This is a genomic window from uncultured Litoreibacter sp., from assembly GCF_947487515.1.
GTDB lineage: Bacteria > Pseudomonadota > Alphaproteobacteria > Rhodobacterales > Rhodobacteraceae > Litoreibacter.
In genome coordinates this window covers 286,162-509,841 of sequence record NZ_CANKWO010000002.1, presented here as the reverse complement: position 1 = coordinate 509,841, position 223,680 = coordinate 286,162, and the positions used below count along the sequence as shown (strand labels likewise).

Annotated in this window: 232 protein-coding genes, 4 tRNA genes and 2 riboswitches (2 of these 238 cut by a window edge); of the genes, 131 read left to right on the top strand and 105 right to left on the bottom strand. The window is 55.7% G+C overall.

Annotated features, from left to right (window positions below; all coding sequences use genetic code 11):
• The 6 genes in view from addB to regB are tightly spaced (at most 60 nt apart) and all read right to left on the bottom strand, a layout consistent with a single transcriptional unit that may run on beyond the window.
• On the bottom strand, positions 1–2,723 hold the 5' portion of the coding sequence (gene addB, locus Q0746_RS08150) for a double-strand break repair protein AddB (protein ID WP_298259065.1). 214 nt of this gene lie to the left of the window's left edge; 2,723 of the gene's 2,937 nt are visible here — the first part of the coding sequence; the start codon lies at positions 2,721–2,723; its stop codon lies beyond the left edge, outside the window.
• The gene (locus Q0746_RS08145; RefSeq protein WP_298259063.1) at positions 2,716–3,411 is read right to left on the bottom strand and encodes a nucleotidyltransferase family protein; all 696 of its coding nucleotides are present in this window, start codon (positions 3,409–3,411) and stop codon (positions 2,716–2,718) included. The genes addB and Q0746_RS08145 overlap by 8 nt, the downstream gene beginning before the upstream one ends.
• The gene (locus tag Q0746_RS08140; protein ID WP_298259061.1) at positions 3,404–4,420 is read right to left on the bottom strand and encodes a phosphotransferase; all 1,017 of its coding nucleotides are present in this window, start codon (positions 4,418–4,420) and stop codon (positions 3,404–3,406) included. Before Q0746_RS08140 ends, Q0746_RS08145 begins: the two co-directional genes overlap by 8 nt.
• Before the next feature lies 1 nt (position 4,421).
• Positions 4,422–4,946 (bottom strand): tRNA (adenosine(37)-N6)-threonylcarbamoyltransferase complex ATPase subunit type 1 TsaE, encoded by a 525-nt coding sequence (tsaE, locus tag Q0746_RS08135; protein ID WP_298259059.1) that lies wholly within the window; start codon positions 4,944–4,946, stop codon positions 4,422–4,424.
• A gap of 43 nt (positions 4,947–4,989) precedes the next feature.
• Positions 4,990–6,567, bottom strand: a complete 1,578-nt coding sequence (locus Q0746_RS08130) for a PAS domain-containing protein (RefSeq protein WP_298259058.1) — start codon at positions 6,565–6,567, stop codon at positions 4,990–4,992.
• 60 nt (positions 6,568–6,627) lie between these two features.
• Positions 6,628–8,013 carry a sensor histidine kinase RegB gene (gene regB / locus Q0746_RS08125; RefSeq protein ID WP_298259057.1) on the bottom strand — a complete coding sequence of 462 codons (1,386 nt, stop codon included), beginning with the start codon at positions 8,011–8,013 and terminating at the stop codon, positions 6,628–6,630.
• Between the two features lie 99 nt (positions 8,014–8,112).
• On the opposite strand from regB, the gene Q0746_RS08120 reads away from it, so the two are divergent.
• The 3 genes from Q0746_RS08120 (at position 8,113) to Q0746_RS08110 (ending at position 9,699) form a co-directional block, all read left to right on the top strand.
• On the top strand, positions 8,113–8,733 hold the full coding sequence (locus Q0746_RS08120; protein ID WP_298259056.1) for an SCO family protein: 621 nt from the start codon (positions 8,113–8,115) through the stop codon (positions 8,731–8,733).
• Between the two features lie 85 nt (positions 8,734–8,818).
• On the top strand, positions 8,819–9,373 hold the full coding sequence (locus Q0746_RS08115; protein WP_298259054.1) for an ActR/PrrA/RegA family redox response regulator transcription factor: 555 nt from the start codon (positions 8,819–8,821) through the stop codon (positions 9,371–9,373).
• On the top strand, positions 9,373–9,699 hold the full coding sequence (locus Q0746_RS08110; protein ID WP_298259052.1) for a hypothetical protein: 327 nt from the start codon (positions 9,373–9,375) through the stop codon (positions 9,697–9,699). Before Q0746_RS08115 ends, Q0746_RS08110 begins: the two co-directional genes overlap by 1 nt.
• A 30-nt stretch (positions 9,700–9,729) precedes the next feature.
• Here the strand turns inward: Q0746_RS08110 and Q0746_RS08105 are convergent, their stop codons facing one another.
• Together Q0746_RS08105 and Q0746_RS08100 are read right to left on the bottom strand one after the other, a co-directional pair.
• The gene (locus Q0746_RS08105) at positions 9,730–10,203 is read right to left on the bottom strand and encodes a GNAT family N-acetyltransferase (protein ID WP_298259050.1); all 474 of its coding nucleotides are present in this window, start codon (positions 10,201–10,203) and stop codon (positions 9,730–9,732) included.
• The gene (locus Q0746_RS08100) at positions 10,200–10,790 is read right to left on the bottom strand and encodes an HD family hydrolase (RefSeq protein WP_298259048.1); all 591 of its coding nucleotides are present in this window, start codon (positions 10,788–10,790) and stop codon (positions 10,200–10,202) included. The genes Q0746_RS08105 and Q0746_RS08100 overlap by 4 nt, the downstream gene beginning before the upstream one ends.
• 107 nt (positions 10,791–10,897) lie before the next feature.
• On the opposite strand from Q0746_RS08100, the gene ahcY reads away from it, so the two are divergent.
• The 3 genes from ahcY (at position 10,898) to Q0746_RS08085 (ending at position 13,490) form a co-directional block, all read left to right on the top strand.
• Complete coding sequence (gene ahcY, locus Q0746_RS08095; RefSeq protein ID WP_298259046.1) at positions 10,898–12,283, top strand: adenosylhomocysteinase; 1,386 nt, start codon at positions 10,898–10,900, stop codon at positions 12,281–12,283.
• Between the two features lie 33 nt (positions 12,284–12,316).
• Positions 12,317–13,009 (top strand): extensin family protein, encoded by a 693-nt coding sequence (locus Q0746_RS08090; protein ID WP_298259044.1) that lies wholly within the window; start codon positions 12,317–12,319, stop codon positions 13,007–13,009.
• Positions 13,010–13,148: 139 nt separating this feature from the next.
• Entirely contained in the window at positions 13,149–13,490 is a 342-nt protein-coding gene (locus Q0746_RS08085) for a DUF2853 family protein (protein WP_298259042.1), read from the top strand.
• A gap of 342 nt (positions 13,491–13,832) precedes the next feature.
• Here Q0746_RS08085 and Q0746_RS08080 read toward each other — a convergent pair whose 3' ends face one another.
• Genes Q0746_RS08080 through tsaD form a run of 4 tightly spaced genes read right to left on the bottom strand, consistent with a single transcriptional unit; the run spans position 13,833 to position 16,555 of the window.
• Positions 13,833–14,246, bottom strand: a complete 414-nt coding sequence (locus Q0746_RS08080; RefSeq protein ID WP_298259040.1) for an EVE domain-containing protein — start codon at positions 14,244–14,246, stop codon at positions 13,833–13,835.
• Positions 14,246–14,518, bottom strand: coding sequence for a YciI family protein (locus Q0746_RS08075; RefSeq protein ID WP_298259038.1), 273 nt, complete (start codon positions 14,516–14,518; stop codon positions 14,246–14,248). The genes Q0746_RS08080 and Q0746_RS08075 overlap by 1 nt, the downstream gene beginning before the upstream one ends.
• Positions 14,490–15,461 (bottom strand): NAD(P)H-dependent glycerol-3-phosphate dehydrogenase, encoded by a 972-nt coding sequence (locus tag Q0746_RS08070; protein ID WP_298259036.1) that lies wholly within the window; start codon positions 15,459–15,461, stop codon positions 14,490–14,492. Before Q0746_RS08070 ends, Q0746_RS08075 begins: the two co-directional genes overlap by 29 nt.
• Positions 15,458–16,555 (bottom strand): tRNA (adenosine(37)-N6)-threonylcarbamoyltransferase complex transferase subunit TsaD, encoded by a 1,098-nt coding sequence (gene tsaD, locus Q0746_RS08065; protein ID WP_298259033.1) that lies wholly within the window; start codon positions 16,553–16,555, stop codon positions 15,458–15,460. Before tsaD ends, Q0746_RS08070 begins: the two co-directional genes overlap by 4 nt.
• A gap of 48 nt (positions 16,556–16,603) precedes the next feature.
• Between tsaD and Q0746_RS08060 the strand changes: the two genes are divergently transcribed.
• From Q0746_RS08060 to ugpC (Q0746_RS08020), 9 genes are all read left to right on the top strand, one after another.
• Positions 16,604–17,275 (top strand): uroporphyrinogen-III synthase, encoded by a 672-nt coding sequence (locus Q0746_RS08060; protein WP_298259031.1) that lies wholly within the window; start codon positions 16,604–16,606, stop codon positions 17,273–17,275.
• 99 nt (positions 17,276–17,374) lie between these two features.
• On the top strand, positions 17,375–18,610 hold the full coding sequence (locus tag Q0746_RS08055) for a hypothetical protein (protein WP_298259029.1): 1,236 nt from the start codon (positions 17,375–17,377) through the stop codon (positions 18,608–18,610).
• A 9-nt stretch (positions 18,611–18,619) separates the two neighbouring features.
• Positions 18,620–20,107 carry a heme biosynthesis HemY N-terminal domain-containing protein gene (locus tag Q0746_RS08050; RefSeq protein ID WP_298259027.1) on the top strand — a complete coding sequence of 496 codons (1,488 nt, stop codon included), beginning with the start codon at positions 18,620–18,622 and terminating at the stop codon, positions 20,105–20,107.
• Between the two features lie 504 nt (positions 20,108–20,611).
• Positions 20,612–21,907: a sugar ABC transporter substrate-binding protein gene (locus tag Q0746_RS08045; RefSeq protein ID WP_298259025.1), complete on the top strand. Its 1,296-nt coding sequence runs from the start codon at positions 20,612–20,614 to the stop codon at positions 21,905–21,907.
• Positions 21,908–22,086: 179 nt separating this feature from the next.
• Positions 22,087–23,025 (top strand): sugar ABC transporter permease, encoded by a 939-nt coding sequence (locus Q0746_RS08040; protein WP_298259023.1) that lies wholly within the window; start codon positions 22,087–22,089, stop codon positions 23,023–23,025.
• A 71-nt stretch (positions 23,026–23,096) separates the two neighbouring features.
• Positions 23,097–23,873, top strand: coding sequence for a carbohydrate ABC transporter permease (locus tag Q0746_RS08035; RefSeq protein WP_363322755.1), 777 nt, complete (start codon positions 23,097–23,099; stop codon positions 23,871–23,873).
• Entirely contained in the window at positions 23,873–24,766 is an 894-nt protein-coding gene (locus Q0746_RS08030) for an AraC family transcriptional regulator (protein WP_298259019.1), read from the top strand. The genes Q0746_RS08035 and Q0746_RS08030 overlap by 1 nt, the downstream gene beginning before the upstream one ends.
• Entirely contained in the window at positions 24,763–26,175 is a 1,413-nt protein-coding gene (locus Q0746_RS08025) for a mannitol dehydrogenase family protein (RefSeq protein WP_298259017.1), read from the top strand. Before Q0746_RS08030 ends, Q0746_RS08025 begins: the two co-directional genes overlap by 4 nt.
• A complete protein-coding gene (ugpC, locus tag Q0746_RS08020; protein WP_298259015.1) occupies positions 26,163–27,197 on the top strand; it encodes a sn-glycerol-3-phosphate ABC transporter ATP-binding protein UgpC in 1,035 nt (344 codons plus the stop codon). Before Q0746_RS08025 ends, ugpC (Q0746_RS08020) begins: the two co-directional genes overlap by 13 nt.
• A gap of 60 nt (positions 27,198–27,257) precedes the next feature.
• Here the strand turns inward: ugpC (Q0746_RS08020) and msrA are convergent, their stop codons facing one another.
• Positions 27,258–27,764 carry a peptide-methionine (S)-S-oxide reductase MsrA gene (gene msrA / locus Q0746_RS08015; RefSeq protein ID WP_298259013.1) on the bottom strand — a complete coding sequence of 169 codons (507 nt, stop codon included), beginning with the start codon at positions 27,762–27,764 and terminating at the stop codon, positions 27,258–27,260.
• Positions 27,761–28,207 carry a peptide-methionine (R)-S-oxide reductase MsrB gene (gene msrB / locus Q0746_RS08010; RefSeq protein ID WP_298259011.1) on the bottom strand — a complete coding sequence of 149 codons (447 nt, stop codon included), beginning with the start codon at positions 28,205–28,207 and terminating at the stop codon, positions 27,761–27,763. The genes msrA and msrB overlap by 4 nt, the downstream gene beginning before the upstream one ends.
• Before the next feature lie 173 nt (positions 28,208–28,380).
• Here msrB and Q0746_RS08005 point away from each other — a divergent pair, with 173 nt between their 5' ends.
• The 3 genes from Q0746_RS08005 (at position 28,381) to Q0746_RS07995 (ending at position 32,316) form a co-directional block, all read left to right on the top strand.
• Entirely contained in the window at positions 28,381–30,627 is a 2,247-nt protein-coding gene (locus Q0746_RS08005) for a heavy metal translocating P-type ATPase (protein ID WP_298259009.1), read from the top strand.
• Positions 30,624–31,013 carry a Cu(I)-responsive transcriptional regulator gene (gene cueR / locus Q0746_RS08000; protein WP_298259007.1) on the top strand — a complete coding sequence of 130 codons (390 nt, stop codon included), beginning with the start codon at positions 30,624–30,626 and terminating at the stop codon, positions 31,011–31,013. Before Q0746_RS08005 ends, cueR begins: the two co-directional genes overlap by 4 nt.
• 103 nt (positions 31,014–31,116) lie before the next feature.
• Positions 31,117–32,316, top strand: coding sequence for an FAD-binding oxidoreductase (locus tag Q0746_RS07995; protein WP_298259005.1), 1,200 nt, complete (start codon positions 31,117–31,119; stop codon positions 32,314–32,316).
• A 41-nt stretch (positions 32,317–32,357) separates the two neighbouring features.
• Here Q0746_RS07995 and Q0746_RS07990 read toward each other — a convergent pair whose 3' ends face one another.
• From Q0746_RS07990 to rocF, 4 genes are all read right to left on the bottom strand, one after another.
• Positions 32,358–32,792 (bottom strand): 6,7-dimethyl-8-ribityllumazine synthase, encoded by a 435-nt coding sequence (locus Q0746_RS07990; RefSeq protein ID WP_298259003.1) that lies wholly within the window; start codon positions 32,790–32,792, stop codon positions 32,358–32,360.
• 76 nt (positions 32,793–32,868) lie between these two features.
• Positions 32,869–33,015: riboswitch (FMN riboswitch) on the bottom strand.
• Between the two features lie 44 nt (positions 33,016–33,059).
• A complete protein-coding gene (locus tag Q0746_RS07985) occupies positions 33,060–34,106 on the bottom strand; it encodes an ornithine cyclodeaminase (protein ID WP_298259001.1) in 1,047 nt (348 codons plus the stop codon).
• Between the two features lies 1 nt (position 34,107).
• The gene (ctlX, locus tag Q0746_RS07980) at positions 34,108–35,043 is read right to left on the bottom strand and encodes a citrulline utilization hydrolase CtlX (RefSeq protein ID WP_298258999.1); all 936 of its coding nucleotides are present in this window, start codon (positions 35,041–35,043) and stop codon (positions 34,108–34,110) included.
• Positions 35,043–35,972 carry an arginase gene (gene rocF / locus Q0746_RS07975; RefSeq protein WP_298258997.1) on the bottom strand — a complete coding sequence of 310 codons (930 nt, stop codon included), beginning with the start codon at positions 35,970–35,972 and terminating at the stop codon, positions 35,043–35,045. The genes ctlX and rocF overlap by 1 nt, the downstream gene beginning before the upstream one ends.
• A gap of 131 nt (positions 35,973–36,103) precedes the next feature.
• Between rocF and Q0746_RS07970 the strand changes: the two genes are divergently transcribed.
• The 6 genes from Q0746_RS07970 to Q0746_RS07945 all read left to right on the top strand — a co-directional run bounded on the left by Q0746_RS07970 (position 36,104) and on the right by Q0746_RS07945 (position 42,416).
• The gene (locus tag Q0746_RS07970; protein ID WP_298258995.1) at positions 36,104–36,526 is read left to right on the top strand and encodes an Lrp/AsnC family transcriptional regulator; all 423 of its coding nucleotides are present in this window, start codon (positions 36,104–36,106) and stop codon (positions 36,524–36,526) included.
• An 88-nt stretch (positions 36,527–36,614) separates the two neighbouring features.
• Positions 36,615–37,433, top strand: coding sequence for a flagellar motor protein MotB (locus Q0746_RS07965; RefSeq protein ID WP_298258993.1), 819 nt, complete (start codon positions 36,615–36,617; stop codon positions 37,431–37,433).
• A gap of 97 nt (positions 37,434–37,530) precedes the next feature.
• A complete protein-coding gene (locus Q0746_RS07960) occupies positions 37,531–38,838 on the top strand; it encodes a flagellar hook-basal body complex protein (protein ID WP_298258991.1) in 1,308 nt (435 codons plus the stop codon).
• A 20-nt stretch (positions 38,839–38,858) separates the two neighbouring features.
• Positions 38,859–40,307 (top strand): flagellar hook-associated protein FlgK, encoded by a 1,449-nt coding sequence (gene flgK, locus Q0746_RS07955; RefSeq protein WP_298258989.1) that lies wholly within the window; start codon positions 38,859–38,861, stop codon positions 40,305–40,307.
• 1 nt (position 40,308) lies between these two features.
• Positions 40,309–41,316 carry a hypothetical protein gene (locus Q0746_RS07950; RefSeq protein WP_298258987.1) on the top strand — a complete coding sequence of 336 codons (1,008 nt, stop codon included), beginning with the start codon at positions 40,309–40,311 and terminating at the stop codon, positions 41,314–41,316.
• A gap of 11 nt (positions 41,317–41,327) precedes the next feature.
• Positions 41,328–42,416 (top strand): flagellar basal body P-ring protein FlgI, encoded by a 1,089-nt coding sequence (locus tag Q0746_RS07945; RefSeq protein ID WP_298259712.1) that lies wholly within the window; start codon positions 41,328–41,330, stop codon positions 42,414–42,416.
• Between the two features lie 191 nt (positions 42,417–42,607).
• Here Q0746_RS07945 and gyrB read toward each other — a convergent pair whose 3' ends face one another.
• From gyrB to mutM, 9 genes are all read right to left on the bottom strand, one after another.
• Positions 42,608–45,022, bottom strand: coding sequence for a DNA topoisomerase (ATP-hydrolyzing) subunit B (gene gyrB, locus Q0746_RS07940; RefSeq protein ID WP_298258985.1), 2,415 nt, complete (start codon positions 45,020–45,022; stop codon positions 42,608–42,610).
• Positions 45,023–45,139: 117 nt separating this feature from the next.
• On the bottom strand, positions 45,140–45,760 hold the full coding sequence (locus Q0746_RS07935; protein WP_298258983.1) for a LysE family translocator: 621 nt from the start codon (positions 45,758–45,760) through the stop codon (positions 45,140–45,142).
• Positions 45,757–46,863 (bottom strand): DNA replication/repair protein RecF, encoded by a 1,107-nt coding sequence (recF, locus tag Q0746_RS07930; RefSeq protein ID WP_298258981.1) that lies wholly within the window; start codon positions 46,861–46,863, stop codon positions 45,757–45,759. Before recF ends, Q0746_RS07935 begins: the two co-directional genes overlap by 4 nt.
• Positions 46,864–46,872: 9 nt before the next feature.
• Complete coding sequence (gene dnaN, locus Q0746_RS07925) at positions 46,873–47,991, bottom strand: DNA polymerase III subunit beta (protein ID WP_298258979.1); 1,119 nt, start codon at positions 47,989–47,991, stop codon at positions 46,873–46,875.
• A gap of 107 nt (positions 47,992–48,098) precedes the next feature.
• Complete coding sequence (gene dnaA, locus Q0746_RS07920; RefSeq protein WP_298258977.1) at positions 48,099–49,487, bottom strand: chromosomal replication initiator protein DnaA; 1,389 nt, start codon at positions 49,485–49,487, stop codon at positions 48,099–48,101.
• Between the two features lie 27 nt (positions 49,488–49,514).
• Positions 49,515–49,964: a rhodanese-like domain-containing protein gene (locus Q0746_RS07915; protein ID WP_298258975.1), complete on the bottom strand. Its 450-nt coding sequence runs from the start codon at positions 49,962–49,964 to the stop codon at positions 49,515–49,517.
• Positions 49,965–50,169: 205 nt separating this feature from the next.
• Positions 50,170–50,433 (bottom strand): 30S ribosomal protein S20, encoded by a 264-nt coding sequence (gene rpsT / locus Q0746_RS07910; RefSeq protein WP_298258973.1) that lies wholly within the window; start codon positions 50,431–50,433, stop codon positions 50,170–50,172.
• An 86-nt stretch (positions 50,434–50,519) separates the two neighbouring features.
• Positions 50,520–51,296: an enoyl-CoA hydratase gene (locus Q0746_RS07905; RefSeq protein ID WP_298258971.1), complete on the bottom strand. Its 777-nt coding sequence runs from the start codon at positions 51,294–51,296 to the stop codon at positions 50,520–50,522.
• A 58-nt stretch (positions 51,297–51,354) separates the two neighbouring features.
• Positions 51,355–52,203 (bottom strand): bifunctional DNA-formamidopyrimidine glycosylase/DNA-(apurinic or apyrimidinic site) lyase, encoded by an 849-nt coding sequence (gene mutM / locus Q0746_RS07900; RefSeq protein ID WP_298258969.1) that lies wholly within the window; start codon positions 52,201–52,203, stop codon positions 51,355–51,357.
• 87 nt (positions 52,204–52,290) lie between these two features.
• Here mutM and ubiE point away from each other — a divergent pair, with 87 nt between their 5' ends.
• On the top strand, positions 52,291–53,043 hold the full coding sequence (gene ubiE, locus Q0746_RS07895; protein WP_298258967.1) for a bifunctional demethylmenaquinone methyltransferase/2-methoxy-6-polyprenyl-1,4-benzoquinol methylase UbiE: 753 nt from the start codon (positions 52,291–52,293) through the stop codon (positions 53,041–53,043).
• Positions 53,044–54,576, top strand: coding sequence for a 2-polyprenylphenol 6-hydroxylase (gene ubiB, locus Q0746_RS07890; protein WP_298258965.1), 1,533 nt, complete (start codon positions 53,044–53,046; stop codon positions 54,574–54,576).
• Here ubiB and Q0746_RS07885 read toward each other — a convergent pair.
• On the bottom strand, positions 54,568–55,221 hold the full coding sequence (locus tag Q0746_RS07885; protein WP_298258963.1) for a flagellar hook capping FlgD N-terminal domain-containing protein: 654 nt from the start codon (positions 55,219–55,221) through the stop codon (positions 54,568–54,570). The genes ubiB and Q0746_RS07885 overlap by 9 nt on opposite strands.
• A gap of 10 nt (positions 55,222–55,231) precedes the next feature.
• Complete coding sequence (locus Q0746_RS07880) at positions 55,232–55,810, bottom strand: flagellar hook-length control protein FliK (RefSeq protein ID WP_298258961.1); 579 nt, start codon at positions 55,808–55,810, stop codon at positions 55,232–55,234.
• Positions 55,811–56,902: 1,092 nt separating this feature from the next.
• Here Q0746_RS07880 and Q0746_RS07875 point away from each other — a divergent pair.
• The 6 genes from Q0746_RS07875 (at position 56,903) to Q0746_RS07850 (ending at position 60,850) form a co-directional block, all read left to right on the top strand.
• A complete protein-coding gene (locus Q0746_RS07875; protein WP_298258960.1) occupies positions 56,903–57,172 on the top strand; it encodes a rod-binding protein in 270 nt (89 codons plus the stop codon).
• A gap of 4 nt (positions 57,173–57,176) precedes the next feature.
• A complete protein-coding gene (locus Q0746_RS07870; protein ID WP_298258958.1) occupies positions 57,177–57,527 on the top strand; it encodes a hypothetical protein in 351 nt (116 codons plus the stop codon).
• Positions 57,528–57,727: 200 nt separating this feature from the next.
• On the top strand, positions 57,728–59,209 hold the full coding sequence (locus Q0746_RS07865) for a flagellin (protein ID WP_298258956.1): 1,482 nt from the start codon (positions 57,728–57,730) through the stop codon (positions 59,207–59,209).
• Between the two features lie 61 nt (positions 59,210–59,270).
• Positions 59,271–59,639, top strand: coding sequence for a flagellar biosynthesis regulator FlaF (gene flaF / locus Q0746_RS07860; protein ID WP_363322748.1), 369 nt, complete (start codon positions 59,271–59,273; stop codon positions 59,637–59,639).
• Between the two features lie 3 nt (positions 59,640–59,642).
• Positions 59,643–60,047, top strand: a complete 405-nt coding sequence (gene flbT, locus Q0746_RS07855; protein WP_298258954.1) for a flagellar biosynthesis repressor FlbT — start codon at positions 59,643–59,645, stop codon at positions 60,045–60,047.
• Positions 60,044–60,850, top strand: coding sequence for a DUF1217 domain-containing protein (locus Q0746_RS07850; protein ID WP_298258952.1), 807 nt, complete (start codon positions 60,044–60,046; stop codon positions 60,848–60,850). The genes flbT and Q0746_RS07850 overlap by 4 nt, the downstream gene beginning before the upstream one ends.
• A gap of 20 nt (positions 60,851–60,870) precedes the next feature.
• Here the strand turns inward: Q0746_RS07850 and Q0746_RS07845 are convergent, their stop codons facing one another.
• Positions 60,871–62,214 carry a FliI/YscN family ATPase gene (locus Q0746_RS07845; RefSeq protein WP_298258950.1) on the bottom strand — a complete coding sequence of 448 codons (1,344 nt, stop codon included), beginning with the start codon at positions 62,212–62,214 and terminating at the stop codon, positions 60,871–60,873.
• A gap of 59 nt (positions 62,215–62,273) precedes the next feature.
• On the opposite strand from Q0746_RS07845, the gene Q0746_RS07840 reads away from it, so the two are divergent.
• From Q0746_RS07840 to Q0746_RS07805, 9 genes are read left to right on the top strand one after another with little or no spacing between them, the layout of a single operon-like run.
• The gene (locus Q0746_RS07840) at positions 62,274–62,690 is read left to right on the top strand and encodes a flagellar basal body protein (RefSeq protein ID WP_298258948.1); all 417 of its coding nucleotides are present in this window, start codon (positions 62,274–62,276) and stop codon (positions 62,688–62,690) included.
• A gap of 4 nt (positions 62,691–62,694) precedes the next feature.
• The gene (gene flgC / locus Q0746_RS07835; protein ID WP_298258946.1) at positions 62,695–63,087 is read left to right on the top strand and encodes a flagellar basal body rod protein FlgC; all 393 of its coding nucleotides are present in this window, start codon (positions 62,695–62,697) and stop codon (positions 63,085–63,087) included.
• Between the two features lie 30 nt (positions 63,088–63,117).
• Positions 63,118–63,393, top strand: coding sequence for a flagellar hook-basal body complex protein FliE (gene fliE, locus Q0746_RS07830; RefSeq protein ID WP_298258944.1), 276 nt, complete (start codon positions 63,118–63,120; stop codon positions 63,391–63,393).
• A gap of 2 nt (positions 63,394–63,395) precedes the next feature.
• Positions 63,396–63,662, top strand: coding sequence for a flagellar biosynthetic protein FliQ (locus tag Q0746_RS07825; RefSeq protein ID WP_298259708.1), 267 nt, complete (start codon positions 63,396–63,398; stop codon positions 63,660–63,662).
• A 2-nt stretch (positions 63,663–63,664) separates the two neighbouring features.
• Positions 63,665–64,384 (top strand): flagellar hook-basal body complex protein, encoded by a 720-nt coding sequence (locus Q0746_RS07820; RefSeq protein WP_298258943.1) that lies wholly within the window; start codon positions 63,665–63,667, stop codon positions 64,382–64,384.
• A 15-nt stretch (positions 64,385–64,399) separates the two neighbouring features.
• Entirely contained in the window at positions 64,400–65,185 is a 786-nt protein-coding gene (flgG, locus tag Q0746_RS07815) for a flagellar basal-body rod protein FlgG (protein WP_298258941.1), read from the top strand.
• On the top strand, positions 65,182–65,616 hold the full coding sequence (gene flgA / locus Q0746_RS16705; protein ID WP_363322747.1) for a flagellar basal body P-ring formation chaperone FlgA: 435 nt from the start codon (positions 65,182–65,184) through the stop codon (positions 65,614–65,616). The genes flgG and flgA overlap by 4 nt, the downstream gene beginning before the upstream one ends.
• Before the next feature lie 8 nt (positions 65,617–65,624).
• Positions 65,625–66,368 carry a flagellar basal body L-ring protein FlgH gene (flgH, locus tag Q0746_RS07810; protein WP_298258939.1) on the top strand — a complete coding sequence of 248 codons (744 nt, stop codon included), beginning with the start codon at positions 65,625–65,627 and terminating at the stop codon, positions 66,366–66,368.
• 9 nt (positions 66,369–66,377) lie between these two features.
• Positions 66,378–66,860, top strand: coding sequence for a flagellar basal body-associated FliL family protein (locus Q0746_RS07805; protein ID WP_298258937.1), 483 nt, complete (start codon positions 66,378–66,380; stop codon positions 66,858–66,860).
• On the opposite strand, the gene Q0746_RS07800 is transcribed toward Q0746_RS07805, so the two are convergent.
• The 9 genes from Q0746_RS07800 to Q0746_RS07760 all read right to left on the bottom strand — a co-directional run bounded on the left by Q0746_RS07800 (position 66,857) and on the right by Q0746_RS07760 (position 75,367).
• The gene (locus tag Q0746_RS07800) at positions 66,857–67,186 is read right to left on the bottom strand and encodes a hypothetical protein (protein ID WP_298258935.1); all 330 of its coding nucleotides are present in this window, start codon (positions 67,184–67,186) and stop codon (positions 66,857–66,859) included. The two genes, Q0746_RS07805 and Q0746_RS07800, sit on opposite strands and share 4 nt — an antisense overlap.
• Positions 67,186–68,268: a flagellar type III secretion system protein FlhB gene (locus Q0746_RS07795; RefSeq protein ID WP_298258933.1), complete on the bottom strand. Its 1,083-nt coding sequence runs from the start codon at positions 68,266–68,268 to the stop codon at positions 67,186–67,188. The genes Q0746_RS07800 and Q0746_RS07795 overlap by 1 nt, the downstream gene beginning before the upstream one ends.
• Complete coding sequence (locus Q0746_RS07790) at positions 68,268–69,041, bottom strand: flagellar biosynthetic protein FliR (protein ID WP_298258931.1); 774 nt, start codon at positions 69,039–69,041, stop codon at positions 68,268–68,270. The genes Q0746_RS07795 and Q0746_RS07790 overlap by 1 nt, the downstream gene beginning before the upstream one ends.
• Positions 69,041–71,104 (bottom strand): flagellar biosynthesis protein FlhA, encoded by a 2,064-nt coding sequence (gene flhA, locus Q0746_RS07785; protein ID WP_298258929.1) that lies wholly within the window; start codon positions 71,102–71,104, stop codon positions 69,041–69,043. The genes Q0746_RS07790 and flhA overlap by 1 nt, the downstream gene beginning before the upstream one ends.
• 96 nt (positions 71,105–71,200) lie before the next feature.
• A complete protein-coding gene (locus tag Q0746_RS07780; protein ID WP_298258927.1) occupies positions 71,201–73,033 on the bottom strand; it encodes a hypothetical protein in 1,833 nt (610 codons plus the stop codon).
• Positions 73,030–73,899, bottom strand: coding sequence for a flagellar motor stator protein MotA (gene motA / locus Q0746_RS07775; protein WP_298258925.1), 870 nt, complete (start codon positions 73,897–73,899; stop codon positions 73,030–73,032). The genes Q0746_RS07780 and motA overlap by 4 nt, the downstream gene beginning before the upstream one ends.
• A gap of 35 nt (positions 73,900–73,934) precedes the next feature.
• Complete coding sequence (locus Q0746_RS07770; protein ID WP_298258923.1) at positions 73,935–74,498, bottom strand: hypothetical protein; 564 nt, start codon at positions 74,496–74,498, stop codon at positions 73,935–73,937.
• Positions 74,498–74,869 (bottom strand): hypothetical protein, encoded by a 372-nt coding sequence (locus Q0746_RS07765; protein ID WP_298258922.1) that lies wholly within the window; start codon positions 74,867–74,869, stop codon positions 74,498–74,500. The genes Q0746_RS07770 and Q0746_RS07765 overlap by 1 nt, the downstream gene beginning before the upstream one ends.
• Before the next feature lie 9 nt (positions 74,870–74,878).
• Positions 74,879–75,367: a flagellar basal body-associated FliL family protein gene (locus Q0746_RS07760; RefSeq protein ID WP_298258920.1), complete on the bottom strand. Its 489-nt coding sequence runs from the start codon at positions 75,365–75,367 to the stop codon at positions 74,879–74,881.
• A 117-nt stretch (positions 75,368–75,484) separates the two neighbouring features.
• On the opposite strand from Q0746_RS07760, the gene fliF reads away from it, so the two are divergent.
• Genes fliF through Q0746_RS07735 form a run of 5 tightly spaced genes read left to right on the top strand, consistent with a single transcriptional unit; the run spans position 75,485 to position 79,203 of the window.
• A complete protein-coding gene (gene fliF, locus Q0746_RS07755; protein WP_298258918.1) occupies positions 75,485–77,107 on the top strand; it encodes a flagellar basal-body MS-ring/collar protein FliF in 1,623 nt (540 codons plus the stop codon).
• The gene (locus tag Q0746_RS07750; RefSeq protein ID WP_298258916.1) at positions 77,104–77,700 is read left to right on the top strand and encodes a hypothetical protein; all 597 of its coding nucleotides are present in this window, start codon (positions 77,104–77,106) and stop codon (positions 77,698–77,700) included. Before fliF ends, Q0746_RS07750 begins: the two co-directional genes overlap by 4 nt.
• Positions 77,693–77,971, top strand: a complete 279-nt coding sequence (locus Q0746_RS07745) for a FliM/FliN family flagellar motor C-terminal domain-containing protein (RefSeq protein WP_298258914.1) — start codon at positions 77,693–77,695, stop codon at positions 77,969–77,971. Before Q0746_RS07750 ends, Q0746_RS07745 begins: the two co-directional genes overlap by 8 nt.
• Positions 77,972–78,021: 50 nt before the next feature.
• Positions 78,022–78,714: a flagellar type III secretion system pore protein FliP gene (fliP, locus tag Q0746_RS07740; protein WP_298259706.1), complete on the top strand. Its 693-nt coding sequence runs from the start codon at positions 78,022–78,024 to the stop codon at positions 78,712–78,714.
• Complete coding sequence (locus Q0746_RS07735) at positions 78,715–79,203, top strand: hypothetical protein (protein ID WP_298258912.1); 489 nt, start codon at positions 78,715–78,717, stop codon at positions 79,201–79,203.
• A 64-nt stretch (positions 79,204–79,267) separates the two neighbouring features.
• Here Q0746_RS07735 and Q0746_RS07730 read toward each other — a convergent pair whose 3' ends face one another.
• A complete protein-coding gene (locus tag Q0746_RS07730; RefSeq protein WP_298258910.1) occupies positions 79,268–80,167 on the bottom strand; it encodes a rhodanese-related sulfurtransferase in 900 nt (299 codons plus the stop codon).
• A 103-nt stretch (positions 80,168–80,270) separates the two neighbouring features.
• Between Q0746_RS07730 and pncA the strand changes: the two genes are divergently transcribed.
• Both pncA and pncB read left to right on the top strand, forming a co-directional pair.
• Positions 80,271–80,879, top strand: coding sequence for a bifunctional nicotinamidase/pyrazinamidase (gene pncA, locus Q0746_RS07725; protein ID WP_298258908.1), 609 nt, complete (start codon positions 80,271–80,273; stop codon positions 80,877–80,879).
• A complete protein-coding gene (gene pncB, locus Q0746_RS07720) occupies positions 80,872–82,164 on the top strand; it encodes a nicotinate phosphoribosyltransferase (protein ID WP_298258906.1) in 1,293 nt (430 codons plus the stop codon). The genes pncA and pncB overlap by 8 nt, the downstream gene beginning before the upstream one ends.
• Here the strand turns inward: pncB and arfB are convergent.
• Together arfB and Q0746_RS07710 are read right to left on the bottom strand one after the other, a co-directional pair.
• Entirely contained in the window at positions 82,161–82,583 is a 423-nt protein-coding gene (arfB, locus tag Q0746_RS07715; protein WP_298259704.1) for an alternative ribosome rescue aminoacyl-tRNA hydrolase ArfB, read from the bottom strand. The genes pncB and arfB overlap by 4 nt on opposite strands.
• Before the next feature lie 42 nt (positions 82,584–82,625).
• Positions 82,626–84,776: a DEAD/DEAH box helicase gene (locus Q0746_RS07710; protein WP_298258905.1), complete on the bottom strand. Its 2,151-nt coding sequence runs from the start codon at positions 84,774–84,776 to the stop codon at positions 82,626–82,628.
• A gap of 188 nt (positions 84,777–84,964) precedes the next feature.
• On the opposite strand from Q0746_RS07710, the gene Q0746_RS07705 reads away from it, so the two are divergent.
• The gene (locus tag Q0746_RS07705; RefSeq protein ID WP_298258903.1) at positions 84,965–85,306 is read left to right on the top strand and encodes a RidA family protein; all 342 of its coding nucleotides are present in this window, start codon (positions 84,965–84,967) and stop codon (positions 85,304–85,306) included.
• 236 nt (positions 85,307–85,542) lie between these two features.
• Here Q0746_RS07705 and Q0746_RS07700 read toward each other — a convergent pair whose 3' ends face one another.
• The gene (locus Q0746_RS07700; RefSeq protein ID WP_298258900.1) at positions 85,543–86,169 is read right to left on the bottom strand and encodes a queuosine precursor transporter; all 627 of its coding nucleotides are present in this window, start codon (positions 86,167–86,169) and stop codon (positions 85,543–85,545) included.
• A 247-nt stretch (positions 86,170–86,416) separates the two neighbouring features.
• Between Q0746_RS07700 and Q0746_RS07695 the strand changes: the two genes are divergently transcribed.
• Entirely contained in the window at positions 86,417–87,838 is a 1,422-nt protein-coding gene (locus Q0746_RS07695; protein WP_298258898.1) for a DUF4123 domain-containing protein, read from the top strand.
• A 5-nt stretch (positions 87,839–87,843) separates the two neighbouring features.
• On the opposite strand, the gene Q0746_RS07690 is transcribed toward Q0746_RS07695, so the two are convergent.
• Positions 87,844–88,044, bottom strand: a complete 201-nt coding sequence (locus Q0746_RS07690) for a hypothetical protein (RefSeq protein ID WP_298258896.1) — start codon at positions 88,042–88,044, stop codon at positions 87,844–87,846.
• Here Q0746_RS07690 and Q0746_RS07685 point away from each other — a divergent pair.
• From Q0746_RS07685 to Q0746_RS07675, 3 genes are all read left to right on the top strand, one after another.
• Positions 88,035–89,186 carry a hypothetical protein gene (locus Q0746_RS07685; RefSeq protein WP_298258894.1) on the top strand — a complete coding sequence of 384 codons (1,152 nt, stop codon included), beginning with the start codon at positions 88,035–88,037 and terminating at the stop codon, positions 89,184–89,186. The genes Q0746_RS07690 and Q0746_RS07685 overlap by 10 nt on opposite strands.
• Before the next feature lie 11 nt (positions 89,187–89,197).
• Positions 89,198–89,878: a hypothetical protein gene (locus Q0746_RS07680; protein ID WP_298258892.1), complete on the top strand. Its 681-nt coding sequence runs from the start codon at positions 89,198–89,200 to the stop codon at positions 89,876–89,878.
• A 106-nt stretch (positions 89,879–89,984) separates the two neighbouring features.
• The gene (locus Q0746_RS07675; protein ID WP_298258890.1) at positions 89,985–90,665 is read left to right on the top strand and encodes a hypothetical protein; all 681 of its coding nucleotides are present in this window, start codon (positions 89,985–89,987) and stop codon (positions 90,663–90,665) included.
• A gap of 320 nt (positions 90,666–90,985) precedes the next feature.
• Here Q0746_RS07675 and Q0746_RS07670 read toward each other — a convergent pair whose 3' ends face one another.
• From Q0746_RS07670 to sseA, 3 genes are read right to left on the bottom strand one after another with little or no spacing between them, the layout of a single operon-like run.
• On the bottom strand, positions 90,986–91,420 hold the full coding sequence (locus Q0746_RS07670) for a lytic transglycosylase domain-containing protein (protein ID WP_298259702.1): 435 nt from the start codon (positions 91,418–91,420) through the stop codon (positions 90,986–90,988).
• Between the two features lie 28 nt (positions 91,421–91,448).
• Complete coding sequence (locus tag Q0746_RS07665; protein ID WP_298258888.1) at positions 91,449–92,633, bottom strand: amino acid aminotransferase; 1,185 nt, start codon at positions 92,631–92,633, stop codon at positions 91,449–91,451.
• Complete coding sequence (gene sseA / locus Q0746_RS07660) at positions 92,633–93,481, bottom strand: 3-mercaptopyruvate sulfurtransferase (protein ID WP_298258887.1); 849 nt, start codon at positions 93,479–93,481, stop codon at positions 92,633–92,635. Before sseA ends, Q0746_RS07665 begins: the two co-directional genes overlap by 1 nt.
• Positions 93,482–93,847: 366 nt before the next feature.
• On the opposite strand from sseA, the gene Q0746_RS07655 reads away from it, so the two are divergent.
• Positions 93,848–94,033, top strand: coding sequence for a hypothetical protein (locus Q0746_RS07655; protein WP_298258885.1), 186 nt, complete (start codon positions 93,848–93,850; stop codon positions 94,031–94,033).
• 40 nt (positions 94,034–94,073) lie between these two features.
• Here the strand turns inward: Q0746_RS07655 and smpB are convergent, their stop codons facing one another.
• Positions 94,074–94,559, bottom strand: a complete 486-nt coding sequence (smpB, locus tag Q0746_RS07650; RefSeq protein ID WP_298258883.1) for an SsrA-binding protein SmpB — start codon at positions 94,557–94,559, stop codon at positions 94,074–94,076.
• 51 nt (positions 94,560–94,610) lie between these two features.
• Positions 94,611–95,483 carry a 4-hydroxy-tetrahydrodipicolinate synthase gene (dapA, locus tag Q0746_RS07645; RefSeq protein ID WP_298258881.1) on the bottom strand — a complete coding sequence of 291 codons (873 nt, stop codon included), beginning with the start codon at positions 95,481–95,483 and terminating at the stop codon, positions 94,611–94,613.
• Between the two features lie 129 nt (positions 95,484–95,612).
• On the opposite strand from dapA, the gene Q0746_RS07640 reads away from it, so the two are divergent.
• On the top strand, positions 95,613–97,571 hold the full coding sequence (locus Q0746_RS07640) for a lytic transglycosylase domain-containing protein (RefSeq protein ID WP_298258879.1): 1,959 nt from the start codon (positions 95,613–95,615) through the stop codon (positions 97,569–97,571).
• Here the strand turns inward: Q0746_RS07640 and Q0746_RS07635 are convergent.
• Together Q0746_RS07635 and mnmD are read right to left on the bottom strand one after the other, a co-directional pair.
• Positions 97,561–98,430 (bottom strand): DMT family transporter, encoded by an 870-nt coding sequence (locus tag Q0746_RS07635; RefSeq protein ID WP_298258877.1) that lies wholly within the window; start codon positions 98,428–98,430, stop codon positions 97,561–97,563. The two genes, Q0746_RS07640 and Q0746_RS07635, sit on opposite strands and share 11 nt — an antisense overlap.
• The gene (mnmD, locus tag Q0746_RS07630) at positions 98,427–99,077 is read right to left on the bottom strand and encodes a tRNA (5-methylaminomethyl-2-thiouridine)(34)-methyltransferase MnmD (RefSeq protein ID WP_298258875.1); all 651 of its coding nucleotides are present in this window, start codon (positions 99,075–99,077) and stop codon (positions 98,427–98,429) included. The genes Q0746_RS07635 and mnmD overlap by 4 nt, the downstream gene beginning before the upstream one ends.
• A 51-nt stretch (positions 99,078–99,128) precedes the next feature.
• Between mnmD and Q0746_RS07625 the strand changes: the two genes are divergently transcribed.
• Both Q0746_RS07625 and Q0746_RS07620 read left to right on the top strand, forming a co-directional pair.
• Positions 99,129–100,163 (top strand): FAD-binding oxidoreductase, encoded by a 1,035-nt coding sequence (locus Q0746_RS07625; RefSeq protein WP_298258873.1) that lies wholly within the window; start codon positions 99,129–99,131, stop codon positions 100,161–100,163.
• Positions 100,164–100,309: 146 nt separating this feature from the next.
• Positions 100,310–101,968 carry a thiamine pyrophosphate-binding protein gene (locus Q0746_RS07620; protein ID WP_298258871.1) on the top strand — a complete coding sequence of 553 codons (1,659 nt, stop codon included), beginning with the start codon at positions 100,310–100,312 and terminating at the stop codon, positions 101,966–101,968.
• A 10-nt stretch (positions 101,969–101,978) separates the two neighbouring features.
• Here the strand turns inward: Q0746_RS07620 and cobO are convergent, their stop codons facing one another.
• Complete coding sequence (gene cobO / locus Q0746_RS07615) at positions 101,979–102,599, bottom strand: cob(I)yrinic acid a,c-diamide adenosyltransferase (RefSeq protein ID WP_298258869.1); 621 nt, start codon at positions 102,597–102,599, stop codon at positions 101,979–101,981.
• A 130-nt stretch (positions 102,600–102,729) separates the two neighbouring features.
• Between cobO and Q0746_RS07610 the strand changes: the two genes are divergently transcribed.
• On the top strand, positions 102,730–103,014 hold the full coding sequence (locus Q0746_RS07610; protein WP_298258867.1) for a hypothetical protein: 285 nt from the start codon (positions 102,730–102,732) through the stop codon (positions 103,012–103,014).
• A 2-nt stretch (positions 103,015–103,016) separates the two neighbouring features.
• On the opposite strand, the gene cobN is transcribed toward Q0746_RS07610, so the two are convergent.
• The 5 genes from cobN to Q0746_RS07585 are packed head-to-tail and all read right to left on the bottom strand — an operon-like array spanning position 103,017 to position 109,133.
• Positions 103,017–106,685, bottom strand: coding sequence for a cobaltochelatase subunit CobN (gene cobN, locus Q0746_RS07605; protein WP_298258865.1), 3,669 nt, complete (start codon positions 106,683–106,685; stop codon positions 103,017–103,019).
• A gap of 27 nt (positions 106,686–106,712) precedes the next feature.
• Entirely contained in the window at positions 106,713–107,171 is a 459-nt protein-coding gene (locus tag Q0746_RS07600; protein WP_298258863.1) for a GNAT family N-acetyltransferase, read from the bottom strand.
• Entirely contained in the window at positions 107,168–108,250 is a 1,083-nt protein-coding gene (gene cobW, locus Q0746_RS07595; protein ID WP_298258861.1) for a cobalamin biosynthesis protein CobW, read from the bottom strand. Before cobW ends, Q0746_RS07600 begins: the two co-directional genes overlap by 4 nt.
• 4 nt (positions 108,251–108,254) lie before the next feature.
• Positions 108,255–108,941 carry a CbtA family protein gene (locus tag Q0746_RS07590; RefSeq protein ID WP_298258859.1) on the bottom strand — a complete coding sequence of 229 codons (687 nt, stop codon included), beginning with the start codon at positions 108,939–108,941 and terminating at the stop codon, positions 108,255–108,257.
• 3 nt (positions 108,942–108,944) lie between these two features.
• Positions 108,945–109,133 (bottom strand): CbtB domain-containing protein, encoded by a 189-nt coding sequence (locus tag Q0746_RS07585; protein ID WP_298258857.1) that lies wholly within the window; start codon positions 109,131–109,133, stop codon positions 108,945–108,947.
• A 33-nt stretch (positions 109,134–109,166) separates the two neighbouring features.
• A riboswitch (cobalamin riboswitch) is annotated at positions 109,167–109,385 on the bottom strand.
• A gap of 197 nt (positions 109,386–109,582) precedes the next feature.
• Here Q0746_RS07585 and smc point away from each other — a divergent pair.
• Positions 109,583–113,038 (top strand): chromosome segregation protein SMC, encoded by a 3,456-nt coding sequence (gene smc, locus Q0746_RS07580; protein WP_298258855.1) that lies wholly within the window; start codon positions 109,583–109,585, stop codon positions 113,036–113,038.
• Between the two features lie 65 nt (positions 113,039–113,103).
• Here smc and Q0746_RS07575 read toward each other — a convergent pair whose 3' ends face one another.
• From Q0746_RS07575 to Q0746_RS07555, 5 genes are all read right to left on the bottom strand, one after another.
• Positions 113,104–113,430 carry an H-NS histone family protein gene (locus Q0746_RS07575; RefSeq protein ID WP_298258853.1) on the bottom strand — a complete coding sequence of 109 codons (327 nt, stop codon included), beginning with the start codon at positions 113,428–113,430 and terminating at the stop codon, positions 113,104–113,106.
• A gap of 80 nt (positions 113,431–113,510) precedes the next feature.
• Complete coding sequence (locus Q0746_RS07570) at positions 113,511–114,674, bottom strand: lytic murein transglycosylase (protein ID WP_298258851.1); 1,164 nt, start codon at positions 114,672–114,674, stop codon at positions 113,511–113,513.
• 31 nt (positions 114,675–114,705) lie between these two features.
• On the bottom strand, positions 114,706–115,611 hold the full coding sequence (gene cbiB / locus Q0746_RS07565; RefSeq protein ID WP_298258850.1) for an adenosylcobinamide-phosphate synthase CbiB: 906 nt from the start codon (positions 115,609–115,611) through the stop codon (positions 114,706–114,708).
• The gene (locus tag Q0746_RS07560) at positions 115,608–116,546 is read right to left on the bottom strand and encodes a threonine-phosphate decarboxylase (RefSeq protein ID WP_298258848.1); all 939 of its coding nucleotides are present in this window, start codon (positions 116,544–116,546) and stop codon (positions 115,608–115,610) included. The genes cbiB and Q0746_RS07560 overlap by 4 nt, the downstream gene beginning before the upstream one ends.
• Positions 116,539–116,913, bottom strand: a complete 375-nt coding sequence (locus Q0746_RS07555; protein ID WP_298258846.1) for a DUF1636 domain-containing protein — start codon at positions 116,911–116,913, stop codon at positions 116,539–116,541. Before Q0746_RS07555 ends, Q0746_RS07560 begins: the two co-directional genes overlap by 8 nt.
• Before the next feature lie 213 nt (positions 116,914–117,126).
• On the opposite strand from Q0746_RS07555, the gene Q0746_RS07550 reads away from it, so the two are divergent.
• Entirely contained in the window at positions 117,127–117,510 is a 384-nt protein-coding gene (locus Q0746_RS07550) for a hypothetical protein (RefSeq protein WP_298258844.1), read from the top strand.
• A gap of 9 nt (positions 117,511–117,519) precedes the next feature.
• Here the strand turns inward: Q0746_RS07550 and Q0746_RS07545 are convergent, their stop codons facing one another.
• Positions 117,520–118,473 (bottom strand): glutathione S-transferase family protein, encoded by a 954-nt coding sequence (locus Q0746_RS07545; RefSeq protein WP_298258842.1) that lies wholly within the window; start codon positions 118,471–118,473, stop codon positions 117,520–117,522.
• A 280-nt stretch (positions 118,474–118,753) separates the two neighbouring features.
• Here Q0746_RS07545 and Q0746_RS07540 point away from each other — a divergent pair, with 280 nt between their 5' ends.
• The 8 genes from Q0746_RS07540 to Q0746_RS07505 all read left to right on the top strand — a co-directional run bounded on the left by Q0746_RS07540 (position 118,754) and on the right by Q0746_RS07505 (position 125,749).
• A complete protein-coding gene (locus tag Q0746_RS07540) occupies positions 118,754–118,990 on the top strand; it encodes a DUF6732 family protein (protein ID WP_298258840.1) in 237 nt (78 codons plus the stop codon).
• The gene (locus tag Q0746_RS07535; RefSeq protein ID WP_298258838.1) at positions 118,987–120,219 is read left to right on the top strand and encodes a sirohydrochlorin chelatase; all 1,233 of its coding nucleotides are present in this window, start codon (positions 118,987–118,989) and stop codon (positions 120,217–120,219) included. Before Q0746_RS07540 ends, Q0746_RS07535 begins: the two co-directional genes overlap by 4 nt.
• A complete protein-coding gene (locus tag Q0746_RS07530; protein ID WP_298258836.1) occupies positions 120,220–120,858 on the top strand; it encodes a precorrin-8X methylmutase in 639 nt (212 codons plus the stop codon). It abuts the gene before it with no gap.
• Positions 120,855–122,057, top strand: coding sequence for a precorrin-6y C5,15-methyltransferase (decarboxylating) subunit CbiE (gene cbiE / locus Q0746_RS07525; protein WP_298258834.1), 1,203 nt, complete (start codon positions 120,855–120,857; stop codon positions 122,055–122,057). Before Q0746_RS07530 ends, cbiE begins: the two co-directional genes overlap by 4 nt.
• Positions 122,054–122,755, top strand: coding sequence for a precorrin-2 C(20)-methyltransferase (gene cobI / locus Q0746_RS07520; RefSeq protein WP_298258832.1), 702 nt, complete (start codon positions 122,054–122,056; stop codon positions 122,753–122,755). The genes cbiE and cobI overlap by 4 nt, the downstream gene beginning before the upstream one ends.
• Positions 122,746–124,557 carry a precorrin-3B C(17)-methyltransferase gene (cobJ, locus tag Q0746_RS07515; RefSeq protein WP_298258830.1) on the top strand — a complete coding sequence of 604 codons (1,812 nt, stop codon included), beginning with the start codon at positions 122,746–122,748 and terminating at the stop codon, positions 124,555–124,557. Before cobI ends, cobJ begins: the two co-directional genes overlap by 10 nt.
• Positions 124,554–125,324, top strand: a complete 771-nt coding sequence (cobM, locus tag Q0746_RS07510; RefSeq protein WP_298258828.1) for a precorrin-4 C(11)-methyltransferase — start codon at positions 124,554–124,556, stop codon at positions 125,322–125,324. Before cobJ ends, cobM begins: the two co-directional genes overlap by 4 nt.
• A 74-nt stretch (positions 125,325–125,398) precedes the next feature.
• The gene (locus Q0746_RS07505) at positions 125,399–125,749 is read left to right on the top strand and encodes a hypothetical protein (protein WP_298258826.1); all 351 of its coding nucleotides are present in this window, start codon (positions 125,399–125,401) and stop codon (positions 125,747–125,749) included.
• Here Q0746_RS07505 and Q0746_RS07500 read toward each other — a convergent pair.
• Positions 125,746–126,600 (bottom strand): LysR substrate-binding domain-containing protein, encoded by an 855-nt coding sequence (locus Q0746_RS07500; RefSeq protein ID WP_298258824.1) that lies wholly within the window; start codon positions 126,598–126,600, stop codon positions 125,746–125,748. The two genes, Q0746_RS07505 and Q0746_RS07500, sit on opposite strands and share 4 nt — an antisense overlap.
• 93 nt (positions 126,601–126,693) lie before the next feature.
• Here Q0746_RS07500 and Q0746_RS07495 point away from each other — a divergent pair, with 93 nt between their 5' ends.
• The 5 genes from Q0746_RS07495 (at position 126,694) to Q0746_RS07475 (ending at position 131,495) form a co-directional block, all read left to right on the top strand.
• A complete protein-coding gene (locus Q0746_RS07495; protein ID WP_298258822.1) occupies positions 126,694–127,677 on the top strand; it encodes a fatty acid desaturase in 984 nt (327 codons plus the stop codon).
• The gene (locus Q0746_RS07490; RefSeq protein WP_298258820.1) at positions 127,674–128,516 is read left to right on the top strand and encodes a sugar phosphate isomerase/epimerase; all 843 of its coding nucleotides are present in this window, start codon (positions 127,674–127,676) and stop codon (positions 128,514–128,516) included. The genes Q0746_RS07495 and Q0746_RS07490 overlap by 4 nt, the downstream gene beginning before the upstream one ends.
• A 130-nt stretch (positions 128,517–128,646) precedes the next feature.
• Positions 128,647–129,648, top strand: coding sequence for an N-acetyltransferase DgcN (gene dgcN, locus Q0746_RS07485; RefSeq protein ID WP_298258818.1), 1,002 nt, complete (start codon positions 128,647–128,649; stop codon positions 129,646–129,648).
• A 19-nt stretch (positions 129,649–129,667) separates the two neighbouring features.
• Entirely contained in the window at positions 129,668–130,633 is a 966-nt protein-coding gene (gene dgcA, locus Q0746_RS07480) for an N-acetyl-D-Glu racemase DgcA (RefSeq protein ID WP_298258816.1), read from the top strand.
• Positions 130,634–130,637: 4 nt separating this feature from the next.
• Complete coding sequence (locus Q0746_RS07475; RefSeq protein WP_298258814.1) at positions 130,638–131,495, top strand: D-amino-acid transaminase; 858 nt, start codon at positions 130,638–130,640, stop codon at positions 131,493–131,495.
• Here Q0746_RS07475 and Q0746_RS07470 read toward each other — a convergent pair.
• Genes Q0746_RS07470 through Q0746_RS07460 form a run of 3 tightly spaced genes read right to left on the bottom strand, consistent with a single transcriptional unit; the run spans position 131,492 to position 132,395 of the window.
• Positions 131,492–131,782, bottom strand: a complete 291-nt coding sequence (locus Q0746_RS07470) for a hypothetical protein (protein WP_298258812.1) — start codon at positions 131,780–131,782, stop codon at positions 131,492–131,494. The two genes, Q0746_RS07475 and Q0746_RS07470, sit on opposite strands and share 4 nt — an antisense overlap.
• Positions 131,779–132,039, bottom strand: a complete 261-nt coding sequence (locus tag Q0746_RS07465; RefSeq protein WP_298258810.1) for a hypothetical protein — start codon at positions 132,037–132,039, stop codon at positions 131,779–131,781. Before Q0746_RS07465 ends, Q0746_RS07470 begins: the two co-directional genes overlap by 4 nt.
• 56 nt (positions 132,040–132,095) lie before the next feature.
• A complete protein-coding gene (locus tag Q0746_RS07460; protein WP_298258808.1) occupies positions 132,096–132,395 on the bottom strand; it encodes a DUF1244 domain-containing protein in 300 nt (99 codons plus the stop codon).
• 232 nt (positions 132,396–132,627) lie between these two features.
• Here Q0746_RS07460 and pyk point away from each other — a divergent pair, with 232 nt between their 5' ends.
• The 5 genes from pyk (at position 132,628) to Q0746_RS07435 (ending at position 135,643) form a co-directional block, all read left to right on the top strand.
• On the top strand, positions 132,628–134,082 hold the full coding sequence (gene pyk / locus Q0746_RS07455; RefSeq protein WP_298258806.1) for a pyruvate kinase: 1,455 nt from the start codon (positions 132,628–132,630) through the stop codon (positions 134,080–134,082).
• Positions 134,083–134,112: 30 nt separating this feature from the next.
• The gene (locus tag Q0746_RS07450) at positions 134,113–134,337 is read left to right on the top strand and encodes a hypothetical protein (RefSeq protein ID WP_298258804.1); all 225 of its coding nucleotides are present in this window, start codon (positions 134,113–134,115) and stop codon (positions 134,335–134,337) included.
• A gap of 129 nt (positions 134,338–134,466) precedes the next feature.
• Positions 134,467–134,667 (top strand): 50S ribosomal protein L35, encoded by a 201-nt coding sequence (gene rpmI / locus Q0746_RS07445; RefSeq protein WP_298259700.1) that lies wholly within the window; start codon positions 134,467–134,469, stop codon positions 134,665–134,667.
• Between the two features lie 12 nt (positions 134,668–134,679).
• Entirely contained in the window at positions 134,680–135,042 is a 363-nt protein-coding gene (rplT, locus tag Q0746_RS07440) for a 50S ribosomal protein L20 (protein ID WP_298258802.1), read from the top strand.
• A gap of 166 nt (positions 135,043–135,208) precedes the next feature.
• The gene (locus tag Q0746_RS07435) at positions 135,209–135,643 is read left to right on the top strand and encodes a BLUF domain-containing protein (RefSeq protein ID WP_298258800.1); all 435 of its coding nucleotides are present in this window, start codon (positions 135,209–135,211) and stop codon (positions 135,641–135,643) included.
• A gap of 79 nt (positions 135,644–135,722) precedes the next feature.
• Here Q0746_RS07435 and Q0746_RS07430 read toward each other — a convergent pair whose 3' ends face one another.
• Together Q0746_RS07430 and Q0746_RS07425 are read right to left on the bottom strand one after the other, a co-directional pair.
• Complete coding sequence (locus Q0746_RS07430; protein ID WP_298258798.1) at positions 135,723–135,941, bottom strand: hypothetical protein; 219 nt, start codon at positions 135,939–135,941, stop codon at positions 135,723–135,725.
• A gap of 12 nt (positions 135,942–135,953) precedes the next feature.
• Positions 135,954–136,748 (bottom strand): OmpA family protein, encoded by a 795-nt coding sequence (locus Q0746_RS07425; protein WP_298258795.1) that lies wholly within the window; start codon positions 136,746–136,748, stop codon positions 135,954–135,956.
• A gap of 448 nt (positions 136,749–137,196) precedes the next feature.
• Between Q0746_RS07425 and pheS the strand changes: the two genes are divergently transcribed.
• Positions 137,197–138,270: a phenylalanine--tRNA ligase subunit alpha gene (gene pheS / locus Q0746_RS07420; RefSeq protein ID WP_298258793.1), complete on the top strand. Its 1,074-nt coding sequence runs from the start codon at positions 137,197–137,199 to the stop codon at positions 138,268–138,270.
• Between the two features lie 171 nt (positions 138,271–138,441).
• Here the strand turns inward: pheS and Q0746_RS07415 are convergent, their stop codons facing one another.
• A complete protein-coding gene (locus Q0746_RS07415; RefSeq protein ID WP_298258791.1) occupies positions 138,442–139,134 on the bottom strand; it encodes a hypothetical protein in 693 nt (230 codons plus the stop codon).
• Positions 139,135–139,195: 61 nt separating this feature from the next.
• Positions 139,196–139,390 (bottom strand): hypothetical protein, encoded by a 195-nt coding sequence (locus Q0746_RS07410; protein ID WP_298258789.1) that lies wholly within the window; start codon positions 139,388–139,390, stop codon positions 139,196–139,198.
• Between the two features lie 219 nt (positions 139,391–139,609).
• Here Q0746_RS07410 and pheT point away from each other — a divergent pair, with 219 nt between their 5' ends.
• From pheT to Q0746_RS07390, 4 genes are all read left to right on the top strand, one after another.
• Complete coding sequence (gene pheT / locus Q0746_RS07405; protein ID WP_298258787.1) at positions 139,610–142,015, top strand: phenylalanine--tRNA ligase subunit beta; 2,406 nt, start codon at positions 139,610–139,612, stop codon at positions 142,013–142,015.
• Positions 142,016–142,173: 158 nt separating this feature from the next.
• The gene (locus Q0746_RS07400) at positions 142,174–142,932 is read left to right on the top strand and encodes a calcium-binding protein (RefSeq protein WP_298258785.1); all 759 of its coding nucleotides are present in this window, start codon (positions 142,174–142,176) and stop codon (positions 142,930–142,932) included.
• A 183-nt stretch (positions 142,933–143,115) separates the two neighbouring features.
• Positions 143,116–143,886 carry a calcium-binding protein gene (locus Q0746_RS07395; protein WP_298258783.1) on the top strand — a complete coding sequence of 257 codons (771 nt, stop codon included), beginning with the start codon at positions 143,116–143,118 and terminating at the stop codon, positions 143,884–143,886.
• A 63-nt stretch (positions 143,887–143,949) separates the two neighbouring features.
• Positions 143,950–144,399 carry a YtoQ family protein gene (locus tag Q0746_RS07390; RefSeq protein WP_298258782.1) on the top strand — a complete coding sequence of 150 codons (450 nt, stop codon included), beginning with the start codon at positions 143,950–143,952 and terminating at the stop codon, positions 144,397–144,399.
• Between the two features lie 262 nt (positions 144,400–144,661).
• Here Q0746_RS07390 and Q0746_RS07385 read toward each other — a convergent pair whose 3' ends face one another.
• Positions 144,662–145,360 (bottom strand): glutathione S-transferase N-terminal domain-containing protein, encoded by a 699-nt coding sequence (locus Q0746_RS07385; RefSeq protein WP_298258780.1) that lies wholly within the window; start codon positions 145,358–145,360, stop codon positions 144,662–144,664.
• A gap of 154 nt (positions 145,361–145,514) precedes the next feature.
• Here Q0746_RS07385 and mscL point away from each other — a divergent pair, with 154 nt between their 5' ends.
• The gene (gene mscL, locus Q0746_RS07380) at positions 145,515–145,943 is read left to right on the top strand and encodes a large conductance mechanosensitive channel protein MscL (RefSeq protein WP_298258778.1); all 429 of its coding nucleotides are present in this window, start codon (positions 145,515–145,517) and stop codon (positions 145,941–145,943) included.
• Between the two features lie 58 nt (positions 145,944–146,001).
• Here the strand turns inward: mscL and Q0746_RS07375 are convergent, their stop codons facing one another.
• Positions 146,002–146,283, bottom strand: coding sequence for a DUF1330 domain-containing protein (locus Q0746_RS07375; protein ID WP_298258776.1), 282 nt, complete (start codon positions 146,281–146,283; stop codon positions 146,002–146,004).
• Between the two features lie 105 nt (positions 146,284–146,388).
• Here Q0746_RS07375 and Q0746_RS07370 point away from each other — a divergent pair, with 105 nt between their 5' ends.
• The gene (locus Q0746_RS07370) at positions 146,389–147,267 is read left to right on the top strand and encodes a LysR family transcriptional regulator (protein ID WP_298258773.1); all 879 of its coding nucleotides are present in this window, start codon (positions 146,389–146,391) and stop codon (positions 147,265–147,267) included.
• Here the strand turns inward: Q0746_RS07370 and ald are convergent.
• Positions 147,264–148,382 carry an alanine dehydrogenase gene (gene ald / locus Q0746_RS07365; RefSeq protein ID WP_298258771.1) on the bottom strand — a complete coding sequence of 373 codons (1,119 nt, stop codon included), beginning with the start codon at positions 148,380–148,382 and terminating at the stop codon, positions 147,264–147,266. The two genes, Q0746_RS07370 and ald, sit on opposite strands and share 4 nt — an antisense overlap.
• A 137-nt stretch (positions 148,383–148,519) precedes the next feature.
• Between ald and Q0746_RS07360 the strand changes: the two genes are divergently transcribed.
• Together Q0746_RS07360 and Q0746_RS07355 are read left to right on the top strand one after the other, a co-directional pair.
• Entirely contained in the window at positions 148,520–148,978 is a 459-nt protein-coding gene (locus Q0746_RS07360; protein ID WP_298259697.1) for an Lrp/AsnC family transcriptional regulator, read from the top strand.
• The gene (locus Q0746_RS07355; protein ID WP_298258769.1) at positions 148,975–149,400 is read left to right on the top strand and encodes a hypothetical protein; all 426 of its coding nucleotides are present in this window, start codon (positions 148,975–148,977) and stop codon (positions 149,398–149,400) included. The genes Q0746_RS07360 and Q0746_RS07355 overlap by 4 nt, the downstream gene beginning before the upstream one ends.
• Here Q0746_RS07355 and Q0746_RS07350 read toward each other — a convergent pair.
• A complete protein-coding gene (locus Q0746_RS07350) occupies positions 149,397–149,726 on the bottom strand; it encodes an AzlD domain-containing protein (protein ID WP_298258767.1) in 330 nt (109 codons plus the stop codon). The two genes, Q0746_RS07355 and Q0746_RS07350, sit on opposite strands and share 4 nt — an antisense overlap.
• The gene (locus Q0746_RS07345) at positions 149,723–150,421 is read right to left on the bottom strand and encodes an AzlC family ABC transporter permease (RefSeq protein ID WP_298258765.1); all 699 of its coding nucleotides are present in this window, start codon (positions 150,419–150,421) and stop codon (positions 149,723–149,725) included. Before Q0746_RS07345 ends, Q0746_RS07350 begins: the two co-directional genes overlap by 4 nt.
• A 58-nt stretch (positions 150,422–150,479) precedes the next feature.
• Here Q0746_RS07345 and fdhD point away from each other — a divergent pair, with 58 nt between their 5' ends.
• The 6 genes from fdhD (at position 150,480) to Q0746_RS07315 (ending at position 154,792) form a co-directional block, all read left to right on the top strand.
• Positions 150,480–151,364: a formate dehydrogenase accessory sulfurtransferase FdhD gene (gene fdhD / locus Q0746_RS07340; protein WP_298258763.1), complete on the top strand. Its 885-nt coding sequence runs from the start codon at positions 150,480–150,482 to the stop codon at positions 151,362–151,364.
• Positions 151,361–151,963, top strand: coding sequence for a molybdenum cofactor guanylyltransferase MobA (gene mobA / locus Q0746_RS07335; RefSeq protein WP_298258761.1), 603 nt, complete (start codon positions 151,361–151,363; stop codon positions 151,961–151,963). Before fdhD ends, mobA begins: the two co-directional genes overlap by 4 nt.
• On the top strand, positions 151,960–152,451 hold the full coding sequence (mobB, locus tag Q0746_RS07330) for a molybdopterin-guanine dinucleotide biosynthesis protein B (RefSeq protein ID WP_298258759.1): 492 nt from the start codon (positions 151,960–151,962) through the stop codon (positions 152,449–152,451). The genes mobA and mobB overlap by 4 nt, the downstream gene beginning before the upstream one ends.
• A 7-nt stretch (positions 152,452–152,458) precedes the next feature.
• Positions 152,459–153,730: a molybdopterin-binding protein gene (locus Q0746_RS07325; protein WP_298258757.1), complete on the top strand. Its 1,272-nt coding sequence runs from the start codon at positions 152,459–152,461 to the stop codon at positions 153,728–153,730.
• Positions 153,730–154,308 carry a GNAT family N-acetyltransferase gene (locus Q0746_RS07320; protein WP_298258755.1) on the top strand — a complete coding sequence of 193 codons (579 nt, stop codon included), beginning with the start codon at positions 153,730–153,732 and terminating at the stop codon, positions 154,306–154,308. Before Q0746_RS07325 ends, Q0746_RS07320 begins: the two co-directional genes overlap by 1 nt.
• Before the next feature lie 127 nt (positions 154,309–154,435).
• On the top strand, positions 154,436–154,792 hold the full coding sequence (locus Q0746_RS07315; protein WP_298258753.1) for a hypothetical protein: 357 nt from the start codon (positions 154,436–154,438) through the stop codon (positions 154,790–154,792).
• A gap of 20 nt (positions 154,793–154,812) precedes the next feature.
• On the opposite strand, the gene Q0746_RS07310 is transcribed toward Q0746_RS07315, so the two are convergent.
• The 4 genes from Q0746_RS07310 to argH all read right to left on the bottom strand — a co-directional run bounded on the left by Q0746_RS07310 (position 154,813) and on the right by argH (position 158,004).
• Positions 154,813–155,835 carry a hypothetical protein gene (locus tag Q0746_RS07310; protein WP_298258751.1) on the bottom strand — a complete coding sequence of 341 codons (1,023 nt, stop codon included), beginning with the start codon at positions 155,833–155,835 and terminating at the stop codon, positions 154,813–154,815.
• A gap of 25 nt (positions 155,836–155,860) precedes the next feature.
• Positions 155,861–156,331 carry a transcription elongation factor GreA gene (gene greA, locus Q0746_RS07305; protein WP_298258749.1) on the bottom strand — a complete coding sequence of 157 codons (471 nt, stop codon included), beginning with the start codon at positions 156,329–156,331 and terminating at the stop codon, positions 155,861–155,863.
• Positions 156,332–156,457: 126 nt separating this feature from the next.
• Positions 156,458–156,607, bottom strand: a complete 150-nt coding sequence (locus Q0746_RS07300) for an argininosuccinate lyase (RefSeq protein WP_298258747.1) — start codon at positions 156,605–156,607, stop codon at positions 156,458–156,460.
• Positions 156,604–158,004 carry an argininosuccinate lyase gene (gene argH / locus Q0746_RS07295; protein ID WP_298258746.1) on the bottom strand — a complete coding sequence of 467 codons (1,401 nt, stop codon included), beginning with the start codon at positions 158,002–158,004 and terminating at the stop codon, positions 156,604–156,606. The genes Q0746_RS07300 and argH overlap by 4 nt, the downstream gene beginning before the upstream one ends.
• Before the next feature lie 24 nt (positions 158,005–158,028).
• Between argH and Q0746_RS07290 the strand changes: the two genes are divergently transcribed.
• On the top strand, positions 158,029–158,586 hold the full coding sequence (locus tag Q0746_RS07290; protein ID WP_298258745.1) for a TlpA disulfide reductase family protein: 558 nt from the start codon (positions 158,029–158,031) through the stop codon (positions 158,584–158,586).
• 25 nt (positions 158,587–158,611) lie between these two features.
• On the opposite strand, the gene Q0746_RS07285 is transcribed toward Q0746_RS07290, so the two are convergent.
• Positions 158,612–159,346, bottom strand: a complete 735-nt coding sequence (locus tag Q0746_RS07285) for a WYL domain-containing protein (RefSeq protein ID WP_298258743.1) — start codon at positions 159,344–159,346, stop codon at positions 158,612–158,614.
• Positions 159,347–159,420: 74 nt separating this feature from the next.
• On the opposite strand from Q0746_RS07285, the gene Q0746_RS07280 reads away from it, so the two are divergent.
• Positions 159,421–159,735: a hypothetical protein gene (locus tag Q0746_RS07280; protein ID WP_298258741.1), complete on the top strand. Its 315-nt coding sequence runs from the start codon at positions 159,421–159,423 to the stop codon at positions 159,733–159,735.
• Between the two features lie 148 nt (positions 159,736–159,883).
• Here Q0746_RS07280 and gltX read toward each other — a convergent pair whose 3' ends face one another.
• Complete coding sequence (gene gltX / locus Q0746_RS07275) at positions 159,884–161,209, bottom strand: glutamate--tRNA ligase (RefSeq protein ID WP_298258740.1); 1,326 nt, start codon at positions 161,207–161,209, stop codon at positions 159,884–159,886.
• Between the two features lie 148 nt (positions 161,210–161,357).
• On the opposite strand from gltX, the gene Q0746_RS07270 reads away from it, so the two are divergent.
• Positions 161,358–162,272: an MBL fold metallo-hydrolase gene (locus Q0746_RS07270; RefSeq protein ID WP_298258738.1), complete on the top strand. Its 915-nt coding sequence runs from the start codon at positions 161,358–161,360 to the stop codon at positions 162,270–162,272.
• 16 nt (positions 162,273–162,288) lie between these two features.
• On the opposite strand, the gene Q0746_RS07265 is transcribed toward Q0746_RS07270, so the two are convergent.
• From Q0746_RS07265 to Q0746_RS07250, 4 genes are read right to left on the bottom strand one after another with little or no spacing between them, the layout of a single operon-like run.
• The gene (locus Q0746_RS07265) at positions 162,289–163,113 is read right to left on the bottom strand and encodes a prolyl oligopeptidase family serine peptidase (protein ID WP_298258736.1); all 825 of its coding nucleotides are present in this window, start codon (positions 163,111–163,113) and stop codon (positions 162,289–162,291) included.
• Between the two features lie 52 nt (positions 163,114–163,165).
• Entirely contained in the window at positions 163,166–163,642 is a 477-nt protein-coding gene (locus Q0746_RS07260; RefSeq protein WP_298258734.1) for a DUF2269 domain-containing protein, read from the bottom strand.
• Entirely contained in the window at positions 163,642–164,952 is a 1,311-nt protein-coding gene (locus Q0746_RS07255; protein WP_298258732.1) for an SDR family oxidoreductase, read from the bottom strand. The genes Q0746_RS07260 and Q0746_RS07255 overlap by 1 nt, the downstream gene beginning before the upstream one ends.
• Positions 164,942–166,600: an NAD+ synthase gene (locus tag Q0746_RS07250; RefSeq protein ID WP_298258730.1), complete on the bottom strand. Its 1,659-nt coding sequence runs from the start codon at positions 166,598–166,600 to the stop codon at positions 164,942–164,944. The genes Q0746_RS07255 and Q0746_RS07250 overlap by 11 nt, the downstream gene beginning before the upstream one ends.
• 156 nt (positions 166,601–166,756) lie before the next feature.
• On the opposite strand from Q0746_RS07250, the gene Q0746_RS07245 reads away from it, so the two are divergent.
• Entirely contained in the window at positions 166,757–168,163 is a 1,407-nt protein-coding gene (locus Q0746_RS07245) for a 2-isopropylmalate synthase (protein ID WP_298258728.1), read from the top strand.
• Here the strand turns inward: Q0746_RS07245 and Q0746_RS07240 are convergent.
• The 4 genes from Q0746_RS07240 to Q0746_RS07225 form a co-directional block, all read right to left on the bottom strand.
• The gene (locus Q0746_RS07240) at positions 168,160–169,518 is read right to left on the bottom strand and encodes a HAMP domain-containing sensor histidine kinase (RefSeq protein WP_298258726.1); all 1,359 of its coding nucleotides are present in this window, start codon (positions 169,516–169,518) and stop codon (positions 168,160–168,162) included. The genes Q0746_RS07245 and Q0746_RS07240 overlap by 4 nt on opposite strands.
• Positions 169,518–170,177, bottom strand: coding sequence for a response regulator transcription factor (locus tag Q0746_RS07235; protein ID WP_298258724.1), 660 nt, complete (start codon positions 170,175–170,177; stop codon positions 169,518–169,520). Before Q0746_RS07235 ends, Q0746_RS07240 begins: the two co-directional genes overlap by 1 nt.
• 59 nt (positions 170,178–170,236) lie before the next feature.
• Entirely contained in the window at positions 170,237–170,695 is a 459-nt protein-coding gene (locus Q0746_RS07230) for a hypothetical protein (RefSeq protein WP_298258722.1), read from the bottom strand.
• 156 nt (positions 170,696–170,851) lie between these two features.
• Positions 170,852–171,154: a hypothetical protein gene (locus tag Q0746_RS07225; protein ID WP_298258720.1), complete on the bottom strand. Its 303-nt coding sequence runs from the start codon at positions 171,152–171,154 to the stop codon at positions 170,852–170,854.
• 316 nt (positions 171,155–171,470) lie between these two features.
• Here Q0746_RS07225 and Q0746_RS07220 point away from each other — a divergent pair, with 316 nt between their 5' ends.
• Positions 171,471–171,824: a cupin domain-containing protein gene (locus Q0746_RS07220; RefSeq protein ID WP_298258718.1), complete on the top strand. Its 354-nt coding sequence runs from the start codon at positions 171,471–171,473 to the stop codon at positions 171,822–171,824.
• A 12-nt stretch (positions 171,825–171,836) separates the two neighbouring features.
• Positions 171,837–173,393: a 2-isopropylmalate synthase gene (locus tag Q0746_RS07215; protein WP_298258715.1), complete on the top strand. Its 1,557-nt coding sequence runs from the start codon at positions 171,837–171,839 to the stop codon at positions 173,391–173,393.
• 66 nt (positions 173,394–173,459) lie between these two features.
• Here Q0746_RS07215 and rlmJ read toward each other — a convergent pair whose 3' ends face one another.
• Positions 173,460–174,230 carry a 23S rRNA (adenine(2030)-N(6))-methyltransferase RlmJ gene (rlmJ, locus tag Q0746_RS07210; RefSeq protein WP_298258713.1) on the bottom strand — a complete coding sequence of 257 codons (771 nt, stop codon included), beginning with the start codon at positions 174,228–174,230 and terminating at the stop codon, positions 173,460–173,462.
• 154 nt (positions 174,231–174,384) lie between these two features.
• Between rlmJ and Q0746_RS07205 the strand changes: the two genes are divergently transcribed.
• From Q0746_RS07205 to Q0746_RS07180, 6 genes are read left to right on the top strand one after another with little or no spacing between them, the layout of a single operon-like run.
• Positions 174,385–175,425, top strand: coding sequence for a rod shape-determining protein (locus tag Q0746_RS07205; protein ID WP_298258711.1), 1,041 nt, complete (start codon positions 174,385–174,387; stop codon positions 175,423–175,425).
• 45 nt (positions 175,426–175,470) lie between these two features.
• A complete protein-coding gene (gene mreC / locus Q0746_RS07200; protein ID WP_298258709.1) occupies positions 175,471–176,379 on the top strand; it encodes a rod shape-determining protein MreC in 909 nt (302 codons plus the stop codon).
• The gene (locus Q0746_RS07195) at positions 176,372–176,971 is read left to right on the top strand and encodes a hypothetical protein (protein WP_298258707.1); all 600 of its coding nucleotides are present in this window, start codon (positions 176,372–176,374) and stop codon (positions 176,969–176,971) included. Before mreC ends, Q0746_RS07195 begins: the two co-directional genes overlap by 8 nt.
• On the top strand, positions 176,968–178,911 hold the full coding sequence (gene mrdA / locus Q0746_RS07190; protein ID WP_298258705.1) for a penicillin-binding protein 2: 1,944 nt from the start codon (positions 176,968–176,970) through the stop codon (positions 178,909–178,911). The genes Q0746_RS07195 and mrdA overlap by 4 nt, the downstream gene beginning before the upstream one ends.
• Positions 178,908–180,047 (top strand): rod shape-determining protein RodA, encoded by a 1,140-nt coding sequence (rodA, locus tag Q0746_RS07185; RefSeq protein WP_298258703.1) that lies wholly within the window; start codon positions 178,908–178,910, stop codon positions 180,045–180,047. The genes mrdA and rodA overlap by 4 nt, the downstream gene beginning before the upstream one ends.
• A gap of 6 nt (positions 180,048–180,053) precedes the next feature.
• Positions 180,054–180,986, top strand: a complete 933-nt coding sequence (locus Q0746_RS07180) for a glyoxylate/hydroxypyruvate reductase A (protein ID WP_298258701.1) — start codon at positions 180,054–180,056, stop codon at positions 180,984–180,986.
• Position 180,987: 1 nt separating this feature from the next.
• On the opposite strand, the gene Q0746_RS07175 is transcribed toward Q0746_RS07180, so the two are convergent.
• Positions 180,988–181,767: an SseB family protein gene (locus tag Q0746_RS07175; protein ID WP_298258699.1), complete on the bottom strand. Its 780-nt coding sequence runs from the start codon at positions 181,765–181,767 to the stop codon at positions 180,988–180,990.
• Positions 181,764–182,360, bottom strand: coding sequence for a uracil-DNA glycosylase family protein (locus tag Q0746_RS07170; RefSeq protein WP_298258697.1), 597 nt, complete (start codon positions 182,358–182,360; stop codon positions 181,764–181,766). The genes Q0746_RS07175 and Q0746_RS07170 overlap by 4 nt, the downstream gene beginning before the upstream one ends.
• Positions 182,361–182,424: 64 nt before the next feature.
• Between Q0746_RS07170 and Q0746_RS07165 the strand changes: the two genes are divergently transcribed.
• The 6 genes from Q0746_RS07165 (at position 182,425) to kdsA (ending at position 188,542) form a co-directional block, all read left to right on the top strand.
• Positions 182,425–182,757: a helix-turn-helix domain-containing protein gene (locus tag Q0746_RS07165; RefSeq protein WP_298258696.1), complete on the top strand. Its 333-nt coding sequence runs from the start codon at positions 182,425–182,427 to the stop codon at positions 182,755–182,757.
• Complete coding sequence (locus Q0746_RS07160) at positions 182,750–183,772, top strand: permease (protein WP_298258694.1); 1,023 nt, start codon at positions 182,750–182,752, stop codon at positions 183,770–183,772. The genes Q0746_RS07165 and Q0746_RS07160 overlap by 8 nt, the downstream gene beginning before the upstream one ends.
• Before the next feature lie 78 nt (positions 183,773–183,850).
• Complete coding sequence (locus tag Q0746_RS07155) at positions 183,851–185,149, top strand: Na+/H+ antiporter NhaA (protein ID WP_298258692.1); 1,299 nt, start codon at positions 183,851–183,853, stop codon at positions 185,147–185,149.
• A 204-nt stretch (positions 185,150–185,353) separates the two neighbouring features.
• Positions 185,354–186,013, top strand: a complete 660-nt coding sequence (locus tag Q0746_RS07150; RefSeq protein ID WP_298258690.1) for an ATP-binding cassette domain-containing protein — start codon at positions 185,354–185,356, stop codon at positions 186,011–186,013.
• A complete protein-coding gene (locus Q0746_RS07145; RefSeq protein WP_298258688.1) occupies positions 185,991–187,703 on the top strand; it encodes a capsule biosynthesis protein in 1,713 nt (570 codons plus the stop codon). Before Q0746_RS07150 ends, Q0746_RS07145 begins: the two co-directional genes overlap by 23 nt.
• A gap of 5 nt (positions 187,704–187,708) precedes the next feature.
• Positions 187,709–188,542 carry a 3-deoxy-8-phosphooctulonate synthase gene (kdsA, locus tag Q0746_RS07140; RefSeq protein ID WP_298258686.1) on the top strand — a complete coding sequence of 278 codons (834 nt, stop codon included), beginning with the start codon at positions 187,709–187,711 and terminating at the stop codon, positions 188,540–188,542.
• A gap of 1 nt (position 188,543) precedes the next feature.
• Here the strand turns inward: kdsA and Q0746_RS07135 are convergent, their stop codons facing one another.
• Positions 188,544–189,731 carry an NAD(P)/FAD-dependent oxidoreductase gene (locus tag Q0746_RS07135; RefSeq protein ID WP_298258684.1) on the bottom strand — a complete coding sequence of 396 codons (1,188 nt, stop codon included), beginning with the start codon at positions 189,729–189,731 and terminating at the stop codon, positions 188,544–188,546.
• An 80-nt stretch (positions 189,732–189,811) separates the two neighbouring features.
• On the opposite strand from Q0746_RS07135, the gene Q0746_RS07130 reads away from it, so the two are divergent.
• Positions 189,812–189,886: transfer RNA gene (locus Q0746_RS07130), tRNA-Gln, on the top strand.
• Between the two features lie 261 nt (positions 189,887–190,147).
• Here the strand turns inward: Q0746_RS07130 and Q0746_RS07125 are convergent.
• The 5 genes from Q0746_RS07125 to rtcR form a co-directional block, all read right to left on the bottom strand.
• Complete coding sequence (locus Q0746_RS07125; RefSeq protein WP_298258682.1) at positions 190,148–190,309, bottom strand: hypothetical protein; 162 nt, start codon at positions 190,307–190,309, stop codon at positions 190,148–190,150.
• Positions 190,310–190,598: 289 nt separating this feature from the next.
• Positions 190,599–191,717 carry an AAA family ATPase gene (locus tag Q0746_RS07120; RefSeq protein ID WP_298258680.1) on the bottom strand — a complete coding sequence of 373 codons (1,119 nt, stop codon included), beginning with the start codon at positions 191,715–191,717 and terminating at the stop codon, positions 190,599–190,601.
• Entirely contained in the window at positions 191,717–192,358 is a 642-nt protein-coding gene (prfH, locus tag Q0746_RS07115; RefSeq protein ID WP_298258678.1) for a peptide chain release factor H, read from the bottom strand. The genes Q0746_RS07120 and prfH overlap by 1 nt, the downstream gene beginning before the upstream one ends.
• Entirely contained in the window at positions 192,355–193,488 is a 1,134-nt protein-coding gene (locus Q0746_RS07110) for an RNA ligase RtcB family protein (RefSeq protein ID WP_298258676.1), read from the bottom strand. The genes prfH and Q0746_RS07110 overlap by 4 nt, the downstream gene beginning before the upstream one ends.
• Before the next feature lie 274 nt (positions 193,489–193,762).
• Positions 193,763–195,337 (bottom strand): RNA repair transcriptional activator RtcR, encoded by a 1,575-nt coding sequence (gene rtcR / locus Q0746_RS07105; protein WP_298258674.1) that lies wholly within the window; start codon positions 195,335–195,337, stop codon positions 193,763–193,765.
• Positions 195,338–195,512: 175 nt separating this feature from the next.
• Between rtcR and Q0746_RS07100 the strand changes: the two genes are divergently transcribed.
• From Q0746_RS07100 to Q0746_RS07075, 6 genes are all read left to right on the top strand, one after another.
• Positions 195,513–197,069, top strand: a complete 1,557-nt coding sequence (locus tag Q0746_RS07100) for an RNA-binding protein (RefSeq protein ID WP_298258672.1) — start codon at positions 195,513–195,515, stop codon at positions 197,067–197,069.
• Positions 197,070–197,477: 408 nt separating this feature from the next.
• Positions 197,478–197,555: transfer RNA gene (locus tag Q0746_RS07095), tRNA-Pro, on the top strand.
• A gap of 125 nt (positions 197,556–197,680) precedes the next feature.
• Positions 197,681–197,755: transfer RNA gene (locus tag Q0746_RS07090), tRNA-Asn, on the top strand.
• A 4-nt stretch (positions 197,756–197,759) separates the two neighbouring features.
• Positions 197,760–197,835 (top strand) — tRNA-Gln (locus Q0746_RS07085).
• A gap of 255 nt (positions 197,836–198,090) precedes the next feature.
• Positions 198,091–199,107: a hypothetical protein gene (locus tag Q0746_RS07080; RefSeq protein WP_298258670.1), complete on the top strand. Its 1,017-nt coding sequence runs from the start codon at positions 198,091–198,093 to the stop codon at positions 199,105–199,107.
• 5 nt (positions 199,108–199,112) lie between these two features.
• Positions 199,113–201,110 (top strand): RNA 2'-phosphotransferase, encoded by a 1,998-nt coding sequence (locus tag Q0746_RS07075; RefSeq protein ID WP_298258668.1) that lies wholly within the window; start codon positions 199,113–199,115, stop codon positions 201,108–201,110.
• Positions 201,111–201,189: 79 nt separating this feature from the next.
• On the opposite strand, the gene Q0746_RS07070 is transcribed toward Q0746_RS07075, so the two are convergent.
• Positions 201,190–201,621 (bottom strand): DUF3010 family protein, encoded by a 432-nt coding sequence (locus Q0746_RS07070; RefSeq protein WP_298258667.1) that lies wholly within the window; start codon positions 201,619–201,621, stop codon positions 201,190–201,192.
• Between the two features lie 106 nt (positions 201,622–201,727).
• A complete protein-coding gene (locus tag Q0746_RS07065; RefSeq protein WP_298258665.1) occupies positions 201,728–202,639 on the bottom strand; it encodes an HNH endonuclease in 912 nt (303 codons plus the stop codon).
• Positions 202,640–203,998: 1,359 nt separating this feature from the next.
• Between Q0746_RS07065 and Q0746_RS07060 the strand changes: the two genes are divergently transcribed.
• From Q0746_RS07060 to Q0746_RS07040, 5 genes are all read left to right on the top strand, one after another.
• Positions 203,999–204,859, top strand: a complete 861-nt coding sequence (locus Q0746_RS07060; protein ID WP_298258663.1) for a hypothetical protein — start codon at positions 203,999–204,001, stop codon at positions 204,857–204,859.
• Between the two features lie 181 nt (positions 204,860–205,040).
• Positions 205,041–205,433, top strand: coding sequence for an adenosylmethionine decarboxylase (gene speD, locus Q0746_RS07055; RefSeq protein ID WP_298258661.1), 393 nt, complete (start codon positions 205,041–205,043; stop codon positions 205,431–205,433).
• A 15-nt stretch (positions 205,434–205,448) separates the two neighbouring features.
• Positions 205,449–206,738 (top strand): rhomboid family intramembrane serine protease, encoded by a 1,290-nt coding sequence (locus Q0746_RS07050; RefSeq protein ID WP_298258659.1) that lies wholly within the window; start codon positions 205,449–205,451, stop codon positions 206,736–206,738.
• Between the two features lie 38 nt (positions 206,739–206,776).
• Positions 206,777–207,364, top strand: coding sequence for a hypothetical protein (locus Q0746_RS07045; RefSeq protein WP_298258657.1), 588 nt, complete (start codon positions 206,777–206,779; stop codon positions 207,362–207,364).
• A 78-nt stretch (positions 207,365–207,442) separates the two neighbouring features.
• Entirely contained in the window at positions 207,443–208,987 is a 1,545-nt protein-coding gene (locus Q0746_RS07040; protein WP_298258655.1) for a polyamine aminopropyltransferase, read from the top strand.
• A 7-nt stretch (positions 208,988–208,994) separates the two neighbouring features.
• Here the strand turns inward: Q0746_RS07040 and Q0746_RS07035 are convergent, their stop codons facing one another.
• The 4 genes from Q0746_RS07035 to Q0746_RS07020 all read right to left on the bottom strand — a co-directional run bounded on the left by Q0746_RS07035 (position 208,995) and on the right by Q0746_RS07020 (position 213,680).
• The gene (locus Q0746_RS07035) at positions 208,995–211,247 is read right to left on the bottom strand and encodes a molybdopterin cofactor-binding domain-containing protein (protein WP_298258653.1); all 2,253 of its coding nucleotides are present in this window, start codon (positions 211,245–211,247) and stop codon (positions 208,995–208,997) included.
• Between the two features lie 2 nt (positions 211,248–211,249).
• Entirely contained in the window at positions 211,250–211,708 is a 459-nt protein-coding gene (locus Q0746_RS07030; RefSeq protein ID WP_298258651.1) for a (2Fe-2S)-binding protein, read from the bottom strand.
• Positions 211,709–211,822: 114 nt separating this feature from the next.
• Positions 211,823–212,884, bottom strand: a complete 1,062-nt coding sequence (gene ugpC / locus Q0746_RS07025) for a sn-glycerol-3-phosphate ABC transporter ATP-binding protein UgpC (RefSeq protein WP_298258650.1) — start codon at positions 212,882–212,884, stop codon at positions 211,823–211,825.
• A gap of 16 nt (positions 212,885–212,900) precedes the next feature.
• Positions 212,901–213,680, bottom strand: coding sequence for an IclR family transcriptional regulator (locus Q0746_RS07020; RefSeq protein WP_298258648.1), 780 nt, complete (start codon positions 213,678–213,680; stop codon positions 212,901–212,903).
• Between the two features lie 142 nt (positions 213,681–213,822).
• Here Q0746_RS07020 and Q0746_RS07015 point away from each other — a divergent pair, with 142 nt between their 5' ends.
• From Q0746_RS07015 to Q0746_RS06980, 8 genes are all read left to right on the top strand, one after another.
• Positions 213,823–215,061 carry an extracellular solute-binding protein gene (locus Q0746_RS07015; protein ID WP_298258646.1) on the top strand — a complete coding sequence of 413 codons (1,239 nt, stop codon included), beginning with the start codon at positions 213,823–213,825 and terminating at the stop codon, positions 215,059–215,061.
• Positions 215,062–215,140: 79 nt separating this feature from the next.
• A complete protein-coding gene (locus tag Q0746_RS07010) occupies positions 215,141–216,028 on the top strand; it encodes a sugar ABC transporter permease (protein WP_298258644.1) in 888 nt (295 codons plus the stop codon).
• 1 nt (position 216,029) lies between these two features.
• A complete protein-coding gene (locus Q0746_RS07005; protein WP_298258642.1) occupies positions 216,030–216,878 on the top strand; it encodes a carbohydrate ABC transporter permease in 849 nt (282 codons plus the stop codon).
• A complete protein-coding gene (locus Q0746_RS07000; protein WP_298258640.1) occupies positions 216,875–218,959 on the top strand; it encodes an alpha-galactosidase in 2,085 nt (694 codons plus the stop codon). Before Q0746_RS07005 ends, Q0746_RS07000 begins: the two co-directional genes overlap by 4 nt.
• Positions 218,956–220,665, top strand: coding sequence for an IlvD/Edd family dehydratase (locus tag Q0746_RS06995; protein WP_298258638.1), 1,710 nt, complete (start codon positions 218,956–218,958; stop codon positions 220,663–220,665). The genes Q0746_RS07000 and Q0746_RS06995 overlap by 4 nt, the downstream gene beginning before the upstream one ends.
• Entirely contained in the window at positions 220,665–221,435 is a 771-nt protein-coding gene (locus Q0746_RS06990; protein WP_298258636.1) for an SDR family oxidoreductase, read from the top strand. The genes Q0746_RS06995 and Q0746_RS06990 overlap by 1 nt, the downstream gene beginning before the upstream one ends.
• Positions 221,436–221,474: 39 nt before the next feature.
• Complete coding sequence (locus Q0746_RS06985; RefSeq protein WP_298258633.1) at positions 221,475–222,083, top strand: 2-dehydro-3-deoxy-6-phosphogalactonate aldolase; 609 nt, start codon at positions 221,475–221,477, stop codon at positions 222,081–222,083.
• A gap of 9 nt (positions 222,084–222,092) precedes the next feature.
• Positions 222,093–223,680 carry the 5' portion of a beta-galactosidase gene (locus Q0746_RS06980; RefSeq protein WP_298258631.1) on the top strand. It continues 332 nt past the right edge of the window, so 1,588 of the gene's 1,920 nt are visible here — the first part of the coding sequence; the start codon lies at positions 222,093–222,095; the stop codon falls past the right edge of the window.

The following is a 223,680-nucleotide window of genomic DNA, read 5'->3' as shown; positions in this document are numbered from 1 at the left end:
GGGTCAGAGCCAAGGCCGATGTAGTCAGCCTGCAGCACTTTACGCCTTATTAGACCCTTGAAACCGTCTCGGTCTGCGATAGCGGCAAGCAATGGGAGTTGCTTGTTGAAGTGCTCTCGTTGCGGCTTTGTTGGTAGGGAACCCGTCTTGTAGTCGTATAAGAACAATGCGCCATCGGGGGCTTCATCGATGCGGTCGGCGCGTCCTTCCAAGGTGAAATCCAATCCGTCCAATGCAACGCTGCCTTTGTCTTCTTGGCGCAATGGTCGGGCGAATTGCCTGCGATTGCGCTCGCTATCAATCAACCACGGGGCTACGCGGGCCAGTTTGGCGTGCCACATGGCGCGCGTGGCGGGCCAAGGGACCAGCTCGGCGAAGGTGCGATCGGCGATTTCGGTCAGCCGGTCCGTTGCGTCCTCGGGCAGATGTGTCGTGGTTTCTTTGACGAAGCGGTCCAACACTTCGTGCAACGCAAGTCCGCGCAATGGGGCATCAGCGGAGGCATGCAAATCCTCCAGTCGCCGCAGTTTCAGGATGTAGCGCGCATATATGGCGTAGGGGTCGCGGATGAGAGTTTCGATCTGCGTCACCGGCAGCATTTTTGGGCGGGCAATGACAGGCGGCACCGGCGAGGGGCGCGGCGCGGGCGGTGTTTGCGCGCGAGGATGGTCCAGAGCCGCGGCAAGTTCCACCCATTCAACCCCACGTTTGCGCATGCCCTCTAGGGCTTGCACCCCGGCGCCGTCCAAGCCGTTTAACAGATTGGTCATGCGGTTGACCCACCGAGAGGGAACTGTTTCGGATTCCGCGTTGCGCTTGGCGCGCGTTAGCCAAACCTCGGGCGCAGAAATTGCTTGTTGGAAATCATGGGCCGACAACCCGATGCGCCGGTCGGGAAGCAACAATCCTGCGTCTTGGCGCATCTGCCGGTTCAACCATGGGTCCGGCTTCGGCAACTCGGGCCAAACCCCATCATTCAATCCCGCCAAAATGACCATATCGGCCCCTTGAACGCGGGCCTCCAAGGTGCCCCAGATCATGATATCGGGATGTGGGGCATTGGGGTCGCGAACCTCGTGTTGGTTCAGAACAAAATGCACCAGATCGCCATATTCCGCGCAGCTCATCTCGCCACCGCTATGGGCGGCGTCGCGCAACCCTGTCACCGCTTTGACGGCTTCTTCGCCAGTTTTCTTGTCCCACAAGCTGCCTGCGCCAATGCTATCGGGACCGGCGCACAGGCGTTCGGTCAGGGCGATGTGGTGCTCGATATGATCGGTAAGGTCCGCAGTCTCGCTGGCACGCAGAGCATCGAGAATGTCCCACAACCAATTGATCCAAGATTGGACGTCTTCGTCAGATTTGCGTTTCCGCGCCCAATCCAATGCATCATCGCGCGTCGGAAAAGGGGTCCCTCCACGCAGGAGCTTCAATTCCATATCGCGCGTGTGCTTGAGGTGCTTGCCACGTGCGCTATGGGCGACCAACGGATGCTTCAGCACGGCAAGCAATTTGTCGGAGGGCAGTTTTCGCCCCATCAATTCGACCGTTTGACGCAAAATTCGCCCGCTTGGCGATTGTGGAAGCGGGATCCCTGCGCTGTCGTCCGGCTCTATCCCCCAGCGTTGCAAAGCGGCGGTGACTTGCCGTGTGAGCATCCGGTCGGGTGAGATCAACGCGGCGGTTTTGCCGTCTTGCGCGGCTTTACGCAAACGCAGCGCAATGGCGAGGGATTCTAAACGCGGAGTGGGGGCTTCAATCAACGTGATGGCGGCGGTCGCTTCGGGTAAATCGGGCAGCTTGGGGCCTTCGGTCAACCACTCATCTGTGACGGGGGCTGGGCGCAACGCCAGTGAAACAAGCGCGTTTCGAGCCGGTGAGGCGGGGCGCGTTTGATCCCAAAGTGGCACGTCGTCTTGCGAGATATTCAATGCGCGAAGCAGAACACGAAAACGGTACTGTGGATGGTCTTCGCTGGTCAAATTGTCATCCAGCTGTCGCCAAACTCGATCTGGCATATCGACGTCAAAACCGGGCAGGATCAGTGCGCCTTGGGGTAGTTTTGCGACCGCTTCCATCAGCAGTCTCGTGGTGCCTCGCGATCCGGTGGAACCGGCGATGATCACCGGATGCGAAGGCGGGGAGACTTGCCATCTGTCAATCAGTTGATTGACGATAACCCGCTGACGCGCCTCGGCATTTAGCGGCACGTCAGAGCCAAAAAAGTCAGTAACTAGTTTAAGAAATTTTTGGCTGCGCTCCCAATGGGCGGAATGGCGCTCGACGTCCAATTCGCTTAAACGGTCGGGGTGGACGCCCTCTCCTTGCATTTCTTCCATCAATCCCGCGAGGCTGTCTGCCAAATCGAATGTATGGGCGCGGGCTGCGAAATCATGTTCTTGTTCGATCAGGCTGCGGACCAGTTGCGCTAGCTCCAATCGCCGCACCAAAGGGTTCACGGCATCGGGCAAATCGATTCTGCTCTCTGCGTGCCCCAAATCCGTGATCAGCCGCAGTTTAGGCAAAAAGCTGGCATTTCGTTGGGCAAATAGGCTTCGGATGCGTCGCTGCATCCGCGTTGTGTTCACATATAGCTCTACATGCGTCATTTCATGAGGGCGGGCGCCGGTCGCTCTGCTTAAAAGCCCTTGCACAAGGGCCGCGGGGAAATCGACGCCAGAGGGAAGGGCGAAGACACGCGCAGTTGATGATGGCTCAAACATGCGGGTGCTTTTCGATCATGTCTTCTGCAAGCTTGATGCCCTCTGGGGTGCCAACATCGGCCCAGTAGCCAGAGTATTCGACCCCGTAGACCTGTTTGCTTGGCAGCATTTGATCCCAGAGGCGATTGAGCGAGAATTGCGTCTCGGTGATTTGCGCCAACCCATCCGTGTGCAATATTTGCGCGCCGGTGTAGACCAAGCCGTTGGTATCGCGTGTTAGCCGTCCCTCGTTGTCGACGGCAAAGTTTCCTGCGCGCGTATAGCCCACCGTTCGCGCCAGAGGCACCAATAGCAAAAGGGCACCCATCCGTTCTGGCTGCCACGCATTGCGCAGGCAGTCCAACGGGTTTGGTCCTGCCCAAACTGCATCGGAATTCAAAGTAAACACGGGGTCTGACCCAAGGTGGGGAAGGGCTGCTTTCAACCCGCCGCCTGTGTCCAAGATGTCTGGGGTTTCTACCAAAAGCTCCACGTTTGGACGGGTGTTGAGATGGGCTGCCACCATGTCGGATTTGTAGTGAGCATTCACAACCGCGCGCACTTCAGCGTCACGGACCACATCCAAAGCATGGTCCAGTAATGCGCGGCCCGCCACTTCGATCAGGGGTTTCGGGCGGCTTTGCGTCAACGCGCCCATGCGTGTGCCAAAGCCCGCTGCGAAGACCATGGCCGACGTTGGATCACCCATTTTGGGCCGCCTTTATACGCGCAAGAACTGTTGGCTCGGGGGCAGGAACATTGGTGAGCACGAAGTCGCGCAATTCGGTCAGGCTCGGGTGTTGAAGATCCTCAACAAGGTTTCGCCAGACACGAGGTATCAAATCAGGGTAATCTGGCTTTCCATCGCGCACACACAGGCGGGTAAAGACCCCAAGGATTCGTAGGTTCCGCTGTGCTGAGCAGGCAGCATAGGCGCCTGAAAAGACCGCAGCATCCGCGCCGGTTTGGTCGATGAAATACTGCAACATTTCGCGCTGCACTTCAGGGGCCACATCGCGCCGCGCATCCTTCAACAGGGATGCCAAATCATATGCAGGATGCCCCAGCATCGCGTCTTGGAAGTCCAGCAAACCCACGCGGGCAGGACCCTCGCGGTTCGGGAGCCACAAAAGATTTTCTGCGTGGTAGTCCCGCTGAACCAGAACCGGATCGCCAAGCATCAGCCGTGACAACATTCCGCGAACCAAGCTTTCGTAATCTTGCCGTAGCACTTCTGGGGTGGCCCTTCCGGTGCCATGGGGCAAATACCAATCCACGGCCAGCATTGCGGTGGTTGTCATCGCGGTCACGTCGTAGTGCTGCACCTTGGGCGGGCGCGCGTTTTGGGCCACGATTAACGCATCAACTGCAGCTCTATAGAGTGCGTCTTCGATGTCTGGGGTGTGGTCGAGCACGTGGGCGAAAAGGCCATCCCCCAAGTCTTCGATCAGCAAGAACCCATGCGTGACATCCTGTGCATAAATAGTCGGGGCGCTGAGGCCCAAGCTGGACAGATGTTGTGCGATGGTGAGGAAGGGACCTACGTCCTCGCCTGCTTCGGGGGGGGCGTCCATCAACACCGCAGTTGGCAATCCCTCGGCGGTGACACGTTCATATTTTCGGTTTGACGCATCTCCGGCCAATGGGCGCGCGATGCCGTTCTTCCAGTCTGTTGTGGCAAGGAATTCCTCGGCCAAGCGGTGTCGGGTGAGGGTCATCCTATTGGGTCTCCATCGCGGCAATAAGGCGCGTTACTATTTCTGAGGGACCGTTGATCTGCACGAAACGGCGATCAGGGTCCTTGGCATCTGGTGTTAGGGATATGTTCAATGCGCCAGCGGGGCGCAAGTCGCCCAATCGGTCAGGCCATTCGATAAGACACAAGGCGGTGTCAAATGCCTGTTCCAAGCCAAGTTCGATCAGCTCGTCGGGGTTGGTCAAACGATAGAGGTCGGCGTGCCAGACATCCAGTTGATCTAACTCATAGGTTTGAACCAATGTAAAAGTAGGGGAAGGCACGTCTTCGATCATGCCAGTTTGTGCCATCAGAGATTGAATTGCGCAGCGAGCGAAATAGCTTTTCCCTGCACCAACCGGACCTTCCAAAAGCACCGTCAAGCCTGGAGTCGCTTGGGTAGCCAGCGCATTTGCAAGATTTGCCGTGGCCTCTGGGTTGACGAGATCAGACGCCCAAGTGGTCTGATCTGTTGCTTGGCGGTTCTGAATTTCGGCTTTGGCTGTCATGCTGCGCAGTTTTACGCCAACGCGCCGTACCTTCAAGCGTTGATCAGGGTGAAACTACTGCAAGTTGGGAAGGTTGCTGTCGCTGGGGCAAGGCCGATTGTGGCGCAGGGGTCGTGTTGAAGCCGATCAATGTGGCCCCCCCCGCTAATGGTTCGAAGCGACAAGTCGCAATGCGCCCGTTTGACAGCGTTGCTGTATCGGTCCATGCACTTCGTTCTCCTCGGGTGCAGACGAAATCGCGGGCATCCCCCCATATCGGGTTGGGGGCGCTGGCTGATTGCCAAAGGCGCGTTGCATCTGTGATGGTGAGTTGGCCCAACACATTTTCGGGATCGGTCCCCCAAAGAGCATCATAGGCGGCGTTTGTCATGGTGATCACGCCGTCGTCGCCAAAGACGACGAGGGCTTCGGGCAGATGATCCAAAAGCGTTTGGTTCATCGACAACTCGCGGCGGAATTTGCGCGTCAGGCTCATTTCGGCGGTAATGTCTTCAATCAAGAAGGCAACTGCGCCCTCCGGATGTGGCCGCCCTGAAACACGGTATGTCTGTCCGGTCGGAAGCGCCCAAGTTTCGCAGTAGCTTCCGTCTGTAGCGGATTTATCCAACTCGGTGATTTTCTTGCGCCAGTCTGCGAAATCCCGTCGTTCAGGCAGCATTCTGTTTTCGCGCAGCTGATTTACAAAGTCATATAAGGTCGGGCGAGAAGACAACCACACAGGATCGAGATGAGTGAGATCCATAAGCGCAGGGTTGAACATCACCAAGGAGCGGGACTTGTCAAAGATCGCCAAGCCGATCGGAAGTGCCGCGAAGGTTTGGGTTAAGGTTTGAACAAACTGACGCAGGGACTCTTCTGCCCTTAGTGTTGCCCCAACATCCACAGCGAAATTCAAAGTACCGTTCCCGTTTCCATACCGGAGGACTTCGAAAGTGCGTGTCTCGCCAGAGCGCATCTCTAGGGTCGACCGTTTGGTTAACGGTGCCTCGCCCATTGATGTGATCGGCCCATCGTGAAAAAGCCTTGGGGGAGGCCAAGATTCAGAGCTGCGCGCAGATTTTGTGTCTTCGGCAATGGTAGCATAGGCTTGATTGACCCAATCAAGCGTTCCATCAGCCGTTTCGCGCCAAGACAGATATGGAGCAGCGTTAACGGCTGCGCGAAGGACCGTCAGTTCTGCTGCGGCTGCTGCAGCCTGATCGCTATCCACCAGAACTTTGTGGGACAATGGTGCCTCGATCCCTGACATCCGCAAGCTCAAACTGCTGCCGTGGGCGTCGACTTCCAAAACGGCAGGACCGTTCTGTGTGGATACGTTTAGGGTGAACTTTGCGTTGTGCCGAGACGAATCGCCCAAGCGTTGCGGCAGGTCAGGAAATATCCGAGACAATCTATCAATCAGCTGATGATACACGTCTTCGTCCAAGTCTTCGAGGCTAAGGGATCGCCGTGCACGTGGGCAAGCGTCTACCAGTTCACGGTTTTCGAAGCGAAACTCCAGTTGATCTTTCGGCGTGTCATCCTGCGTGGCCTTTAGCTTACTCCAAGAGTAGAAAGTCATCGCCCCAAGAAGCATACCCAATGAGAGGGTGGCTGCGAATTCGAACAGTAGATTTGCCATGAGAGTCACCTTCGATGCCGACATCGCAAATGACCTGACCTCAAATTCATTAAGGCTTGATTAAATCTCTATGGGTTTGTTCTCGCCCAAGGCGGTGGAGACACCGCTGGACCTTACGATTGACGCAGCTGGCCAGCTGATTTCTGCGATAGCGCCAAACCTTGGCTCGGATGGATTGCGAGGGCGCCTTGGACCGTTTGTGAAGCTGACCTGAGCACCAGATCGTTCCAGAAGTGTCTTGGCAATAAACAGCCCCAGCCCCATGCCTTCGTACTCTGGCCGAGAGGCGTCTTTCTTGCGCTTTGTGCCGCGCCGGATGAAGGGATCGCCAATGCGACCGATCAAATCCAACGGGTATCCCGGCCCATCGTCGAACACGCGTAGGGTTACCATTTCATCCGACCATTTGGCCTCTAGCCAAACATTGGCACTCGCAAAATCCACTGCATTTTGCACCAGATTGCGAATGCCGTGGATGATTTCGGGGCGGCGAAAAATTTCGGGAGATTTCTTTGCATGATCTTCCGTCGAGCCGAAGTTGAAGTGCAGATCTATGCCTCGATTCGCGTGTGGCTCGGCGGCTTCTGTGATGACCGAACTCAAGGGCGCGGTGTGCAAATGCAGGTCGTCCTTTCCCGCCCGCCCCATAGAGCGCAGAATGTCTCGGCAGCGATCGGCTTGCTCTCGAATGAGAGTCGCGTCTTCGCGTAAAACAGGGTCATCCAACTCATCTATCAGCTCTGCGCTGACCAATTTGATTGTCGCCAATGGGGTGCCCAACTCATGCGCGGCGGCGGCGATAACCCCGCCAAGGTCGGTTAGCTTTTGCTCTCGGGATAAGGCCATTTGCGTGGCCAGCAGTGCTTTGCTCATCGAGGCGGTCTCGGCGGTCACTCGGGCGGCATAGATTCCCAAGAACCCGATTCCCGTCACCATCGCCACCCAGAATCCGACGACGAACAACTGGGGCATCCGAAGCACAAACCCTTGGTCGCTGCGAAGCGGGACATAGTAGTATGCCAACACAGTGACCAGCAACACGGCCAACCCGCCCAAAAAGAAGGTGCTGCTTGCCCTCAAGGTCATCGCAGATACGGTGACGGGGGCCAGCATCAACAAGGCAAACGGGTTGTTCAAACCGCCAGTCAGATACAGCAGGAACGCGAGCTGGCTGATGTCAAACAGCAGGGTGACCAGCACTTCTTGTTCGGTCAACCGGTGATTCTGAGCATAAACGAAATGTGCGACGATATTGGAGGTCACCGAAGCACCGATGGCCAAGACGCACATGCCCAATTCTATCTGCAACCCAAGGTACAGACCGGCGACGCCAATGGCGCTGGTTTGGCCCATAACGGCAAACCAGCGCAAAATGATCAGCGTACGTAGCCGGACCACACCGTTGCCAACCCGTTGTGTTGAAAGGTTGAAGGTGGAATCTACCATCGCGAAGAAGTGAGCATCAGCGTCATAATGACCGATTGATACATGCCGCTGAATGGCGGATCAACTAAGGTGATTAGACACACCCGTGGAGCATTCATTTTGAAAAGTATCTATTCTGTTACGGCCGTAGGGCTTGTTGCTGTTATGTTGGGGGGCACCGGCATATATGTCGCCATGAACCAAGGCAGCGACGACGAGTTCGCCAGTTGCCGTGCCACAACCGTGGCGGGTGGCAACATCGGGGGGCCGTTCGAGTTGATCGACGAAACCGGTAAGACTGTAACCGACAAGGATGTGATCACCGAGCCGTCGTTAGTCTACTTTGGGTATACTTTTTGCCCAGATGTCTGCCCGCTGGATACCGCGCGTAACGCCGAAGCTTTGGATGTGTTGGCGGATCGTGGAGTGGATGCAAGCGCGCTGTTTATCTCCATCGACCCAGAGCGCGACACCCCAGAAGTCGTGGCGGAGTTCACCGATGTTATGCACCCGAAAATGCTGGGTTTAACCGGCTCGGCGGAACAGGTGAAGGCTGCGTCACAGGCCTATAAAACCTATTACAAAAAGCAACCTGGCGACCCTGACTACTATCTTGTGGACCATTCGACCTTCACCTATTTGGTCCTGCCTGAGAAGGGGTTCGTGGAGTTTTTCCGCCGTGAAACCACCCCAGAGCAGATCGCCGATACTGTCGCCTGCTACGTCAAAGCGAGCAGCTAGGCCAAAGCCTCATTTGCGGTAATGTTTGACGCGCCTTCCCTTGCAACATACACCTTGTAGGGGAGGGCCACCGGAGGAATTTGCTATGGGTGACAACGCGCTAAAAGACATCGGCGATGATAATTCGTTGCTTTTGGTCGACGACGACGAGCCTTTTCTGCGCCGTTTGGCCCGCGCAATGGAAAAACGGGGCTTTGCCCCCGAAACCGCTGAAACTGTCGCTGCGGGGCGCGCAATAGCGACGGCTCGTCCACCTGCTTATGCGGTAATTGATCTGCGTTTGGGGGATGGAAATGGCTTGGACGTGGTGGAAGTTTTGCGTGAAAAACGCCCTGACGCCAAGATCGTTGTGCTTACCGGATATGGTGCGATTGCCACTGCTGTGGCTGCGGTCAAAATCGGCGCCACGGACTATTTGTCCAAACCGGCTGATGCAAATGATGTGACCAATGCGTTATTGGCGACCGGAGATGATTTGCCTCCTCCGCCGGAAAACCCGATGTCCGCAGACCGCGTGCGCTGGGAGCATATCCAACGGGTGTATGAGTTGTGCGATCGCAATGTCTCGGAAACCGCGCGCCGCTTGAGCATGCACCGCCGTACGTTGCAGCGTATTCTGGCCAAACGGTCCCCAAAGTAATGCGCGCACTTTGGCTGGTGGTGGTTTTGGCGGCCTGTATGCCAACTGCACCAAGCACTCCGCGCCCTGATCCTATCCCCTATAGGCTTGATGAAAGCGGCATCCAGTTGACGGACCGTGTGCAGCGCATAGATTTCGGGCGTACCGACCATTCAACACTTCCGGCCATGACCAAGCTGGTTGGCGCGCCACCTTTCGCGTCGCAAGATTGCGCGGGCGGTGGGCAACGGGTGGACTGGCCGGATGGCACCTCGCTGGTGTTCAAGGGCGGTACATTTCGCGGCTGGATCAACGCCGCCAGTGCAGTCGGGGAAGGGTGCTCCTAGCGGTTGCTTTGATGCTTCGGCAGCGTCGGGCTATTCAAGCATCATACGTTTGTGGACACGGTCGACTGGAGTGCCGTCCTTCAACGGTTGCCCCTTGGTAACGGAGTGATCTTCGAATCCCATCTTGGAATAATAGGCCAATCCGCCGGTGTTGTCGGCGCGGATGGTTGCATCCAAAACGGTGTAACCGGCGTCGCGGCAGCATTTCAGCGTGTACTTGAAAAGCGCCGAGCCGATGCCGCGCTTCGTCGTGCCCGCCTGCGCAAAAGTCGCAATCAACCCCATGCCGGTATCATCGGGGTTCATCCATTGAAATCCGACGACTTCACCATCTGACACGGCCACATGTATAAAGGTCCGGTCGTCTTCGGGCTGGATGAAGCGATCAAAGAAAGTCGGCTCCTTGGGGGTTTCATAGGCTGTGGTGCCGCCAATCTTGATAACGTCGTTCAAGATCGCTGTGATCGCGTCGCGGTCTTCGGGGATGGCCTTTCTGACGATCATAATGCGGCCGATAGTTCTTCAAAGCGGCGCAAAAACTCGGCTTTCACCTCCATCGGGGGGCGCGGGTTCAGAGTTGCGGGCAGTGGGATGTTGTCGCTGGGCGTGCCGAACAACTTGTTGCTTTCCTCGATCGAGAACCCCGCGATTTGCGTGGCCTCTAACCATGCAGACAGCTTGTCGGCCTTTTTGATCTGTTTCTTTACGGCGGCGGGAATGGTGGCTGGCAGACCGAAACGAATATGGATCGCGGCGGTGAGCCGGTCATCCAGATCGGCATATCCAGGACCTACAGCGGCCTTCACCGGTGAAATCATGTCCCCGATTACATATTCGGGCGCGTCATGCAGCAAGGCGGCCAGTTGCCACTTCACCGGAGCATTGGGGTTGGATGCTGTGTACAGGCGCTCCACCAGCACCGAATGCTCGGTCACGGAATAGGCGTATTCACCCATGGTTTGCCCGTTCCAGCGGGCCACAAAGGACAATCCATGCGCGATATCTTCGATTTCGATGTCCATCGGAGTAGGGTCCAGTAAATCCAGACGACGGCCGGAAAGCATTCTTTGCCAAGCACGGGGTTGTTTCATCAGGTAGCCCTTTCTTACGTGTCGTTTTGTTCCATGAGGATCAGACATTGTCGAGAGGGGGGGAGAGTGCTATTTGCCCCTCATAACTGATTTCAGGAGCAGGTCACATGGCCAACGACTATGTAGTAAAAGACATAAACCTCGCGGAGTTTGGCCGTAAGGAATTGGATATCGCAGAAACCGAAATGCCGGGCCTGATGGCGCTGCGCACCGAGTTCGGCGACGCCAAGCCGCTAGCCGGTTCGCGCATCGTGGGATCGTTGCATATGACCATCCAAACCGCCGTTTTGATTGAAACGCTTGTGGCTTTGGGCGCGGATGTTCGCTGGGCGTCGTGCAACATTTTCTCTACGCAAGACCACGCCGCTGCGGCGATTGCGGCGGGTGGAACGCCGGTTTTCGCTATCAAAGGTCAGTCGCTGGAAGAGCATTGGGATTATCTCGACAAGTCCTTCATGTTTGAAGATGGCCCGAACCTGATCCTTGACGATGGCGGCGACGCGACGCTGTACATTTTGTTGGGTGCGCGCATTGAAGGTGGCGAAGCCTTTGGTGTGCCTGGCTCGGAAGAAGAAGAAGCGATCCAAGCGCAGATCAAGAAGCGTATGGCCGCAAGCCCCGGTTGGTTCACCAAGATGCGCGACCAGATCAAAGGGGTTTCCGAGGAAACAACCACTGGCGTTCATCGCCTGTACGAATTGGTCCGCGATGGCCAGTTGCCGTTCCCTGCGATTAACGTAAACGATTCCGTAACCAAGTCGAAGTTCGACAACAAATACGGCTGCAAGGAGTCGTTGGTTGACGGCATCCGCCGCGCGACCGACACCATGATGGCCGGTAAAGTTGCGGTTGTGATGGGCTACGGCGACGTGGGCAAAGGCTCGGCCGCGTCCCTGCGCGGTGCGGGTGCACGTGTGAAGGTGACTGAGGTTGACCCGATTTGCGCATTGCAAGCTGCGATGGACGGCTTTGAGGTTGTGATCTTGGAAGATGTTGTCAGCGATGCGGACATCTTCATCACCACCACCGGCAATAAAGACGTGATCCGGATCGAGCATATGCGCGAGATGAAGGACATGGCGATTGTTGGCAACATCGGCCACTTCGACAATGAAATCCAAGTGGCCTCGTTGAAGAACCACAAATGGACCAACATCAAAGAACAGGTCGACATGATCGAGATGCCGTCCGGCAACCGTCTGATCCTGCTGTCCGAAGGTCGTTTGCTGAACCTTGGCAACGCCACCGGTCACCCGTCCTTCGTGATGTCCGCGTCCTTCACCAACCAAGTGTTGGCGCAGATGGAGCTGTGGAACAACAATGAGGCGTATAAGAACGACGTCTATATTTTGCCCAAGCATCTGGATGAAAAAGTGGCGCGTCTGCACCTTGATCGTATCGGTGTGAAACTGTCGAAACTGGACAAAGAGCAGGCAGATTACATCGGCGTATCGCCAGACGGCCCGTTCAAGCCAGAACACTACCGCTACTAAAGGGGCGTCGCTATCGCCGCTTTGCGCATATTGTTGAGTATTCTAAGCGCCATCACGGTTTTCTGCGTGGTGGCGTTTGGCGTTTACTGGGCATTTACCGATCCACGCAGCCCCTTGCCACGGGAATGGAACCCGATGAAAGAGCTGGTGGTGACGGATCCCGTTACGCCGCTGACGCATTTCAAACTGCGTCGTGTCTTGAATGAGCCAGAGGCCTGTTTGCGAGTGTTGTCTCAGACGGGTCAGTTTAGCGCGATGGATCCCCTAGTGGACGGAGAGCGCTGCGGCATCGCGAACCGCGTTTCCCTATCCGGCGTCGGGTCATCAAAATTGCGGCCGCTTGAAACGGCCTGTGAAACTGCGCTTCGCTTGGCGATGTGGGATCAGCACGGGGTGCAGCCCGCTGGTCAGACCCATTTTGGGCAAGCCATCCGAGAACTGCGCCACATTGGCAGCTATAACTGCCGCGCCATACGGGGGGCCACCAACCGAATGAGCACCCACGCCACTGCGGCGTCCATCGATATCCGTGGGGTGGTTTTGGCGGATGGCACGTCTGTTGATCTGCTGTCTGATTGGAACGGCAGCGTGGCACAACAGGGGTTCTTGCGAGATGTGCGGGACGCCGGCTGCCAGTGGTTCTCGACCGTGTTGGGGCCGGAGTATAACGCGCTGCACGCTGATCACTTCCACTTCCAAAACCAAGGATGGGGGACCTGTCGATAGGTCGAATGCCGCTTGCGGGGAAAACTTCGGATTTTTTTCCTTTGGATTGGCTCCTTTAGCCCCTAATGTCCGCGATAAGGCCTGTTGACTGGCTGGAACTGGGGCAAGTGATGCCCAAACATTGGTGGGAGATATTTCTATGGGAAAACGTGACGAGCTGATTGCTGTCTACGCAGATGATCTGAAAAACAAATGTGGCATGACGCCTGACATGGATCTTTTGACAAAGGTCACGATCGGTTGCGGTCCTGCGATCTACAACGCTGATGCGTCCACTGTTGCAGGCAGCCAAGCTGAAGAACTGGAAACAGTAAAGAACAACTTCCTGATCAAAAAACTGGGCCTTTCCGACAGCCCGCAGTTGATGGAAGCTATCAATTCGGTGATCGAAACTTACGGCAAATCCGAGCGCAACAAATACCGCGCGGTGGTTTATTACATGCTGACCAAGCACTTCAACAAAGACTCCGTCTACGGCTAATCTCTACGCCCGTTTTTGAATGACAAGCGCCCGCCGGCGATCCGGCGGGTGTTTTCCGTTCTGAAAGGGGTCGGTTCAATTTGTTAGAAATGGGGGTCGAATTGGCAGCACTGTTTGTTTGCTTAGCTTTAACCCACGCGCTATTCATAGTGTACCGATGCCAGTAAGGCCGGATCCAGTTTCAGAGTCACGTGGTGTGAGGCACCAAGCACGTGGGGTAGAAGAGGGTTCTGGCTTGCCGGGGCCCTCTTTTCAATTGCAACAGATGAAGGTCGTGATGCGGAACAGGGCACGCATAATGCGGCGCATGGGTCGATCAGCGCGTCATGTTATCAGCTTGTGTCACAAGCCGCCCATTGCACAGAGAATTTCCCATTCCGCGTCTGTTACGGGCTGAACTGACAAGCGCGAGTTTTTCACAAGTACCATATCATCCAGACGCCCATCGGCCTTGATCTGATCTAGGGTGACGCCCTTTTTGAGTGGCTCAACCGCCTTGATATCCACGCAGTCCCAGCGGTCGTCGTCTGTGGTGCTATCGGGATGCGCCTCGGCGCAGACCTCGACGATGCCGACGATCTCGCGATCTTTTTGAGAATGATAGAAGAACCCGCGATCCCCTAGCTTCATCTCCCGCATGAAATTGCGGGCTTGGTAATTGCGCACGCCGTCCCATTCCTCACCCGCGTCACCCTTGGCGACCTGCTGGTCCCATGACCACGTGGACGTCTCGGATTTGAACAGCCAATACCGCATCAGCCGATGACCCTGTTCCACTGCTCCAGCCGAACTTCGGAAAATAGGCCAGCTTTTGCATAAGGGTCGGCAGCCGCCCAAGCATGAGCGGCATCCATGTCGGGCAGATCCAAAACGATCAATGAGCCGTACATATCACCGTTCGCATCTAGAAACGGGCCTGCCTGCAGCACGGATTCCGACGCCTTTAGGTAGGCGACATGGGCATCGCGGTTGGCTTTGCGTGTGTCTAGGTGATCGGGTTTATCGGTGCAGATCAGGGCGATAAGCATAGGGCCATTCCTTTGTCAGCGGTCGTGACAGCAGCAACGACAGCGCTTGTTCCAATGTTAGTTTCTCTTCTACCACCCCAGCAACCATTTTGGCGATGGGCATGTCGACGCCTTTGGCCTCGGCCAGCTTTACGATGGCGCGCGCGGTGTGGCGGCCCTCGGTGGTGGCGCTCGGTGCGGGGCCTTTGCCGCCCAAGGACAGCCCGAAGGAGAAGTTGCGGGATTGCTCCGAGGTGCAGGTCAACGAGAGGTCGCCAAACCCCGCGAGCCCCGCAAGGGTTTCGGGTTTCGCGCCCATCGCCACCGCCATCCGCAACATTTCGGCCATGCCGCGGGTCATCAAAGCCGCACGCGCACTTTCGCCAAGACCCGCGCCGATACAAATGCCACAAGCGATCGCGATGACGTTCTTTAGCGCCCCACCCAATTCGGCACCAATCGGATCGTTGGAGAGATACAGGCGCAGCGTATCGGTGGAGAGGGTTTCTTGAAGGTCCTCACCAATGTCACTTTGCGTCGCGACGACAAGGGCAGTGGGCAACCCGCGCGCGATGTCGGCCGCGAAGCTCGGGCCGGTAAGGATCGCGGAAGGGGCATCGACCAGATCGTCAATGATTGCGGTTGGCCCGCGACCGGTGGCGAGATCCACCCCTTTGCAGCACGCGATTGCCGCCCGAGGGGCTGGTGTGTTGTCGGTGAGATACCCTGACAGCGATTGCATCGGAACGGCGAGCAGCAGCAAGTCGTCTTGGGACACCTCCAGCTTGGTGGTCAGGGCAATGCTCCGCGGAATTGGCACCCCCTTCAGGCGCGGGTTGTCGCGGCTGGTTTGGAAGACCTCCACCGACCTGCCCACAAGCGTGACATCACGCCCTGCCATATCCAAAGCAACGGCCAAAGCGGACCCGAACGCGCCTGCACCTGCGACGACAATTTTGCTCATGCTTTGGCTCCTTTTTTGCCGGACCCTAGCATTGCAGGGGCGGATGTATCCAACGGCCAACGGGGGCGCGCGGTGAGGGTGAGATCGTCAATCAAACCTAGGCGAAATCTCTCCAGACCAACCCAAGCGATCATGGCGGCATTGTCAGTGCAGAGTTTCAAAGGTGGTGCAGTGAACTGAACGCCTTGAAGCTGGGCGAGGTCTGATAGATGCGTGCGAATGGCTTGATTGGCAGCAACGCCCCCTGCAACCGCGATGGCGGGGCTGTTGGGGGCGAGGTCCAAGTATTGCACCAACGCGCGGCGGGTTTTCTCGGTCAGCACGTCGGTGACCGCTGCTTGGAAGCTGGCAGATAAATTCGCCTGATCTTGCGGATGCAACCCGCCCTGCTTTGCGACCAAAGCGTCGCGCGCCCGAAGGGTGGCGGTTTTCAAACCCGAGAAGGACATGTCACAACCGGCGCGATCCAGCAGGGGGCGCGGCAGCTTGTGGGATTTAGGGTCGCCGGATTTTGCCGCCTTCTCGATAGATGGCCCACCGGGCTGTGGCAGCCCGATAAGCTTAGCAACTTTGTCAAAGGCCTCTCCGGGGGCATCATCTATTGTGCCGCCAAGGCGCTGAAACTTGGTCGCAGAATGCACGATCAAAAACTGGCAATGCCCGCCTGACACCAAGAGCATCAGATAGGGAAATTCCAATTGATCCGTCAGACGCGGAGTGAGCGCATGACCCGCGAGGTGGTTTACTCCGATCAGCGGTGTTCCCGATCCCGCGGCCAGACCTTTGGCGCACATCACCCCAGACATCACGCCACCAATGAGACCTGGGCCAGCGGTAACGGCAATCGCGTCAATGTCTGGCAAGGTCAGACCTGAGGTTGCGAGCGCTGCCTCAACCATGACATCCAACTTCTCGGCATGGGCTCGGGCGGCAATTTCGGGGACGACGCCTCCAAAATTTGCATGCAGCTCTGTTTGGCCGAAAACCTCGTTGGACATGATTTCGGGCGCTTGCCCGCCTGTTTGACGGATCACAGCGGCGGCGGTGTCGTCGCAGCTGCTTTCTATGCCGAGGATCGTGAGAGTATTCGCCAAGGGTCGGACCTGTTGTGCGGAGCTTTTGCAACGGGTAACACCATTGCCATGGTCCAGACAATCCCACCCACGGTGCTTCTGACCCGCCCTCGCGCGGCCTCTGAGCGCTTGGCGGCCCAAATTAGCGCGCAGGTGGTGATTTCCCCGTTGATGGAAGTGATATGGCGCAGCGTTCCCGTTTTGGGCGAAGCTCCGGATGCGGTCGTGTTCACTTCGCAAAATGGGGTCGAGGGCTTTGTGCGAAATGCAGATTGGCGCGGCGTGGCTTATTGCGTGGGCGACAGAACAGCGCAGGCTGCGCAGGCCGCGGGGTTTCAAGCCGTCAGTGCCGGAGGCGATCTGAGCGATCTGAAAGCGATGCTGGCGGCGCGGGCCAAAGGGGCGCGACTGATCCACGCACGTGGGTTACATGTGGCGGGGGATCTAGGAGATATCGCATCGCCATTGATTACCTATGAGCAGCGCCCCTTGGCCCTGTCCCTAGAGGCCCGCAAGGTTCTAAGCGGAATGAACAAGGTGGTCGTGCCGTTATTTTCCCCGCGAAGTGCCGCGCTGTTTGTCCAAGAGTTCTCACGGATTGGGCATGCGCCATTGGTGGTAGTCGCCATAAGTAAATCGGTCGCGAAGGCCTGCAGTGATGCGGGGTTGGAGGTGGCATTCGTCGCAAGTTCGCCTGATGGTGCGGCGATGATAAACGCAATAGAAACCGCCTGTGCGTAGGTGTTCTGCTTGAGCGTCGGCGGACTGTTGGTTTAAGGTCGGGCGTGGCTGCACTGTTGTCAGAGTCGCCCCGCGAATGAAGCGAAAAGGAATATGCGCTTGGCCCGCAAGAAAAACTCCCCGTCGAAGACAGACGCAACCGCAGCTAAGGCGAGTTCGTCTAAAGCAGGTGCTATTTCTGACGTCGTAAAAGGCGCCGAATTTGATGAGCTAGACGCCGCAATGGCTGACACTAAGGTCGAAGGTGTAAAGCTCGACGCCTTAGACGCCACAGAGGTGGCGGAGGAAGACGTGATCGAGGCCACGAAAGAGGCTGAGGAAGAGATTGACGAGGTCTCAGAGACCGACGTCGACGAAGCCGAGAATGCGCAACCGGAAGAGCCCCTCAAGCTTGAAGAAACTTCTCGCGTCGAACAAGTCCCCGTCGCCCCTGTTGTGGAGCGTCGCGGAGGGTTTTGGGCACCATTGTTTGGTGGGGCCTTGGCCGCACTGATCGGATTTGGCGGTGCCATCTACTTTAAAGCCGCCGATTGGCCTGTATTTGGCGGGGAACGAAACATCGAAGCGCAGCTCTCGGAGCAATCTAACGCGATCGCCGAGTTGAAGGCGGCGCTTGACGCAGCCGATGCGCAAAACGCGCAGGCGCGTGGGGCTTTGAGTGCACGAATTGACGAGCTTCCGACGCAGGCCGCAGCACCTTTGCCTCAGGATGTACAAGCCAAGTTGGATGCCCAACGCTCTGAGATGGCGCTTTTGGAAGCCAATCTGGAAAAGATGCGCGCCTTAACTCAGGGCCAAATTGAAACGGCACAGGCCCATCAAGAAAACGCCGCGCAAGCGGAAGCCAAAGCAAAGGCACGCGGGGCCTTGAATGCGTTGCGCTCTGCTTTGGAAACGGGCGCTCCCTTTGGGTCCGTTGTATCGGAGATTGCAGACGCAGTTGAGGTGCCAGAAGCGCTTGTCAGCGTAGCGCAATCTGGTGTGCCCACTGCGGCAGCCATTGAGGCACAGTTTGCTGAAAGCGCAAGAGCCGCATTGTCCGCATCGTTGAAGGCCTCCGCAGGAGACAGCGCGACGGACCGGTTGACGTTCTTCTTGAAGGACCAACTCGGAGCACGCTCACTTACGCCGCGGGAAGGGGATGATCCGGACGCGGTTTTGTCGAGGGCTGAAGCCGCAACAAAAGCGGGCGACTTGGACGCGGCCCTGCTTACGGTCGACGCATTGCCCGAGGTTGGCAAGGCCGCGATGGAAGAATGGGCAAAAGCGGCTGTGACACGCCGTGACGCGCTTGCTGCTTTTGACAGCCTTAACGACGCATTGAACGCGAATTAGGATAAAAATATGCTTTGGTCTCTTGTGAAAATTCTCGTGTTTGTTGGCGTCATCGTGGCGATAACTCTTGGCTTGGGCATGTTGCTGGAAACCAGTGGTGGTGTTCGGGTGTCTGTGGCCAACACCGAATTTACCTTTACCCCGTTGATGACGATCATTGGTCTCGTGTTGCTGCTGGCCGCGTTTTGGGTGGCGCTGAAGGTGCTGGGTCTTCTATTCGCCACGTTCCACTTCCTGAACGGCGACGAAACCGCGATCAGCCGCTACTTCACGCGCAACCGTGAACGCAAAGGATATGAGGCACTGGCGGATGGGTTGATGGCGCTGGCCTCCGGCGAAGGTCGCGCAGCCATGGCGAAGGCCGCGAAAGCCGAGAAGTACTTGGCCCGACCCGAATTGACCAATCTGTTGGCGGCCCAAGCTGCAGAAAGTGCTGGAGACACGAAAAAGGCCCAAGCGGTCTACAAACGTTTGCTAACGGACGAGCGCACTCGTTTTGTTGGTGTGCGCGGTATTATGAAGCAAAAGCTGGCCGAAGGTGACACGGAAACAGCGCTGAAACTTGCCGAAAAGGCATTTTCCCTGAAGCCCAAGCACGAAGAAACGCAAGACGTTCTATTGAAGCTTCAAGCCAAGACGGAAGACTGGGCCGGTGCGCGTAAAACGTTGAACGCGAAGTTGAAGCACGGCAATCTGCCACGCGATGTGCATCGTCGCCGTGATGCGGTCTTGGCCCTGTCAGAGGCCAAAGACGTGCTGGAAGAAGGCACCAGTATTGAAGCGCGCGAAACTGCGATCGAAGCCAACCGCCTGTCACCAGACCTGATCCCTGCCGCCGTTCTGGCCGCGCGGGGATATATTGAACAGGGCAAGCCGAAATACGCGGCTCGTGTGATCAAGAAGGCGTGGAGCGCGCGCCCGCACCCCGACCTTGCCGCGACCTTTGCGTTGATCGCGCCAGACGAAACCCCGCAGGCGCGGATCAAACGGTTTGCGGCTTTGACCAAGTCATTGCCAGATCATGCGGAAACCAAAATGCTGTTGGCCGAGCTAAACATCGCCGCAGAACAATTCCCAGAAGCCCGCCGCGCCATTGGGGATCTGGCCGAGGAAAACCCGACAGCGCGGGTGTTGACCATTATGGCGGCCGTAGAGCGGGGCGAAGGTTCCGACGATGCTGTTGTGCGCGGGTGGCTGACACGCGCATTATCCGCGCCACGCGGCCCGCAGTGGGTGTGCCAGAACTGCCAAAACATACACACGACTTGGGCTCCGACCTGCGGAAGCTGTGGCAGCTTGGATACCCTCAGCTGGACGGACGCGCTCCAATCCTCGGAGCCATTGCCGGCGAATACGGCTATGCTGCCGCTCATTGTGGGGGGCATCGAGGGCACTGCAGATAAGCCAACCGCAGAAGACGCGCAGATTGTTGCTGATCACGAGGTTGTCGTCGTTGAACTAGACGATTCCACGGCAGACGCATCACCGGCAAAATAGCGCATTCATTCTGGCAAGGAGTACATTCTTGTCAGGAAGCAACGGTACTTTCCTGCGACCGATTTTTCGGGCGCTTTTGAGGATGGTTTTCCTAAGCGGTTAACCATTTTGAATGCGATAGCGGTCGCAAAATTTCCCTTTGGGACCATGCAAAACTGGGATGAATGATTGTCAGTTAAAGCTGCTCATTTGCTTAAAAAGTACCACCTTATTATGGGGCGGGTTTTCTGCGTTTTCAATTGAACCGCTCATTTGAGTTCAAAGAAAGACGCAAATTAACCAAGTTTTTATGATATGTAGGGTGCAGTAAGGGCCGAAGAATCGATCCCTTTTCCGTGCGGACTCATTGCTAAAGTTCTTATTGCTTGGCGTAAATGTACCGAATTTGTCTGTTTAGTACTGTCGTTTGTCGAATTAATAGTAGGCATCCGACGCTCCGAATACACATCATGGTCGCCATGGGATTCGAGAAGAATTCGATTTGTGATTTCTGGGAGGATAAACATGAAGTCTCTACTTAACTCTGCACTTGGTCTGGCGCTTGGCGTAGCCAGTGCAACTGTTGCGGTGGCGGACGGCCACGCGAAAGAGCTGACAATTGCGATCGTTAACAACGGTCACATGATCAACATGCAAAAGGTCGCTGAGGCCTATACCGAAGAAACCGGCGTGAAGCTAAATTGGGTGTCCTTGGAAGAAGGCGTTCTGCGCGAGCAAGTCACCTCCGACACTGCAACCGGTGGCGGCCAATACGACATCATCAACATCGGCATGCAAGAAGCCCCGATCTGGGGTGCTGCCGGTTGGATCGAGCCGCTGAACTTTGGCGCTGACTATGACGTTGACGACATGCTGCCCGCAATGCGCAATGGCCTGTCCCATGACGGCACATTGTACGCGGCACCATTCTACGGTGAATCGTCCATGGTTATGTATCGCAAGGATCTGACCGACGCTGCTGGTGTCGCAATCGCTGACAACGACAGCTGGGACAATGTGAAAGCTGCCGCGGCTGCGATCCACAACCCAGATGCGGGCGTCTACGGGGCTTGTTTGCGCGGTAAGCCAGGTTGGGGCGACAACATGGCGTTTGTCACTACGGTGGTGAACTCCTTTGGCGGCGCTTGGTTTGATGCTGACTTCAAACCGCAACTGGAATCAGACGAATGGAAAGCTGCGATTAACTTCTACGTTGACCTGCTGGGGGACTACGGCCCACCTGGCTCTGAGGGGAACTCGTTCAACGAGATCCTTGCTTTGTACAACGAAGGCAAATGCGGCATGTGGATTGATGCCACAATCGCGGCGTCCTTCTTGACGCAGCCTGGTGTTGCTTACGCACAGTCGCCAAATGCTGGGAACCCAGTTGGTGCGAACTGGCTGTGGGCATGGGCAATGGCTGTTCCGGCTGGCTCTCCGAATGCGGCAGAATCCCAAGCGTTCATCGAGTGGGCTACATCCAAAGAGTACATCAAGGCTGTCGGCAACCACCCAGACTTCGGTTGGGGCAAGGTTCCAACAGGGACACGCGCCTCCACATATGCGATCCCTGAATTCCAAGCCGCTGCACCGTTCGCAGCAGCTGAAATGGCGGCGATTGAATCTGCGGCCCCAGCAGCAACAGACATCAAACCCTATGTTGGTGTTCAGTTCGCAGCGATCCCTGAGTTCCCAGAAGTGGGCACTGCAGTAGCACAAGAAATCGCAGCAGCCCTGTCTGGCGCGAAATCTGTGGATGAGGCATTGGCCGCCGCGCAGGAAGCCGCGAACGCCATTATGTCCGAGGCTGGCTACTTCTAGGCCGCTGAGCAAACACAAAGTGAGGCCCGATTGACTATTGTCGGGCCTCACTTGTCCCCGTGATCTTTGACGCTTTCATCTGGCCCGAGCGGCACATGGTGGACGCAAGCCGCTTGGATCACCGCCGCGCGCCGAAACCCGTTTTTGTCAAACTCCAGCATCGCAAGGTGACCCGAGCTATGTCCAATAGAACGCTCCCCCGCATCCTACAAACACCGTCTGTATTGCTGTTGTTGATCTGGATGTTGGTTCCCCTCAGCATGACGCTGTACTTCTCATTCATTCGGTATGTGTTGAACAGTACGATCCGCCCAGAGTGGACGACACCGTCATTGAGCAATTGGCGCGGATTCGGGAACTACCAGTATGTCCTGAACGCAAAGGACTTTTGGTTCGCGATCCAAAACTCTGTATTTATCGTAAGTAGCGTCCTTGTTCTGACTGTGATTCTGGGGCTTGGGATTGCCGTTTTAGTGAACAGATCCTTCCCCGGACGCGGTATCGTGCGGGTTTTGTTGATCTCTCCATTTTTTGTTATGCCGGCGGTGAATGCCGTGTTGTGGATCAACATGATCTTGGATCCGGTGTTGGGGCTGAACGGGCTTGCCGTCAGCGGGATCAACTCAATCGTTGAAGGGCTAAGGGATTTCCCCGTTTTGGGTGGTTTCTTCTCGATGTGGCCGGAACTTGAACCGATCTCGTTCCGTGCGACCCAAACATCGGCCTACGCGGTTATCATGATGGTATCTTGGCAATGGACCCCCTTTGCGGTTCTGATTTTCATGACCTCATTGCAATCAGAAGACGAATCCCAAAAAGAAGCCGCCACTTTGGACGGGGCAAGCCCATGGTCGCAGTTCATTAACTTGACCGTTCCACATCTGGCGCGCCCGATTGCGATTGTGGTGATGATCCAGTCGATCTTTCATCTGTCGCTTTATGCAGAGATTGAAATCGTCAGCCGAGGAAACGGCAACAAGAACCTGCCGTATCTGATTGGCGAGTTCACTTCGAACAACATCGGGGCGGCAAGCGCCACGGGCATCTTCGCCGTAATTCTAGCCAACATCATCGCGATCTTTTTGCTGCGCATGGTCGGCAAAAGCTTGATGGACTAGGGGGAAAGACAGTGGCAACCATTACTCAATCATCGAAACTTGGGAACGTCCTATGGCCTGCTTTGGCTTGGATGGTCGCGCTGATTTTCTTCTTTCCGATTTTCTGGTTGGTGTTCACCAGCTTCAAAACCGACGCGGATGCAGTGAAGCCCGAGTTTCTGTTTTCCTTCACTCCGACGTTGGAAAATTACGCAAATATGACCGAAAACTATGACTACTGGCGCTTTGCGATCAATTCGGTCATCACGTCTTCCTTTGCGACGCTTTTTGCCTTGGCGGTCGGTGTTCCCGCAGCCTATGCGATGGCCTTCGATCCCAGCCGCCACACCAAGGATATTTTGATGTGGATGCTGTCGACCAAGATGTTGCCCGCCGCGGCAGTTCTGTACCCGATGACATTCTTGACGAAGAACTTCCTAGGCATTTTTGACACGCATTTTCTGGTAATTCTGGTGCTGTGTCTGATCAATCTGCCGATTGTGATTTGGATGCTGTTTACCTATTTCAAGGAAATCCCCAAGGAAATCATTGAGGCGGGGAAAATGGATGGCGTCAGCCTGTGGGGTGAGATCAAGGACATCCTTATCCCTCTGGCGTGGGGGGGGATAGCATCGACTGCGCTTTTGACGTTCATCTTTTGCTGGAACGAAGCCTATTGGACGGTCCGGCTGACCACGGTGGATGCCGCGACCCTGTCGAAGTTGATCGAAGGTAACCGCGCACCGGAGGGGCTGTTTTTCGGCCGGTTGTCTGCGGTGTCCACAGCTGCTGTTGCCCCCATCATCATCCTAGGTTGGTTCTGCCAAAAGCAGTTGGTGCAAGGGCTGACATTCGGGGCGGTGAAGTAATGTCGATAATGGTTCCAAAAATTGAGGTCGTGGATAGATCTTTGCGCTCCATTCGGTATTTGGAGCATGGCTGGCCAACGGATCTATGTCGCTGGCACGCTCATGAAGAATACGAACTTCACCTGATTGTTGGGACGCGCGGCAAGGCGTTTGTCGGTGACTACATCGGCGAATTCGAACCGGGATACCTGTATCTGACCGGACCGAATTTGCCCCACAATTGGGTGACTGACGAGCTCTTCGAAGAGGCGCTTCCGCTGCGCGATATGCTGGTACAATTCAGCCATGACAGCATCGAGAAACTGGCGATCGGCTTTCCAGAGTTTTCACAGGTGCGCAATATGCTCATGTCGGCGAAATCCGGCATTTTGTTCGAGGGGTTCAACGCGACATTTGCCCGTGGTCATATGGAGTCGATCCGAGATCATGAAGGGCCCGAGCGCATTCTAGCCTTCATCCGTTTCTTGGTGCGTTTGAACGAGCATGCTGAGAAACGGGAGCTGTCTGTAGCGAAGCTGTTCCAACCTGCCGGTGGCAGCAAACATGGTCGGATCGGGTTGGTGGTTGACCATATTGTCCAACATTTCAAAGAAGACTTGTCCGTCGCTCAGGCCGCAAAAATGGCGAACATGACTGTGGCCACTTTCAGCCGCAGCTTTCAGTCGGTTACCGGTCACCGTTTTGTGGAATTTGTGAACAGTGTCCGCATCGGGAAAGCTTGCGGATTGCTCTATGCAACCGACGACAAGGTGATGTCGATTTGCCATCAAACCGGATTTCACAACATCGCGAATTTCAACCGGCAGTTCCTGAAATTGAAGGGAATGACACCAACCATTTATCGTGAAACTGCGCGCAAAGGTTTGGTGTCCGAAACCGAGACGACCGTATGAGCCAGATTGGAATAGCAGCGACGACCTATGACCGTGATGCCTGCGCTGTGGGCGTTGTGCATTTGGGATTTGGGGCGTTTCACCGCGCGCATCAGGCCGTCTACTTTGACGACTTTATGCAGACATCGGGTGATTTACGTTGGGGCATTGCCGCAGTGAATTTACGAGCATCGGAAGCTGCGCAGTTTCAAATTGCAAAAGACGATATCGCCAAACACGACGGCTATTTTCTCAAGGCCATTTCGTCAGATGGTCACGTGGAATTGCGCCGTGTGCGCAGTCACGTCAGCTTTCAAGATTGGACCACAGATCGCGAAGATGCCGAAGGACTATTGGCGCAAACATCGGTGCATTTGGTGACGATCACAGTCACGGAAAGCGGCTACTACATTGATCCGCACGGTGATCTGAATATTCTCGATGATGTGATCGCGACAGAACTATCGGGCGGAGAAAAGCGCAGTGTTTACGGCTATTTGCACAAAGCACTGCAAGGTCGAATGGCCTCTTCGGGAGCACGGCTAACCATCGCGTGTTGCGACAACATCCGGCAAAACGGAACAATGCTGAAGCGAAACTTGATGGCATATCTTGTGGCGTGTAACGACAACGCTCTGGCGGAATGGGTGGACACACATGTGGCTTTCCCTTGTTCGATGGTTGATCGGATAACCCCACGCAGTGAACCGGAACTGAGCGAGGAATTTAGCCAGATCACCGGCACGGCCGTTGCCTCTCCTGTGATGGCAGAAGACTTCACCCAGTGGGTTTTGCAAGAAACGACCAAAGCACCAACGCCGGATTTGACGCAATCCGGCGTGACCGTAACAGCGGATGTTGATCCCTATGAGGAGGCCAAAATTCGGGTGCTAAATGGGGGTCACACCTGCCTGACGTATTTGGCGGCGCTAGAGGGCGTGGTGACCTTTGACGCTGCAATGCGTCTGCCACATCTGCATGATCACTTTTGCGGCTTCGAGACCCAAGAGGTATTGCCCGCATTGACGCTGGATTTGCCGTTTTCCAAAGAGAAATACCTTGAAAGTATCGGCCGCAGGTTTGCGAATGAAGCGATAGGAGACACAGTTGCGCGCATCTGTGCTGACGGCATGGCGAAGTTCCCGATCTTTGTGCGCCCCACTTTGGAAGGCTGCTTACGGCAGGGGATCATGCCGCATTATAGTATTCGCAGCATCGCCAGCTGGCACCAGTTTGCACAACATGTGGCGCACGGAAAAATTCCGTTCAACTATGTGGAGCCAAGCTGGGATGAACTGTCTGCCATGCTTGGGAATGACTCTTTCGTAACAAGTCGAAAGCTCTGGGACGACTTGCCCGAAACTTACCCTGAATTTGCCGACAATTTACGGCGAGAAATTATGGAAATGGAGGCAGTATGGCCGGTTTAACATTGCGCGATGTGCGCAAGAGCTATGGTGCGACGCAAGTTATGCATGGTGTCGATCTCGATATCGAAGATGGCGAGTTTGTAGTGTTTGTCGGCCCCTCTGGCTGCGGTAAGTCTACCTTGTTGCGGATGATCGCCGGACTGGAAGAGATTTCTGGCGGTACAGTTGCGATCGGGGATCAAGAGGTGAACGATGTTGCCGCCTCAAAGCGTGGGGTCGCCATGGTGTTTCAAACCTACGCATTGTACCCGCATATGACGGTGTTCAAGAACATGGCGTTTGGGTTGAAGCAGGCCAAAACCGACCCCGCCGAGATTGACCGTCGCGTTAAGGCTGCCGCAGAAATTTTGCAAATTACCGATTATCTGGACCGCAGCCCGCGCAACCTATCCGGCGGGCAGCGCCAGCGCGTGGCGATTGGTCGTGCGATTGTGCGAGACCCAGAGGTGTTCTTGTTTGACGAACCATTGTCGAATCTAGACGCCGCATTGCGCGTGCAGACCCGCTTGGAAATTGCCCGACTGCACCAGCGGTTAAAGACCACGATGATTTATGTGACCCACGACCAAGTCGAAGCGATGACACTGGCCGACAAGATTGTTGTGTTGCGCGATGGTCGGATTGAGCAGGTCGGCTCGCCGATAGAACTGTACGAACGCCCCGCGAACGCGTTTGTGGCGCAGTTCATCGGAAGCCCAAAGATGAATTTCTTCGGCGCAGGGGATTTGCCGCAAACATCCACTACAGCCCTAGGGCGTGGCCTGAGTGACGCCGAGGAGGTCGGTTTGCGTCCAGAGCACATGGTGCCATGCTCGGAGGCTGACGCCGCCGTTCAAGGCACTTTGGAGTTGATCGAGAACCTTGGCGAATATGCTTTGGTGCATTTGATAACTGAAACGGGTGTGGAATTCATCGCGAAGACCGAACAGCCGCCAGCCGCCGCAAAGGGCAGTGTTCTGAGTTTTTCAGTGAAGCCAGACCTGGCGCATTACTTTGACAAGGCGACAGGTCTGCGACTTTAGCGCAAAAAGCAATCTTGCCTCAAAGCCCGCGAAACAGGCTAGCGTTTCGCGGGTGTTTGTTTATTCGGATTGGGCGCGTTTGGGCAGCACCCAATCTGGCCGTGCGAAATGACAAGTGTACCCGTTGGGGAGGCGCTCTAGGTAGTCTTGATGCTCTGGCTCTGCGACCCAAAACGCACCTACAGGCTCCACTTCGGTGACAACTTTGGCGGGCCAAAGACCTGAAGCATCGACATCTGCGATGGTATCAAGGGCGACCTCTTTTTGGGCTTCGTCGGCATAATAGATGGCAGATCGATAGGCCGTACCACGGTCATTGCCTTGACGGTTTGGGGTGCTCGGGTCGTGAATTTGGAAGAAGAACTCCAGCAGCTTGCGATAGCTAAGAACTTCGGGATCAAAGATAATTTCAATCCCTTCGGCGTGCGTTCCGTGGTTCTTATAGGTGGCATTTTCCACGTCCCCGCCGGTGTATCCAACGCGGGTGCTTTCAACCCCTGCCATTTTGCGGATCAGGTCTTGCATACCCCAAAAGCAACCACCAGCGAGTACAGCACGAGCGGTCATTGGATGTCCTCCACTTGGTCAAGTAGTTCAGCATAGCCGTTGGCTTCCATGTCGTCGCGATGGATGAAGCGCAAGCTTGCAGAGTTGATGCAGTACCGCAGCCCACCTTGATCTGCTGGGCCATCTGGGAAGACGTGACCCAAGTGGCTGTCACCATGCATGGAGCGCACTTCCGTCCGCATCATACCGAGGGTTGAATCGGTATGTTCTGTGACGTGCTCTGTCACGATGGGCTTGGTGAAGCTCGGCCAGCCGCAGCCAGATTCAAATTTGTCAGAGGATGCAAACAAGGGCTCCCCAGAGACGATGTCCACATAGATGCCCGGTGCAGTATTATCATTAAGCGCCCCGGTGAAAGGGCGTTCGGTGCCGCTTTCTTGAGTCACGCGAAACTGTTCTGGGGTGAGCTTGGCCAAGGCATCATCTGTTTTGGCGTATTTCATGGGCGGCATCCTTTCACGTTCAGGGCTCGTCATGCAGAAATAGGATGTTTGTCTGGGTTTTACCATTCGTTCCCAACACGTGTTCGTGAGAAATGATGGGTTTGGGGGCTTGACCTTCCAGTTGGTGGAACCTCCATATGAGGCCCAAGTGGTAATGTTTAAAGGTCCCAGACATGGTTGATACTCTGACGCAGTCCTTTGAAATTGAAGGCCTCTCTTGTGCATCTTGCGTTGGTCGGGCGGAACGCTCGGCTCTTGATGTGTCCGGAGTGGTTGAGGCCAACGTTAATCTGGCGACCGGCGTAGGGACGGTCACTTGGCAAATCGGGCGCACGACCCAGTCGGACGTGGCGGCCGCCATTACGAAGGCTGGGTACGCTGCGATCCCCGTTGAAATGACTGGCAACAGCCTGACTTCACATGACAAACGTCAAGATGAGGTTGCGCGCCTACGTCATGACACGATTGTCGCGACGGCTATGACCTTACCCGTGTTCGTGTTGGTGATGGGCAGCCATGTAATTCCAGGTGCATCAGATTTGATTGACCAAACCATCGGCCGAACAACCAGTTGGGCCCTGCAATGGGTTCTTGCAACCGCTGTCTTGTTGTTTCCCGGGCGACAGTTTTTCCGCGAAGGGTTCCCTGCCTTGCTGCGAGGGGCACCAGAAATGAACAGCTTGGTCGCCCTAGGCACGTCTGCGGCTTGGTTGTATTCGACGGTCGCTTTATTCGCACCCTTCCTAATACCGGCACAAAGCCGTGCGGTGTATTTTGAAGCCGCAATGGTGATTGTGACGCTCATCTTGCTAGGCCGCTGGCTGGAGGCGCGGGCCAAAGTGCAAACAGGGGCGGCTATTGCTGCGCTTGTGGGGCTGCAGCCCTCGGTGGCCGACATCCGACAGGGTGAAGATTGGGTAGAGACCCCGATATCAGATATCGCAGTTGGAGACGTGGTATTAGCGCGCCCCGGATCGCGGATCGCCGTAGATGGCGAAGTCGTAGAGGGTCAGTCCTTTGTTGATGAAAGCATGGTCACAGGAGAGCCGGTCCCGATCGCCCATTCCGCAGGAGACCGTGTGATCGGCGGCACCATCAACGGCACGGGCGCGTTGCACATCCGCGCGACCGCCGTCGGAGGGGACACAGTTCTTTCGGGCATCATCCGTATGGTCGGGCAAGCACAAGGGGCCAAACTTCCCATTCAATCAGTGGTCGACCAAATTGTGCGCTGGTTTGTGCCTTTGGTTCTACTCATCGCGACTTTGGCAATTTTGGCTTGGCTGGTCTTCGGGCCGAGTTTAAGCCATGCGTTGGTTGCGGGGGTGTCGGTTCTGATCGTGGCGTGCCCCTGCGCGATGGGTTTGGCCACACCTACTTCGGTGATGGTGGGCACAGGGCGCGCGGCGGAGCTAGGAGTATTGTTTCGCAAAGGGTCGGCGCTTCAGACTCTATCACAGGTAAAAACGATTGCGTTCGACAAGACGGGCACGCTTACGATGGGGCGGCCGGAGGTGGCGAACTTCATTGTGGCAGACGGCTATGAGGCGGACAATGTGCTGGCCGATGTCGCTGCTGTTGAAGCCCTGTCAGAGCATCCGATTTCGCGCGCTATTGTGCGACGCGCAAGGGAGCTCGGGTTGGGTCTGCCTGCGGCCAATGAATTTACCTCGATGACAGGGTTGGGAGTGAAAGCCCGAGTTGACGGGCGGGAAGTTCTCGTCGGTGCAGACAGGCTTATGGCCCAATCGAACATCGACGTGGGGGCGTTTGAGGCGCAGGCACAACACTGGACGGATGAGGCCCAAACGCCAGTGTTTGTGGCGATTGACGGCGTCTTGGCAGGACTGATCACAGTCTCGGACCCGATCAAGCCAGATGCGGCGAAACTCGTGTCTAACTTGGCAGCGCGGGGCGTTCAACTGGCCATGGTGACGGGCGACACGCCGCGCACCGCACAGGCTGTCGCACGGGCGATTGGCATAGAGCAGGTCGTGGCAGCTGTGTTGCCGGATGGGAAAGCGGAAGCTGTTGCGGGGCTAAAGCGTGACGGGTTACTGGCGTTTGTGGGGGATGGCATCAATGACGCGCCGGCCCTTGCGGCCGCGGACGTTGGCGTGGCCGTCGGAACCGGAACCGATGTCGCGATAGAGACGGCAGATGTAGTTTTGATGTCGAGCGAACTACCCGCCGTGTTACGGGCCGTGGATATAAGCACGCGCACAATGGCGAACATCCGTCAGAATTTGTTCTGGGCTTTCGCCTATAACACGGTGCTCATTCCAGTTGCGGCGGGTGCCATCTACCCGATTTGGGGTGTTTTGATGTCGCCCATGCTGGCAGCGGGCGCTATGGCATTGTCCAGCGTATTTGTCGTGAGCAATGCGTTGCGATTGCGCCGGATGGGGGCCGCGTTATGAACATTGGCGAGGTAGCAAAAAGAGTGGGTCTGCCCGCGAAGACGATACGGTATTACGAAGATATTAACTTGGTCCGCCCTTTCCGTGATCCAAATGGATACCGTGTATTCACCGAGAAAGACCTGCATAAATTGACCTTCTTAAGTCGAGCCCGCGCCTTGGGGTTCACAATAGAAAAATGCCGCGCGTTGCTGGCGCTTTGGGAAGATCAAACGCGCGCCAGCTCTGATGTGAAGAAGATCGCACGGGCACATCTGGAAGAGATCGACCGCAAAGTTTCCGACCTTCAATCCATGCGAAAGACCCTAAGCGACCTTATGCGCGACTGTGCAGGGGATGACCGCGCTGATTGTCCGATCTTGTCAGGCCTCGGCGAACCCAGATAATCGCCACGCGGCGTTTCACAAGCTATTGCCAAATCCACATTGCGGTTGTCTGATACCCCTGACGCGGCGCATTTCGGCCGCTACCCTCAAAGAGAGATGGCCCATGCAGACGCCTTTGTTGAGCAGCTATGACGTAGTGATTGTCGGGGGGGCGATCTATGGCTCTTCGGTGGCATGGTGGTTGTCACGCAACCCCGATTTTGATGGCTCAATCTTGGTGGTGGAGCGAGACCCGAGTTATGAATTTGCCTCCACGTCGCACACAAACAGCTGCATTCGTCAGCAGTTTTCAACCGAGGTGAACATCCAGATTTCGCAGTTCGGGGTCGAGTTCATTCAGGGCTTTAAAGACTTCATACAAGATGAGGATGCGCCGGAAATTGCATTGCAAAGTTTCGGCTACATGTATTTGGCCGACACGCAGGAATTCGCCAATACCCTACAGGCCAATCAACAAGTTCAGGAACGATTGGGCGCGGGCACCAAATATATGACGGCGGCGCAGATCAAGGCCGCCTACCCGTTCTATAACGTTGATGACATCGTGGGCGGCAACCACAATTTGATCAATGAAGGCTACTTTGACGGAGGCACAATTTTCGATTGGTGGCGCCGAAAAGCACGGGCGCAAGGGGCCGAGTACCTGCACAATGAGGTGCGCGCGATGTCCCGAAACAAGACTGGCAACAAGATCGACAGCGTTACCTTGGCGACTGGGGATGTGATCGCCTGCGGAACTGTGATCAACTGTTCAGGTCCGCGCGCAGCTGCGACGGCGCATATGGCGGGGCTGAGCATTCCGGTAGAGCCGCGCAAGCGCTATACATTTATCTTTGATGCCGAAACACCGTTGGACCGTGACCTGCCCCTGACGATTGACCCTTCTGGCGTGCATATGCGCAGTGACGGTCGATACTACATGGCGGGATGCCCCCCTGATGAAGACCCTGCGGTGGGGTATGACGATTTTGTCGAGGACCACTCGCTCTGGGAAAACAAAATCTGGCCAGCGATCGCCACCCGCGTTCCTGCCTTCGAGGCAGTGAAACTGGTGAACTCATGGGTTGGGCACTATGCCTATAATGCGTTTGACCAAAACGCGATCATCGGTCCGGCACCAGAGGTTGAGAACTTCGTTTTCGTGAACGGGTTTTCGGGGCACGGATTGCAGCAAAGCCCTGCCATAGGTCGCGGCGTCGCAGAATGGGTCACTTACGGTGCCTACCGTTCGCTAGACCTATCCCCGTTGGGGGTAGACCGCGTGATTGCACGCGAAACCTTTGTCGAAAACGCGGTGATCTAATACTCCTCCGCGGCGATCCACGGAGGAGCAAAAGAATAGGCTTAAGCGGCGATGGCTGCGCGGGCCTTGCCGATCATCAGGGCAGCGTTGGCGGCTTCGCGCCCCTTGGTCACGAAATGATCACTGTAGATTGCCAAATGGTGCTCGGTCTCTTGGAAGTGATGCGGCGTCAGCGACACCGACAACACGGGCACACCGCTGTCCAAGCTTGCGCGCATGAGGCCATCAACAACCGCAGAGGCCACGAAATCATGCCGGTAAATTCCGCCATCAACAACCAGCGCTGCACAGGCCACTGCGGCATAGGTGCCGGTCGAGGCCAAATCGCGGGCCAGAAGCGGCATCTCGAATGCGCCAGGCACATCGAACACATCGACTTGAGACGCGGGGATCAATTCGCAGAAGCCTTCTAGGGCTCGGTCTACAATATCCGAGTGCCAGTTGGCTTTGACGAACGCGTATCGGGTGGGTGTCATGGTAGCATCTCCTTTTTAGCAACGACACGTCACCCAAGGCGATCACGGGCAAATAGCCCCCGCGCGGGGGCCACATGCTCGTTCTCTTTCATCCGGACTATGACCGTCGGCTCAGGAGTTACACCTGATCTGCTGACCCTTTCCCGGAGGAAAGGCGCTCGCGGGCTTACGGAGTGACCCGCTTACCGCCGGTGGGGAATTTCACCCCGCCCTGAGAACAGCCCTAAGATGGAGACCGTCGCGGCAGGGTGCAAGGGCAAATACGTCTTAAAGTGCCGCACGAGCGACCATGCCGAACAAATCACGCGGATCGTCGGGGTCGGCGAGCATGTCCAGCTCGATAAACGTGTCATAGGTGGCCAATTGATCGCGAATATAACGCAGGGCCGAGAAATCCTCAGTCGCGAAGCCCACCGAATCGAAGAGAGTGATTTGCTTGTCATCGCGGCGGCCCTCCGATTTGCCCAACATCACACGCCAAAGTTCGGTTACGTGATGATCATCGTCGAGTTGCTGAATTTCGCCCTCGATGCGGGTTTGCGGTGGATATTCCACAAAAATATCGGACCGCAGCAGAATGTCGCGATGCAGCTCGGTTTTGCCGGGGCAGTCACCGCCGATGGCGTTGATGTGAACGCCTGCACCAACCATGTTGTCAGTCAGGATCGTAGCGCACTGTTTGTCAGCGGTGCATGTGGTGATGATCTGTGCCCCTGCCACGGCCTCTTCCGGTGAGGTGCAGGACACGACGGTCATGCCGGTTGCCGCGAGGTTCTTGGCAGCCTTTGCAGTGGCATCAGGGTCAACGTCAAAAAGGCGCACGGTATCGATGCCGACAACCGTTTGGAACGCCAAGGCTTGGAACTCGCACTGAGCACCATTGCCGATCATTGCCATGGTTTTGGATCCTTTGGGGGCAAGATATTTCGCGACCAAGGCAGATGTGGCCGCAGTGCGAAGAGCCGTGAGAATCGTCATCTCTGACAAAAGGACGGGATAGCCGTTATCCACACGCGCCAAGACACCGAAGGCCGTCACGGTTTGGAAGCCTCGGGCCATATTTGCGGGGTGGCCGTTGACGTATTTGAAGCCATAGCTTTCGCCGTCTGACGTTGGCATAAGCTCAATGACGCCTTCCTCGGAGTGGGCCGCAACGCGCGGGGTTTTATCGAATTGCTCCCAACGCTTGAAATCAGCCTCAATGTAGTCGGCGATCTCCGCAATCATCTTTGCAGGGCCGATGGTGTTCACCAGCTTCATCATGTTGTCGACCGACACGAAAGGGACAAGAGCAAGTTTGGAGGGGGTCGTCATATCAGGAAGCTTTCTGTTCTGGGCGGCGGGCAAGGTGGACGCCTGCCAGCATGCAGCGGACAGAGCCGCCAGCGGTTTCAATTGTGGGAACTGCGAGAGGGAGCGGTGTCGCGTGTTGCTGGATGCGGCTCAGTTGATGTGGCGTAAGGGCGTCATATGCGGTCTGGGACAGGGCCAAAACCAACCCGTCCTTGCCAGAAAGCTCAAAGGCGTTTCCCGCGAAACTGTCGATCTGCGCGTGACTTAGAGAGATCACATCGCGCCCACCTTCAGCCAAACGTTGCATGACATCTGTGCGGCGGTCAGAGTCGGTGATCATGGCGTCGCAGATTAGCACATAGCCGGTGCCCACTGTCATCAGAACATTGGTGTGATAGACGCTGGTGCCCGATCTGTCGGCGGCTGCAAAGGCCATTGGCTCATAGTTGAAATAAGTGCAGAACCGTTCAAGGATCACGGGGTCAGCGCGGTTAGATTGCACCGTATAGGCGACACGGCCGATGTGATCGAGAACCATTGCGCCGGTCCCCTCTAGGAAAACGCCGTCTTGCTCCAACCCAGAGAAATCTATGACGTCTTGGACGCGGTACTCGGCCTTTAGGGCCTCTATAATATCCCAGCGACGTTCTGCGCGCCGGTTCTTGGCATACATTGGATAGACGGCCAGATGACCGCCCGCGTGGGTGGAAAACCAATTGTTGGGGAAGACGGAATCCGGTGTCGTCGTACCTGTGTCGTCGAAATCATGGACGGTAACCCCAGCTTTGCGCAACGCCACAACCATTGTGTCAAACTCTGCCCTCGCGAGGTTTGATATCTCGGATGGATCACGCGTGTCTTTGGATTGAAACCCGTTGTCCCCGAGCGTTTGCGGGTTAGACGTAAAGTGATGAGGGCGGATCATGACCACCGCGTTGGGAGCTTGCGCAGACCGCATCATAGGCTCCGTGTTTGACGGTCTAGAACCTTGCGCCCCATCAGGCTTGCACAAAGGTCCACCATCAAATTTGCAGTACGCCCACGTTCATCCAGAAACGGGTTCAACTCGACCAAATCCAGCGAGGTTACAAGGTCGCTGTCACAGAGCATTTCCATCACCAGATGCGCCTCGCGGAAGGTCGCCCCCCCTGGCACTGTGGTTCCAACAGCCGGTGCAATAGCAGGGTCAAGGAAATCGACATCAAGCGACACATGCAGCGCCCCGTTCGCCGCGCGAACCCGCTCCAGAAAACCGCGAAGGGGTGCTGTGATCCCATGTTCGTCAATGGCGCGCATGTCACTTACATCGACGTTATTGGCGCTCAATGCGGCATTCTCGGCTGGATCAACTGACCGAATGCCCAGCATGCATAGGTTTGCAGGTTCTACGGCAACGCTAAGCTGCGGATAGGCCTCGAACCCGGGTTGACCGCTGAAGTAAGCGACCGGCGTGCCATGCAGGTTGCCACTCGTTGTGCTGTTCAAGCTGTGAAAGTCGGGATGCGCATCAAGCCAAAGCACGAACAAAGGCCGCCCTTGGTCGGCCCAATATCGGGCAACGCCGGGTACGGTTCCAATCGAAAGGCTGTGGTCACCCCCCAAAAAGATCGGCATGTCAGCCGTTTGAGAGGCATCGAATGCGGCATGTTCCAATGCCTGCGCCCATGCCACGGTTTGCGGGAGGTCGTGAATGGCCGGATTGGCGTGGGTAATATGTTGTGGAGCATCAGGAGACACGTTGCCCTTGTCGGAGACATGGTGCCCCAGATCGCGCAGGGTTTCAGCCAAACCGGCCGTTCTGAATGCGTCGGGACCCATAATACACCCCGGCTGACTTGCGCCCGACTGAACAGGTGCGCCAATGAGTATGCATGATTTGGATGTCATAGTGCTCTCCTGAGTGCTGACTCTTACGGTAGGCAAAATATTTGCCACAAGCGATAATCAGAGTGTCAATTATGGATATTATTATGTGCATATTGTAAGGTTTGATTTCCAAAGTGTATTTTGAGGGTGCTATGGATGAAATTGATCAAAGGCTCGTGGCTCTTCTGAAAAACGATGGTCGCGCAACTGTGACCACCTTGGCGGGGGAGTTAAAAATGTCCCGTGTGACCGTTCAATCCCGTGTAGAGCGGATGAAAAGGGACGGCACCATAAGGCGCTTCACTGTCGAGTTGGGGCGTGTCGGCTTGGACGAATTGATTCACGCGATAATGATGATTGAAGTGAAAGGGGCGCAAACAGCCTCGGTCATAAAGCAGCTTCGACGAATGCCCGAGATCGTAGATCTTCACACGACCAATGGTGTTTGGGACTTGGTCGCACGAATCGAGACGATAAGCCTTCCTGACTTTGACCGAATTTTGCGACAGGTGCGTGAAGTTCAAGGTGTGACAGGAAGCGAGACCTCATTGTTGCTGGATCGCGCACGGGGGTAGTCAGGGAATTTCGCTTAAATTTGAAATGTTAACCGTCAATTTAGCCGCCTCTGCTTAAGTCTGACCGCAACACTTTGCGAGGACTCTCATGAGCGACGATGCCGGCCGGCCCATTATCATCAAGAAGAAGAAGGTTATCAGCGGCGGTGGCCACCATGGTGGTGCATGGAAGGTGGCATATGCTGACTTTGTGACTGCGATGATGGCGTTTTTCATGCTGATGTGGCTGTTGAACGCGACGACGGAAAAGCAACGCAAAGGGCTTGCGGACTACTTCACCCCAACCATTGCTATCGCCCGTGTGTCCGGTGGTGGAGATGGCGCATTTGGAGGGGACTCCCTTCTGGTAAAAAGCCAGCTTCCCCAATCTGGGCAGGGGGGAATGCCCAATATGCCGATCTCGGAAAATCAACCGGATCATGCTCTTGCCATGGCGGAGCAGGACGAACTTGCAGAGCTGGAAACCGGAATTCTTGGAAAAGGCGGGGACAGTTTGATCAAGGAGATGGCTTTAGATCACATCATTACCGACATCACTGACGAAGGCTTGGTGGTCGAAATTTTTGACCTGCCTGGAGATCCACTTTTTGATCCGGAGACAGGGCAAGCAACTCCAATCACTGTTGAAATATCTAAGATGCTGGTCGAAACCTTCGAAGCGGTTAACAATAAGGTCGCGATCTCCAGCCACTCCAGTTCTTACCCAAGCGTGCTAATCGATAATCCGGCTTGGTCTTTAACGACGACGCGCGCCCACACAATGCGTGAACTATTGGACCGGCACGGTTTAATTCCGCAGCGCCAAGAGCGCGTGACAGGATACGGTCAAAGTAAGCCTATCATGGCGGATCCAATGGCCGTTCGAAACAACCGGCTAGAAGTCACGTTGCTAAGAGAGCACCGTTAATCACGCGAGAAACTGTTTTCAATTTTACCTGTTAGCGTGATGTTAAGGCAGCGATCTCATAGTGGCCTGAAAGATGAGTGCTTCAGAAAGGCGCAGTATGACAATTTCTTCTTCCTTAAACGCAGGCGTGGCGGGACTGGCTGCAAATGCTAACCGACTTTCAACGATCTCGGACAATATCGCAAACTCCGGAACGAACGGATACAAGCGTGCGGAGACGGAATTTCATTCAATGGTGATCTCTAATGGTCAGGGCAGCTATTCCGCCGGTGGGGTTCGCGTTACGACTCACCGTTTGATTGATCAAGCCGGCGCATTGCTGACGACAAACAACTCTACTGACCTCGCTGTGCGGGGACGTGGATTCTTGCCGATTACCACAGAATCCGCTGTAAATTTGCAAGGCAGCGATCTTCCGTTTCGATTGGCGACCACAGGGTCATTCAGAACAGATTCTCAAGGGTTTCTAACCACCGATACGGGAATGGTCCTAATGGGATGGCCGGCGGATTCTGATGGTACAGTACCAACGTTTCCACGTGATACGGCTGATGGACTTCGTCCCATTCAGATCAACGTTAACCAGTTTGCAGGAGAGCCCACAACACGCATGGGATTGGGAGTGAACTTGCCTGCGACTGAAACCGAGGCGGGAGCAAGTGGTACATCGTTGGAGTTGTCGGTAGAATACTTCGACAATCTTGGAACCTCACAAAATCTATTTGTCACTTACACTCCCGTCGTTCCAGCCACCGGTGCGTCAAATCAGTGGTCGATGGAAATGCGGGACTCAGCCAGCGGTGGCGCAGTGGTCGGTGAATATACCATGACCTTCGATGATACCCGCGGAAGTGGCGGGACGTTGGCGTCTGTGGTGCGAACTTCTGCAGTCGGCGGAGACTATGATCCCGCGACAGGAAGTTTCTCCATGACCTTGGACGGCGGTCCACTAGAGATTTCGATCGGGGAGCTGGGTTCAGGAGCTGGGGTTACACAATTGTCCGATAGCTTTGCCCCGACACAAATTACCAAGGATGGGTCTCCGGTAGGGAACATGACATCTGTCGAAGTGGATGCGAATGGTTATGTTCAAGCGACATTTGACATCGGCATCACACGTACAATTTATCAAATTCCACTGGTTGATTTACCCAATCCAAACGGGCTGACGGCAATGGATAACCAAACATATGTTCCATCCAATGATAGCGGTTCCTTCTTCTTGTGGGATGCCGGCGATGGGCCAACAGGTGACATCGTGGGCTTTGCGTTAGAAGAATCCACAACCGATGTGGCCGGTGAGCTGACTGCGCTCATTCAAACTCAAAGAGCATATTCTTCCAATGCCAAGGTGATCCAAACCGTAGACGAAATGCTGCAGGAAACCACCAACATCAAACGCTAGATTGATCCGAGGAATTTAGAATGAGCTTATCTGCTTCCCTGTCCAACGCCGTTTCCGGATTGCATGCAGTTTCGCGCGCAGCCGAACTCGTGTCAGCAAATGTTTCAAACGCAATGACCGAAAGCTACGGGCGAAGAGAATTAAGTCTTAGTGCAGCCACTATCGGAGGGCGGGGGGCTGGGGTCCAAGTCTCCGGCGTGGAACGGATCGTCAATCAAGCGGCAATTGCGGACCGGCGGCTAGCCCAAGCTGAGTTGAGTTATCACACCGCGCATAGCGAAGTTTTATCCGGCGTTGAACAAGTTGTCGGCACTCCAGGTGATGCAGCATCCCTATCTGCATTCACCGACAAATTCGAGCAAAGCTTGATCATTGCCTCAGCGGACCCTTCCAGCGGTGCCAATCTAAACGCTGTCGTAAACAGCGCAATTGATCTCACCACAAAGATCAACGAGATATCTGATCGCCTACATGTCGAACGCGAGGCTGCTGATCAATCAATCGACACTCAGGTGTTGCAGCTGAACACCGCATTGTCAGATGTGGACCGATTGAACAAAGAAATCCGCCTGCAAATGAACTCTGGGGGGGATCCGTCCGGCCTCCTAGATCAAAGGCAAGCGCTCATTGATGGCATCAGTGAGCTTGTACCAGTTCAAACGGTAGACCGCGATTTCGGTCAAGTTGCCTTGGTAACCCCCAACGGAACGACTTTGGTTGACAGCCAAGCGGCCTCTTTTACCTTTAATCCGACCAGCAAAATTACCGCTGATATGAGCCTTTCAAGTGGGGCGCTTTCGGGACTGCAGATAGCAGGAGCGTCGAGTGTTAGCGGCACATCGATTGAAGCCATTGCGGGCGGATCTCTTGCAGCGGCTTTTGAGCTGCGGGATCAAAGTATTCCACTGATGCAGGCAAACCTTGATGCACTGTCGCGAAATTTGATCGAACGTGCGGCGGATGCGGACGATACCTTGCTGGCAGGGGAAGTCGGGCTATTTAGTGATGCGGGTGGGGCGTTTGATCCATTGCTCGAAGAGGGCCTGTCGTCGAGGTTGTCGGTAAACAACTCTTATGTTGCAGCGCATGGGGGGGACCCCACCAAATTGCGTGACGGGTTGAATTCATTATCACCTGGACCGGCGTCTGAAAATGCGATGTTGAATGCTCATGTTCAGGCTTTTTCAGAAGCTCGCTTGCCGGTGAGTGGACAGTATTCAAGTGCTGAATCCCTGTCGGGTTTGGTGGGAGATTTCCTGTCGAAGGTGAGCCAAGGACGCCAGCAGTCGGAGCAACGGCAAAGCTACGAAGCTACACGAGTTCAAGTATTTCGTGATGTGGAGCAGGCTGGGGGGGTCGACACAGATCAAGAGATGCAAAAACTTTTGTTGATCGAGAGAAACTATGCGGCAAACGCGAAAGTCATCCAAGCTGTTGACGAAATGCTGCAATCACTTCTGAGGATATAAAATGAATTTCGGTAGCTTGAGCGACCTTGGTCAGAACTTAATGTTACGCCGCCAAAGTGCTGGACTGAAGGCAAATCTCGCACGCCTTACGAACGAACTAACAACTGGTGAGCGCCATGATCTGAGCACCCATCTCCGCGGAGGCTTTGGGCCTCTTGCTGGGTTGGAACGATCGCTCAGTCGGTTGGATGCCTTTGAACAGGCCCGCAACGGATTGGATCAAAAGGTGACGGGAATTCAAACCGGTCTTCAGGCGATGCAAAGCGCTATCTCGACCTTGGGTGCAGACCTGACGTCTGCGGCTAGCTTAGGTCAGGCGGCAGTTATCGAGGCAAAAATTTTCGATGCGCCGGACAAACTAAATCAAGTCGTTTCCTATTTGAATACCGAAGTTTCCGGCCAATACTTGTTCTCGGGGACAGCATCCCAACAGCGGCCATTGGTCGATGGGGATGAAATTTTAGATCACATACGATACTTTGCCGGCACTGCCTCGAACGTGTCGGATTTCACTACCCAGGTAGAATCATGGTTCCACGACAGTGGCGGCGGCTTTGATACAGTGGCCTATGCCGGTGGTGATGCTATTCAGTCGGACATACAAATTTCCAACACACAAAAAGTATCGTTGTCTGCCAAAGCCGATGATCCGTCGTTCCGTTCGATGCTGAAGAGTTTAGCAATAGTTGCAATCGTTTCAGAGGGCACAATGTCTATGTCTGATGATGAAAAGCAGGCCCTACTTGTTCAGGCTGGAGAGCAACTCATCACGTCTGAGGGGGAGCTGATTAACATGCAAAGGGATACGGGTAGAATAGAAGCGGCATTAGGCGAAGCTGGCGTCTCGGATAGCGTTGAGCGAGGCGTTCTTGAAATGGCAAAGTCGAAAATCGTTTACGCTGACCCTTTTGAAACGGCAAGTGAACTTGAAGCCGTTCAGTTTCAGATTGAGTCACTCTATGTGCTGACTGCACGTACATCCCAACTTCGCTTGTCGGACTACATCTAGTGGGCCGCGCAATATTGATCGCATTGTTGGCATTCTTCCCCCTAGTGGCCTCTGCTTCAGGGGTGAGATTGAAAGATCTTGTCGAGTTTGACGGCGTGCGCGGGAACGATCTAGTTGGCTACGGGTTGGTGGTTGGGTTGAACGGAACCGGTGATGGATTACGCAACTCGCCGTTCACCGAGGAAATGATGGTCAACATCTTGGAACGGCTTGGTGTGAATGTGGGGGGAGAACAATTCCGCCCTAAAAATGTTGCGGCGGTTTTGGTTACCGCGGTTCTGCCAGCCTTTAGTCGAACGGGTGGTAAAGTAGATGTAACAGTATCGGCAATTGGTGATGCGAAAAGTCTGTTAGGGGGGACGTTGATTATGACCCCGTTGAATGCAGCTGACGGTGACGTATATGTCGTCGCACAAGGTACAGTCATTGCAGGCGGTGTTTCAGCAGAAGGAGAAGCCGCGCGAGTTGTTCACGGCGTCCCGACAGCGGGAATTGTGCCTGCTGGTGGACGAGTGGAGCGAGAAGTCGAGTTTGAGTTTTCGGAACTATCGAGCTTGAGAATGGCGCTCAGAACACCTGATTTTTCGACCGCTGAAAAAATCGAAAATACTATTAACATTGCTCTCGGAAAACGCGTGGCCTTAATGTTGGATGCGGGGACTGTAGAGCTTAACATTGATGCAACGGGCCTTCGATCTCCGGCCCATGTATTGAGTAGGATTGAGAACATTGTCGTAGAGCCGGAGAGGCGTGCGCGAGTCGTGATTGACCAAAGGTCGGGAACAATTGTGATGGATGAAAACGTTCGAATTTCACGGGTCGCGGTCGCCCAGGGGAACCTCACTTTAACGATAGAAGAGTCACCTGTGGTTGTTCAACCCAATCCATTTGCCGAGGGTGAAACTGTCGTTGTCCCGCGAACTGCTGCAGCAATTGGTGAAGATGCTGGAACAGGTTTGGCTGAAATAGAACCCGGAGCGACATTGAAAGACGTAGTTTCTGGTTTGAACGCCCTAGGCGTCACGCCGATGGATATGATTGATATTCTAAAAAGTATTAAGGCCGCAGGAGCATTGCATGCGGAATTTATTGTTCAGTAATGCGGATGAGTTTGAAAGAGAAAGCACTTTGTTAAGCGGTTCATGCGGTTGCAGCATGAACCGCGTTTCAAATCTCTAAGGACCCGAAGGTTTTTGATCCCGTACACCGAGGAATGATTGAATTCGCGCACCCTGATCTTTCGCCACTTCACTTCACCAAAGAAATGATCGCGGCGAAAGCTGACATTCCGTCAAAAATCGAGATTTTCTACGCTCAGAGCATTTGTTTGAATGAAATCGCGGCGTGGCTCCACGACATCCCCCATAAGTTTAGTGAAGATGTCGTCGGCTTCGGCCATATCTTCGACTTTTACTTGCAGAAGTGTTCTGGCATCAGGATCGAGCGTCGTTTCCCACAATTGATCGGGGTTCATTTCCCCCAAGCCCTTATAGCGTTGGAGCGACAGCCCTTTTTCCCCTTCTTCGAGAATCGACTGCAGAAGATCGATAGGGCCATAGACAGGCTGTTCGCGATCTTTGCGTACCAATTTGGCTGGCTTTCCGTAGGTTTCTTGCAAGCTTTGGGTCAGTTGACCAAGTCGCCTTGCTTCCCCTGAGCGGAGAACTCCACCATCCAGAATGCGGACTTCGTCAACGCCGCGCAAGACGCGCCATAAGCGAATGCCTTTGTCTTGGGTCGGACGACCTTGCCATCCTTTTTCGTACTCCAGGGCGATAAGATCCAACCGCGCCGCAACAGTGTTGGCAACACCTTGCAAATCTTGGTCAACTTGACCTGCAGCGAAGGCTCCAGCAATCGCGGATTGCTCCAAAATATGCTGAGGATAATGTGTCGGGAAAGCTTGCAAAATGCGGCGCACCATTCGCGCCTCTTCAATCACTCGGCGAAGGTCCTGACCGACGATTTCCTCGCCGGAGGCAAGTTTCAGGACGGCCCCTTCGACACCCTGTTCGATCAGATAATCCTCCATGGAAGATTGATCTTTAAGATAAACTTCGGAACGCCCGCGCGCCACTTTGTACAAAGGTGGTTGCGCGATATATAGATGCCCCTGCTCGATCAATTCGGGCATTTGGCGATAGAAGAAAGTCAGCAATAGCGTGCGAATGTGAGCCCCGTCGACATCGGCGTCGGTCATAATGACAATCTTGTGGTAGCGTAATTTAGAGATGTCGAATTCGTCACGGCCGATGCCGGTGCCCAAAGCCATCACCATGTTTCCGATTTCTTGACTGCCAAGCATGCGATCAAAACGCGCGCGCTCTACGTTCAAAATTTTCCCTTTGAGCGGCAAAATGGCTTGCGTTTGGCGGTCCCGACCTGTTTGAGCCGATCCACCAGCGGAATCCCCCTCCACGAGAAAAACTTCAGTTTTAGAGGGGTCTTTATCCGAGCAATCTTTCAACTTTGATGACAGGAAATTCATGTCCATCGGATTTTTCCGACGGGTCAATTCGCGGGCTTTACGCGCAGCTTCGCGGGCCTGTGCTGCCTCCACAATCTTGGAGACGATCACGCGGGCCTCATTCGGGTTCTCTTCGAACCATTCGGCCAATTTTTCGTTCATCAATCCTTCGACTGCGGGACGCACTTCGGAGGAGACCAATTTATCTTTGGTTTGGGACGAGAACTTCGGGTCTGGAACTTTAACGGATAACACGCAGGTCAGACCTTCGCGTGCATCGTCCCCTGTGAAGGAAATCTTTTCCTTTTTGGCAATACCTGAACTTTGCGCATAGGCATTGATCGTGCGGGTCAACGCCCCGCGAAATCCCGCCATGTGAGTTCCACCATCGCGTTGCGGAATGTTGTTGGTAAACGGCAGAACCATCTCATTGTAACTGTCGTTCCACCACATCGCGACTTCCACGCCAATGTCGTCTTTCTCACCGACAACATAAATGGGGTCCGACATCACGGAAGTCTTGGAGCGATCGAGATATTTAACAAACTCTTTCACGCCGCCTTCATAATAGAGTTCGGAACGCAGTGCTTCGGCAGGGCGCTCATCCTCCAAAATGATCCGAACGCCGGAGTTCAGGAAGGCCAATTCACGCAAACGCTTTTCTAACGTATCAAAGATAAAGTCGCGGCTGGAAAATGTATCCAAAGACGCCATGAAGCGAACTTCGGTACCGGTGCGATCCGTTGGGCCAACGACCTCTAGATGTTTGACGGTGTCGCCGTGTTCAAAGCGCGCAATATGTTCTTTGCCATCGCGCCAGATGCGCAGTTCAAGCCAGTTGGACAGCGCATTCACAACGGACACACCCACACCATGCAAACCGCCAGACACTTTGTAGGAGTTGCTGTCAAACTTACCGCCAGCATGCAGCTGGGTCATGATAACTTCGGCGGCGGAGACGCCTTCTTCCTCGTGGATACCCACTGGAATTCCGCGCCCGTTGTCACTGACTGAAACAGAGCTGTCGGCATGGATTTTCACATTCACAGCGTCGGCGTGACCAGCCAGAGCTTCGTCGATACCATTGTCGACGACTTCGTAAACCATGTGATGCAAACCCGAGCCATCATCAGTATCGCCGATGTACATACCAGGGCGCTTTCGAACCGCCTCTAAGCCCTTGAGGACTTTAATAGAATCAGCGCCATATTCGGCTGGTTGCTCTTGATTGTCGGCCATGTGAAGTATCCCGCGTTTGTTAAGCGAAATATAGGCTTTTGAGCGGGGATTGTCACGTAGTTGACGCAATATATTGTGGTTTGGCAGCGACTAGATCGCGAAGGGCCTCTGATCCCATCATGCGAGCGCAATCACGACCCCGACGGCGATCAAAAGCCAGCCCGCCACGACATTCATTCGCTTTACTGCACCCGGTGCTTTCAACACTTTGCGCATCCGGTCCACTGATGCGGCCAACACCAGATTTCCGATCAAAGGGACCAAAAGGCTGAGAAGGCAGATTGCTGCAATATCGGGCCAAGTGACCCGCGTGAGATCGAAGAATCCCGGAAGCACGCCCATGTAAAACAAAACAGCTTTCGGGTTGGAGAGGATCACTACCATCCCTGCAATGAACCCAGCCCACATTCCCGGGCGGGTTAGGGAGGTGTTTTCGGACAGTTTCGCGTCTGCGTTTTTGATCAACAGGACGCCCATTGCCACAAACATGACCACAGCGACCCAGCTTAACACGTCCATGAACCAGTCGGCTTGCTCGACAATCCAAGCGACACCAAGGATCGCGACCAAAGGCCAAATGACATCCCCGACAACCACACCCAAAGCGAGCGGCCAAGCGGAGTTAAACCCGCCCGACATGGCGCGTGCCAAGAGTGCGACCCAAACCGGACCGGGGGTAAGGAACAAAACGAATAGGCCGCCCGCATAGATGAGAAGTTCGGTTGCAGTGATGGTCATAGAAAATTCACCTCGGATGAATTGGCCTTGTCTGAAACGAGCAGGTGCTGTGCGCGATCACCCAGCTCTGTGAATAGCTCTGCACCGGTTCCGGTCATCCAGGCCTGCGCTTTGAGTGAACAAATCTCATCATAAAGCGCCGCACGGCGATCCGCGTCTAGATGTGCTGCGACTTCATCAAGCAAAATAATCGGTGCAGCGCCAAAATCTTCAGCAAGAGCGCGAGCATTCGCCAGAATCAGTGATAGAAGCAAGGCCTTCTGTTCACCGGTTGAGCATTGTTTTGCTTCCATGCTTTTGGCTGAATAGATGGCTCTCATGTCGACCCTATGCGGGCCAACAAGGGTGCGCCCTGCGCGTAAATCCGTCGCCCTTGATGCCTGAAGTGCATTCAACAAGGCTTCGGGATCGGAATAATCATCACCATCATCGGGTGAGACGATCGAGAGTGAAGCGGTCGGAAACGAAGTTTGCGCGTTCTCCATGGCCGCTTGCAAACGGATTAGGGCAGCTGTCCGGTTGGCGATGATCTGTGCCCCAGCATCCGCCATTTGAGCTTCAAGAGCAGCGTACCACATGGCGTCCCGAACCATATCTTTGAGAAGGCGATTCCGCTCTCGCATGGCCTTTTCATAGGCAATGGAGGCCTCAGCATGTTTGGGTTCGAAGCTGAGCGTGATACGGTCAAGGAAGCGACGCCGTCCTTCCGCACCTTCCAACCACAGGCGATCCATGGCTGGGATCAACCATACAACGCGCGCTATGCGTCCAAGGGCGGTTTGTGGTGACGTTTTGCTGTCAATGTTGACGGTTCGGTTTCCAGCGGCCTCGGCGCGGGTTTCCACCTCATAGGTCTGGCCCAAACTGTGAAGTATGCCGGATACCTTCCAACCCAATGCTTCAGGCATTCGTACGATTTCGTCCGCCTTCGCGCGACGTAACCCGCGGCCAGGGGACAGCATGGAAACCGCTTCCAATATGTTGGTTTTGCCCGCGCCATTGGAGCCAAAAATCGCAACTGGGCGATCATCAAGTTCCAGCTCCACGCGCCGGTGAGACCTGAAATGTGATAGGGTTAACGCAGAAAGGTGTAGCCCCGACATATAGGTGAGTTAAACGCGCATTGGCATCACGACGTAGACTGCCGACTGGTCATTGCCTTCACGCATCAAGGTTGGGTCTCCTGAAGAATTGAACATGAAGACCGCGTTTTCGCGATCAACTTGCCCTGCAATTTCAAGAAGGTACTTTGCGTTGAAGCCAATCTCCAGACGTTCATCGCTGTAGGCCACGGCGAGTTCTTCTTCGGCGGCACCGCTGTCCGGCGCATTCACAGACAAGATCAGGCGATCTTCGTCGAGAGAGAGCTTAACTGCACGGGAACGTTCCGATGATACCGTAGCTACACGGTCAACGGCCTTGGCAAATTCGGTTGCATCCACTTCCAGTTTACGTGTGTTCCCTTGCGGGATAACGCGGGTGTAATCTGGGAATGTGCCGTCGATGACCTTTGAAGTCAGCGTGATGTCAGGTGTGGCGAAGCGCACTTTTGTCTCTGACACGGACACCGCGATTTGCATGTCGTCATCGTCCAGAAGTTTGCGCAATTCAGCTACAGTTTTGCGCGGAACGATTACGCCGGGCATGTCGGCGGCGCCATCAGGCAAATCAGCATCAATACGCGCTAGGCGGTGGCCGTCTGTCGCAACGCAGCGCAGTACCTTGCCACCATCCCCGTCGGAGATGTGCATGTAGACGCCGTTCAAATAGTAGCGGGTCTCTTCGGTTGAAATCGCGAATTTTGACTTGTCGAACAGACGGCGCAACATTGGCGCAGGAGCCGAGAAGTTTGACTGATACTCGGATGTTGCCATCACTGGGAAGTCTTCTTTGGGCAGTGTCGCGAGTGAGAAGTTGGAGCGACCTGCTTCAACGGTCAAGCGTCCAGAAGCCCCATCGTCGGTGAGTGAAACCAGCGCACCATCGGGCAATTTGCGAACAATTTCATGCAAAGTTGTTGCAGATACTGTTGTCGCACCGGGGCGCTCCACTTGTGCCGCTGCTTTGTCCACCACTTCGATGTCGAGATCAGTTGCGCGGAACGTGACATCGTTGCCTTCGGCCTCAATCAGAACATTGGCGAGAATCGGTATGGTATTACGGCGTTCAACAACCGATTGGGCTTGGCTCACAGCCTTGAGCAGGGCGCTACGCTCGACACTGATTTTCATATCGGTCCTCTTTGGAAGATAGCTGGGGCGGAGAAGTTATCCTCTCCGCTCGCTAATGCAAACAATTTGTTGAAAAGTCCGCTTTTATGGCAGGGGCGTCAAGCCAATTAGGCCTCTAGCATGCGCCGAAGTAATTCTGCGTCTTCTGCAACTTGGCTGTCTTGGGCTTTGAGCTCATCGATCTTGCGAACGGCATGGATCACAGTGGTGTGGTCGCGGTTGCCAAAACGCTTGCCGATCTCGGGATAAGAGCGCTGTGTCAGCAGCTTGGCCAGCCACATCGCCATTTGTCGCGGGCGCGCGATGTTGCGCGAACGCTTGGGCGACAAAAGGTCGGACATGCGGACGTTATAGTAGTCACATGTTTTGCGCATGATCTCATCCATCGTGACCTTGCGGTCTGATTGGCGCAAAATATCTGCGAGGCTTTCTTGTGCCATTTCCAACGTGATTTCGCGCCCGACCAGTGACGCCAAGGCGAACAAACGTGTTAGTGCGCCTTCCAAGACGCGCACGTTGTTGGAAATGCGGTGTGCAAGGAATTCCAGAACGCCGTTCGAAATCTTCAACTCTTGGTATTGAGCACGATACTGCTCGACTTTTTGCTGCAGAATTCCGAGGCGCAGTTCGTAATCTGTAGGATGCAGGTCAACAACCAGACCCCATTGAAGGCGCGAGCGAATGCGCTCTTCCAGCCCGTCAATCTCGCCCGGAGCGCGATCTGCTGAAATGATGATCTGCTTTTGCTGATCGATAAGCGCGTTAAACGTGTGAAAGAACTCATCTTGCGTGCTGTCTTTACCGGCAATGAACTGAACATCATCCACCATTAAGACGTCGACGGAGCGGAACAAGCTTTTGAAATCCATCATCTGCTTGTCGCGAAGCGCTTGGATGAAGCGGTACATGAATTGCTCAGCCGAAAGGTAGACGACCTTTAGCTCCGGTGATCGGGTTTGCAATTCCCACGCGATAGCATGCATCAAGTGGGTCTTGCCTAAGCCAACGCCACCATAAAGGAACAGTGGATTGAAGCTAACAGGGCCGCCTTCGGCGACGCGGCGCGATGCAGCATGAGCAAGTTCATTGGGTTTGCCGACAACAAAGCGATCAAAAGTGAAACGCTTGTCCAAAGGGGCACCGATCAGGGAATCATCGGAACGGGCAGCCTGTATGGTTGGCTTTTGGGTGAATTTTTCGGTGGCCGGAGTGGGTGTCGGTGCCGAGGTTTGCGCAGGCGTCTGCACTGGACGATTGGCTTGAACCGAGAATTTCAAACGATCGACTTGCTGTCCTAGGGAGTCAAACTGGCGCAAGATTTCGTCCCCGAAATTGCGAGAAACCCAGTCACCTTGGAAGCTGGTTTGAACGCCAAATTCTGCTACACCATCAGCGCAGGAAATGAACGTCAGAGGTTCTATCCAAGTTTTGTAGTTATTCTTGCCAATTGTTGTTTGCAGAGTTTCACGTGCCTGTCCCCAAGTGTCGTTCGTCATACTTTACCCATTTACCCGTACCGCAGTTCAAGATTGCCGCCATGGCAATCCGTGGGCCTTCCAACCGTTAAGGCCCCCCCGATGTTTCTTCGGATCCAAATCACCTTCGAAGCCCTCGGCCACATTGAAAAGATCCGCGCCACGCATCTGTTCAGACAAAGACGCTTCGACCGCGAGTGCGGCGTTCATCGAACGCACACCAGACCTACAAATGAACAACAAATGGGACGGCAGAACGTCGCCCAGTGCCTCATTCATTTCTTCAACAAACCGCGGGTTAACAGACATATCTGGATACCTGCACCACTCGGTCAAAATGACCGAACGATTTAGATCCGACAGATCAGGTTTCCCTACAAAGGACCATTCGGCCTTTGTCCTGACGTCGATGAGCACTGCATTAGGATTTTGCTCTAAAAAGTCCCAAGCCTGAGTAGGCCGCAAGTTTTGTACAGCCGAACTCGAGTTCGTGCTCATTCCATGTCCCCCGAGACGAAGTGAATCGCTCAATATGGATAGCGACTGCAGGGGGCACCTCGCAACTTATCTTCGCGCTTGACTCATACTTAGTTGAATCCCGAATCTAACCGTGACGAAAAAGACGCCCCTTGCATGCAGGCACAAAAAAACGCGCCGATTAGGGCGCGCTTCTTAATCTTACTGTGTCGTGGTGGCGGGTTACTTAACCGAGTGCCTTAACCCGCGACGACAGGCGCGACATTTTGCGTGCCGCTGTGTTTTTGTGCATGACGCCCTTTGCAACGCCGCGCATCAGCTCTGGCTGAGCGGCTTTCAAAGCGTCTTTTGCGACGGAAGAATCACCACCGGTGATCGCTTCTTCCACTGTGCGCAAGAAGGTGCGGATGCGCGAACGACGCGCTTTGTTCACTTCGGTGCGGCGCTCTGTTTGACGTGCACGCTTTTTAGCTTGAGGCGAATTAGCCATACTTAAGAATCCCGATGGTTCGGTGTGTAAATCTGAGAGTGCGCTTCTAGGACCGACTCACATGCAAGTCAACGCCCTAAATCGCCTTACTTGTCGCGGAACTGTGGTTCACGCTTTTCTAAGAAGGCTGCCATGCCCTCGGATTGGTCTTCCGTCGCGAAAAGTGAGTGGAAAACACGGCGCTCGAACAGCAGACCTTCATTCAGTGTCGATTCGTAGCTGCGGTTCACCGATTCCTTGACGGCCATAGTGGCCACCATCGACTTTTCAGCGATCTTGCTCGCGGCAGCCATCGCTTCCGAGAGCAGCTTTTTGGATGGGACAACACGGCTGACCAAGCCAGAACGCTCTGCCTCTTCGGCATCCATAAAGCGCCCAGTCAGGTTCATGTCCATGGATTTGGATTTCCCGACAAAGCGCGTCAAACGTTGAGATCCACCTAGGCCGGCCATGACGCCCAAGTTGATTTCCGGCTGGCCAAACTTCGCAGTTTCGGAAGCGATGATGAAATCGCACATCATGGCAAGTTCACATCCGCCCCCCAAGGCGTAGCCCGAAACCGCAGCCACAATCGGCTTGCGAACCCGTTGGATGTTGTTCGAAAATTCTGAGAACAGATCGCCGCCAAAGGCGTCTACGAAGGACATTCCCGCCATTTCGGTGATGTCAGCGCCAGCCGCGAAGGCCTTTTCAGAGCCGGTGATCACTACGCAGCGAACCTTCTTGTTCTCGCTGGCATCGGCCAAAGCTTGGGACAATTCCGTCAGCAATTCCGCATTCAACGCGTTCAACGCGTCTGGGCGATTCAGCTTTATAAGAGCGATATGTTCTTCAATTTCAACGATAATTGTCTTGAATGCCATGATGTAACCTCACTGCTAGCAGGACAAGAGAACTATCATGTTCGAGCGGAGGTTCAATTCATCTTTGACATTTAGGGCAGTAAAAACTTGATCTGCCGGATTGAACGACACGTGTAATCTTCGCCCCACAATCTGATTTACAAGGGTCGCCCGAGCGGTCGTAGACCGCGAAATTATGTTGGAAATATCCAAGATCCCCATCTACTTGCCGATGGTCTTGCAGCGAAGATCCCCCAGATTCGATGGCCTCTTCCAATACCGATCGGATCGCCGGAACCAACGTTGCCACACGCGCGGCGCTTAGATTGGAGGCCTTTCGCTTTGGGGAAATGCCGGTGCGAAACAGGACCTCGCAGACGTATATGTTGCCCAAGCCAGCCACAACGGTTTGATCCAAAAGGGCCGTTTTTATCGGAGCACCCTTCTTCTTCAACGCATCAATCAGATAGGTCTCGTCAAAAAGGTTGCCCAATGGTTCTGGCCCCAGCTTTTCAATAAGCCAGTGCTGCTCCAAACGTGCTGTCGGTGCGAGATCCATCGCCCCGAACCGTCGCGCATCATTGAAGGCAATTTGGGGGCCGTCCAGCATGTGAAACACCACGTGGTCATGTTTTTGCCGTTCGGGTGCAGGGTGGTTCTCGTGTGCGGGCGCAGATTGCGTGATCTGCATGCGACCCGACATGCCAAGGTGAATGATGAGTGTTTCCTCACTGTCCAAATCCGCCAAGATATATTTGGAACGCCGCCGCAATGCGCGAATAGTTCGACCTTGCAGCCGTTCGGCCATCGCCTCGGGGAAAGGCCAGCGCAAATCCGGCCTGAACACATCAACTTTAGCGATGACGCGCCCTTCCATAACGGGTTGCAAGCCGCGTCGAACAGTCTCTACTTCTGGTAACTCTGGCACGGTTGGCCCCTTGGTCTTTTGCGTCGCATTGTATCCGGTCTGTCTGAGCCTATAAGAAGGGTGAGAATGTAAGGACCGCAAGAACTGATGGCTGAAGATACGCAAAAAACGACCCGCTTCGGGTTTACCGATGTTCCAGAGGACCAAAAGGCTGGCATGGTGCATGGTGTGTTCACCAATGTGGCCTCTAAATACGATATCATGAACGATGTGATGTCGGTTGGGATTCACCGCATTTGGAAAGACGCCATGATGGACTGGCTTTCGCCACGTTCGGGCCAGCGTTTGTTGGACGTTGCGGGGGGCACGGGTGATGTGTCTTTCCGGTTTCTGGATCGTGCAGGCTCCGCTGAAGCTGTGGTTTTGGATATGACAGAATCAATGCTGGTCGAAGGGCGAAAGCGCGCAGAAGCTTCTTCTTTGGGGGATAGTCTTGATTGGGTCGTAGGCGATGCGATGGCATTGCCGTTCGAGGACAATAGCTTTGACGTCTACACCATCAGTTTTGGAATCCGAAACGTTACACGAATTCCTGATGCCTTGGCTGAGGCCTATCGTGTTCTTCGTCCTGGAGGGCGCTTGATGGTGTTGGAGTTTTCACAGCTTCCGAACCCAATGATGCAGAAGGCCTATGACCTTTATTCATTCAACGTCATTCCCAAGATGGGGCAGGTGATCGCGGGGGATAGCGAAAGCTACCAGTATTTAGTCGAGTCTATCCGTCAATTTCCAGATCAAGACACCTTTGCAGACATGATTCGTGTGGCGGGATTCGACAACGTAAGCTACCGGAACATGACGCTTGGTGTCGCTGCCCTTCATACGGGGTGGAAAATTTAAATGCGTGGACCCCATAATATTTGGCGTCTGATCCGTACCGGGGCGACTTTGGAGCGCGCAGGAGCGATGACAGTCGCGCTGGATGCCCTCGATGCGCCGCGATCGCTGCGAGTCGTTGCCAGAACTTTGGCGTGGCCATTTCGCTGGTTGGGGCTCAAAGGAGATCCGGAAATGCCTCCGGCGGTTCGCGCGTTAACTGCGTTGGGGCCTGCATATATTAAGTTCGGGCAAGTGCTGTCGACCCGCCCAGATGTGGTCGGCGATGAGTTGGCGTTGCAGCTTCGAGTTTTGCAAGATCGGTTGCCACCGTTTTCGACCGAGCAGGCAATCGCAACAGTCGAGGCAGAACTTGGGGCGCCGTTGGATGCGGTGTTCTCAGAGTTCTCTGATCCCGTAGCCGCCGCGTCTATCGCTCAGGTTCATAAAGCGAAGTTGAAAGATACTGGCCAAGAGGTGGCAGTTAAGATCCTGCGGCCGAACATTGAGAAAGCATTCCGGAAGGACATTGACGCCTTCTATTTTGCGGCGTCGATTGTAGAGCTGATATCCCCTGCGTCTCGGCGATTGCATCCAACTGAAGTTATCAAGCATTTCGATAGCGTGGTCAAAGGTGAGTTGGATCTTCGATTGGAGGCAGCCGCAGCAGGCGAATACGCGGCTAAAACCGTGAAAGATGCCGGATTCTCTGTGCCTCACACATATTTCTTCCACTCAGCAAAACGCGTTATGACGATGGAATGGGCAGAGGGTATTGCCTTTGGTGAAGTTGAGAAAATTGGTGCCGCCGGACATGATCGCAAAGCGTTGGGGCAACGTGTATTGCAGCTGTTTTTGAGGCAAGCTCTCAATGACGGATACTTCCATGCAGACATGCATCAAGGAAATCTAAAGGTCAGCGCGTCAGGTGAAATCATCGCCTATGATTTCGGCATCATGGGGCGCATCGATGAGTACACGCGAAGAGTGTATGCAGAAATACTCATCGGGTTTATTCGCAAAGATTATCGCCGCGTTGCGGAAGTTCACTTTGAAGCGGGCTATGTTCCGGCTGACCGCGATATCGACGAGTTTGCGCAAGCATTGCGCGCCGTTGGGGAGCCCATTTTCGGAATGAATGCGACGCAAATATCGATGGCCCATTTACTGGCCTATCTGTTTGAAGTCACCGAACGTTTCGGTATGGAGACGCGGACGGAGTTAATCTTGCTTCAACGCACAATGGTTGTTGTAGAGGGCGTCGCGCGCACGATGTATCCCGAAATAAACATTTGGCAGGTGGCCCAACCTGTTGTCGAGGATTACATCAAAGAGAACGTTGGTCCAAAAGCTCTGATCCGTGATTTGATCTCTACGGCGCAGGTTCTGGGACGCTTTGGCCCAAAACTTCCGCATTTGATGGAGGTCGCCTTGAACCAATCCGTCACCCCCAAAGATACGATACCTGCGACCAGAAAACTGGCCAATTTGGGAGGCTTTATCGCGGGCGTTGTAGTGACGGGGGTCGTCGTCTTTGCGTGGGCGGTGCTAGCGTAGCCCCGTAACAAGGGACGCGGGATAGATTTGACCGCCCTGGGTAACCACGACCGCGCTATTGTCGATGGTTCTGATCTCCGAAATACTAGTGAAAATGTCTGGTGTATGGGTGTCGAGCAGTTCGTCATTCGAAAAAGATTCGACTTCAAATGTATAAGTTCCATGGTCGAACGGTTGCCCGTTTGCTGCCACTCCAGCCCAGTTAATCGGGTCATCGGAAACGGGGATTTCCATGCGTTGAAGCTCACCCCCTTGGTCGTTTTTGACGACAAGTTCAGCTTTGGTTGCAAAGTTGGGTGGATTTGCAACAATTTCAATTGGCGCCCCCTCAAAGTGAGCCGGAGCTGCCATGCGGGCTTCCATTCCAACCCAACTGGCCATGTCTCCCATGCTTGAAGCAAGCAATTGCGAATTCAATGCGGCAAGGAGATCATTGGTTTTGACTTGTTGCTCCACCCCGGAAAAGGTTGCCAGTTGAGTTGCGAAGTCTTGCGAATCCAATGGGTTGAGAGGGTCTTGGTTCTCCATTTGCGCAGTTAACATGACCAAGAAAGTTTCGAAATCGGAGCTGAGAGCGCTGGGACCGCTCGCAGTTCCATTGTTCGCGGATTGTGAGGATGCTGTGTTATTCGAAATGGGGTCCATTTGATAATCCTTAGAACCGAAGGTCCAAGCGGGCCTCGCCGCCGGAAGCACTGGGAAGGGGGGACGTGGTCATCTCCGTTTGTGAGGCATCGATGTCCGCTGCGCCGGTCTGGCTTTGTTGAGAATGCTGACTGTCGTCATCTTCCTGTTGAAACGTGAATTCTGCACCCTCGTAGCCGATATCAGCGAAGTCGGTTTCCAGGCGATCAGAGTGACGACGCATAAGGTCAAGAACTTCGGGCTTCTCTGAAAAAATCGCGACATTCATGCTGCCATCTTTTCCCGACAAGACAATCCGAACACGCCCTAATTCTTCTGGGTCTAGACGGATTTCGATGCTTTGACCGCCTTCAGACTTAAGAGCGGCGCTGATCTGGGCGCTCACCTGCTCGGCGACTTGCGGGCTGGACGCAGTGGAAGGAGCCGCAGCTTGTGGTGATACAGGCTTGCTGAGGGCAGGATTCGTCATCTGAGCCGAGGGCAATTCGACCTCCATCAAGGCTGGAAGCGAGGTTTCAGTTGCCGGGTTCAATGCGGTAGGCGAAATCACCTGTGCAGTCGCTGTAGGGGGGGCTACTTCAGTCGCCATTTTGGACGCGCGAGCCGGTTCATGTGGTCTGGACAAAGGAGGCTCGGTGAATGGTTCGTGTAAAGTTTGTGGTGACACGGCAAGCCTATTTTGATCGGCTGAAACTGCCGTAGACTGAGCAGAAGCTGGCTGGGGCACCGTCGCCGCGCTGGGGGATTGGACCACAGACTCTTTGGTGATTTGGGCCGTCGCTTGAGATGGAGCAACTGCAGTTTGTGGTAGTTGAGTATTCTCTTTTGACGCTAGGTCAGGATGATTCGTATGTGAAGTAGCTGAATCCAACCTCTTTGGCTCTGCCATGGAGATGGCGGGAGTTGGACTTGGCTGTTGATTTGGCAATCTCACTGCATCAAGGGGGGCTTGGGCATTTTCTGGTGTCTTAAGCGTGGGAGCAGGGGAGGGATTCGCGATATCCATTGGAGCGCCTAAAACTTGCACGCGCTCCGTCGGGATTTCGGGTGTTGGTATGATCGGTCCAACTGACGCGTAGGTATCATCTTGATCAGCAGTCACTGGCGCAGGTTCATCCGAGGATGCAGGAGAAAGTGTGGCGACTTTCGGTTGCTCCTCCTGCGCCGACGCTGTCTCGTCTACCAGCACTGACCGCGTAGCTGGCTGGACAGCCAGTGAATCTGGTGGAACCTCCGGTGAATTTTGACGTACGGCTACCTTAGCAGGTTCTTCAATGAAATGTGATGGTATGAAGGGCCGTTGCACACTGCTGGGAAACTGGCTCGTTTCAACCCCCGTGTTATTACCTTCGATTTCAAGAACAATAGCGGGTTCCCCTTCGTCGGGCGATCTTATCGCTGTTCTTGGCGGAACAGTGTTTTCGGACTTTTGCTCCGGCGTCGCAAATAGTTTCAAAAAAGACTCCCCTGTGATGTCCGCGATCGCCTCGCCTTCGAGACCATCTGCGGCCTGCTCAGGCAGTTGCCCGCTCGCGTGTGCGGAGGAAGATTGTGAAAGGATTACAGACATCATTCGTGCACTCTCGATTATCTCAGGGAGTTTATGTCACCTATGAGTTACTCAATCTTTACCACTGCCAATTTATTTCTATCTGAGAATTAATTTTAGGAGACATGTCTAATGATTGGGAATGATTTGACCGTCGGTGGGGCGGTAGGAAAGCGCATCGAAAATCAAAGTCAGGAAGTTGCGAGAAATTTGGAGAGAGCATTTATTTCCGAAATGCTTTCCTTTGTGGGGATGGATGCGGTTTCCGGAAAATTCGGAGGGGGGGACGGGGAAGCTCAATTTCAGTCGTTTCTTAGAGATGAATATGCGCAACTGATAGCGGAGCAAGGTGGGCTTGGTTTGGCTAAGCACTTTGAAGACAGTCTCAGATCCCGGGAATAGACGCATGTTCAAACGAAAATCCCCTGCCAGAGAATTGCTCATGCTCCTGAAGCAAGAGCGCGTCGCGTTGACCTTAGGGAAAATAGACGAGCTGAACGAAATATTGTCGAAGAAGGAAACGGCCTTGAAAAATATTTCCGATCTCAAAGAAAGTATTCACCCAGAAATTTTACAAGAGATATCTGAAAATTTTGCGTTCAATCAGATGCTGAATGCTTCAGCGCAACGTGGTCTGTCTGCAGCAATTAGCAATCTAAACATTATACGGAACCCAGAAGCGTTGCTCGACACCTATGACGTGGACGGGCGCGTCAAGAGCAAGCCTTTTGCGAGCACCAATGAAAAACGTGTCTAGTCGTTGATATGTAAAAATCTACAGACAGTTGCTCTCCCGTTTAGCGAACTCTTAGGAATTCTGGGGTCAATTCGACAGGCATCCTGCGATTGGGGTGGCGCACGTTTGAAAAAATCAAACCGGCAAATGTCATAACGGCTCTTGGGTCACTTCGAGTGACGATATCTCGACGCTGAACGCGTCGTATATGAGGAAAAGCAATGTCCAGCATTCTAACAAACAATGGCGCAATGGTTGCGCTACAAACACTTAAGTCCATCAACTCAAATCTGTTGCAAACGCAATCCGAGATTTCCACCGGTAAATCTGTGGCGTCTGCGAAAGACAATTCCGCACTTTGGGCGATCTCTAAAGTTATGGAATCTGACGTAAAAGGGTTCAATGCGATCTCTGAAAGCCTGTCTCTGGGTGAGTCCACAGTTGCCGTTGCCCGTCAAGGTGCGGAAACAGTCACTGATCTGCTAACACAAATTAAAGGGAAGGTCGTCTCGTCGCAGGAAGAAAACGTTGATCGGGAGAAAATCCAAACAGACATTGACGCTCTGACCTCTCAGATCAAGTCGGTGGTTGGTGCTGCACAGTTCAACGGGTTGAACATGCTGCAGGGAACTGACTCTGTTGACATTCTTTCTTCCCTGGACCGGTTGTCCGATGGGTCGGTATCGGCTTCCAATATCTCTATTTCCCGTGCGGATCTATCCGAGGGTGCAGGAACATACGGAACAGGTGCGTCGCTTACTGCAAACTCAACTGCTTCTGCGGGCCCAATTGCGAATGTGGGGAATACCGAGGCTATTACCTTTGCCAATAGTGCCGACATGTCAGGCGATGATTTCCAGATTACCATCGGAGATTCGACGCTGAATTTCGCAGCAGGATCATTCCTTGCGACTGATACCGAAGAACTCGCCATTGATCAGATTGCTGGTGCAATTAACGCTTTGGGTCTTGAAGGTGTCAGTGCTGCGAGAAACGGCAGTGACCTCGAGGTGACGTCTACCAGAGCGTTCGAAGATGTAGAGCTAGCATTCACAGGATCACCGGTATCTGATGGAACTGCGACAATCGCAGAACGATCTGAAAGTGTGACATTCTCGGCAGTCGCCAAAGTCAACGCGGGTGACGGTTATAGGGTTACACTTGGCTCTGATGTCGCAACCTACATCGCTGGCGAAGGCGAGACATTTGAGGATGTCGCGAATGGCTTGAAAGCCGCGGTTGATTCCGCAGGTATTGACGGGATTACCACCCGTGTCACGACAAACTCTAATGGAGAGCAGGTACTGAAGATTGATAACGACAGTGCTACCGCGATTACAACGTTTACAGCTGTGGGCGCGCAAGGCGGTGAAGCTTCAGGGGGACTATTTGGTCTCGGGAATATTGACGTTACTAACAATCAAGGCGCTGAAGCAGCTCTAGGTAACGTAGAAGTTTTGATCCAAAACTCCATCGATGCGGCCGCTGAGTTTGGTTCTGCACAGGGGCGAATCGAAACCCAGTCTGAGTTTGTAGATAAGCTGACGGACTCTCTTAAGTCCGGTATTGGCACGCTCGTAGATGCTGACATGGAAGAAACCTCGGCTCGTTTGCAGGCCCTTCAGGTTCAGCAGCAACTGGGTGTGCAAGCCTTGTCTATTGCCAACCAAGCACCTCAGAGCATCTTGTCGCTCTTCCGGTAATGATCTCCGTGTGGAGCGCCTAGCGGCGCTCCACATATATAGTCAAAGGTAAGGTGTGAAGATGAATGCTACGACGAATGCAATGGCCGCTTACGGCCGTACGAGTACCCCTACGAAAACAGATCGAGGAATTGAGTTCGAAGTATTTGCGGAAGTCACACGAACAATTGCTGCTTCGACGCAATCAGGAAAGATCAATTTTCCGAAACTGGCATCAGCGTTGCATGTGAACAGGCGGCTTTGGATAGCGCTAGCGACAGACGTCCTTGATGTGAAAAACGAACTGTCACCAAATCTTCGCGCTCAAATATTCTATCTATCTGAGTTCGTAAACGATCACACACGCAAAGTTCTGAAGGGAAATGCAAACAGTGACGTTCTACGAGAAATCAACTTGTCCGTTATGCGTGGGCTAAATTTTGGGAGCTAATGTATGACCGGACTTGTTTTGAAAATGGGCCCAAAGGAACGAATTCTCATCAATGGTGTTGTCGTTGAGAACGGAGAACGAAGAGGGCGAGTAAACATTCTAACACCGAATGCCAACATTTTGCGTTTAAAGGACGCGATTCACCCTGATGAAGCGACTACTCCTGTACGTCGGGTGTGCTATATTCTGCAGTTGATTCTTTCAGGAGATGCCGAACTGAGCGATGGCAAGCGTCAAGTTCTTCGCGGAATTGAACAGCTGAGCCATGCGTTTTGGGATGCCGATAGTCGCAAGATACTAGATACCGCGACTGACTATGTCATCAAACAGCAGTTCTATCCTGGTTTGAAGTCATTGCGATCCTTGTTGCCCCGTGAGGCTAGGTTGATGAGTTCGGCTGAAAAATGACATATGTACCTGTGGTTCCTCAAACAGGGCTCTTGGGGTGGAATTTCTTGTCCCGAAGCTTGGATGTGCAGCAAAAAAACTTCAATGAATCGGGTGTGGTGAGTCGTGAAGTAGCGGCCTTCAGGGAGAGAATTTCCGACATACGAACCGCTGAAGATCTCGTAAATGATCGTGAGTTACTATCTGTTTCGCTAACCGCATTCGGACTGGAGGAAGACATAGATAACAGATTTTTCATCAAGAAAATCCTATCAGATGGCTCTCTGTCGCCTGATGCATTGGCTAACAAATTTTCCGACAGCCGATACTTGGCATTGACCAAAGCATTTGGATTTGGAGACTTTGACACGCCTCGAACTCAGTTAAGTTATTTCCCTGATGAAATAATATCCGCGTATACAGAGCGTAGTTTTGAAATCGCTGTTGGTGAGCAAGACGAAGACATGAGAATGGCACTTTCTCTTAGTAGGGAAGTTTCTGCGGTTATTTCTTCTGGTGGCAGTGATGATACTCAATGGTACAAAGTTCTAGGTAATGCGCCGCTCAAACTGATGTTTGAGGAGGCATTGTTTTTGCCATCCGAGTTTGGTTCTGTTGCGATAGATAAACAAGTCGACATTTTGAAGGACGCTACTCAGTCAATTTTTGGAAAATCAAGTTTCGATGTGTTTCATGATACAGATAACATAGACAAACTAAGAACTAGATTTTTGTTGGCGTCTCAAATGAATAACCAACAACCTGTAGTTGGAGCATCTGCTGCGTTGAGTCTTTTGCAAAATAGAATCAGCTTTCAGTTCTAAGGAAAACGCAATTACCTGACTTAGTCACGATTGCGATCCTCAAACTCGTCACTATTTTTCACGCAATTTTCTAGAAGGGAAAATGCATCTTCAATGGACGGGAGCGACCTGTTTGCCAAAAAGGCTTCGATCTTGGGCATGGTTGATATCGCATGATCGATCGCTTGGTCTGCGCCTAAGTTATACAGTCCAGCCTTGATCATGACTTTCGAGTTCTCATAAGTACTTATTGTTGATCGGGTTCGGGATAGAATGCCGAGTTCATCCTCGGTTGCTGCGTCGGGTAAGCTGCGTGAAACTGACTTTGAGACATCAATGGCCGGAAACCGGCCTCGTTCGGCAATTTCACGATTTAGGATCACGTGACCATCTAGCACTCCCCTCATAGTGTCTGCGATTGGTCCTTCCATATCTGACCCCTGAACCAACACTGAAAAAATTGCTGTAATATCCCCCGCCCCTGGTCCCCCTGGCCCTGCTCTTTCGCTGAGCGACATTAGCTCATGTGTCGTTGAAGGCGGAAACCCTAACAAGCTGGCAGATTCCCCCGATGACAACGCGATCTCTCGATGGGCTTCAGCAAAGCGTGTGACCGAGTCTGTCAGCAAAAGAACATGCGATCCTTGTTCTCGAAAAAACTCGGCTACGGCCAAACCTACCCACGCAGCGCGTCGCCGGGCCATAGCAGATTGATCGGAAGTAGCGGCAACAACGACGGACCGTTTTAACCCCTCTGGGCCAAGGGTGTCGTCAATAAAATCGCGTAACTCGCGACCTCGCTCACCGATCAAATTTATAACCACAACATCTGCTTCAGCACCTTTGGCTAAGTCCGAGAGCAATGTTGACTTTCCCACGCCCGAGCCGGCAAAGACACCAAGCCGCTGGCCCCTAACCAAGGGTAAAAGTGTATCGATCGCTGCGATCCCTGTACAAATGCGAGCTCCGAGACGCTTTCTCGTCGCAGGCTCCGGCGGGCGCGCTTTAAGCGGAACTTCTTGAGGCCCATTGGTCAACGGTCTACCGTCCAACGGGCGCAAAAATGGATCAATCACTCTGCCCAGCCAGCTGAAGTCGGGCATAATCGGGATCGGCCCTTGGTGAGAGACACGATCATTGACGGCGATTCTCTCAGCGCCACTTTCAGCGAGAACGCTCACCGTGCTCTTTCCGAGTGTCAGTATCTCTCCAAGTATTGGAGGTCCAGATTTTGGGTGGAGGGACACCATATCCCCGATGTGGCCAACTTTCGAGAGGCCGCAAACCTGAACTATCCCAGATGAAATCGAGGTAACTGATCCATCTAAGGTGACACGAGGAACCTTCTTAATTTCAGATATGAGTTGGTTAAAACTTTGATTCATTTTTAGCCCTCTTCGTTTCGATTACTTTTTCTAAAGGAATCACTCTTAAGACAATGTGTATGAAGTTGATGGGAGAAGCCCTGATGTTTGAGAATATACCATTATTGAAGGCGTCCGGCTTAATGGCTAAGCACGCTTCACTACGCCAGCGGGTGATTTCGGAAAATATAGCGAACTCTGACACGCCCAATTATGCGCCACGTGACATTCCAAAATTTGGCGACGTCGTTCGTTCTCAGGCGTTTTCCAATTTCGGCGAAACGCGTCGTGAAGGGCATTTCGATTTTGCCGAATTAAATAAATCCTATGAAGCTGTCGAAAGTAAAGACTTTGAGGTCAAGCCGAATGGAAACAGTGTTTCAATTGAGATCGAAGTGACAAAATCTATTGAGGTAGAGCGTCAGCATTCACAAGCTTTGGCGATTTACCAACATTCAATCGACTTGTTGAAATCATCCATTGGCCGCGGAAGATAACTAAATGAACAGTTTATCCGAAAGTCTCAAAATTTCTGCAAGTGGTATGCGGGCGCATTCTTCGCGATTGCGTCTTACATCCGAAAACTTGGCGAATTCAGATACCCCGGGATACCGACGGAAAACATCATCCTTTGAACAAGTTTTCGAAGGTGGCAGAAGCAACGGACTGGTCCGAAAGGGAGATACTCGCTTGGATCAATCAGACTTGCCAAAGTCTTTTGATCCTTCGCATCCAATGGCTGATGATGCGGGTTATGTTCAGGGGTCAAACGTCAACTTAATGATAGAAATTGCGGATGCTCGTGAAGCACAGCGAAGTTACGAAGCAAATCTTAAAATGTTTGAGCAGTCGCGAAAAATGTCGACGGCTTTATTGGGATTGCTGCGGCGCTAATACTTAAATTTAACAGAAGGACGTTCCAGAATGGATATCTCCACAACTCTCGCGCAAAAAGCTTATGGCGCAGCAAAACCAGCGACTCAACCGTCTCCGGAATCACTGATCGGCTCGGCGTCCCAGCAGTTTATGGATGTGGTTTCTAAGGGCGAAGAGGTCGCAATGGCTTCCATCTCCGGAGGAGCGGATCCTCATCAACTTGTAGAGGCGTTGACCCAGTCGGAGTTGGCAATTCAAACCGCAGTGAGCGTTCGAGACAAGGTTGTCGAAGCTTATCAAGAAATATTGAGAATGCCAGTATAGTGCTGAGCGAAGCTGAATTTTTTGATGTTCTTCGTCATGGGCTTTGGGTTGCTGTTGTCGTGTCCGGGCCGATATTGGCAGTCGCACTTGCCGTGGGACTTCTTGTCGGCCTGTTTCAAGCGCTAACCTCGATCCAAGAAATGACTCTTACATTTGTACCCAAAGTGGGAGCCATCCTTGCGACCTTTTGGGTCTCGATGAGCTTCATGACGCGACATCTTACGATTTTTTGGTCGGATACGATCATTCCAGCAATCATCGGGAGCTAGGCATGAGCAACACCGTATATACAACGTTAACGCGCCAGTCTGGTTTGATGAACGAAATGCGTATGGTTGCGAATAACATTGCCAATCTCGCGACGACCGGGTTTCGCTCCGAAACGGCGATTTTTTCGGAATACATTGTGCCCTTGGGGGGGGATCAGGGCAGCGTTTCTATGGCGCGCGCGAATGCCCATTCAACCAACCTACAGCAGGGGGTGTTGACCAAAACTGGCGGGACATTTGATCTTGGTCTCAACGGAGAGGGGTTTTTTCAGATAGAAACTCCCGCCGGCATACGTCTTACAAGGGCTGGATCGTTTTCACCAAATGTGAACGGTGAGCTGGAGTCGCCCGAAGGTTATAGGCTTTTGGACGTCGGTGGCGCACCTGTCGTGACTCCGCTCGATGCGGATCAGATCAGTATTTCTGCGGACGGCACGATGTCTGCAGAAGGGAATCCCCTTGCGCAGATCGGAATGGTCGTTCCCGCAAACCCGACGGATATGGTTCGGGAGGACGGGGTCAGATTCAAAACGGATTCTGAACTTCTTCCGGCAGATGGTGCGACCGTTAGTCAGGGATTTTTGGAGTCATCCAATGTCGAAGCAGTGCAGCAAATTGCTAGGATGATTGAAGTTCAAAGATCCTACGAGATGGGACAATCCTTTTTGGAAAAAGAAGATGAACGCCTGCGCTCGATCATGGCGCTGGTTGGCGGTAGGTAACAAGAGGATGAAGCTATGAATGCTCTCAAAATTGCGGCCACAGGGATGGCTGCGCAACAAACACGTGTGGATGTGATTTCGAATAACCTCGCGAATATGTCGACCACGGGCTACAATGCCCGTCGAGCGGAGTTCGCCGACCTTCATTATCAACAGCTTACGCGTGCAGGAAGTATCAATGCATCGGATGGCACATTGGTTCCGGCCGGAATTCAGATGGGTCTTGGTGTCAGGCCCACTGCCGTTTCCGTGAATGTCGAACAAGGTGCATTGTCGCGTACTGGCGGGGATCTCGATATCGCGATTGAAGGGCGAGGTTACTTGGAAGTTACCTTGCCATCTGGCACGGCGGCCTACACGCGAGATGGCGGTTTGAAGCGCACCGGAGACGGGCTTTTGGTCACGTCGGACGGTTTTCCCGTGGTTCCCAATATCACCATACCTGAAGATGCACGTTCGATTTCGATCAATCCTGCAGGAGAAGTTTTCGCCTATTTCATTGATCGGGTTGAGCCGGAACAGCTGGGTCAACTGACCATCGCGGGCTTTGCCAATGAGAAGGGCCTCGAAGCTATGGGGAGCAACTTATTCGTTGAGACCGGCGCATCGGGAAGCGCTGTTGTCGGGACTGCAGGAGAAAACGGTCTGGGAAGTTTCCGCCACGGATACTTGGAAGATTCTTCCGTTGATGCTGTTCGCGAAGTTACTGAACTCATTGAAGCGCAACGGGGCTACGAGTTGAACGCCAAAGTGATCACTGCGGCTGATCAGATGCTCAGCGCCACGACGCAGATCCGATGAGGCGAGCCTTTAATCTTCAGTTGAGTTTGCTTGTGTGGGCAGTCATCAGTGGTCCAGTTGCTGCACAAACTTTGGTTCCGTCTCAAACGCTCAGACCCGGGCATTTAGTCACTGCGACAGACGTAATGGTTTCTGAAGCGGGGCATGGAGCGTTCACAAAGGTTTCTCAAGTTGTAGGGTTGGAAGTTCAGCGTGTGTTGTATCGTGGGCGTCCGATCCAAGCAGGTGATTTAGGGGCGGCGGCGGTTGTACAAAGAAACCAAATTGTAACGCTTATCTTCCAGACTGGAGCGATCAGTATAGCCACTGAAGGGCGCTCTTTGGGTCGGGGCGCGGTCGGAGACAAGTTGAGAGTTCTTAACCTTGCTTCAAAAAATACAGTCGTAGGGCGTGTCAGTGAAACTGGTGACATCTTGGTCAACCAAGAATAGGGCAAATTATGAAAATCAGCTCGATACCTGCTAAGGGGCAACTGCTTGTCCTACTTGCAATTTGTGTGTCATGCGGTCGCTTGGAGTCTGTAGGCAAAGCGCCAGAGACAAGTCCGATTGTGAACACCAACGAGCATTATGCGATGATGCGAACACCAATACCCAAAGCCACCGAAATTGTTCTACCAACCGATAGTGCATCACTATGGGAGTCAGGCAGAAGTTCACTATTGGGAAACCAACGAGCCGAGCAACCAGGTGACATTGTGACAGTGGTGGTCGAGATCGATGAACGCGCAGAGATATCAAATAGTACGTCGCGTGGCCGCTCTGGGTCGGAAAGTATGGCGATTCCCTCTCTTCTCGGAATTCCTCAGCGTATCAATGATGCTCTTCCCGAAGGGGCTTCCCTAGACCAAGCGGTATCTACGAATTCCTCCAGTTCTTCATCTGGTGACGGTTCGGTACGAAGGAACGAGAAATTCTCTATCCGAGTAGCAGCAACGGTCGTTGATGTATTGCAAAATGGAGTGCTGAGCATTCAGGGATCACAAGAGGTAAAAGTTAACTTTGAACTGCGCGAATTGTTAGTGAGTGGATACGTCCGCCCCGAAGATATCAACCGAAAGAACGAAGTTTCATATGATCGCATTGCATCAGCGCGGATATCTTATGGTGGACGTGGCCAGATTACCGATGTTCAGCAACCTAGGTATGGGCAGCAGATTGCCGATATTGTGTTGCCTTTTTAGGATGTTACGATGGGTGTAGTCGTTCCTTTAGTGTTGGTCGTGGTTGGGGTCGGTGCCGGAATTGGCGCTGGAATAGCTCTGCGACCTGTCCCCGCGGAGCCGGAGGTTTCTGTTGATGAAAATGCTGAACAGAATGCCGAAGCTGCCGCTGAAGAGGTGCCGGATGTTGAGCTCAACTACGTTAAAATTAATAATCAATTTGTCGTCCCAGTGATCAAAGATGATCGTGTATCGGCGTTGGTCGTCCTATCCCTAAGTCTTGAAGTTCCCGCATCTGAGACAAGTGCTATCTATGACCGCGAACCCAAACTTCGAGATGCGTTTCTTCAAGTGCTTTTTGATCACGCATACATTGGGGGATTTGACGGGGTCTACACTGCGCCCACCGTTATGGAAACATTGAAAAAAGCTCTACTGGAAACTGCTCAAAAAGTTGCTGGGGAAAACATTTCAGATATTCTGATTACAGATATCATTCGCCAAGACGTTTAGTTTTTCATTTCTGTGATTATGGCTCGCAGCGCTTCCAAGCGCCCAAAGGAGACTGCGAGCATTTGTTTTGCCTCATCGATCTCAGGTGCGAGGTCGTAGATCATTCGCTTGAGTCTTATGACTTCTTGTGCGCGCCACTCATTGTGGCGATTCAGATTTTGCGCAAACTCGATACGTGTCAGCACTCCCTCCTTTTGTGGAATGGGGGCTTCTAAGCCGTTAATCAGTTTCTGTAACTCAGAAACCTGATCGTGCAACTTGGCCAAACGCGCTTGATCCATTTGATACACCGCATCTAGTGCCGGAATGAGTTCTTCTTCATTCATCAGATTTGCTTTGCCTTAGAATTTATTGATTGAGCAAATCGAATGGCAGCCGCGACGGCTTTGTAGTCGTCTGGCCATATTTCCTGACCCACATCTATTCGTGCGAACAAGGAGCGCGCAGTTGGGGGGTCGCGGTGAATCGGAACAGAGAATTCAGCGGCGGTTTCTCGAATACGCATAGCTATCTCATCCGTTCCTTTGGCAACACAAATGGGAGCGCTTGCGGATAGCGGGTCCCATTTCAATGCGACGGCGTAATGAGTGGGGTTAACGATCACGACTGCGGCCTCAGGAACATCGGCAAGCATTTGATTCATAGCGATTTCATATCCCCGTTGCCGCCGCGCTTGTTTGTTGTGAGGATCCCCTTCAGCTTCTTTACTCTCGTCCTCTACTTCTTTTCGGGACATTTTATTTTTCCGCAAGTGCTCTGCGAGCTGCCATAGGTAGTCGATACCGCCTATGGCAACTGAAATGACTAGGATAATAGTAAGAAAAGAAAGAATGTTGTTTCCAAGAGATGCGGTCAGTTGACGTGGTTCTAACCCAATTATCTGAAGCATTTCAGGAAGGCTGGAACGAATAAACCAAAACATCACCAATCCCACGATAACCAGTTTTACAACTGATTTTGCGAACTCAAACAGCCCAGAACTCCCAAATTTGTTTTTCACGGATGTGATTGGTGAAATTTTGCTTAGCTTCGGTGCCAATTTCGACGGAGCAAATGTGATCGCCTGTTGCGAAATCAAGCTGAGGAGGACGGCGAGCGCAGGAACAGCAAAGAAAGGGATGAGAGTTGCCACACTTACAGACCCTATAACTCTGGAGATACTTGCTAATTCAATTGCGCCTTCTTGTGAAACGAAGGCGGTGGGGTCCGCAATGAACCGGCTCAACTTGGAGGACGCGCCTAAGATTGATGTTGGCCCCAAAATAGTCAGAGCCAAGATAAGTCCAAGGTAGGCGGCAGACGCTGACAAATCGGTGGACTTGGGTATTTGCCCCTTCTTTCGCGCATCTAGAAGCTTTTTGGGCGTAGGTTCATGTGTTTTTTCACCTGTGTCTGATGCCTCCGACATTAGAATCCAGCTCCTGCTGGGCTCGTGATCCAAGCAAAGCTTCGCCCCCAGACCGTAAGAATGATTGGAGAGGACACCAACAGAAGCGCCAATCCACCAAAGCTTATGGCAGGCGCCCCTACAAGTGCTACCATTAACTGCGGCATCGCCTTGTTGATCGCGCCAAGGCCTAAGTTATAGATGAGTGAGGCCAAGACAAACGGTCCGGCGAGCGTAAAACCCAATCCAAAAATATATGTCACTTTTGTCATTGCCCATTCTGCTGAAGCCCCAGTCATGGGCCAATTTCCCACAGGAAAGCTAAGATACGAGCTGTGCAACAATTCGATAATCCGAATGTGGAGGCCCAACAGGGTAGCCAAGCAAAGCCCAGAAACAACAAGTAATGTACTGAACGCGGGTTGTGGGTCGGCCCCTAGTCCACCACCAAAAAACTGGGACAAAGAAGTCGATTGAGCGGCAATTGTACCTGCAATTTGAAGCACAAAAACCATCATTCGGAAAGTAAACCCGATAAGCAATCCGGATACGACCTCGGGGCCAATCAGGGGGATCCATGCCTTCAATGTCGTGACATGCTCAATATCCGACCAAACTAGCGGAGTTAGAACGATTGAAAACGCGATCGTCGCTGATATTTTTACACGTGCGGGAACGACTTGTTCCCCAAATGCAGGAAGCAAGGCCATCGCGGCGCCAACACGGAAAAATACTAGTGAGACAATCCAGACGTAATCCTCCCAAAATGTGAATGATGAGGCGATTAGATGCATTAGGCGGGAACCACGCCCACAATGGCGGGACGGCTGTCCTGCGCTATTTCTTCATATGACAAAATGGAAGTTTTTATGCCGCGACTTGAGAGGAGTAGATGCAAAAATCGCCGACGTTGACCCGATGTAACGACTGCTGGGAATACATTTGCGTCGTTCAAGTGAGATAGTTTCTGGGTCAAATTTTCAACCAATTTTGAGTATTCCTCTGGAGGTAACGCAACTCCAGATGGCTGGCTTTCGGGTGATGAATACTTGCTGAGAATATCTTCCCAGTCTTGAGAAAGTTGCAGCAATGGGAGTGAGCCGTCATCGCGCTCTATATCGCTAAATATTTGAGCACCCAGTCGCTGCCTGGTGTGTTCACATAGTGCCTCGGCGGTCGAATGAATTGATCTCCCCTCGGCGATACTTTCTAGAATTACTGGTAAATTTCTGATGGATACTTGCTCTTCCAACAACAGTCGCAACACCTGTAACAGCGTTTCAATGGAAACTTTCTCTGGAATGAGGTCGTCCAGAATTTTCTTGTTCGAGTCGCTTCGTTTAGAGTCCGAGAGGTTAGTGAACTCATCGAGTAACCGCTGCAAACTTCTTAAGCTCAGCAGGCGGGGGAAATTATTCTTAACGACTTCAAGAAGATGCGTGGCAAGGATTTCAGGTGGGGATACGACTGTGCACCCAGCCAATGCTGCTTCTTCCTTTCGCTTCCGGCCAATCCATTTGGCCGGCGCTCCATAGACCGGTTCTTTCACCGTTTCCCCCTCGATCGCGTTCGGATCATTCGAAGGCAGGAGGGCCAATACCGAATCAGGGTGTAAGCGGTCTTCTGCTTTGACGACGCCCTGAATGCGTATTCGATAGGTTCCTGATTTCAAGGAAGCGTCATCGGTCAATCGAATTTCAGGTAAAACCAAACCAAAACTCGTGGCAACATGGCTTCGCATGTTACCTATTCGGGTCTCCAAGCCTGTGGCTGGATCTAGTGCCATCATGACCAAATCTGGTGAAAACTCGACATGAATTTCATCAAGATCCAGAATGTCTCCCATCGATTTTTCGGGGACGCGGTCAATCGACACCGGTGCGACAGTTTCGGGGGTAAGATCAATTTTTCGTTTAAAGTGGTAGGCCGAAGCGAGCAAAACTATGGCTCCGAGAACGAATGGTGCGAATGGAAGGCCAGGAACCAAAGCGAAGAAAATCATAAGTACCCCGACGGTTGCTAAAGCGGCAGGGTGCCGACCGATCTGTTCCACCAACGCGATATCGGTCGCTCCGCTGGTACCACCTCTGGCCAATAGTAACGCTGTTGCAATGGAAATAATCACCGCGGGAATTTGAGTTACGAGCCCGTCTCCAACTGTAAGAATTGCGTAGGTTTCAAACGCCAAGCCCAAAGGCATTTCGTGTGAAGCAACGCCTATTATGAGGCCCATTACGAGGTTCAACATCGTGATAAGTAGTCCGGCTACAGCATCGCCTTTTACAAACTTCGACGCGCCATCGAGAGAGCCGAAGAAAGTCGTTTCTGCTTGCTCTCTTTCCCTTCTGGATTTGGCTTCATTGTGGTCGATAGCCCCTGCCGACATATCGCTATCAATGGCCAATTGCTTTCCCGGCATCCCATCTAACGCAAAACGAGCTCCGACCTCGGCCATGCGCGTTGCACCTTTGGTGATAACGATAAAGTTAACAATTAGGAGGACGCTAAAGACGACCAGGCCCAGATAGACGCTTCCTCCCATGACGAAGCTTGCAAACCCTTCTATGACGTTTCCCGCGGCACCGGTCCCAGTGTGGCCTTCGCCGATGATGAGTTTGGTTGATGAAATATTGAGAGAAAGGCGCAGCATCAGTGACGCCAAGAGAATTGTAGGAAACGCGGAAAAATCCAAAGGCCTTTCCAGGAACAATGTGGTTGTGAACATTAAGATTGCCAAGCCAAAGGAGGCAGCAAGACCTAGATCCAGAACCCATGAAGGCATGGGCAATATCATCATCACAATGATTGCCATGAGCGCAACTGCTAGGGCGACAGTGGGTTGCAGAAGTAGTTTCATGAAAAAGAGCCAGTTTGTGCAAAATTAGATAGAAGGGGCTCTGAAAGATTAGGCCACCCGGGTGTTGCACAATGATAGGCGAATTGATGTTGTGTTTTAGTTAATTGGTACGCGGTTTGCTATTGTCTCTGCAATGTCTGCTCTCAACTTTGAACTTTCTTGAGTAATGATCCTGGCTTGCTGAAGAGAGCCGTCGATTGGAGGTTGAGGGCGATTACTGCTCGCGGGAACGCTTTCCTTGGAAGTCGTTGATTGAGAGGGCGTTTCTGATCTATATTTGAGTATGAATTGATCCGAAAGTTTATATAATCCAACTTCACGTAATCTTTTTGATACTTCGGCTCTAGCGTCGAAGCTTAACGTTTTTAGGTCAATATTATTTTTAAGTAGTATCGAGAACTTCGCCAAATCGAAATTGCTTCCATTTTTTAAGGCTGCGCTCACAATATATGGGATTGTGTCACCCCTTTGGTCTAAAAGCTCGTTCTCCAAAGCTAATGTGAGAGCAAGCGTAAAATCACCTTCCAGTGCCGCGTTTCTTACTAACGAAGATTGAATTTGAGGAACGATAGCATCTCCTGCTTGTTGGACAGCGAAGGATTCAGCGATGACTTTAATATCCCCATCGATCGGGGTGCCGCTCTGAAGGTTGCGATCCATATACTCCAATAAGGCTGGAGGAGTATCTATGTTCCCTTTCGAAATTTGAGTTTCCAACTGAGGAACGGTAACGTCCTTAAAGTTATAGGAGAGAAGATCTTTAGCCTCTTTGCCTCTAGATGCCTGCTTCGTCAACACGCTTGCTGCCACGTCCTTTCCCTCTGCGAGCAGTCTCTTAGAAAGCCTAGGAGCCAGCACTGTCTGCAACTGATCAGGTAGCAGGGCGAATGATTTCAAAATGATTTTGATTTGTGGTTCAGAAATTTCCGTATCTTCGGCACTCATCAGTGCGGCCCATATTGCGTTGGATCCGGTGCATCCATTCAAGGGTATGTTGACCTTTAGTTCATTTAACATGTTTCCCTCTAGTAGGTTCGCAATAGGTAGTATGAGGTCATCATTGTGTCTGTGCTGGCTAAGAGAATTCAGAGTAGAAATAGCTTCGGCACCCATTGAAAAATGCAAGTACAACCGCGCCAACTTGTGCGCCGTTTTAGTATGGACAGCATCGAACTCTCCTACCAATTCTCGCCTCAGGTCTGCGAGTTGAAGAGCGAACGGGTCAGATGTTCCCCAGTTTTCTATGTCCCCGTGCCGAATTGGCGGGCACTTCAGTTTGATCAACGCGGGGTTGTCGTTCTTTTGTTCCGAAGACTCTGCAGTTGTTCGGCTTCGCATTCGAAGTTGTGATATTGGGACGGGCTCGTGGGGCCGAATTGTAAGGCTTTGGGAACTATCTGTGAGTTGAGATATCGCCGATGGATCTAAGATTCTTTGGTTTGAGGCGGTGTCTATACTCTTTTCCAAAGCACTTCGAAGATGGCGAGTTGCGGCAGATGTTTCGTTTTTGCTAACCATTTCGTTAGGCGCGAACCAATTTGCGTATTTGGGAGCCTCCAAACGAAGCGTGGGCGATGAGGCGGCGACGTCAATGATATCGATCTTCAGCCCGACTCCTGAAATGGGTGACACTTCAACCGAGCAGTTGCACCCAAGGGTTAGAAGGAGTTCGCTATCTGTTTTTTGAATCTTTTTCACGCGCGTCTGCGGAATGAATGTAAACACGCTTGAAGTGTCAAAATTTGAAGACCATCCGAGAAGTGAGATAGCTACATTGTCACCTGTTTTAGTTTTTTCCCATTTAGGAATGTCACCCGTATAGATGACAAGCCTAGAGAATTCTTTGTGCTCTCCAGATTTTACAAGCGCAGGCTTAGCAAACAGGGAGAGTGGAAAACAGATAGCAATCGCCAAAATAGTGAACTTCATGCGGCATCCTTTCGCGCGCCTTTGAGTGCCTCTTCCAGTTCGGAATAAGTAGGGCGAAGGGTACTAGGGGTGTTTTGTCGGCCGACTTCTATACACATGTTCACAGAATGCATGTGGAGATTTGCTACAAGTATTTCTCGTATTAATGATTGAAAGTTTCCTTCGTCTTCAGTGACTGTTTGTATTTTTGCTGCGAATGGGCCAATGAATCCATATGCCAGAAACACGCCCAAAAACGTTCCAACCAACGCGCCACCGATCAGTTTCCCGAGAATTTCGGGAGGTTGGTCAATTGACCCCATTGTCTTGATAACACCCAATACAGCCGCCACAATTCCCAAGGCGGGCAGCCCGTCAGCGATAGTTTGCATTGCATGACTTGAATGCAGTGCATGGTGGGCATTTCCTTCGATCCGTTTTTCTAAAACTTCTTCCACTTGGTGTGGGTCGTCATAATTCATTCCCGCAGAGCGCAGGGTATCGCAAATGAGATTTACGGTTTCATGATCGCCAAGAATTTTTGGATACAATCCAAAAATTGCAGAGTCTTCCGGGGCTTCGATATGTGGCTCGAGTTCCACAGGACTCCGTCTTGCAACGCGTAGCAACTCTGACAACAAGCATAAAAGGTCCTGGTAATCCTGCTTCTTCCATTTTGGACCTTTGAAAACTTTACCAACATCTTTGACAGTGTGTTTCACTCCGGCGAAATCATTACTAATAAGGAATGCTCCCAGCGCAGCTCCCCCAATCATTGTGAACTCGAAGGGGAGCGATTTCAGGATGATACCCATTTTACCCCCAGCGGCGAGATATCCTCCGAAGACCATTACAAAAACGACAATTATACCAACGATTCCAACCATTTGTTATGCTCCTTCCTGTGTTCTATCGAGGGTAGTTACTGCTTTGGGGCGTCTGCATTTCGACCGGCAAGGACAACGCTTATCGCATATGCTTTTTCTGCGGATAAACCGGACAATATTCCGGCAGCCACTGCTGGAGGCATTTGGCTGAGAAACCCTGATGCAAAGTCAGGGCTCATTTGTTCAAATAACAAGGCGGCATCCTTCGGTTTCATGGATTGATAGACGGCTGTTAGCTGGCCAATGTCATCGGAAGAGGCACTATCTACGCGTTGTATGGTTTGGGCTAGTTTCGCTTCTGCTGCTTCAACTCTCTCCAGGTTCGCCAAAATGTCAGCTTCGGCTTGCCGAAGTTTTACTTCACGTTCCGCCTGGGCCTTTTCAAGCAAATCAATGCTCTTTGATCTTTGGTTTAACATTGCCATCAATTCTTGCGTTTCTGCATCGGTGACGCATACAGCCTCAACTGGAAGCTCTTTCGGGCTGGACGCAATTGCAAAGCCAATGGACCCGAGACGAATGCTTCCTGATAGAAGTAACATTGAAACTATGAATGTAAGCACGCCTCGAACGGTCTTATTCTTTCTTGAATGCGCCATTATGATGCCTGCCTTGATGCGTTTCGAACAAATAAGACTTCATTCGTGGGCTGTGGTTGCTCATCTGGAATTGGATCATCATCCGTTTCCGAAAGGTCTTGCAGTGCGGCAATCATCAGTTCTAACCGTTCAGAAACCTGTGTCGCAGCAGCGGTTCTAGCTTCAAGTTGTTGTGCCGAATCGCTAGCCGTGTTTTGAGCAGAAGCTAGGGCTTTGGTCATTTCATCTACTTGACCAGATAGCACTGCAATCGCGGATCCTAGATCCTGATCTAGCCCCTTTAAGTTTGAAAGTTTTCGCGACAGAACAAAGCAATAGATTGCCGCTGCGATGGCCCCAAAGCCAAGAAGGATGTCGGATAAGAAATTCATTCTAAGCCCTCATGAAAATACGAATTCGGTAATGAGAAGATCGCGCACATGACCTTGACCAGTTACGATTTGAATTCGACGTAACATTTGTGCGCGCAGTCTTATGAGTGAAGCAGGGTTTTCAAGTTCGGCCAAATCTACTGCACGAAGATAGCCGTTCAATACGTCCAAAATTCTGGGCATGAGTAGTGCAACATCGTCAGTTCGTTCGGGGTCCACCTCAAGTTCAGCCCGGAAACGCAATTGCCGCGATCCAGATCGACCGACAGTTATAACTATCGGTTCTATCGGTACAAAACTAATAGCAGGAAGAGGTTCTGTTTCCTCATGAGTAGCCTCAACTTCTTCAACAGGTGTCGGTGCGAGAATCATACCGCTATACGCCGCGAAAAATGCCCCGCCACCACCTGCGATGGCCAAGACCAACCCCAAAATAAGGCCGAGTTTTCCCTTTTTGGGAGGTGCATCTTCAGTTTCACTATCTGTTTCATCAGCCATTTGATTCTCACCAATTTTTTTCAGGTATAAGCTTCAACCGACTAACCGATTGTTAAGGCTGATCACTTTATGTGGGTGTCAGCGAGTTAGAACGACTCGTTTTAGGAGAGGTTCAACGTGCAGCAATTTCAAGATATTTGGACTGCTTTGGATGGGCGAAAACGAGTAACAGTAATCGGCTCTGCCGTTCTCGTAATGCTTGGTGTGCTATTTTTAACGCGAGTCGCTGCGACTCCGAATATGGGGCTGTTGTTTAGCGGTTTAGCACCGAATGCCGCAGGCGAGATTATTGAGCAGTTGGAAGGGCAGGGCGTTGAATTCGAAGTGAAGGGGGGCGCCATCTATGTAGATGAAAGTCGTCGTGACCAACTGCGCTTAACTTTGGCAGGCGCAGGTTTGCCCGCCAACGGCGGCGATGGATACGAGCTTCTTGATGAGCTCAGCGGATTTGGAACAACGTCTCAGATGTTTGATGCGGCATATTTGCGCGCAAAGGAGGGGGAGCTTGCTCGGACAATCGTTGCGAACCCCCAAATCAGCGCCGCAAGAGTTCACATTGCCCAGTCGAGTCAAAGTCCCTTCCGCCGTTCAGCCCAGCCAACTGCATCAGTTTCTATTCGTGGGGACGGTGGAAACATTCAGAATGGCACTGCTGAGGCTATCCGCTTTTTGGTGGCCTCTGCTGTGTCGGGGCTTCAACCTGAAGATGTATCAATTATCAACGCTGACCTCGGGGTGATTATTGCTCACGCAGGAGCAGAAACTCCTGTGCGAACGGCGCTTGCTCATGGAGATAGGCTGAAGAAGAATGTGGAACGATTGATGCTTGCTCGAACGGGTGTCGGTGGCGCAGTTGTTGAAGTGAATGTTGATACGCTTACTGATGAGGAAGTTATTGTCGAGCGCAAGGTCGACCCCGAGAGCCGCGTTGCAATCAGCACAAACACCCAAGAATCTTCCAGTTCTTCGAAAAATCAAGGCGGTGGCGGAGTAACTGTTGCAAGCAATTTGCCGGAAGGTGGTGGTCAGGGCAATGGGGAGCAATCAGGGCAAGATTCTGATACCCGCGAGATTGTTAACTACGAAATCTCCGAAACCACCCGCGAGGTCCGACGGGTTGCGGGGTCGATCAAACGCATTACGGTTGCGGTACTTGTCGGAGGTACCAAACGGGTCGATGACAGTGGCACAGAGGTTTGGGAGCCTCGTAGCGAAGAAGAGCTTCTTGCGTTGGAAGCTTTGATCAAATCGGCCGTCGGCTTTGATGAGGAACGCGGCGATTCGGTTACCCTACGCTCTATGGATCTTTCTCCTGATCCGGCGCTGGCGGAATCACCCGAAAACGGATGGGTCACGTCGCGCCCATTGGATGTGATCGGGCTCACGCAGATCGGGGTTGCTGCTGCTGTGGTGCTGGCGTTGGGTCTTTTCGTTCTTAGGCCGATACTAATGTCTGCTAGCACACAAAGGCCCCCGCTTAATGAACTCCCACCGGTTGATTTACTCGCCGGACCGCAATCGGCACCGGCTCTACCAAACAACAGCAGTTCCAACGCGGACGCGCCGGCTCTCACGTCTGGGGCGCTGACTGCTTCGCAGTCCGGTCAAAGTGTCACGACGCTTCCTGCACAAATTGAAGATCCCACAGAGCGGTTGAAAGCTTTGATAGACGAGCGTCAGGACGAAACGGTTGAAGTGTTGAAAAGCTGGATTGAAGAGCCGGAGGTAGCATTGCAATGACCCAGATACCTTTCTTAGAAGACTTTGCTTCAGCCAGTTCCAGTGTGGCGTCGCATCAAAAAACTGCTGGCGATCAGTCCAGTGAGGCGCGAGCTTCCTTTGATGAAGGTTACAAATGTGGCTGGCAGGACGGGGCAGCGGCCAGTGAGACATCCGAGAGCAATGTCCGAGAATCTCTTTCATCGGCTCTTCAAGAGTTAAACTTCACCTATTTTGAAGCCCGTGAGCATGCAATGCAATCTATGCGGCCCGTGTTGCAGGCCATGGTTGATGTGGTTCTGCCGCAGATGTTAGCCGAAAGCCTCGGGGCTAGGGTGGTTGAAGTACTGGATGACGCGGCTCAAACGATTGATGCGCCAGTGTCGATCTCTTGTGCGCCAGAGGTCGAAGACCTGCTTCGCGAACTTGTCACAGATGTTGTGAAATTTCCTCTGACTGTCGAATCTGAACCGACGTTAACCGCTTCGCAAGCGATTCTGCATCTCAATGACGGACAGACGCGCGTCGATCTTGATGCGACTTTAGACTCACTTCGAAAAGTGATCGATGCATTTTTCGAAGTGTCCGACGAAAGGGGCGAAAAACATGCCTGAGCCTGACAAATCGAAAGACGACATTTTGCAGGGCGTCAGTGTCGACCTTCGAGTTTGCGTGGGGTCGGCCTCCCCAACGATCAAGGAATTAATGGAGCTGGGGCCAGATTCAGTGCTGCCACTGCAAACACAAATTGACGACCCAGTGGAGCTTTTCGTGGGGGATAAACTCGTGGCAACCGGCTTTTTGGAAAGCTCTCCCGATGCTGAAGACGGTGGTTTATCCGTGCGCTTGATTGCTGTGGGTGATCCCGCGGTAGGGTTAAAATGAAGCCAATCCACCTGCGCGGAAAATGGTGGGTCTTCCTGTTGATTGCCGGGATGTTTTTTGTGTCTCCGGCCTTTGCACAGGACGTATCGATTTCCTTAGGGGATGAGGCCTCTCTTAGCGGGCGCGCGATGCAATTGATCGCGCTTATGACGGTTCTCAGCCTTGCGCCGGGAATTGCGATCATGGTCACCTGCTTCCCATTTATAGTGACTGTTTTGTCCATCTTGCGTCAGGCCATCGGCCTGCAATCGGCCCCACCGAACATGTTGATCGTAAGCCTTGCATTGTTTCTGACATATTTTGTGATGGATCCGGTTTTTACAGCAAGTTGGGAGGCGGGTTTGAAGCCGTTGAATGACGGGTTACTGACTGTAGAAGAGGCGATCCCCAAGGCTTTGGAGCCTTTTCGTGGTTTCATGGCGGCAAGGTTGGATTTGGAAACTTTTCAAACCTTGGCAGAGCTCCGTCCTGGGCAGGCTGGGACAGGCCCCCCCCGTGAAGCGTCACTTTCGATATTGGTTCCGTCCTTCATGTTGAGCGAAATCGAACGGGCCTTTCAAATAGGGTTTCTTGTTTTTCTTCCCTTTCTCATTATCGATTTGGTTGTTTCTGCGGTGTTAATGTCGATGGGGATGATGATGGTGCCTCCCGCGATTGTTTCACTGCCCTTCAAGTTGGCCTTCTTCGTTGTCGCCGATGGGTGGAGCCTCATTTCAAGTGCCTTGGTTCGGAGTTATTTATAAATGTCGCAGCAAAGCGAAAAATCATTAGTACAGCAGGATGCACAAGCAACGCCTCCGACGTCCAGTCAGGTTAAAAAGGCGCGTATGCTGGTGTCTATGTTGGGGGCGGATTTTGCGAAATCTTCTCCTCATCCGTTTTTCCGAGAGTTGGCGCAAACAGCCATTCGCCCGATAGATGTCAAAGCGCCGCCGCCGGACATGAGCAAAACACTCGCAAAATTGGTGCGCCGGTTGGCAGATGCCGAGAAGGGGCGTGTCCGGTCGACGCCTGCGAAACGGACTGCGCCAAAATTGGAAAAAGCTAAAGCAGTTTCCCCAGACGCTACGCCTCAACCAATGCAAGACGTGAGTATTATGGCGCAGCATCCAGCCTTAATCGCAAAGCATTTGGTCAAACTGCCAACAGCACAACAGTTGGATGCTTTGCGAAAGCTTCGGGGTCAGACCGCACGTCAAGTTGCCATCTACTTGGGGGAGTTGAAGACCTAGATAACATGCTACGCAATGCTCGGGAATTGACCAAGTCAGAGCAGGTGTGAACTGAAACGGGTGACTAACCTATATGTGTTTCGCCGCGTTTGCTTGCCAGTTTGATCTGTTTTTGGCGCTCTCGAAATCGTTGTTTGTCGGAGTCACTTGTCTCGGCATGACAATGGTGGCAGCTGACACCCGGTTCGTAGTTTTCGTGCCGTAAGTCTTCGGGTTGAAGCGGGCGGCGACAGGCATAGCATAGCTTTAAATTGCCTTCCTTTAATCCGTGGCCAACGGACACGCGGCCGTCAAAGACAAAACATTCGCCATCCCAAGTGCTGTCGGCTTCTGGGACTTCTTCGAGGTATTTTAATATCCCACCTTGGAGGTGATATACATCCTCGACGCCTTGCCCGAGCAGGTAGTTCGTCGACTTCTCACATCGAATGCCACCGGTGCAGAACATGGCCACTCGCTTGTTGTGAAAGCGATCTTTATTGGCCTCCCACCATGCGGGAAACTCACCGAAGCTTTTGGTCATCGGGTCAATGGCACCTTCAAATGTCCCGATGGCAATCTCGTAGTCGTTGCGGGTATCAATGACGGCCACATCTTCTGACTGGATAAGGGCGTTCCAATCTTCCGGTTTCACGTAGTGCCCGGTGCGTGCGCGAGGATCTACATCGGGCTGGCCCATTGTCACGATCTCGCGCTTCAAACGTACTTTCATTCGATTGAATGGCATCTCTGTAGCTGACGATTCCTTGTGCTCTAGGTCTGCGCAGCCTGGCAAGCTACGAAGATGGCTCAGCAAGGCGTCAATGCCCGCGCGGTCTCCGGCGACAGTTCCGTTGATCCCTTCATTTGCGACAAGCAATGTGCCGCGTATTCCAGCCTTTGCGCAAAGTTCCACAATGGCGGGGCGCAATGCATCCGGATCAGAGAATCGGGTAAAGTGATAGAGTGCTGCAACTGTAAACATAGCCCCGCTTTACGACCGTGCATTGCAAGGATCAAGTGCGGGCAGTTGACGCAAGGCGGGCATAGGCCTAGCAAGTTCAGGCGAAATCCTAGGAGGATGAGATATGCGTGCAGCCGATGAGGCTTTGATCGTCATCGACGTTCAGAATGATTTCTGTCCGGGCGGTGCATTAGCTGTCGCGGGGGGGGACGAAATTGTTGACGGCATCAACGCGCTGATGCCTCAGTTCGGAACCATCATCTTAACTCAAGACTGGCACCCCGCGGGGCATTCGTCCTTTGCGTCGTCTCACGAAGGAAGCGAGCCGTTTTCTGTGGTTCAAATGCCTTATGGTCCGCAGGTTTTATGGCCAGATCACTGTCTGCAAGGGCGCGAAGGGGCAGAGTTTCACCCAGACCTTTCGGACAGCACAGCGCAAGCAATTATTCGAAAAGGGTTTAACCCTGATGTGGATAGCTATTCCGCGTTTTTTGAAAATGATCACGTGACGCCAACAGGGCTCGAAGGTTACCTGCGAAGTCGCGGAATTTCGAAGGTGACAATCGTAGGATTGGCCTTGGATTTTTGCGTCAATTTTTCAGCAGTCGACGGGGCAAATCTGGGGTTTTCAGTGGCGGTGGACGTCGGCTTGTGCCGCGCCATTGATATGGACGGATCGTTAGATGCAGCTCTTGCGGGAATGGGTGATGCAGGAGTGCAGTTGAATGGTTGATATTGCTTCGCGAGTTTACAACCATAAATGGAAAATTGACCCTATTGTGCGGTCCTTGATTGATACAGATTTTTACAAGCTACTGATGTGCCAATCGGTGTTTCGCAACAAGCGCGACACGAATGTTACGTTTTCGTTGATCAATCGCAGTAAAGACATTCGGCTGGCCGATCTGGTGGATGAGGGCGAGCTGCGCGAGCAGTTGGACCACATCCGCTCATTGTCGCTGTCCCGCGGTGAAAGCACGTTTCTGCGCGGCAACACCTTCTACGGCAAACGTCAGATGTTTCGCCCCGACTTTATGGAGTGGTTTGAGAATGTCTCTTTGCCGCCCTATCATTTGGAAAAACATGACGGTCAGTATGAGCTGACGTTCGAAGGTAAGTGGCCAGAGGTTATGCTTTGGGAAATCCCTGCACTTGCCGTGCTGATGGAATTGCGCTCGCGTGCGGTGTTGCAGGATATGGGCCGGTTCGAGCTGCAGGTTTTATATGCACGTGGCATGACACGCCTTTGGGAAAAAGTCGAAAAATTACAAAGTGTTGAAGGCTTGCGCCTTGCTGATTTTGGCACCCGACGTCGGCACAGTTTTATGTGGCAAGACTGGTGTGTTCAGGCGATGCAGGAAGGGCTGGGGTCGAAATTTGTGGGCACCTCCAACTGTCTGATCGCGATGCGCCGCGAGGTAGAAGCAATCGGCACCAATGCCCATGAATTGCCGATGGTTTACTCGGCGTTGGCGCAGAGTGACGAGGCTTTGCTGCAAGCGCCATACGATGTGTTGGCCGACTGGCATGAGGAACACGAAGGCAATTTGCGCATCATTTTACCCGATACATATGGAACCGACGGTTTTCTTGCCGGTGCCCCTGATTGGCTTGCGGGGTGGACTGGTATTCGCATTGATAGCGGTGATCCCGCGGAAGGCGCGGAGCGCGCCATTCGCTGGTGGAAGTCCCGAGGCGAGGATCCTTTGAAGAAGTTGGTGATTTTCTCCGATGGGTTGGATGTCGACAAAATCGTCGAGCTCCAAGCGCAGTTCCGCGGTCGGGTGCGGGTCTCCTTTGGTTGGGGAACTTTGCTGACCAATGACTTTCGCGGCTTGGTTCCCAACAACGCCTTGTCGCCGTTTTCGCTGGTGTGCAAGGCGGTGTCGGCGAATGGCCGTCCGACTGTTAAACTGTCGGATAACCCGCGCAAAGCGATGGGACCAGCTTCGGAAATCGAGCGCTACAAACGGGTGTTTGGGGTGGGTGAACAAGACGACATTGACGTTGTCGTCTAGTCGTCATCTTTCACCTTGCCGCGTAAGTTTTTGACTTCGCCGCGCTGCTTCTTGCTGGCGATTCTGCGGCGTTGAGACCCCAGTGTCGGGCGCGTTTTGATCCGGCGCTTCGGGGTTTCGAGTGCCTTGAGGATGATCTCTCGAAGGCGGGTTTCGGCCAACTCCCGATTACGGGCTTGAGAGCGCGTATCTTGCACGAAAATGATTAACGCACCTTCAGTGGTCCAGCGACGACCGGCCAGTCGCTTCAACCGTGTTTTCACAGGTGCTGTCAGGTTTGGGGATCTTTCTGCCTCGAACCGAAGTTCGACAGCCGTCGAGACCTTATTGACGTTCTGCCCACCCGGACCTTGGGCGCGGGTAAAGCTTTCGGTCAGCTCCCAATCTTCGATGGTTATGGTGTCATTCACGCGGATCATGGGGACTTGATACCCCATGATCCTTGCCGTGAATACGTCAGATTATGGTTTGCCTTTGCCCCGCTTCGGGGTGGCGCCGGCGCCTTTGTTTACTCGCGGCTTCGTTTTACCGCCCGGAGGAGTGAAGCGTTTAGAGGTGTCATTCGCGCTGGACGAGGGGCGTTTGCCCGCAGGTTTTCCGCCTTCTGACTTCTTGAACGGCTTCTTGCCACCAGGCTTCTTGTCAAAGCGTGGCTTATCACCGTCGTTCTTGCGGAAAGGTTTGTCACCGTCAGCTTTCTTGAACGGTTTCTTTCCACTGGGCTTTTTGTCGTAATCCGGTTTGTCGCCGCGTTTTTCATAGGGCTTCTTGTCGTATGGTTTCTTGTCGCCCTTCTTTTCGTATGGCTTCTTCTCATAGGGCTTTTTGTCGCCTTGAGATTTATGGCCGGTGACAGCCCCTTTCGGGCGTTCATCCGCGATGCTTTTGCCGGACTTTGGCTGCTCGGTCGCGGCGGGGCGTGGGGGCGTGTCGTAGTCGCCACCACGGTGTGGTTTCTTGTCGTAAGGCTTTTTGTCGTATGGCTTCTTGTTGAAGCTCTTCTTGCCGCCGCCGCCCTTGGGGCGCGGCATGGACGCAAAGTCAGGTGCTTTCTCAAGGCGGGTCACAATCGCACCGTCTTCCAGCTTCATGTCTTCGCCAAGCGCTCTTAAGAAGCCCTCTTCGGATGTTTTCAAAATTTCGACGAAGCTGGCATTCTGCTGGATGCGGATTGCACCAATGTCATCTTTCGTCAGATCGCCAGCGCGGCACATTGCGGGCAACAACCAGCGTGGTTCCGCATTGTCGTTGCGGCCAACGGAAACCGAAAACCACACGCTTGCGCCGAAGGCCGGGCGTTCTTTCGGTGCGTCGGAGCCGCTTGGTGCCAAGTCTTCTGGAGCAGACTGACGCTCGCGGAACAGGCGCGTGTAGGCAGTTGCCAGTTGTTCCGGAGAGAAGCGTTCCACCAGTTTTGCGACCAAACCTGCTTCGCTGTCTGATGCGGTATCGTTCCACACGGGATCATTGAACAGGCGTTCTTCGTCACGGGCGTTAACGTCATCGGCAGAGGGGGCATCGCCCCATTCGGCTTTGACCTTTGCACCCTGCAGCAGGCGTTCGGCTTTGCGGCGCATCTTGGCGGGCACGATCAACGCGCTCACACCCTTGCGACCGGCGCGACCCGTCCGGCCAGACCGGTGAAGCAATGTTTCGTGGTTGTTTGGAAGCTCGGCGTGGATCACCAGCTCTAGGTTTGGCAAGTCGATCCCGCGGGCCGCAACATCGGTTGCCACACAGACGCGGGCGCGACCGTCACGCAGGGATTGCAAGGCGTGGGTTCGCTCGTTTTGGCTAAGCTCGCCTGACAGGGCCACGACCGAGAACCCACGGTTGGAAAAGCGGGTCGTCAAGCGGTTGACCATGGCGCGGGTGTTACAGAACACAATCGCCGTTGGGGCCTCGTAGTAGCGCAATACGTTGATCAGGCTGTTCTCGGCGTCGCGTGGGGCAACGGCCATAGCGCGGTATTCAATGTCGGAGTGCTGGCTGTTTTCTGCCTTCGTCGTAACGCGGATGGCGTCTTTCTGGTAGCTTTTCGCCAAACGCGCGATAGAGGCCGGAACGGTTGCCGAGAACATCAAAGTGCGGCGTGTTTCGGGTGCCTCGGATAGAATGAATTCCAAGTCTTCACGGAACCCTAGGTCGAGCATTTCGTCGGCCTCATCCAGGACCACGGCGCGGGCTTCACTTAGATCGATAGAGCCGCGTTGGATGTGGTCTCGCAAACGACCCGGAGTGGCGACGACGATATGCGCGCCACGGTCCAATGCACGGCGCTCGTCGCGCATGTCCATGCCACCCACGCAGGATGCCACAACCGCACCGGCCTTTGCATAGAGCCACATCAACTCGCGCTTCACCTGCAAGGCCAATTCGCGGGTCGGTGCGATGACCAAAGCCAAAGGTGCGGCCGCGCGGTCAAAGCGCTGCTCTTCGCCCAGCAGGGTTGGTGCGATCGCAAGCCCGAAGGCCACGGTTTTCCCCGAGCCGGTTTGCGCAGATACCAAAAGGTCTGCGCCAAGGTAATCGTCGTCGGTTACGGCTTTTTGTACAGGCGTCAGGTCGGTATAGCCGCGCTCTGTCAGCGCGTCTTGAATGGATTGTATCACGGGTCACTCTTTTCTGTGCAGGGCGGAAAGGGAACAGCAGCCACCCCTATTTGGCCACCAAACGCGGCCCGAGCCCTGAACGCGCACCGCAAGTGGGGGGCAATACGCTGCTTGTGCAGCATTGTATAGGGGGTGCGTGCAATGGGCACAGGGGTTACGGTCCGCGGCAGCAACAGGAGACAACATAAATGATTGAGAGAATTGAAACAGATGCGCGTGCAAGCACGGTCGTGAAGCACAATGGCGTGGCCTATCTGTCTGGGCAGGTTGGCGAGGGCAACGGCATCAAAGAGCAAACAGAGGAAACGCTGCGACGTGTAGATGCTGCGTTGGCTTTAGCGGGATCGTCACGCGAAAAAATGCTGCGCGCCACGATCTGGCTGGCGCATATGTCTGACTTTGCCGCGATGAACGAGGTTTGGAACGCATGGGTGCCGGACGGCCATGCCCCTGCGCGGGCCTGCGGCGAAGCACGACTGGCGCGACCGGAGCTATTGGTCGAAGTAACCATTGATGCGGCATACGATTAATCTGGCAAAGCAAAGGGCGCCACAGCAACGGGCGCCCTTTGACGAGAATTATGGAGGTGGGTCAGGTTGATCCTGAGACCGGTACCTCGGTGTGGGTTAGGGGGCTGCCCCTAGACACGCACCTCCGTACCTTGCCTGACACGTTGCTCCAATATCACTCTAGACATGGACACCTCCTTTCAATGGTTGCTGATACCAAGAATGGTGCCACATCTTGTGGATAACTCAAGAGTTTTCTACGCGATCTTGTGTGAAAATTTTCTAACAATGATGCGAAACGGGACCAAAGCGATCAAGGCAATGGCCAGTTTTACCCCCCAATCGGCAACGGCGAGTGACACCCAAAGTGGCAAAACCGCGCCTTGACCAAGAAGCGGAACACCTTCCCAAGCCCATGAAATCGCTGCGTCATTTTCAGCCCCGAACAGGGTGACGGAGGCAGAGAACGCAATGGTGAAGAACAGGGCAGTGTCTACAATGGACCCGACGATGGTCGACGCCAGTGGGGCTTTCCACCACTGACCTTCGCGCAGACGGTCAAAGATCGATACATCCAGAAGTTGAGCAGTCAGGAATGCGATGGCAGAGGCCACGGCGATACGAAGCGGTACAGCAGGCCCGTATACCAGCATGATTTGCGACCCGATCAAGGAGCAGATGATGCCCACGATGAAGCCCACAAAAACCACCCTGCGCGCAGCAGAGGCGCCGTAGATGCGGTTCATCACGTCAGTGACGAGGAATGCGATAGGGTACGTAAATGCGCCCCATGTAAGCCAATTTCCCAGCAGGTATTGAACAAGGACATTGGAGGCCACAACAGTGAGGGCCATGGCAAGGATGCCAGGAAGAAGACGTGTCATAATGTAATTCCGTTTTGACAAGGTAGCGGAGACTTGATGTTCAGTAGGCGCGTTTAGGCGAAGTGCTCGGGCGGGGCAAGGATTAACGCAGTATAGTGGCTTGGTCGAAGGCTGACATATGCCGCCGCTATCTACATTTTCCTTGGGTTCACGGGGACGTTGCCATTGCGCCAACCAGATCCCAGTATTGTTCTTGCGAATTTTCTGACGTAATATAGCTCATTATTTTTAAAGAACTTTTGTATTTTTGGGTGATTGTATCAAAACCGATTTAGAAGATTGCTGGACGCAGCAATTTGGCGCACCGATTGTGCCGCCTGAGCAGAATCTAAGCATTGAGGTCATCGAGGACGTTGAGCCGCTGGATGCGCAATTTGGCGTCATGTCTCCGAAGATCGTGCCAGATGCCCTACGCGGGCCGTTGTTCGGGCAGCCACGACCGGCGAATGCCGATCTGCAGCAGGCGGAATCCGACAAGCCCTCGGGTCTGCCAAAGCAAACTTATGCAATCCTCGATGCAGCCAAGGTGCCTGGTTTACCTGAGCTGTTGCTAGCATCAGGGTTGGAGCACCGTTGCCTCTTTGTGGGGGCAGCCCAGAATGACCTTGCCGATGTGGCTCCTTGGATTGTTCGACTGGAAGACAGTAGCAGTTTTACTCGGAACTTGTTCACACGGTCCGAAGCTACTTGGCATATTTGGGACAATGAGCCTGGTATTTACCTACGGTCACGCGGATCATTCGACGATATATGGGGTCATTTTCGAAAGTTCACCAAGGTGACCGACGCAAATGGAAAGCCTCTGTTCTTCCGGTTTTGGGACACCGTAACTGCGCGCATCTATTTCTCAGGCATCTGCGCCAATCCGACAAGAGTTGAGCAATTTTTTAGATTGCCCTCTGGCCCGTCAATTGAGCTCATTGTCACTGATCCAGTGCAGAACACTTTGCACTTGAGGCCTCCGGTCGTGCGAAATTCCAAAAGGGTTTCGAGAAATGTCATCTTCGAGGAAGACGATCATCGTCTAATGAGGGAGGTGAGTTATTCCGCCTTGTCGAACGAGATCGCATTGTGGTTGCCCTTGGAGTACCAAGACCAATTCAACGGGGTTTCAAAAACCAAGCTGGCATCAATTGCACAACACGTCGTCTCAGTGGGGCGAGCATTCAACTTAACCATGAAAGAAGACTTCTCCTATTTGGCTCAGATGATGATGACGATGGGCGGTTGGTGTTTTCAAGATGGAATTCCTATCGCGGTATTGAACATCCTAAAGGATTCCAACGCAACGAAAGCCAAGCGGCTTGCAGATGTGTTCTCCAGCGCCCATGAGACAACACCCCAAGCAGAGCTTTTGCGACAATGGCCTGAGGTGCGCGATCATCTCGCGGGGATTCCCCCAGATCACCAGATGACACCTGACCAGTTTAACGCTTTCAGGGCGAGGTTCTTCGCAAGTCAAACGCCGAACCTATCGGCTGTGCTTTCTGGAACAAGAACACGGTTGCAAGAATTAGGGCTTTCGGACCAACAGCAAGAGGGCAAGGCAATTGTGCTTTCCCTCATTTTGGGGCCGCGTTTCTTTGAGGACCCTTTTAAGCCGTGGGCGCAACTTCCCGCCGAGCAGGCCATTGATGCGGCTTGGAATTCTACGTTAGGATCAAATTAATATGGTTAAACCAGTTCAGCCCCAGACAGTGCAACCAGTCTCAGTTCAAGCCCAATCCCAGACAGTGCAACCTGTGGCGCCGGAGGTTGCACAATCTGTTCCAGTCGCAACGGCGGCACCTGTTGTTCCTGCTCAGTCACTTTCTCCAATCGCCCCGTCGGGGCCGGTCGTGTCCCAAGCTCCTTGCTGTCCGGACGTGGCGACATTCGAAGGATCCACCGGCCCTCGGTCCAGTTATTTTGGGTTTGACGACAAAACAAACCTGGTCGCCAAAGTGGGGGCTGATGAGTACTGGGTTCCTCCGACAGACGCCAAAACCCTGCCCGGCAGCAAAGAAGATCGGGACGGTGCGCGGTGGGTGTCGGTTGGGGTAGGTCGTGAGGCGCAAGTCGAGATCAACTTTGGAGGCGCATTTACGAACACCTGTTTGGGAAATTGCACCTATGAGATCGTGCCCGCTACCGTAGCGGAAGTATCCAGCCCATCCCCTACAGCGTCGGGCGTGGCGTTCAAAATCAAGGGCAAAGCCGCAGGTGAAGCGAGTGTAAAGGTCATTTGCGACGGCCAACTGCGCGGCTATTTCCATATCTGGTGTGTGCAACCAGCTGTTATCCATCTTGACGTGTGTAGTATTGTGACAACTCGCACCTCTACTGGTGCCTATACTTCTGCGGGACTGAAAGCTGCGCTAGACGAAATTTATAGACAGGCTGTTATTTCATTCGATATAAATGATTTAGGCGTTCTTGACTTTACAAGCGATGCGGCCATGGCAGCGTTTGAGACTCCATTTTATTCGACTGGGCAGTTCAAAAAAACCACAGCCGCGTTGATCGGGCTTGATCTTTTTGCCAGGCGATCGCTTTCAGCGCGCGCTGCAATCACAAACCCTGCGCTTAGAGCCTCTTTGGCGAACACAAATTTGCCTCGGCCAGACGCTATGCGACTGTATTTTTATGTGCCAACGGTCGGAGCAAACGGGCTGCTGGGGTCCGTAATCAATATGGGCAAATCCCCCGCCTTTACCACGACCAACTCCAGTGGGGTGTGGCAGAACGCGACGGCTCATGAGTTGGGGCACTCACTTGATATGGTCCACCCTAACGATACCGCTACGGCGGGTGGAGCATCACGTACAGCGCAGTTTCCAGCACATCACTTAAGTAGCCTCGGGGTAGCAGTCCCCGCACTTCCAAGCACTAACACCGAACCAGCCGTCCCTTCAACTTCCAGCCATAGTAACATTATGAAGGCCGACCCTCTTAATTTAATGGGATACTTGTCAAACAGGCCTATCACCAAGCCGCTGCGCTATCGGCAGTGGAAAAATTGCCGTCGTACGGCATAGGAGAAAATCTGATGGATTACGATGCTCAACTCGCTCATTTCTGTGACCCCGTTCTTGTGGCTCAGGTAGAATCCTTCGACCCCACAGTCTTTACAGAAGAGAGCCCGCTATCAGCGGCAATGCAGTCCGGCGGCGGCCGTGCCTGCGCTGAGGCGGTCGTAAAGTACCTCACTCTGCGCACGGGTCCGCATTTCAGCAACCGCGCGTCACAAATCTACCTTAGCGGCGTCTCAAATTATCATCCGACACTGGTAGAACCTTTGCGCACGGACGTCACTGAGGCAATCAAGCGACTACCCTACAGCAAGGACATCGCCTTCAACATATTCACGGCGCTGCGTATTCACCGCATCGATATTCGGGATCATTTTGAGGGTAAAATTTTGTCGGATTGGAACTTTAAACACCCGCGCGCGCCAGACGCAGAGCGCTGGCAATACAACCTTTATCTGGCGCAATTTGGTGACCAACAGGCCGTTCAGGCCCTGTCTGACAAAATTGCCGCGACGACCTACGGAAATGACGTACAGATACTACTCGATGACCTCTCCAACCTTCACAACCAAGATGCCAAACGTATATTCGAAGCTTATCGTGATGATCAGCGAACCGGCGACGCCCCAAATGGTCCGGGGGCGACAACCGCAGAATTTGTAGCCCTTTATCTGCAGCTGCACGACTGGTCCAAGTAAACGCCAACAGTTCGGATTTTCGTCGAATATTTCTAGCCGAGAACCGTTGCGCTATCGGCAGTGGAAAAGCTGCCGCCGCACTCCATAACCTAAAAGGCAAATCAAAATGGACTATGACGCAGCTTTGCTAAATTCGTGCCCGGTTGAAATCGTTGCAGAAATTAAAGAGATGAACATTCAATCCGTGCCACAGGCCAATTTCGTCAACTCTGCCTTGCAAGTTAACGCCTCGCAAGAATGCTATAATGCAGTCGTAAGTTGGCCAACGTTGAATGTTAATGCGCAAACAAATAGCCAGCTGATTGGATATTGGCTCGGCGGGTTGCTGGACTATAGAGGAACCCTTCCTTTGGATGTTCGTGCAGATTTGCGCGATGCATTCTTACGTATTGGCAACCAACCAGAGCATTCGAAATGGTATTTCCTCGTACTGCGGCGCCATGGAATTGACATCCGTAATGAGTTGAAAAGTTGGATCGTCCCAAACTGGGCATTCAAGACCCTCCCAAATCGTCCAGAAGCACACACTTGGAATTATTTCGTCTACCTTGCCTCTTTTGGAGATGCCGCCGCTTATGAACAACTTGAAAGGCGTGCGGCGAGCGAAGCCTCAGGAAATCTTGCTCTCGGTCTCTACGACAGTCTGTACGAACTTGGCACCTCCGAGGCGCGCCGCATCCTCGAAGCAAAACGCGCCGATGAAAGACAAGTTTTTAGTCCAAGTGGTCGAGCGTCGCCTCTTGGAGAATTGATCTCAGTGAACCTTGATCTGGGGCTGTGGCAGTAACAAATCATGGATAACAACGCCGTCATACCTTTACTATCCATTCTCTGGATCGAATTCGCTGGGCTATTGCTTTTTTCATGAGGGGGTTCTGGCAGCTTCTCATAACGCGATGGCCGCAGACCCACTAAATCTGCTCGGATATTGGGGGGACAAGCCTACCAGAATGCCGGTCGCTGCCATCAATGGTCACAGAGTTCCAGTCAATATCTACACCGCAAATACGAGTGTTTTTCGCCCTTTGGGCTTTGTTCATTCAATGGGGCTTGTGTCTCAACATAAAGTCTAGATCGGGTTTGGGGAGGACGAATTTCGAAACTCCACTAGCCGGACCGAAGCCCTGTCTCGACCAGTTTTCCTTGCCGTTTCGCCTCATAATAGTAGCCGCGGGAGTACCATTTTACCGCCGTGTCGAAGTCCCCATCTGACAACAGCCACGCGCCGCGCAGGTATTTGACGGCGTATTTTAAGTTGGTCTCCGCATCCAGCAAGCTTTCTGGTGGGCCGCGGTGGCCCATGGTGCGTGCGGTCTCGGGCAGGATCTGCATCAACCCGTAGTAGGGCCCGTTGCGGGCCTCGGGGCGGTGGGTGCTTTCGCGGATAATTTGGCGATGCACCAAGGCGCGAGGAACTTCATAGAGGTCGGCGTATTGGTTGATTAGAACGCGCAGCTCTGGCGTCTCGTTCGGGTGCAGCGGGATGGTGTCTGCGCGGGAAACCGGTGTGGGATCGGGGGTGCCACCACCACAGGCGGTCAACCCCAAGGTCACGATAAGGGCGAGAGCCCTAAACACCGGCAGCCACGATTGCATCGGCCAAGATTGGCACGGATTGCGCGTTGAGCCCCGCGAGGTTCAACCGGCTGTCTGACACCATGTAAATGCCGTGGCTTTCACGCATTTGCTCAACCTGCGCCTCAGTCGCGCCGAGGCGCGAGAACATGCCGCGATGCTGCGCAAGGAAGTCGAACTTGTCAGAGTTGGTGCGTTTGCGCAGCGCGTCTGACAGCTGTTGGCGCAAACTCAGCATGCTACCGCGAATGTCTTCCAGCTCTTTTTGCCAATCAGTGCGCAGAGTTTCGTCATTCAGCACCATGGTAACCAACCGCGCGCCGTGATCCGGCGGAAACGAGTAATTCTGCCGGTTCAGGAAAGCGACTGTGCCTTGGTTCAATGGCGTCTTGGCGGGATCTTGACTGATTGCCATCAAAAGGCCGGTTCGTTCACGATAGACGCCGAAATTCTTGGAGCAACTTGCGGCGATCAACATTTCCGGCTGGGTTTTGGCCAGATGGCGCGGGCCATAGGCATCTGCATCCAATCCGTCGCCGAAACCTTGGTAGGCGATATCCACAAAAGGGATCAATTGCTTGGACTTCAGGAAGTCCGCGACCTCTTGCCATTGGCTGGCCGTCAGGTTCGCGCCGGTAGGGTTGTGGCAGCAGCCGTGTAGCAGCACCACGTCACCTGGTTTGGCTTGGTCCAGATCGGTGAGCATGCCTCCGAAATCCACCCCACGTGTGGCGGAATCGAAGTAGCGGTATTCGGCCATCGGCATGCCCAAATATTTGATAATCGACGGATGGTTGGGCCAAGTGGGGGCGGACAGCCAGATGGTCGCTTGCGGTGCGGCCATTTTGATCAGCTCCAAGCCCTGACGTATGGCGCCTGTGCCACCTGGGGTCGCAGCGGCGGCGATTTGCTCTGCCGCAACGGCATCCGCCAGTATCAGCCTGCGCATGACATCGTGAAACCCTACATCCCCTGCAAGACCGGTGTAGCTTTTGGTGTCTTCGATGTCCCACAGCTGTTTCTCCGCGGCTTTCACCGCACGCATAACCGGAGTTTTGCCATCCGCATCTTTATAAACACCGACACCAAGGTCGACTTTTTCTACGCGAGGATCGGCGCGGTAAGCTGCCATCAACGATAGAATTTTGTCAGCGGGTTGGGCTTTTAGGGTCTCAAACATTATCCGGTCTCCACGGCGAGTTGATCAAATTGGCCCCATTCGGCCCATGAGCCGTCATAAAGCGCGTGATTGCGGTTGCCGATGCGCTCCAGCGCAAGGCTAAGAATGGCGGCGGTCACGCCAGAGCCACATGTGGTGATCACTGGTTTGGAGAGATCAACTTTTGCGTCGTGAAACACCTCACGCAGATCAGAGACGGGTTTCATCGTCCGGTCTGCATTCAACAGCGACGTGTAGGGGATGTTCTTCGAGTTTGGGATATGGCCTGAGCGCAGGCCCTTCCGCGCCTCAGGCTCTTCACCCTTAAAGCGGGATGCCCCTCTTGCGTCCAGAATAGAATGGTCGCCCAGTTTAGATGCCGCGGCCACCTGTGTGACGTCGCGCACCAATCCGGCTTGGCGGTGAATGGTGATATGGCGTTCTTTGAATACAGGGGGCTGGTCTTCGATTGGGCGGCCTTCTGCGGCCCACTTGGGGTAGCCACCGTCCAGCACCGCGACATCCGTTTTCCCCATCAGGCGGTATAGCCACCAAACACGGGCCGCCGAGAACAATCCCGCCCCGTCATAGATCACGATCTGATGCCCGTCTCCGACACCGAGGGCGCGGGAGCGAGACATGAATTTTTCCACGGGCGGCGCCATATGCGGAAGCGCGGAGCGGGTGTCGCTGATCTCGTCGATGTCAAAGAAGCGCGCGTTCGGGATATGCCCGCGATCGTACTCAGCGCGGCCATCGCGGTTCATATCTGGCAGATACCAAGAGGCGTCGATGATCCGCAGATCGGGATCATTCAAGTGATCCTCCAGCCATTTGGTTGAAACGAGGGTCTTGGGATCGTCAGTCATTGCACAGCCTCCGAGCGGAATCGCCTTTTGGTAGACCCGTGACCGCATGGAGGCAAGTAGAGGTCACGTTATGAGGGTGAAACTGGCAAGTGATCTGCGTTGAGTGGAGATATTTACCATTGGCGGCGTGAAGGTCGGCTATGCGGGACCTTGCCGCCGTTCGATCTTTTCGTGGACTGACATCACTTGTGCTACGTTGCTCAAAGAGGGAAAGTGGGTTGGCACGACATCGCGGGGACTACGATTTTGACACTAGAGCATCTGCGGACCGTAGAACCAGTCCCGTTTGAAGTGCTAAGCGAGTTACACACAGGTAGCCTTCTTGCGCGACTTAAGCTCCTAAGAAGTTTACAGGATTCTTTTGAATTGAGCGATTGGCTTCCTGAGGAACGTGATGCTGTTGAGGCTGCCGGCCTTATTGCATTCAAAGAAACTGCTAGATGGAAGGGCGCATTTTCTGATGTAAAGCGCCTGCTTGATGACCGCGAACATATGCCAAGAGGCAGCAAAGAAAAACGACGGCTAGCTGCATATAGTAAGCAAAACAGATAAACACTTTGGGCTCAAACCCGTCATTCACCCAAAACCACCCTTACCTGTTCTCTTTCATCAACCGCGCCTTGGAGCGTTGCCAGTCGCGTTTGGCAGAGGTCTCGCGTTTGTCGTGCAGCTTTTTGCCCTTAGCGATGCCGATCTTAATCTTCGCGCGGCCTTTGTGGTTGAAGTACAAGACCATCGGCACAAGCGTCATGCCTTCTCGCTGGGTGGCGGACCAAAGTTTGGCCAGCTCTTTTTGTTTCACCAAAAGCTTGCGGCGGCGGCGTTCTTCATGTGTGAAGGTTTTGGCCTGCTCGTAGGGGGGGAAGTAGCTGTTGACCAACCACAGCTCGCCTTCTTCCACGGCGGCGTAGCTTTCCGCGATCTGGGCTTGGCCCGTGCGCAGGGATTTGACCTCGGAACCTTCCAGCATGATGCCGCACTCGATGTCGTCTTCGATGGCATAGTCAAAGCGGGCGCGCCGGTTCTCCGACACGACTTTGTAATTACGCTCTTCTGCTGATTTGGGTTTCTTGGCCATTTGATGGATATAGGGCCGGTAGGCAGGGCGCGTCTAGAGCGCCCTGCGAATTTAGTTGATCAGACCGGCGTGGACCATTGCTGCCTTGATGGCCGCCTTGGTGCTGTCTTCGAGTGGCGTCAGCGGGGACCGGACCTCTTCGGAGCATTTCCCCAGCAAGGACACGCCGTATTTTGCCCCTACAAGACCTGGCTCCATAAAGATCGCGCTGTGCAACGGCATAAGGCGATCTTGGTAGCTCAGGGCTGTTTTGTAGTCGCCAGCAGCCATTGCGTTTTGGAACTCGGCGCAAAGCTTCGGGGCCACATTCGCCGTGACCGAGATGCACCCGATTGCGCCATGGGCATGTGCCCCCAGTGCCGAAGGGTCCTCTGCCGAGAACTGCAAGAAGTCGTTGCCGCATGTGATGCGCTGTTGAGAGACCCGCGCGATGTCTGCCGTGGAATCTTTCACGCCAATGATCATCGGATGCTTGGCCAGCTCGCCCATGGTTTCAGGGGTCATGTCGATGACCGACCGAGGCGGGATGTTGTAGATGAAGATCGGGATGCCACAGTCCGCAGCGGCGGTGAAATGCGCTTTCAACCCACGTTGGGTGGGTTTGTTGTAGTAGGGCGTAACTACAAGGGCGGCATCCGCGCCGACCTCTTTGGCGTGCTGGGCAAGACGCACTGTTTCAGCTGTGTTGTTGGAGCCGGCGCCTGCGATCACCGGCACACGACCTGCGGCGGTTTTCACCACGGTCTCAACCACTGCGTCATGCTCGTCATGGCTGACGGTAGGGCTTTCGCCAGTGGTTCCCATTGGCACCAACCCGTGCGACCCCATTTCGATATGCCACTCAACCAAGTGTTTGAGCGCGTCAAAATCCACCGAGCCGTTTTTAAACGGCGTCACCAGTGCGGGCATTGAGCCTTTGAACATGACACGTTCTCCTTTTGATTAAGTTGTTTCAATTCTCCGATACCGTTGGCGGAACGCCGCTGCAAGGGGGTTGATGTCATCTATGTGAGTTGCATGGTTTCAATAACCACCTAGGTAGTAGAAAACGGGTTGCGCGAAAGGGTGATTGTGATTGCACGGGGTCTGGCATGTGTTCTGGCGGTCTGGATGGGCTGTGTGGGCGGCGTGGTGGCGCAAGAGGTGTCACCGCTTTCCCAAGCCGTGTCTGCTGCGGGGGCCCGTGATTGGGACAAAGTGCAGCAATTGCGTCAAGAGTTGTTCGACCCGACAGAGCGCGAAGTTCTGGACTGGATGCGAATGCGCGGGCGGCAGGGAAGTTTCAGCGAATGTGTTGATTTTCTAGGCCGAAATGGCGATTGGCCCGGGTTGCCTCTGTTGCGGCTGAGGTGCGAATATTCGATCCCCCGCGAAGGGATTGCCCCGCAACTGGTGCTGGAATTCTTTGGCGATACCATTCCGCAAACCGGCACGGGATCCCTGCGCCTGATTGAGGCGTTGACGGCACAAGGCCGCGCTGACGAGGCAGTTCAAGAAGCACGACGGGCGTGGCAGCTGTTCAATCTTGCCCAAGCCGAGCACAACGCCTTTGTCAGCCGCCATGGGGATGACCTGAAAGACCTGCACACGATCCGGCTGGATATGTTGCTGTGGAGAGGCAAGGATGTGCCTGCACGCCGGATGTATCCATTGGTGCCTGAGGCATGGTCTAAGCTTGCCGCCGCCCGTCTTGGCCTTCGCGAACGAGTTGCGGGCGTAGATGCGTTGATCGAGGCGGTGCCCGCGTCGCTGGCCGAAGACGCAGGGCTAGCTTTTGAGCGGTTCTTGTGGCGGGCCCGCAAGGGTCGTGTTGAGGGCGCAGTGGAAATTTTGCTGGAACGATCGCTGTCAGTGCAGGATTTGGGGCGACCGATAGAATGGGCGGACAGGCGCCGCTCTTTGGCACGGCAACTGATGCGAAACGGGGACCACGCGCAAGCCTATGCGGTGGCGTCCCAACATTTCCTGACGGCGGGGTCGGCCTATGCCGATCTGGAGTGGCTGTCGGGGTTCTTGGCTTTGCGCAAGTTGAACTCGCCTAAGCAGGCGCTCGCACATTTCAACAGTTTTCAGGCGGCGGTAGAGACCCCGATCTCACTGGGTCGTGCGGGGTACTGGCTGGGCCGCGCCTATGACGCCCAAGGGGATGCGGATATTGCCAAGGCTGCATATGAATTCGGGGCGCTGTACCAATCCTCCTTCTACGGACAACTCGCCGCCGAACGCGCGGGGGTGCCGCGTGACGCGGATATGGCCGGCACTGAGGTTTTTCCGGATTGGCGCGGTGCGGATTTCACGAAAACCACTGTTTTTGACGCGGCAGAAGCCTTGCATCGTGCGGGTCTTCGCAGCATGTCAGAGCGCTTTTTGGTGCATCTCGCTGAGAGTCAGTCGCGCACGGGCATAGCGCAGATGATAGACATGGCGCTGGAATGGGAGGAACCTCATATCGCCTTGATGCTGGCCAAACAGGCCGCGCGGCAGGGGTTTGAGCTGTATCACGGCTACTTCCCGTTATCGGTACCTCAGGGGATCAAAATGGACATCCCCGAAGAATTCGCGCTGTCCATTGCACGGCGCGAAAGCGAGTTCGATCCGGTGGTGGTCAGTGGCGCGGGGGCGCGCGGGTTGATGCAATTGATGCCGAACACCGCGAAGGAGGTCGCAGGTGTTATCGGCGAGGACTACGAGAGATCACGCCTGACGCAAGACCCCGCGTATAACGCGCGTTTGGGGACGGCCTATTTGCGGAGCTTGTCAGAACGCTTTGCGGCCAACCCAGTTTTGATGTCGATAGGCTACAACGCGGGCCCAAGTCGCGCCGAGCGGTGGCCAACCTTGTTTGGCGATCCTCGGGGAGTGGACGTAGATGTGGTGGACTGGATTGAAGGCATTCCGTTTCGCGAAACACGGAACTACGTGATGCGCGTCACCGAAAGCTTCGCCCCTTATCGGGCGCGGCTGAAGGGCCAAGTGGACGACATCAAACTCAGCGACCAGCTTAAACAGTAGCGCGGCGCGCCCGCCACAGGGTGAACACCCCCGCGCAAATGACAAGCGCCGCCCCGATTGCGACGTTCACTCGCAGGTCTTCGTCGAAAACAAAAAACCCGATCACCGACACAAATACCAGTTGTAAGTAGGCAAAGGGTTGAACGGCGGAGGCCTCGGCCACCTCATAGGTCTTGATCAGCAAGAAGTGACCGGTGGCCCCTGTGATACATAGCGCCAACATCCACAACCAATCGGTTGGGGTCATGTTGTCCCAGTACCAAATCCCGATGTATGTCATTGTGACACCCCCTGCCGCGCCGGTCCAAAAGAAGCTTGTGGCGGCGCTGTCTTTGCGCGCCGCATATCGGGTGAGCAGCGTATAAAGCGCAAACATCACCGCCGAGGCCATGGCAACCAGCCCATATAGGGTGAACACACCGTTGCTTGGTTGCAAAATCACCATGACGCCGAGAAAGCCAATGCCAATCGCCGCCCAGCGGTAGAAGCCTACCTTCTCACCCAATACTGGGCCGGATAGGGCGGCAACAATCAGTGGGTAGGAGATAAAGATCGCCATGCTTTCGATCAGTCCAAGCAAGGTGAAAGCCGCAACCATGACGCAGACCTCCAATGCCAGTAGAATGCCACGAAAGGCCTGCAAAACCGGTTGCTCGGTGCGTGCCGCGTTTCTGATGGACCCTGCTCGTTTGGCCGAAATCGTCAGCACAAAAATGGCGAAAAACCAGTAGCGGATCATGACAACCATCATCACGTTATATTCGTCCGCCAGATACCGCGAGATTCCATCTTGGCTGGCGAAGACCAGCATGGTCAAAGACATCAACATGATGCCGCGTTTGGTGTCGTTGCCGCTCACTTAAGGCTTCCGACACTCATGTGGCGCTTGTGGCCAAATCCTTGCACTCGGGTCACCTCGAAGCCCGCCTCTGCGAGGCTGCGCCGGACATGTCCGGCGGCGGTATAGGTGGCGAAAGTGCCGTTGGGGGCGGTATGCGCGCCGACGTCCTTCATCAGCTCTGGGGACCACAGCTCGGGGTTCTTTGCAGGGGAAAACCCGTCCAGAAACCACGCATCGGCTTTGCCGTCCCAATTCGACAAAGTCTCGCGGGCATCGCCCAGAATGATGGTGGCATGCAGGCGTTCAGTGCGAATTTCGGTGGCAGGCCAATGGTCCAGCAAAGGCGCGGGGTCGAGGTCTGGAAAGGCTTTGAGGGCGTGTTCCATATCCGCGCGCGCCATGGGGAAGGCCTCGAAGCTGGTGAAGCGCAAGGTCCCCTCACCGGTGAATGCTTGCAGGGCGGTAAGCAGGGACAGGCCGGTGCCGAAGCCCAGCTCTGCTATATGGAACCCGTCGCGGTAACGATTGGGCAGGTCATTTCCAGCAAGGAAGACATGGCGGGTTTCATCCAGCCCGCCCCCAAGAGAGAAATAGGGGTCGTCGAAGCGAGTCGAGACCGGAATCACGCCGTCACGCCATTCTAGATCTGCTGTCTGGTCGCTCATGATGCTTTGCCTTAGATGTCCACTGATCGACACTGAGCAAAGGGGACAATCTTGTCCAGAGCAGAAGTAACAGTGCTGGGGGCGGGCGTGTTCGGTTTGTCTGTGGCATGGGCCTGTGTGCAGCGCGGCGCGAAGGTCCGCGTGATTGATCCAAACGGGGTGGCAGCTGGTTCGTCAGGCGGGGTCGTGGGCGCTTTGGCCCCGCACACCCCCGAGCGCTGGGAGGACAAAAAGCAGTTCCAGCTGGAGAGCCTCTTGATGGCTGCAGACTTCTGGCGCGTGGTCGAAGAGGCCTCTGGTCTAACCACCGGATATGCGCGGTTGGGGCGGGTGCAGCCGATTTTGAACGATGCGGGGCTTGCCTTGGCGCGGCTTCGCACGGAGGACGCCAAATCGCTGTGGAACGGGGCTGCGGAATGGCGGGTAGAGGCGGTGTCCGGCGATTGGTGCCCTGCGTCCCCCACGGGCCAAGTGGTGTTTGACACGCTGTCAGCGCGGTTGCATCCGCGTCAAAGCTGCTTGGCGTTGGCTGGGGCCATTGAGGCGCGGGGGGGGGAGATCGTTCGCGCCGGTGCGCAAGAGGGTGCGGTGGTTCACGCAACAGGTGTTGACGGATTGGCGGCGATGACGGCGCAACATACCCGCGAGGTTGGGAATGGCGTGAAAGGGCAGGCGGCGTTGCTGGAGTATGACGCCAGCGGTTTGCCGCAGTTGTTCTTTGATGGGGTGCATGTGGTGCCGCATTCGGATGGGACTGTGGCGATCGGGTCGACGTCGGAGCGGTACTTCGATGCGCCCGCGTCGACTGATGCGCTTCTTGATGACGTCCATGCGCGGGCGGTTGCTGGCGTTCCGCTGCTGGGCGGGGCGAAAATTGTTGCGCGCTGGGCAGGGGTGCGCCCTCGGTCTCGCACGCGTGCCCCCATGATGGGGAAGCACCCGTTTGAGGACGGCACATTTGTGGTAAATGGGGGCTTTAAAATCGGCTTTGGTATGGCCCCTAAGATCGGGCAGGTGATGGCGGATTTGGTTCTGGATGGTGTCGACAATATCCCCGCAGATTTTCAGGCAAATACCTGCTTGTGAGGATGCGGTCGTCCAAGCCCGAGGGGGCTCGTGTATGCCGCGCACCCTATGCGCAACCGCGGAGCTTCGCGTTCGCCTAAGGTCGATTTGCGTTGCAAATGGCATTGGCCTGCTCAAAGACTATGTCAATTGAATTGGAGACACTGATGGCAGTTAGACAGGGCGGCGCGATCCTCGCCGAGCAGCTGAAAATTCAAGGCGTTGAACGTGTGTTCTCGGTGCCGGGTGAAAGCTTTTTGGCGGCGTTGGACGGCCTCTATGACAGCGGAATTCAGAATGTCGTGTGCCGCCAAGAAGGTGGCGCGGCGATGATGGCGGAAGCCCATGGCAAGCTGACGGGCACACCGGGGGTCGCTTTTGTGACGCGTGGCCCCGGTGCCACGAATGCGTCATCTGGGTTGCATGTGGCCATGCAAGACAGCACCCCGATGATCCTGTTTGTAGGGCAGATTGCGCGGGACCATCGTGACCGCGAGGCGTTTCAGGAAGTCGATTACCGGCAAATGTTTGGCGGCTTGGTCAAATGGGTGACCGAGATTGATCAGACAGAGCGCTTGCCCGAGTATATCTCTCGGGCGTTTCAGGTTGCGATGTCGGGGCGACCCGGGCCGGTGGTTCTGGCCTTGCCGGAAGACATGTTATCGGCGATGGCCGATGTCGCTGACCGGCCGGTGGTACAGGTCGCGACGGCAATGCCTGCACCTGCGCAGGTCACGACAATTATCGACAGGTTGGGGCGGGCCAAGCGCCCGTTGGTGATTGCGGGCGGGCCAAGCTGGTCGCAAGAGGCCGCTACAGATTTAGAACGTTTTGCGGATCGTATGGATGTGCCCGTGGCCGTTCCCTTTCGCAGACAAGACCATCTGAACAACGATAGCCCGAACTACGTAGGTGACCTTGGCGTGGGGATGAACCCCGCGTTGGCCAAGCGTCTGCAAGAGGCGGATTTGCTGTTGGTGATCGGCGCACGGGTTGGGGACATTCTGACCAATGGCTACGCGCTGCTGGACCCGTCCGACTTAGGCAAAACGCTTATTCATGCCCACCCCAGCCCTGACGAGCCGGGCCATGTTTACGCACCAGATCTAGCAATTGCATGCGACAGTGCGGCGCTCATATCTGCGCTTGCAGATGCGAATGGCAAAGCGGGCGATTGGGCAGATTGGCGCGCGGCTGCACGTGCGGATTATGAGACGTGGCAGCAGCCCAAAGAAACCCCCGGTCCGGTGAAAATGGAACAGATCATCCCTTGGCTGTCCGAGCACCTACCTAAGGATGCAATTCTGACAAATGGGGCGGGAAACTACGCCGCTTTCGTGCATCGCTACCATCGGTTCCGCCGCTACAAAACGCAGGTGGCCCCGACGTCCGGCTCCATGGGGTATGGCTTCCCCGCGTCGATTGCCGCGAAGTTGCAGCACCCTGACCGAACGGTGATTTGCTTTGCTGGGGACGGGTGTTTCCAGATGACCTGCAACGAGATGTCGACCGCAATCCAACACGGCGCGGCGGTGATTGTCATCGTGGTGAACAACGGAAAATACGGCACCATCCGCATGCACCAAGAGAAAACCTATCCCGGGCGAGTGTCTGGAACGATGATCGCCAATCCCGATTTTGCAGCCTTGGCGCGGGCCTACGGCGGCGAGGGGCAGACGGTCACACGCACAGAGGATTTCGCCGCCGCCTTCGCACAGGCGCAGACGGCGGGAGTGTTGTCATTGATTGAAGTGCAGCTCGACGATGAAGTTTTGTCGACAGGAATGACCCTGTCGCAAACCCGCGAAATGGGCGAGCGCAGCTAAGGGCTGGTGTCTAAAACTCCACCCCGATTTGCGCTTTGATGCCGGACCGGAACGGGTGCTTGATCAGTTCCATTTCGGTGACCAGATCGGCAATCTCGATCAGCTCTTCCTTGGCGTTGCGGCCCGTCAAAACGACATGCGTCATATCGGGCTTTTCTTCCGCCAAGAAGGTCACGACTTCGTTGATGTCGATGTAGTCGTACCGCAATGCGATGTTGATTTCATCCAGCAAAACCATGTGGTTAGATGGGTCGCGGATCAAGTCTTTGGCCTTTTCCCATGCAGCTTGGGCCATCTCGATGTCGCGGGATTTATCTTGAGTTTCCCATGTGAAGCCTTCGCCCATGGTGTGGAACTCGCAGGTGTCCGAGAACTTGCCAAGGATCAGGTCGCGCTCTCCGGTGCTCATGCCGCCTTTGATGAACTGCACCACGGCGCATTTCATGTCATGCGCGATGCAGCGGAAGATCATGCCAAAGGCGGCGGAGCTTTTGCCCTTACCCTTGCCGGTGTGCACGATGATCAGCCCGCGTTTGTCGGTTTTGGTGGCCATGATTTTGTCACGCGCGGCTTTCTTCTTGGCCATCTTGGTGGCGTGGCGTGACAGGTCGTCTGGGGTTTCGTTGGTCATGATGCGCTCCGGATGTCTGTTGGTTTAACCTGTTAGAGGCTGGCGTGTGATGCAAGCCTTAAGACGGTAACGGATTGTTAAGTACGTGGGTTCTAGCGTTGGATATCTTGGTTTTGGATTGGGATGTGCCATGCGATTTTTGGCGATTTTCTTGTTGTTCTGCTCATGCTCTACCCCCAGCGTTGGGTTGATGGGGGGCGCTAAGGAAACAGTTCAAGTTGGACAATATAGTTTCACCGTCAGGCACAAAGGCGACAGCGCCGAGGCCTACCGTACCAACATGATGCGCCGCCCAAAGGCGCGCGAAGTTTTTGCGGCGGGGGCCACTGCGATTGAACGCGTGACGGGATGCCATGTGGTTCGATCCACCGTCAGTGGTGATGTGGCTTATCTTCGCGCAGATATTCTGTGCTGAGTTCATCTTAGACTGTCGATCAACGCACGGGCGGAGTTGGATCGCGGCACCCATAATCCGCGCTCTATGGCTTCGTTCAACCGCTCCGCCATTTCGCGCAGGGCCGTGGGATTGTGTTCCTCGATGAAGTCGCGAGTGTCGTCGTCCTCAATATAGGCCTGATGCACCAGATCAAAGTGATGCGACTTGGCGGCTCCGGTCGTGGCAGCAAAGGCGAACAGGTAATCCAGTGATGCGGCCATCTCAAACGCGCCCTTGTAGCCGTGACGTTTGACGCCTTCGATCCATTTCGGGTTCACCACACGAGAGCGCACAACGCGTCCGATTTCTTCGTCGAGCGTGCGAATGACGGGGCGCTCCGGGCGGGAGTGATCATTGTGATAGATCGGGCGGGCTTGGCCTTGGATTGTCTCAATTGCGGCAGCGGCACCCCCTTCGAACTGGTAGTAGTCATCGCTGTCTAGGATGTCATGCTCGCGGTTGTCTTGGTTTTGCACCACGGCTTCGGCTTGGCTCAAACGCGTCTCGAACCCTGCGCGGTCGCGGGTGCCTTCTGCGTCTTTGCCGTAGGCGTAGCTGCCCCATTCGAGGTAGGCCTCAGCCAGATCGGATTTGTCGGACCACAGACGCTCGTCAATCATGGCCTGTAGCCCCGCCCCGTATGCGCCCGGTTTAGAGCCGAAGACGCGGTGGCTTTGTCCTTCAGCGCGGAAGCGGGCGGCGGCAGGGTTATCGGCTTCTGGCTCGTCCATCTCCATGACGGCCCGCGCAGCGCTATCGACCAACGCGATGAGCTGCGGGAAGGCGTCGCGGAAGAAGCCCGAAACCCGCAAGGTAACATCCACGCGGGGGCGGCCCAACACACCCATTGGCAGGATTTCAAAGCCGGTGACGCGGCGGTTTGCGGCGTCCCATTTCGGCTTGCACCCCATCAACGCCAAGGCTTGTGCGATGTCGTCACCGCCGGTGCGCATGTTGGCGGTGCCCCATGCGTTCAGCAGCAAGGCGCGGGGCCAGTCGCCGTGGGTTTGCAGGTGTTTCTCGATCAGCAGATTGGCGGATTTCCAGCCCAATGCCCAAGCGGTGGGAGTCGGAACCGCACGGCTGTCTACGGAGAAAAAGTTGCGCCCCGTCGGCAGCACATCCATCCGCCCACGGGTGGGCGCACCGGAAGGGGCAGGGGCTATGAGATGCCCGTTGAGGGCGCTGAGAAGGCCCGCGCCCTCCATAGGCCCACAGGCTTCGACGGTCGGGGATACGTGATCGCGGATGTGATCCATCACTGTCGTACTTGCAGGGCCGGGAGGTGTTTCGCCTGCCATCAACCGGATGGCCAAGTCTTCCAGACGCTCCACGGTGTCGCCGGTGCTGCGCCATTTGTCGCCCGTCAAAATTGCGGGTCGCGGACCGGTCCACGGCTCGGCCAAATCAGCGGAAAGTGGATCAAAACCCAGCTCCAAATCGTCCGCCAATGCGCGGATAAGCGAAGCATCCGCCCCCTTGCCGTCACCGCGTGCCACGCGTGTCAAAGCGATGGTCAAATCTCTCGCTTGTTCACCGGTCGGAGAGATCCCGAACACATGCAACCCATCGCGAATTTGCGCCTCTTTCAACTCGCACAGATATGCATCGAGCTTGGCCAGATCACCGTCTTCGTCCCCCGAAAAGCCAACGTCTTCCGACAGGCCTGTGGCAGAAGTCATCGACAGGATTTCGCGGCGCAAATGTTCGATCCGGCGCGGGTCCACGCCTGCAGCCTCATAATATTCATCGACCAAGGCCTCTAGGTCTTTCAAAGGCCCGTAGGTTTCCGCCCGTGTCATCGGCGGGGTCAGGTGGTCAATGATCACGGCCTGTGCGCGACGCTTGGCTTGGGTGCCTTCGCCCGGGTCGTTTACGATAAACGGATACACATGCGGCATAGGTCCAAGGACGGCCTCGGGCCAGCATTCCTCAGATAGGGCCAGCGCCTTGCCGGGTAGCCATTCTAGGTTGCCGTGTTTCCCCATATGCACAATCGCATGGGCGCCGAATTCTTGGCGCAGCCAAAAGTAGAACGCGAGGTAGTTATGCGGCGGCACCAAGTCCGGCGAATGGTAGGTGTCGGTTGGGTCAATGTTGTAGCCACGTGCCGGCTGTAGCCCCACGACGGCATTGCCGAAGCGGTGGATCGATAGTTTGAAACTGCTGCCGTCAAAGAAAGGGTCGGTGTCCGGCGCGCCCCAGCGGTCCTCCATCTGCTGGCGCAACGCGTAGGGCAGCTTGGTGTAGTTTTCTGTGTACGCCTTTAGCGACAGGGCTTCGCCGCCATCGCGGTTTGCGCGATCTGTCAGCCAGTTGGTCGGCCCCGCCATGATGCGGTCCATCAAGGCCTTGCTGTCGGCGGGGGCATCATCAACGGTATAGCCTTCGCCCGCCAACAGGCCCAAGACATGTGAGGTGGCCGCGGGCGTGTCCAACCCTACGCCATTGGCCAAGCGCCCGTCTTTGTTGGGGTAGTTGGCAAGGATCAGTGCGACCTTGCGGTCTTCGGTTTTGGCGCGGCGCAGTTTGGCCCAGTTGGCTGCAAGATCGGCTACGAACTGGATGCGGTCGCCGCGGGCGCGGTAGGCTGCGATCGGACACTCAGTTGCGTCGTCGAAGTAGGCTTCGCCCTTGAAGCTAACGGCGCGCGACAGGATGCGCCCGTCAACTTCCGGCAAGGCCACGTTCATCGCAATGTCGCGGCCGGACAGGCCGGTGAGGCCTTCCTCCCATGCCTCTTCGGAGGAGCCGGAGAAGATCACCTGAAAGATCGGCGCTTGGTTGGCGAATGGGGCGGCCAGCGGGTTGAAAGCTTCTGCATCGCCTTGATGCGGAGAGCCTGTGGCGAAGGACGTCGCGTTCAAGATCACATCTGGTGGGGCTTGCGTGAACAGGCTCTCCACGGTGGCAAGGCTAACGGGGTCTTTCAGCGAGGCCACGAAAACCGGCAAAGGGTTCAGCCCAGAACGCAGCAAAGACTTCACCAACCGGTTCACGGGGTTCAGCCCTGCGCCCTGCACCAACGCGCGGTAGAATATCAGCGGGATGATTGGTGCGCCGTCGGTCCATGCCTCTTGCGCGGCAGACAGATCGGCAATCCCCGACCCCGGCCAATACACGCCAGCACGAAGCAATGGCGCGGCAGGGGACGGCTTCTCTGCCGCAGAAATCATCGCGCCAGCGTAGGTTAGGAAGTTTTCGCAATTGGCGGGGCCACCTTCCACCAGATAGGCCCAAAGTGCGTCGTAATCCTCATCGGATACGGTCGACAGTCCGCGCAATTCGGCGTCCGGTTTGTCATCCCCCGGTAGCAGCACCAAAGGGATGCCCGCGTCGTGCATATGGGCTGCGTATTGTTCTGCGCCGTATTTCCAATACCCCGTGCCACCCAAAACGCGCGCGATCACCAGTTTGGATTTCGAGGCGCAGGCTTCAATGTGCAGATCGACGGACATCGGGTGCATCAAGTGCATCATCGACGCCAAGCGCAACGTGGCGGGTGACGCCAGCTCCCCACGCGCGGCGGATAGGGCCGCAAGCTCGGTATCGGCGGCAGAGATGAACACGATATCCGCTGGGGTTTGGCCTAGATCAACAGGCTCTTGGCCGTTGTCGATACTTCCAGGCGTGGCGGCAAGAAGATGCATTATGTGCCTCCAATGGGCAGCGATTTGTTAGGGGGCAACCGACAGGGGTTTTTCCATGAACACGCTGCTTTTGCTTTCTTCATAGTCGCCAAAGGGGCTGCATGGCGTGAACCCGTGCTTGGCATAAAGCTTGTGTGCGGCGTGAAGTAGATCGCCCGTTTCCAGTTTGAGCATTTTGAGCCCCATGGTGCTGGCCTGAGCTTCGATCTCGTTCAAAACTGCCGAGGCCACGCCCTTTCCACGACCGGCTTCGGCGGTGAACATGGATTTAACCTCGCCGTAGTCGCCGACGACCTTAAACGCCCCGCATCCCAAGACAGTGTCACCCTCATAGGCGGCGAAAAAATGCACTTCTGGCACGCAAAGCGCGTCGATGGACAGGTAGTGATTGTCCTCCGGTGGAAACAGGGATTCCATCAAGGCATGGCTGGCCTTCAGCAGCGCGGTGACCTGTGGGTCACGGGGATCACCGCGCTTAACGATCATGCCTGTAGCGCCGTCTCAATAGCGGCTTGGTCCAAGCCGGACTGGCCGATGACGACCAAGCGCGTTTCGCGCGGCTCCGCACCAAACGGGCGATCAAAATATGTGTCCACGCGGGGGCCAACAGCCTGCAAAGTCAGGCGAAGGGGTTTGCCGTCCACTGCTGCGAACCCTTTGAGGCGCAGGATGTCATGCGTGCGGATCACATCGGCGACCTGTTCGGCAAATGCCTTGGGGTCTGTGATTTCGCCGCGCGTGACCACGAAGGATTGGAATTCGTCGTGGCTGTGTTCATGTTCGTGATGATGGTGGTGATCATCATCGTCGTCGTGGTGATGGTCATCATCATGATCGTGGTGGTGGTGATGCACCTCGTGACGGGCGTCCAGATCACCTTCCGCACCAATGCCTTGGCCCAGCAACACATCCACCGGAAGCTTACCCATGGAAGTGCGCACCACTTGCACGCCGTCGCGGCTGTCGGCTTTCAGGGTGGTGACCAAAGCGTCGGCTTCGGCCTCGCCAAGTAGGTCGGATTTGTTGACCACGATCATGTCTGCACAGGCCACTTGGTCCTCGAACAACTCGGAAAGCGGGGTCTCGTGGTCTAGGTTTTCGTCCAGCTTGCGCTGCGCGTCCACGGCGGCGACGTTATGGGCAAAGACACCCTCGGATACCGCCTTGCCGTCAACTACGGTGACAACGCCGTCAACGGTGACTTTGGTCGAGATTTCCGGCCAATTGAAGGCGCGTATCAGGGGCTGTGGCAATGCCAGCCCCGAGGTCTCAATCACAATGTGGTCGGGCTTGTTTTCGCGCGCCAGCAGGGCCTCCATCGTGGGGACGAAATCATCGGCCACAGTGCAGCAGATGCAGCCGTTGGACAGCTCCATGATATCATCCTCGGCGCAGGTCTCGTCACCGCAGCCTTTGAGAATGTCTCCGTCCACGCCGAGGTCACCAAATTCGTTGATGATCAGGGCAATGCGCTTGCCGTTGGCGTTCTCCAGCATATGCCGGATGAGCGTGGTTTTACCGGCCCCAAGGAAGCCGGTCACCACTGTTGCGGGTATCTTTTGCATGAGATCAATCCTGTTGCAGCTTTGTCCAGAACCACGCGCAGCACAGGCCGAGGGTGGTCCAAGTCAAAGCGGTTGCGGCGAGGGAGGCTCCGGCGAAATGGGCAGCCAGTTCCGGAGCAGCAAAGCCGAAGTAAGTATCAAGACGCGGCGCGCCGATGATGTGAGGGGCAAAGAGCAGCGCCACTGCGATTGCGATAGGCAGCACCCCACGCCCGAAGGCGATCAGGCCAAGCGCTGTCGCGGTGAAGACCACCGTCATCGCCCACCAAAGCTGGCGTGGCACAACCTCGGGACCCGGCGTGGCGGGCAATTGCGGGGGCATGCCCATCGCAGGGGCCAGCTGGAAGGTGATGAAGCCGCATAGGCCCCAGATCAATCCACTGCGCACCGTTGTCCGGTGGCCATAGCGTTCCGCCAGCGCGAAACCCGCAACCAAGAAGAAGGCATAGCCGGTAAAGACCACGACGCTAAAGGCCGCAGGCATGATGTGACGGGCCGGATCCTCGAAGACAGATGGGCTGCCCGCGTCAGATTGGGGCGAGCCATCCACCGCAAAGTGGGTGCGTGCACCAGATTCGTAAAGCTCGCCTTCCATAACCATTGGAATGACGGCCCACAGGTTAATGACCGCTGCGAAAATCCCCGCAACGATCCCAGCGAACACCGCGCTGGTCAAAATATGTCTAAGCATGGCTTAGTGGCAGGGAAACGCCATGGCGTGGCGCATGTCGTGGGAACTGTCGTGCATGACAGTCGCCTGTGCGAAGCCAGCGGAGAACAGCAAGATCGCGCCAAGCATGATGGCGCCGATGATGCCCAGAAGGCCTTGGTCTGCTGCGTCTGACTTTTGCGCAATTGCTGCGACTTTGACTTGATCGTTCATTCTTTATCTCCTTGCCCCGTCACACCCGACGGGAGGGGTTTCATGACGCGTGGCTGGTTTCCTGGCTCGCGGGTCGATGCATCCTGCCGCCTTCCCAGATTTCTCCAGTGGCGTGTTGGCAGGGTGCTCACCGCATACAGTCGCGGGGGCGGCTTCGGAGTTGCATCCCTATTTGGGTCAGGCTTACCGAATTCCCATTTTTCCCCACATGTGCTTTGCACGTCGCGGGGAACCATGCTGCGTTAACATGCTTCAAACCGGCAGTGGGGGTCAAGGTCGATTCCGACAGGGAAACTTCATTTCGCGGCAGGTCTATATCGGCGGTACTTCGCAACATCTTGGGGATAACCCTGCCTGTTTGGCAATATGCAGGGGTTTTACATTGACTTGAGGGGGCAGGGTTCAAACAATGGATCCCTAACGCCCTGATTCCCTTTACGAGGTTTGCATTGCGCTTTTCTAAACTCAGACTGAACGGCTTCAAAAGCTTCGTGGACCCCACGGAGCTGGTAATTGCCGACGGGCTGACGGGGGTTGTGGGGCCAAACGGTTGTGGCAAGTCCAACCTGCTGGAAGCCTTGCGTTGGGTCATGGGCGAGAACCGCGCCAAGTCGATGCGTGGCTCTGGTATGGAAGATGTGATCTTTGCAGGCGCCTCCTCGCGGCCGGCGCGCAACTTTGCAGAAGTCTCGCTTCATATTGATAACGCGGAACGTCTGGCACCTGCCGGTTTCAATGACCTCGACACGTTGGAAATCATCCGCCGCATTACGCGCGATGCGGGGTCTGCTTATAAGACCAACGGCAAAGACGTGCGGGCCCGTGACGTGCAGATGTTGTTTGCGGATGCCTCCACCGGTGCGCATTCGCCTGCCCTTGTGCGTCAGGGGCAAATCTCGGAGCTGATCAACGCCCGCCCGAAAGCACGTCGTCGTATTCTGGAGGAAGCCGCGGGCATCTCCGGTCTGTATCAACGTCGCCATGAGGCGGAGTTGAAGCTGAACGGGGCAGAAACCAATTTGGCGCGCGTCGACGATGTGATTGAACAGCTTGCCGCTCAACTGGCGCAGCTTGCCCGCCAAGCCCGTCAGGCCGCGCGGTATCGCGAAATCGGGGAAGATTTGCGCAAATCCGAGGGCATGCTGCTGTATCGCCGTTGGAAAGAGGCCGAAGAAGCCAACCTCGCTGCGAGCCAGACCTTGACTGAACGCACCAAGCTGGCTGCGGCCGCTGAGGCGCAGGTGCGCGAAGTGGCCAAGCTACGGCAAGGCATGGAAGACGCGCTGCCACCGCTGCGTGAAGAGGAGGCCATCGCCGCCGCCATTTTGCAACGTCTGCAAGTGCAGCGGGACACGCTGACGGATCAAGAAGAACAGGCACGGCAAACAATCGACACGCTGACAGCGCGGATCGACCAATTGGGCCGCGATATTGAACGTGAAACCGCGCTGAACCGCGATGCGGGAGAAACCATCGAGCGGCTCGAATGGGAAGCCCGCGAGATTGGCAAGGCCTCGGAAGGGCATGTCGACAAGCTGGACGCTGCTGCCACCCAAGCCCGTGAGGCAGCGACCGTTTTGCAAGACCGCGAAACGCAGCTGGCGGAGCATACCGAGGACGTCGCCCGTTTGGCCGCGCGCCACCAGTCAGCGCATCGGCTGCGTGAGGATGCGGCAAAAACGTTGCAGCGCTACGAGGACGAGGCGACAAAGGCGCGTGCCTCGGTTGACCACGCGGCGGCGGCGGCGATGAATGCGGATACCTCCCTGATCGCGGCGCAAACGGCTTTGTCTCAGGCCTCTGTGCAGGCCGAGAAATCGGATGCTGATCTAAGTGCTGCCGAAACCGCGCGATCCGATGCGCAAAACCGCGAAAGTGACGCGCGCTCGCAACGCTCAGAGGCGGAAGGCGAGGCGAATGCACTACGTGCGGAAGCCACCGCCCTGTCGCGTTTGGTGGATCGTGACACGTCAGAGCAAGGCCAGCTGCTAGATGTGGTGCAGGTGAAATCCGGCTATGAGAAGGCGCTTGGCGCGGCTTTGGCCGACGACCTGCGTGCACCGCAAATTGACGATGACGAAGTGACCGGCTGGGCGCGTCTGGATGCATATGCACACCCCCAGCGTTTGCCCGATGGGGTGAACCCGTTAACCAGCTATGTAACCATTCCCGATGTGTTGGCGCGCCGCATGGCGCAAGTGGGTCTGGTTGCGGCAAATGACGGCAATGCCCTGCAAGCGTCCTTGCTACCCGGCCAGCGTTTGGTGTCTGTAGAGGGCGACGTTTGGCGTTGGGACGGCTTTCGTACTGGGGCGGATGATGCCCCCTCTGCGGCGGCGATGCGTCTGCAGCAACTCAACCGCTTGGAAGAGTTGAAGCAAGCGTTAGAAGGGGCCACCGCCCGTGCCGATGGTGCGCGTATGGCGCATGAGATGCTCACCAAGGAGCTTGCGGAGGCCGCTCAGGCAGATCGCGACGCGCGCGAGGCCCGCAAAGACGCGGACCGTGCGATGGCGGATGCGTCGCGTGCGGTGTCGCGGGCCGAAGGCGAAAAATCGATCGCTTCTGGTCGCGTGGAAAGCCTTGAGTTGGCCGTGACCCGCTATGAGGAAGAAGCCATGGCTGCGCGGGAACGCCTGCGCGAAGCCGACAAAGGCGTGGCCGATCTGGGGGATCTGGAGGCCGCCCGCGCAGAAGTTGAAGACGTCAAGATGACCGTCGAGGCCTCTCGGATGACCATGTTGGCCAAACGATCCTCGCATGACGAATTGCGCCGCGAAGGCGAAGCCCGCACCAAGCGCAGCCAAGAAATCACCACCGAGATTAGCGGCTGGAAGCACCGTCTAGAGACTGCTGGCAAGCGCATTGGTGAGCTAGAAGAGCGCAAAACTACTTCTGAGGAAGAGTTGAAGGAAGCCTCTGCTGCACCTGCGGAACTCGCTGCAAAGCGCGACGAATTGAGCACTGCAATTGACGAAGCAGAGGCCCGCAGAAAGCAAGCGGCAGACAATTTGGCCGAATCCGAGACAGCGCTGCGCGAGGGTCTACAGACCGAACGCGAAGCAGAACGCGAAGCCTCTGAGGCCCGCGAAGCGCGCGCCCGATCCGAGGCCCGCGCAGAAGCCGCGAAAGAAACCGTGACCTACGCGGTTGAGCGCATCCAAGAAGAGATGGAAACAACCCCTCAGGCGTTGCTGGAAACATTGGATACCAATCCTGAAGACATGCCGCCATCCGAACGGATCGAAGCGGATGTGAACCGCCTGAAACGCCAGCGCGATGCTTTGGGCGCGGTGAACCTTCGTGCCGAAGAGGACGCGAAGGAAGTATCTGAAGAACATGATGGCCTGCTGGGTGAGAAAACCGATCTGGAGGCTGCAATCTCGGCTTTGCGCACAGGGATTGCGTCACTGAACAAAGAGGGCCGCGAGCGCCTGTTGACGGCCTTTGAAGAAGTGAACACCAGTTTTGCTACCCTGTTTAAACACCTGTTTGGCGGCGGAGAGGCGAAGCTTGTCATGGTCGAAAGCGACGACCCGCTGGAAGCCGGTCTCGAGATCATGTGCATGCCGCCTGGTAAGAAACTGTCGACGCTTTCGCTGCTGTCTGGTGGGGAGCAAACGCTCACAGCCTTGGCGCTGATCTTTGCGGTGTTCCTCGCGAACCCAGCCCCGATCTGTGTGCTCGATGAGGTCGACGCACCGTTGGATGACGCCAATGTTACGCGCTTTTGCGACCTGCTGGACGAAATGGCCCGCCGCACCGATACGCGCTTTTTGATTATCACCCACCACGCCGTCACAATGGCGCGAATGGATCGGTTGTTTGGGGTAACAATGGCGGAATTAGGCGTGTCGCAATTGGTGTCCGTTGATCTGAAGAAAGCGGAACAATTGGTCGCATAATCGGGCACAAAAAAGGGCGCATGCAGGTTTTGCATACGCCCGATTTTATAGGTGGTTCCGAAGGACTAAATCTTGAAGTCTTCCAGTGTTTTTCCCGATTTTAGGGCCTCTTTCAGCCACAATGGGCGTGCGCCACGGCCTGCCCATGTGTTGCTAGAGTTATTCGGATCACGGTAAGCAGCCTTGGCGGGCTTCTTAGGTGCGGATTTGGCCGATCCGGCAGCTCCTGTGAGGTCAGAAAGCGAAAAACCAAGCTCTTTTGCTTTGGCTTTTACTGCCGCTAGCGCTTTTGTTTTTTGCTTTTTGTCGTGGCGTGCGATGGCTTTATCGACACGGGCACTGAGTGATTTTAGCTCTGCGAGTGACAGAGATTTCAAGTCTATTTTTGCCATTGTATTCTTCTTAGCTCCCCAGCTTTGTGAATGGGAAGTTTAGTAACCTACTATTTCGTCAAAACCAAGGAATTCGTCGATTATAGTTTACGGAGCAACGCAATCGTTGGCCATGCATCAGCGGGAAGCCCTAGCCGTTTCTGTTCTTTTTGAACCGCTGCGCGCGTGCCGCTTCCCAATATTCCATCTATTTTTCCGACATCATGACCGCGCGCGGCAAGTTTTTTCTGCAGGGCTTTCATGTTCGCATCCGACAGGCTGGGGTCCGGATTTCCGGCGTCAAATACAGGTGCACCTGACAGGCGGGTCGCGAAATACGCAGCAGTGGTCACATAGACAAAGCTTTGATTCCATTCGAAATAGACGTGAAAATTTGGGTAGGCAATGAACGCCGGCCCCTTGCGGCCCATCGGCAAAAGGATCGAACCGGCGTTGCCTTGAAAGCTGCCAGAACGGGGCTTCACGCCCATTTCGGCCCACGCGCTGGTGGCAAGCGATGTATTCAAACCTGTTTTTGACCAGTCCATTTTTGCGGGAACCTGAACCTCTTGCAGCCAGGCCTGCCCAGACGCCCACCCCAAGGAGTTCAGCATTTTTGCCCCTGACATTAACGCATCTGGGGCAGAGCTTTTTAAGCTGATTTTGCCGTCTCCATCGCCGTCCATTCCGTTCTCGATGATGTCTTCGGGCAGCATCTGAACCATGCCAATTTCGCCAGCCCATGCGCCCTTGGTGTTGGCGGGGCTAAAATTATTGCGCTCGAATAATTCCAAGGCTGCAAAAATCTGTGGGCGAAATAATTCGGGGCGGCGGCAATCATGACTTAACGTCAACAAGGCGTTGAGCGTGTTAAAGTTGCCCTGAACCGCACCGTAATCCGTTTCAAGGGCCCAAAAGGCCAAGAGGACACCCGCAGGGACACCGAATTCTTGCTCTGCACGTTGAAAAACAGACGCGTATTTTTTGGCGTTGGAGCGCCCTTTGCTAATTCTTGACTTGGAAATGATCCGTCGAGAGAAATCAACAAAGTCACGCTTGAAGACACCTTGCGACCGGTCGGCCTTCAATACCTTCGGGTCCTGACGCGCAGAGTTGAAAAAGCGGTCCACAGATGACGTAGAGTGACCCTTTTCAATGGCCTCATTTTTCAAGCCGGTGATGAATGAATTCCACCCGCCTCCGCAATTGGCAAATGCTGCTGTGGAGGCCGTGCAAAAGGCGACTGCGAGAAGGAATTGGCGCATAAAAAACTCCGCGTTTCAGGTCGGGCGCACCCTATGCAATCCCCCAGACAAGGGCAACGGCACAGAGCGTCAGCGCCCATGCTTTCCACAAGACCATCACTGCAGCGTCAATGTCATCTGGCCCCAGTTCGCGGCGTCCTTCGGGGTTCACGTAGGGCTCGTCGCGGATCGCGCCGTCATAGCTACGCGGCCCCGACAAGGCGGCGTCTAGAACGCTGGCCATCGCCGCTTCGGGCCAACCGGCATTCGGTGAGCGGTGCAACCGTGCATCGCGTATGGCCAAGCGCATCGCATCGGGGCGCAGGTGCGCTGCGGCAATCGCCAAAGCGCTGAGACGTGCGGCGGGCCAATTCACCACATCATCCAACCGCGCGGCGGCCCATCCGAACTCTGCGTAGCGCGCGTTTCGGTAGCCGATCATGCTGTCGGCCGTGTTGATCACCTTATAGGCCAAAAGCCCGGGCAAGCCGAGCAGGGCAAACCAAAACACCGGAGCCACAATCCCGTCGCTGAAATTCTCGGCGGCACTTTCGATCGCGCTGCGACAAACCCCCGAGGTATCCAGCGCCTTAACATCCCGCCCGACAATTCGCGCGACCATCATGCGCCCGTCACCAAGGCTCAGACGCAGTGCGCGCGAAACATCGGCAACATGGTCGCACAGGGATCTTTGCGCGATCAAAACGGCTCCGATGATGATTTGCGCGATTGTGCCAAGCTGCGCCAAGATCAGGCCAGCGATGAGGGCGGCTGACACGATGCCCGCGACCAAAGCGATGCCCTTGGCGCGGCGGTGCGCGGCGGCGCCAGTGTTCAAACGGGTCTCTAGGGTGGCGATGGCCTGCCCCATAAGCACAGCAGGGTGCGGGAGGCGGTTCCACAGCCATTTCGGCTCTCCCATGAGGGCGTCGAGCAGCATCGCAAGGGCAACGGTCACAGCGCGGCCTCTAACTGATCCCACCGATCTGGCGCGGGCAGGCCAAGGCGCAGCCAGCGGTCCGAGTAGGGAAAGATGCGCGACCAAACATGGCCGCTCGCGAGTTTTTCCTGCCAAGAGGCGGCATTGTCCACTTCATAGAGGCGAAACAGGCTGGTGCCACCGACCGAAGGGATGCCGGATTTTGCCATCAGCGCGTCCAAGCGCTCGGCGTCGCGCGACAACCGCGCGCGGGTGGCATCGGCCCAAGCCACATCTTCCAAAGCAGTGGCCCCGATTTCCAACGCGGGGCCGGATACCGCCCATGGCCCAATTTCGTCGCGACATCTGGCGACGACTTCAGGGGATGCGATGACGAAGCCCAATCGCATGCCAGCCAAGCCCCAAAACTTGCCAAAGCTTTTCAAAACCACAAGGTCCGACCGCCCCGCTTGCGCCGTGTGGCTGTGTTGGGGGCAGCTGTCACAGAAACTTTCGTCCAACACTGTCGGGCCGCGGGTCAGCTCCTGCGCCCCCCATAAGCGCCCGTCTGGGTTGTTGGGGTGAACCAAGACCCGCACGTCTGCCATGCCGTCGGTCAGGGCGTAGTTTTGGGCGCGAAAGGCCGCGGCGTGCTCATTGTAGGTTGGGGTGGGGATGGCGGCGCTTTTGCCGCGCATCACATGAGGCATTGCCGCAATCAACGCCGAGGCGCCATTCGATGGCAAAATATGCGCGTCCGCTGGAACATCCCAAAAATTGCGTGCTGCGCGGATTAGCCGGTCCGTTGCAGCTTTGTCAGGCAAGGCAGTCCATGCGTCGGCGGCAACGGGGCCCACGGGATAGGGGACAGGGTTGATGCCGGTGGATAGGTCCAACCAGTCGGCGCGGTGCCCGCCAAAGAGGGCTATGGCCGCGTCTAGTCCTCCACCATGATCGCGCGGCGTATCAGTCATCGCTGGGCAAGGGGGGGTGGCGGGTGACGAAATGGCCCTTAATCGCCTGCGGCCATTGCTTGTAGGGCACCTGACCGCTGTCGCTTTGCGCGTGCAGGGCTGCATATCCCACGATCGCCTCGGCGGCCTCTTGCGTGGGTTCGAATTCTCCTACGGTGTAGTTCAACTTGTTGGGGCCTTGGATGGCGACGTTGCAGCCTCTGGCGCACCCCATTAGGCAGGAGTGGCGGCGGGTCCGCAGCTCCGCGTGGCCTTCGGCGTTGGCTTCGATCAGCTCGGCCAAGGTTTCGCCATCAGTGACCCCGGGGGAGCGGGCTTCCCAGTCATCGCGTTTGCAGGTGTCGCAGATCGTGATCCAAGTTGTCATCGTTTGTTTCGCGCCTCATTTTCTATGGAGCCCATCAAGCGGAAATTTTAGGCGGGCGCAAGAAGTTGCAATCTGGCAACGTTGTTAACCATTGATTAAGGAATCAAAGCCTAAAAGGCGCGGTCCTTCCGAAAATGGGACCAAAAACTATTTACAGTCTAACGGGAAGTGTACCGGCCTTTCTGAAACAAACAGGGTCGGATTAGTATAAGTATGAATGTTCTCATCGTTGAAAATGGATGTGGACTGGGAACGATTTGGGCGGACCATGTTGGTCGGCTTGGATGTGATGTCGTTCTAGTCCACTGCCAAGTTGATGCCGAAGCCCAGCTGCGAGAGCAGGACTTTGACGTCTTAGTTGTAAACCTCAACCTCAATCCGCGTTGGGGGGACGCATCTGCTATTGCGGACTATGCAAACTTCCGACGCCCAACGGCGAAGGTGGTCTGCGTGACCACCAGCAGCTTTTTCTCCGATGGGTCTATCTTTCGCTATATGCCGAACGCCTGTGTGATGGTCCCTCCCAGCACCGAGCCCGAGGACCTCGCGGCCTTGGTGGAATACCATGCGCGCGCCGAGCAACGTATCGCGGTGTAGGCTTGCAGATTAACCACCTCGGCCGTGGGGGCTCAGCCAGTTCAATTCGGGGTTGATCGGGATAATCCGGTTGGGATTAATCGTGTCATGGCTGTAGTGATAGTGGCGTATGATGTGATGGAAATGAACCGTCTCTGCGACGCCGTCCCATTGAAATAGCTCGCGCGTGTAGGCCCAGAGGTTCGGGTAATCGATGATCCGCTTGCGGTTGCATTTGAAATGCAGGTGATACACCGGATCAAAGCGCACCAATGTCGTGAACAAACGCCAATCGGCCTCGGTGATCCGATCGCCCATAAGGTAGCGATTGTCCGCCAGCCGCGCCTCCAACCAGTCGAGGCTTTCAAACAGCGGCATGACCGCGGCGTCATAGGCAGATTGGCTGGTGGCGAAACCGGCCTTGTAAACACCGTTGTTCACCGTGCTGTAAATCCGTTGGTTGGTGTCCTCAATGGCGCCGCGCAGCGCTTCTGGCCAGAAGTCCAACGTGTTTCCGGTTAAGCCGTCAAACGCGGAATTGAACATCCGGATGATTTCTGAAGATTCGTTGCTCACGATGGTTTCGCGCTGCTTGTCCCACAGAATCGGGACGGTTACACGGCCGGAAACATTGGGGTCAGCCTTAAGATAGATGTCTCGCACAAAGGGTAATCCATACAGCGTGTCACCAGTCGCACCCTGCCCGTCGACCTCGAAAGTCCAGCCGTCACTTAGCATGTCAGGATGCACAACTGACACGTCGATCAGATCTTCCAAGCCCTTCAGCTTGCGAAAGATCAAGGTGCGGTGCGCCCAAGGGCATGCGAGAGAGACATAAAGGTGGTAGCGCCCTGCTTCGGCTGGGAATTCTCCGTCGGGGGTGATCCAGTTCCGGAACCCCGCGGTGGAGCGTTTGAACGCCCCGCCGGATGATTTCGTGTCATACCAAGTGTCGTGCCAGACTCCGTCTACAAGCTGTCCCAAGTCGCATTCCTTCCTTTTTCCGACGGCGAGTAAGCCTGGAAAAGTCGCTGCAGTCACCTGGCAAACACGCACATAATCTGCGCGCAGCGCCGGTTTTAGATCGTGGTGCGCCGTTCAACCCCATTGCGAGACGGGGCCGCGCCCCATATACCACCGACTCATGACGAGGGCTTTGGCCCAGAGAGGTTGGCAACCTTCGGATCGACCCAGTTAGGGGATCCACCGGTTGCATCGTCGTGATGTGGGCAGCTGTCCCCAGCCTTTCCCTATGGATGTTTGGATGAAAGGCGCAGCTATGAACCGGATTGTTACGACCCTTACGATGATGCTTTTGGCGGGTCCCGCCATGGCGCATGTAGGCCACTTTGGCGAGTTTGCAGGCCATGACCATTGGGTTGCAGGTGCGGCTTTGGGTGCGGCTGTGGCTGTGTCGATCTGGGGGGCCTTGAAAGGCAAGAAAAAGCCCGAAACCTCCGATGAGGAAATCGCAGAAGACGGTGAAGAGGAAGCAGCATGAGCAAGATTGGTGTCATGATCTGCGGCCACGGCTCGCGGTCGCAAGCGGCGGTTGATCAGTTTTCGGTTCTGGCAGAGAAGCTGCCCGACTTTCTGCCGCCCGAATGGCCTGTGGAATACGGCTACCTAGAATTCGCCAACCCCGTGATCCGCGACGGCTTGGACAAGCTGCGCGCGCAGGGCTGCGACAAAATTCTGGCCGTGCCGGGCATGCTGTTTGCCGCGATGCACTCCAAGAATGACATCCCCACTGTGTTGAACACCTATGCCGCCAAACATGACATCGAGATCAGCTATGGTCGCGAACTGGGGGTTGATCCGAAGATGATCGCCGCCGCTGGCGCACGGGTTCAAGACGCCGTTGATGCGGCCAACGCGGTTGAGCATGTCTCCAACGAGGACACCTGTCTGGTGGTGATCGGGCGCGGGGCATCCGACCCTGACGCCAATGGCAACGTCTCCAAGATCGCGCGTATGTTGCACGAAGGCATGGGCTTTGGTTGGGTCGAGGTCGGCTATTCCGGCGTGACTTTCCCGCTTGTTGAACCCTGCCTCAGTCACGCGGCCAAGTTGGGCTACAAACGCATCGTGGTCTTCCCCTACTTTCTGTTCACAGGCATCCTGATCGACCGCATCTACGGCTTTACCGATCAAGTCGCCGCCCAGCACACTGACATTGAATTTGTCAAAGCGGGGTATTTGAACGATCATTCACAAGTTCTGGAAACCTTTGCGGAACGCATCACAGAACAGATGGGCAGCAACCCGCCGCCGAATTGCGGCATCTGCCAATACCGCACGCAAATCCTCGCGATTGAAGGGCAGGACGTGCAAGAAATCGCGCCCGTCGCGCATCCCGCATTTGGCGACGTGCCGCCGCCGACGTGTGTTCTGTGCAAATACCGCACGCAGGTCTTGGGGTTTGAGGGCGAGGTTGGCGCGGTCCAAGAATCGCACCACCACCACGTTGAGGGCCAAGGCGCGAACGCCCCGGGGTCCAACGTCGAAGACTGTAACATGTGTGATACGTTTTGCACCGGCATGTGCCGTCTGGAATTGCCAGATCACCACCATCATCATCACGATCATGACCACAGCCACGATCATTCGCATGATCACGGCCACCATCACCACCACCACGATCATGATCACGACCATCACCACGCGCCTTACCCGCACGCCAAGCACCCGCATGGACCGGAATCTGCGCGCAAGGCAAAGCTTCAGTAGATGCGCCCTTACGAGAAAGACCCCGCGTCGATCTACGCGCAAAGCTTCGAGACCGTGCGCTCCGAGGCCAAGTTGGACCGTTTCCCCAACGGGTTGGACCGCCTTGCTATTCGCGTAATCCATGCCTGCGGCATGGTGGAAATCGCGGATCGTTTGGCTTTCACTGATACGGCTTACTATGCGGGGCATCATGCGCTCACCGAAGGCAAGCCGATCCTATGCGACTGCGAAATGGTCGGTGCAGGCATTATCCGCCGTTACCTGCCGGCGAATAACGAAGTCATCGTGACCCTCAATGATCCCACAACGCCGGACCGCGCGGCCCAGATCGGCAATACCAGATCCGCCGCCGCTGTGGAGCTGTGGGAGCCCCATATTGAGGGCGCGGTCGTCGCCATCGGCAACGCCCCCACCGCATTGTTTCACCTGCTGGAATTGATCGATCAGGGCTTCCCGAAACCGGCAGTCATCCTTGGCTTTCCGGTCGGATTTGTCGGCGCCGCCGAATCCAAGGCAGAACTAGCGGCGAACCCGCGCGGCTGCGATTTCATCGCCCTGCGTGGTCGCAAGGGCGGCTCGGCTATTGCCTCGGCGGCGGTAAACGCATTGTCGGCGGGCCTGCCGGAGGTGCAATCATGAACGACAAATGGCTCCATATAGTTGGCATCGGCGAGGACGGCATGGACGGGCTTAGCCCTGTCACGCGTACGGTCGTTGAATCCGCGGAAGTTATCATCGGTGGGGACCGGCATCACAGCCTGTCCGACAATGTCACCGCCACCCGCGTGGCGTGGCCGTCGCCCTTCGATGCGTTGATTGAGACGCTGCAGGCCCATAAGGGCAAACGCGTCGTCGTTTTGGCCACGGGCGATCCGCTGTGGTTTTCTGTGGGGGCCCGTATTGGCCGGTCCATCGATCCCTCGCAGATCGTTTACCACCCGCAACTGTCCGCATTCCAGCTGACCGCCGCGCGCATGGGCTGGAGCCTTGCGGACGTCGAAACCCTCACCGTGCATGGTCGCCCCGTGCATCAGATGGTGGCGTTCATTCAGCCAGACCAGCGGTTGATTATCTTGACCACCGGTGCTGAAACACCCGCCCAGATCGCGCAGTTCCTGACGGAACGCGGCTTTGGGCAGTCGCAGATGACCGTGCTGGCCTCTATGGGGGGCGAGAAAGAACAGCGCTTTGACGGGACAGCCGCCGATTGGGCGCATGAGGTGCCCGCGTTCAATACTTTGGCCGTGCATTGTATCGCGGCCCAAGACGCGGCCCTTTTGCCCCGCGTGCCGGGGCTAAGCGATGATTTGTTCCAATCCGACGGCACCATGACCAAGCAAGAGGTGCGCGCCGCGACAGTGGCCAAGCTGATGCCTATGCGCGGGGCGCTGTTGTGGGACATCGGAGCGGGATCAGGCTCGGTCGCGATTGAGTGGATGCGCGCCGCACGCTACGCCCGCGCCATCGGGATTGAGCCGCGTGCAGACCGCCGCGCCATGGCCGCCGAAAACGCATTGGCTTTGGGCGCGCCGAAGTTGCAATTGATCGAGGGCGAGGTACCCGCGGCGATGCAGGGGCTGGATGCGCCGGATGCCATCTTCATTGGGGGCGGGCTTAGCCATGAGGTGTTTGATCTTGCGTGGAGCAATCTGCGTCCGCTTGGGCGTATGGTGGCCAATGCGGTGACGCTGGAAAGCGAAGCAATCCTCATTGATCTTCACAAGAAGCACGGCGGCGACTTGGTCAAAATCAGCGTGCAACGCGCGGAACCGGTAGGTCGCCTGACCGGATGGCGCCCGTCCATGACGGTCACACAGTGGAGCTTGGTGAAACGATGAGCGGCACTCTCTACGGCGTGGGCCTTGGCCCGGGTGATCCCGAGCTGATTACCCTGAAGGCCGCGCGTCTGATCGAAGGCGCGACCACCATTGCCTATCCAACGCTCGCCGGTGGCGACAGCTTCGCGCGGGCGATTGCGGCTTCGTTAATCAAAGACGGCACCCGCGAAATCCGCATGGATGTGCCGATGAGCACTGAACGCCAGCCCGCCCAAGACGCCTATGACACCGGTGCGGCGGAAATTGCGAAGGCTCTGGAGGCGGGCGAAGACGTTGTGTGCCTATGCGAGGGCGATCCATTCTTTTACGGATCCTTCATGTATTTGCACGCCCGCCTGACCGGTGCATTCGAGGTTGAAATCATCCCCGGAGTAACCTCCGTAACGGCCTGTGCGGCGCGGGCCGCGATGCCGCTGGCCGCGCGAAATGAACGTCTCACGATCTTGCCCGGCCCGTTGCCGCAGGAAGAGTTGCGCAGCCGAATTGATGGGGCCGAAAGTGTCGTCATCATGAAGGTCGGGCGCCACCTGCCCAAGATTCGCGCCGTGATCGACGAGTTGGGCCTGACGGATCAGGCCAAATATATCGAACGCGCAACCCTTCCCGAAGAGGTGGTGTTGCCGCTGTCTGAGGCGCCCGAGAAGGCGCCGTATTTTTCAATTATTCTGCTGACCAAAGGGGCCGATCCATGGCTATAAAACCCGTAGTCCTGTGCCTCAACCGCGCAGGCGAGGCCACCGCACACCGCATCGCCAAACTGCTGGAGGCGCCCGTCCATGGCCGCGAAGGTCGCGTTGATCAGGCGGATGTGTTCTTCGCCAATGCGCTGGATCACACGCGTTTGTTGTTCCAAGCAGGCACGCCTGTTGTGGGGGTCTGTGCCTCGGGCATTTTGATCCGCGCCGTGGCCCCAGTGCTGGCGGATAAAACCGCGGAGCCTCCGGTCCTGTCCGTCTCGGATGACGGGGCGGTTGTGGTGCCTTTGTTGGGTGGTCATCGCGGGGCCAATCGCATGGCGGCCTTGATCGCTAAGGCGCTGGATGCCACCGCCGCCGTCACCACTGCCGGTGATGTGGCCTTGGGCGTCGCACTGGACGAGCCGCCTTTGGGCTACCGATTAACTAATGGCGAAAACGCCAAAGACGTCATGGCGAAACTCCTGTCTGGCGCTGGGGCAACCGTAGAAGGTGATGCGCCTTGGTTGGCTGATTTGCCAAAAGGGGACGATGTGACCATCGCTTGTTCTGTGGCCCCGTCGGACGCGGATTTGGTGTTCCACCCGCAGCAACTGACTTTGGGTGTCGGCTGCGCCCGCGATTGCGCCCCCGAAGAACTGCACGATCTGGTTATGGAATCCTTGGCAGAGGCCAATGTGGCACCTGCCGCGTTGAAGGCGATTTATACGCTGGATTTGAAGGCGGATGAACCCGCCGTTCACGCGCTGTCCCGCGCGTTTGATATCCCCGTACGTGTGTTTGATGCCGCAGCACTTGAGGCCGAAACACCGCGTCTAGAGAACCCGTCAGAGGTCGTCTTCGCGGAGGTTGGCACCCACGGTGTGTCCGAAGCTGCGGCCTTGGCTGGCGCTGGAGAAGACGCAACCTTGTTGTCGCCAAAGCGGAAAACCAAAAACGCCACTTGTGCGGTGGCCTTGGCCCCGCAACCCATCACCGAATTGCGCGGTCGTGCGCGCGGCAAGCTGTCGATCATCGGCATCGGGCCCGGTCAGCACACATGGCGCACGCCAGAGGCGTCGCATCTGGTGAATGAGGCCGAAGAACTGGTGGGTTACGGCCTCTACATCGATTTGCTGGGGCCTTTGGCCTACGGCAAGCAGCGCTCCGATTTCCCGCTTGGTGGCGAGGAAGATCGCTGCCGCTACGCGTTGGAACGGGCAGGCGAGGGGCGCAATGTGGCGCTGATTTGCTCGGGCGATGCAGGTATTTATGCGATGGGCGCCTTGGTGTTTGAATTGCTGGACCGCAGCGCCGAAGAGCTGGGCGTGACCGATGCCGCGCGCCGCGTCGAAGTTGTGTCCACACCAGGTGTATCTGCGCTACAAGGCGCTGCTGCACGTGCGGGCGCGCCCTTGGGTCACGACTTTTGTGCCATTTCATTGTCGGATTTGCTGACCCCGCGCGAAGACATCGTGAAACGTCTGCACGCCGCGGCCGAAGGCGACTTCGTGATCGCCTTCTACAACCCCGTTTCCATGCGCCGTCGCACCTTGCTGGCCGAGGCGCGCGACATCCTGTTGCAGCACCGCCCCGCGGATACGCCCGTGATGTTGGCGTCGTCGTTGGGCCGCCCAGAGGAGCATGTGCGCTACCGCCGCTTGGACGCGTTGGAGGTCGACGAGGTCGACATGCTGACGGTTGTGCTAATCGGCTCCAGCCACTCGAAACTGGCGCAGTTGGGTGAAGGCCCACGCATGTACACACCGCGCGGATATGCGCGAAAGATCGATGGCGATCTGGCTAAAACAGGAACTGATCAATGACCGTATTTTTCGTAGGTGCCGGTCCGGGTGACCCCGAACTTCTGACGCTCAAGGCGCAAAAGACCATCGCACGCTGCCCAGTGTGCCTTTATGCGGGGTCCTTGGTTCCCGAAGAGGTTGTGGCAGGTACGCCGGAAGGCGCTTTGGTGATGGATACGGCCCCGATGACCTTGGATGACACCCATGCGCAGATCGTGGCCGCGCATGCCAAGGGGCAAGATGTGGCACGGGTGCATTCGGGTGATCCGTCGCTGTATGGGGCCATTGCCGAGCAGATACGCCGTCTGAAAGCCGAAGGCATCGACTATGAAATCATCCCCGGTGTGTCGGCCTATGCGGCGGCCGCGGCGGCATTGGGGCAAGAGCTGACCGTGCCGGAAATCGCGCAATCCATTGTGCTGACGCGCATGTCGATGAAATCTACCTCCATGCCGGAGGGCGAGACGCTGGAAAACTTTGCTCGTACGGGGGCGACTTTGGCGATCCACCTTGGCATTCGTGCGTTGCGCGAAATCGAGCGCCAGTTGATCCCCTACTACGGCGAAGACTGCCCCGTCGTGGTCGCATATCGCGCGTCATGGCCTGATCAGTTGTTTCTGCGTGGCACGTTGAAGGATATCCGCGAGAAGGTGCGGGCCGAGAAAATCACCCGCACCGCGTTGATCCTTGTGGGCCCTGCACTGGCCGAAGTGAAGGACTTCCGCGATAGTGCTTTGTACGACCCAGACACACCACATGTGCTGCGCCCGAAAGTCAAAGCTTCGTAAAACTGTCGCAAAAACTTGATGTTAACCGGTTTCATGCTCAGTATTCCAATAGGGAAAGCAAAGGAATCACTGTCATGATCGAGTTTTTGCCGAAAGAGATTGAGGAAGGGTTGGCGCAGGCACGTCTGAAGGCGGCCCGCAAAAAGACGCGCCTGAAAGTCCAATCCGGCGAGGAAATGATCCCTTTGGCGCGCCTCACCGACAGCCATTTCGCGATTGAACGCGATCTCGCGCCGCGCATGCGGGGGCTTGTGGATATCTATGACGGCACGCGCCACATGTATCAGGCGTTGGTGGTGGCCACGTCGTTCGATGGCGATGCGGTTGTGTTCGAGTTCAAGCGCAATACCGCCATCGCAACGGGTCCTGCGTTGGATTTTGTGCGCGAGGAACATGCGCCGGTTGGGCTTCTGGAGCGGCGCTAAAGCTCGGCTGTCAGCCATGCCTCAAAAGCTGTCGCACTCTCGGAGGGGATCGCCTTGCCGCGCACCAGCCAATACGCCCTTTGGGATGGCAGGACGAAAGGATGCACCTGCATCAGCTCGCCACGCTCCATCGCGCTGCGACTTGTCAGGTGATCGCCAAGGGACACGCCTTGCCCAGCCTTCGTGGCCATCTCCATGATCTGGAGGTCCTGAAAAACCACTCCCGTGTCGCTGTGCATGTCGCCACCTGCCGCCGTCAGCCATGTCTGCCAGTCTTGCCGGTTGTCCAAGTGCAAGATCGGGAGCGTCGTAAGGCTCTGCGTGTCGGGTAGCATCTGTCCGCCCAGCAATGTGGGGGCGGCGACGGGAAAGAAGCCGACATCCATCAAATGTGTCGACCCGACCGGCACTTCCTCTGGCAGTAGGAAGCTGATGTAGAGGTCATTGCGGCGCTCCCCCAGATCGCCATATCGCCTTGGGGTGTTGATGCGCAGTGCTACCCCTGGATGCTTCGCCAGAAAGCCACCAATGCGTTGGGCCAGCCAGCTTCCGGCAAAGCCAGAGGCAACGTTCAACGTCAATGTCCCCGACAGTTCTTGCGTTCGAGAGGCGCGTGACAGGGTTTCCAACGCCGGAGCAACTTCGGCCACGTAATGCCGTGCCCGTTCCGTCAAGCGCACGCCGCGCCCTTCCCTGCGCAAAAGCGGAAAGCCCAATTGCTCCTCTAACGCCTTCATTTTATGGCTTATTGCGGATTGGGTTACGGCCAAATGATCTGCGGTTGCGGTAATTGATCCCAGTCGAGCAAATGTCACAAGGGCCTGCAATGCGGAAGTGGACGGAATCAACATGTGAGCGAATCTCATGTAATTGGTGACTAATAGTCGTATGACATGAGGAAATTTACAGGTCAAACTCGCAGATATCACAGTTGAGGATTGACCATGGATGCCACGTTCTCCCGCCGCAAGCTCGTCACGCCGCAAGAACTGCGCGCGTTGAATGAACGTTCCGACATGATGGGAGGCATCCAAATGGCCAGCCATCTAGGCGCAATTGTTGTCGTTATGATCCTGCATGCGCAGGCGATGGGCTCTGGCTGGGTCTGGCTCACGGGGCTGGCGCTTGGGGTGTTGTTGAACTTCCTCTACGCCGCCCAGCATGAGCTCAGCCACGCCACCGTGTTCAAAACGCGCAAGCTGAACGAGGGTTTCGGCCGCATTATCGGATTCATCCAGATATTCCCGCGCGACTTCGATCAGGTTATGCATTTCGCCCATCACACCTACACGCAGGATTGGGAGCGCGATGGCGAACTGGTGCGCGAACCCTATACGTTAACCAGCTATCTTCTTTGGCTCAGTGGTATCTCTTACTGGCGCAACCGGATCGTGGGCAATATCCGTCGCGCAGGGGGGATCATTCTGGAACCCTACATTCGCGAGGAAGAAGAGGCCAAAGTCATCTTTGAGGCCCGCGTGCACATCGCCCTATATGTATATGTCGCAGTGGCATCCGTGGCCGCAGGTAGTTGGGTCGCGGTGACTTTCTGGTTGCTGCCGATGGTGCTGACCAAGCCCATCCACCAGCTTCAGAACACCATTGAGCATTTGGGCCTCAGCCATGAAGACGACATTCTGGAAAACACCCGCTCCACCCGCACCAACGCCCTGATCCGCTGGTTGTGTTGGCAAATGCCGTATCACACTGCGCATCACGTGTTCCCCGCCGTGCCGTTTTGGAAGCTGCGCCAGTTGAACGCGAAGATCGAGGCCCAAGCAGGGGAGGTTCACCGCATGGGTTGGATTGAATTCCAAATTGAAGTGATCAAAAAGCTGATGGCCAAGGACGAAAGCCAATACCCGATGGATGAAGTCTGGGTGGTGCCCTTGTCTGGTGGCCGCGCCGCGCGGATACCTGCAGAATGAGGCGGCTTCAGACGTATACCTCACTTTGGGCGATGCAGCCGCATGACCAAACGGGGGTGAAGCTTCCCTATGATCAGGTTTGTGAGATGGTAGCCGGTGCTGGTTTTGATGGTATGGCCATCGATCTGGGGGCATCAGATGTAGAGGTCGCCCATGCGGTTCGGCCTCATATGGAACGCCACAACCTCACGCCGTTGATCGTGGCCTTTCCCAAAACAGTCGACAGTTTGGAAGACACGTTGAAGATGGCCAAGGACTTCGGTGCGCCCTTTGTGGATGTGATCGGGCAGGTCATGCCGATTGCGCTGGATGACATGGTGCCGGTGATCCAAACGTGGATGGAGATGTCTAACAAGATCGGGATGCCAATTCAGTTCGAGACCCACCGCAATTGCATCACCAATGATCTGTATACGATGTTGCAGCTTCTGGATCGTATCCCCGAGATGCGCGTTTGCGCGGACCTGAGCCACTATGTAGTGGACCGTGAGTTTTGGTTCCCGCTGTCGGACCATGATCTTGGGTTGATCTCTCGCGTACTTGAGCGCTCTGACAGTTTCCAAGGCCGTGTGGCGTCGCGGCAGCAAATCCAGCTGCCACTTGGGTTTCCGCAACATCAGAAATGGGTCGAGCTGTTCAAAGGCTGGTGGCATGAAGGCATGTCGAGTTGGTGCGCACGGAACAAGGCCGGTGATTGCATATTCTTGTGCGAACTCGGCCCACCAGAATATGCCATGACCGATGCAAATGGGCGTGAGCTGTCAAATCGTTGGGAGGAAGCGCAACAAATCAAGTCTTGGGTCGAAGAAATCTGGGAGAATGTTGCGCAGGTCGAATAAAATTCGAAAAATCCACGAATATCGCGGAATTTATTGCACTGAATTTTGACTTCTCCGATTTTCACGAAAAAAATTCTCTGGCCGTCCTCCTATGCTGCGCCAAGTTCAGCATGCACTCGGGAGAACTGCCATGATCCAGACACCTTATCTTCTATTCCTCGGCGACGCGCCGGACGCTCTATCCGCCAAAGTTGCTCAGGGCATCAAAGACTGGCGCCCTGATAACGCCGTGGGGCAATTCCGTATGGAAGGCTGCGGCACGACTGTTGGCCTGTCCGACATGACGCTGCAAGAAGGCTTGGAAGCCGGTGCGAAGACGCTGGTGATCGGTGTGGCCAACCGCGGCGGGGTTATCTCCGAGGCGTGGAAGACGGTTTTGGTTGAAGCCTTGGAAATGGGGTACGATATTGCCTCGGGCTTGCACAACTTGCTGCGCGACGAAGACGAAATTCAGCGCGCCGCCAAAGTTCACGGCGCCACACTACATGACGTGCGTATCCCTTCCGTGGCCTACCCGATCGCCAATGGGATCAAGCGCACAGGTAAGCGGTGCTTGGCTGTGGGGACGGATTGCTCGGTCGGTAAGATGTATACGGGCCTGTGCATCGACGCAGAAATGACCAAGCGCGGGATGAAATCCACCTTCCGGCCAACGGGTCAAACCGGCATCCTGATCACCGGTGGCGGTGTGCCGTTGGATGCGGTGATTGCCGACTTCATGGCCGGTGCCGTTGAGTATCTCACCCCCGACAATGACGCGGATCACTGGGATCACATTGAGGGTCAAGGATCCCTTTACCACGTGTCCTATTCGGGTGTGACGATGGCCTTGATCCACGGCGGACAGCCCGACGCGCTGATCCTGTGCCACGAGCCGACCCGCGCCCACATGCGTGGCCTGCCGACCTATCAGCAGCCAGAGCTGGAAACGCTGCGGGACACGGCATTGAGCATGGCGAAAGTTGCGAACCCTGCTTGCGTTGTGGCCGGTGTCTCAATTAACACCCAACACATGTCCGAAGATGACGCACGCGCCTACATAAAGGACGTCGAGGATCGCATGGGGCTGCCCACAACTGATCCGTTCCGCTTTGGGGCAGAGCGCCTCGTGGATGCGTTGGAAGCATTGTAAACAAAAGGGGAGCCGCGCCATGTGTATCACAGTCACCAAGGATGTGTTCCCGTTGGCCGAGGTGTTCACTATCTCGCGTGGCTCTCGCACCGAAGCTCAGGTTCTCACCGCACGCATTGACCGCGATGGGGTCAGGGGGCAAGGCGAATGCGTGCCCTATGCCCGCTACGGCGAGACGGTGGATTCGGTGATCGAGGAAATCCTGTCCCTGCCATCCGACATCACCCGCGCGGCCCTGCAGGGGGCATTGCCCGCAGGGGCTGCGCGCAACGCCGTTGACTGCGCGATGTGGGATTGGGAGGCCAAGTCGCAAGGCCTGCGCGTCTGGGATCTGCTGGGCCTGCCTGCGCCGAAGCCCGAGATAACCGCCTATACGTTGTCACTGGCGGACCCCGCTGCGATGGAGGCCAGCGCACGCAAGCATAGCCACCGTCCCCTGTTGAAGATCAAACTCGGCACAGCAGATGATATGCCACGCTTGGAGGCGGTGCGTCGCGGTGCGCCCGACACGCCGATCATCATCGATGCCAACGAAGGTTGGTCCGCGGATGTCTATTCCGATCTGGCGCCGCATCTGGTGCGCCTCGGTGTGAAGCTGGTAGAGCAACCGCTGCCCGCGGGTGAAGATGACATGCTGGCCGAGATAGAGCGCCCGTTGCCAGTTTGCGCCGACGAGGCCTGCCATGACCGTGCATCCTTGCCGTCGCTTAAGGGCAAATATGATGTCATCAATATCAAGCTCGACAAAACGGGTGGTCTGACCGAAGCGCTTGCCTTGAAAGATGCGGGCCTTGCGCAGGGCTACGGGGTGATGGTTGGCTGCATGGTCGGGTCGTCGCTGGCGATGGCTCCGGCGACCATTCTGGCGCAGGGTGTGGCGTTTACGGACCTTGACGGCCCGCTCCTTCTGGCCGAAGACCGCGACGAACCTTTGAAATTTGACGAGGCAGGGGTGCACGCGCCCAAGCCTGAACTATGGGGATAACGACATGAGCCGCACCGTATATTTGAACGGAGAGTACCTGCCCGAAGAAGAGGCCAAGGTGTCCGTATTTGATCGTGGCTTCCTGTTTGCGGATGCGGTGTATGAGGTGACGTCGATCCTAGATGGCAAAATCCTTGCGTTTGACGGGCATATTAAACGCCTTCAGCGTTCTTTGGACGAGCTGCAGATGCAGAACCCGATCTCCACAGAGGACCTGTTGGAGGTCCACCGCGAGCTGGTGAAGCGCAACGCATTGAAGGAAGGTATGATCTACCTGCAAATCTCGCGCGGCAGTGACGGGGATCGCGATTTTGTCTTCCCCTCCGCCGAAGTGAAGCCCACAATCGTGTTGTTCACGCAGTCGGCAAACCTGCTGGAAAGCCCGAAGATCGCCAGCGGCATGAAGGTGATTTCAGTGGATGACCAGCGCTGGGCGCGCCGCGATATCAAGACCACGCAACTTCTGTTCCCCTCCATGGCGAAAATGATGGCCAAGGCTGCGGGCGCGGATGACGCATGGCTGGTGGAAGATGGTTTCGTGACAGAGGGCAGCTCCAACAACGCCTATATCGTCAAAGACGGTAAAATCATCACGCGCCATCTGGGGTCGGAAATCCTGCACGGTATCACCCGCGCGGCGGTGCTGGCCTATGCCGAAGCGGCGCAGATGCAGATCGAGGAACGCCCGTTCACCATTGAGGAAGCCAAGAACGCGGATGAGGCGTTTATCACGTCCGCATCGACCTTTGTTATGCCGGTTGTAGAAGTGGATGGCGTGGCTTTGGGTGATGGCAAGCCGGGCAAGTCGGCGGCACGCCTACGTGAAATCTACCTCGAAGAAAGCATGAAGCAGGCGCTTTAGTCTGAGGATTTGTTCAGCGAGTAATTCTTCTCGCTGCCATCCCACTGCAGTATCGTAAGCAACTCTTGGCGAAAAAAGCTTGATCGCCCAGAGAAGCGCGATGGCGCGTTCGACAGTTTCAAATGTAGTGCAGCGGCCTGAGATGTTGTCAGGGCGCTGTAATCCACTTCGCCCACATTCCAAAACGCCAAACGGTGCTCGATAGAGCGCAGAAGCTGCTCGTTCGGGGCGGCAAATGCTGGGGCGCTTAGAACAACTAGTGCGGAAACTAGGGCGGCGCGGATCATTGGCGGCCAAACAGCGTCTTTAGCAAGCTGTCTCCTAATATTGCACCGATATTGCCCCGGATCTGCGACGGAGACTTGTTGCTGTGGAGCAGGTGATTGATGTGCACCACCTGTGCGCGGGTAAGCCCATCGACGTCAACATCGCTGTAACCCCAAGTGGGCAGTTCTTGCTTCAAGTGTTCGCGTATCGGCGCTTGGCTTGCAGCTGCGGGCAAGGCCACAGCAACTGCAATCGCAGCTAATGTAAGGCGTTTCATCTTGATCTCCTTTGGACCTAGCATAGCACATAGGCACGCTTTGGCCCAATTCACAGTTATGTGGCGTCTTTGTGCGAAATTTCAAAAGCAGCCTTCTGGGCGTCAGAGGCATCCGATTGATGCGCAGCGCGCCACTCGTTGAAAGGCATGCCGTAGAACTCTTCGCGGGCTTCTTCTTTGGTCATCTCGATGCCGCGCTCATTTGCGGCTTCTTGATACCAGCGGCTTAGGCAGTTCCGGCAAAAGCCGGTCAGGTTCATCATGTCGATGTTTTGCACGTCAGTGCGGCGTTGCAGATGGGCTTGCAGCGTGCGGAAGGCGGCGGCTTCCAGCTCCAGCTTTGTTTGCGGGTCCATACGGTTGGGTCCTTCTTGGTGCTTGCTTCGGGGCTTGCTTGGCGGTTGTGGGCTGCAACTTGGACAAAGATGGGGTGCTCCCGAGCGAATTAAAGGGGCTTTTCCCGTCTTTGGTCGTTGGCCTGTTACATTTTTGCGCAGAATAGCCCTCATTGAGCGGAAGCGCTAGTTGCGGTGAGTGGCGAAACCCGTCATATGATACCGCTAACATTTGGATCGCCGAGGAACTGAAATGAACAGAAGATTACGTAACGTTAAGATTGTGGCCACTCTAGGACCGGCGTCCAACGACTACGCCATGATACGTGCCCTGTTTGAGGCCGGCGCAGATGTGTTCCGTCTGAATATGTCGCATGGCGATCATAGTGAAATTCGTGTGCGCCACGAGATTATCCGCCAGATCGAAAAAGACCTGGGTCGCCCGATCTCTATTCTGGCCGATCTTCAGGGGCCAAAACTGCGTGTTGGGGTCTTTGCCAATGAAGACGGCGAAGAGCTGGTTGTGGGCGCCCCGTTCCGTCTGGACCTTGATCCTGCCGAGGGCGACGCGACCCGCGTCCAGCTTCCGCACAAGGAAATTTTCGCCGCGCTCGAGCCTGGCTCCAGCCTGTTGGTGAACGACGGCAAGATTCGACTTACAGTCAAAGACTGCGGCGCGGATTACGCCAATTGCGAAGTTGTGGTGGGTGGGGTGATCTCCAACCGCAAAGGGGTGAATGTCCCTGATGTGCTGCTGCCACTGGCTGCGTTGTCCGAGAAAGATCGCAAGGATCTGGAATTTGTGTGCCAGCTTGGTGTTGACTGGTTGGCCCTGTCCTTCGTCCAGCGTCCTGAAGATGTGGCGGAGGCTCGTGAATTGGCGGGTGGTCGCGCGGCGATCCTGTCCAAGATCGAAAAGCCTGCAGCTGTTGAGGCATTTGACGCCATTTTGGCGGTGTCCGATGGCATCATGGTGGCCCGTGGGGACTTGGGCGTAGAACTGCCCGTGCAGAATGTGCCGCCGATCCAAAAGCGCCTGATCCGCCGCTGCCGCGCTGTCGCCAAGCCGGTGATCGTTGCGACGCAAATGCTGGAATCGATGATTGATAGCCCGATGCCAACCCGCGCCGAAGTCTCCGACGTGGCGACCGCCATCTATGAGGGCACCGACGCGATCATGCTGTCTGCTGAATCTGCAGCTGGTAGCTTCCCGATCGAGGCGGTGACCACCATGAATAACGTGGCGATCGAAGTTGAAGGTGATGCGAATTACCGTGACATCATCGCGGCCCAGCGTGGCGGCAAGAAAACCACTGTTGCAGATAGTATCGTTGTGGCGGCCCGTGAGATTGCGGAAACCACCGACATCAAGGCGATCTGCTGCTTCACGCAATCGGGCACTACAGCTGCGCTGGTGTCGCGCGAACGTCCGCATGTGCCGATCATTGCGCTAACTCCATTGGTGGGCACTGCCCGCCGTCTGGCGCTAAGCTGGGGGACGCATTGCGTGATGACGCAGGATGACGTTGATCGCTTCAAAATGGCTGTGGTCAATGCGGCGCGTGCTGCCCAAGAAGCCGGCTTTGCCACAGCCGACGATCAAATCGTGGTTACCGCGGGCGTGCCGTTCAACCAGCCGGGGACGACAAACATTCTTCGCGTAGCGCCCTGCGACGAAAGGTTGATTTACAGTTCCGACCCAGAGTAATTTGCCTCATTCCTACGTAAGGAGGCTGTTTTGAATTACGATCTGATTCTGGTTCTAGGCATTGTCGTCGGTGTGTTGACCATTCCGGCGATCCTGTCGGCTTTTCTGGACGGAAGTGCACCGCGTGTGGCGTCGTTTGCTGCGGTGGCATCAGGCGGCATGATTGTCTATGCGCTGTATAGTTCGCCAGGAGGCTATGCGTTCGCGGATCTGCCAGACGTGTTCACTCGGGTTGTTGCGCATTTTGTGCGCTAAACCGGTGGAAAGGCCACTATGAGGCTTGCAATACTGGCGCTTTGATCATACGAAGCGCCTTCAACCGTGCGTCCGGCGAATGGCATGCCGAGTCGCACGAAATACCACTCGATCTTTGAGGAGATGGAAATGCCGAAGATGAAGACGAAATCAGGCGCTAAAAAGCGCTTCAAGATGACGGCCTCCGGTCGCGTCAAAGCTGGTCAAGCAGGCAAACGCCACGGCATGATCAAGCGCTCTACCAAGTTTATCCGCACCGCCCGTGGCACCACGATCCTCTGCGCAGCAGATGAGAAGATCGTGAAAAAATACATGCCATACGCGCGCTAAGGAGAATTTGATATGTCCAGAGTTACATCCGGCGTCGTAACCCACGCCCGTCACAAGAAAATCATCAAAGCCGCTAAAGGCTACCAAGGCCGTCGCAAGAATACGTTCCGCGTCGCCACTCAAGCGGTGGACAAGGCGAACCAATACGCGACACGCGACCGTAAGAACCGCAAGCGCAACTTCCGCGCATTGTGGATCCAGCGGATCAACGCTGGTTGCCGTGCAATCGACGAGGCGCTGACATACTCGCGTTTCATCAACGGCCTGAACTTGGCTGGCGTTGAAGTCGACCGTAAGGTTCTGGCGGACCTCGCTGTAAACGAGCCTGACGCATTTGCGGCAGTGGTCGAAAAAGCGAAAGCCGCATTGGCTTAAGAATACACGCATCTGTTTGAGATGTGGTTGCGCCGCTCTGGGAAACCGGGGCGGCGTTTTTTGTGACATATGCCGTAGAATTGGGCGCAGACCTGCTTAATCTTGCGGTTCGATCACGGTCTTGTTACTATATGTGGATTGAGTGTTTTACCCTGGGACATCCGACATGAATCTCACACGCCTAGTATATTACAGCCAACGGAACCTTTCCGAGGACCTCAACATTCAAGAGCTGATCGAGACCAGCAAGCACAACAATCAACATCTGAACCTGACGGGAATGCTGCATTTTAACGGCGATCATTTCATTCAGGTGATCGAGGGCGGCCGTCTCGAAGTGTCGTCGGTCTATCACCGCATTGCGCGGGACCCGCGTCACTCCAACATTATCTTGCTGTCCTTTGAAGGCGTGCGTGAGCGCATGTTCCCGACTTGGGTTATGGGCTTGCATCAGGGGATGGATAGTCAGACCCGCGCGGCGTTCCTGCGGTATTTCGCGACAGATGTCGTGGACCCTGAATCGGTGAATGTCGACGGGCTGCTGGACGTGATGCAGGATCTCATGGCGACACCGCCAGCCAAGCTGGCCATCAATATCTAAACTCGAAAATTCCCTACCCTAAAACGACAAAAGGCCCTTCGGTTGGAAGGGCCTTTGTGTGGTGTTTTGGTTGATCTGCCTAGGCGGTCAAGCTGGTGCGTCTCAGGCGATCATGATCGGCCTTCGCGCGGGCTGCTTGGGTTTCGGCATTGCGCGCGTGGCGACGTACTTTTTGCAGCTCGGCGTCCAGATTATGCAGCTGGACAGCGCTTTGGCCAAGGTAGTGGGCGCGGGCAAGGTAGAAGCCGATCGCGCCACTGGCGCTCATGGCAAGAAGAAGAATGATAAAGTTCATCATGACATGGCTCCTTTAGTGGTCTTTGTCGTGGAACAAGACGTGGAACTCAACGCGGCGGTTGCGGTCCTCGTCGGAGGTGGCGCCCTGCGCGAGGGGGGAGCGCGCGCCGAAGCCGACGGGTTCAAACTGCGTGGTGTTCAGCCCCAGCGTGGCCAGTGCATTCACCGTGCTGTCCGCACGCTTCCAGCTGAGGTCCAGATTGGCCAAGTCATTGCCCGAAGTGTCAGAGTGACCGGTGACATGCACCAAGGCTTCTGGGCAGTCGTTTACCATCTTGCCCAAGGCGGCCAGCTGTTCGTAATGCTCTGTGCCGAGTTCAGCGCTTCCGACATCAAAGTAGAACGTGGCGGCGCGGGCCGGTTTGCGCAGTTCGGTGACGCACAGCGGTGTCGCGTTGGCGTTAACCTTTTTGATCGGGTAGACGAAGTACGGTTCACGCTCGGGCAGAAGCACGTCGATGGAGCCATTGGCAGAGACAAATGCGCGTTCTTCGACGACTGGGGCGTAGGCCTTGATTTCCGGGTATTTTGGTTTTTCGGGTACGACAGCGGCCACTGGTGCGACGGGTACTTCGCTGGCCGCGGGTTGCGCTACGGTGACCGAGCTGTTGTTCGATCCGATGGATTGCATGGCGATGTAGGACAGGCTGCCCACCAGCATGAAGGCAAGGGCGGCGATGATGGCCGTTTGCTTGAAGTCACTTTGCGCGACGCTGGCATCTGTGCGCGTGGGTTGAATTTGGCTCAAGCCCCCAAGCCCTCCGGCGCGGTATTGAGGGGTTGTTTTACGTTTGCTGAATAGTCCCATTTACTCACCTGTGTATTGTCTAGCGATAAAACGTTGCTGTCGTTGCGCTATCTGTTCGTTGAAAATTAACTTCTACTTGCATCATCGCGGCAGTCTTGATGATGGTGTCTTTGTGGTCAGCTAGGGATATCTGGGCGGCCTCGTCATCAATAGACAGGGTCAACCCCAGATCTATAACAGTATGCTGCAACACCGACCTGAGGCGGTGCGAGTATAACACGGCTTGCATTGTTTTCCCCACTTGTGCTGCCTCTAATAAAGGCGACATGGCTATGCATACACACATTATTTTGTGTTTTGAACCTTTTTCACCCCCTAATTTGGGGTTTTTTGCATAGTTTTTTGTTGATTGTCGCATAGGTGATAAGACGGTGCAGCCGAAGGGCCGCGCTTGCAATCAGACGGGGTGGGCGATAGCAGGATCACAACACCAAATGCGGGGGCCGTCATGGACGATCTTAAAGCCAAATACCTAAGTCAAATTGCCGATGCGGCCGATGAATCTGCGCTGGAGGACCTGCGGGTTGCGGCCTTGGGCAAAAAGGGCGAAATCAGCCTTCGGATGCGCGAGCTGGGCAAAATGACCCCTGAAGAGCGCCAAACCGCAGGCCCTGCATTGAACGCGCTTAAGGATGAAGTGAATTCCGCATTGGTTGCGAAAAAGGCGGGCTTGGCGGATGCCGCATTGAACGAGCGTTTGCGCACCGAATGGCTGGATGTGACCTTGCCTGGTCGTGATCGTCCGGCGGGCTCGATCCACCCGATTAGCCAAGTGACCGAAGAGGTCTCTGCGATTTTTGCCAATCTGGGATTTGCCGTGGCGGAAGGCCCGCAAGTCGAGGATGACTGGCATAATTTTGACGCGTTGAATATTCCCAGCCATCACCCCGCGCGTGGCGAGATGGACACTTTCTACATGCACCGTGCCGAGGGCGATAACCGTCCGCCGCATGTTTTGCGCACGCATACGTCTCCGGTTCAAATCCGCTCAATGCAGGAGCAGGGCGCGCCGATACGCATCATTTGCCCCGGTCGTGTGTACCGCGCCGATTACGACCAAACGCATACGCCAATGTTCCACCAAGTCGAAGGTCTCGCCATCGACAAGGATATTTCCATGGCCAACCTGAAATGGGTGCTGGAGGAATTCTTCAAGGCGTTCTTCGAGATTGAAGGCATCAAGACCCGCTTCCGCGCCTCGCATTTTCCGTTCACCGAACCTTCCGCCGAGGTGGATATTCAGTGCACTTGGAAGGACGGTCAGCTTAAGATCGGCGAAGGGGACGACTGGATGGAGGTGCTGGGATCCGGCATGGTGCATCCGAAGGTTTTGGCCGCCGCTGGGATTGATCCAAATGAATACCAAGGGTTCGCCTTCGGCATCGGGATTGACCGTTTGGCAATGCTGAAATACGGCATTCCCGACCTGCGGGCGTTCTTCGACAGCGATCTGCGCTGGTTGCGCCACTACGGGTTTGCCTCATTGGATCAGCCGAATTTGGCTGGCGGTTTGAGCCGCTAAGCTTGCTTCAGGCGATTAGCCTCTTTCAGGGCTCCGCTTCGGTATTGGTGTTGGCGACTGTGTTGCGCGAACATATCTTGCAGCGTGCAGGGCAGGATCGGCCTGCGCGCTAGCAGTCGCATCGGCGTTTGCTACTTCGCGAGGCAAAATCCCTTGCCAGTGCCAATTGGCCTACCGGCTGAACCCCAATTGGTAGGCCATGTCGCGGACAACATCGTAAACCTCGAACTCATCGGCCCAATGAGCACGCAAAGCCGCCGTCGCCTGTGCAGTCAGCGGCGCGGGTGGGGTGGGGGACTTATGGGTCACCGGATTGGGTGGCATGTCCCAATCCGGCACCCCAAGAATAGTCATGATCCTAGGCAACAGCGCGGTCAAATCGGGAAGGTCTACACACATGATGATGTTGTCGCGTTCCTTCACAAGACGCCGCGCGCCGCCGAGGTGATGTCGCAAATCAGATTTCAGGTGCCGAATTGAATTGAAGGCAAAGAGCGCGGCAGATTTTTCGACTTCCTTAGGGGAGGCCAAGGCAAGGGCCAAATCCTCTGGGGTCTCAAACCAACGGAAAGCGGCGGCCTCTTCCGCGGTCCAATCTGACTGATACGTGGGGCGTCCTTGGCGTTGACGTGAATAAAAGCCGGAGGAAAAGCGAAGCAGCGGGTCACGCACAACAAAGGCCAGCTGCCGGTCGGGTCCAAACCGCTTGGCGGTGCCAAACGCAGTTGCCTCATGCCCCAACAGATTTAACGGCAGGGTCCAGCGGTTTTGGTTGTGCTTGAGTACGGAACGCAAAAAGCTGCCACCGGTTTTACCGATATGCAGCACACAAATTGGAGGAATGGTCGAGTGATTGGGTTCCATAAGCTACGACCTTGGAGAAGCGTTGCTTAGGAACCCTATACTTGAATTAGTTGCCAGATATTTACTGCAGCGCACCTTTTGAGCCGCAAAGGAAGCTCAGCACGGTAGGGCAGCTAATGTTAGACAGATCAATCGACTTTTGATTGACCGACAACGGGGAGTCATTGAACGAAATGATCGCCACCCCAAAAGCAATGGACAGTGCAATCAGCGACGGCTTGAAAACCGAAGACATGATATTGAACAGAAATTGCATAACTTTGAACCTTAGAACCTTAGAATCACGTTTAATGCCCCACTTGTGTTCTTGATCGCGCCAAAATGTGGCGAGAATATGACCCTTAGCCCCAATCTGTCGCAAATACAGAGATCCCGCGAGACGATGCGGCACTTTCACTTGCCTTATTGATGGGGTAGCACGGGGCAACGAGGCTTAATCGGTCTCATTTGATATATATAGACGAAAGTGCGCGGCATGAAATTTACCCTCTCTTGGCTCAAGGATCATCTCGAAACAGAGGCCAGCCTTGATGATATCCTTTATGCGCTGACCGACCTTGGTCTTGAGGTTGAGGGCGTCGAAAACCCCACCGACCGTTTGTCGGCCTTTACCATCGGTCACGTCACGTCCGCCGAGAAGCACCCTGATGCAGATAAACTGCGGGTATGTCAGGTGGCCACCGACGAGGGGGATTTGCAGATCATCTGCGGCGCACCGAACGCGCGCCAAGGGATCAATGTCGTCGTGGCAAAGCCGGGGACCTATGTGCCGGGTTTGGACGTGACTATTAAGGTTGGCAAAATTCGCGGCGTTGAGAGCTACGGCATGATGTGCTCCGAGCGCGAGATGGAGCTTTCCGAAGAACATGATGGTATCATCGAGCTGGACAGCGGTGAGGTGGGCCAGAAGTTCACCGATTGGCTGGCTGAAAACGACCCCTCCAAAGTCGACACGGTGATCGAGATCGCAATCACGCCGAACCGTCCGGATGCGCTTGGGGTGCGGGGGATTGCCCGCGACCTTGCTGCGCGTGGGGTGGGGACATTGAAGCCGCGTGATACGGATCCGATCAAAGGGTCTTTCCCTTGCCCGATCAACGTGACGATCGACGCAGAAACACTTGAGACCGGCGCCTGCCCTGTCTTTTATGGACGCGTGATCAAAGGCGTGAAAAACGGCCCGTCACCCGCGTGGCTGCAAGATGCGTTGAAGGCCATTGGCTTGCGCCCGATTTCCACGCTGGTCGATATTACCAACTTCTTCACCTACGACCGCAATCGCCCGCTCCACGTCTTTGATGCCAACAAGGTAAAGGGCGGCGCATTGAAGGTGCATCAGTCCAAAGGCGGCGAGACCTTCGCGGCGCTGGACGACAAGGAGTACCAGCTTGAGGCTGGTATGACAGTGATCTCGGACGCAGGCGGCATTGAAAGCCTTGGCGGCATTATGGGCGGGCTGACCTCCAGCTGCGATGAGAGCACAACAGATGTGTTCCTTGAGGCGGCGTTCTTTGACCCAATCCGCACGGCGCATACTGGTCGCAAGCTGAAGATCAATTCCGATGCGCGCTACCGTTTTGAGCGCGGCATTGACCCTGAATGGACGCCGGAGGGCATCGAACATGCGACGCGCATGATTATCGACCTGTGCGGCGGCGAGGCCTCTGAGGTTGTCGTGGCGGGGGCGATGCCCGACCACTCCCGCGCCTATAAACTGGATACCGACCGTGTGCAGTCGTTGGTGGGGATGGACATTCCGGCAGCCACGCAACGCGCTTCCCTAGAGGCTTTGGGCTTCGTGATGGACGGTGATATGGCGCAGGTGCCGACTTGGCGTCCGGATGTGCAGGGCGAGGCCGATCTGGTCGAAGAGGTCGCGCGCATCGCGTCACTGACCAAATTGGAAGGCCGCCCGTTGCCACGTGTTGATGCGGGTATTCCAAAGCCGATCCTGACACCTCTGCAAAAGCGCGAGCAAATCGCGCGACGCACAATTGCGGCCCTTGGGTACAATGAATGCGTTCACTATTCCTTCATTGATGCCAAATCGGCAGCGCTGTTTGGCGGTGGCACGGATGCGACCAAGCTTGAGAACCCGATCAGCTCCGAGATGTCGCATATGCGTCCCGCCTTGTTGCCCGGTTTGTTGCAGGCAGCAGCCCGCAATCAGGCGCGCGGATTTTCGGATATGTCCTTGTTTGAGGTCGGTCCTGCATTCCATGGCGGCGAGCCAGCCGAGCAATTCGTGCAGGCAGCTGGCCTGTTGATTGGTCATACCGGCCCCAAGGATGTTCACGGCACGCGCCGAGCGGTTGATGTTTATGATGTGAAGGCAGATGCAGAAGCTGCGCTGGCCGCATTGGGGGCCCCTGCGAAGGTGCAAATCTTGCGCGGGGCGGACGACACATGGCATCCTGGGCGCCATGGTAAAATCTGCCTTGGCCCCAAAAAGGTGCTGGGTATCTTTGGCGAGGTTCATCCGAAAATACTGGCGGCTTTCGACATCAAGGGCCCCGCGATGGCCTTTACCCTATGGCCTTCGGAAATCCCGTTCCCGAAATCGAAAACCGCAACACGCGCGGCTCTGGCGTTGCAAGACCTGCAAGCCGTGGAGCGTGACTTCGCCTTTGTGGTCGATGCTGATGTCGAGGCGCTGACCTTGGTAAATGCCGCGGCTGGTGCAGACAAAGCGCTGATCGAAAACGTGCGGGTGTTTGATGAATTCATTGGCGGCTCGCTGGGCGAGGGCAAAAAGTCTTTGGCCATCACCGTGCGTTTGCAGCCTTCCGAGAAAACGCTGAAAGACGAAGATATCGAGGCCGTCAGCGCCAAGATTGTCGAGAAAGTCTCGAAGGCGACTGGTGGCGCTTTGCGTGGCTAATCACTGCTCCCTCGCCTGATTGGGCGAGGGATTTTCACCACATCCTAAAATTGTCTTCAAATTGCTCAGGTGTTGCCACGAATTGGTGGTGACTATGCCGCGATCCGATGTGCTGGGGGCCGTGCGTCGATTCTTATGAACGAAGCGAGGAAATTGTAATGGTGACGAAAGTTAATGGTACCGCTGACAACGATGATATCAGCATCCCACTTCTATACCCGGGGGATGATGACACGTTTGAAGTTGTGGCGGGAAAAGGCGACGACCGTGTGGTCGGCAGCTCAAGTGATGATATTCTGAAGGGCGGCAAGGGCGAAGACACGATACTTGGTGGCGCAGGTGACGATGTCATTATCGCAGGCAAACACGATGACTTCGTCAACGGTGGCGACGGGGCAGACGACATTTCTGGCAACTTGGGCAATGACACGCTCTATGGTGGCAAAGGGAAAGACGTGATCGATGGTGGCGCAGGGGATGACATCATCTACGGCGTCAAAGGCAATAATACCCTGAGTGGCGGCGCAGGCCGTGATACGATCGACACAGGGTTGAACGGCTCTGTTGTGGATGGCGGCTCTGGGCAAGATCACATCAAGGCGAATGCGACCAAAGGCGGCTGGCATACCCTGACAGGTGGCAGTGAGGCCGACACGTTCGAGTTCTACGGGATGGGGGCCAAGAAGCGGTCTCTCGTCACGATTACCGACTTTGAGATCGGCTTGGATGACTTCATCATTGCCGGACAATCGGATGTGGATTTCATGGCCGACCTTCTTGCAGGCGAGGCAGATGCGACGCTGACCCAAGACGGATCGGACCTTGTTTTGCGCTTGGATCGCGGGTTGACGTTAACTTTTGACGACACCGACATGGCCGAGTTCACGGCGGAATACAGCGCCTTAGCGATCGTCTGAAGTCCTTAAAATTTATAGATAATTTGCCCGTCCCAGCTCTGGGGCGGGCGTTTCGCGTTTCGAAACAGAGTGTTGCCAATGGTTAATTGTGACCTAAATGGGGCGACCATGTGTCTTTTCCTTGCTAGCGTGCTGCGGGGGCGCCGATTCTGGTGCTTGTGGGTATGTTAACGAGGGAAAATTATGACGACGATTACACTGACTGGCACCATTGGCGACGACACCATCAACACCTCTGGCCTGTCGATATCTGGCGTGACACAATATGTCATCGTCGGCGCCGACGGCAATGACACCATCATCACCAACAATGTCTCGCATAACATTTTCAGCGGTCGCGGCGATGACTTCATCCTTGCGGGCAATGGCGATGACATCATCAACGCCGGCAACGGTGCGGACCGTGTCTTTGGCGGGCGTGGCGCGGATCAGATCAACGGTGCAGGCGGCGGCGACTACATCGACGGCGGCCACGGCAACGACGTGATCGACGGTGGCTCCGGCGACGACTTTATCTTCGGGCGCAAGGGGAACAACGACCTCTTCGGGGGCGCTGGAAATGACGTTGTGAACACCGGCGATCATACTTCCTCGGCCGATGGTGGTACGGGCGACGATCTGATTGTGGCGCGGATGAAAAAGGGCGGCGACCACATGCTGACCGGCGGTGAAGGTGCCGATACATTCGAGTTCGTCTACCAGTCCAGCAAGAAAAGCGCGGATGTCACTATCACCGATTTTGAACTTGGCGTGGATGACTTCATCGTCGGGGGGATGACGGATCTGGAATGGGCGGATCTTTTCGTCTCGGGCGCAACCGACATCACCGCGGGCGACAACGGCGCGGGGGGCACATTGATCGACATCGGCTTCAACGACACGCTGACACTGGAGGGCGTCGATTTCGGCGATTTCCTGAGCTACTACCTGACCGAAGCGCTGGTTATCGTCTAAAACGCCTTGCCTTCAGCGTCGATCACGTCACCTTGCAAGCCAAGCTGAAAAGGAGGGCGTAAAATGACGTTGAAGGTATATTTGTCGGGCGAAATTCACACCGACTGGCGGGCGCAAATTATCGAGGGCTGCGCGGGGCTGGATGTTCGCTTTGACGCGCCGGTGACGGACCACGGTGCATCCGATGACTGCGGCGTGACCATACTGGGGGCCGAGGAGCAAAAGTACTGGCACGACCATAAAGGCGCGATGGTGAATGCCATTCGGACCCGCAAGGGGATCGCGGATGCTGACGTTGTGGTGGTGCGCTTTGGCGAGAAGTACAAGCAATGGAACGCCGCGTTTGACGCGGGCTTTGCAGCCGCTTTGGGCAAGTCATTGATTGTGGTGCATGGGGCTGACCATCAACATGCTTTGAAAGAAGTGGATGCGGCGGCGTTGGCGGTGACGGATGATCCGGCCAAAGTATCCGAAATCCTGCGCTACGTTCTGACGGGGCAATTGCCAAGCTGACCGCGCCAAGGCCGCGCGGCCCTTGGCAGGGCGGCGCGGTTCAAACGGGTCTCTTTGATGCGTTGCAAGGTGGCGGCGCCGCCGGAATGGCCATGTCGGACGGGGTATTAGTCCCGCACCCTTTGGGGTTGAAACATCCCCATGTTCACCGGTGATCAAGGTGGCCCCCATCGTGCGCGAGGACCCATATGACCTATGCTGTCTAGACGGGACGGGTTTTACTCCGTCCCGCTTTCGAATGTGCTAAGCCTGCGTGCGCAGGTTAGTCGCGAGGTGGGGTGACCAACCCGACTTGCACGGCAGGGCGGGCGACAAACCGGTCAAGATAGGCCACTAGGTTTGTGTAATTCTCCCAGCCCAAAAGCGCCTTGGTGCCATAGAATTCCATGGCCCGCAGCCACGGGGCGATGGCTATATCTGCGATGGAATACGCGCCTACGATCCAGTCCTTCCCCTCCAGCTCTTTGTCCAAAACGGCCAATAGGCGTTTGGATTCGTCGATGTAGCGTTGCTGCGGGCGTTTGTCCTCCCATTGCGATCCGGCGAATTTGTAGAAGAAGCCGAGCTGCCCCATCATCGGCCCTAGCCCCCCCATCTGGAACATCACCCATTGGATGATCTTGGCCTTCTCCGCCTCGTTGCGGCCGATCAATTTTCCGGATTTCTCAGCGAGGTAGATCAGGATTGCCCCGCTTTCAAACAACCCCAAAGGCGCGCCGTCCGGCCCGTTGGGGTCGATAATGGCGGGGATTTTGTTGTTGGGGTTGAGCGACAAGAACTCGGGGCTTTTGACGTCGGCATCCGACAGGGTAACGGTATGGGCCTCATAGGGGATACCCATCTCCTCCAAGGCAATGGAGACCTTCACCCCGTTTGGTGTCGGGAAGGAATAGAGCTGCAGCACATCAGGGGTGCGTGCAGGCCAGCGCGAGGTAATCGGAAAATCTGCAAGGGAGGTCATCGTGAGTATCCAGTTTTTTGTTTCCCCCTAAACTTAGACCAAGTGTTGGCTTAAAAAAGGGATGGTTTCGTGCGTAGAAGTGCTATGCACTTGCGCAGGCGCGCACAGCTATAACAAAAAATGCGTCGGTAGACACAAATAGGGACAAGTAAACATGCTAAACGAATTCAAAGATTTCATCGCCAAGGGCAATGTCATGGACATGGCCGTTGGTATCATCATCGGCGCAGCATTCACCGCCATCGTTACCTCGCTTGTGGGTGATTTGATCAACCCGATTATCGGCTTGTTCATGGGCGGCATCGACTTCGCCAACCAATACAGCGTTCTGTCCGGCGACGTCGCCGAAGGCGCATCTTTGGAAGCGGCCCGTGAATCGGGTGCGGCGATCTTCGCATGGGGTTCGTTCATCATGGCGATCATCAACTTCTTGATCATCGCATTCGTGGTGTTCATGCTGGTGCGCTACGTCAACAAAGTAAAAGAGATGAGCGCCAAAGCAGAAGAAGCTGCTCCGGAAGAGCCAGCCGGCCCAACTCAAGAAGAGTTGCTGGCAGACATCTTGGCCGCTTTGAAGAAGTAAGCGCTTAGGATTTCAACTTTGAAAGGCCCGCTGGTTCACCCAGCGGGCCTTTTGCGTTTCAAAGCAGCAGGATTTTGCAAATCCCCGCATCGCTGCGCAGCTGATGGACGTCGGCCAATTCGGGATCATTGCGCCATGCGGTCGCGGCCTCTCGATCCGGAAAGGTCAGTAAGACGGCCACATCGGGGGTCGCATCCGCGCCATCCAACCAAACCGAATCCGGTGAGACCTGCAGCGGCTTTGCGTCATATTTCGCCAGTGCAGGCCCAGCCAGCTTTCGGTAGGCCGCCATCTTGTCGGGGTCGTTGATCGTAAGGGTGACTATTGCGTAGGCGGTCATGGGGTGTGTTCCTCGTAAAACTTCAATGACGCCATCATAGGTGTGCGGAAGGAGGTGCGAATACTGCTCAACTTTGCGTGCGGGTTGTGCAATAATGCACGGGCTATGCTGGATTGGGATGACCTTAGATATGTATTGGAAACCGTGCGCCAAGGAGGGCTCAGCGGTGCTGCACGTGTGTTGAAGGTGAACCATGCGACGGTCTCTCGCCGGATTGCAGCGGTGGAACTTCAGACCGGTGCGCGCTTGTTCGACCGGCTGCCCAGCGGCTATCGCGCGACCGAGGCCGGACGAGAGGCAGCACGCGCCGCCGAGCGCATGGAAGACGCTGGGATCGAGTTGAGCCGAAGCCTTGCCGCACGAGATCAAAGCCTCAGCGGCGAGTTGAAGATCACCGCGCCACAGCTGATGGTGGAACGTGTGCTGGCCCCGATTTTGCTTGAGTTCCGCGCGGCCCATCCCGATATCATGGTGAATGTCGTCGCGACCAACGAGCAGGTCAGCCTGACGCGGCGAGAGGCGGATGTGGCGTTTCGCTTTGGCGACACCCCGTCGGACACTTTGGTGGGGTATCGCGTCACCGAACAAATGGCTGCCGCCTATGCCAGCCATGCGCAAATAGAAAGGCTGGCGGAAAATCCAAACTTGCCACTGGACTGGGTGCGGTTTGCCCATTGGCCCGGATTGCCGGAGCAAATTACCAAAGCTTGGCCAAACAGGCAGGTGACTTTGGTTGTGGATGACATGATTGCGGCGATCGGTGCCGTCAGAGCGGGCATTGGCGCGACGCGCATGGCCTGCTTTTTGGGGGACACCGACCCAGAGCTTGCGCGACTGCCAGGTGTTCCATTGTTCGACTACTCCGCCATTTGGCTGCTGACCCATCCAGACCTGAAGGATGTGCCGCGGGTGGCGGCATTCATGGAGTTCGCCGCCACCCGCATCCGCAAGATGCGCCCCTGTTTCGAGGGGCGAATGCCTTAGGCCTTTAGCGCCAGTTGGGGCGACAACACGTCGATCCCAAGGGCTTTGCCCACCGCGTAATAGGTCAATTGGCCAGCGTGCACGTTCAAACCGTTTAGCAAATGTGAATCGTCTTCACAGGCTTGTTTCCAGCCTTTGTCCGCCAGCGCCAGCATGAAGGGCATCGTGGCGTTGCCCAATGCGATGGTTGAGGTGCGGGCAACTGCGCCGGGCATGTTCGCCACGCAGTAGTGCATCACGCCGTCGACGTCATAGACAGGGTCGGCGTGGGTGGTTGCCTTGGAGGTCTCGAAGCAGCCGCCTTGATCAATCGCCACATCGACCAAGGCCGCACCGGGCTTCATGGTCGACAGCTGCGCCCGTGTGATCAGCTTGGGCGCCGCCGCACCCGGGATCAACACCGCGCCGATCACCATGTCGGCCTCTGTGGCCAGCTCTGCGATGTTGCCGGTTGAGGCATATTGGGTTTTGAATTGCCCGCCAAAGACGTCATCCAAGTAACGCATGCGCGGCAAGGAGCGGTCCAACACGGTGACATCTGCCCCCATGCCTGCCGCGATTTTCGCCGCATGCGTCCCGACGACACCTCCGCCGATAACCATTACTTTCGCAGGCCCAACACCGGGAACGCCCCCCATCAGAACGCCGCGCCCTCCGTTGGCCTTTTGCAATGTCCACGCGCCTACTTGTGGGGCCAAGCGGCCAGCAACCTCGGACATCGGGGCCAGCAGCGGCAGGCCGCCGTTCGCGTCGGTCACGGTTTCATAAGCGATTGCGGTGCATCCCGATGCCAAGAGGTCCTTGGTCTGCTCGGGGTCAGGGGCTAGGTGCAGATAGGTAAACAGCAACTGACCTTCACGCAGCATTTTGCGCTCTGTGGCTTGGGGCTCTTTGACTTTTACGATCATGTCCGCTTTGGCGAAAACATCCGAGGCCGTCGCGATGATCTGCGCGCCCGCGTCGGTATAGGCCGTGTCCTCAAAGCCGGCCCCGAGGCCCGCGCCCGTCTCAATGAGGACGCTATGCCCGTGATTTACCGCCTCTTGCGCGGCGTTTGGCGTCATTCCGACGCGAAATTCTTGTGGTTTGATTTCCTTCGGACACCCGATAATCATGGCTGGTTCCTCCTCTTCCCTAAAAACAGGCTAACTTGGAATGCGCAGAAGGTTTTCGCAATTTGTCCCTTGCAGAGCGAAGGGCAAGCACGCTTTATGCGCAAACTTAGCCAATATTCGGAGGAATCTTCTAAATGATTCAATATGACGACACGGATTCTCGAATTTTGCGGGTATTGCAAACGTCTGGTCGCATCTCAAATGCCGATCTTTCAGAAAAGGTGAACCTGTCGCCCTCAGCGTGTCACCGCCGTGTGCAACGGTTGGAAAGTGAAGGCATCATTCGCGACTATGTGGCGATGTTGGATCCGCGAAAAGTTGGCCGCCCGACGACCGTATTTGTCGAGATTACCCTCAGCGGCCAAGCGGATGAAGTCTTGGAGGCCTTTGAGAAGGCTGTTGCCAAAGTGCCAGAAGTGCTGGAATGCCACCTGATGGCCGGCGCTGCGGATTACCTGCTAAAGGTCGTGGCGGAGGACACCGAGGATTTTGCCGCCACCCACCGCCGTGCATTGGCGCGATTGCCTGGGGTGGCGCAGATGCAATCCAGCTTTGCCTTGCGCACCGTGTTCAAAACAACAGCCATGCCGGTGTGACCATCCTGATTGACGGGTCCAACCTTCTGTATTGGGAAGGACCGCCCCCGACGCTTGATCCGGTGCTTGCGGCGGTCCAGTTGCTAGAGGCGCGCGGCTTGGAGCCATATGTGATGTTTGACGCCTCCGTAGGTCACCGGATCGGCCGGAGATATCTGGACGCAGATGCGCTTGCGCCGATGATCGGATTGCCAGCCTCTCGGGTCGGGGTTGCCGACAAGCAGGTGCAAGCCGATGGGGTGCTGTTACAGGCTGCGCGCGATAGGGGGGCTAAGGTGATCACCAATGACCTGTTTCGCGATTGGGCCAAGCGGTTCCCAGAGGTGCGCAGCAAGGGGCATCTGGTGCATGGCGGCTATCATAAAGGCAAGCTGTGGCTCGACTTTGACGGATCGCGGCCTCGGATGCACAAGGCCCGCTAGCTTAGAAGATACTGCGTAGCGGCCAATGTTGCGGCCCCGCAAAGCATCGCACGCACCACCGCTTTGGACCAATAGCCAACCCCGACCGTCACCGCAGCGGCCAGCAGGCGCGCAGGGTCAAGTTCCCCGCCTGTTGCGGCGGGAAACACCACCAATGGGGCCACAAGACCGGGCAAGATCGCCACCGAGGTATAGCGCAGGTGCCGCAGCACCCACTCGGGCATTTGACGCGACCCGATGATCCCGAGAAACGAAAAACGGATCAAGAAGGTCCCCACGCCGAGGGCCACAATAATCCACCAGATCGTTGTGTCTGAGTAGGTCATGCCATGCGCCTTTCAACTTCGGCCCCAACCATCATGGAAATGACCGCCGCAACCATCAAGCCAAGGTTCAGCGGGATGAACCCAAGGGCCAAGGCCAGAACAACCGATGTTCCCGCCGCCGCAATATGGGCCACCGTGCGCAGCGCGGGAGCGACCATCGCGAGAAAGGCAATTGGCAGGGCAAAGTCGAGGCTGAACTCGGGCGGAATTTGCCCGCCGAGCGCCGCCCCGACCCAAGTGCAAGCCACCCAAAGGGGCGCTATGATAATCGAGCACCCGAAGAAGAAGGCGGTGCGCTGGGCCGTGGTTTGGTGAGGGTTCTCTTCGGCGTCCAGCGACATGAGAGTATAGGTGTGGTCGAAAATCAGATAGCTGGCCAAGGCGCGTTTCCACAGCGGCTGATCGCCCAGCATAGGGGTCAAAGCCGCCGAATACATCGCCATGCGCAGGTTCACCGCCAAAGCCGAAGCGACAACAACCACGGCTGGCGCGTTCTCGATCATGAACTGAAGCGCCGTGAATTGCGCGGCCCCTGCGATCACAATGGAGGTGAAGCTCATGATTTGAACAAGCGGCAGCCCTGCCTCCGTTGCGGCGACTCCGAACAACATGGCGAAAGGGATAAGCACGACCGTAAACGGGAGGCTGCCGCGAACCCCGCGCCAAAGGGCGGTTTTGGAGGTGGTGAGGAGCATGCTCTGCCTTTAAGGTTGTGTCTTGAACAGTGCTAAAGCGCCTTGGGAGCGGGTTCAAATGGCAAATAGTGATGTATCGGATCACGGATGGCTGCTGGCCCCCGATCCCGACCGCGAAGACCTGACCCGCGCCGTCACCGGCACGGACCATGAGGGGCGCGAAACCCATATTCGCGTCGTTGAAGAGCGGCCATTAACCATCTACCTGAACTCTCGCGAAATCGTCACTGCCATGACAATTGGCGACTACCCCGAGTATCTGGCGTTGGGCTTTTTGCGCAATCAAGGCATGATTAGCGCGCAAGATCACGTCACCAGCATCGACTATGACGACGAGATCGCCACAGTAGTGGTGCGCACGGCTGTGGTGACCGATCATGAGGAAAAACTGTCGCGCAAAACCCGCACCTCGGGCTGCGCCGTGGGCACCGTGTTCGGCGATATGATGGAGGGGCTCGAAGGGCTGAGCTTGCCCGCCACCCAAGTGCGCACGTCTGACTTGTATGCTTTGGCGAAAGCGATCAACACCGTACCGTCCCTGTATCTGACCGCGGGGGCGATTCACGGCACTGTGCTGTGCCAAGGCGCGCGCCCGTTGGTCTATATGGAAGACGTCGGGCGCCACAACGCCGTCGACAAACTGTCCGGCTGGATGGCGCTGGAGGGAGCGTCCGCCGCCGACAAGCTGCTCTATACCACGGGGCGGTTGACCTCCGAGATGGTCATCAAAACCGCATTGATGGGTATTCCGGTGCTTGTGTCGCGCTCGGGCTTTACGGCGTGGGGCGTGGAGATCGCGCAGCAAGTGGGGCTGACGTTGATTGGCCGGATGCGCGGGCAACGTTTCATCTGCCTGTCCGGCAAGGAGCGCCTGATCTGGGATGCGGATGCCAAGAACGTGCCCGATGAGCCGAAGACATCCGGCCGAAAGGGGGGCGCATGAAACAGCCAGCAGGGGTTATCTTGGCGGGCGGCCTATCGCGACGCATGGGCGGCGGTGACAAGGGTTTGCTGACCTTGGGCGGGGAGACATTGCTGGCCCGCGTGATTGACCGGCTGGAGCCTCAGGTGGCGGACGTCGCATTGAACGCAAATGGTGACGTGTCGCGGTTTGAAGGATACGGCCTGCCCATCGTGGCCGATAGCGTCGCGGAATACCCAGGCCCTTTGGCAGGTGTTTTGGCGGGTATGGATTGGGCAGCTGCGCGCGGCCACAGCCACATCGTAACAGCAGCGGCAGACACGCCTTTCTTCCCGTGCGATCTGGTGCCTCGGCTGCTGCTGGCGGCGGATAAAGGGCCGATCGCCTTGGCTGCCACACCGGACCCCAAACGCGGTATGTCGCGTCATCCGACCTTCGGGCTTTGGCCGGTTGAGCTGCGCGAAGACCTCCGCGCAGCTTTGGCACGGGGCGTGCGAAAAGTCGTGGCATGGACCGACACACATGGCACCGCCACCGCAGAGTTTCCGGTCGCAGGGTTCGACCCGTTTTTCAATGTGAACACGCCAGAGGATATGGCGCGTGCGGAAGGTTTACTATGAAGGTTTTTGGCGTCACCGGCTGGAAGAACTCCGGAAAGACGGGGCTGATGGAACGGCTGGTGGCCGAGATTGTCGGGCTTGGGGTGACTGTGTCGACGCTGAAACATGCGCATCATTCCTTTGACGTGGATCATGAGGGCAAGGACAGCTACCGCCACCGCGAGGCAGGGGCATCACAGGTGATTTTGGCCTCGCGCAACCGCTGGGCGTTGATGTCGGAGCTGCGCGACGCGCCGGAACCCTCTCTGAGCAGCTTGTTGGAGAAACTGGACCCCGTGGATTTGGTGCTGATCGAAGGCTACAAGCGCGAGGGGCACGACAAGATCGAAGCGCATCGTGCGGCCACCGGACAGCCGCTTATCGCGCCACAGGACAACACGATTGTGGCCGTGGCCTCGGACAGCAGGATTGAGGCCTCTGTGCCGGTTTTGGACTTGGACGACACGACCGCCATCGCGGATTTCATCCTCGCGCGGGTGGGATTGTGAGGGGCAAATGACGCAACCGGATATGCCACGCCCCCCCAAACTGCGCGACGACTGCTTTGCCCTTCCGGCGGGGGTCGACTGGACACCGGTTGATGAGGCTCTGGCACTTTTGAACGCAGCGATCGACTGCGTGGTTGGGGTGGAGCAGGTCTCGCACGCAAATGTGGTCGGTCGCATTCTGGCACAACCCGTAACTGCGCGCAGATCCAACCCACCTGCACCAAACTCGGCTGTGGACGGCTATGGGTTTGCGCATGAGGCGACGGGAGAGGGCGATCAGCTGCTCCCGTTAACTGATGGCCGCGCGGCGGCGGGGGCAGCCTACGGTGGCTCGGTTCCCCAAGGTTCGGCGATCCGAATATTGACCGGCGCAATTTTGCCCGAGGGCGTGGACACGGTGGTGCTGGAAGAAGATTGCAATGTGACCGCGACCCATGTGGCGTTTCGAGGGCCACTGCGTCCGCGCGCCAACACCCGAAAGGCAGGGGAAGATGTAGTGAAAGGGGCGGAGGTCTTCGCAAAAGGCCACATGCTTCGAGCACAAGATGCGGGCCTGCTGGCGGCATTGGGGGTGGACGAGGTGCAGGTGTTCAAGCCCCTGCGGGTCGGCGTTTTATCCACCGGCGATGAGCTGGTGACCCCCGACATCGAAGCGCCTGCGGATCGCACCTATGACGCCAACCGGCCGATGCTGTTGCAGGTCGCCAAAGCGTGGGGCTGCGAAGCGGTGGACCTTGGCCATATCCGCGACGACCGCGACGCATTGGCGGCGGGGTTGGACGACGCAGCGCAGCGCTGCGACATTATTTTGACCTCTGGAGGGGCCTCGGCGGGGGACGAAGACCATGTATCGGCCCTATTGCGCGAGCAGGGAAACCTGCAGGCGTGGCGCATCGCTTTGAAACCTGGGCGCCCTTTGGCGCTGGCCATGTGGCAGGGCGTGCCGGTGCTGGGGCTTCCCGGGAACCCTGTGGCGGCGTTTGTCTGCGCCGTGATGTTTGCGCGACCGGCTTGTTTGAAGCTGGCCGGTGCAGCTTGGCAAGACCCGCAAGGCTTCTTGGTTCCCGCAGCCTTTGAGAAACGCAAAAAGCCGGGGCGTCGCGAGTATCTGCGGGCGCGCATGGGGCCGTCAGGGGTGGAAGTGTTCGCCTCGGAAGGGTCGGGCCGCATCTCTGGGCTCAGCTGGTCTGAGGGGTTGGTTGAGCTGCCAGACGGCGAGGCCGTGATCGCGCAAGGGGATCTTGTGCGCTACATTCCTTATCGAAGCTTTGGCTTGTAATGCAGATCGTTCATGGATTTCAGCCCTCTCAACGCACCCATGTTGCCCATCTGTTTTGGGGGGCCTTCTCGGGCAAGCTCGGCGCGATTCTTGGGCCAGAGGACCGCGGAATATCCTTCATTGAATCGGTGCTGCAGCCGCAATTCGCCATTTGCGCGCTTGAAGGGTCGCAGCTGCTTGGCGTCGCGGGCTACAAGACCCCGCAGGGCGGATTGGTCGGCGGAGACCTGTCTGACCTGACGCCGATTTATGGCCGGTTTGGCGGCTTGTGGAGGGGCCTCATGCTGGACCAGCTTGAGCGCGACCTGACCGACGGGCAACTGTTGATGGACGGCATTTTTGTGGATGAGGCCGCGCGGGGCAAAGGCGTTGGAACTGCGCTGCTGGACGCGGTTGTCTTGCATGCGCAATCGGGTGGCTTTGCGCAAGTGCGGCTGGATGTGATTGACAGTAACCCAAGGGCGCAGGCCCTATATGCGCGCCAAGGGTTCGAAGCTTGCGGTGAAGTCGATGCGTGGCCGCTGCACCGCGTGTTTGGGTTTCGCAAAGCCACGACAATGGTCCGGCATTTAGTTTGAATTGAAGGGAATTTCTGCCCGTTGCTTAACTTCCTCTCAACGCTGTTTGCGTATATGTCGCATTGGTTTTACCAAAAACCTAGAGGGAGTACCAATGATGTATCGGCAGTTCGGACGGGAAATCTTTTTGTCGTGTCTTCTATCTTTTATGGTGATGACAAACGCGGCCAATAGCCAAACAGCGCGGTATGATCTGGTGAACACGGGGGTGCTGAGCCATTCGGTCTATGGCCAAGGCGTCGAGATGTTGATCCAAACCACCCCGCAGGGCGCAGCGGGGGCGGCCGGCGGTATTGCCCCAAAAGCCTTGGCGCGCATTTGCAAAGAATACGCCCCGTCGGTGATTACCTCAGTCGCGCGGAAGCGGCGCTTAACCAAACCTGACTTTGTCGCAGTTCGAGTTGTCTGGGGGGAACAAGCCTCTGGCCGATATGCCTTGCAGGTCTATTCCATTGAGAACGGAACCTGTGGCCACGAGCTATAGGGCGCGATAGGCGGTATTGGCTAGTCGAAGGTGCCGGTCACGCGACCGAGGAGCATAAAGCAACGTGCAGTGCGGGTATCCGCCAGCTTGGTGATGTCCTGATCCGTTGCGGCATCCACGAAATCGGCGAAAACCTTATCGAATTCACGCAAGAAGTGGTGCACCGCATCGCGAAACACCGCATCAGACCGCATGCGGCCGGAGGCCAGCGCCAGAGACGAACGGTCATGCACCCCGCCAATGCCAGCAACAGAAGGCCCGCGCTCCCCATTGGCAAATGCCCGCCACAACTCTGGGCGCGACCGGTCTGGGGTTAGGTCATCCATGTAGATGCCGTCTTGGCTCAGCAAAGTCAGCACATCTTGGGATGATCGCACCAACTTGGCACTTTTGTGATCCGCCAAGGCCCGACGCAACTGGCGAAAGCCCTCGATGTCATTTTCATCCTCTGGGAAATCCAACGCCCCGATAAAGTCTTCGACCGATAGAGGTGGGCGCGATGTGACTTCTGGCGTGCCCAGAGCCAACACCGGCTGGCTGTCGGGGACCGCATCCGGCTTGGTCAATGCGGGGTGGGATGGGGTTTGCTCTGGTGTTGTGGGGCGCGATGTTGCGAATGTGGCCACAGTGTTTTGCGTTTGCTTGGTCGCTGACGCGATTTCATCAAGTTTGCGTTCCACCGCGGGTTTGACCCCCATGCCAGAGGTTTGCGCCTGTGACACATAGGCTTGGCGCATCCCGTCGATGGCCGACTGCAGGCGGCTGGCCTCTTCGCGCATGACGCGGGCGGTTTTCACCACGGTGGCCCCGATCCAGATCAACGCTATAGGCAGGAAAACCGCGAGCATCGCCACCACAAAGCTGCCGCGCGTGGTCTCTTGGGCAGGGGATAAGATCAAGAAATACACCGCCACAGAGATCAACCACAGAACGGACAATGCAATGGCGATGACATCCGCAGCCGCCATCCCACGCTCGGGGCGCGCGTAAACGCCCAAGTCCATGGGTTTGTCGGTGATGATCTCTGGCTCTTTGTCTGACATGGTGCTGTTGTCTCTGCCGTGGTTCTTAGACGTATTGGATTTCCAGAATTTCGTAGTCTTTGGTGCCGCCTGGGGTCTTCACCTCGACGCTGTCACCTTCTTCCTTGCCGATGAGCGCGCGGGCCAAAGGGGAGGCGATGTTGAGCAGCCCGTTGTGAATATCGGCCTCTTGCTCGCCGACGATCTGGAAAGTTTTCTCTTCCTCGGTGTCTTCGTCGATCATCTTGACCGTCGCGCCAAATTTGATGGCACCGGACAGGGTGGCGGGGTCAATGACCTGCGCAAGGCTGATCATGCCTTCCAATTCCTTGACGCGCCCCTCGATGAAGGATTGCTTTTCCTTGGCGGAATGGTACTCGGCATTTTCGGACAGGTCCCCATGTTCGCGGGCCTCGGCGATGGCTTGGATGATCGCGGGACGTTCCACGACCTTGAGGTTTTTCAGTTCGCTGTCGAGGGCCTTGAACCCCGTTGGGGTCATTGGGATCTTTTCCATAGTCTCACTTACCGTATCTGGTGGCGCGTTGGTCGCACCCTGTTATTCACTTCACCCGCACCGCTGTCCATTTGCAAGCAGTAGCTACAGCGGGGGATCGCTTATTTAGGCGGGTATTCCCCGTGCCTACCACTTTTTCTGTGCACCGACTTCGGCGCGGCCGGTGATGGTAACGCCGGTTTTTGTCGCGGCCTGAGGCTCCGGAGAGCTGGGTTCACCATCGATGCCACAAGCGCCCAGCAGGGCGGCGGTCGTCAGCGCAATCACGTGTTTCATGCTAGTTTTTCCTTCCAAAGAGCCGCCTGCGCCCGCACGTTGTCCGGTGACGTGCCCCCAAAGCTGGTGCGGCTGGCGACGGAATTATGAACGCCAAGAACGTCGAAGACATCCCGCGTGATCTTAGCATGAACGCCAGTCATGTCAGCAAGGCTGAGGTCGGGCAGGTCGCAGCCCTTATCTTCGGCAAGTTTCACCAAGGCACCGGTAACATGATGCGCGTCGCGGAATGGCATATCCAACGTGCGCACCAACCAATCGGCCAAATCGGTCGCGGTGGAGAAGCCAGAGGCCGCGGCCTTTTCCAGCTCTGGCTGATTTGCGGTCATATCTGCGACCATGCCAGTCATCGCCGCCAGCGCCAGCATCAGGCTGTCGGCCGCGTCGAAGGTCATTTCTTTGTCTTCCTGCATGTCTTTCGAATACGTCAGCGGCAGCCCTTTCATCACGATCATCAACGCGGTGTTGGCGCCATAGATGCGGCCAATCTTGGCGCGGATCAGTTCAGCGGCGTCAGGGTTTTTCTTTTGCGGCATGATCGACGAGCCGGTGGAGAAACGGTCCGAGATGGTCACAAAGCGGAATTGCGCTGAGGACCAGATCACCAGCTCCTCGGACAGGCGCGACAAATGCATGGCGCAGATCGAGGACGCTCCAAGGAAGTCGAGAACGAAGTCGCGGTCGGCCACGGCATCCAGCGAATTGGCCGCTGGGCGGTCAAAGCCCAACGCTTGCGCCGTCATGTCGCGGTCAATCGGGAAAGACGTACCGGCCAACGCGGCTGCCCCAAGGGGCGATTCGTTCATGCGCTTGCGGGCGTCCTCAAAACGAGACACATCGCGGCCCAGCATTTCAACATAGGCCAGCATGTGGTGACCCCATGTGACAGGTTGCGCGGTTTGCAAATGGGTAAAACCAGGCATGACCCAGCCCGCTCCGGCCTCGGCCTGCGCGACAAGCGCCTTTTGCAGGGCTTTGATGCTGACAATCGCGGCATCCACCTGATCGCGCACCCAGAGGCGAAAGCCCAAAGCCACTTGGTCATTGCGGGAACGGCCGGTGTGCAAACGACCCGCAGGTTCGCCGATCAATTCGCGCAGGCGTGCCTCCACATTCATGTGAATGTCTTCTAAAGCCACGGAAAACGGGAACTTTCCGGTCTCGATTTCTGACAAGACCGTGAGGAGGCCTTCCCTGATCGCCTCGGCATCGTTACCCGTAATGATGTCTTTGGCGCCCAACATGGCGGCATGGGCGCGGGAGCCCTCAATATCTTGCTGGGCGAAACGTTGGTCAAACCCGATGGAGGCATTGATTGCTTCCATGATGGCGTCTGGACCAGCGGCGAAGCGCCCGCCCCACATGGCGTTGGATTCGTCTTTTTTGTTGTCGGTCATGTGCTGGCCTTTTGGAGTAGTGAAATGCGGTTCTTAAAGCTCTTGGTGCTATACGCGGGCCTAGCCTTGGGTGCAAACCCTGCAGTTGCCGGAACGGATGCTTTGTTTGCGTTGGCGAAGGGTGATCTGGCGGGCTTACAGGTGCATGGAGAGCCACGTGCCCTTCCGGCGACCAAGTTTTTGGACGCTGGCGGCAACAAGGTGGGCCTGTCGGCCTACCGCGGAAAATATGTTTTGCTGAACTTTTGGGCGCTGTGGTGTGCGCCTTGCGTGAAGGAGATGCCGTCATTGGACCGTCTCGACGCAAAGCTTGGCGGGGCAAAATTTGAGGTCGTGACGATCACCACCGGACGCAACGCCCGCCCCGCGGTTGATCGCTTCTTTGATGAAAAGAAACTGGCCCATTTGCCAAAGCTCTTTGACCCCAAAATGACTTTGATCCGCGACATTGGTGGCCGCGGCTTGCCCTTTACAGTGTTGATTGATCCGCAGGGGCGCGAAGTGGCGCGAATGAACGGGGATGCCGAATGGGATAGCCCTGCGGCCTTGGCAATGCTGCGCGGCTGGATGGGCGACGGCTAATTGCAATCTGCGAGTGGTGGGTTGCCTATTTGAGTAGCTCGTTACCCTCCAGAGGCTGCGCGAAGCTTGTTTTCGGCATAACCTTGAACTTCGTGTCGGTGGGTTCAGCGCTCAGAATGCGATCGCACCGAAAAGTTCGCAAAGCACCGCGCAGGTGGTCGACGGCGAGCACATACCAGATCGGATAGTTCAGCAGAAGGTAATGCGGCTCAATCTCCCGCTTGGTGATTTTGCCGCTTTCGTCCCTGTAGCGAACGGCTACACTTGTCTGATCAAGAAACCCCTGATGCAGTTTCTGAACCGCCTTGCCACTGGAGGGCAGAACGTTTCCTTGAACGAATGTCGAAGCCGTCTCGCCGATCAGTATTCGTGATTTCAGCCGTTCAACCTTGTCACGTTTGTCCATTGAAAAAGAAGCAATGAGCTGCCTTCTGATTGACGCCAGATTAGCTAGAAAAATCGGTGATTTCATTTGCTCGGCAACGGAAATGCTGATCAGAAGGTCAACCGCTTCGGGGTAACTCAAGTTGAGACGACCGATGCCCCAATGACGGTCCAGCCGGACACCGCCACCGCGCCCCCGATCTGCATCGATAGGGAGACCCTGATCCCTCATCAGTTGCAGATCCCGCGCGATCGTGCGCTCGCTTACGCCATGGACCTCGGCCAGATCCTTGATGGTGCAGAAACCTTCCTGCTTGAGGTGAGCAGCCAAGAGTTCAAACCGTTTGAGCCGATCATGTGAATTCGCACGCGCCATCAAAGAAATAGGACACAAAATGTCATATTAGGCAATAGGTACCACCGTGACACAAAACCACCAAAGGAGATAAGATGTCACCCGTTACTGTTCTCGCACCGATCAAACTTGCTGAAGGCAAAACAGAGGCCGATCTGCTCGCCGCTTCGGCAGTTTTCCAAAACGAATTTGTCGCAAATGAAGAGGGCGTGCTCCGTCGTCAGCTTGTTCGCAAGCCTGATGGCACTTACCTCGATATCGTCCAGTTCCGCAGCCACGAGGACTATTTGGACGTGGTCAAAAAAGAGATGGAATCGCCCGCCTGCGCGATGTTCTTTTCGGTCATGGATCTCAGTGACTTCGACCCTGAGGCCGAGATGGATGTCTACGTTTCACTTGAAACACATTGAACTAGGATTTGCGGCCTCGCCACTGGGGCCGCAAGCCACCGGAAACAGGCCTTTGTTCTGTGGCCGCGAACAGCGACAAGTTTCGCGCAGAGCTGATGTTACCTCTGGGCCAAGAGTTTCGTCAGGGTGATGTGGGGCGAAGGGGCGCCTAGCCCTTCGCTTTGATCTTTTGCAAAAGCGGCATCAGCGATCCCATGTCGGGGCCGTGGTTCATTCCGGTCAGCGCCTTGCGCAGCGGCATGAACAATCCGCGGCCTTTGCGGCCGGTGGCCTCTTTGACAGCGGCGGTCCATTCAGACCAGCTGGTGTCCGTGAAAGGCGCGTCAGGCAGCATGGCCAGCGCGTCCACCACGAAATCCTTGTCCTCGTCATCGACCACAGGATCGGCACCGTTCACGCAAAGATCCCACCATCCTGCGATGTCCTTGCGGGTGGTGATGTTTTCACGGGCGACATTCCAAAAGGCGCTTTGCTTGTCGGAGGGCACTGACAACGCATCGAGGTCAGCTTTGACGTCCTCGGCGGCGAGTGCGCTGAGGTGGCGCGCGGTCAGCGGGTAGAGGTCTTGTTCGTCAAACTTGGTCGGGGCCGCGCCAAAGTGGCTGAGGTCGAAACCTTCGATCAGCTCATCCATGGACGCGCGCAGCTCAATCGGCTGGGACGAGCCGAGACGCGCCATATGTGACAGCAGGGCCAAAGGCTCCACGCCGGATTCGCGCAGATCACGCAAGGACAATGTGCCCAAGCGCTTCGACAGCGCCTCGCCCTGCGGGCCGGTCAGCAAGGAGTGATGCGCAAAGTTTGGCACATGGCCACCCAAGGCCTGAATGATCTGGATTTGGGTTGCCGTGTTGGTCACATGGTCAGAGCCGCGCACAACATTGGTGATGCCCATTTCGGTGTCATCCACCACGGAGGCCAAGGTGTAGAGGAATTGCCCGTCACCACGGATCAACACCGGATCGGACACGGATGCCGCGTCAATCGAAACATCGCCGACAATGCCATCGGCCCATTCAATGCGCTCTTGGTCCAGCTTGAAGCGCCACACCCCGTCGCCACGTTCAGCGCGCAGGGCGGCTTTCTCGTCGTCGGACAGATCAAGAGCCGCGCGGTCATAGACCGGAGGCTTGCCCATGTTCAGCAGCTTCTTGCGTTTCAGGTCCAATTCGGTCGGGGTCTCGAAGGCTTCATAAAAGCGGCCTTTGGAGCGCAGCTCATCGGCGGCAGCGACATAGCGGTCCAACCGAGAGGATTGGGTCTCCACGCGGTCCCACTCAATGCCCAGCCATTCCAGATCGACTTTGATCGCATCCGCATATTCCTGCGTGGACCGTGTCGGATCCGTATCGTCAAGGCGCAGGATAAACTGCCCCCCCGCCTTGCGCGCGATCAAGTAGTTGAACAAAGCGGTGCGCAAGTTGCCTACATGAATGTAGCCGGTCGGGGAGGGGGCAAAGCGTGTGACGGTCATGGATCGGTCCTTTTCGGGTTGCCGTTCGTGAACCACAATGGCCCGCCTTTGTCCATATCTGTGCTGTTCTCACTTGGTATTGATTGGATTTTAGGCGCGCAACCTTGTTTGATGCCGCCCAGATCATTCAGCACAGGAGAATTTTACCATGACATTCACCAGACGCGCCGCACTTTCGTTGGGGGCAAGCCTGCCGCTTGCCGCCGCCCTGCCGCGGGCCGCCGCCGCCAAAGCGGACATGAAGGGCATAGATATTGCCAAATCCCGCCGTGTGAAGCTTGGGGAGTTTGAAGTGACCACATTGCTGGCCGGAATGATGTCAGTGGAGGACCCGCAAAGCATTTTCGGGATGAACGTCGACAAAGAGACATTCGCGCAAACCTCGGATGCGGCCTTCCTGCCCGCCGACAAGGTGCAGTTTTTCTTTACCCCGACATTGATAAACACAGGGTCGGAATTGATCCTCTTTGACACCGGACAGAACGCCAAAGGCATCACGACAGCCGTGGAGGCCGCAGGATACACCACGGATCAAGTCGACAAAGTTGTCATCACCCATATGCACGGCGACCACATTGGCGGCTTGATGAGCGATGCAGGAGAGACCTTCAAAAATGCGTCTTATGTGACCGGCGCGATAGAGCACAATCACTGGGCCAAGGCCGACAACAAGGGTTTTGCGGGGAAAGTCGCACCTTTGTCGGAAAAGATGACAATGATCGACGACGGGGCCTCCGTGGCTTCGGGCATTACGTCAGTTGCCATGTATGGCCACACTCCGGGCCACATGGGATACATGATTGAAAGCAATGGCGCCCAGCTGGTGCTGATCGCGGATTTGGCCAATCACCCCGTGTGGTCGCTGGCCAAGCCCGATTGGGAGGTGCGGTTCGACATGGATAAGGCGCAGGCCGCCGCGTCTCGCCGCAAAGTGCTGGGCATGCTGGCGGCGGACCGCGTGCCGATGGTTGGCTACCACATGCCGTTCCCCGCGATGGGCTATGTTGCCAGCAAAGACGACGGCTTTGAGTATGTCCCGATGAGCTATCAGATGATGCTGTAATTCGGGACGGGGCGGTTTAGAGCCGCCCCGCATCCTCGAAGGTTTCCCAAGCGTAGCGCAGATATTCGCTGCGGAAACTATGCCCGCCCTCAAACATACAAAAGTTCAAAATGTCGCCGTCAGAATTGGCGCTGTTGCTACAAGACAGGCGTTTGGATGTCGGGGCGGTTTTGCTGGCTGAGACCTCTGCGAACGCGCCATAAGCGCGGTACATTTCCAGCGCGTCGGACACTTTGCCCTGATGGGTGCGCAAGATAGGACGCCCGTTCAGGGGCACCGTTGGATCATTGTCGCCGTGGATGTGGATGATGTTTGCGACCGGCCCGTTGCAGGCTGCGGGGGGCTTTAGCCAAAATGTGCCCGATATAGGCACGAAGCCGCGAAACAGGTCGGAACGCGCGCAGGCAAGGTTCCATGTCATCATCCCGCCTGCCGAAAACCCCGCCGCAACCAAACGGTCGGCATCTATACTGTGGCGCTGGGTGGCATCCGCGATGACGGCGTCGACATACTCAAACTCACCGGAACCGTCGCTGTCCATGTGACGTGGCGAGTTGGGCAAAACCCAATCGTCCCCTTTGGACTTTAGGGCGATAAACGCCAAACCCATGTCGGATATGACACGGCGCAGATTGCGATTGCGCATCAGCCCCGCAGCGGACCCGCGGTACCCGTGCGAAAACACGATTGCGCCAACTGGCGTGGCCCCGTCGTGACCTTCGGGCATCGCCACGCGGTATGTTCGATCGTCCAAGACGCAATCCGTATCGGGACCACAAGCAAGGGCAGGGGAGGAAAAGAGGACTGCAACAGCAGTCGCGAGTGATTTCAAATGTTTCATGCGGACTTGGTGCCAAACCGCAGATCAATCGACAAATCACAAGGCCGTGGGATCAAAACGGCAACGCGGGTTTCATCAACATGAGCCACAACACTCCGCAGATAGCAAGAAACGCCGGAACGCCACAACCGAACCAAATGCGGTACAACCTAAAGTAGCGTGGGCTAAGGGCGGTCGCGTTTCTGGCAGAGGTCGCAGCCTCGTTGCGCATCTGGATTTGCAGGTAGACCACGGGCAACCAAAACACCCCGATCACGACGTAAAGCACCAACGAGGCCAGCACCCAACCCTCAAGCAGCGACCACCCCAGCCCCCATGCCAATGCGGCGCCGGTGACGGGCTGCAAAACCGCGGCGGTGGCTGTGAATATTGTGTCGGCAATTACCACGATGGATGCCGTGTGCGCGATGCCGGCCGCAGAGCCAGTGCGATGCGCCATGACCATAAAGAAGGCAATGCCCGCGCCGGTTCCGATCAACACACATGCTCCCAGAACATGAAGGAACCGCAAAACGTCCAGCCAATCCACTAGCGGGTCTCCAATGTGATGCGTGCCACTAGGGCCAAGGCCATTGCAGGCAAAATCTTGACCAAAGGCCCAAGGGGGTCGCCCCAGAGATGTGGAGTGACCAAGCTGGAGGCCATCAGATAGATTGCGCTGACAGCGATCATCGCCCAACACGCCATGGCCGAATGTTTGCGAAACAGGATGGTCACCCCAAGCACCATGTTGACGATGGCCCAAAAGACCACGCTGGAGACAGCGAGCGGATAGGGCCAGCCGACGTCTTGCAGCACTCGGGCGGCGGGGGTGGCGTAAAACAAACCGATGAGCCCCGACACAAGCCAGAACAGCGACAAGGTGGCGACGAGCAGGGGCATAACCAGTGATATTCGCGCCGACATGCGGTCCTCGGCGCGGGCGGGCATGCAGGCGAGGGTGTCCTTGAGCGCCGCCACAGGCATCAGCCCCAGATTGGCCCATGGGGTCGGGTCACCCGTGACCCCGTCTTGAAGAACGGTCACCGCGTTGCGGCGCAACGGGGAGCGCCACCCAAGGTGGGATAAGCCATCCGCGGCGGCGATCAAAACCGCAAGGATCGGGCGCGGCATGTGAAGTTGTCGCGTGGCGCGGGGAAAGCCCAGCCAATGGCGCATCTGCGCTACAATTTCGCCGAGAGGACGGGGCATGGGCTCGACCAGATCCCCCTCAAACCCGCTGGGGACGTCTCCGGACACCGCATAAAGCACCGCAGAGGCTAGGTCATTGGTCGAGACGGTTTGGATCGGCGCATCCGCGAAGGCCAGCGGTTGGATCACAGGGACGGCGGCCAGCATCCGGAGCATCGCAGTGCCGCCATAGGCTGTTTCCGACAGCACCAATCCAGGTCGCAGAATTTGATACCGGCATCCTGAGGCCTTGATGGCCGCATCGCCACGGGACTTTGAGGATAAGAAGTTCGTGCGGGCCTCGGGTGTGGCCCCAACGGCGGAGATTTGGATCAACTGCGCGTCACGGGATGCGCAGGCCTTTGAGAGGGCCGCAACCGCGTGATGGTGCAGCGCTTCGAGATCGTCTTGGTGCCCGTTCTGCAACGCGCCCGTGCAGTTGATCACGACATCGATATCTTGCAGGTGGGCGCCCCATGAATTCGGGTCCAACAGGCCTGCCACATCCGCTATTTGCCAAGAGATGTTTGGAAGAACTTTGCGAGCAGCGACCGGATCGCGCCCCAATCCAGTCACCAGATGACCTGCGGCGGTCAGCCGTCGCGCAATTGCAGACCCGATGAGGCCATAAGCCCCAAGGATCAATATGCGTTTTGCGTCAGGATTCATCACGCCATCGATTGGCGATCGGGTAGCGCCGATCCAGCCAGAACGCGCGTTCAGTTAATCGAGCACCAGGGGCCGATTGAAAGCGTTTGTATTCCGAGATGTAGATCAGATGTTCGATCTTTTTGACCACCGCACGGTCATGACCTGCGGCAACAACCTCAGCAACAGATTGATCCTTGTCCACGAGACGCTCCAGAATGTCGTCGAGCACCTCATAGGGGGGCAAGCTGTCCTCGTCCTTTTGGTCGGGTCGCAATTCTGCCGAGGGCGGCTTGTCGATGATACGTTGGGGGATCACTTTGCCCTCAGGGCCCATCATCCAAGAGCGGTGATTGGCGTTGCGCCAACGGCAGGTCTCAAACACGCGCATTTTGTAGAGATCCTTGATCGGGTTATACCCCCCCGCCATATCGCCGTAGATCGTGGCGTAGCCCACTGCCACTTCGGATTTATTTCCTGTGGTCAGCAACATCTCGCCAAATTTGTTGGACAGGGCCATCAGCAGCACACCGCGCAAGCGGGACTGGATGTTTTCCTCGGTTAGGTCTTCTTTGGTATCGGCAAACAAAGGCGCCAGTGCTTCGGTCACGGCGGCGCGCGGCCCAGAAATCGGAACCGTATCAATGCGAGTGCCAAGCAGGCGCGCGGCCTCAGAGGCGTCCTCCAGTGAATGCTCTGAGGTATATTCTGAGGGCAGCATCACACAGCGCACATTTTCGGGGCCAAGGGCGTCAGCGGCGATGGTCGCGACCAAACCGCTGTCGATTCCACCGGACATGCCCAGCAACACTTGCTTGAAACCGGTTTTGCGCATGTAGTCGCGCAAGGCCTCCACCATGACGCGGTAGTCTTGTTCATAAACGTCGGGGAGAGGCGTCTTCTTCCCCTCGACTGCGGTCCAGCCGTCGCCATCGCGGGTGAAATCGACATGAGCGATGGCCTCGTCAAAGGCGGGCATCTGCAAGGCGAGCTTGCCACCACGGTTCAACACAAAGGAGCCGCCATCGAACACCTGATCGTCCTGACCGCCGACCATATTGAGGTATACCAGCGGCAGGTCATTTTCGATCACACGCGAAACCATGTGATTGAGGCGGATGTCCTGTTTGCCCCGATAATAGGGCGACCCATTCGGAACCAGCAGAATTTCGGCACCGGATTCGGTCAGCGTTTCAGACACGTCTTCGTGCCAAGCATCCTCGCAAATAGGGGAGCCAAGGCGCAAAGGGCCAATCGAATAAGGCCCGCCAAGCGGTCCGGGGGTGTAGAGGCGGCGCTCGTCAAACACTTGGGTGTTCGGGAGCTCATGCTTCAGCATGCGGGCTTTGACCCTACCACCTTCAAGGATCGAATAGGCGTTATACAAAGCGCCATCGATGAATATTGGATGACCTATTCCCAAGGCAGGACCGTCAGCACATTCCAGCGCCAGTTGATCCACCGCGGCTACAGCGCCTTCGGTAAAGGCGGGCTTTAACACCAAATCCTGAACCTGATATCCGGTTATGAACATCTCGGGCAGGGCAACCATTTGCGCATCGGCGTCTTTGCCCTGCTGCCACGCGTCACGCGCCTTGGCGGCATTGCCCGCGAAATCACCTACGGTGGGGTTCAGCTGCGCCAAAGTCAGGCGGAACGTGTCGTTCATGAGATATGTCCTTCGATCAACGCGCCAACATTTAGCAGACCGGCGCGTGAGGGAAAGAGGCAGCGCAAAAAGGGGCGCGCTTTGCTGCGGCCTTGCTTGTCACAGGTGGAGCGCTCCACTAGGCTCTCGCAAAATTACCCGTCGGAGTATCTACCTATGCGCCTGAGTGTTGTGTCCCTAATTTGCCTTGGCCTTGCCGTTGTCCCCGCGATTGCTCAGGAGTCCGGCACAAAGCAATATGAAGACGGCGGGGTCTATACCGGCAGCTTCAAGGAGGGAAAGCGCCACGGGCAAGGGGTTATCACGCTGCCCAACGGCTATGAGTACTCCGGCAATTGGGTGAATGGCGAAGCGAGCGGGCAAGGCACTGCCCGTTTCCCAGACGGGTCGCTATACGAAGGTCAGTTCGACGATGGCAAACCCAACGGGTTTGGCAAAGTGATCTTCGCTGACGGCGGCACCTATGAGGGCGACTGGGTCAACAGCAAGATTATTGGCCGCGGCATTGCGATCTTCACCAATGGCGCGCGGTATGAGGGCGAGTTCCTGAACGGGCATCATCACGGAGTGGGAACGCTGACCAACCCCAACGGGTTCCGGTATGAGGGGCAATGGGCTGGCGGCGTAAAAGAGGGGCGGGGCAAGATCACCTACCCTGACGGATCTACCTATGATGGCGAAATGGCCGCAGGCTTGCGTCACGGTCAAGGCAAGTTGGGGCTTCCGGACGGGCTGACCTACGAAGGGGGATGGGTTGCGGGCCAGATGGAGGGCGAAGGCGTTCGCGTTCAGGCCAACGGCGATACATACACGGGGTCGTTGAAGGCCGGCGCACGCGACGGGCAGGGCCGGATGGAATACGCAGATGGTACATTCTACGAGGGTGGGTTCAAAGCGGATCAACGCCACGGGCAAGGCACGCTCAAACGCGCAGATGGGTTCGAATACTCGGGCCAATGGGTCGACGGTCGGGTCGATGGGCAAGGGACGGTGACCTACCCCGACACATCCGTCTACGTTGGGCAGTTGCGCAATGAACTTGCCGACGGGAAGGGGAAAATGACCTACCAAGATGGCTCTACCTATGAGGGCGACTGGGTCAAAGGCGTCATTGAGGGCACCGGTATCACGACCTTCCCCAGCGGGCTGCGTTATGAGGGTGAGTTCCGCAATGCGCGCAACGAAGGGCAAGGAAAAATGACCTTTCCGGACGGCAAAACCTATGAAGGCCAGTGGCTGGCCGGACAAAAACACGGGCAAGGGAAGACCACTTTGGCCAATGGGGTGACCTATGAAGGCAGCTTCGTGGATGGTCGGCGCGAAGGCACTGGCACGCTGACTTCGCCTGCGGGCTTCAGCTATGTGGGCGCGTGGAAAGACGACCTGATGGAGGGCCAAGGTGCTGCGGTCTATGACAACGGCGACAGCTATGAAGGCACGTTCAAGGCGGGGAAGCGGTCTGGCAAAGGCGTGCTGAGCTATGCCAACGGCGACACCGCGAGCGGCATTTGGGAAGACGGGTTACTGGTACAGCCCGACGAGGAGCCCGCAGCGCAAAATTAGGCCGCGTGTTGCATCAATTGGCGCATCTTCGCAGGTATGAAGATGCGCACAGCCAAGCCGCCGAGATGGCCGGATTTTTCCAGCTGCAATTCCGCACCATAGGCCTGTAAAAGATCGATGGCGATGGCGAGCCCCAGACCGGTCCCCGGCTTGGAGCTGTCAAGGCGCCCCCCCGATTTCAACGCCTCGCGCTGACTGTCTTCGGGAATGCCGGGGCCATCATCTTCGATCAGTATTTCGACGCCTTGGTCCTTTGATTTTGCGGTCAGGGCGATCTCTGCTTCACACCACTTCAGGGCGTTATCCAGCAGGTTTCCGATGACCTCTTCGATGTCTTGTTGATCCATCCGAATGCTCAGTGCGGGTGCGCAGGTGGTTGTGATCGACTTGCCGTCGCGCTTGGCCATTGAGCTGAACAAACGCGTAAACCTGTCCACCGAGTTCGACAAATCGGTCCGGACATTTGCGGCGGCTCCGCTGTTGGCAGCGCGCATGCGGGCTAGGGAGCGCCCGAGTTGCGCGTCCACACGGTCCAATGCGTCCAAAGAGGCATCCATGTCGTGGCTTTGGGCCTCCAGCAGGGCAAGCTCGTTGCGCAAAATCGCGGTTGGGGTTTTCAACGCATGGGCCAGATCCGCTGCCTGACGACGGGCGCGGGCGATAATGTCGCGATTGCGCGCCAGCAAATCGTTGATGTCATCGACCAAAGGGGCAACCTCTTCGGGGTATTCAGCGGCGGTGAGATCCTCGTCCTGCTCCCACCGTTTGGCGACGTCCCGCCGCAGCTTGTCCAACGGGTGCAGGATCGCTGTGGTTTGGACGATGGCACCGGCAAGGCCCAGCAACCCCACAAGAACAAATGCGAGCAGCAAGGAGCGGCGGGTGCGCTGGCGCTCCAGCGTCAAGGCGGTCAAGCTTTCGGCGATGCTTACCCCCCATTTGCTGCCATCTTCCAAGGTAATGTTTTGGAAAATGCTGCGTACAGGTTCCCCTTCAGGGCCGTTGACCGAGCGCAGCGTCAGATTTGCGGCCTGCCCCGCGGGTTCGGGCAGCTCGGATCCAAACATGGAGTTCGATGTGAAAATTTGCCCGCTGGGGGAGGAAATCTGCCAATACCGGCCAGAGTATGGGGTGGCATAGGCCGGATCATACAGGCGTGCGGCCAAGGTTTCGGGCGCATCGCTGACGCTGTTGAGCGCCACAATCAACTGCGAGTGACGATCCGCAAGGGCACGGTCGAACCGATCCAATACGTTGTTTTCAACAGAGCTGAGAAGCACAAAGGCGCCCACCAGAATGGACGCCATAGCAGATAATGCGCCACCGATCATGGCCCTGCGGCGTAACGACAGCATCAGGCCGCATCCACCATGTAACCACGCCCGCGGATGGTTTGGATCAATTCCGGCCCCAGCTTTTTGCGCAACCGCGTGATGAACACCGCGATGGTATTGCTGTCGCGATCGCCGTCATATTCGTAGATATGTTCGCTGAGTTCCGTACGGGAAATCAGGCGTCCGGCGTTGTGGATCAGGTAAGACAGCACCGCGACCTCTTGGGAGGTGAGATCAACGGGTACCCCTCCCAAAGTGACTTTGGCGTTGCGCGTGTCAAAGGCAACATTGTCTTTTTCGAACAAGGGGTTTGTGCGTCCGGATTTGCGGCGCAACATGGCCCGCACACGGGCGGCAAGCTCTGGCATGTGGAAAGGTTTGGTCATGTAGTCATCGGCCCCGGCGTCCAGCCCGTCGACGCGGTCTGACCAGCCATCGCGGGCCGTAAGGATCAAGATCGGGGTCTCGATACCCTCGGCGCGCCATTCTTTTAGAATTGAAATGCCGTCGCGTGTCGGAAGGCCCAAATCAAGAATGATCATATCATAGGGTTCGGTCGAGCCGAGAAAACCTGCCTCTTCGCCGTCATGGGCCACGTCAACGACGCGCCCTTCGGCGGTGAGCAAGGTTTTAACCTGAGACGCGATTGTGACGTCATCTTCTGCAAGCAATATTCTCATGCGTGCAGATTTAGGCGGTGAATCGGGCGGGTTTATGGCTGAAGCGTGAAGATTTTGCTCTAGCCGCCGTCTGCTGCGCGGGTTTGGTGCGGGGGAAGGACGCCGACCCGTACCGGCCAACCGTTGGAGCGATTGGATCGGGACGGAATGTCGGGGCGTCTATTCACCCGTTTTGGCGAGGCTGCTGCTGCGATTTTACGACCAACATAGGACTTGGAGGGAACTTGGCGACCGGTCTGGGCGTCGATGATGACGCTGACGAGCTTGCCGTTGGTGTGCTTTAAAACAAAGCGGTAGTAGATACCATCGGCGGTGAAGGCGCGTGCTTCAACGACTTTGGCTTGGAGGGACTTGGCGACAGAGCCAAGCGTTGTCTTCATGCTGACGGTGGTACCAGAGTTTGCGATCTGGCGAAGCTCAGACTGCCCCATCTCCCGCGCAGAGGACGCGAAAGACGGGTTGGAGGGGCTGGTAGCACCGATGGCGACAAGGCCAAGAATGAGGACACTTTTGAACATAGGACGACTCATAGCAGCCCGAAGATGAATGCAGCGTGAACAGCGCCGAGGTTTCCATCTTTTTTGCAGATTTCCACGAAAAAGGCCGCCCAGAGGAGGCGGCCTTTTTGCTTGGAGGGATGGGCGTACCTTGGAGGGATACGTCATCTTTTGTGTTCAGGCCGCCATAAGGCGCAGAGGGTCCTGAACTGTGAGCGCCGCCAACACCTTATCAATCGGTGGGAAGCGCGAAGTTTTAACTGCGTGGAGATTCGCAGTCGTCGGGGCAACACCTGCGCGTTGAGCGTGCATCGCCTGGAGGGCTTCGATGCGACGGGTACGGGCTATCTCGGCAAATGATCCGGTCATGGCGTTCTCCTTTGTTGGTCTGAGTTGAACCGGCGTATCGAGACCGGCCTTCTTTCCATGCTCTTGGTTATGACGGATGGATGTTGAACCTAATGCGAACTTGGCGTTCATCTTCGGTTCATCAATTATTTCGATTTTAATTCAATCGCTTACGGAATTTTCGCGGGTGAATTACCCCGTGGTAAATGGGGCTATGGGCCTGAATGTGTACGAATCATTAACAAAAAATGGCCTCAATTGGCCCCGCCCTGCATTGGGCTGAAATTGCGGCTTTCCTTTTTGGTTGGGATTCGTATTATCGCCTCATGAGCATCAAAGCCGAAATTCTACTCCTTATTCTACGCTGAGCGTGCCCTACCGGCGCGTGCCGCTCAGCAGTGCCAGCGCCGGACATTCCCAAAAAACCGAATAGATAAGGAGTGACCCCATGAAAAAGGTCAATCTTGAACAAAAGCTAAGCCTGTTCTCATCCCATTGGGACCCGCATGTCGTGGCTGACTACAATGGCAACGACATTATGGTCGTCAAATTTCAGGGCGAGTTTCCCTTTCACAAGCATGACGACAGCGACGACTTCTTTTTGGTGCTGGAGGGGGAGGTGACCCTCGACCAAGACGGTGGCGAGAGCATTGTTTTGGGGCAGGGCGAGCTATGTGTCATCCCCAAAGGGGTGGTGCACCGCCCGCGCGCCGAAACGGAAGCCAAAGTCCTGCTGATCGAGCCGCAAGGCCTGCCCAACACGGGCGACGCCAGCACCGCTGCCGCTAAACCACGTATTTGAGAGACCGAGATCATGAGCAAGCAAGATAAAGTATTCATTTTCGACACCACATTGCGCGACGGTGAGCAATCCCCCGGCGCCACGATGAGCCACGACGAGAAGCTGGAAATCGCCGGTCTGCTGGACGAGATGGGCGTAGATATCATCGAGGCGGGGTTCCCGATTGCCTCGGAAGGTGATTTCGCCGCCGTTAAGGCGATCTCGGAGCAAGCGGCAACATCGGTGATTTGCGGCTTGGCGCGGGCCAACTTCAAAGACATCGACCGCTGCTGGGAGGCCGTTAAACACGCAAAACGCCCGCGGATACACACCTTCATTGGCACTTCGCCGCTGCACCGCGCCATTCCCAACCTGAACATGGACGAGATGGCGGAAAAGATTCACGAGACGGTAAGCCACGCGCGCAACCTGTGTGACAATGTCCAATGGTCACCAATGGACGCGACGCGCACTGAGGAAGACTACCTGTGCCGCGTGGTGGAGATTGCCATTCGGGCAGGGGCCACGACCATCAACATCCCCGACACCGTGGGGTACACCGCCCCGCGCGAAAGCGCCGCATTGATCCAAATGCTGCTGGACCGTGTGCCAGGCGCAGATGAGATTATTTTCGCAACCCATTGCCACAACGACCTTGGCATGGCGACGGCGAATTCCTTGGCTGCTGTGGAGGCGGGCGCGCGGCAGATCGAATGTACCATCAATGGCTTGGGTGAGCGCGCAGGCAACACCGCGTTGGAAGAGGTGGTGATGGCGCTGAAAGTGCGCAATGACATCATGCCGTTCCAAACCGGCATCGACAGCACCAAATTGATGAACATCTCGCGCCGCGTGGCGTCGGTGTCTGGCTTTGCCGTGCAGTTCAACAAGGCGATTGTGGGCAAAAACGCATTTGCCCATGAAAGCGGCATCCACCAAGACGGCATGCTCAAGAACGCAGAAACCTTCGAGATTATGCGCCCCGAGGACGTGGGTCTGAGCGAAACCAATCTGGTGATGGGCAAGCATTCGGGCCGCGCCGCGCTGCGCTCCAAGCTGTCCGAGTTGGGATTCGAGTTGGGGGACAACCAGCTGAAGGACGTCTTTGTGCGCTTCAAGGAATTGGCGGACCAAAAGAAGGAAGTCTATGATGACGACCTGATTGCCCTGATGCAAACCGGCGACGCGGATGCTGACACGATCAAGCTGACGGCGCTGAAGGTGTCTTGCGGCATGGGGTTGGAAAAAACTGCTGATATGACGTTGGAAATTGACGGGCAGGCCAGCTCCGTCACGGCTTCGGGTGACGGGCCGGTGGACGCGGCGTTTAATGCGGTGAAGTCGCTGTTTGCGCATAGCGCACGCCTGCAGGTGTACCAAGTGGCCGCTGTGACCGAAGGCACGGATGCGCAGGCAACGGTGACAGTGCGCTTGGAGGAAGACGGCAAGATCGCCACGGGGCAATCCGCCGATGTGGACACGGTTGTGGCGTCTGTGAAGGCCTATGTTGATGCGCTGAACCGGCTGGTGATGCGCCGTGAAAGATCCGGCGGCGACGTGGCCGAGGTCTCCTACAAAGATGTCAGCTAACTTGGCTTGACCTCAATGAGCGCCTGCGGCGCGCTTCAAGCTGGAGCGCGTGGCGGGCGTGAGCCCCTAGAATAGCTGGGCTAGGGCGTCGGCCTCGGCGTCCAACCCATAGGGAGCGTTCACGATGAACATGCCCGACCCGATCATCCGGTGGCCTGCGCGCACCGGCGGAAATGACACCTCATGGTGCAACAGGTTTGGCAAGTTTTGCGACCGAAGTGCCGTGACCATCTGGACATGCGCATCTGATGTCAGGATCGGGTACCACAGGGCGATGACGCCAACGTTCCATTTCCTGTGCAGCTTTGCGATTTGCGCGGGAATGACGTCATAGTCTGATTTGATTTCGTAGCTGGGATCAATGAGCATGATCCCGCGCCGTGGTTCTGGCGGGCAGACGGCTTGCGCCATCTCGAAGCCATCCTGTTTGTAGCATTTCGCGTTATGGGGGCGCATGACGTCGCGCAGGGCTTGATGCTCTTGCGGGTGCAGCTCGGCCAGATGCAGCTTGTCGGTGGGGCGCAGGCACAGCGCCGCAAGCATCGGAGAACCGGCGTAGGCGGTCTCACCGTGGCGCTCACGCAGGGTTTTGAGCGCCTTAATGTAGGGATGACTGGCGGGAAAGCGATCCGTGAGCGCGGCAATGCCCGCCTCGGCCTCGCCAGTTTTGAGGGCCTCATCGCAAGACAGATCATAAAGCGCCCGCCCCGAATGGGTTTCAAGATAGCTCAGCGGTTTATCCTTGCGGGTCATATAGGACAGCATCGCGCACAGAAGCGCGTGCTTGTGGACATCGGCAGGGTTTCCTGCGTGAAAGATATGTTGATAAGACAGCATGCAGCGCTTCTAACCTGCTAATTAGAGGCGGAATAGTGCTGATATCGCGTGGCGGATACCTTTCATCGCGCGCGCGGCCCGCCTATAAGTCCAATACCTTCCCTGTGGGCGACTGAGTCGGCAGGACTTTCTGAACGCTTAGGGCACTTTTTATATGGCTGGCATCTTTTCGAGTCTGTTTTCTTCCGACATGGCTATCGACCTTGGGACCGCAAACACGCTGGTCTATGTTAAGGGCAAAGGTATCGTTTTGAACGAGCCTTCGGTCGTGGCCTACCACACCAAAGGCGGGCGCAAAGAGGTGCTGGCCGTGGGCGAGGACGCGAAGTTGATGTTGGGCCGCACCCCAGGATCGATTGAGGCCATTCGCCCGATGCGCGAAGGGGTGATTGCAGATTTTGACACCGCCGAGGAAATGATCAAGCATTTCATTCGGAAGGTTCACCGCCGGTCCACCTTCACCAAGCCAAAGATCATTGTCTGCGTCCCTCATGGCGCCACCCCTGTTGAAAAACGGGCCATTCGCCAATCTGTGTTGGGCGCCGGTGCGCGCAAAGCAGGGCTGATTGCAGAGCCGATTGCGGCGGCGATTGGGGCGGGCATGCCGATCACCGATCCAACCGGTTCGATGGTTGTGGATATCGGCGGTGGGACAACCGAAGTGGCCGTGATGTCGCTGGGCGATATCGTTTACGCCCGTTCGGTGCGCGTTGGGGGGGACCGTATGGATGAGGCTTTGATCTCGTATCTGCGTCGCCATCAAAACATTCTGGTGGGGGAAAGCACTGCGGAGCGGATCAAAACCTCTATCGGGACCGCGCGTATGCCGGATGACGGGCGCGGCGCATCCATGGAAATTCGCGGCCGTGACCTGCTGAATGGCGTGCCGAAGGAAACCGAGATCAACCAAGCTCAGGTGGCAGAGGCTTTGGCCGAGCCAGTGCAGCAAATCTGCGAAGCGGTGATGACGGCACTGGAGGCCACGCCACCCGATTTGGCGGCCGATATTGTGGACCGTGGCGTTATGCTAACGGGGGGCGGCGCCTTGCTGGGCGAGTTGGATCTGGCCCTACGCGAGCAGACCGGCTTGGCCATATCGGTGGCTGACGAGAGCCTGAATTGCGTCGCTCTAGGAACCGGAAAAGCCCTTGAGTATGAAAAACAACTGCGCCACGTGATAGATTACGATAGTTAACCCTATCGGGCTGAGCAGCAGCCCGCGGCAGCTTGGACGAACCTCATGGCGATTGATAGACGCGGACAAGAAGATTACGGCCGCCCCGTCAGACGGGTTCTGATCGGGATCATGGTCGTTGTCTTGCTTGCGATTTTCGGGTTGTGGCGCATCGACAACCCACGGGTAGAGCGGTTCCGATCCAATTTGGTCGATAAGGTTGTGCCATCGTTTGACTGGGCCTTGGTGCCCGTCACCCGCGTGAGCCGCATGTTCGACGATTTCCAGTCCTACGCCCGAATCTATGAGCAAAATCAAGAGTTGCGCCGTGAGCTGCAGCAGATGAAGTCATGGCGTGAAGCCGCTATTCAGCTGGAGCAGGAAAACGCGCGATTGCTGGACCTGAACAAAGTTCGGCTGAATGCGCAGCTCACGTTTGTGACGGGTGTGGTTTTGACGGACAATGGCTCTCCGTTTCGGCGATCGGTGCTGCTGAATGTCGGCGCGCGTGACGGCATCCAAGACGGCTGGGCCACCATGGACGGCTTGGGGTTGGTGGGCCGGATTGCCGGTGTGGGCAACAAAACCTCTCGGGTGATATTGCTGACCGACACCAGCAGCCGCGTACCGGTGACAATCCAGCCTTCGGGTCAAAAGGCGCTGCTTGTGGGGGATAACACCCTCGCGCCACCGGTCGATATTGTTGAAAACATCGAGGATGTGCGCCCAGGGGACCGTGTGGTCACCTCGGGGGACGGCAAGGTGTTTCCCGCAGATATTTTGATCGGGCAGATCGCCTTGGGGTCAGACCGGCGTCTGCGCGTCAAGCTGGCGGCAGACTATGGCCGGCTGGAGTTCCTGCGCGTTCTGCGGACACCGCATTCGGCGGTAATTGGCACCACGGGTGGTTTGATTTCAGCAGATGAGCCCCCAGCAAACGATCAAGACGGTGCCGCGGAGAGCACCGATGGTTGACCCGATCACATGGCGGCGTTTCCAGTTCCGAGTGTTATTTTTGGTGGTCAGCGCGATCGTCATATTCGGCCAGCTATTGCCCCTGAACACGGCACCGGCGGCAGTTCAGCTTCTGGACCCCGAAACCGGCGAGCTGACCCGCGAGGGGGGCAGTTACTTCAACCTTCCCGGCCCTGATCTGCTGTTTTGCCTGACAGCGGCCTTCTTGTTTCGACGGCCGCGATGGGCCCCTGTTGTGTTGATTGTGTTGGTCCATCTTTTGGCGGATGTACTGTTCTTGCGCCCCTTGGGACTTTGGGCTGCGGTGTCATTGCTGGCGTATGAATTCTTGCGACGGCAAAGCAACACCGGAGCCGAGATTTCCGTCCCGCTTGAGGTGGCCATGGTCATCGGCACCTTTGCTGCGACCGTTCTTGCCAACAGCGTGTTTTACCTTGTGTTCGCGGTGCCGCACCCCAGCGTCGGGGTGAGCGTTCTTCACATTTTGACGACCGCGGTTGCCTACCCCTTTGTGATTGCGCTCGTCCACTTTATATTGCGCGTCAGACGGGCCAGCGCCCGCGAGTTGGACAGCGACGGGGTTATCGGATGAAGCGCTCTGCCAAAGACGTCGAGGAAAGTGCGTCGATCCTTAGTCGTCGGGGTTTGATCTTGGGGGGCGGCATGTCGGTGATGACCGGCATTCTGGCCTTGCGCATGCGTCATTTGCAGGTGAACCAAGCCGACCAATTCCGACTGCTGGCCGAAGAAAACCGGATCAACATCCGCCTGTTGCCCCCTGCGCGCGGGCAGATATTTGACCGAAATGGTTTGATGCTGGCGGGCAATGAGCAAAACTACCGCGTCACTTTGGTGCGCGATGAGGTCGACGACCCGGAAGCGGTTCTCCAAGCAATTGCGCGGCTTATCCCGATGACTCGCGAAGACATGGACCACGCCCGAGAAGAGCTTCGGAAGCGGTCGCGCCTTGTGCCGGTGACCATTGCGGATCGGCTGTCGTGGGAAGACCTGAGCCAAGTCGCGGTAAACGCGCCCGCCTTGCCAGGGATCACCCCTGAGGTCGGGCTTAGCCGCACATACCCCCGCGGCGCCGATTACGCCCATATCGTAGGTTACGTGGGCCCTGTCAGCGACTATGACCTGAGCCGCATTGATGACAAAGACCCCTTGCTGCAAATTCCGAAGTTCCAAATTGGGAAAACCGGCTCGGAAAACAAGCTGGAGCGGGCGTTGCGTGGCAAGGCTGGCACCAAGCGTGTCGAGGTCAATGCCATCGGCCGAGTGATGCGCGAATTGGGGCGTGACGAAAGCCAGAAGGGTGCGAATGTTCAGCTGACGATCGACACGCGCCTGCAAAACTTTGTGCAGGCGCGGCTGGCGGGCGAAAGTGCGGCGGCAGTGGTCATCGATGTTGAAACCGGTGATCTGGTGTCCATCGGTTCTGCGCCGGCGTTTGACCCGAACCTGTTTGTGCGCGGAATTTCGGTCAAGGATTACGGCGAATTGACCGGCAACAAGTACCGCCCTCTGGCCAACAAAGCGGTGCAGGGAACTTACCCTCCGGGGTCAACATTCAAGATGGTGACCGCACTGGCGGGGCTTGAGGCGGGGGTGATCGCCCCTGATGAGAAGATTCGTTGCGGTGGATACACCGAACTTGCCAGCCGCCGGTTCCACTGCTGGAAGCGAGGTGGGCATGGGCGGATGAATCTGCGCGACTCGCTTAAGCAATCATGTGACGTTTACTACTACGAGCTGGCGCAGCGCGTGGGCATCGAGAATATCTCGGCAATGGCACGCAGACTAGGCTTGGGAATGCGCCATGATGTGCCCATGTCGGCGGTGGCTGGCGGCCTGATGCCGACAAAGGCGTGGAAAAAGGAAAACCGCGACAAGGACTGGGTCATTGGGGACAGCCTGAACGCATCAATCGGGCAGGGGTTCGTGCTTGCCTCTCCGCTGCAACTGGCGGTGATGACGGCGCGGATTGCCACGGGGCGCTCTGTGACGCCGCGGCTGGTGAAATCGGTAGATGGGGTGGAAACCCCTCTGGAAGGTGGCGAGCCGTTGGGACTGGACGAAGAGATGCTGCGTCAGGTGCGCGGAGGCATGTTCGCCGTGGCCAACGAGGGAGGCGGCACGGGGGCTGCGACACGTATCGTCGACAAATCCTTGCGCATGGCGGGCAAAACCGGCACCAGCCAAGTGCGCAACATCACCAAGGCAGAACGTGCGCGGGGCGTCTTTCGGAACTCGGATTTGCCGTGGGAACGCCGCGATCATGCGCTTTATGTGGGCTATGCTCCGGCGGATGCGCCAAAATATGCAGTCGCAGTGGTTGTGGAGCACGGAGGAGGCGGCTCGACCGCCGCCGCCCCGATCGCCCGCGACATAATGCTGGCGGCGCAGGTTGACGGAATGCCGCCTTTGTCGGCCTACCCAAGTTCGCAACGCGGGCGTATCCGGTCCTCACTCGGCAAGCTGAACATCTGGGACCCTGATGACCCGCGCCCGCCGGAGACACAGGCATGAGCTATCTGGCCTATAACGTAAAGTCGGTGCCCAGCGGGTTCTCGAAGGTCTTGCATCTGAACTGGCCGGTGATCGTACTTTTGTCCGCCATCGCCAGTGTTGGCTTTTTGATGCTGTATTCGGTTGCGGGCGGCTCCATGTCGCCTTGGGCCGAACCACAGATGAAGCGGTTCGCCGTTGGCATGTTTTTGATGATCTGCGTGGCGATGGTACCCGTCTGGTTTCTGCGCAACATCGCGGGGGTGGCCTATGGCCTGTCTGTGCTGTTGCTGCTTGCGGTGGAGTTCTTCGGGGCGACGGGCATGGGGGCCCAGCGTTGGATCGACCTTGGGTTCATGCGGTTGCAACCCTCCGAGTTGACCAAAATCACCCTGATCATGTTCTTGGCGGCCTATTATGATTGGGTCGACATAAAGAAGATTTCGCGCCCGATTTGGGTGATAATCCCCGTAGTGATCATCGCCTTGCCAATGTATCTGACCCTGCGCCAACCGGATCTTGGCACATCGCTGCTGCTGGCCTTTGGTGGCGGAGGCATCATGTTTTTGGCGGGGGTTCACTGGGCCTATTTTGCCGCCGTCATTGGCGGCGCTGCGGGGCTTGTGAGCGCCGTGTTCGAGAGCCGTGGCACGACGTGGCAGCTGCTTAAGGATTACCAATACCGCCGTATTGATACTTTTATTGACCCTGCCTCTGATCCTTTGGGCGCGGGGTATCACATCACCCAGTCCAAAATCGCCTTGGGGTCGGGGGGCTGGACCGGACGCGGGTATATGCAAGGCACCCAAAGCCGCCTGAACTTCCTGCCCGAGAAACACACCGACTTTATCTTCACCACCTTGGCCGAGGAATTCGGATTTATCGGCGGCATCTCCTTGCTGAGCCTCTACGTGCTGGTGCTGGTTTTTTGCGTCATTTCGGCCCTGAGCAACAAGAACCGCTTCGCGTCACTGCTGACCATGGGCATCGGCTTGACCTTCTTTTTGTTCTTCGCTGTGAATATGTCGATGGTCATGGGGCTGGCCCCTGTGGTTGGGGTCCCCTTGCCAATGGTAAGCTATGGCGGCTCTGCGATGATTGTTTTGCTTTTGGCGTTCGGACTGATGCAAAGTGCCCATGTTCACAGGCCGAGGTAGCTTAGAGTGGTAAACGTATTATTCGCAGCTGAGGCGGAACGTTGGGCCGAGTATGAATTGCCTTTGCGGTCGGCATTTCGTGACAGCGGAATCGACGTGACCCTGAGTACCGAGCATGACCCCGTCGAGGTGGACTACATCGTTTACGCGCCCAACGGGCCGGTGACGGACTTCACCCCCTATACCAAACTCAAGGCCGTTCTGAGCCTTTGGGCTGGCGTTGAAACCATGGTGGGCAACTCGACGATCACGGCCCCGTTGTGCCGGATGGTAGACCACGGGCTAACCGAAAGCATGGTGGAATGGGTGACCGGCCATACGCTGCGCTACCATCTCGGGATTGACCAGTTTTTGACGCAGCAAGACGGCAATTGGCGACTGGGGTTTGCTGCTCCTTTGGCACGGGACCGCAAAGTTTGCATCTTGGGTATGGGAGCTTTGGGCGCCGCCTGCGGGCAAGCCTTGGCCGCGTTGAATTTTGACGTACACGGCTGGGCGCGCAGGGCCAAACAGGTTGATGGGGTGACCTGCCATCACGGGGGCTCTGGACTGGATGCGGCGATAGAAGGCGCGGATATCGTGGCGCTTTTGTTGCCTGACACCCCTGAAACAGAAAATGTCCTAGATGCGGAGCGCATGGCGTTGATGGCCCGCGGCGGATATGTGTTGAACCCCGGACGCGGCCCGTTGATCGATGACGAGGCGTTGATTGCGGCATTGGACAGTGGGCAGTTGGCGCATGCCACCTTGGATGTGTTCCGCATCGAGCCGCTGCCCGCAACGCACCCGTTTTGGGCGCATCCATTGGTGACCGTCACCCCACATATAGCGGCCGAAACCAAAGCCACCACAGCGTCGCAAGTCATTGCGCGAAATGTCGTGCGGGGGGAGGCGGGCAAACCGTTCTTGCACGTCGTGGATCGCGCTGCGGGATATTAGCCTAGATCAGCTTTGGCGGCTTTTCGGGGTCGCTACCAGGCGCGGGGCGCTCTGCGGGCTGAATAGGTTGCGGAAGGTCAAACCGCAAAGCTTGGCTGTCCAATGCGCCCACAATCGGGTGGCTTGCATCAAAGAACGCCACATCCAACGCGCCGGCCTCGATGCCGGAAAACACCAATGCTTCATTCGCCGCGCGGGCCAATGCATCCTTGGCGGCGGGGTCTGCGCCAACAAAGGCCAAGATGTGCGATCGCTGTCCGCTGGCGTAGGTCACCCCTGCTAGATAGGCGCATTGGGCAAGTCCGGCTGCGGTCGTCAGCTTTGTGTCGATGGCCGTGACAAGGCTGTCGGGCAGGCCTTTGGGCGGGGTGATCTCGGTCGGTGTGTCGGAAGTCTCGGCGGGCGCGTGGGATAGGGTTTCATGCAGCCAATCCACAGCCGAAGGCGGGAGCAGGATCGACGAAGGCGCAACCCCGAGGTTCACGCCTAGCCCATGGTTCTTCCCTGCAATCATCTGTGCCAGCGCACGACCCGATAGCCCCACATAAGGTGCGGAGCCTTCGGCGAATTCGGATAGCCGCTCCTCGCGGTCAAACGCCAGAATGTAGGAAGCACCTTCAACCTCGAAGACATGCGGGGCGATTTGGTCGCCATCTGGTTCGGCTTCTAGCAGCAAGAACAGCTCTGAATCGCCCATGCGCTCATAGAAACGCAGGCGGGCGGCATCGTCTTCGGGGGCTGCGTCCATCACAGCATGGGCTTGGTCAAGCGGTGTCGTCATAGGGCAAGCGCCTCTTTCACGCGGGATTTGAGGGCGGGCAGAAGGTCCGCCTCGAACCACGGGTTTCGTTTGATCCAAGCGGTATTGCGCCACGAGGGATGCGGCAAGGGGATAATGTCAGGCCCATGGTCGCGCCAATTGGCCACTGTGTTGGTCACAGTGGTCGCGGTTTTGCCCAAGTGGTACTTTTGCGCGTAGCTGCCGATGAGCAACGTGAGGCGGATGTTGGGGAGTTGTGCGAGGATCGGCGCCCGCCATGTTTTGGCACATTGAGGCGGCGGCGGAAGGTCGGACCCTTTGTCGTTATACCCCGGAAAGCAGAACGCCATTGGCAGGATTGCAATGCGGGTGACGTCATAGAATTCGCTTTCGGTCACGCCCATCCAATCGCGCAAACGGTCGCCCGACGGGTCCGTGAAGGGTTTGCCGCTTTCGTGAACCCGCGCCCCTGGTGCCTGTCCGGCAACAAGCAGACGTGCGGATTTTTCGAACCAAACCACGGGGCGGGGCGCATGATTGCTATGCGTCGCCTTGAAACGATCTTTGCAGATGTCGCAGCGGGCTAGGTCTTTTTTGAGGGCGGCAATTGGCATGCCCGTGACCATAGAGGTGTAGAAAAAGATTGTGAATGTTTTATTATTCTATAAAACTAGAAATATGAAAACATTTGATGACCCGAATCTATCTCTTGTTCAAGCGGCCAGCGCTTACGCGGCCCTTGGGTCCGAACAGCGCTTGTCCCTGCTGCGTAGGCTAACGCGGGCAGGGGACAAGGGAATGAACATCGGAGCCTTAGGGGCCGCCACCGACTTGAGCGGCGCCAACCTGACCCACCACCTGAAAATTTTGGCACAGGCGGGGCTGATCAAACAGACCAAACAGGGGCGTTCCACCATCTGCGCCGTGGCGGATTATGCGACCTTCAAGCGGCTGAACGACTTTTTGTTGGCCGAATGCTGCGCTGACCTCGAGGGGCATCAACATGGCTGATCTTACCCAAACCCCGCGACCAGCACTTTGGGGGCGTCTCCCGAAAGTCTGGATCGTGAGCGCATTCATCCTTGCGCTGGTGTTTGTGCTTGATCCGCCGCAGAGCCTGCCAATCCTGACCGGCACATTTGGGGCCATGGGGCATACAGCAATCTTCATCATTTGCGCGGTTTTGGCGATTGGCTACTTAAAGGCCACGGGGGCGGAGGCGGTCGTTGCCGAAGCCTTCAAGGGCCGCGAGACGCGCATGATTTTTCTGGCGGCTGCCCTAGGAGGGCTAGCCCCGTTTTGCTCGTGTGAGGTCATCCCCTTTATTGCCGCGCTTTTGGCTGCGGGGGTGCCGCTTTCGGCCGTGATGGCATTCTGGCTCGCGTCCCCCTTGATGGATCCGGCGATGTTCCTGATCACGTCCGGAACACTGGGATTTGACTTTGCGGTGGCAAAAACACTTTCGGCAATTGGTTTGGGGTTGTTTGGCGGGTTCGCCACGATGATCTTGTCGACTACAGCGCTTTTTGCGGACCCGTTGCGAGAGGTGGCGCAGGGTGGATGCGGTTGTGGCTCTCCGTTCAAAGGCAAGCCGAACTGGCGTTTCTGGCAAGATGCGGCGCGGGTGCAGGTGTTTAGAACGTCGGCGCTGGAAAACCTCGCTTTCCTCGCGAAATGGCTGTTTCTGGCCTATTTGCTGGAAAACATAATGCTGCAATATGTACCTGCGAGCATGGTGTCCTCGGTTCTTGGGGGAACTGGCATCGGGCCGATTTTGCTGGGGGCACTTGTGGGCGCGCCGGCTTATCTGAACGGGTATGCTGCGGTGCCTTTGGTGGATGCTCTGCTAACGCAAGGGATGAGCAACGGGGCCGCAATGTCGTTTATGCTGGCGGGTGGTGTCAGCTGTATTCCTGCGGCCATCGCGGTTTGGGCTTTGGTCAAGCCAAGGGTTTTTGCGGCCTATCTTGGCTTTGCCTTCATTGGCAGTGTCGCCGCCGGATTGGCTTGGAATATGATTGCGTGAAATCAACCTCATTGACTTGATTGCCCCCTCGCTCGGATTAAGTTAACTCCTAACAAAACAATCAAACGGGGGAGCGGCATGTATCGCGTCTGGAATTTTGTCACCAACTACTCGCTGTTGCTGATCATTGGCGCGCTGATTGCGCTGGTTTGGGCGAACACTGATCCCCATGCCTACCATCATTTTGTAGAATACCCGTTGTGGTTCAACGACTGGGTTGGCTTGGACTATTCCTACTGGGCCAAGACCTACGGCGAGGGCTATGACAAATACGAAGTCGGCGACGTCACCAAAGTGCTGAGCCTACATTACCTTGTAAATGACGTCCTGATGGCCCTGTTCTTCGCGATTGCGGCGAAAGAGGTGTGGGAAGCAGTGATTCTCAAGAACGGCTCCCTGCGCGGCAAGAAGGCTGCAACGCCCTTGTTCGCAACGGCTGGCGGTATGTTTGGCCCCATCGGTGTCTACCTAGTTCTGGCGTGGTTCATGGGCTCCGAGACGTATAATGCTGTGGCAAATGGCTGGGCGATCCCCACCGCGACTGACATTGCATTCAGCTACCTCGTGGGCCGGATGGTCTTCGGTGCAGGGCACCCTGCGGTGCGTTTCTTGTTGCTGTTGGCGATTGCTGATGACGCGGCCGGCTTGATCATTCTGGCGATTTTCTACCCGTCGGGCGAATTGGCTCCGGAATGGCTGCTTCTGTCGGCTGGTGCCGCTATTGGTGTGTATTTGCTGGCAAACTGGCTGCCGCGCAAACTGGACCGCGGAAACCAAGCGCGCCCTGTGTCCACTTTCGTGCGCAGAAAACTGCATTTCGTCCCCTATCTGATCGCGGCCTGCCTGAGCTGGTACGGCTTTGCGGAAAGCGGTCTGCACCCTGCTTTGGGCTTGTTGCCTATCGTGCCGACCATTCCGCATGCGGATCGCGCCTTCGGTATCTTCTCGGAAGCCGAGCAATATCTGACCGACCTTCTCAACCAGATTGAGCATGCGCTGAAGCACCCTGTAGAGATCATTTTGTTCTTCTTCGGGTTGCTGAATGCAGGCGTTGAATTCAACGCCATCGGGGATGCGACTTGGCTGGTTCTGGCGGGGCTATTGATCGGGAAACCGGTTGGTATCTTGCTATTCGGCTGGGTTGCGGCGCGCCCGCTTGGATGGGGATTGCCGCAGGGCATGCGGATCATCGATCTGGTAGTGATAGGCTTCGTGGCGGCGATCGGCTTTACGGTGTCGCTGTTCGTGGCCACCGTGGCCTTCGACGCAGGGCCGGTTCAAGATGCGGCCAAGATGGGGGCATTGTTCTCCTTTGCGGCGGCAGGCGTGTCAATTCTGGCGGGCATATTGTGCCGCGTAGAGAAGCAAGAGGGCTAGCTGCCCTACCCAAAGCAGTGTGTTTCTTTGGCAAGACGGTGCATTTATTTGTGCCGTCTTGTCTCGTTTACGGGGAATTTACTGATATAGCGTTGAACTACAGGGGCCTGATCCGACATAATGCGGCCTTAAAGGGCACCTAGAATGCGCCTAACGATCCGTGGGACACATACGGGCATAATGAGGTAGGGGGATTCCCCGAAGATGATTGAGTTTCAAAACGTCAGTAAATCCTTTTGGACTGGCACGCAGCGCAAGGTGATTCTTGATCGCGCCTCTTTTCGTGTGGAATTGGGCCATTCTATTGGCGTGCTGGCCCCAAACGGCACCGGAAAAACCACCATCATCAATATGATGGCAGGGCTAGAGAAGCCGGACGAGGGCGAGATCATTCGGACCTCGCGGATTTCGTTCCCGCTGGGCTTTATGGGGGGGGTGGTTTCAAAACATACCGCCCGCGAAAACGCACGCTATATCGCCAAACTATATTCACTGGACCCAGATTACATCGAAGCTTTTTGCCGCTACTTGTGCGGGCTTGAGGAATATTTCGACATGCCTGTGGGGACCTATTCGTCGGGAATGAAGGCGCGGTTTACCTTTTCCTTGATGCTGGCGTTGGAATTCGACATCTACCTGATCGACGAGGGTATGCCCGCCACAACAGATGTAGAGTTCAACCGCAAGGCGGGCTCCATCTTGAAAGACCGATTGAAGAAAGCCACTGTAATTGTGGTATCGCACCAAGCTGAAACGCTGGAAAAATTCTGCCGATCTGCCGCAGTCCTGAGCCAAGGAAAGCTGGTCATGTTCGACACCTTAGAAGAAGCGAAACGTCTGTATGACTACGAAACCCAAAGCTAAAAAGTATCGTTTGCGCCGGAGTGAAGGGGGGGCTTCCGCCACTCCCAAGGCTGCCCCGACGGTGCAGGCTGCGGCGCCAGACAGCACCAATGCGGCTGTGGCAGACATGTTGCAAAAAGAAGAGCTGATGTTTGCGACGACCACCGATGATGGTTTCAAGGGACAAGATTTCCGCCGCCCCGTGGATGCGGCCGCCCCGGCAGATTCTGCTGGCGCTGCTGCAAAGCCGGTGCCTGTCGAAGACGCAAAACCGAAAAGCCCAGCTGAAGTGATTGATGGCATTCGCCGCGAGGGTTTGACCGGCCGCCAACTTCGCATGGCGCGTCGGGTGGCCCAAAAGCAAGGGCTGGCGCCGGTATCGGATTATGATGCTGTGCGCTTGCTGCGTGAGAAGGGGATCGACCCGTTCAAGCGCTCCAACATGCTGGAACTGGTGATCCCCGAGGGCAAGGAGGAGGCCGCGACAGGCGCGGCTCAGAAACCTCAACTGCCTTCCACGGTTGTGGCCAAACCATCCTTGCCTTCCACTGAAGTGATTTCGGAGGACCGGCGCGCCGCGGACATCATGGCCATTCAGCGCGACATTGCCAAACGCCGCCGCCGCCGCGCGACGATGTTGGCGGTTCGTATGATGATCTTCGTGATGCTGCCTGCCTTTGTAGCGGGCTACTACTACTACGCGATCGCCACGCCGATGTATGCGACGAAGTCTGAATTCACCATCCAAACTGCGGAGGCATCATCGCCTGGACAATTGGGCGGGCTGTTTTCGGGAACGGGTCTGGCGACCTCGCAAGATAGTATTACGGTTCAAGGCTATTTGCAGTCACGCGAAGCCATGCTTCGTCTGAATGAGGACGAGGGCTTCAAATCCCACTTCTCGCAAGACAACGTTGATGCGCTTCAACGAATTGAAATGGATAGCACCAATGAGGCCGCATACTCTTTGTACAAAAAGCAGGTTCAGATCGGATATGACCCTGCGGAAGGCGTGATTAAGCTTGAAGTGAGTGCGGCGGACCCAGAAACATCTGCCGCCTTTTCCAAAAAACTGATCAGTTATGCCGAAGAGCGCGTGGACGAGCTGACCTCACGTCTGCGCGGGGACCAGATGCAAGGGGCATCCGAGAGCCGGATCGAAGCAGAGGAAAAGATGCGTGCTGCACAAGACCGCATTGTAGAACTGCAGGAAAAATTGGGCGTTCTAAGTCCTGAAAGCGAAGTGCAGGCCATTTTCGGGCAGATCACCCAACTGGAAAGCGAGTTGCTGACGTCACGCATTTCCTTGCAACAATTCTTGGCGAACCCACGACCCAACCAAGCCAAGGTCCGCGCTGAGGAAAACAAGATCGCCGAGCTCCAAAAGTTGATCGACGAATACCGTGGTCAGCTAACCGTTAGCAGTGAAACAACGGGCTCTCTGGCGCGTATTTCGGGTGAGCTGATGGTCGCCCAAGGGGATTTGGCGATGCGCCAAGAGTTCCTTGCCGCTGCCGAAGCCCAGTTCGAAGCGGCCCGATTGGAGGCGAACCGTCAGGTGCGCTACCTGTCCGTAGGGGTCAGCCCTGTCGCCCCAGACGAGCCGACATACCCGCGCGCCTTCGAGAACACCCTATTGGCATTCTTGATCTTTGCAGGCATCTACTTGATGGTCTCGCTAACCGCTTCCATCCTACGTGAACAGGTATAATCCCAATGAAAACTATTCGTATCGGCGCGCTTGAGTGCAGCAATGATTTGCCTTTGACCGTGATTGCGGGCCCTTGCCAGCTTGAAAGCTTGGATCACGCGTTGATGATTGCCGAAGCCATGGCCAAGGCCTGCGCCGAGGCGGGTGCGGGCTATGTCTTCAAAGCCAGCTATGACAAGGCGAACCGCACATCTGTATCGGGGGTACGTGGCCTCGGGATCGACGAAGGTCTGCGCGTTATGGATGAAGTACGCGCCGAGATCGGCTGCCCGACCTTAACGGATGTCCATGCGCCTGAGCATTGCGCCGCTGTCGCCAATGCGGTTGATGTCATGCAGATACCTGCGTTCTTGTGCCGCCAAACTGACCTGTTGATCGCTGCAGGTGAAACCGGCGCCGTGGTGAACATCAAGAAAGGCCAGTTCTTGGCCCCTTGGGACATGCCAAATGTGATTTCCAAAGTGGAAAGCACGGGCAACGAGAACATTATGCTGACCGAGCGCGGGGCGTCCTTTGGCTACAATACTCTGGTCGCGGATTTTCGGTCCCTGCCGACGATGGCCAAAACCGGCTATCCGGTGATTATGGACGCCACTCATTCGGTTCAGCAGCCAGGCGGTCAAGGCGGATCTTCGGGCGGGCAGCGAGAGTTTGCACCGGTCATGGCCCGCGCGGCCGTGTCCTTGGGCATTGCTGGCGTGTTCATCGAAACGCATGAAGACCCTGATCGCGCCCCGTCTGACGGGCCGAATATGATTCCGTTGCACCAAATGCCAGAGTTGATGAAAAACCTGATGGAGTTTGACGCGCTGGCCAAAGCCAACCCTTGCCGCGTGTAAGTTAGGCCACTTGTCCGGCAGCCCAGCCGGACGACCATGCCCATTGAAAATTATACCCGCCCAACCAGCCGGTGACATCGACCACTTCGCCGATGAAGTAGAGGCCCTGCACATTCTTGGCCTCCATGGTTTTGGAGTTCAGGGCCTCGGTGCTGACGCCGCCCAAGGTGACCTCTGCGGTGCGGTACCCTTCCGAGCCCACAGGCTTCACCCGCCAAGCGTGCACCTGATTGGCCAATGCGTCTAGACTGGCGTTGTTTTGATCTGCCACGTTTCCGCTGTGGCCTGTTTGGGCAACGATCATGGCGGCAATCTTTTCGGGAATCACCCGCGCTAATGCATTCTTTATCGAGATACGGCCGGTTTGTGACCGGATAGTTTTGAGGGCTTCACCCACATTGCTGGCGGCGGCAAGGTCTACAGTTAGCGTATCGCCCTCGCTCCAATAGGAGGACACTTGCAAGATTGAAGGGCCGGACAACCCACGGTGGGTGAACAGCAAACCTTCGCTGAAACTGGCAGAATTGCATGACACATTTGCCTGCACGGAGGCGCCGGCCAGCCCTTGGGTTTTGATCAGATCCTGATTTGCAAAGGTCAACGGAACAAGGGCAGGGCGTGTCGGAACAACAGGGAGGCCGAACTGCTCGCCCAGTTGATACCCCCAACCGGTCGCACCCATTTTCGGGATGGATTTCCCACCGCTGGCAATGACCAAGCTTTCGCATTTCACGGGCCCTACGGAGGTGTTCAGGCTGAACCCGCCGTCGGTCTTGGCAACATCTGTCACGGTGGTGCCCAACATCAATTTGGCACCAGCAGTTTCCATATGGTCCAACAGCATGGCGATGATGTCTTTTGCCGAGCGGTCGCAAAACAATTGCCCCAAGGTCTTTTCGTGCCATGGGATGCCCGCAGCATCGACCATGGCAATAAAATCCCACTGCGTGAAACGTTTGAGGGCAGATAGCGCGAAACGAGGGTTTTGCGACAAAAAGCGTTCGGGCTGAATGTCCAGATTGGTGAAATTGCACCGCCCGCCGCCCGAAATCCGAATCTTTTCCCCGGCGGCCTTTGCGTGATCAATAACCAAAACAGAGCGCCCGCGACGCGCAGCTTCCAGCGCGCACATCATGCCCGCGGCCCCCGCGCCGATGATAACAACCTGTGCATTCATAAGCTCGGGCATAAACCGCACAATTCGATGCAGCAAGGCGTGTTTTTAGGGTTGCAGCAGATGGGAAGGCGCATTAAATCACAAGTCGGTATTGGGATGTGGCCTAGCGGTAGGGCAACTGTTTTTGGTACAGTAGATCGTAGGTTCGAATCCTACCATCCCAGCCAACCTTCTTCTAATGTGCCGTCCGGCGTGAATCGCAACTTGTCCGGCGAGAAACCCTATTTATGTCGGGTAAGAGCGCAACTTCATGCACAGGTTTCAGGTAATCAGGCATATTGAGTGATCGGGGGGGTCCCCGCGGGTTTCTAAAAGCGCTACTACAAACTGGTTTTGAGAGTGGTGACCCAGGTGGCGGAGCAACTGACTTTCAATCAGCCGAAGACGCGGCTCAAACGGCTTTGGGTCGGTTTCCAACTGACTGTCTGTCAATAGACCATAAGAGTGCCGCCACCCGTCATGTAGTGCCCACTGCTCTGCAGCATCAAGTTGCCATTCGCGTCGAAGTATACGGCTGAGTTGGCCTCGTCGCGTTTCTCTTCCACGATCAGGCGTTCGTCTTTGAGGTCTGTGATTGGTTTATCATCCACAATATCGCCAACTTGAAGGCGTGAACCTTCATTGTGCCGCGTACGCGGGTATTTGTGGTAGTCATAACTGTCTCACGATGTATCGATTGGTCGCGCAAAAACACCCGACATGAATTGTCAGGGCGTTGGTTTAAATATGTGTGTAGCGACTACATCGGACTTGCGTGGGGGACGGGGTTGAAACAGAATTCTGCTATTAGCTTTGGTGGTAAAAAATCAACAGCGGACATTAAGATCAAATTCTCCAAGATCGGCTTAGGAGCGCCACAGCACCGCAAGTCGGCATGCTTTACTCTGCCGCCATGATGTCCGGATCGCGCAACAAACCTGTCGCAAGAGCGGCTTTTGAGGGATCAGAGCTGTTTGCCAACAACCAGCCCTGAATTTCGGCTGGGCTAGCTTTCTGAGATCCCAGGCTTTCTTGAAACTGCTCCGCAAGCATCGCCTCATCTGGGAAGAACCGATCAAACAACTGCCGAGCCGTTTTAGCATTCACCAACCCCAATTCGGTATGCACGTCAGCACGACCAGGTCGGATCAGAGCAGGGTCCAGCTTTTCCTTATGGTTCGTCGTCATGATCAACGAGCGTTTCGGCGCACAAATCATCGCTTCACGAAGATCATCATCTGTCAGCGTTGCCCTGCCAGCATCCAGAGTTGCGATATCCAGAGACAGCTCGGACGCAAGCGCTCGGATTAGGCTAGATTTCCCAGTGCCGGGTGGGCCATGAAGCAGATATCCTCGACGCCACGGCACACCGCGTTCAGCATACCAGTTGCTGGCTGAATAGAACCAACGCATGTCTTCCAAGACCCGGAGCACGCGGTCGTCGTCTACCACAACTGTATCTATGGAGCGGCGCGGGATATCTCCAACATTATCCCAGTAATCGCCTTTCAGGATGTGTAGCCCGGGGCCGATGCGATCTTTCGTTTGTGCGATTTGTCGTCCAGCCTCGATCCATCCAAGGATTGTCGCAACATGGCCGAATAGAACAGTGACATGTAAAGTTTCCATTGGACGTTGATTCTGGGGATTCCCAATTTTGGACTTCTCGTCAATGTCGCGTTCAAGGCGGCAAATCTTACCTTGGCTTAAAAACCAATGCAGTCCAGGTGCTGGTGCATATCCCTTTGTGCCGCTGGACCATCTACCATCAGTCATCCGCACATGCCGCGACTTGGACAGCACATTGTTATGCTCCATCCAAATGCAAAAATGGCGATAAGCCGCGCTGCGGTTGTCCAGCGTTAGGCTGACCCAAACCCGCCGCATGACCAGCTTGTAGAACGCAGTTATCCCGACGCGCAAAGACGCGACGGCAATGCCAAAAGCACCTAAAGCTAGACCGCCAGCGAAGAGGTCACTTTTCAATGCATCGGTTAAAAAGTTATCAATCATGTCCATCACAGGCACCTTTCCTCACGAAAGTTGGTTCCCTTGAAGCAGCGGATAGGATTGCCACGTTCCAGCGTGTTGTGGAGTTGGTTCTGATCGCTTTTCTGGGCCTCATAATCTGCTGTGGCTTGCGCATTCATCAAGGTCTGTAGTCGCTCAAGCGCCAGGGACTTGTTGCGATGCTGCGACCGCATTTCACGCGCAACTGCTGTCAATCCGGTTGGCCGATGCGTTGCCCGCACTGCGCTATCTGTCGTGTTCTGATGTTGACCACCGGGGCCACCTGCACGGAAGCTCTCAAACACAACATCGCTGGGGTTAACCACAACCTTTTGGGCGGCGTTCCGCGTCAATTGGAAAACACCAACAAACCAGTTTGCGCGCTTGTGGTTCGGTCGTAACGTGCTTTTGGAACGCCAGCGGATCGTCCCGCACCAGCGTCGGGCAAAGGCATCATTGCTCAGACCATTTACAACAACCACAGCGGACTTTGCACCATGCTTTGAAGGCTTGGTGTTCACATCCAGATCAAGGCCGATCGCTGCGGCCTCATCCAGCATATGCTGCAAAATGCCTACGACAGCTTGATTGCATTCCGCAGGTCCATTGCCACTGGTGATGAGAAGGGAAATTGGCATGTAGTGTTTCATGTCCGACCTCCATTTCGTGTTTTCTTGAAGGTCAAAAGCGGGTGAAACATTGCAGCTGATTTTGCTGCACCGGTTGCTTCCAGATCCGCCACCACACTTTGCGATGATTTGTAGGCCAGCGGCGCTTCCTCAATCAACAAGTCACGATCTTCACAAATGATGCGGCTGCCATAGGACGTTCGTTGCATTGCTTCGACATCAGATCGCTTAGACCGCACCCGACCATGCATGGAAGATCGATCATAGCGGCGACCCGCCCCATGAGCCGTGGACATCAAGGCATCTGGTTGATGCATTGGGCGCAAAAGGTAGCTGGGTGTTGCCCGCGATCCGGCCAGTGGAACAAGACCAGAGGCAGCACTTGCCGCCCCTTTGCGGTGCAACCAACCATCAACATCCCGCGTCAGTAGATTGTGCGGCGCATCCGCAATCAGATGCAGGTCCGTACGCAATGCCTCGGCCGCGCGTTCAGCTATGATCCGGCGATTTAGGCTAGCCCATAGGACCGCCTTGTCATGGCTTTGCACGTAGTCATGTGCGGCCGCGTCATCGGGATGCATCCCTGAAAATGCGCCCTGCGGGATCGCGCCCAGAACGGCGTTCCCAAAACCACGTGATCCCGAATGGACAAGCAGGTAGGTCACCGTTTTGTCTAGGTTTAGGTCAGCCTCGCTCTCGACCAGCGTTTGCACTTCGCAAAAGTGATTGCCACCACCAATCGTGCCGAGAGACGACGCGAACAGGTCTGGTTGCAGGCCAATTTCCTCAAAGCGGCATCCAGTGTCGTCGGTTACCGACTCGCTCAGCACGCGTATGCGGCGCACCGCCTTTTCCATCTTGAATTTGCGCAAAGGCAAATCAAGCTGGAACAAGGACATGCCGCAGCCGATATCGTTGCCGATCAACTGCGGAAAGATGCGATCCGCCAATACGGCACACCCAACGGGCCCGTACTTTCCGGGGTGCAGGTCAGGAAAGGCGGCGATTTTACGGACGCCGGACCATCCGGCAACGTGTTCGAGCTGTTGTTCAGCGCGGCCCTCGATCCAAGCTGCAGACGTATAGAATTTAGTGATGGCGCAGTCGCTGTTCGCAGCAGACATACGGCCATCCAAGACAGAATTGCCCATGGAGTAATACCCAATATTCATAATGTAGATATGCTGACCACAAGGTCAGTGAATGAGATCACACAAGGCCGGTTTGCGGCTTAAGCGGTGATCTGCCCCCGAAGGGCGTTGCGATGAAGCGTCATGTGTTGCCCTTTCCTAGCTGGGGTTACAAATTGGGTCTCACGGACCGGTTGGAGGGCTCATCTAGGCGCGAAGTTGGATTCTGGCAAACACAATATTGCGCAGGTCAAGTTGTGTGGCTAATCAGCAACTGTACATCCATAACGACCATTCAGTTTTGGCAGGAGCCCCAATCCAGTCCGAACTTCTCAAGATACTTGCGAAGCCTATCGGCATCGTTCCGGCTTGCCTTTGCAGCCCGAGAAGCCGCGAAAAGGCGGCGGCCAGCGGCACTGAGACTGGCGCTTTGTCTGCACACGCGGATGACAGCAGCCAGTTGAACGCGGTCGAATTCATCAATGTTTGCAGCTCTTTCGCCGAGGTGCTCTGTGATGAGCTGCATATCGGGATCATTGCTAGCGTGATGCCATGTTTTCGATAAAGCCTCGATCTCGGCGGTGACCATCGTGTGCGTGATGCGCCCACGAGGAGCCAAGGTGCACATTCGCTGGATTGACGCACTCAGATCGCGGAAATTACCGCGCCAGCACGTGCCCGGATCAGTAGCGAATTTCTGATAGGCGATCTGCGCATCTGCGTTAAAGGTGATCCGATTACCCAGCAATTTTTCAACGCGGGCCATCTCGAAGGCGATGTTGGGCGCGATATCTTCAGGTCTGTCGCGCAGTGCTGGAAGGGTAAAGGTCCATAGGTTCAAGCGGGCAAATAGATCCGCACGGAAGCGACCTTTCGCCACCATTTCGGCAAGGTCTCGGCTGGACCCCACAATTAGGTGAAAGCGGCTGGTAACCTCATAGTCCGACCCTAATGGAAAATACTTCCCCGTTTCGATTGCGTGCAGGATCATGGCCTGTTCATCCAGACCAAGTTCATCAATTTCATCCAAAAATAACACACCGCCGTCGGCTTCTTGCAGCAAACCGCGTCGATCGGCACCCGCCCCAGGGATCGCCTGTTTGCGGTGGCCAAAAAGCGTCGACATGGCGCGTTCGCCCTTCAGGGTTGAGCAATTCACATGCACCAACCGACCTTTGATCCGGCGACGTTGCAGTTTGAGTTCGTACAGTCTTGCAGCAAGATCAGACTTTCCAGTCCCTGTTGGCCCCATCAGCAACAAAGGAGCATCAGAGTTTGACGTCACGACCTCCATGCGCTCAATCATCGTGTTGAAAGCTGCGTTGCGTGTGTCGATACCACCCTTGAGCAGGGTGTTGTATTCCTTGCTGACCAGATCGAAACGCTGCTGCAACGCGTTGTAGCGCGACAAATCCAGGTCAACGACTTGTAGGCTGCCGGGACCTTCGTCTTCTCCACGTGGCGGACCAGTCTGGATCAACTTGGCGGGAATATGACGGGCCTCTGCCAGCAAGAACCAGCAAATCTGGGCGACATGTGTGCCTGTCGTTAGATGGATGTGATAGTCTTCACGTTCGTCGTCAAAGCCATAGTTTCTAGCGAAATCGAACATCGCGCCGTACATTTCTTCAAAGTCCCAAGGATCGCGGATCTCCATGGGTTGAAGCAAGACTTCGGTTTTGGGGCTGGTATACTCAATTGTGGTTTTGATCTTTTCGGCCAGCCCTGACCAGCGCGCGGAATGGATCAATTCGAAGCGATCCACCGGAAAATCACTATGCTCGACCAATTGAACAGAAGGCCGCCAACGCCGGCGTTTGCCTGCATCCAGATTCGTTCCCAGAAAGCCAATGACCACGTTCTTTTTCATAAGGTTATCTATATGGATAAATGGCGATATATATCAATCGCCATTTTGACGTCAAAGTTTCTCGAATCGTAATTTGCGGTTCAAAAACAATAACTTACGTCTAATTCGTTTTTTCTTCTCGTTTCAGCAAAAACCGGCGAAAACTTCCTCACAAACCAAGTGAAGGATGAAAGAAATGGCAAACAAATCCGTGTTTGCATCAATCAAAGGCCGGTTGCTTCCTGCAACCAATACCCAAAACGCTGCGGGTGCACCGGCCTACCGATATTCTGATGCACATGCCCTGGCCCAAGTCGCGATGACTGGGACCTTTGGTGCAACATACTACCAAGATCCGATGCAGGAACTATCCCGCACCTTGGAATTGGCAAATAAGGTTGATCCGTCATTTTTGGCGCAAACCGCCGTCTATACCCGCAAATCCGGGCATATGAAGGACATGCCAGCCTTTTTGCTGGCAGTTCTGGCTGGGCGTGATCCGATCTTGTTCCAGCGTGTTTTCGGACGGGTTGTGGACAACGGCAAAATGCTGCGGACATTCGTGCAGATCATGCGATCTGGGCAGACGGGACGGAAATCGCTTGGCTCTGCGCCAAAGCGGATGGTGGCCAACTGGCTGAATGAGGCGTCCGACCGGACGATCTTGCAGGCCAATATCGGCAACGATCCGTCCTTGGCGGATGTGATCAAGATGGTGCACCCAAAGCCGGCCAATCAAGCGCGTGAAGCTTTGTTTGCTTGGATCATCGGGCGGCCATGTGATGTCTCGTTGCTGCCAGCGGTTGTGCAGGACTTCCTCCGGTTTAAGGAAACCGGCAAGGGGGCAGTTCCTAACGTGCCATTCCAGATGCTGACGCAGCTGTCTTTGTCCACCAAGCAGTGGTCAAAGATCGCTGAAAACGCTTCTTGGCAGATGACCCGTATGAATCTGAACACGTTTCAGCGTCATGGGGTGTTGGCCTTGCCAAAGATGCGGGCGCATATTGCGGCCACCCTGCGTGATCCTAACAAGATCGCAAAAGCGCGGGTGTTCCCATACCAATTGATGACCGCCTATCAGGCGTTGTCTGCTGATATGCCGGTGGAAATCCGGAATGCGCTGCATGACGCCATGGAGCTTTCGGTGCGTAACGTACCAAAACTGCGCGGTCAGGTCGTGGTCTGCCCAGATGTATCTGGGTCCATGTCTAGCGCTGTGACTGGTTTCCGCAAGGGGGCCACCACGGTGACGCGTTTTGTGGATGTGGCAGGTCTCGTTTCTGCGGCGATCCTGCGCCAAAACCCATCGGCAACAGTATTGCCGTTTGAGGACAAGGTGCGTGATCTGCGGTTGGAACCACGCGACACCATTCTGACTAACGCCGCGCGTTTGGCAGAACAGTGGGGCGGCGGGACAAACTGTGCGGCACCGCTTGATTGGTTGCTGGCAAAGGGGCGTGCCCCTGATCTGGTAATCATGGTGTCCGACAACCAGTCGTGGGCGCATGCAGCTTACGGGAACAACGGGACGGTGATGATGCGAGCGTGGGAAAAGCTCAAAAAGCGTAACCCCAAGGCCAAACTGGTCTGTATCGACATCGCCCCTTACGGGACCACGCAAGCGAAAGAGCGTGAGGACGTGCTGAACATTGGCGGGTTCTCGGACACGGTCTTTGACCAGATCGCGGCCTTCGCGAACGATAAGATGGGGTCAGACCACTGGGTCGGCCAAATCAAAGCTGTGGAGGTCTAAAACATAGGGTCAGGCGGAATGCCTGTGGGACTACATCTGTTAATGTCCCGTCTCACGGATTTCTTGTCCGCCTGACCCAACCAATTGAACACAGACGTGAAAGCGTCAACTGCTTGAAACGAGTTGAAAGGAATACAATCCGGCAAATGCTGGTGGAAATACATTTTGTCGTGGGTTCGAGCCCCACCCTTCGCGCACAAAGCGATTGTAGCTCAGTTGGTAGAGCACATGCCATTTCACCGTCCCTTGTTGCCGGACCCGAAATCATCCCTGGCGAATGCTGGTTGGAACTACATTGTGGATGTCGAGGTCGTGGGTTCGAATCCCACTCCTGCTACCATGGCGGGATAGCTCAGCGGATAGAGCGCGTAATGTTTCACCCTTTCCTTGTCGCCAGGGACCAAAACTCAGGGATTAGCTCAGGCTGGTTAGAGTGCCGCACTTGGACTGCGGAAGTCGGAGGTTCAAATCCTCCATCCCTGACCAAACTTAACAGGAGGAATGCCTGTGGGACTACATCGGTTGAAAGCGCGTTCGAGTCGCGCCGAACCAGACGCGAACGCATCTGGGGAAAACGTCTCACAATCACTTGTCTTCCACCAAAGATTTATTCGGCTGTAGCTCAGTGGTAGAGCGCCTGACTGTTAATCAGGATGTCGTAGGTTCGATCCCTACCAGCCGAGCCAATATTGGAAGGTAGCTCAATTGGTAGAGCAACGGGTTTTGATCTCGTGTGTTGCAGGTTCGAGTCCTGCCCTTCCAGCCAAGAACGAAAGGAAGCAACCGGGGGAATGCCCGTGGGATTACATCGCTCAAAACGGTCGGGGAAACCCATCTCACGCATCCTCGTCCCCCGGGACCATAGTCAGAAATGCCTGCAGGATTACAGGTAGACGCAGCCCTTCATGGGTAGGGCCCTCGGGCCCGTGCTGGTTCAACCCCAGCCCAGAGCAATCTGGTGGCGGAAATTCATCCTGCAAATGCCTTGTTCTGCGTGTGGCTTGATTTGAGAGTGAAGAAGATGAAACTGAACCAAGACATATCTCGATTTGATGCCGCATGGCAGGCCGCAAATGGCAAGCTTGATCCGTTTGCGCTGTCATTGTTTGAAGAGCGTCGCAAGTTACTAAGCCCGCAACAAGTGGCCCAGCTTGATCAGCCGTTTCGGAGCAAAGCGTATCGTGCGCCTGTGCGAGCTGCTTCCAGGGTGGTGTCGTGGATTGCCAAATCAGGCCCTGTTGATTGGGGGGTGCAATTTTCCAGAAATCCTTCCTTAGGGTTGCTTGTAATACATGCCGCTGATGGGCGTCTCCGCGCGCGCGCTGTGCGGGTTGCACCAATGGAGGATACCGCCGCGCTAACGGCACTTTTGCTGCGGCGCAACGATTGGGCAGCTAAAGTTCGCAAAGCCGCTTTTTCTCGACTTGAGGCTGTTTTGCCAAAGTTGAGCCAGGAGGAGTTGGTCCCGCTTTGCCTTTTTGTGCTGGACCGTGTTGCCCGTTGGGAACGCGGTGGTGCTGTAGTGGCGCAGATGTTGGCGGCGTATCGTGATTGGCCGTTGGTCGTCAAAGCGACGTTCATGGAAACCGCAACTGGGCCGTTGGGAGGTTCGTTACGGCAACTTCTGCGCAGTCCTGACTATGATTGGGCTTTGCCCGATTTGGCGCTGTGTGCACAATCGGTATTTGTACGCGCTGTTGCAGTCGAAACTTTGCTGACAGGCCATGCCCGTTGGACCGAAGGCTCTGATTGGGTGTGGCATGACAAGGTCTTCAACCAGCGCCAGAAAGTACCGCGTCGCGAAAAACGCGCGGTAGAGGTCTCATCGGATACCCGTGCGATGGTGCTGCGCCATGCCGGTCAAGACAAAAGCGCCAAACTGCGTAGTCTGGCCGCTGATTACCTGATCACGGTCGGGGCACCTGAAGGCGACGGTTTGGTCATGTCGCTGACCAATGACAAAGCGAAATCCGTGCAATGGCGCATGACGTATTATCACAAGAAATGGGTCGGAAATCTGTCCGCCCAAGAGAGTTAAAGAAGATGACAAACAAAGAGAAAAAACACCTGCAAAAAGTGAGCAGGTTGTTAGCGCAGGTTTTGCGCCATACGCCCGAGAAGCTTGACCTAACGCCCGATTCAGAGGGGTGGGTTGCGGTGGAAGTGTTGCTGACGGCATTGGCCGACCACGACCTGCCCATAAGCCAAGCTCAACTGGTCGAAATTGTGGAAACCAATGACAAAAAACGGCTTAGCTTGTCGGATACGGGCGACCAAATCCGTGCCGCTCAAGGACATTCGATTGCCGTTGATCTCGGTGTGGAAGCGATTGAACCGCCATCGCGGCTTTACCATGGTACAGCAGAGGTGACCGTCACGGCGATCATGACTGATGGGCTGCGCCCGATGTCTCGCCAGCAGGTGCATTTATCGGGTGACCCGCAAACGGCTCTCAAGGTTGGCGCGCGCCATGGTGCGCCGGTGATCTTGATTGTGGCTGCGGGTGAAATGCACCGAGCCGGGTACGCATTCTATCAGGCCGACAATGGTGTCTGGCTGACGGATCACGTGCCTACGGCATATTTGAAAATTGAAAAAAGCGTTGATTATTCAGCGGGTGAAGAGAAAACAATGACACAGATAGAAATTACAGGTGAAACGCTTAAGGCTTGGGGCCATATTCCTAGCAAGGAGTTCGGTCGCCTTCTGGAAATTGCCCAAGCGGGACTTGCCGCTGGCTATAGTGAGGATCAGATCAGGGCCAAGCTGGAAGGGATGAAACCCCCTCCGCCACCCCCAACGATCCCTTTGCAAAAGGCGGGTGATGTGCCGTTTCATTTCAACATCGAAGCGTCTGACGATGCGGATGAGGTAAAGAACCTTGCCGATGTGCGCGACACGATGATGGCTGTTATGCGCACACCGACTGTTGTGTCTGCTGCGGTGATGCCTGATGCGTGCCCCGCTGGTCCAATGGGCACGATCCCAGTGGGCGGGGTTGTTGCAGCTAAGAATGCGATCCATCCGGGTATGCACTCGGCTGATATCTGTTGTTCCGTCATGATGACCGATTTGGGTGAGATTGAACCTAAAGCGGTGCTGGATGCGGCAGAGAAGGTCACGCATTTTGGTCCCGGCGGGCGGCAGAACGGCAAACGCTTTACCTTGTCGCAAAACCTAATGGACGGGTTTCGTGAGAACCGCTTTTTGAGCAATCCTAAGATCCTCCGCATGGCAGTGGAGCATTTGGGGACGCAAGGCGATGGCAACCATTTCTTGTTTGTGGGCAAGTCCCGCAACAGCGGACGCACGGCCATCGTGACCCACCACGGGTCGCGTGGGCCAGGGGCCGTTCTGTACAAGCTGGGAATGGAAGTAGCGGAGAAGTACCGCAAGAAGCTATCGCCAAACACGCTGAAGCAGAATGCTTGGATTCCAGCGGATACGCAGGATGGTCAGGACTACTGGGCTGCTCTGCAACTGATCCGCAAATGGACTAAGGCCAACCACAACGCCATCCATCAGGCGACTGTGGAAGGGTCCAGCGCACAACCGGGTGAGAGGTTTTGGAACGAGCACAACTTCGTCTTTAAGCGCGGTGATCTGTTCTATCATGGCAAGGGGGCGACGCCAGCTTGGGGTGATTATGCCGCTGATGCGACGGGTCTGACACTGATCCCGCTGAACATGTCCGAGCCTGTTTTGGTCGTGCGTGGGTCAGATGCCGATCATGCTTTGGGCTTTTCCCCGCATGGGGCGGGCCGTAACTTTTCCCGATCCGAGCACAAGCGCCGGATGGGGGATATGACGGCAGAGCAGGCTTTGGCGGCTGAAACGGCGGGATTGGATATCCGCTTTCCCGCCGGTGGCATTGATGCGTCGGAACTGCCGTCGTCGTACAAAAATGCGGCCAATGTCGTGCGTCAGATCGACAGCTTTGGTCTGGCTGATATTGTCGATTACATCGACCCTTACGGCTGCATGATGGCGGGTGATGTACCTCCATTTTGGATGAACAAGAAAAAGAAGGGGCGCAGGTAGCGCCCCTTTTGGGGTTCCCATCATTGAAGAGTAATATGTGCCTGCATAAGCTTGATTGTGCTGAATTTCACGATCTTCGCTAGGCTAAAAACCCTGACTTCGTCAAAGCATAAGCGCCGGCAAGAAAGGCGTTCTTTAAATAAACCGGAAGCTTCTCTGGATATTTTTCAAGATCTTTCTTGGCAAAGTGCGCGAGCGCGACCGGACTTACGAACTTGGTCTCGCAGCCCTCAATGAGTTGAATCAGAGTTTCGATTTTGAAGGATACCGCTCCACCTGCCATGCGGCCTTTCTTGGCGCGCGTCTTGATAACGAAGGTATCGATTTCATGCTTTCGGCAAAATTCCTGAAGATCCGCTAAGAATGATCGAAGATCGGCCTCGGACGTGTCATCCTCAAGCTCTATTCGTGTGGCCTTCAAGCGAAGCATTTCCACGTCGCCTTCATCATTCAGGTAGACAACGGCAAGCCGAACCTCCTGTGCCGATATCTCACATCCACAAACTCTCATGTGTTACTCCCTCACGTGACAAGGCCACACTAACACGCATTCTGACTTACGCATTCAAATCCATGCCTATGATTGCCTTCTAGCGCAGGCTTAGGCGCGCGAAACCTCAATGTTTGAAACAGTGTTCTCGATGCCAAGCCACAAATTCTGCACGTGGTCGTTCCGCTGGCCGTCCAGGTACCAAAAGGTGGCCTGAACTGTTGAGCATGGATTTCACAGCATCAGGGTCGTTAGCTTGCCTTGAGACCAGGATCTCTAATTCATCTGATAACCCTACCAGCCCCCTATCGAACATCCAGTGTGCTGTACCAGATAGTGCCATTCCGTTACTAACGATGTCGGGGCCATCATGTTCGACTGGCCTAATGTGCGCCGCTTCGACCTCTGCACGGCCACCACCGTTGATCAGCCGCAATCCAGTGATAGCGCATCGTTCGCCGTATGCGCGGAGAACGTTCTTTCGAAAATTCCGGTCGCGAACAGTTCTGCTCGTCAATTGATTGACGCGCTCCCGTGCAGACGGCAATTGAAAAGGTGTCTGATCCTCTTTGAAACCAACCTCTGCACCAGCTTGACCGATCCGAGGGAGAATGTCGTCGCCGGTTCCAAGGCCACGCTCAACAATCCGGGCAAAGTCTGTTGATGAAAGTGGTCGTACAGCCGCCTGGGCACGCCCTGAAATCTTACCAAGGTCATTGAGAAGGCCTTGCTCGACAACATCATCTGCATCACGAAAGGGTACAGGATCGCCGAAGTCGAGATATGTCCCCGGTTCGATCACAGCCAGGTGCATGCCCGCATTCCTTAGGTCGGGGATTGCGTCCTGAACTTTGGCGACCGCAAAGTAGCCCTTGGTGTTCTTAACCTTGCTGGGTTCGAGATAGACAATCCAATCACCCTTACACCGTTGAACACGCGTCAGGTACTGCTTTGGGAACTGATATCGCTCCGACGGTACGTCGTCGTAGATTGAGTCTGTACGATGGATGAATACGCCAAATGCCATAATTTGGAACATGACTGGAAAGGTCTAGGCTGCCAACCCGATAGACAGCAAGGAGGACGTGAACGACATTTTTGGATCACGCCATGGCGGAAACATATTGCCCGTTTTATGCGACCTGTTTCCCTTCATCTGATGTTATGAAGAAGTGCGGATCCGTCACGGGAATGTGCAAAGAACAACTGAAGAGTCCTGCAGCTGCGAGATTTCTTTTGCGCGAACTTTTACCAAGCCATATTTAGTGCGGCTGGCGGATGCACGGCCAGCGGTGAGCCCGAAAACCACAGAATTGGAGAACGCCATGTAGTAACGAAACTGCATGAAAGGCCTCGACATGGCCCAATACAAACGAAAACGGTCGCGCATTTCTGACCGGAACAAAGGCTATTCAACCAAAGGACTTGAGCGCCGTCTCAAGCTTGCGGCTGAAGATGTACGCTGGCTCCAAACTGGCCGCGTTGGCTCGACAAACTTCTTCATACGCGCCCTTCGCGGCGCACAGAGCGGAAGCGTGAGCTGGAACTGCTGAAAGGCGGCGATCCTGGCAACCTCACATAGTCAACCAGCCGTAAGCCGCGTCACTACTATTGGTAACCTACGGGTTCATTCGAACATATGGACCAGCCCAAACCGGGTTGCGAGTTGAAATTCTTAGCTCGTTTTGAAAATACCCGGGGCAGGATCGTCCTGAAGACTACTTGACCTCCACCTCAAGTGCCGCAACGACGACACTCATCTTGATGCTCTTTTCATCACATAGTCTGGTCAAGATCGAGAAGTCGGATCTATGCTGACAGCTTCCTTAGCGATCTGTTTCTGCCTCTGATCATCATGCAACTCCGCCATAACCCAAGATCATGTTGATTTGAGCAGCCGTCGAATGGCCACAACAATTTCATCCCTCTCTTCTTGGTTTGGAAGCAACAAGTCGGGGCCAAGTTTATTCCAGCGGCTGAGTGACCGGGCCCATTCGGCATCAGCGATGGCCCCTAGGACTTCCTCAAAATTCTCATCCAATTGGTTGACCTAGTTTTTAGCCCCATCAAAGGGCATTTTTTGCAAAGGCTACTAATTAAGCGACTGAGTAAACCGCTCCCGTTACAAGAACACTGAATTTTCTTGAAAAAACGATGTATTTCTCGCCTCTGTATGGTGCGTGGTGCGTCGATTGCGCGGTTTTGTATAGTTGGTTGCGGATTACTGAAACGCCTTACAATAAGTACCTCTTCCCCTTCAACACCGGCAATGTCACCGAAAAGAGTGATCGTATGAAGTACACGGAGAGCGTAATTGCAGCCTTCGACACCCTTTATGCTAATGCAGAAGATAGTGCCTATATTAATTCTGAACACGCACAAATTAGAAGCCACGCCAATGCTAGATAAAGACTTCATCATCATGACGTCCACCGCGGCGGTTTTCGTTAGCATCTTTGCGTATTTGCTTTTCGGCGGACTGGATCAAGCCATTACCTTGGGCGTTATGCATAGCGCGCAAGAGTTAGAAGCGCGTAGCGAGAATTATGAATTCCCTCCTGTTGTTTACAAGGTTGACGACGACGGAACAATGTGGACGCGTCATGCCCCTTCATTCAATGGCCGCGCGACGCTGTTGCTGGGGGATAACGTGCTCGAGTTCCCGAACGCGCGTGTCAGTTATTGGTCCAGCCAAGGCTATGTTGAAAGTATCAACGCTTTAGAACGCCGCGGACGTTACACGCGCGAAGAAGCGGCGCGCAAATACATTGAATACGCCAGAATGGTCGAAGCGATGCCTGTGGTAGAAGAAGTTAGCGGTGGATTGGGTGACCGAACCGACGAAGAACTCTACGACAGCATGATGGTGTCTCTGGGTCGATTTCATCCCAAAGGCATCTACGGATCGCGTAAGTTAACCCTCTTGAGCAGCGAAGTCGTGTTCGTGAAAAATGGCAAAGCCTTTGCTCATAGTCTTAGTCTCAACATGACATATGACGAACGCCGACCGAAGACGCCCTATGGATTTGGGTTTCACGTGGGGACGATGGCTGGTTCGAACAGGTGCTTGAGGAACCTTGATTATCACTTCCACTTTGGCCCTGGTCGTCGTGGTATCTCTGACGACCCCGTTTTGCTGGAACATCTCAAAGACTGGTCCCGCGAGGACATAAGCGACGAGGTTCTGCGGCCCTTGATTGACGAATATGTCTTTGAGAAATGCACGATGGACGATGTGCCTGTCTTGGGCGCAAATTAGAAGCCACGCCAATGCTAGGTAACCTTCTCTCTTCGTGAATTCTGAATGTTATCAGTTTGCTCCTTATGCACCAGTATGTGGAGTAGATCTAAAGCTGTGGTCATCCGCATCGCTTGTTAAGGAATTGACAGACGGCGGTTGGCACGTCAGGTCTAGAGCATTACGAGGGAAGAAATTTACGATGAATAACGTGCCGACGAATGAAATGTCCCCCAATGCACTTGGGCAGCATCTGATCGCGGATTTTTATGGGGCATCTCGATTGTTTGATGGCGCCGATGCGGTCACAGTTTTACGTGCAGCGGCCGAGGCAGCAGGCGCAACCGTGTTGGACGTGAATGTTCATGACTTTGGGGACCGCTATGGGTTCACAGGGGTTGCTTTGTTGGCAGAATCTCACATCTCAATCCATACATGGCCCGAGAATAACTATGCTGCGATCGACATCTTCATGTGTGGGGACGTCGATGCGCGGCTGAGTTTGGCCGTGCTCAAAGACTACTTTGACCCGCAGCAAGAGCAGGTACAAATGATTCACCGTGGCACCATGTCTGCGCTGACAAATTCCCGTTGATCGAGGCAAAGTCACGTGAGTGAGCTGCGCGACTTTGTCGTAACCACCGGCGTGATTGTGCTGCTGCTTGGGGCCTATGCCATGACGGGGGCCACGCATTCTTTGCGGTATCAAGATGGGCTAGGGGATGCCTTCGCAGGAGTTCTGCGGCATGGGGATCTGTCACATCTGGGCGGCAACATTTTGGTCATCTTTTTCGGCGGGCTGTTCGCCGAGCCGCGCTTGGGCCGAAGGCGCACCCTTGTCTTGATACTGGCCTGTGTTCTGCTTGGAACGATTGCGCAATTCTATATCTCTGGGCCGAAATTTGTCGGGGCATCTGGGATTTCATACGGGCTTTTGAGTTACGGAGTTTTGGCGGATCGCACCAGAGGGTCTTTCTTCGTGTTCAGCGCATGTCTTTTTGTTTTGCTGGTGTCGGAGTGGCTTTATCTTTCCCAAACTTTCGCCGTATATGTCCATATTTCCGGAGCCCTAATTGGAGGATCCTTTGTTATGTTTGAAAAACTTTTCGGCAGTAAATCCCCGACGCTGAAACCTATGCAGCACGTCCATATTGCGAAGGTGGTTTCGATCATCGATCAGACCGATAGTGATGATGCAAAGGAAGCCGAAGACGAATTCTTTGACGGCGGCTTGGAGCAGATGTTTGTCCTGATGCAAAAGGGCGAGGTCATTGGCGTGACCGGCTATAGTCTGGATGAACAAGTGCATGACATTGCATGGCTGTCGTGGACCTATCTGGATCAAGACCACCTTGGAACTGGGCTGGGCAGTCAAATGCTCAACGACTTACTAGGGAAGCTGAAGGATTTCGGCATACGCAAAATATTCATCGCCACCAGCGACTACCGCGACTTCGGGCGCGATATTTATGCAGGTGCGCATAAGATGTATGAGGACTTCGGTGCCGTCGTGGAGCTGAAAGTCCCAGACTACCATAACCCTTCCGAGGCAAAGATCGTGTATGGGCTTAATAACCCAGAGTATGAACCAGAAGGTGAAGAACCCGTTTCGACGAACACAGGGTTGGCCATCAATGACGTCGCTCCTGAACCCGAGACCAAGAACGTCATGGGACTGGTGTGGGAAGAGCGGCCCGTCGGCATGGCGGGATTGGATTACGCCTTGGAGAAAGCAGCGAAAAAATCCGCTCGGATGGTTGTGTTGGCCATCCCGAGCGACATCTCTGAAGAAAACGCCGTGGCACTAGAAGCGCAAGGGTTCATAAAATGCGGATCACTTGAAGGATATTACAATCCTTCATTGCATCAGGTGTGGTGGTCGTGTTCATTAACACAATAATGTGAGCTAATACGTACAACAGTTTCTGAGGGAAAATTATGTTTGGAAACATTAAAACACTGGCCATCGTCGCAGTCGTTGGCTTTGTCGGATATTCGATGTTTTTTGGCGATAGCAAAGAGCAAACCGCAGATTTGGGGCAAGTTCTTGATCGCACTGAATATGCGTTGCAGGAATATCAAGGCCACCTTGGAAATCAGGGCGTGACTGAAGTTTCCGAAGACCAAATGACCGAATTTACGCGGTTCTATACTTCCATTTTGAATTCTGATCCTCGCTTCTACGACAATACGCTTGGTCTGGAAGTTCAAAAGGACGCAAGATTCTTGGGCTTTGCTGACGCCAACGGGAATGGCATTCAAGATTCCAACGAAGGCAAAGTATTCACCGTTGAGATTGATGAAGAAAACAACCGTCTGATTGCGACGGATGCTTCGGGCAACTCTTCTGGCTTGCGCTTCTCTGGTACAGGTTTCTTGGCTGGCGCATTGATCGGCAGCTTGATTGGCCGTCAACGTGCAGCGGGCGTGTCGAAAGGCAGCTTCAACAACCGTAAAACGACGCCACGCGGCAACTACCGTGCGCCATCCTCGGCGCGTTCGGGCGGTCCACGTTCGGGTAAATAAGACCTTTCCACTTATTTAGGCCCAGTACCGGTTCGCCCTGCTGGGCCTTTTTTGTGCCGTTCTTGAAGGAGCGAAATTTTGTCTAATCAAGAGTTTAGCTACGTAAATCTGCCGAAGAAGCAGGCGTTGGTTCTTTTGGGATCCATCCTTGTGGTCGCCCTTTGCGGGATTGTCTACGAGCTGATCATCGGGACCGTATCCAGCTATCTGTTGGGGAATTCGGTTTATCAGTTCTCTTTAACCATCGGATTTTTCATGTTCGCGATGGGCGTTGGGTCCTATGTCTCTCGATTCATTGGGGGCAACCTAGTTCAGGCTTTCGTTAAGATTGAGCTGATACTGGCCCTGATCGGAGGCATGTGCAGCATTTCGCTATTCATGCTGTTTCCTTATGCCCCGTGGTTCTACACCGTCGGCATGTTTACCTTCATCTCGGCCATCGGCTTGCTCGTCGGCTTGGAGATACCGATCCTGACGCGCATCTTGTCGGAGCGATCAACCACGCGGGAAAGCATCTCCGACGTGCTGTCACTGGATTACATCGGGGCTTTGGTCGGCTCGGTTGCCTTTCCCATTTTGTTGTTGCCGTCGCTTGGCCTAATCACTTCGTCTTTTGCCATTGGATTGACCAATGCAGTCGTTGCTTTGCTGAATGTGTTTTGGCTGCGCGATCACTTGGACAATTTCACTCGGATGTTGGGCTATGTGGTCGGGGTCATTGTGCTTTTGTTTGTGCTGACCTTGTCGGCGTCGAAAGTCACCAGCTTCGCGCAAGACCATTTGTATTTTGACCGCGTGGTCTACCGCGACCAGTCCCAGTATCAAAATCTGGTTGTGACGAATACGTGGAAGAAGGGCGATATTCGGTTGTTCATCGATGGTCATTTGCAGTTCGCCCAAGCTGATGAATACCGCTACCACGAGGCTTTGGTGCATCCTGTTTTGTCGTGGGGCAGCGCACCGGAAAGCGTGTTGATCTTAGGGGGCGGGGACGGTCTCGCGGTGCGTGAAGTGTTGAAGCACAGCAGCGTTAAGCGGATCGATTTGGTGGACCTTGATCCTGCGATGACGCAATTGGGATCGCAGTTTGCCCCGTTGGTGCGTCTGAACGAAGACAGCATGTCGTCGGAGATTTTGAACGTCTATAATCAGGATGCGTTTTTGTTCGTCAAAGAGGCAACCCAGACATACGACCGCATCATTATCGACTTCCCCGACCCCCACAACGAGGCCTTGTCGAAGCTGTATTCGATAGAATTCTACGCCATGGTGTCCAAGATTTTGGCACAGGATGGCAGTCTTGTGACGCAGAGTTCGTCTCCGTTTTTTGCGCCACATTCCTATTGGACCGTTGCCGTGACCTTGGAAGAGTTGTTCCCGCAGATCGTGAGCTACAACACCCCGATCCCGTCCTTTGGGATATGGGGGTTTCACTTGGCTAGCAAGTTGCCTGACGGAAAGCTGGGCCCGCTACCAACGGGTCTGCGGTCCCTGACACCCGACACATTCGCAGCCGCCCGCAGTTTCACCGACGATCTCAAGCCGCGTCGGGACTTGGACGTGAACTCCATCTTCAACCCCACAATTTACGAGCGGTACTCAGAAGATTTGTCAGGGTATTAGGCCCCAATTACACGAAGTCGATGTGCTTGCTGAGCGGTAGCTCGCGAATGCGCTGCCCTGTCGCGGCGAAAATAGCGTTCGCCAGTGCAGGTGCAGCGGGCGGCACCGCCGGTTCGCCGATTCCTCTGATCTTTTGAGCATTGGACAGGGCTTTCACCTCAACACTGGGCGTTTGATACAGACGCAGCGCCTCGTAGCCGTCGAAGTTCGTTTGCTCCGTGGCGTGGTCGGCGTAGGTCAATTCGGAGCTCATGGCATGGCCAAGACCGAACAGCGCACCACCGGAAACCTGCGCCTCGAAGTTTGTGGGGTCCAGAACGGGGCCGCTGTCCACAGCGCAATACAATTTGTCGACCTTGATGCCATCTTCGGTATTGGTGACCTCAATTACCTGCGCGACGGGCACGCCAAAGGACATGCAGAAGGACACACCTCGACCGCGGTTTGGACCTAGTGACGGGCCGTTCCAATCGGACATCTCCCCGACCGCCTCCAGCACTTTGCGCGATGTGTCGTGCAGACACAGCCGGATGCGTTCTGCCAGAGGGTCAGCACCCGCGGCATGGATCAATTCGTCGAGAAAGCAGTCATGAAAGAAACCGTTGCCAGAGGCCCCAACGGAGCGCCATGACGTCACCGGCACCATGTCTGGCGCACGGTATCCTGTGACGCGGTAATTGGGGATGTCGAAAGGCTGGTCCCATGATCCGGTGGTAATCGTCGCGTCAGGGCCGGGAACGGGCCTCCCCATCAGCCGGTCGAACCACCCTGACACAATTGCGGATTGCGCGACCGACATATCGAAGGTGTCGACTTTCCCATCAAGCACTTTACCGCGTGCCTTGGCCACGGCGGCGGGGCGGGGATATTCGTGGGCCATATCCTCTTCGCGTGACCATGTCATTTTCACTGGGGTGCCTTTGACGGCCATCGCCAGCTCGAAGGTTTGCTCTACGTGGGTCATCTCAAGACGGTGCCCAAAGCTGCCGCCCATGGGGTGCCCATAGACAAACACCTGCTCTGGCTTCAGTCCGGTGAGTGCGGCGGCTTTGTTGCGCACAAACAGTGGGATTTGAGTGCCGGTCCAAATTTCACAGGCGTCATCAGTGACGCGCACAATGGCGTTCATCGGCTCAAGCGGTGCGTGGGCAAGATAGGGGATGCGGTAGCTGGCTTCGATGATTTCGCCGCGAGTGACGGCGTCATCTACATTGCCTTCATCGCGTTGGCGGTGATCGTATTTATCGTCCTCTCCCACCGCCGCCTCAAGAATGTCGAACATTTGCTCGGAGCTTTCAGGGAAGGGGGCAGGGCCCCATTCGAATTCGATTGCGTTGACCGCCTGAATGGCACGCCATGTGTTGTCGGCGATGACGCCGACCCCGCCCGAGACGGGAACAATTTTCGATACACCGCGCATGCTTTGTGCCTCGGTGGCGTCAAACCCCACCATTTCGCCGCCAACAGATGGATTGCTGCGCACGGTGGCATGCACCATGCCCTCAACCTGTAAATCCAGACCGTAAGTTTCGGTGCCGGTGCATTTTGCGACCATGTCCAGCCGCTTGGTGTCGGCTTTCCCCAAAATGCGCCATTCCTTTGGATCGCGCAGGTCGATGTCGGTGATCGGATCAAGTTTGGACGCGGCAGGCGCGAGGTCGGAATAGGGTATCTTACGTCCGTCGGGCAGAATGACGTGCCCGTCTTTGGTGGATAGCTGGTCGCGCGACACCCCCATCTGGCGTGCGGCGGCCTCCTTCAGGGTTTCACGCGCAACTGCGCCTGCCATGCGCAAGGTGACATAGCCGTCGGGAACCGTTGAAGACCCGCCGGTAATTTGCACTTCCAAAAGCTTGGCAGGGACCGACATGAAATCGCGCATGGTTTCGGCGATTTTTCCTTGGTCATAGGCCGGAAAGGGAACGCTTTCTGCCAAGACAGTGCCGTTGAAATAGGCTGGATCCGGCAAGCCCGGTGTGATCGTTGCGGTGGCGGGATCAATGTCCAGCTCTTCGGCGATCAGGCTGGCTTGTATGGAATACGCCCCTTGGCCCTTGTCCGCGCGAGGGGTGATCAGAGTGATGCCTGTCGCGTCGATTTTTACGTACGGCGTGATAGCGGCCTCGCCTTCCGCCAAACCCTGTAGCAGCGGGTTGGGGATAGCGCGTTTCGCCAGATAGGTGCCGAAGGCCACGCCGCCCACGATCGCAGCGGAGCCTATCAAGAAACTACGGCGTGCAATGGTTTTGACTTTCCCCATGATTAGCCCTCGCTCAGCTTGGTGGCGGCGGATTGGACCGCCGCGCGGATGCGCGGGTAGGTTGCGCAGCGGCACAGGTTGGAAGACATTGCCTCGTCGATTTCCGCGTCACTTGGGGTGGAATTGGTTGCAAGAAACGAGGCGGCGGCCATGATTTGACCGGATTGGCAGTAACCGCATTGCGCGACTTGATGGGCGATCCACGCCTCCTGCACGACATGCAAGGCATCAGGGGTGCCCAAGCCTTCGATGGTGGTGACCTCCCCTTCGAGGTCGCCGATTTCGACTTGGCAGGATTTGACGGCTTCCCCATCGATATGGACTGTGCATGCGCCGCATTGGGCAATGCCGCATCCGTATTTCGGGCCGGTTATGCCCAACTCGTCACGCAACACCCACAGCAGAGGCATCTCGGGTTCGACATCTATGTCATGTGAGGTGCCGTTCACGACCAGTTTCATAGCGCGGTTCTCCGTCGGTGAGGATGCTTGTTCTTGTACCGATTTAGGGAGTGGTCATTGCATTCGCTATAGCCACCTCCCGCAAAACTTTTGCGAGAGGTAGATTCCGTCAGGTCAACGTAGGCGCGCTTCGGATTGGGCGTCGAAGAACATCGCTGTCGCGTGATCAAAATCGACAACAACTCCGGCGCCTGAAGGAATGGCCGCGTCGCCTCTGGTTTCCACGACGATCCGCTCTCCTGTGGGGGCCGTCAGATAGTCGTAGGCAACCCCGCCGAGGCGTTCGCGCAGATCCACCTTCAGGGGGGAATCCGCCTCGCGTACGGTCAGGTTCTGAGGGCGCAAACCCACTGTGATGTCAGAGCCGTCGGCAGGGAGCGCGACTTTGGTTTCGATTTCGAGGTCGCCGAGGGCCGGGACCACAACCTTGCCGCCCGCGACCTTGCCGCCCAAGAAGTTCATGCTGGGGGAGCCGATAAAGCCCGCGACGAACTTGTTGTCCGGATCTTGGTACAGCTGCATTGGGCTGCCGACTTGTTCGATATGGCCCGCGCGCAAAACCACGATCTTATCGGCCAAAGTCATGGCCTCGACCTGATCGTGGGTCACATAAATCATCGTCGCACCGATTTCTTTGTGCAGGCGCGCGATTTCTACACGCATGTCGACGCGCAGCTCTGCATCAAGATTGGAGAGCGGCTCATCGAACAAGAACACCTCGGGGCCACGAACAATGGCCCGACCGATGGCGACGCGTTGGCGTTGGCCGCCAGACAGGGCTTTCGGCTTGCGTGACAGATAGGGATCAAGTTGCAGAATGCGACTGGCTTCGGAGACCTTGGATTTGATTTCCGATTTCTCAACGCCGTTCATCTTCAAGCCGAAGCCCATGTTTTCCTCGACAGTCATATGCGGGTAAAGCGCGTAGGTCTGAAACACCATCGCAACTCCGCGATCCGCGGGATCGGCCTTGGTCACATCGCGGGCGCCAATGTCGATCTGGCCGCCCGTGGTGTCTTCCAAGCCGGCAATCATGCGCAGCAAGGTAGACTTGCCACAGCCCGACGGGCCGACGAAGACGCAAAACTCGCCGTCTTCGATCTGCAGGTCGACCCCATGGATGACCTGCGTTTCGCCATACTTCTTGATGACCTTATTCAGGACAACTCCCGTCATATGTCTTCTCCCTTAATCATGTGGGGAACTGCCACGATGTGGCCTCCGCCCCGATGTGCTCTGCTGTTTCCAGAAGGTCTGCGCGGAATACTTCCAGCCCTTCCAATGTGTGATGTCTGGTGGATGTCGCGACAGATATCGCGCCAATGACACGTCCGTTCTTCGACAGAACGGGAGTGGCGATCGAGATGATGCCTTCTTCATGCTCTTCACGGTCGTAGGCGACGCCATCGCGACGTACTTGCTCCAACTCCGTGTTCAAGCTGTCTGCCGAGGCATGAGTGGAAGCTGTATACTGGTAGTAGGACTGCTGTTGCAGGGCGAGCTGAAGGCGTTTGGGCGCGAGAAAGGCCAGCATCGCCTTGCCAACGCCGGTGCAATAGGCGGGGACCACTTGGCCTGCCTGCGCCAGTGTTTCATACCTGTTTGTTGTGCGCAGCTTGTCGACGAACAGAACCTGGCCCTCGTCGAATTGTGCGACGTGCACGGATTCACCAACTTTTGCGGCAAGCGATTCAGCGTAGGGGCGGGCGATTGGCGCCAAAGAGGCGCTTTTCCAAGCTGCATGCGCAAGGCGCACGAGGCGAATGCCCAAGGAGTAGGTCCCGTCGTCTTCGTCGTAGGACAGCATGTTCTGGTTCGTGAGAGTCTGCATGAAGCGATACAGGGTCGCCTTTGGATACTGAGTCGTTTCCAACAATTCAGAAAACCTGACAGGGCGTTCGAACGCCGCAATGGAGTCCAAAATTTCCAATGCTTTGCCGACAGTACCGTCTCCGGCGACCTGCTTGTTCATCTGTTTTTCCTCCCTGCTCGCCAGCCTCCCGCTGAACGAAACTGTTGACTCTGATACGGCATTCCGGCACAAGTTTCAATAGTCGGAATTGAGTTTCACTATTTGGAACTAAATTTCGGGAGGAGCAACCAGGGAGGACATCATGTTCCAACGCGCTAAGTCGCTGACCGCAATTCTTGCGGCAACAACCATGCTAGCCACGACTGCTTTTGCGGGCGAATTGGTAATCAATACAGATACTTCGGATCCAGCACCCAAAGAGGCGTTTGAGGTCCTGATCAAAGGTTTTGAAGCAGAAAATCCCGACATCAAGGTGACGTGGAATCTGTTCGATCACGAAGGCTACAAGACTTCGATTCGCAACTTCCTGACAGCCGACGCGCCTGACTTGGCCAACTGGTATGCGGGCAACCGTATGCTGCCATACGTAAACGCGGGCTTGTTTGAGCCAGTAGATGACGTTTGGGACGAAAACGGCCTGCGTGAATCCTTGGCATCTGCCGAAGGCTCCATGACCATTGATGGCAAGATCTGGGGCGTCCCTTATACCTACTACCAATGGGGCGTTTACTACCGCAAAGATATCTTTGAAGCGAACAACATCGCAGTTCCTACAAACTGGGACGAATTCAAAGCTGCCGGTGAAACGCTGAAAGCTGCGGGTGTTACTCCGATAACAATCGGCACCAAATATCTTTGGACTGCCGGTGGTGTGTTTGACTACCTGAACCTGCGCACGAATGGCTATGACTTCCATATGGCCCTGACCAAAGGCGAAGAATCTTGGACAGATGACCGTGTGCGCGCGACAATGGCGAACTGGAAAGAGCTGGTTGATGCTGGCTTCTGGATCGACAATCACGCCGCATATTCTTGGCAAGAAGCGCTGGCGCCGATGGTGCAGGGCGACGCAGCCATGTATGTTATGGGCAACTTCGCTGTTGCGCCGTTGCGTGAAGCTGGTCTGACGGACGATCAATTGGGCTTCTTCCAGTTCCCGATTATCAACCCTGACGTTCCAGTGGCTGAAGAGGCGCCAACAGATACACTGCACATCCCGTCCAACGCGAAAAACAAAGAAGATGCCAAGAAATTCTTGGCTTACCTCGCACGGGCTGATGTTCAAACCCAGATCAACGAGACTTTGGGCCAGTTGCCAATTAACTCCGAATCAACCGTGGGTGACGATAAGTTCCTGCAAGCCGGCTACAAAATGCTGTCCTCAACGGATGGTGGCATTGCGCAGTTCTTCGACCGTGATGCTCCGGCAGAAATGGCGAAAGCTGGCATGGAAGGGTTCCAAGAGTTCATGGTTAAGCCAGAACGTCTTGACGACATCCTCGAGCGCCTCGAGGGCGTGCGTAAGCGGGTCTACAAGTAAACCTGTCTAACAAAATTGACGCTTCCGGCTTTGCTCGGGAGCGTCGCAATTTTTGGCTTAAGTTCTGAGGGGGGACGTCATGCGCTCATACTGGAAACAAAACCAGCAACGCTTAGCGCCGTGGCTATTCTTAGCGCCCGGCATTTTTATGTTCGCGGTGTATGTGATCATCCCGATTTTTCAATCGCTGAGCATCTCTTTGTATGCTTGGGACGGGTTGGGTGAGAAGGAATATGTCGGTCTTGCCAACTATGTCGAGTTGATGGACGACCGCGCCTTCTACACCTCACTAAAGAACAACGTCATCTGGCTGGTTCTCTATATGCTGGCGATTCCTGCGGGTTTGTTTGTTGCGTTGTTTCTAAACCAAACCGTGCGGGGCATCCGCATCTACAAATCCCTCTTTTTCTTTCCATTTGTGATTTCGCAAGTCGTTGTGGGTCTTGTGTTTTCTTGGTTCTACGACCCAAATTTCGGCCTTTTGAACATTGGCCTGCAGGCGATCGGCCTTGAGCCCATTGCCGTCCTTGCGGACGAAAATTGGGTGACCTACGGGATTATTGCCGCGGGCCTTTGGCCCCAGACAGCCTATTGCATGATCCTGTATCTAACCGGCCTGAACGCGGTGGATCCCGAGCAGATTGAAGCTGCGCGATTGGACAAGGCTAAGGGCCTCAAGATGCTTTGGTATGTGGTGTTACCACAGCTGAAACCTGCGACCTTTATCGCCATGGTTGTGACGATTATCGGCGCGCTGCGATCGTTCGACCTGATTTCGATCATGACGGACGGCGGCCCATATGGATCCTCACGGGTGCTGGCGTTCTACATGTATGAACAAGCGTTCAGCGAATACGGCTTCCGCATGGGCTATGGCGCGGCGATTGCCGTGGTGCTGTTGGCGATCATGATGATCTACATCACTGCTTTCCTTTACAAAATGTACCGCGACGAGAGGGGGCTCTGAGATGTTTCCAACACCTATTGAGAAAACTTCCAAAGGGAGCCAGCTGCTATACAAGGTGGCCTTGCCCATTGCGCTGATCTTCTGGCTGCTGCCGCTGATTGCTGTGGCGCTGACCTCTGTGCGCTCGGCTGGAGACATCACTGCAGGGAATTACTGGGGCTGGCCCACGTCGTTCAACATGCTGGAAAACTACACGGCGATCTTCGAGAACACGCCCATTGGCAAATATATCTTCAACAGCTTCAAGGTGACGATCCCCACGGTGATTGGTGCCGTGGCACTGTCGTGCCTGACCGGCTTTGCCTTGGGTGTTTACAAGTTCAAGGCGAACTTGTTGGTGTTCTTTATGTTTGTGGCGGGCAACTTCGTGCCCTTCCAAATCCTGATGGTTCCGGTGCGCGACCTGTCTTTGAACATGGGGGTCTACAACACGACCACCGGCTTGGCGCTGTTCCACATCGCCTTTCAGACGGGGTTTTGCACATTGTTCATGCGCAATTTTATCAAAGCAATGCCCTATGCATTGATCGAGGCCGCACGCGTTGAAGGTGTCAGCGAGATCAAGATCTTCTGGTACGTGGTTATGCCACTGATGAAGCCTGCGATTGCGGCGTTGTCGGTGCTGATCTTCACCTTCATCTGGAACGACTATTTCTGGGCGACAGTGCTGACCCAAGGTGCGGATACCCAGCCGATTACGGCGGGACTCTATTCGTTGAACGGGCAGTGGGTTGCGGCATGGCACTTGGTGTCTGCGGGCTCCATCGTGGCGGCGATGCCACCGGTGCTGATGTTCTTCTTGATGCAAAAACACTTTATCGCAGGTCTGACACTAGGGGCCGTTAAATGATCAAATGCTGGCGGCTCGAGGATTCTCGGCAATCGCTTGTACTGGCTTCCAACAAGGACCACCTCGCTGAGGTGGTCTATTGGGGGCCAAGACTACCCGATACTGCAGACTTGGAAGTTTTATCAAAGGCGCATGCCATTGACGTCACTGGGGGCATGCTGGATGCCAACCCAGAGCTGTCGATCTGCCCCGAGGCCACGCGGACCTTTCCCGGGCAACCCGGCTTGGTGGTGCGTGACGCCAGTGGGGCGCCTTACCTGCCGAAGTTTTGCTTTAGCGAAGCTGCGGAAACCGACAACGCATTGGTGCTGACCTTTGCCGATCAATCCGGCATCCTGACTTACCGCGCGCATTTCTCGATTGATCCGGTCACCCATGTCATCGAGGCGCGCGCCGAAATAGATGCCAGTGAGCCTATGCATCTGCACTGGCTCAGCACTCCGGTGTTCCCCGCGCCGCAGGCCAGCGATGAGATGATCGACTTCGCCGGTCGTTGGTGTGGCGAGTTCCAGATGAACCGCACAGCATGGTCCGCTGGTATTCGGTACCGCGAAAACCGGACCGGTCGCACAGGGCATGAACATTTTCCGGGTCTTGTCATTCCGTGCCGAGGGGCCACCAATGCCCAAGGGCAGGCTTACGGTTTCCACTACGGGTGGTCCGGCGGCCACCGCATGATTGCCGAGGAGTTGCCGGACGGTCGACGCCAAGTCCAATTCGGCCACGCCTCGCGGTCGGAAACGGATGCCAGCACGCATTTTGAGACCGCAACACTTTACGCCATGTTCTCGGACGACGGGCTCAATGGCTGTGGTGTCAGCTTTCAACGGCACCTGCGCGACCGGATAGTCCAATTCCCAGACACCGATCGCCCGCGCCCCGTGCATTACAACTGCTGGGAAGCCGTCTACTTTGACCACAATCTGCCAGAGCTGAAAGACATCGCCAGCCGCGCCGCCGCCCTTGGGGCAGAGCGTTTCGTGCTCGATGACGGCTGGTTCGGTAACCGCGACGATGACACCCAAGCGCTGTCTGACTGGGAGGTTGATCCGCGCAAGTATCCCGAAGGTCTGACACCGCTGATTGATCACGTGAAGTCAGAAGGCATGAGTTTCGGCATCTGGTTCGAACCCGAGATGATCAATGAGAACTCCAATATTTTCCGTGCGCATCCAGATTGGGCATTGGGCGGTGAGGATCAAATTCTGGGGCGTCAACAAATGGCTATGAACATGGCCTTGCCCGAGGTGCGCGACTTCTTGTTTGAACGCATCAGCAATGTGTTGGGCGATCACGACATCGATTATGTCAAATGGGATCATAACCGCGTGCTGCCGATGCCAGATTCGGCGCAAACGCGCGGGTCATATGCATTGCTGGACCGCTTGCGTCAGGCACATCCAAGCGTAGAAATTGAAAGCTGCGCGTCGGGAGGCGGACGCATCGATTTTGGCATTTTGCAGCGTACGCACCGCGTCTGGTTGTCCGACAGCAATGACGCGGTTGAGCGTTTGAAAATGCAGCACAATGCTGCGCTGTTTTTGCCGATGGTTGTCACCGGCTCGCATGTCGGCCCGCGCACTTGTCACACGTCGGGACGCACGATTGATATCAGGTTCCGCGCGTGGGTAGCCGCGCAGCGGCACATGGGCTTCGAGATGGACCCGCGCGAGTTATCTGACGACGAAGTGCAGGTTCTCGCCAAAGTGACCGCATGGTGGAAAGAGAACCGCGACTGGATGCAGGGCGCAGATATTTTGCGACTGGATTCTTCGGATGAGGCGGTCATCGCCGAGCAACATTTGGCCCAATCCGGTGGCCAGTTTGTCGTGTTTGCCGGCAAAGCGGAAACCTCGTCGCAAATCTCGCCCAGACCGCTTCGCCTGACGCGTTTATCGCCGCATGAAAATTACACGATTGAGCTGTTGAACCGAGGGGATGCTCCGGCATTGTCGCGCGGCGATCAAGCCATCAAAACAGAAACAATGACCCTCAGCGGAGCCTATCTGATGTCACATGGTTTGACGCTGCCGTGGAGCTTCCCTGAAACCATGTGGGTCGTAAAAGGAACATTGGCATGACCAAAGATCGACGCAACCGCGCGTGGTACGGTAAACTTGATCGCGACGGGTTTATTCATCGCTCGTGGATGAAAAATCAGGGCTTTCCAGATCATGCTTTCGACGGGCGACCGGTTATCGGAATTTGCAACACATGGTCCGAATTGACCCCGTGCAACAGTGGCTTGCGCGAGTTGGCCGAGGGTGTGAAGCGCGGTGTTTGGGAGGCGGGTGGCTTCCCCGTCGAATTCCCTGTGATGAGTGTTGGCGAGACGCAAATGAAGCCCACGGCTATGTTGTTTCGCAACCTGTTGGCGATGGATGTAGAGGAATCCATTCGCGCCTATGGCATCGACGGTGTTGTACTGCTGGGGGGCTGCGACAAGACCACGCCTGGTCAGTTGATGGGGGCGGCTTCGGTTGACTTGCCAACGATTGTTGTCAGCTCCGGACCCATGCTGAACGGGAAATGGCAGGGCAAGGATATTGGCTCTGGCACGGATGTTTGGAAGTTTTCAGAAGCCGTGCGCGCGGGCGAGATGACTTTGAAGGATTTCATGGCGGCCGAGTCCGGCATGAGCCGTTCCAAGGGCGTTTGCATGACCATGGGAACCGCCAGCACCATGGCGTCTTTGGTCGAGGCCATGGGGATGAGCCTGCCCACAAACGCAGCGCTTCCCGCCGTGGATGCCCGCCGCATGGCCTTGGCGCATGTCACAGGCAAGCGGATCGTGGAGATGGTGGACGAAGATTTGAAGCCGTCAGACGTGTTGACCAAAGAGGCCTTCGAGAACGGCATTCTGGCCAATGCCGCCGTCGGCGGATCGACCAACGCGGTTGTTCACTTGCTGGCTTTGGCAGGGCGTGTGGGCATTGATTTGACGCTGGAAGATTTCGAGCTGGGCAGTGATGTGCCGCTATTGGTGAACTGCATGCCTTCGGGGAAATATCTGATGGAGGACTTCTGCTATGCGGGCGGTATGCCGGTTGTGCTGAAGGAATTGTCCGACAGACTTCGCCCTGCAAAGACGGTTCTGGGCGGGGATATCAAAGTCTATGCAGATGGGGCCGAATGCTTCAACCGCGACGTGATCCGAACGATGGACGAGCCGTTGAAACCAGCCGCCGGTCTTCGGGTGCTGCGCGGAAATCTTGCACCGCAAGGCGCGATTGTGAAGCCCTCGGCCGCCACCGACACGTTGCTGGAACATGAGGCCGAAGCCTTTGTGTTTGAGAATATCGAAGACCTGAAAGCCAATATTGACCGTGACGATTTGCCGGTGACAGCTGACACGATCTTGGTGTTGAAGGGGTGCGGTCCAAAGGGCTACCCGGGCATGCCAGAAGTGGGAAATATGCCGATCCCTGCCAAATTGGTGCGCGAAGGTGTGCGCGATATGGTGCGCGTGTCTGATGCCCGCATGTCTGGCACGGCCTTTGGGACGGTGATATTGCACGTGAGCCCAGAAGCAAACGCGGGCGGTGTTCTGGCTTTGGTAAAAACGGGTGACCGCATTCGGGTCTCTGCCAGCCAAGGGCAGTTGGAGTTGCTTGTGTCCGAGGACGAAATCGAGAAACGCCGCGTTGCATGGGCACCAGAGCCACCGCATTACACACGCGGCTACGCAAAAATGTATGTCGACCATGTGCTACAGGCCGACAAAGGGGCCGACTTGGATTTCCTTGTCGGAAAAGACACACGACCAGTCACAAGAGAGAGCCACTAATGGAACGCAGTGCAACTTTTCACGACCTTGAAGGCAAGAGTGTTTTCATCACCGGCGGGGGGGCTGGTATCGGGGCGTCTTTGACAGATGGCTTCATGGAACAGGGGGCAAAGGTGGCTTTTGTGCAGCGCTCGGATTCATTGGCGTTTTGTGACGAAATGGAAGCAAAGCACGGCCAGCGCCCGCTGTTTATCAAATGCGACATCACCGAAATTTCCGCGCTTCAAGCCGCCATTTCGCAAGCAAGCGAGGCCCATGGGGCCGTGACCGCGCTAATCAACAACGCCGCCAATGACAAACGCCACTCCACAGCCGAAGTCACCGAAGAATTTTGGGACTGGTCGCAGGCGATCAATCTCAAGGCGTATTTCTTTGCCTGTCAGGCGGTGATGTCTGGAATGGCAGCGGCGGGCGGTGGCTCGATCGTCAATTTTTCATCCGTGAGTTACATGATGGGCAATGCAGGCTACCCGTCCTACACAACCGCGAATGCGGGGATCACGGGGATGACCCGTTCCTTGGCGCGTGAGTTTGGCCCTGACCGCATTCGCGTCAATGCGCTGGCACCAGGTTGGGTGTTGACCGAAAAGCAGTTGGAAATGTGGGCCTCTCCGGAGGCCTTGGCGGATCACCTAGAGCGTCAGTGCCTGAAGGATCACCTCAGCCCGCGTGACGTCGTTGACACCACGCTGTTCCTCGCTTCTAACGCAAGCCGAATGATGACCGGTCAAGCGGTGGTCGTCGATGGCGGTGTTGTGACGACAGGGTAAGCCTGTCTTTGCCCGCCTGCACTTAAGGGAGCTATATTTATGAGCCGAGAAATTATCGCGATTTTGCGTGGGGTTCAGCCACATGAGGTTTTGGAGATCGGCCGCGTTTTGGTGGACGCCGGAATTGACCGCATTGAGGTCCCGTTGAATTCTCCGGATCCGCTGCGGTCGATTGAAATGCTGGCCAATGAATTTGCCGGACAAGCCACTTTGGGGGCGGGCACGGTCTTGGAGCCGGCGCAAGTTGCAGATGTGAAGAATGCCGGTGGCACTTTGATCGTATCGCCCGATTGCAACCCCGCTGTGATCGACAAAACCAAAGAGTTGAACATGTTGTCCTATCCAGGCGTCGCGACGCCAACCGAGTGCTTTACCGCATTGCGTCATGGGGCAGACGGGTTGAAGTTCTTTCCCGCCTCTTTGATCGGCCCATCAGGCCTTGCTGCGATCTCGGCTGTGCTGCCGAAGGGGACGAAGACCTATGCAGTAGGTGGTGCCGATCCGTCAAACTTTGCCGATTGGTTCCGCGTTGGGGCCACGGGTTTCGGGATTGGGTCTGGCATCTACAAAGTCGGGTTCACGGCCGCCGATGTTGCGGCGAAGGCATCAGAAATTGTATCGGCTTATGACGCCGGTAAATCTGCCTAGAGAACTCAAATGAAACGCACGCTTGGTACCTGCTATTACCCTGAACATTGGCCGCGTGACGTCTGGGCATCCGACGCGCAACGCATGGTTGAGGCGGGCCTGACATGGGTGCGGATCGGGGAGTTCGCTTGGTCACGTCTGGAACCGGCGCAGGGGGCGTATGACTTCGCATGGCTGGATGAGGCGATTGCGATACTCGGTGAGGCGGGTTTGAAAGTGGTGCTTGGCACCCCGACCGCCACGCCGCCACGGTGGATGATTGATCGCCACCTCGACATGTTGGCGGTTGATGCGCAGGGCAACCCCCGCAAATTTGGATCACGGCGTCACTATTGCTTTAGCCACGAAGGGTACAAGCAGGACTGCGCACAAATCGTGACCAAACTGGCGGAGCGATATGGCCGCAACCCGCATGTGGCGGCTTGGCAAACCGACAATGAATATGGCTGCCACGACACAACCCTTTCCTACAGTGACATGGCGCGTCATGCGTTTCAAAACTGGTTGCGGACGAAATACTCAGGGCTTGGAAATGATGGCGACATTGATGCGCTGAACGCGGCATGGGGCAATGTGTTTTGGTCGATGGATTACAGCGATTTCGATCAAATTGACCTCCCGAACCTCACAGTGACAGAGCCGAACCCGTCACATGTATTGGATTTTCGCCGCTTCAGCTCCGATCAGGTGGTGACGTTTAACAAGCTACAGGTCGACATCATCCGCGCCCATTCCGACGCGCCGGTTGCGCATAACTACATGGGGCGAATTACAGATTTCGACCATTTTGACGTGGGCGACGATCTTGATATTGCCAGCTGGGACAGCTACCCGCTGGGTTTCTTGGAGGACCGGATCGAGGCGGATGCCGGTTACAAACGGGCCTATGCACGGCAAGGAGATCCGGATTTCCAAGCCTTCCACCACGACCTGTACCGCGCCGTTGGCAAAGAGCGTTGGTGGGTGATGGAGCAACAGCCCGGACCGGTGAATTGGGCGCCCTATAACCCCGAACCCTTGCCTGGAATGGTGCGGTTGTGGACATGGGAAGCCTTTGCGCATGGGGCGGAGGCAGTGTGCTATTTTCGCTGGCGCCAAGCCCCGATGGCACAAGAACAAATGCATGCTGGCATGCTGCGTCCCGACAGTGCCCCCGCACCGGCACTTGGTGAAGCAGAGCAGGTTTTCCGCGAATTGGCAGAGGCGCCCGATGTGACGCCCTATCAGGCCGAGGTCGCGTTGATATTCGACTACGAGGCGGATTGGGCTTGGAGCATTCAGCCTCATGGCACAGGCGCCAGCTACTTTGACTTGGTGTTTGACACCTACCGCGGGCTGCGTGGGCTTGGACTGTCGGTTGATATCTTGCGTCCTGACGCGGATGTCTCGGGGTACAAGGTCATCGCGGGACCGGGCCTTATGCATATGAGCGCCGCGCAGAAGGCCGCGTTGGCAAACAGTGAAGCGCAGGTCATTTTGGGGCCACGTAGTGCGTCTCGGGACGAAAACATGCGCATTCCTGTGCCTCTGCCTCCGGCTCTTGAGGGGTTTGACGCAGTTGTGTCGCGTGTAGAAAGCCTGCGCCCCGATATGCCGA

Coding starts and splice junctions, on each gene's coding strand:
- Q0746_RS08145 (WP_298259063.1), bottom strand. CDS start 3,411: ATGGGTGATCCAACGTCGGCCATGGTCTTCGCAGCGGGCTTTGGCACA.
- Q0746_RS08140 (WP_298259061.1), bottom strand. CDS start 4,420: ATGACCCTCACCCGACACCGCTTGGCCGAGGAATTCCTTGCCACAACA.
- tsaE (WP_298259059.1), bottom strand. CDS start 4,946: ATGACAGCCAAAGCCGAAATTCAGAACCGCCAAGCAACAGATCAGACC.
- Q0746_RS08130 (WP_298259058.1), bottom strand. CDS start 6,567: ATGGCAAATCTACTGTTCGAATTCGCAGCCACCCTCTCATTGGGTATG.
- regB (WP_298259057.1), bottom strand. CDS start 8,013: ATGGTAGATTCCACCTTCAACCTTTCAACACAACGGGTTGGCAACGGT.
- Q0746_RS08115 (WP_298259054.1), top strand. CDS start 8,819: ATGGGTGACAACGCGCTAAAAGACATCGGCGATGATAATTCGTTGCTT.
- Q0746_RS08110 (WP_298259052.1), top strand. CDS start 9,373: ATGCGCGCACTTTGGCTGGTGGTGGTTTTGGCGGCCTGTATGCCAACT.
- Q0746_RS08105 (WP_298259050.1), bottom strand. CDS start 10,203: ATGATCGTCAGAAAGGCCATCCCCGAAGACCGCGACGCGATCACAGCG.
- Q0746_RS08100 (WP_298259048.1), bottom strand. CDS start 10,790: ATGAAACAACCCCGTGCTTGGCAAAGAATGCTTTCCGGCCGTCGTCTG.
- ahcY (WP_298259046.1), top strand. CDS start 10,898: ATGGCCAACGACTATGTAGTAAAAGACATAAACCTCGCGGAGTTTGGC.
- Q0746_RS08085 (WP_298259042.1), top strand. CDS start 13,149: ATGGGAAAACGTGACGAGCTGATTGCTGTCTACGCAGATGATCTGAAA.
- Q0746_RS08080 (WP_298259040.1), bottom strand. CDS start 14,246: ATGCGGTATTGGCTGTTCAAATCCGAGACGTCCACGTGGTCATGGGAC.
- Q0746_RS08075 (WP_298259038.1), bottom strand. CDS start 14,518: ATGCTTATCGCCCTGATCTGCACCGATAAACCCGATCACCTAGACACA.
- Q0746_RS08070 (WP_298259036.1), bottom strand. CDS start 15,461: ATGAGCAAAATTGTCGTCGCAGGTGCAGGCGCGTTCGGGTCCGCTTTG.
- Q0746_RS08060 (WP_298259031.1), top strand. CDS start 16,604: ATGGTCCAGACAATCCCACCCACGGTGCTTCTGACCCGCCCTCGCGCG.
- Q0746_RS08050 (WP_298259027.1), top strand. CDS start 18,620: ATGCTTTGGTCTCTTGTGAAAATTCTCGTGTTTGTTGGCGTCATCGTG.
- Q0746_RS08045 (WP_298259025.1), top strand. CDS start 20,612: ATGAAGTCTCTACTTAACTCTGCACTTGGTCTGGCGCTTGGCGTAGCC.
- Q0746_RS08040 (WP_298259023.1), top strand. CDS start 22,087: ATGTCCAATAGAACGCTCCCCCGCATCCTACAAACACCGTCTGTATTG.
- Q0746_RS08035 (WP_363322755.1), top strand. CDS start 23,097: ATGGTCGCGCTGATTTTCTTCTTTCCGATTTTCTGGTTGGTGTTCACC.
- Q0746_RS08030 (WP_298259019.1), top strand. CDS start 23,873: ATGTCGATAATGGTTCCAAAAATTGAGGTCGTGGATAGATCTTTGCGC.
- Q0746_RS08025 (WP_298259017.1), top strand. CDS start 24,763: ATGAGCCAGATTGGAATAGCAGCGACGACCTATGACCGTGATGCCTGC.
- ugpC (WP_298259015.1), top strand. CDS start 26,163: ATGGCCGGTTTAACATTGCGCGATGTGCGCAAGAGCTATGGTGCGACG.
- msrA (WP_298259013.1), bottom strand. CDS start 27,764: ATGACCGCTCGTGCTGTACTCGCTGGTGGTTGCTTTTGGGGTATGCAA.
- msrB (WP_298259011.1), bottom strand. CDS start 28,207: ATGAAATACGCCAAAACAGATGATGCCTTGGCCAAGCTCACCCCAGAA.
- Q0746_RS08005 (WP_298259009.1), top strand. CDS start 28,381: ATGGTTGATACTCTGACGCAGTCCTTTGAAATTGAAGGCCTCTCTTGT.
- cueR (WP_298259007.1), top strand. CDS start 30,624: ATGAACATTGGCGAGGTAGCAAAAAGAGTGGGTCTGCCCGCGAAGACG.
- Q0746_RS07995 (WP_298259005.1), top strand. CDS start 31,117: ATGCAGACGCCTTTGTTGAGCAGCTATGACGTAGTGATTGTCGGGGGG.
- Q0746_RS07990 (WP_298259003.1), bottom strand. CDS start 32,792: ATGACACCCACCCGATACGCGTTCGTCAAAGCCAACTGGCACTCGGAT.
- Q0746_RS07985 (WP_298259001.1), bottom strand. CDS start 34,106: ATGACGACCCCCTCCAAACTTGCTCTTGTCCCTTTCGTGTCGGTCGAC.
- ctlX (WP_298258999.1), bottom strand. CDS start 35,043: ATGCGGTCTGCGCAAGCTCCCAACGCGGTGGTCATGATCCGCCCTCAT.
- rocF (WP_298258997.1), bottom strand. CDS start 35,972: ATGACATCCAAATCATGCATACTCATTGGCGCACCTGTTCAGTCGGGC.
- Q0746_RS07970 (WP_298258995.1), top strand. CDS start 36,104: ATGGATGAAATTGATCAAAGGCTCGTGGCTCTTCTGAAAAACGATGGT.
- Q0746_RS07965 (WP_298258993.1), top strand. CDS start 36,615: ATGAGCGACGATGCCGGCCGGCCCATTATCATCAAGAAGAAGAAGGTT.
- Q0746_RS07960 (WP_298258991.1), top strand. CDS start 37,531: ATGACAATTTCTTCTTCCTTAAACGCAGGCGTGGCGGGACTGGCTGCA.
- flgK (WP_298258989.1), top strand. CDS start 38,859: ATGAGCTTATCTGCTTCCCTGTCCAACGCCGTTTCCGGATTGCATGCA.
- Q0746_RS07950 (WP_298258987.1), top strand. CDS start 40,309: ATGAATTTCGGTAGCTTGAGCGACCTTGGTCAGAACTTAATGTTACGC.
- gyrB (WP_298258985.1), bottom strand. CDS start 45,022: ATGGCCGACAATCAAGAGCAACCAGCCGAATATGGCGCTGATTCTATT.
- Q0746_RS07935 (WP_298258983.1), bottom strand. CDS start 45,760: ATGACCATCACTGCAACCGAACTTCTCATCTATGCGGGCGGCCTATTC.
- recF (WP_298258981.1), bottom strand. CDS start 46,863: ATGTCGGGGCTACACCTTTCTGCGTTAACCCTATCACATTTCAGGTCT.
- dnaN (WP_298258979.1), bottom strand. CDS start 47,991: ATGAAAATCAGTGTCGAGCGTAGCGCCCTGCTCAAGGCTGTGAGCCAA.
- dnaA (WP_298258977.1), bottom strand. CDS start 49,487: ATGACGAACGACACTTGGGGACAGGCACGTGAAACTCTGCAAACAACA.
- Q0746_RS07915 (WP_298258975.1), bottom strand. CDS start 49,964: ATGAGCACGAACTCGAGTTCGGCTGTACAAAACTTGCGGCCTACTCAG.
- rpsT (WP_298258973.1), bottom strand. CDS start 50,433: ATGGCTAATTCGCCTCAAGCTAAAAAGCGTGCACGTCAAACAGAGCGC.
- Q0746_RS07905 (WP_298258971.1), bottom strand. CDS start 51,296: ATGGCATTCAAGACAATTATCGTTGAAATTGAAGAACATATCGCTCTT.
- ubiE (WP_298258967.1), top strand. CDS start 52,291: ATGGCTGAAGATACGCAAAAAACGACCCGCTTCGGGTTTACCGATGTT.
- ubiB (WP_298258965.1), top strand. CDS start 53,044: ATGCGTGGACCCCATAATATTTGGCGTCTGATCCGTACCGGGGCGACT.
- Q0746_RS07885 (WP_298258963.1), bottom strand. CDS start 55,221: ATGGACCCCATTTCGAATAACACAGCATCCTCACAATCCGCGAACAAT.
- Q0746_RS07880 (WP_298258961.1), bottom strand. CDS start 55,810: ATGGCGACTGAAGTAGCCCCCCCTACAGCGACTGCACAGGTGATTTCG.
- Q0746_RS07875 (WP_298258960.1), top strand. CDS start 56,903: ATGATTGGGAATGATTTGACCGTCGGTGGGGCGGTAGGAAAGCGCATC.
- Q0746_RS07870 (WP_298258958.1), top strand. CDS start 57,177: ATGTTCAAACGAAAATCCCCTGCCAGAGAATTGCTCATGCTCCTGAAG.
- Q0746_RS07865 (WP_298258956.1), top strand. CDS start 57,728: ATGTCCAGCATTCTAACAAACAATGGCGCAATGGTTGCGCTACAAACA.
- flaF (WP_363322748.1), top strand. CDS start 59,271: ATGAATGCTACGACGAATGCAATGGCCGCTTACGGCCGTACGAGTACC.
- flbT (WP_298258954.1), top strand. CDS start 59,643: ATGACCGGACTTGTTTTGAAAATGGGCCCAAAGGAACGAATTCTCATC.
- Q0746_RS07850 (WP_298258952.1), top strand. CDS start 60,044: ATGACATATGTACCTGTGGTTCCTCAAACAGGGCTCTTGGGGTGGAAT.
- Q0746_RS07845 (WP_298258950.1), bottom strand. CDS start 62,214: ATGAATCAAAGTTTTAACCAACTCATATCTGAAATTAAGAAGGTTCCT.
- Q0746_RS07840 (WP_298258948.1), top strand. CDS start 62,274: ATGAAGTTGATGGGAGAAGCCCTGATGTTTGAGAATATACCATTATTG.
- flgC (WP_298258946.1), top strand. CDS start 62,695: ATGAACAGTTTATCCGAAAGTCTCAAAATTTCTGCAAGTGGTATGCGG.
- fliE (WP_298258944.1), top strand. CDS start 63,118: ATGGATATCTCCACAACTCTCGCGCAAAAAGCTTATGGCGCAGCAAAA.
- Q0746_RS07820 (WP_298258943.1), top strand. CDS start 63,665: ATGAGCAACACCGTATATACAACGTTAACGCGCCAGTCTGGTTTGATG.
- flgG (WP_298258941.1), top strand. CDS start 64,400: ATGAATGCTCTCAAAATTGCGGCCACAGGGATGGCTGCGCAACAAACA.
- flgA (WP_363322747.1), top strand. CDS start 65,182: ATGAGGCGAGCCTTTAATCTTCAGTTGAGTTTGCTTGTGTGGGCAGTC.
- flgH (WP_298258939.1), top strand. CDS start 65,625: ATGAAAATCAGCTCGATACCTGCTAAGGGGCAACTGCTTGTCCTACTT.
- Q0746_RS07805 (WP_298258937.1), top strand. CDS start 66,378: ATGGGTGTAGTCGTTCCTTTAGTGTTGGTCGTGGTTGGGGTCGGTGCC.
- Q0746_RS07800 (WP_298258935.1), bottom strand. CDS start 67,186: ATGAATGAAGAAGAACTCATTCCGGCACTAGATGCGGTGTATCAAATG.
- Q0746_RS07795 (WP_298258933.1), bottom strand. CDS start 68,268: ATGTCGGAGGCATCAGACACAGGTGAAAAAACACATGAACCTACGCCC.
- Q0746_RS07790 (WP_298258931.1), bottom strand. CDS start 69,041: ATGCATCTAATCGCCTCATCATTCACATTTTGGGAGGATTACGTCTGG.
- flhA (WP_298258929.1), bottom strand. CDS start 71,104: ATGAAACTACTTCTGCAACCCACTGTCGCCCTAGCAGTTGCGCTCATG.
- Q0746_RS07780 (WP_298258927.1), bottom strand. CDS start 73,033: ATGAAGTTCACTATTTTGGCGATTGCTATCTGTTTTCCACTCTCCCTG.
- motA (WP_298258925.1), bottom strand. CDS start 73,899: ATGGTTGGAATCGTTGGTATAATTGTCGTTTTTGTAATGGTCTTCGGA.
- Q0746_RS07770 (WP_298258923.1), bottom strand. CDS start 74,498: ATGGCGCATTCAAGAAAGAATAAGACCGTTCGAGGCGTGCTTACATTC.
- Q0746_RS07765 (WP_298258922.1), bottom strand. CDS start 74,869: ATGAATTTCTTATCCGACATCCTTCTTGGCTTTGGGGCCATCGCAGCG.
- Q0746_RS07760 (WP_298258920.1), bottom strand. CDS start 75,367: ATGGCTGATGAAACAGATAGTGAAACTGAAGATGCACCTCCCAAAAAG.
- Q0746_RS07750 (WP_298258916.1), top strand. CDS start 77,104: ATGACCCAGATACCTTTCTTAGAAGACTTTGCTTCAGCCAGTTCCAGT.
- Q0746_RS07745 (WP_298258914.1), top strand. CDS start 77,693: ATGCCTGAGCCTGACAAATCGAAAGACGACATTTTGCAGGGCGTCAGT.
- fliP (WP_298259706.1), top strand. CDS start 78,022: ATGTTTTTTGTGTCTCCGGCCTTTGCACAGGACGTATCGATTTCCTTA.
- Q0746_RS07735 (WP_298258912.1), top strand. CDS start 78,715: ATGTCGCAGCAAAGCGAAAAATCATTAGTACAGCAGGATGCACAAGCA.
- Q0746_RS07730 (WP_298258910.1), bottom strand. CDS start 80,167: ATGTTTACAGTTGCAGCACTCTATCACTTTACCCGATTCTCTGATCCG.
- pncA (WP_298258908.1), top strand. CDS start 80,271: ATGCGTGCAGCCGATGAGGCTTTGATCGTCATCGACGTTCAGAATGAT.
- pncB (WP_298258906.1), top strand. CDS start 80,872: ATGGTTGATATTGCTTCGCGAGTTTACAACCATAAATGGAAAATTGAC.
- arfB (WP_298259704.1), bottom strand. CDS start 82,583: ATGATCCGCGTGAATGACACCATAACCATCGAAGATTGGGAGCTGACC.
- Q0746_RS07705 (WP_298258903.1), top strand. CDS start 84,965: ATGATTGAGAGAATTGAAACAGATGCGCGTGCAAGCACGGTCGTGAAG.
- Q0746_RS07700 (WP_298258900.1), bottom strand. CDS start 86,169: ATGACACGTCTTCTTCCTGGCATCCTTGCCATGGCCCTCACTGTTGTG.
- Q0746_RS07690 (WP_298258896.1), bottom strand. CDS start 88,044: ATGTCGCCACGTCCGGACAGCAAGGAGCTTGGGACACGACCGGCCCCG.
- Q0746_RS07680 (WP_298258892.1), top strand. CDS start 89,198: ATGGATTACGATGCTCAACTCGCTCATTTCTGTGACCCCGTTCTTGTG.
- Q0746_RS07675 (WP_298258890.1), top strand. CDS start 89,985: ATGGACTATGACGCAGCTTTGCTAAATTCGTGCCCGGTTGAAATCGTT.
- Q0746_RS07665 (WP_298258888.1), bottom strand. CDS start 92,633: ATGTTTGAGACCCTAAAAGCCCAACCCGCTGACAAAATTCTATCGTTG.
- sseA (WP_298258887.1), bottom strand. CDS start 93,481: ATGACTGACGATCCCAAGACCCTCGTTTCAACCAAATGGCTGGAGGAT.
- smpB (WP_298258883.1), bottom strand. CDS start 94,559: ATGGCCAAGAAACCCAAATCAGCAGAAGAGCGTAATTACAAAGTCGTG.
- dapA (WP_298258881.1), bottom strand. CDS start 95,483: ATGTTCAAAGGCTCAATGCCCGCACTGGTGACGCCGTTTAAAAACGGC.
- mnmD (WP_298258875.1), bottom strand. CDS start 99,077: ATGAGCGACCAGACAGCAGATCTAGAATGGCGTGACGGCGTGATTCCG.
- Q0746_RS07620 (WP_298258871.1), top strand. CDS start 100,310: ATGGCAGTTAGACAGGGCGGCGCGATCCTCGCCGAGCAGCTGAAAATT.
- cobO (WP_298258869.1), bottom strand. CDS start 102,599: ATGACCAACGAAACCCCAGACGACCTGTCACGCCACGCCACCAAGATG.
- Q0746_RS07610 (WP_298258867.1), top strand. CDS start 102,730: ATGCGATTTTTGGCGATTTTCTTGTTGTTCTGCTCATGCTCTACCCCC.
- cobN (WP_298258865.1), bottom strand. CDS start 106,685: ATGCATCTTCTTGCCGCCACGCCTGGAAGTATCGACAACGGCCAAGAG.
- Q0746_RS07600 (WP_298258863.1), bottom strand. CDS start 107,171: ATGATCGTTAAGCGCGGTGATCCCCGTGACCCACAGGTCACCGCGCTG.
- cobW (WP_298258861.1), bottom strand. CDS start 108,250: ATGCAAAAGATACCCGCAACAGTGGTGACCGGCTTCCTTGGGGCCGGT.
- Q0746_RS07590 (WP_298258859.1), bottom strand. CDS start 108,941: ATGCTTAGACATATTTTGACCAGCGCGGTGTTCGCTGGGATCGTTGCG.
- Q0746_RS07585 (WP_298258857.1), bottom strand. CDS start 109,133: ATGAACGATCAAGTCAAAGTCGCAGCAATTGCGCAAAAGTCAGACGCA.
- Q0746_RS07575 (WP_298258853.1), bottom strand. CDS start 113,430: ATGGCAAAAATAGACTTGAAATCTCTGTCACTCGCAGAGCTAAAATCA.
- Q0746_RS07570 (WP_298258851.1), bottom strand. CDS start 114,674: ATGCGCCAATTCCTTCTCGCAGTCGCCTTTTGCACGGCCTCCACAGCA.
- Q0746_RS07560 (WP_298258848.1), bottom strand. CDS start 116,546: ATGACTGATACGCCGCGCGATCATGGTGGAGGACTAGACGCGGCCATA.
- Q0746_RS07555 (WP_298258846.1), bottom strand. CDS start 116,913: ATGACAACTTGGATCACGATCTGCGACACCTGCAAACGCGATGACTGG.
- Q0746_RS07550 (WP_298258844.1), top strand. CDS start 117,127: ATGAATGTTCTCATCGTTGAAAATGGATGTGGACTGGGAACGATTTGG.
- Q0746_RS07540 (WP_298258840.1), top strand. CDS start 118,754: ATGAAAGGCGCAGCTATGAACCGGATTGTTACGACCCTTACGATGATG.
- Q0746_RS07535 (WP_298258838.1), top strand. CDS start 118,987: ATGAGCAAGATTGGTGTCATGATCTGCGGCCACGGCTCGCGGTCGCAA.
- Q0746_RS07530 (WP_298258836.1), top strand. CDS start 120,220: ATGCGCCCTTACGAGAAAGACCCCGCGTCGATCTACGCGCAAAGCTTC.
- cbiE (WP_298258834.1), top strand. CDS start 120,855: ATGAACGACAAATGGCTCCATATAGTTGGCATCGGCGAGGACGGCATG.
- cobI (WP_298258832.1), top strand. CDS start 122,054: ATGAGCGGCACTCTCTACGGCGTGGGCCTTGGCCCGGGTGATCCCGAG.
- cobJ (WP_298258830.1), top strand. CDS start 122,746: ATGGCTATAAAACCCGTAGTCCTGTGCCTCAACCGCGCAGGCGAGGCC.
- cobM (WP_298258828.1), top strand. CDS start 124,554: ATGACCGTATTTTTCGTAGGTGCCGGTCCGGGTGACCCCGAACTTCTG.
- Q0746_RS07505 (WP_298258826.1), top strand. CDS start 125,399: ATGATCGAGTTTTTGCCGAAAGAGATTGAGGAAGGGTTGGCGCAGGCA.
- Q0746_RS07500 (WP_298258824.1), bottom strand. CDS start 126,600: ATGTTGATTCCGTCCACTTCCGCATTGCAGGCCCTTGTGACATTTGCT.
- Q0746_RS07495 (WP_298258822.1), top strand. CDS start 126,694: ATGGATGCCACGTTCTCCCGCCGCAAGCTCGTCACGCCGCAAGAACTG.
- Q0746_RS07490 (WP_298258820.1), top strand. CDS start 127,674: ATGAGGCGGCTTCAGACGTATACCTCACTTTGGGCGATGCAGCCGCAT.
- dgcN (WP_298258818.1), top strand. CDS start 128,647: ATGATCCAGACACCTTATCTTCTATTCCTCGGCGACGCGCCGGACGCT.
- dgcA (WP_298258816.1), top strand. CDS start 129,668: ATGTGTATCACAGTCACCAAGGATGTGTTCCCGTTGGCCGAGGTGTTC.
- Q0746_RS07475 (WP_298258814.1), top strand. CDS start 130,638: ATGAGCCGCACCGTATATTTGAACGGAGAGTACCTGCCCGAAGAAGAG.
- Q0746_RS07470 (WP_298258812.1), bottom strand. CDS start 131,782: ATGATCCGCGCCGCCCTAGTTTCCGCACTAGTTGTTCTAAGCGCCCCA.
- Q0746_RS07465 (WP_298258810.1), bottom strand. CDS start 132,039: ATGAAACGCCTTACATTAGCTGCGATTGCAGTTGCTGTGGCCTTGCCC.
- Q0746_RS07460 (WP_298258808.1), bottom strand. CDS start 132,395: ATGGACCCGCAAACAAAGCTGGAGCTGGAAGCCGCCGCCTTCCGCACG.
- pyk (WP_298258806.1), top strand. CDS start 132,628: ATGAACAGAAGATTACGTAACGTTAAGATTGTGGCCACTCTAGGACCG.
- rpmI (WP_298259700.1), top strand. CDS start 134,467: ATGCCGAAGATGAAGACGAAATCAGGCGCTAAAAAGCGCTTCAAGATG.
- rplT (WP_298258802.1), top strand. CDS start 134,680: ATGTCCAGAGTTACATCCGGCGTCGTAACCCACGCCCGTCACAAGAAA.
- Q0746_RS07435 (WP_298258800.1), top strand. CDS start 135,209: ATGAATCTCACACGCCTAGTATATTACAGCCAACGGAACCTTTCCGAG.
- Q0746_RS07430 (WP_298258798.1), bottom strand. CDS start 135,941: ATGATGAACTTTATCATTCTTCTTCTTGCCATGAGCGCCAGTGGCGCG.
- Q0746_RS07425 (WP_298258795.1), bottom strand. CDS start 136,748: ATGGGACTATTCAGCAAACGTAAAACAACCCCTCAATACCGCGCCGGA.
- pheS (WP_298258793.1), top strand. CDS start 137,197: ATGGACGATCTTAAAGCCAAATACCTAAGTCAAATTGCCGATGCGGCC.
- Q0746_RS07415 (WP_298258791.1), bottom strand. CDS start 139,134: ATGGAACCCAATCACTCGACCATTCCTCCAATTTGTGTGCTGCATATC.
- Q0746_RS07410 (WP_298258789.1), bottom strand. CDS start 139,390: ATGCAATTTCTGTTCAATATCATGTCTTCGGTTTTCAAGCCGTCGCTG.
- pheT (WP_298258787.1), top strand. CDS start 139,610: ATGAAATTTACCCTCTCTTGGCTCAAGGATCATCTCGAAACAGAGGCC.
- Q0746_RS07400 (WP_298258785.1), top strand. CDS start 142,174: ATGGTGACGAAAGTTAATGGTACCGCTGACAACGATGATATCAGCATC.
- Q0746_RS07395 (WP_298258783.1), top strand. CDS start 143,116: ATGACGACGATTACACTGACTGGCACCATTGGCGACGACACCATCAAC.
- Q0746_RS07390 (WP_298258782.1), top strand. CDS start 143,950: ATGACGTTGAAGGTATATTTGTCGGGCGAAATTCACACCGACTGGCGG.
- Q0746_RS07385 (WP_298258780.1), bottom strand. CDS start 145,360: ATGACCTCCCTTGCAGATTTTCCGATTACCTCGCGCTGGCCTGCACGC.
- mscL (WP_298258778.1), top strand. CDS start 145,515: ATGCTAAACGAATTCAAAGATTTCATCGCCAAGGGCAATGTCATGGAC.
- Q0746_RS07375 (WP_298258776.1), bottom strand. CDS start 146,283: ATGACCGCCTACGCAATAGTCACCCTTACGATCAACGACCCCGACAAG.
- Q0746_RS07370 (WP_298258773.1), top strand. CDS start 146,389: ATGCTGGATTGGGATGACCTTAGATATGTATTGGAAACCGTGCGCCAA.
- ald (WP_298258771.1), bottom strand. CDS start 148,382: ATGATTATCGGGTGTCCGAAGGAAATCAAACCACAAGAATTTCGCGTC.
- Q0746_RS07350 (WP_298258767.1), bottom strand. CDS start 149,726: ATGACCTACTCAGACACAACGATCTGGTGGATTATTGTGGCCCTCGGC.
- Q0746_RS07345 (WP_298258765.1), bottom strand. CDS start 150,421: ATGCTCCTCACCACCTCCAAAACCGCCCTTTGGCGCGGGGTTCGCGGC.
- fdhD (WP_298258763.1), top strand. CDS start 150,480: ATGGCAAATAGTGATGTATCGGATCACGGATGGCTGCTGGCCCCCGAT.
- mobA (WP_298258761.1), top strand. CDS start 151,361: ATGAAACAGCCAGCAGGGGTTATCTTGGCGGGCGGCCTATCGCGACGC.
- mobB (WP_298258759.1), top strand. CDS start 151,960: ATGAAGGTTTTTGGCGTCACCGGCTGGAAGAACTCCGGAAAGACGGGG.
- Q0746_RS07325 (WP_298258757.1), top strand. CDS start 152,459: ATGACGCAACCGGATATGCCACGCCCCCCCAAACTGCGCGACGACTGC.
- Q0746_RS07320 (WP_298258755.1), top strand. CDS start 153,730: ATGCAGATCGTTCATGGATTTCAGCCCTCTCAACGCACCCATGTTGCC.
- Q0746_RS07310 (WP_298258751.1), bottom strand. CDS start 155,835: ATGTCAGACAAAGAGCCAGAGATCATCACCGACAAACCCATGGACTTG.
- greA (WP_298258749.1), bottom strand. CDS start 156,331: ATGGAAAAGATCCCAATGACCCCAACGGGGTTCAAGGCCCTCGACAGC.
- Q0746_RS07300 (WP_298258747.1), bottom strand. CDS start 156,607: ATGAAACACGTGATTGCGCTGACGACCGCCGCCCTGCTGGGCGCTTGT.
- argH (WP_298258746.1), bottom strand. CDS start 158,004: ATGACCGACAACAAAAAAGACGAATCCAACGCCATGTGGGGCGGGCGC.
- Q0746_RS07290 (WP_298258745.1), top strand. CDS start 158,029: ATGCGGTTCTTAAAGCTCTTGGTGCTATACGCGGGCCTAGCCTTGGGT.
- Q0746_RS07285 (WP_298258743.1), bottom strand. CDS start 159,346: ATGGCGCGTGCGAATTCACATGATCGGCTCAAACGGTTTGAACTCTTG.
- Q0746_RS07280 (WP_298258741.1), top strand. CDS start 159,421: ATGTCACCCGTTACTGTTCTCGCACCGATCAAACTTGCTGAAGGCAAA.
- gltX (WP_298258740.1), bottom strand. CDS start 161,209: ATGACCGTCACACGCTTTGCCCCCTCCCCGACCGGCTACATTCATGTA.
- Q0746_RS07270 (WP_298258738.1), top strand. CDS start 161,358: ATGACATTCACCAGACGCGCCGCACTTTCGTTGGGGGCAAGCCTGCCG.
- Q0746_RS07265 (WP_298258736.1), bottom strand. CDS start 163,113: ATGAAACATTTGAAATCACTCGCGACTGCTGTTGCAGTCCTCTTTTCC.
- Q0746_RS07255 (WP_298258732.1), bottom strand. CDS start 164,952: ATGAATCCTGACGCAAAACGCATATTGATCCTTGGGGCTTATGGCCTC.
- Q0746_RS07250 (WP_298258730.1), bottom strand. CDS start 166,600: ATGAACGACACGTTCCGCCTGACTTTGGCGCAGCTGAACCCCACCGTA.
- Q0746_RS07245 (WP_298258728.1), top strand. CDS start 166,757: ATGCGCCTGAGTGTTGTGTCCCTAATTTGCCTTGGCCTTGCCGTTGTC.
- Q0746_RS07240 (WP_298258726.1), bottom strand. CDS start 169,518: ATGCTGTCGTTACGCCGCAGGGCCATGATCGGTGGCGCATTATCTGCT.
- Q0746_RS07235 (WP_298258724.1), bottom strand. CDS start 170,177: ATGAGAATATTGCTTGCAGAAGATGACGTCACAATCGCGTCTCAGGTT.
- Q0746_RS07230 (WP_298258722.1), bottom strand. CDS start 170,695: ATGTTCAAAAGTGTCCTCATTCTTGGCCTTGTCGCCATCGGTGCTACC.
- Q0746_RS07225 (WP_298258720.1), bottom strand. CDS start 171,154: ATGAACGCCAAGTTCGCATTAGGTTCAACATCCATCCGTCATAACCAA.
- Q0746_RS07220 (WP_298258718.1), top strand. CDS start 171,471: ATGAAAAAGGTCAATCTTGAACAAAAGCTAAGCCTGTTCTCATCCCAT.
- Q0746_RS07215 (WP_298258715.1), top strand. CDS start 171,837: ATGAGCAAGCAAGATAAAGTATTCATTTTCGACACCACATTGCGCGAC.
- rlmJ (WP_298258713.1), bottom strand. CDS start 174,230: ATGCTGTCTTATCAACATATCTTTCACGCAGGAAACCCTGCCGATGTC.
- Q0746_RS07205 (WP_298258711.1), top strand. CDS start 174,385: ATGGCTGGCATCTTTTCGAGTCTGTTTTCTTCCGACATGGCTATCGAC.
- mreC (WP_298258709.1), top strand. CDS start 175,471: ATGGCGATTGATAGACGCGGACAAGAAGATTACGGCCGCCCCGTCAGA.
- Q0746_RS07195 (WP_298258707.1), top strand. CDS start 176,372: ATGGTTGACCCGATCACATGGCGGCGTTTCCAGTTCCGAGTGTTATTT.
- mrdA (WP_298258705.1), top strand. CDS start 176,968: ATGAAGCGCTCTGCCAAAGACGTCGAGGAAAGTGCGTCGATCCTTAGT.
- rodA (WP_298258703.1), top strand. CDS start 178,908: ATGAGCTATCTGGCCTATAACGTAAAGTCGGTGCCCAGCGGGTTCTCG.
- Q0746_RS07175 (WP_298258699.1), bottom strand. CDS start 181,767: ATGACGACACCGCTTGACCAAGCCCATGCTGTGATGGACGCAGCCCCC.
- Q0746_RS07170 (WP_298258697.1), bottom strand. CDS start 182,360: ATGCCAATTGCCGCCCTCAAAAAAGACCTAGCCCGCTGCGACATCTGC.
- Q0746_RS07165 (WP_298258696.1), top strand. CDS start 182,425: ATGAAAACATTTGATGACCCGAATCTATCTCTTGTTCAAGCGGCCAGC.
- Q0746_RS07160 (WP_298258694.1), top strand. CDS start 182,750: ATGGCTGATCTTACCCAAACCCCGCGACCAGCACTTTGGGGGCGTCTC.
- Q0746_RS07155 (WP_298258692.1), top strand. CDS start 183,851: ATGTATCGCGTCTGGAATTTTGTCACCAACTACTCGCTGTTGCTGATC.
- Q0746_RS07150 (WP_298258690.1), top strand. CDS start 185,354: ATGATTGAGTTTCAAAACGTCAGTAAATCCTTTTGGACTGGCACGCAG.
- Q0746_RS07145 (WP_298258688.1), top strand. CDS start 185,991: ATGACTACGAAACCCAAAGCTAAAAAGTATCGTTTGCGCCGGAGTGAA.
- kdsA (WP_298258686.1), top strand. CDS start 187,709: ATGAAAACTATTCGTATCGGCGCGCTTGAGTGCAGCAATGATTTGCCT.
- Q0746_RS07135 (WP_298258684.1), bottom strand. CDS start 189,731: ATGCCCGAGCTTATGAATGCACAGGTTGTTATCATCGGCGCGGGGGCC.
- Q0746_RS07120 (WP_298258680.1), bottom strand. CDS start 191,717: ATGGACATGATTGATAACTTTTTAACCGATGCATTGAAAAGTGACCTC.
- prfH (WP_298258678.1), bottom strand. CDS start 192,358: ATGAAACACTACATGCCAATTTCCCTTCTCATCACCAGTGGCAATGGA.
- Q0746_RS07110 (WP_298258676.1), bottom strand. CDS start 193,488: ATGGGCAATTCTGTCTTGGATGGCCGTATGTCTGCTGCGAACAGCGAC.
- rtcR (WP_298258674.1), bottom strand. CDS start 195,337: ATGAAAAAGAACGTGGTCATTGGCTTTCTGGGAACGAATCTGGATGCA.
- Q0746_RS07100 (WP_298258672.1), top strand. CDS start 195,513: ATGGCAAACAAATCCGTGTTTGCATCAATCAAAGGCCGGTTGCTTCCT.
- Q0746_RS07080 (WP_298258670.1), top strand. CDS start 198,091: ATGAAACTGAACCAAGACATATCTCGATTTGATGCCGCATGGCAGGCC.
- Q0746_RS07075 (WP_298258668.1), top strand. CDS start 199,113: ATGACAAACAAAGAGAAAAAACACCTGCAAAAAGTGAGCAGGTTGTTA.
- Q0746_RS07070 (WP_298258667.1), bottom strand. CDS start 201,621: ATGAGAGTTTGTGGATGTGAGATATCGGCACAGGAGGTTCGGCTTGCC.
- Q0746_RS07065 (WP_298258665.1), bottom strand. CDS start 202,639: ATGTTCCAAATTATGGCATTTGGCGTATTCATCCATCGTACAGACTCA.
- Q0746_RS07060 (WP_298258663.1), top strand. CDS start 203,999: ATGCTAGATAAAGACTTCATCATCATGACGTCCACCGCGGCGGTTTTC.
- speD (WP_298258661.1), top strand. CDS start 205,041: ATGAATAACGTGCCGACGAATGAAATGTCCCCCAATGCACTTGGGCAG.
- Q0746_RS07045 (WP_298258657.1), top strand. CDS start 206,777: ATGTTTGGAAACATTAAAACACTGGCCATCGTCGCAGTCGTTGGCTTT.
- Q0746_RS07035 (WP_298258653.1), bottom strand. CDS start 211,247: ATGGGGAAAGTCAAAACCATTGCACGCCGTAGTTTCTTGATAGGCTCC.
- Q0746_RS07030 (WP_298258651.1), bottom strand. CDS start 211,708: ATGAAACTGGTCGTGAACGGCACCTCACATGACATAGATGTCGAACCC.
- ugpC (WP_298258650.1), bottom strand. CDS start 212,884: ATGACGGGAGTTGTCCTGAATAAGGTCATCAAGAAGTATGGCGAAACG.
- Q0746_RS07020 (WP_298258648.1), bottom strand. CDS start 213,680: ATGAACAAGCAGGTCGCCGGAGACGGTACTGTCGGCAAAGCATTGGAA.
- Q0746_RS07015 (WP_298258646.1), top strand. CDS start 213,823: ATGTTCCAACGCGCTAAGTCGCTGACCGCAATTCTTGCGGCAACAACC.
- Q0746_RS07010 (WP_298258644.1), top strand. CDS start 215,141: ATGCGCTCATACTGGAAACAAAACCAGCAACGCTTAGCGCCGTGGCTA.
- Q0746_RS07005 (WP_298258642.1), top strand. CDS start 216,030: ATGTTTCCAACACCTATTGAGAAAACTTCCAAAGGGAGCCAGCTGCTA.
- Q0746_RS07000 (WP_298258640.1), top strand. CDS start 216,875: ATGATCAAATGCTGGCGGCTCGAGGATTCTCGGCAATCGCTTGTACTG.
- Q0746_RS06995 (WP_298258638.1), top strand. CDS start 218,956: ATGACCAAAGATCGACGCAACCGCGCGTGGTACGGTAAACTTGATCGC.
- Q0746_RS06990 (WP_298258636.1), top strand. CDS start 220,665: ATGGAACGCAGTGCAACTTTTCACGACCTTGAAGGCAAGAGTGTTTTC.
- Q0746_RS06985 (WP_298258633.1), top strand. CDS start 221,475: ATGAGCCGAGAAATTATCGCGATTTTGCGTGGGGTTCAGCCACATGAG.